The organism is Mobiluncus mulieris (assembly GCF_014204735.1).
Lineage (GTDB): Bacteria > Actinomycetota > Actinomycetes > Actinomycetales > Actinomycetaceae > Mobiluncus > Mobiluncus mulieris.
In genome coordinates this window covers 1,787,815-2,018,500 of record NZ_JACHMA010000001.1, presented here as the reverse complement: position 1 = coordinate 2,018,500, position 230,686 = coordinate 1,787,815, and the positions used below count along the sequence as shown (strand labels likewise).

Sequence of the window (230,686 nt, the reverse complement as noted above, 5' to 3'; positions counted from 1 at the left end):
GGCAAATCCTTGAAAATATGGGCAGTATCCCCCACGTCGGGCGACCCGGCGGCCGGTTGTGAATCCACCACAGTGCCCCCGCAGCCCGCCAGAATCCCCGCCAGCGCTATTCCGGTCAGCGCTGCGCCCAGCTTCCGTGCTTTCATCGTTCGGCTCCTTCCGTGGTGGTGGCTTCCCTTGGAGTAGTTTCGTTGGGGGCGGCCGCGCCGCCCTGGTTTTCCTCGGTTTCACGAGGTGCCATCCCGGAATCCGACGTTTCGCCCGCCACCCCGGCTAGCGCCTCATGAACGGGAGCCCCACCCGCACCGAGGCGAGTGTCCTTCACCGGCAACAACAACAGCAAGCCCAGCAACAGCACCAAAGCGACCCCTAAGATGCCCCAGTATTGCGCCTGTTCGTGAACCGGCAGCATCGAGCCGCCAACCCCCGTGGTCACCGCCGTCAACGCCGGGTCATAGAAGGGCGTCAGCTGCGAGCCCACCCCGATGAACAGCGCAAACATCAGCGGTGCCAACCAAGTCACGGAGCGACCCGTGGTTTGGTACAAGCCGAAAACCTCGCCTTCGTGTCCGGGCGGGATGCGCCGCGACAGGAAGGAACGCGAGGCCGACTGGGCTGGGCCCACCCAAATCGTCATGAACAGCCCGAAAGTCCAAAACACGATTTTCCCCCGGTCGTGCAAAAAGAACACCGCCACACAGGTACCCACCAAGGCTATCAAGGAAATCAGCATGACTTTCTTGGGACCAATCCGATCGTCTAGAATCCCGAAAGCCGAGGTCGCGACGCCGGCGATAATGTTGGCAGCCACTGCGAAAAGAATTACTTCGCCGGCGGAAAACCCGAAGGTCACCCCGGCAATGATACCCCCGAAAGTAAACACCCCCGACAGCCCATCGCGGAAAATCGCGGAAGCCACCAAGAAATACAACACGTTGGGGGCTTTGTGAAACAGCCAGACAATCGTGCGGAACAAGCGGCGATAGGATTCCCACAGGGTTTCGCGGGGCAAATCCTCGCTGCCAGGTACGACGCGCCCCCGCACCGTGAAAATCACCGGCGCGAACATAATCACCGACCACAGAGCCGACACCAGCATCGCCACGCGCACCCCCATGCCGTTGGCGGTGTTGATACCCATAAAGTTTTTCTCGGTGATGAAACCATAGTTCAGGAACATCAACAGGATAATCCCTCCGAAATACCCGCTGGCCCAGCCAATACCAGAGACCCGCCCCACGTTTTCCGGGGTGGAAATCCGGGGCAACATAGCATAGTAATTTACGGTGGCGAACTCGAAGAACATAGTCATCACCGCCAGCAGCCCCACGCCCAGCCACAGAAAGTTCGGGTGGGGCACCACCAGGAACATTCCCGCCAGGCACGCCACGACGATGGCAGAGAAAACCATTAACCAAAACGTGCCTTTGCCGCGCCGATCTGCGCGTTGCCCGGTAATTGGGGCGGTCAGCGCGACAATGATGCCGGCGACGGTCATCCCGATGGAAACCGCTTGAGAGCTTAACGTTTGGTTGCCGAAACTGGCGGAAGTCAGGTACACCGTGAACACGAAGGTGGTGGCGACCGCGTTTACCGAGGCGCCGCCCGCGTCCCACAGGCACCAAGAGATTAATTGAATCAACGAGCCCGAAGAGGCTTTCTTTGCTTTACTTGCCACGGATTTAGACTATCGGTTTTTCGGGAGTGTTGGCTTTTTTTCGGCGCGAAAGTCGGGGGTCGGGGGTGCGCTGGGGATAAGAATACGTAACTGGTGCGATTTTGGCCGCATCGTCGGATATAGGAAGATGTGGTCGAAATCGCACTGGTTACGTCAGCCAGCCTCGGGGCAATCGGAGTTGGCGAGCAGTTGCGCGACTTGCAGGTCGAAAGGCGTGGTGATTTTCAGGCTGCGCGGCGAACCGGGTACTACCGCAACGGGTATCCCGGCAGCTTCCGCTAAGGCCGCGTCGTCCCCGAAGGCGCTGGTTTCGGTGGCGGCGCGCGCGGCGAAACGCCGGTGCAGTTCCAACAAGGTTGGCAGCGGGAATCCCTGGGGGGTTTGCACGGCGCGCAATTGGGAGCGGTTCAGGGTGTCGGTTACCACTTCGCGGGCGGGGGTGGAAACGTTACGCACCATCTTGATGGTATCCAACACGGGGGTCGCGGGAATCACCGCCGGGCAGCCCTGTTGCAACGCTGCCACGACCTGGGAAAACACGGTGGCGGGCGTAAAAGGGCGAGCGGCGTCATGAACTAAAACCAGGTCAGACTCGGTGATTGGGGCAGCCACATCCGCGAGAGCCTCTAAGGCCGCCAACACTGAGGCCTGGCGGGAGGCGCCCCCCGGGACGACCAGCGGAGGTGGCGATGCGGATTGGGCGGCTACCTGGGAGAAGTCGGCGAGGTAGGCGGGCGGCGCGCTGATAACTACCAGGTTACTGGGCGGCAGGTGGTGCAAGGCGTGTGCCAGCAGGGAATCCGACCCTAGCGTGACCAGAGCTTTCGGAGTGTTGGCGCCCAGGCGGGTGCCAGATCCGGCCGCAGTGAGAACAATGAATAAACGTGACATTTTTTAAGTGAGTCGGTACTGGAGTCGGGAGAAATGCGCCGAAGGACGAAATTTGGGTTTTGAACCCGGCAGAAATTCAGGAAAAAATGGGGGTGGGGCTCTGTATATTTGAGCCTCACCCCCAAAAAATCCTCGATTTCTGCCACCTGTCCCGGTGCTAAGAATCTGTGTAAAACCCGAGAGGCGGTGGCGGGGAAAAGAAAAGCCGGGGGTACCCGGCTTTTCCCGATATTCAGATTTAGGAGGCGAGAACCTCGTCGAGACGGTTCGAAGCGTCTTCTTCGTTGGTTTTCTCGGCCAAAGCGAGTTCGGAGACCAGAATCTGGCGAGCCTTGCTCAACATGCGCTTTTCCCCAGCAGACAGACCCTTTTTCGAGTCGCGGCGGGACAAGTCGCGGACGACCTCGGCCACTTTTACTACGTCACCAGTGGCGATTTTCTCGACATTGGCTTTGTAGCGGCGCGACCAGTTGGAGGGTTCCTCGGTTTTGGTGGTTCGCAGTACCTCGAAGACGTGCTCCAGGCCTTCTTTGTCCACGACATCGCGGACTCCAACCATTTCCACGTTTTCCGATGGAATCTGGATGGTTAAATCGGCCTGTGCTACTCGCAACTTCAAGTATTCGCGTTCCACACCCCCGATAACCCGTGTCGTGATTTCTTCGATTACAGCAGCTCCATGATGAGGGTACACTACGGTTTCACCGACGGTAAAAGTCATATTATTAAATCTCCCGTTGTTGAGGTGGATATACCCATTCTATCACGAAAGCTGGTATAAGTTAAGAGTTTAAGTTATGTTTTTAGGCGCGAATACTGGAAACCGCACCGGGGCAGGTGGGAATCATAAAGAGGGGGATGCATGTACCAGAACCGCCACTCCCATAGACGTTTGCGAGCCAAAAAAAAGTCGCAGGCCATTGATTTAACCAATGCGGCGGTGAAACGGAAATCCGCCTTGGCGGCGTGGAAATCCTTGGCGGGACGAGCCGGGGACTTGGCCTTACTGCACGGGCGCGACGCGGAGTTGCTCGACCCGCCGGTCTATCGCGTCCGGCGCACGCGCCGCAATTCGGTGCCCACCAAGGGCACCGAATTTTAGAAGCCTGGAGCTGGCGGCGCGCGGCTGTTTTTGCACCATCGCTGCCGCCGCCCTGGACGATACCAGTAACGGCGGAGCCCGGGGCTCCGCCGTTACGGTTTTAAATCAAAATTCGACCAGTGAAAATAACTGTCTAAGCTGTGATTTAGACTGACTATTTACCCTGGTTGGCGACGGCCTTGATGGCGTTTTCCGCCGCTTGCGGGTCGAGGTAGCGACCCGGTGCCACTGGCTTCATATCTTCACCCAACTCGTAGTAAAGCGGAATCCCGGTCGGGATATTCAGACCCGAGATTTCCTCGTCACTAATGGAATCCAGGTGCTTTACGATAGCACGCAGCGAGTTGCCATGGGCTGCAATCATCACGGTCTTGCCGGTCTTGAGATCGGGGATAATCGCATCATTCCAGTACGGCAAAGCGCGTTCCAACACGTCTTTGAGGCATTCCGACAAGGGAATCGGCTCGCCCGCGTAACGCGGGTCGGCGTCCTGGCTAAACTCGGAGCCTTTTTCGATAGCGGGCGGTGGCACATCGTAGGAACGGCGCCACTGCATAAACAGTTCTTCGCCGTATTCATCACGAATCGCCTTTTTATTCATTCCCTGCAGGGCACCATAGTGGCGCTCGTTCAGCCTCCAGGTGCGACGCACCGGAATCCAGTGGCGGTCGGCCGCATCCAGCGCCAGGTTCGCAGTCATAATCGCGCGGCGCAACAGAGAAGTGTGCAGAATATCGGGCAAAATTCCCTCGGATTTCAACAGTTCACCGCCGTGGGTGGCTTCGGCGCGGCCCTTTTCGGACAGCGGCACATCGACCCAGCCGGTGAACAGGTTTTTAGCATTCCATTCGCTCTCGCCGTGGCGGAGCAACACCAGTTTGTATGTCATGCCTATATTCTTGCACACCACCAGGCCGCTTGTTGCGTTTTGGCGGTGGCTTCATGAGGTGCTAGCCGGGTTGTTTACCGTAACCCGGGATACTGCCTTGCTTTTGAACAGAATCGTATTGCCGACAGAAATTGGGGAGGTTTTGGGGGTCAGGCTCCAATATACAGAGCCGCACCCCCCCATTTACCCAAACTTCTGTCAGATATCCCACTCCCGCTTAAACTGTTAGTTACGGGCGCATAAGGTAAAGCGGGGATTGTGGTATGAACAACAGAGTTTTTGGGGAATTAGGCGGGGAAACCATCCGAGCCTATACGATTGGTGTACCCGGCGGACTGACAGTTGAAATTCTGGACTGGGGTGCATCCATTAATAGTGTTCGTCTGGATGGCAAACCTGAAAGCGAAGTTGCGGTTGGTTTCGCTGATGTTTCGAGCCGCCAAGATGAATACTTCGGAGCGATAATCGGCCGGGTTTCCAACCGAATTAAATCAGCCCAGATTGACATAGATGGCCAGCAATTCTTGCTAGCACCTAATGAAGCTGCAAACACCTTGCACGGCGGACCACAGGGCTTTAGCGCTCGTCGTTGGACAGTAAACCCAGGCGACGTGGCCGAAAGAGCCGCTGACGCTGAATTGGAGAATCCGGGCGGAACAAAGGTTGCGGACACCTTGCATCTGAGCCTATTCAGTCCTGACGGCGACCAGGGATTCCCCGGGAATGTTTCGGTAAACGCCACCTACCGGGTTGCGGGGTGTACCCTCGGCCTCGAGATGGAAGCCACCACCGATGCGCCCACCGCGCTGTCACTGACCAACCACGCCTATTGGAACTTGGCCGGAGCGGGCACTATTGACGGGCATCTGGTGGCGGTGGATGCGGATTACTATTTGCCGATAGATGGGCAATCCATACCCACGGGAGAGCTATCCGAGGTCACGGGAACCCCATTTGACCTGCGGACTTTGTCCCCAATCGGCCGGGCTTTGCGCCACGCTCACCCCCAGATTGGGGCGGGTCGGGGGATTGACCACACGTTTTGTGTGCGCGGACGGGGAATGCGCCGCCACGCCCGTGTGGAGCACCCGGACAGTGGCCGCGCCATGGAAGTGTGGTCGGATCAGCCAGGAATCCAGGTGTACACTGGGAATTTCTTGGACGGGTCGCTGGTGGCACGCGGTGGCGCGTGGCTGCGACATGGTCGCCGGAGCCACGCTCTAGATGGCAAAGACCCAAAAAAACGGCAAAATTCCATTTTAGCCAAAGCGCCTCGCGATACCTCCGCTGGAACTACTCTAAGGCGTCTCCGAGCTGGCGACGCGCTGGCACTGGAACCGGGATGCTATCCCGACACGGTACATCACCCAGAATGGGGGAATATTATTTTGCGTCCCGGGGAAAAATGGCGTTCGCGCATCGAGTGGCGCCTGGCAGCAACATAGTCTCGCCCTGGCACTTGCGGCTTTGCCGCTCAAGGTGCGCCGACTAACACCTCTGTCGAAAACCGACAAACCCCAGGCCAATATTGCAAAAAGCTCTGTGAAATGAAAAGGTACTGGGTATGGAGGAAAAGCACATCTCGCGAGCCGAACTTGACCCCGTTAAACTGGCGATTTTCGACGTGGATGGCACCTTGGCGCGCGACGATGCCATGCTGAGCCCCGCCACCTACCAAGCCTTGGGGCGCCTGGGGGAAAGCGGCATCACCGTGGTGATAGCCACTGGGCGCACCCGCAACGCTTCTGCCGAAATCCTGAATCGCGCCGGAGTCCCCGGCTATATCGTCAGCTACAACGGTGCCCTCACTATGCACCATCCCACCGGACGAGTTCTTGACATTTCCCCGTTGAATCGGGATTTACTTTCGGAATGCTGGATGCTTGACAGTGAACACCACCTGGAGCTGACAGTTTTTTCGGATCAGAAAATCTATTCCCGAGTTGACGGTGAAGCGCGTCGCCTGCTGGGTATCGCCTGCAACGAAGAGCCAGTTCTGATTGAAAACCTGGCGGATATTGACCGCGACCCCGACCACAGTGTGCCGTTGAAAGCTATGTTCTACCGGGATGCTCAGTACGTCGATGAACTGCGCCGCGTAGTGTTGCAACGCTTTCCCTTCGCGGTGCAAACCTTGCCGGAGTTCATCGAATTGGCCAATCCGCATATCAGCAAGGCTCACGGTTTGGAATTGATTCTGAATGATTTGGGCTTGACATGGTCACAGACCCTGGGGGTGGGGGACTCAGAGAATGACATGCAATGGCTGCCGAAAGTCGGGATTTCCCTGTGCCCCAGCAACGCGTATGACTGTGTCAAGGCTATCTGTGATTACCAGATTGGCTCCAATGATGAAGACTGCGTGGCGGCCTTTATCGATTCCTGGTTAGGTTAGTCCCATCATGGACACATAAGCGCTTTGATAAGATAATCTACTGGATTAAACCCCAGATCACAGGTTTACCTTGAGGCCGAGATATCCGAAATTTGGGCTTATGCGTCCATGACAGACAACAATACCTAGTCTTCGCGCTCAAACTCGCAAATCCGCGCGACTTTCGCCCCGCTGCGCGAAGCCGGATCGAAGGTGTACTTGAGATATTCCTCTAGGAACATCTCGGCCGATTTCACGCCCACGACCTGCGAGCCCATCGCAATTAGATTCGCGTTATTACTCAGCGTGGCGCGCTGTGCCTGGTAAATATCCGTCACACACGCACAATACGCCCCCTTGACCTTGTTCGCCGCAATCGACACCCCGATGCCGGTGCCACAAACCAGCACACCCCGGTCGAATTCCCCGGCGGCCACAGCCTTAGCCACCGCCACGGCCGTATTGGCGTAAATCGGGTCTTCGGCGCCGAAATCTTTGACCTCGTGTCCAAGCTGCTGGGCTTTCGCAATCAAAGCCAGTTTCAAATCGGCCGCGTTAGGGTCGCATCCAAATGCTATCTTCATAGTTTTTCCTCTCTGTTATCTTGTTTCTTGCGTTAATTTTAGGGGTTCATGAGGTGCCATCCGGGAAAACTCGCGTAAACCCGAACTGGCACCTCATGAACCCGAAGTACCCGAGGCACCGAGCCGAGCCGCACCGGTTACGAAATGTGATCCACAGTCTTGTGCGTCAACTCGGCCATTTGCGGCCACGCGTCCATATACTGTTGGACAAAGAACTTGTATTCCTCGTGGCGATTCATATCCGGTTCAATCACGTCGGATTCGTGAACCATGTTGCGTGCCGCATCCGCGAGTGTCGGATAGAGATTCACGCCGACCGCCGCCAACATGCACGAACCCAGTACCACCGCGTCGCCGACCTCGGTTAAGGTAGCAGGAATCCCGGTGACATCCGCATACATCTGCATCCACACGCGCGACTTGGTGGCACCCCCGCAGTACACCAGCTTTTCAGGCTTGAACCCGCCGTCGGTCATGGCCTTTAAATTGTGAGCCGTGCCGTAGGCCACGCCTTCCATAATTGCGTGATAGAAATGCTCGGCGGTGTGCGACAAGGACAGCCCCCACACCAGGCCACGCGCCTTGGAATCCGTGTAGGGCGTACGGTTGCCCTGGAAGTATTCGTTGACAATCAAACCATCCGAGCCCGGTGGGATATTAGCGCATGACTTGTCCATCACTTCGTAGGCGTTCAGCCCAATGCGTTCGGTAGCATTCACCACGTCACGGGCGAAATTGTCCTTGAACCACTTCAATACTGAACCGGAAGACACCGAGGATCCCTCGACGGTGTACTGGCCTTCCACCACCGCATCGGTGTAGCCGCCCATGAAGCCTTGGCCGTAAATCGGATTTGAACTTTGCCCACTCATGACCTGGGAGGAACCGGTGATAATCGCCAGCGACCCGGGTTCCACCGCGCCGAGGCCGATTTGGCCGTGCCAAGCATCCCCGCCGCCTTGAATCACCGGAATTCCGGGGGTTAGACCCAAATCGGTGGCGGCTTTCACCGAAAGCCCCTCGACGGGTTGTCCCAGGGGCAAGACATCTTCGGGAAGTTTTTCGAACACGTCCCCGCAACCCACGGCCTCGTAGAATTCCACCGGCCATCCGCCGTGGTCGCGATTGTAATAGGCGCGAATCGCGGCGGTGTTCAGGTTCGCGGTCCACCGCCCGGTCAGTTTGTAGGTAATCCAGTCCGGGGCATCGACCAACCGGTAGGCCGCCCGGTAAATCTCGGGCTCATTGTCCTTGAGCCACGCGGCTTTGAACGGATACCATTCGGCGGTAACTGGCATAGTGCCCCCGCCGTTGTACAGTTTCGCCCAGTGATCAAAAACATCGCCGCGCGCGGCCTGCTCGGTGGCGCGCACGTCCATCCACATGATGGCGTTGCGCAGTGCATTGCCTTCTTTGTCCAGGGCTACCACCGTCATAGTGGTGGCATCGGCGCAGATGGCGGCGATGTGTCGGGCGGGAATCCCGGTTTGGTCGAGGACTCGGTACACCGAGGCTTTGAGAGCTTCCCACCAGTCGTCGGGGGATTGTTCGGCCTGTCCGGGTCGAGGGAATTTTGTTTCGTACGGGGTGGCGGCAAATCCCATGGAGTTGCCGCGCAAGTCAAAGATGGCGGTGCGACACGATTCGGTGCCATAGTCGATTCCGAGCAGATACGGTCCTTCGTAACCAGGTGAAACCACGATGTTTCCTTTCTTTTATGGTGGTTTTGGGGTGGGGTTCATGAGGTGCTAGCCGGGCTAGCGTCATGAATTGTCAATCCACCCTAGTTCTTTCCAGGTTTCGACCGGGATGAGTCTGTCCACCCGGTCAAGTAAATAAGTTGGCTGATCTTTGGGGTCAAGAGCCTCGGCTTCTTGCCAGGTGGAGTCCCCGGTCAGGGGCATCGCCGAGTCTATACCGGCCTTTACCGCCATTTGGATATCAGTGCCGAGTCGGTCGCCTACCATCAGACAGTTTTCCAGTTTCACATCCAGGCCAGCCAGGGCTTCCACCAGCATTTCCCGGTTGGGTTTACCGACCACCATTTCGCACTGACACTGGGTACAGGCTTCGATGGCGGCGATGATGGCGGCACAGTCGGGTTCACCGCGACCTCCCGGGAAGGGACAGTAGCGGTCGGGGTTGGTAGCGACCAGTTTGGCGCGTTTGTGAAACCAGATAGCGTCGAAGGCGATTTGGAGTTTACGATAGTCAAAAGTGCGGTCATAGGAGGCCACCACAATGTCGATTTCGGCGGGGTCTTCAGACAGCTTTATTCCCGCCGTTTTAAAGGCGTTAATCAGGGGTGGTTCCGCGATAGGGAACACCGTGGCCTCGGGATGATGCTCCCGTAGCCACTTAGTCATGGTGACTACGGTGTTGGCGACTTCGGAGATATCGGTGGGTAGTCCCAGTTTCTCAAGTTTTTCGACGTAGAGTTGGGGGTCTTTGGTGGGGTTATTGGACAGGTAGCGGATGGGGAGGTGGCGGGCGCGCAGCTGTTCAATCATCCTTTTAGCACCGGGCAGCAGGTGGTCACCCAGATATATGGTTCCGTCCATATCGAAGATATAGGCATCATAGAATTTGGTGGGGAATCTGAGTGGCACCTGCTGCTCGGTCATATTGGCTCCTTGTGTCGGAATGGTTAGTGGTGATTGTGGATTTGCCGCGCTGGGTTTTTAGCCCAGAACCGAGGACAAACCGAGGATAATAGTGGTGGTAGGCCAGATAGCTCCGGCGGGGGGATCAATGTGGGTGTCACCGCCGTCGTAGCAAAGATGGGCAATAAACTCGGCCACGAGTGCCGCAATCATACCGAATACCACTCCGATGACCAGAGCCACATAGAAGTTGTAGCCCACGACTGGCAGGAACTTGACCGCAGCCAAAGCCGCCATAATCGTCATGTGGTGGGTGACCGGAACTTTTATCCCGAAGCAGATGATAAAGATGCAGATGGCGGACAACGCGAAGGGCAGAGCCTGAGAGTTGGCCATAATCACGTCAGCAATCCCTTTATCGGCAGTGTGGTGTGCGAAGTGCGCCAAGGTCAAAGCGATTCCCGCTCCGAACAGACCGGAAAAAGCCCCCAAGGTGAGGTACTGGGAGGGTTTTTCTTGCCAGTCCAGCCAGCGTTTGGTGCCTTCTGGTTTGGAGACCCACGCGAAGGGCTTGGTTTTTGAGAAGCAAATCCGGGCAATGATGCCGGAAATGAAAACGGTTAAAGCCACCGAATCGGTATGGGTTCCAAACCAAGGAATCATGGCGATTCCCTTTTGCAGGAGGTATCCGCCCACACCGAAGACCGCCCCGACCAGTAGCACGTCGGGGTGTCCCAGACCCGCTAGGGGCTGGTTAATATCCCGGCCGCCGCCAGTGTCCGCCATGAGCTTCTTTTTTCCGGCCGCATAGGCCGAAGCCGCCACGCCGCCGGCAAAAGCTACGTGTGGCCCGAAAGCCGGCCCGAAGGCCAAATAAGTGAAACCAACATCAGAACCGGTGGCGTAGGCAATAGCGAAGGCTACAAAAATCGCTATCCCGGTAAATCCGAAGGCATTGTTGGCGCCGATAGCGGCACCAAAGAAGCCCCCGCCTATGGAGGCTATCAAACCGAAAATCGTGATACTTTCCACGAATTGCATTGCTAAGTCTGGAGTCATTATTTTCTACCTATTCGAGTGGGAACGTCACCTGTGACGTTCGCGTGTCTTATTTGGTATCCAGGAACCGTGTTGTTCCCGATGTCGATATTAAGTTGTGCGTTATTCAATTTTGTTTCATCGAGGCGTTCAACAACCCCGACGGAAATCCTATATTACCTGATTAGGACGTATTGGACGACAAATTTTGGGATAAAAAACCTCTCCTGCACTTTCGAGCAGGAGAGGTACCCAGACTTGAAATAAATTTCAGCTACAGTGTCGACAACCTCCTAATCCCAATTCGGGATTACCTAAGAGGGAGTCTTTCGGCTAGCGGCTTTATCCGGCGAGGGCTTTATTCGGCGTGGCGGTGTTGCCCCCAGAAACCTTTGGGGCCAAAGAGACGATAAACCATTTGATCCAAAACCCCCAGGTCGGTCAGAATATCCAAAATAGTGTAGCGGCTGCGAATCATTTGAGCCTTGAAATATGTGGTACGGAAGCGATCCCAGTCGATTTTAATCATTTCCGGATGGTAGGGAGCTCCCACGGCTTTCAGCCGATTCCACACGTCTTGCGGGTCAAGTAGCTGCGAGGAGCAGCGTTCCTTAATGGTTGGCCATTTTTCTTTAAGCAAGTCGATGCGAGCCCGCAGCTGTGCGCCTTCCACCCGCTTGTTTAGCACATGTTTTACGGCTTGTTCGGCGATAATTGGGTCGAAACAACCTCGAACCCGCGCCTCTAGGTATTCCGGGGTTTTCACGGCCGCCTCGGCGCGTTCCACGTCAAAATCGTTCACGTCCAGGCGCAAAAACTCTTGCCACAAGGCACAAGACGCAATGGTTCCAATCCCGACCTTAAACCCGTGAGTCAAAGGCGGTTCCCAATCCAGCCCATGTCCTTCCATTTCCCAGGTGTGTGAAAACTGGTGTCCCGCACCAGAGGCTGGACGCGAAGAATTATGTGCCTGCATCGCCAAGCCACTCATGATTTGGCCTTCACCTAATTTAGCGATGGCCTCTGCCTTACCCGCGCGACAGCCGTCCGGGTCGGCTAGGGAATCCAGAAGGGGACCTTGCACCAGGCTCCACACGTATTCATCTATCGGCTCGATACCGAGTTCGTCAGAGAGAATCCAGTCCGCCCCGGCGGGAACCTTTTCAATCAAGTCCCCGTATCCGGTGGCGGTTAGCCGCAACGGAGCCTGGCATAGCACGTCAATGTCCATCACCAAACCGGCCGGGGCGGCACAATCACGAGTAATCTTGAAACCATCGCGGGAAATCGAAGCGCCGAAAGCCGCGAAACCATCCACCGAGGCCGCCGTGCACACGTTCAGGTACTCACGTCCCAGTTCATGAGAGGCCAGTTTCGCGTGATCATTCAAAGTGCCAGAACCAATGGAACAGATAATCGCGTCAAAAGGCCGGGCGTATTCGCGCACCACCGAGGTCGTGTCATAATCGGCGTAAAGCGTGGGGGATCCGGGGAAAATCTTGGGTTGGTCAGCCAACTCTACCCCGGCGGCCCGGAGCGAAGCCAACACCGGCTCCCCGCAGGCTTTAAACGTGTTTTCGTCGGCTATCACCAAGGCTTTTTTGCCTGGGAAAAGCCGGGTGAACAGCGAGCCGGTTTTATCCAATACGCCTTGGCCGAACTCGATGCCCCGGGTTTGGGTAGCGGTTTTTAAGGCTTGTTCTATCAGTTTCGTCATTGAATCCTCCTTAAGGGTCACAGTTTCGTCTAGATTGTATCCCATTGACGATGGACACATAAGCGAGTTATTGAGAATGCTTGATAAAGAGATAAGGCTGTGACCTGGGATTTCGCCCAACCTATTACCTTAGCAAAAGGTTTATGTGTCCGCAATAGATTTAACGCGATACGTAGCCCCGGCGGGGGTGTCGGTGATTTGCAGGCCACTGGCTTCCAACAGGTCGCGCAGGGCATCAGCCCGCGCCCAATCCCGGGACTGTTTAGCCGCACCGCGCTGTTCCAACAGCGCTGCTACCAGGGATTTCAAGCAGTCGACGCTGGGGTCTTTGCGGTTTTTCGACCCGGCTCCAGCGCTGGCACCACTGTCGGAAGCACCCCAAGCCGAATCGGCCGGGTCAAGGCCGAGCACATCCAACATGGCTCGCAACTGCAGGGCTTGCGCCGCCGCAGCGGCGGTATCGCCGCTGGCCAAGGCGCTGTGCCCGGTTTTCACGGCACGGTGCAGCGCGGGCAGCGCGCCGGGCACATTCAAATCATCGTCTAGGGCGGCCACGAAATCTTCGGGTAGCGTCACGTCCGCGAGTTCGCTTTGCCGCGCCAAATCCGGGTTTTCATCGCCATACTTGTCTGTGAGCGGCGCGGAGGCGGGGGGGACCGGGTCGGGTTCCCCCGGATTCATGAGGGGCTTGCTCGAATTTACGGCGTTATCCGGGATGGCACCTCGTGAATTCGACATCCCCGCGCAACCAGCGGCGGATTGGACGGCCGAAACAAAACCCGCGAACTTGTCCCACAAACCGGCGGCTTGCACCAGGGTGTCCTCGGAAAACTCCAGATTAGTGCGGTAATGCGTGGCGATTACCGCCAGACGCACCACCGGCGCGGGCCACTTTCCCAGCAGGCGGCGCACCCCAACCACATTGCCCACCGATTTCGACATTTTTTCGCCCTTCAAGGTCAGCCAGGCATTGTGCATCCACAGCCTAGCGAAGCCCCAGCCGGCGCCGTGAGACTGGGCTTGTTCATTCTCGTGGTGGGGGAAACGCAAATCCAGCCCGCCCCCGTGAATGTCAAAGGTATCCCCCAGATAGGCTTGGCTCATGGCGGAGCACTCCAGATGCCAACCCGGCCGACCCCGACCCCAGGGGGCATCCCAGGCGGCATCGGCGGGTTCCTCTGGTTTCGCGGCCTTCCACAAGGCAAAATCGCGGGGGTCACGTTTGCCCGATTCAGTTGCGGCATCGATTTGCGCGGCATCCTCGGTGGTGGCCAGGTCAGCCACGCGCTGGTTGGTAAGTGAGCCGTAATCCGGCAGACTTTTCACCGCGAAGTACACGTTTCCCGCCGTGTCGGCATAGGCGTGACCCCGGTCGAGCAGGCGCTGCACCAGGGCAATCTGCTGGGGAATATGCCCGGTGGCATGTGGGGTTACGTCGGGGGGCACCGTGTTGAGCGCCCGGTAGGCCCAGTCAAACTCGCGTTCGAAATGCGCGGCCAGCGCCCACCACGGCACGCCCAGTTCGCGGGATTTCTTCAGGATTTTATCGTCGATATCCGTCACGTTGCGCACGTAAGTGACCTCGAGGCCACTGCGGCGCAGCCAGCGCACCAGCACGTCAAAATCCAAGGCCGCCCTAAGGTGTCCCAGGTGGGGGGCACCCTGGACAGTCGGCCCACACAGATACAGCCCGACCTTCCCCGTGTTTAGGGGCTTAAATTCACGCACCGCGTGAGTGGCGGAATCGTAGAGTTTCATAAGACCAGTCTAGCATCGAGGGTTTTACCGGTGCCTATCGGGGCGACGCATACCATGAGTTGCACCCACGCAGCGACTGGGCGTCTCGCAAGCGGTCGCGCCCGCAAGTGTAGCTACGAGTTGTCAGAACAGGTAAAATGCCAGAATGAAGAAAAAAGGCACCGGCGGTCACGGCCGCAAACGACTGGCAGGCAAAGGCCCCACCCCGAAAGCCTCCGATCGCACCTACCACCAGGCCTACCGCGATCGGATTGCGGCCGAAAAGAAAGCCACGCATACTAATGCCCAGCGCAGTCGAGCCGCCGCCAAAGACCACTATCGCCCGCATACTCGTGCCGGGGCAGAACTGATATTCGGCCGCAATCCCGTGTCTGAGGCCGCTGTGGCCGGGGTGCCGTTCAAGCGCTTGTTTGTGGCTTCGACCATTATGAAAGACCCCAAACTGGCCAAGGTGGTGGAACGTGCTTCGGCCAGCGGGGTGCCCCTGCGGGAATGTTCGGCTGCGGACCTGGATCGCCTCACGGAGGGTGGAGTCCACCAGGGTATCGCCGCTGAGCTCTGCGCCTACCAGTACTTAGACGTGATGGAACTGTGGGATTTGGCGGTGGCGCGTGCCGAGGCCGCTGGTCGCGCCGCCTCAGCTGGTTGCGCCGTCGTTTCGCCCGCCGTTCATGAGGTGCCATCCGGGGTTCTGGGCGAAACACCAAAATCTGACCTGGCGCCTCATGAAACCGTGGCGACCAAGCCCCCCACCCACCCGCCGCTGTTGGTCGCCCTCGACCAGATCACCGACCCGCACAACCTCGGCGCCGTGCTGCGCTCGGCCGCAGCCTTTGGGGCAGATGGCGTGATTATCCCCGAACACCGCGCGGCCTCGGTGAACGCCGCCGCCTGGAAGGTCAGCGCCGGGGCGGCCGCGATTGTGCCGGTGGCTCAGGCCACAAACCTGACCCGGGCGCTGCAAGACCTTAAACGCGCTGGGGCCTTTGTTATTGGCCTGGACGGGGGCGGGGACGTGGCGCTGCCCGACCTGCAGCTGACCGACGTGCCGCTGGTGGTCGTGACCGGGTCGGAAGGGCGGGGGATTTCCCGCCTGGTGCGCGACACTTGCGACCAAATCGTCTCGATTCCGATTGCCCCGCGCATGGAATCACTGAACGCGGCGGTCGCCACCGGCATCGCCCTGTACCAGATAGCCGTGCGGCGTTAACTGCCGATACCGAGCCAAAACCTTGCTAAAATCTTGGTATGTCAAAGATTATTCCGAGCGCGTATAAGCACGGTTTTACCGATGCTGATATTTTGTGCGCCTGGGATAATTATGTTTGGCAGATTGTCGAGGTTCAAGAACCGCCCAAAGTCATTAGGCTCGGATACGATTCCAAAGCTCGGGCTTTGGAAGTCGGCGGCGTATTTGACAGCGAAGACTGGTTGATTATTCACGCGATGAAAGCCCGAAAGAAGTATTTGCAACAGGTACCGATGCCTGTCAGGGGGTATTTGCTATGAGTTTGAGTGAAGCACAGTTACAGCAGCTAGCCGATGATTTCGAGGTCGGCTGGAGTGAAGCGCGGTTGCAACACGCGAAAGGCTCCTTTGGGCCGGGTCTGGTTGATTTCCTGCCGGCGTTTTTGTACGAACGCTTGCAGGCAAAAGCTCGCGAACAGGGCAAGGGCGACTTTGAAGTTATTCAAGACGCACTGAAAGCCTACCTGATACCGGCGTAGCTAAACACGCACTGATACCAGGGGGAAATTTCTGGTTTACAACCCGAAATTCGGGCAAGCACCTCGTGAATTTGGCACAAACGTAACATCGCCCTGTACCAGATAGCCGTGCGGCGCAGCTAAACGTCCGTGCCAGAATCGTTAGCCGGCGGAATTACTTCGCGCGACTCCAGGTCGGCCAGCAAATCCCGCAACTCGGAGCGCACAAAATCCCGGGTCGCCAACTCAGAGACCGCCAGGCGCAGCGCGGCGATTTCACGGGTCAAATACTCGGTATCAGCCAGGGTGCGGGCGGCCTGCTGGCGGTCTTGTTCGGCGATAACCCGGTCGCGGTCGTCCTGGCGGTTTTGGGCGAACATAATCAGCGGCGCGGCATAGGACGCCTGGGTGGAAAACGCCAGATTCAGCAAAATAAACGGATACGGATCCCAAGGGTTATGCGTGCCCATCCAGGTGCTCAACCCCAGGTTGGCCACAATCCATACCACTACGAACACGGTCATCCACAGAATAAACTTCGAGGTGCCCATGAACCGCGCGGTGGCCTCGGCGAAGCGCGTGAACAGCGAGCGGTCTTGGGCACCCAGTTGGGTACGGCTGCGGGTGCGTTGCCGCCTCCCGAACCAGCCACGTCGCCCTTCGCTGGGGGTTTCCAGTGATTTTGTCATTGTCCTCCTCCCGTTTCGCCGCTGGGGCTGGCGTTCGCACCTTCTGCGTCATCCGAGGCCAACAGTGCCGCCACATCTTCGCCGTTTGCCCCATCGGCCTCCGCTGCGGCCTCGGCTTCCGCGACGGCAGCGGCTTCGACCGCCGCGCGATCATCCCAACGCCAGTCCTCGGGCAGCAAGTGATCTAGCACGTCATCGACGGAAACCGCGCCCAGCAGTGACCCGGTGTTGGGACCCACCACCGGCAGCACCGTCAAGTTATAGGTCGCCAAGGTTCGGGTCAAATAGTCCACCGTCTTGTCTGGGGTGACACCTTCCAGGTCGGTGTCGATAATGTTTCCCAACTGGGTGTTGGGCGGCTCGCGCAGGGCGCGTTGCAGGTGCACTACCCCGATGAATTTCCCAGTGGGGGTCTCTAGGGGTGGGCGGCATATCATGGCCATTGCGGCCAGGGCGGGGGGGATGTCGCGGCGTTGCACATGAGCCAGCATGGTAGCCACGGAGTCATCAGGAGCCAGCACCACTGGCTCGGTGGTCATCAAACCGCCGGCGGTTTCTTCGTCATAGGCCAGCAGGCGGCGCACGTCCTTGGCTTCCTCTGGTTCCATTAGCTCCAACAGGTCAGCGGCCAGTTTCCGGGGCAACTCAGCCACCAGGTCGGCCGCATCGTCGGGTTGCATCACGTCTAGAACATCCGCGACACGTTCCGGTTCCAGGGAAGAAACAATCTTGACCTGGTCGTGTTCCTCCAGTTCTTCGAGTACGTCGGCCAGGCGCCCGTCGGGCAACTGGGCGGCGACTTCCACCATGCGGGTTTCCGGCAAATCGTGCAGGGCTTCGGCCATATCCGGGGGTTTCATTTCCCCCAGGTTGGCCAGCAAAGTGTCGGCGGCCTGGTCTGTGCCGCGCACTCCCAGGCCTTGAATCGCCGCCAAATCAACGGTCAGGCTTTCGCCCAGCCGGTCGCGGAAAGCCCCGCGCACCAGGCGGGCGACGTGTACCCGGGTCACCAGCCAGGTGCCGTCGCGTTGCTGTTCGATGGCAATATCCATCACCTGTCCCCGCCCCGAACCATCCGCAAAATTGACTTCGCGGTCTAAAAGCTCGCTGATAACACAGGTCTCTAGGGGGCGCGCCTGGAAACGCCGCAGGTTCACCAGCCCGGTGGTGATTACTGCGTCGGGTTTCATCGAGGTGACCCGGGTTATCGGCACAAACACCCGGTGTGTCCGGGTGACTTCCACCACCAGGCCGATTGCCAGGGGAGTGCGTCGATGCAGCAAGACCACCACGTCATAGACTTTGCCCACCGGGTCGCCGATGGGGTCGAACACGGTGGTGCCGCCCAGTTTCCCGATGAATACGCGCTGTGTTTCCTGGTTTGTGCTCACGCCTTAAGCCTACCCGTTTGCTTGGTATAGTCCACGCACTCGCGCTAAATCCTGGACGAAAACAATGCCGTTGCCCGGTTCGTCGAGGCGCAAATCCGTTGAAATCTGGGCGACAATGTCGCGTACGCGGGTATCTTCGGCCAAAATCAGCACCAGTTCCTTTTCCGGCTCGACACTGAACCCGAACAGGCTCGCGGTTTCATGCACCCCCGAGCCGCGCGCGTTGATGATGCTCCCGCCGTGCGACCCGGCTTTCACGGCCGCGTCGATTACCGCTTCGGCGCGGCCTTTTTCCACTATTGTCAGGATTACTTGGTGCATGAGTTATTTTCCTTCCGGGGTGGAGGGGTTGGGTTTGTTTTGGTTATCCTGGTCGTCGGGGTTGCCTTGGCTGTCGGGGTTACCGGGTGTGTCGCTTTCATGAGGCGCTTCCCGGGGTTTGCGCAGGTTTGTTCGCATCCGCGCTCGCGCCGAGAACAAAATCCCCAGCAGTTGAATCGCGATTGGGGGCATTAATGCCACCATGGAAATCAGTCCCAGCCCATCCACCACCGGATCCGCCCCGGGGCTGCCGGTGGCTCCACCCTGAGCGAAAGCCAGTACAAAAGTGGTGACCATGGGTCCGGGGGCGACCCCGCCCCCGTCAAAGGCGAGTCCCCCGAACAGCTCGGAGCTAAGAAATGTCAGCCCCAGAGCCAAAATGTAGCCCGCCGTCAGCAGGTGCCACAATTCCAGGCCGGCCACCACCAGGCGCAGGGTCGAGAGCATCACGGCCAGCCCCACGCCCAACGCCATCGCGCCCATCACTGTAGTGCGCCGCACCGAACCCGAGGTCACGTCTTGGACTTGCTCGGTCAACACGTGTACGGCGGGTTCGGCCAGCACCGCCAGGAACCCCAGGGCGAAAGCCACCCCCAGCAGCACGGCCGGGTGCCCGTGCTTGGCCAGTTGCGAGCCGACCAGGCGACCCACATCCATGAATCCGCCGTTTGCCCCGGTCAAAAACAGCGTCAATCCCAGGAAGGTCATGACGATGCCACTTAGAATCCGTGCCCGTGTGGCGCGCGGCAGACGAAACGAGGCCACGTCCCCTATCAGGAACAAGGCCACCAGGGGGATTAAAGCCAGGAACACGGCTTGCGCCTCATGCGGCAGATGCGCCAAGAGCGGTTCGATAATCCGGGTCGTATCGGGGCGAACGGCGGGGACACTGGCGGGCAAATCCCCCAGGGGTAAGACAATAGCTGTCAACTGGAGGGCGACAATCGCCCCCACGCAGGCAATCGCTACCAGCCCGAAGGCGGCGCCTTGGCCGCCGCGAGCATCGCGTTTCATCGCGGCGACCCCGGCGGCTAGCGCCAATACCACCGGCACGGTCAACGGCCCGGTGGTCGCCCCGGAGGCATCAAAGGCTATCGCCAAATATTCTGCCGGGGCTACCAGCGCTAAAACCACCACCAGCCCGTAGGCCAAAACCAGCACGGTTTTCAGCCGCCACATCCGCAAAATCCGCACCATTCCCACACACAGCATCACCGCTAGACCCAGGGACACCACCACCATCAACAGCAGGGAACTGACCACCCCGCCGGTCAAGTTGTTGACCTGGGCGGCGTAAATCAGAATATCGGGTTCCGCCATGGTCAACAGGAATCCCAACACGAACGTCACCCCCATTACCACGGTGAAACGCCCCGATTTCACGACCTGGTTGGCAATCACCCGCCCCAGCGGGGCGATGCCCACGTCGACCCCCAGTAAAAACAGCGACAGCCCCAGAATCACGGTGACCGCGCCCAGGGCGAAACGCGGCAGCATCATGCCCGGTAGTGGCACTAAAGTCAGGTGCAACAACAGGACGACCACCGCGATGGGGACGACCGAGAGGGTTGTTTCTTTCAGTTTCGCGCTTAGCGCGTTCATGAGGCGCTTCCTGGGGTGGTGGGCTGACTCGGTTGATACAGGCCGGTCACGGCGATGATATCTTGGGTAAACAGAATCCCGTGATTCGGTTTTTCCAAATCCAGGCGCTGGTCAATCGCTTCCTCTACCGCCGGGGCAATCTTGGCGGGCACCAGCATCAACACAATGTCCTTTTCGGGTTCTATCTCCATGCCGAGCACCTGCTGGGTCTGGTTTACGCCCGAGCCGCGCCCGGGGATTACGGTGCCGCCCCGAGAACCGGCCTGTCCTGCGGCGGCGAGGACTTCCTCGGCGAGGCCGCGTTCCACAATCGTGGTAACCAGCTGCCAGTCGGCGGGGGGTCGCGCGGTGGCTTCCGGCCAGTTTTTGCCGGCTTCGGTGCCGACCATGCCCTGCATGGCGGTGGCGAAGGCGATACCCCGGTTGGGTTTCTCGAAGTGGAAATGCGCGCTCAGGTGTGCCATCACTTCCCGGGCGGTTTTTGTGTCCGTCCCCATAATCACGATTTCCTTGCGGGAATCCACAACTCCGATTAGGTTCAGCCATTTGTTCTTGATGGTGCCGCGCCCCAGCATCACGGTGGCGCCGCGAATGCCGTGGCGTTTGGCCTGGGTGATGACCTTTGAGGCCATTTCTTCGTTCACTATCACGTAGAGCAGCGCCGCGTCTTTGTGCCAGTTCTTCTCAAGCATGTTTCGCCTTCCTAAGTTGTTTAGGGAGTTTCTGCCATTGTATCAATGCTGGCTAGGCTTGGTTTCGGGTTGCCTAGGTTGCCATTTCGGGTTCATGAGGGGCGAGCCTTAATTCCGCGTAGATTTAGCAACTCAGCTATAGTGTTTCAGGTAAGAGACTCCTGGAGGATTAATGGCGAAAAAGAAGAATAACTCCCGCGATGAAATGGCACCTCATGAAATGGGCGCCGCGAACGGAACCGACGCGAGCTTTACTCCCGACGTAACCGGCACTGCCACCCGCTCGGCGGCCAATGTTGCCACCATGCGCGCCCTGGCCACACTGATAGTGCTGGTGTTGCTGGTTATAGCGTTCTTCCTGGGACGCGCTAGCGTCGGCAACGGCGCGGATCACGCCGGCGCGGGGAAAATCGGAGCTACCAGCAGCGACGCAAAAACCGGGGGTTCCAAACAACTCGCCGCTTTTGTCGCGGAAACCGGACTGGCTCCCGGCCAGGACTTCGCCCTTCCCCTCAGCGAGGAAAACGGCCGGAAAGCCTTGAAACAAACCCAAAAGGATCTGGACGCCCCCACCCGTACTCTCGGTAAGGACTCGGCACCCGTCACCTTGACGGTGATGAGCGACTTCTCTTGTCCCATGTGTACCCGCTGGGAACAGCAAACTTTGCCTGCCCTCGAGGAACTCGCGGCCGCCGGGGACGTGAAACTGCAGTGGGTGAACCTGGTGATTTTTGCTGAACAATACCGTTCGGACATCGCCGCCCACGGGGCTATCGCGGCCGGGAAGCAAGGCAAGCTTTGGGAATTTGTCCATGCTGCCTATGGGGCGGCCGGGGAAGGCAACCATGCCGAGTACACCAAAGAATCTGTGACTGAAATGGCTAAAGCAGCTGGCGTGCCCGATATCGAGAAATTCAAAACCGATTTGACCAGTGACGAAACCGAAAAACAAATGCAAGACGAAAGTCGCTCGGCTCGCCGACTCGGCATCAATGGCACGCCGTTCTTCATTGTTGGCGACTCGGTTATCTCCGGAGCCTACCCCACGGAATATTTCGCGAACACTATCAAGTACCAAAAATACTTGGCCACGCATTGAATCCCGCGATTCCTTAGGATGTCCTAAGCTAGATATTACGGCTCGCGCCAACCTCGCGACCAGCGCGTTGGCGCCCGGTGCTATGCTATTCATGTTCTGGAATATCCACTTTACAGGAGGAATAAAATGGATGCGCTACCACTAGCGGTAGCCTATGCCGGCGGCGTTCTAACGCTATTCTCGCCGTGTTCGGCCCTGCTGATCCCCTCGTTCTTCGCCTACGCTTTCGCGTCACGCCGTACCTTGCTGTCACGAATCCTCGTTTTCTTCGTGGGGCTCCTGGCCGGGTTGCTGCCGCTGGGCGTAGCCTTGGGTGCAATCGGCGCGCAACTCGCCGCCAGTCGCGCCACCATCACCCTGTGGTGCGGCATCGCGGTTATAATCTTTGGCCTGTGGCAGGCCTTGGCTCTCCCCGCTCCCTCCTGGCAAGAAATCGCCTACGCCCTGGAACCTGAAAAACGCCGCGCCGCGCGCGCCGCCCGCCAGCACGCCCCTCGCGACAAGACCTCGCCCCTAGCGGTATTCCTGCTCGGTCTGGCCTATGGCCTGGCCTCCACCGGCTGTGCCGGGCACATCACCGGCGCAATTTCCGTCTATGTCGTCAGCGGCGGCAGCCCCATCGTCGGATTCTTCATCATGCTGTGCTTCGCCGCCGGCATGTACACCCCCGTCGCGATTCTGGCTTTCTTCTGGGATCGCATCCCCAAAAACCTCGTCCGCCCACGCCCCATCACGGTTTTCGGTCGCCCCACCACCCGCGGCTCGGTTATCTCCGGCATCGTCTTGATGTTCCTGGGTGTCATCATGATTTTCTTCGGCGGTGGTGCCCTGTCAATCTCGGTTCTGAGTGTCGAACAGCAAGTCGCCCTGGAAATCGGCGCGACGCGCCTGCTTTCCGGCGTGCCGAACTGGCTGTTCGTCGCCCTGGTCGTTTTGCTCATCGCCCTGCTGGTGGTCTATCTGCGCGGTCGCCGTAACCAGCGCTAGCTGTGCCCCTCGGCTTCACGAGGTGCTTGTGCCACCCCAGAGCACCGAGCGGCAAAGCACCAGACACCAGCCGCGAGCCAAAACGGCCAAAACGGCAAAGCCAAAGCTAAACAAGCAACGAAAACAAAGACTGTGCGGGGGTGGCGCGTGGCGCCACCCCCGCTTTGCTCACACCATTGGTCTGTACCAGGTTTTGACGGATGGTTAAGAGGCGTTCACGCGCTACAGGTCGCCAAGTTCGGCCAGCGCGGTTTCGGGGGACAGGTCGGCGGGGAAATGGAAGCCGGTTCTAGGTGACAAAGACATGCCCTCCCAGATAACCGGGCCGGCCACCATTGCGGTGCGTTTGAACTGCTGAGTCAAGAAACGCCGATAGAATACCCGCAGCCACTCCAGGATTTCCTCGCGGCTGAAATAGCGGTTCACTTCGGAGTTTACCGGGTGGTTTTCATCCGTTGGGCTAGCGGAACCACCGGTCGGTGAGGCGGGGAGGGCTCCCGCCGCGTCACCGCCCGCCGCCTGCCGGGTAAAGGCCGCCACCGCCAGGAAAGCCACCAGGCGTGGATTGGCGCCCCGCAGGGTGTGGTACAGGAAAAAGTCATGCAGCAGGTAGGGTCCAATCGCGCCTTCGGTGGTTTGGTGTTGTTCCACCCCGCCCGCGTCCGCGTGATCCGGAATCAGCTCGGGGGTGATATCGGCGCTGATAACCTCGGCTAGCACCTCATGAAGCCGAGCTTCGTCGCCCACCAGCCCCCGCTCGCAGAGCACCCGCGCCGCGACGCGAATCAGGTCGGGCATCATGGATTTTGGCACCCCGCCGTTGACCCCGTAGTGGCTCATGTGGTCGCCCACCCCGTAGGTGCACCAGCCCAGCGCCGCCTCGGACAAATCGCCGGTGCCCAGCACGAATCCGCCGCGCTGGTTCGCCAGGCGGAACAGGTAGTCGGCTCGCAGCCCGGCCTGGATGTTTTCGAAAGTCACGTCATAGACCGGCTCGCCCGACCCGGCCGGATGCCCCATAGTGCGCAGCATTTCGGTGGCGGTGGCGCGAATATCGATGGTTTCGCAGTCCACGCCCAGCGCTTCGGCCAGGCGCAGCGCCGCATTTTTGGTGCCAGCAGAGGTGGCGAAGCCCGGCATGGTAAAAGCCAGGATTGCCCGCCGCCAGTCGTCCGGGGTGTTGGCTGTCTGGTCTGCGGCGTTGCCGTTTGTTGCCAATTTCAGGTTTGCCGGGTTCGCGCTGGTGACGGGGGTGGGGCTCGTCTTGGCGGGGATTGTTTCGTTTTCATGAGGTGCCAGCCCGGCCACGGGGCTCTCCCCGGCCTCGCGCCCGGTTTGGGATTCGAAACGCCCGGCCTTGGCGGCTACGGCCACCAGCAAAGCCAGGGTGGAATCGAGACCCCCGGACAGACCCAGAACTATATTTGCATCCCGCACGGCCGACAAGCGCCTCATGAGACCTGCGACTTGAACCTCGAAAGCCTCGCGCAACTCTGCGCGATACCGCCTGGCCGAACCCGGAACCAAGGGCCGTTGGGCGGGTGGCTCTAACAGGGGAATCTTGGCATCCAAATCCACGTCAACCCGGAAATTCTCGCTGTTACCCCCAAAGGGATAATCCCAGGCCGTGTCGCCACGAGTTGCCAAGAGTTCTGGCAGCACCACATCAGCCAAGGTCAGACCGGCCGTTCCCAGATGTTCTTCGGCGGCTAGCACTGAACCGTTACAAGAGACAAAGCCCGCCGCTAGGGGAGTGCTATCGGTAGAGGATTCGCCTCGTGAACCCGCCGCTACCACCACCGCTGTTCCGGTCGAACGCGAGAGTTCCCGCGCCGCGCGGTGCAGCCGACGCAAGGCACCAACCGTGCGCACTGGAGCTGCTAGCTGTACCAACAGCGTGGGGGCAGTCGGAAGTGGTGTCCCGGCCACCATGTCAGATTCACTAGACGCTGATTTATCGGGCAGAATCGAGCCAGAACCGGATGTCGATACCCGAGTCGCTAGCGCCGCATAAGACCCCAACAAATCCTCGCCCACCAGCGGCAATACCCGTAGTCCCGCCAGATTAGAGGCGGTGAAACCAAGGGGTGATTCTGCGGCATCGTGCACCGTCCCGTCGGTGATGAACAGGGCGCGCGACTGGCCGGCCAGCCGCGCGCCGAGCACCAGTAACAGCCCTAAATCCTTGGTTTCTTGAGCAATCTGGCGTAAAGCCGCGCCTGTAGCTGTGGTGACCGAAGTGTTGCCTCCCCAGTCTCCCACGGTGGCTCCCGCCAGGCAGTCGCGCGGAAACACCAGCACCGCGACGTGGGCGGTGGCAGCGGCACGCGCCAACTCGATTATTTTGCCAGCATTGACCTGGGGGTCGCCCAGAGTGACTTCGAAGGTAGCGGCACCGACGCGCGCGATACCATGGGTGTAAATGTTGTTGAAGTTCATGGACTTAGTCTAGTGCCGTGCCGGGAGTATGGACACCTAAGCCAATTCCGACCGGCTCGCCGTGGGTGAAATCCCAGGTCAGGGGGCTTTTAAGTAAGTGACATACCAAGTTTTATTGACCTTATGTGTCCATACACTTAGTGTTCGGTAAAGTTTCACAGCCCGCGAAAAGCGGACATAAGACCGGTATTATCGCAGGTCACAGCCGCGTGGGGGCTGGTGTGGTATAGGGTAATTCTTACCTAACATGGGAAAACAGTGCGAAAAAGCGGGCGGAAAAGCTAGGATATACCCAGGCTACCTCAGGTGGATGGAGGGATTAATATTATTGTGCGTAAGACTGCAATGAAACTCGCCGATGGCCGTGACCTGTTTTATTTCGATGATTCTGAACCGTATGTGACCGGCCAGAAAACACGTCGACTCGATGACCCGCGCCCCCTGCCGGATCGTTTCGAACCTGTCGACGGCCATCCTGTCACCGGACCGGTGATGCGCCGCGATCCGCTGACTGGCGACTGGATTCCGATGGCATCCCATCGGATGAACCGCACCTTCTTACCACCAGCCGATGCCAACCCACTGGGACCAGCCCGTCCGGGGGCAAAGTACCAAGACGGAGAGATTCCCGATACAGACTATGACGTAGTGGTGTTCGAAAATCGTTTCCCATCCCTGATGGAAACCCCTGAAACCGCAGCGGTTGTGCCAAGCCCACACCAAGTAGATGACGAACCGCTTTTCCTGGAAGCCCCCGCCAACGGGCGCTGTGAAGTGGTGTGCTTTGGCTCAGACTTGCACACGAATCTGGTGGAAATGGGACCGGGACGGATGCGTACCGTTATCGAAGCTTGGGCGGATCGCACCGCTGCGCTGTCGGAGCTGCCGCAAATCAAACAAGTTTTTGTTTTTGAAAACCATGGCCAAGACATTGGGGTGACCCTATCCCATCCCCACGGACAAATCTATGCCTATCCTTATTTGACCCCGAAAACCGAGGCGATGCTGCGTCAAGCTAAAGCCTTGGTGGAAAGAACCGGAAACCGGCGGGTGAATCTGATTAAGTCGGTACGCGAGGCCGAAATCAACGCCGCTACCCGTATGATTGCCGAAAATGAATACTGGGTGTGGTATGTGCCCGTCGCCGCCCGCTGGCCGATAGAATTCCACTTGGTACCAAAGCAAATCGTGGCGGATTTCCCGGAACTGGATGAACACCAGCGCGCGGCCTTGGCTGATATTTACCTGCGGATGCTGATTGTAGCCAATCACTTCCACCGTGATGCTGCGGGGGAATATCTTGCGGTTAACTATATTTCCGCCTGGCACCAGGCTCCCATCTTAGAGGCGGATGGACGCCAGTTGTTGGGATTGCACAACGAATTCTTCTCGTTCCAGCGGGCACCGGGGAAACTGAAATACTTGGCCGGCTCGGAATCTGGCATGGGAGCTTGGATTTCGGATACCACGCCGGAATTGATTGCCGCCCGTACCCGCGAAGCCGCCCAAGAATGCGTGAAACTCGGGGCTTTTCGCGGTCTTAACGGTCCAATCGATTGGAAATAGGTATGAACACTGTCCTTGACCCGCAGTTCGCTGTGCCGTATGCACCTCATGAAGGGGCTACCCGAGCCGCGAAACTGTTCCACCTGGCCTTTGCGGATAAACCCGCTGGAACTTACCGTGCGCCGGGGCGGGTGAACGTAATCGGGGAGCACACGGACTATAACGGTGGGGTGGCGCTGCCTTTAGCCTTGCCGCACGCGACCTACGCCGCGATGCGTCCGCGTTCTGACCGGCGGATGCGCGTGGTGTCTGCCCAGATGAGCCAGCCGATAGACCTGGATTTGGATGAATTATCGCAATCCCTGACCGATGCCAGCCGAGACGACGGTTCGCGGGTGTTCACCGGACCGGGGGCGTACGTCGGGGGAACGGTTCTGGGGCTAGAGGACGTCCTGAATCGCGTGGGGGAATTCCCGGGTTTTGACGTGGCGATTGATTCCTGCGTGCCGTTGGGGGCGGGCTTGTCTTCCTCGGCGGCGTTGGAATGCGCCGTGGCGGTGGGAGTTGATGACCTGTTGACTTTAGGGCTGTCCGACACGGTTGCGGGACGTCATGTTTTGCTTGACGCGGGGCGACGCGCCGAAAATTTCTATGTGGGGGCACCCACTGGGGGTCTAGATCAGGCAGCGGCGCTGTTATGTTCCCCGGGGCATGTCATTTTGCTAGATTGCCGCACGCTTGATGCCGAACCGGTCGAGTTTGATTTGGCCGCGCGGGGTTTGGAACTGCTGGTGATTGACACCAAGGCGCATCATGACTTGGCTGACGGTCAATACGCGAAACGCCGCCACAGTTGCGAGGTGGCGGCCGCCGCCTTGGGGGTCGAATTTTTGGGGGATTTGCTAGCGGATTCAGGGGTGAAAGCATCGTCGCCAGCCATGTCCACCGGGCTCGACTCGCCGGGTGGCATCCCGAGGGCTTCGGCTGTTGGCAGCCCCGCAAAGTTTGCGGAAATCCTCTCGCGTCTGCACACCGCGTTGGGTGATTCCCCCACTGCCGCCGAGGTGCATCGGTGCACCAGGCACGTGTTGACTGAAATCCAACGCACCCGGGATTTTGTGGCGGAATTGCGGGGGGCATGGAACCCCGAAGTGCTGGGTGATTTGATGAATGCGTCTCATGAATCCTTACGCTATGACTACCAGGTAACCTGTGCCGAGTTGGACACGGCGGTCGAAGCGGCGCGTCAGGCCGGGGCGTATGGGGCGCGCATGACGGGCGGCGGCTTCGGTGGTTGCGCGATTGCCTTGGTCAAACAGGAAGCGGTTGAGCCGGTGGTACAAGAGGTGGCGGGGACTTTCGCCTCGGCAGGGTTTGATGCCCCGGCGTTTTTGCTGTCCGAGCCGGCTGCGGCTGCGGCGGCGGTGCAAGTAAGTGCGCCGCTGAGAGTACCGTGACAACGGATTCGACGCGCCTAAGCTGTTTGACGGCTCGGACGTGCGGGTTCATGAGGTGCTAGCCGAAATTCCCCTTAAATGTCAAGACAAGTGCGTTTTGTTTCTATTATTATGAGGAGTGGCATCGTAGAATAGCCTAGTGTGAGCGGGCATGTGTCTGATGTGACAGATGCCCGAGGGCGGTTAGCATTAAGGAGCGCAGATTATGCAGCTAAACGGCTTGGGACTCTACCAGTCGAATACCCTGGCCAATCCCTGGTCTAATGCCGTTGCGACGCGCCCCAACTTCAAGCCCACCACCTACCAAAAACCCGCTTCCGCTCAGGCCGGGGCGCTTAGCTCGTCCAAGGGAGTTGCGCCGCTCGTCGGGCGCACCGTGGCCAGCACCGGTCGCCCCATCAAGATAGACGGAGCCGGCGACGAGGTTTCGGTTTCCCCTACTTCCTCTACCCGAGCCGAGGTTTCGCGCGCGAACCTTCATGCGCAAACTGCTCAGGCGGCGGTTACCACCGCCAATGCGGTCAACGATTCCCTGAGTAAAACCGAACTGGTGCTGGGCGGAATGGGACAAATCGTCTCTACCTTGAACAACCCCGGCAGTCTGAGTGCCTCGCACCGGCGGGAACTAGCGGGACAATTCGGGAAACTCGCCGATTTCTTGGATAAAATCGCCACCGAGGAATCCTTTGCTGGACACCAAACCCTGGACGGGAAGTTCCGCGCTACCTTTTCGGTAGCGGGCGAAACCAAAGTAACGATTGACGCGACCCTGCCCAATGGTAAAGGCTTCACCACCGAAGGCCTGGGGTTGAAGGGATTTGCGGGGTTCCTGGCGGCTCACGGGGCGCACTTGAACCCGATACAGGGCGAGGCCATTGGCAAAGGGATTGATATTGCCCGCAGTGCCGTCTCGCAGGTTCGCACCGGTTTGACCCAGGCGGCTGAATCCGCCGTGGAAGCCATGACCCACAGTTCCCCCCTGATGAGTCCTGAGGTTCAAGGTAAACCCGAGACTGCCGCGCATCTTGCGGCACAGGCCAAGGACAGTATTCTTAATTCCGCCCGCGTGGCGTATCGTGCCCAAGCTAACACGGCCGCTTCGTCGGCGTTGCGGTTGTTGTCGTAGCTTTAAGCGATGGGCATATAAGGGCGAAAAGCAGATATCTTGACGTCAAGATAAGCCTGTGACCTGAGGTCATGCGTTTCGTGCTATTGTGTTAATTGGCTTATGTGTCCATAATCTTGATTCAAGGGTAATAATTCGGACAAGTCCGCCCGTTCCCCCGAAGCGCTGATTTGGTTGGCACCTAATGCATCCGCCCAACAAAGGCGACCCACCGCCAAAGCGAGCCAAGTCGAGGGCGACATCTCAACCACCGCCGGGGGAGTGCCCCGCCGATGCGCGGTGCCAGCCATAACCTGAACCGCCCCGAAAGGCGGCACCCGAACCTCGACCGCATGCCCGGGAGCCCGCTCGGCCAGCACCTGGAGCGTCCACCGCACCGCCATCGCCACCGTATTCCGGGGCACGGCACCCGAAGTACCCGCTTCGTTCGCGTCGTGCGGACTATTCCCCGCAAGCGTCCCCGCCGCTATCGCTGAAATGTATGCACAAAGCGCGGCGTATCCCTGGTCATCAGCAATCTTTTTAGCCATAATCCCCATTAAACCACTCCCAGGAATCATTCAGGATGCTATCATTGAACGAACAGATTTGAACCGTGAAAGGGTGACAGGATTGAGCCGAAAGCTAGCTGGCCTGGGTAAACCCAAAATTCACAGCTTTCAGGAAAGAAAGGGGGGAAAGCAAATGGGCATCCGATCCAGTGCGGCTTCATCGCGACTGTTAGCGCGGGAAGCAGCGAAAGCGCGGACGGCGCGGCGCCTGGACTTGCTGCGGACTTTCCCCCGATGCCGCCAGGCTGATGTATTACTGATTCAATCCCGTTTAGAGCAAAACCAGATTCAAGAAGCCCGCCGCTGTCTCGCGGAAGCCCAGAATTCCCTGGGGGCCTTGCAAAAAGCCGGGCACGTCCTGTATGAACTGATTGAACACTTGGGACGAATCGGGAAAATCGTCACCGGCCACAACACCGCCACTCAGTCAGATTTGGAAGCCGGTCTGAAGCGGCTGCAAGAATCCCTGTTGGACGCGAAATATGAAGGCAAGAACCTCTTGGATGGCACTGAATTCCCGGTATCGCTGCCAGGAGGCAAAGTTATCAAAGCGGCGATTGGTGGGGCAAAACTGTATAACCTGGCCGAATTTTTGGCTCACGGGGGCGACGGTATCAAAGGTATCAGCTTGGCGAGCCCCCAGGACAGCGCGGGCGCCTTGCAACACGCCATCACCCTGGTGTCCATGGCCTTGAACCAGGTTTCCACCCAAATCGAGCAAATCGGCAGGGTGACGGACTCTCTTGAAGGTCAGCTAGACGAGGCCATGCGGAACTATCCGAACCTGGATGAACCTCTCGCCGGAGCGAAGAACTGCGCCGTGGCCATCCAAAAATCGCCCCACGCCACCACCAGCTCGCAAGCGGTGCTAAACCTGATTCTGACACGAAAACTGCTGGTAGACTAGCCGCCCACCCCCGGTAACTGTCAGGACAATTAAACATTTCTTGCGAAATGCTTTTTTACTGCTTCATAGGCCTTACAATAAAAAAGGCGGTTGCTGCGACTATTTAACTGGTTGCCCGGTCTAGACCGGATTCGCTGGATTCAAGGATTGGATTCTTAGAACTATCAAGGATGGTAGGCCTATGGCCACTTTATCAGTGGACGGAAAATATGCTGCGGGAAGCAATTCTCCCGCAGCGCCCGGCTCTACCTACCCGATTCCCGCCCCTAATGCCGAGGCTGATTCCCTGGCACCTCATGAACAAAACCCCAACCCCAACGCCGGTGCCAGCGCATCCGGCGCATCCGGCACCCGTGGCACCCGTGGTGCCAACGTAACTGGCGCAACCAGCGCCGGCACCCCAGCCAATCCACCCGCTGCGTCGGGCGAAGTGGACACCGCCGGAATGCCTCGCCACCTGGCCTATGTGATGGAATCCCTGGGCGAGGACTTCACCGACGGGGCGGGAGCCGGAATCGCGACGACTTACCGTTCCGGGGGCTCGGACAGTTCGGGTGCGGCGGGCAGCATCCGAACCGGTGGCACCGGCCTGCGGCGAGGCGGGCACGCGAGAACCTCCGGCGAAGGCGATTTTCCGTACCCAGACGCTGACTTGGGCTTTAGCGTCGACCCCGCGTTCGGTGATACCGGCGACATCCCGGTCGGTCGGTCGGTCGGTTTTTCGCCCCGGGCTTCATTAGGTGCGGGCGCGACCGGCGGCTGGCGGGGGAATCCGGCTAATAATTTTCTGGGCAACGCCCTGGCCAACACTTTTGGTGTATTCCCCGGGGCGGGCGGAGCCGGGGGAGCACCCCGGGGCGGAATCACCTCTTCCTTGAACACCAACGTGATGGCACTCCAGGCGTATCGCAACATGGCCAACGCCCACAAGATTCTCAATGACTCTCTGTTGAAACTGACCAGCGGCGAGCGCATCAATAACCCCGGCGACGATGCGGCCGGCCTGGCCTTGGCCGAAAACATGCGTTCCCAGCTGCTGGGCAGCAAACAGGCCGTGCGCAACGCCCAAGACGGAATTTCCCTGGTGCAAACCGCCGAGGGAGTGCTGGGCACCGTTCACAATATGTTGCAACGCATGCGCGTCCTGGCGGTTCAAGGAGCTAGCGATTCCAATCAGGATCAACGCGGTAACATTGTCACCGAGATGGACTCGATTCGCGTCGAGATTGGCCGCATCGGCGAAGCCACCGAGGTCTTGGGGCGCAAGATTCTGGGCGATAAATACGTTGAGCCCGCCGATGCGCTGCGATTCCAGATTGGTGCCAACGGGACGGATTTGGACACTATCGCGGTGACTTTCGTGGATGTGGTCGACATTGCCCACGCCCAGCTGGGTGAAATCCCCCAGGATGCCAGCCACGAAGCCTTCCAGGGCGCGATTGTGAATATTGACGGCCAGATTGAGGTGATTTCCACCGCGCGGGCAACGCTGGGCGCGGTCATGAGTCGCTTTGAAAACACGATTAACACTTTGAATGTGACCGTAGAGAACCTGGCTGCCGCCCGGGGGCGGATTCAAGACACGGATTTCACCACGGAATCGGCGGAATATATGCGTGGCCGGATTTTGACCCAAAGTTCCCACGCCGTGATGTCCCAGGCTTTGTTGGCACCGCGCGGGGTGCTGTCACTGCTGTCGGTGGCGTAGGTTTGGTGCGTCCGGTTGCGGGGGCGGGAAGCTTGGAAAGCGACTCAAGGTGGCGAACCCGTTTGGCGCGTCCGGTTGCGGGGGCGGACTTGTTTTTGTTTTGGGATTCATGAGGTGCCAGCCCGGGCGCGGCGCCAGGTTTCCCGGAAAGCAGCTTAATCTGGTTTCAGGTATGCCCGGTGGACGGGAATCCGGGGAATTGCCCCCAGTGGCATTGTTCCGCTAAGATAGAACCTGCTGCTTTTGGTGGCTTAGTTTCATACCTGGAGGATTCGCCTAGTGGCCTATGGCGCACGCTTGGAAAGCGTGTTGGGTGCAAGCCCTCGGGGGTTCGAATCCCCCATCCTCCGCCAGCTGAATCTGAAACCCTTGGAAAGCCAAGGGTTTCAGTGTTTTTAGCCCGGTATTTCAGCGATTGTGTGATTTTCATATTTTCCACACAGTATGATGATTTCCATGGAATTCCATTCCGTTAGCCCTCATATAGCCCTCGGGTTGGGGTGATTTAAGATTTCTGGGAGGTCTGATGTCTGAAGAAGCTGCTGTTGAAGATGAGCAACCAAAGAAGAAGCGAAAGTCTCGTAAAGGCTTCGGTTCTATAGAGAAGCTCAAGTCCGGGCGATACCGGGCATATTGGCGTAAAGGCAGCATTAAGGTTTTGGCAGATGAGACCTTTCCCAATCGGCAGTTGGCCAGTGATTGGCTGGCGGCTCAACAGGTGGCTATTGCTAAGGGATTGATTGACCCTGAGTTAGCTGAGGAAGAACTGAGCCCGGTCAAAGCTGACGTTCCCACATTCAAGGAATGGAAGGAAACCTATCTAGCTAGGAGAGAGAAGGAGGGCGGTATGAAGCCAAAGACGATTCAATCGTATAAATCCTGTTTCAAAGCCCACCTTGAGGACACCTTCGGAGATATGCTCATCAATCTCATAACTAACCAGCAGGTGAAGGATTGGTATAATAGCTTTGACGGGAAGAAGCTGGGTGCGAGGAAATCTACCTACCGCGTATTTTCTGCCCTGATGAATGCTGCGGTTGATGAAGGGCTGATTGACGCTTCTCCCGTTCATGTCAAGGGTGCTGTGTCAAAGAAGCCCACGACCGACAATCACCGCAACATTGTGGCGACCTGCGACCAGGTTAGTCGTCTTGCTGAGGCTATGCCGGACGAATATAGGATTGCTGTACTGTTAGCGTTCTGGTGTTCCCTCCGTTTCGGAGAGATAACTGAACTACGCCGAAAAGACGTTCGGTTCAAGGGAGAAAAAGCGGTCATTAGCGTTACCCGTGCTGTGCAATATGCCGCTGGCTTCGGTTACACGGTTGGTCCGCCGAAGAGTGAAGCCGGTATCCGGGACATTGCGGTTCCGCCAACAATTGTCGCTGATTTAAAGGGGCACATAGCCAAGTACGTTGCCCCGGATAAAGAATCATTGTTGGTTCACTCTCCCGCTTCGCTAGTCAAGTGGTACTCTAACAAATCTATGAATGGCCATTTCGCTAAGGCCAAGAGAGCAGTTCCTGACTTAGACCAGAGATTTACCTTCCACGGACTTCGCCACTCCGGGCTTACCTTGGCTGGCCAATCCGGGGCAACCTTGGCAGAGCTTATGCATCGGGCTGGTCATGCCAATGCAGAGACTGTCATGATATACCAGCACGCTACCCAAGACCGCGACGCCGCCATTGCCGAAAAAATGAGTGCAATTTCAAACTAATTGCGTACAGTCCGGTTGGTTTCGAAGCCTCTCTTTTTATGCTCCTTTATTTATCCACAATGTGCATTTATCATTTATTACACGAAAGGGCAACAGGTAAATGTTCCATGTGAGAGGAATGCATGGAGTTGACGAATAAAGAAAGGAGGCGTGTTGTGTCTTACTCTGATATGCATCCGGACATTTGCGTGTTCACGGTTAATAAACTGCGAGGTGTTTGTTTATCCATATCCCCGCATATTTAAGGTTCCCAGTCACCCGACCATTCTAGAAAGTGCGGGTTGGCGCCTAGTCTTGGGTTTTTGGTGGGGCGATATTGGTCTTGGGATTTTCCTTTAGGCCTCGATTTCCGCCTGGCAAGGAACCCGGTTTTTTGGCTGGAAGCGGCGGAAATTGAGGTCTGTTTCTCCTTTCTCTGGGATAACTGCACCTTTTTTTACCTGCTGCTTGCTGTGGCTGGGGCTGGGGCTGGCATTCCCCGGGCTGGCGGGTTGTTCCCTAATGGATGGCTGCATTGTTCTGCTCTTTCTGTTGGCGGAACACGCGATGTATGCCTCTGTTGCGGGAATGCTGCGGGTTTCCGCTGGCGGGTGTGTGGTTGCGGCGGCTGGGGGCTGTGTGGCCTGGGGTGCCGTTCTTCGAGTAAAGAAACGGCAGCGAGTGCGGGAAAGCTTTTGGGTGTGGCGGGCTGCCGTGCCCGTAGGGCTAAGGCAGACCGCCTGTTGGGTAAGGCTTTCGTCGTTCATTATTGTTTTTTTAAATTTCGGAGAATGCATCCTCATCAGCGAACTTGCTCCCCAGCACCCCGTCTAATGACTCTTCGCTTTCCAGGGGCAAATCGAGCGATATTAACCACCAATGGAGCAGCCAAGAGGGTTGTTCCCCTAAGCAGTAAGGAAAAGAACAATGGCTACGATTCCATTTGAAACCAACTCGCCGCTCGTTGTAATGAGCGGCCCACGTCCTGCCTTTGTGTATGAGGGCGGGGTACGCACTGAGAAAAGGCTGCTGGACGCCTTGGGGCGGCCGCAGGCTAGGTTCTCTGGTGTCTCCATGATTGGCGAGGAGCCAACGGAAGTCACGGTGGAGCTTCCCGAAGAGGTCTCTGAACCGGCTGTTGTCGGCGGGACTGTCGTCCTCACTTCGTCTAAGCCTATGAAGGCTGAGCTGTCCGGCGGGGATTACGGGTCTGTCCGAGTGAAAATCATCGGCTGCGACCGGCTTGTCCCGGGCCCGTCTGCCGTGAAGATTTTCGAGCAGATAAAGGCAACTGCCCAATCGACACCTTCGCAGAAATAGTAGGCATCCGCCTCACCGGTGGGGGCGGCTGTAGCTAACTGTTCCGGTCGCCCCCCACCAACTCAAATCCCCTGGGAGGTTTCTATCTCCCAATTATTAACAATTTCTCTACGAAAAGGAGTAGATGAAAATGAATACGACAAAGTTTATCAATAGGTTATCGTTCTGGGTTTTGTCTAAAATCTGGGTCACCTGTCTGTGGCTGCCGGTGTTGCTGCTTGCATGGGTTTTTGTGGAGCCTGCGTTCAGTTGGGCTGGCATCAAAGTAGTAGGTATTGCTGCCGGGGTCTTGTTCCTGGCGGGGCTGGCTGTTCCTCAGTTCTGGTATGCGGTGCCGGTGTTGGGCGACGTTTGGCGTGCCTATCAGAAACGGGCTGTACGCCGGGGCAGGGAGGCTCTTGCCGCGTGCGAGCTGGTGTCTAAGAGCGACGCGGAGTATTGCAAAGCGAGGCTTGCCGGCGACTTGTGGGAGTTCATTTGCCCTTGGGCTGCTGGGGGGGATGACGCAATGGTGCTGGTGCTGATACGCAAGCATCTTGCCCGGTTTGGTGCCAGGGATTTCGAGCTGCTGGAGCACGACGACAGGACAGGGCGTTGGGTCATCCGGTTTTTGAAGCAGCCTGATATGGAGGCACCTATCAGGCAGAATTATATGCTCGCGGATTTCCCTAAGTTCAGCTTGGATGACTGCGGCATTGAATACGGCATTGACGATTTCGGGTACAAGCACCGGCTCATTCTGCGTAACCAGCCGGGGATGCTGGCTGGTGGAATGCCAAATTCCGGGAAAACCAGCGGTGCCCAGGTGATAGTCGGGTCGCTGCTTGCCTCTCCTAATGCGGAAGTGCACATTATCGACGGCAAAGGCGGGGCGGAATGGTCTTGGGCGAAACACTCAGCGAAAACATTCATCAGCGGCACCGGTAGTCTGAACCAGGTCATCAATCTGCTCGAAGACCTGGTTCAGGAAATGGAACACCGGCAGGAAACCATGCTGGAACGCTACGGCGTGCCTGCTTTTTGGGACACGATACCCGACCCGACATGCCCGGTGCTGTGCCTGGTGATTGACGAATGCCAAACGTTGTTCGACACGCGTGGGGCATCGAAAGAGGATAAAGACAAACTGGAGCGTATTACCGCACTCGTCGCGGATTTAGTGAAGCGGGGACGCTCCGCAGGGGTATTCCTCATGCTCATGACCCAGAAACCCACCGCCGACGCCATACCCACCAGTATTAGGGACAACATCGGCATCCGGGCTTGTTTCCGTGTGGCGACCCGCGAGGCGGAACAAGCGGTCCTTGGGTATCCGGCTGAAAATACTCTTTCCCTGGCATACACCATCCCCTCGGATAATCCCGGCCAGGCAGTAGTGCTGGAAGACGACGGACTCAGGCACAACGTGAAGTTCTACTACGTCCCGCAGTACGTCCTGACCCGTTTCGCTGAACAGGCGGAACAAGCAGCAGAGGAAGAAGTGGCACTGTGACCCAGGAACAAGAAGCAGTTTGTGCATCCACGGCTGACCGGGTGCGGGTTCTTGCTGGTGGTGGCACCGGCAAGACTCACACCATGGCCGAGCTAGCCAGGCGAAACCCGGAGGGCTGCCTGGTGCTTGCCTATACTGTCGCTGCCGCCAGGGAGTTTTATAGCCGTATCATGAATCCTCTGGTAGAAGTACGGACAGTTCATTCCCTGGCGTTGGAAATCCTGCGGGTGTTTCCGGGCATTGAAATCCCTGAAATCAACCATGAAGAAGCAATTGACGAACTGGCTGGCGACTGCCTGGTTGATGCTGGTGTTCCCAACAGTTCAAGCAACCGGAAAATCCTCGTTAAAGGCTTGGATTTCCTGCTGGCCAGAGAGTTCTCCCTGGAAGGATTCGCGTCTTCGTCTTCCACCCTGGCAGCGGCGAAACTCCCACGATTAACCGAGTCCCTTTACAGCCAAATGGTTGCAAATGGGCTTGCCACTTTTAACATGTGGGTGTATCTCGCGGTGTTGCTCTTGGAAAACAACCCGGACTTCCTCAAGGCACAATCCCAACGTTGGCAGACGGTCATCGTGGACGAAGCCCAAGACCTGACCCCGCTGCTCGCCCACCTTATCCGGCTGCTGGCCGGGGGCTCTCGCTTGGTCATAGTGGGCGACCCGTGCCAGGAGATTTTCGGCTACTCCGGGGCAGGAATCCCCTGGTTCACCGACCCAGGATGGGAAGAATACCATCTGACGACCTGCTTCCGTTCCGCTCCTGAAATTCTAGAGGTGGTCAACCGTGCCCGTACCGACGGGTTAACCGTTTCTGCCGCGAATCCCAGGCTCGCTGGGAGAGTGGAACGTCACAGTTATGACCCCGGCAATAAGGATTGGGACAGGCTTTTCGCAGACAACATACGTTCCAGCCGGGAGGCGGGAACCGTTGCGGTGCTCGCCCCTACCCATGCTGAACTACGCAGGGCAGGAAAAATCCTTGACACTGCTGGGATTCTCTACCGACAAAACAACCCCGACGACGAGCCAGACTTCACCGCCCCCGCACCCCGCACGACCAAGGGAGGGACGGTGATTCTTTCCACGATTCACTCCGCTAAAGGCATGGAATGGGACTCGGTGCACGCCATAGCCATGGGAAGCTTGGTACACCCCAGCGTACTCACGGGATTCCAAGAAAGGAATTTGCAGCATGTGGCGGTTTCCCGCCCGAAAACCCGCCTCTACATGTACTTCTGGGAAGGTGGGGAGAATGTCTAACAATCAGGCATCCAAAGCGAAAGAACTGTACAGGAAAGCTAATAAGTTCTGTTCGAATCCCCGCATCATTAAAGGGAAATACTACAATTGCGGTTCTCGCCTCGTCTCAGTCTGTTCTCATTGTGCCTACCTGTACAGGGGTGACTGGTTGGTCATCAGCTACAGCGGCTGCCTGCCAGGGAAAAATCTTCCCGCAGAGGCATTGGAAGGCTATGTTTTTTATTTCCTGACGCTCACCGCACCCTCGTTCGGGGCAGTTCACTACGTCCCTAAAGACCACGACAAACTGAAAATATGCGGCTGCGGCAAAATCCACACCCCGGAAGACCTGGGGTTCAAAGGAGTCCCGTTAGACCCGGATTCCTACGATTATGCAGGGCAGGTTGCCTGGAACAAGTCTGCTGCCTCTCTTTGGGGCAACACTTATCGGGCATTGAGAGAAAAATACCCGTCCCTGGATTTTTTCAAAGTATGGGAATGGCAAGCACGTGGTGCCTTGCATCTCCACGCAGTACTCAGGGTGAAACAGTCTGAAGGGACGAAGCCCGAAAAAATCACAGAAATCGCTTTGAATCAGCACTCACACGGGCACGGGTGGGGCGAAAAATCTTTATGCGAGCCCGTGAAAGACAGTACGGAACGCGAGAAACGCACCAAGTACACAGGCAAATACGTTTCATACTCCGCGAAATCCTGGGGACAATTCCTTATCTCCCAGCAATACGACCCGACCCTCATCAACGAGCACTACCGCCGTCTGGACAAGGCAGCGAAAGAGCTGGTTTGCCCCAAATGCGTGGAAGGCGTGACCTGTACTGCCGCCTGCCACGCCAATTTCGGTGCGACCTCCCGGGTAATCTCCAACTCCAGGAAAAGCAAGGATACCCCCGGCTGGTCTTTGAACGGAACAACTAGGAAAGTCTTGAAGCAGAAACGCTACAATCTCTACACCTCCAACTACGACCGCGACGAAACCAAGATTGGTATGGCACGAGCCAAGAAGGCACGTCAGGAACTAGCCAACCTTAACTCCAGCCGGCAAGACATCGCCGCCAGGTTCGCTAACATCACCGCCCGATACTATAAACCCGGAAGAACCCGTCCCGGCACAAGGAACCATCGCTCCAAGCCCTCCCTGGCAGGGCGACCCGCCCCGTTCTAACCGCACCGGGTCGCCCAACATGAAGCCGTATTCTATCCACGCCTCGGCGACGGGTGATAATAGTGGCGTCAACGCCACCCCAATTACGGCCACAGCAAGCGGTTTGCCACAAGGCGTCACCTATACAGTGACCAGGGATTCCGGCTCCGACCAGCGTGGGGTCACTGTTGCATTCAGCGGCACCGCGAAAAAGCCGGGGGTTTACCCGGTTACCGTGAGTTTCGAGAGGGCTAATACAACCGGTAGAGGAACGGTGAGTAAGTTCAACATCCATGTCTCCGACACCACCGCTCCGGTCATCCAGCCCATTTCAGACAAAACCCTGAAGACGGACTCTAAAATCACGCCCGGCAAGAACCGGGTGAGCATTCCGTTCCAAATCACTGACAATTCCGGGGTGTATATCGTCAGTTCAGTGACCGGTCTGCCGAAAGGATTATCCTGGACGAAATCCGGTATCTCCGGGAACATTGACCCGTCGGAAACCGGGAAAACTTTTGACGTGACGGTGAACGCCGAAGATACCATCATTCCGGGGCACCCGACGCATGAAATCAACAAGTCCTCGGAGTCTTTCCGGATTACTGTGACGGACGGCACGGAGCCGGACATCGGCACCACCGATTTCGCGGGCTTAACAGACCGGCTGGAGCCGCAGCCTGGGCAGGTTAACCGGGAGGTCAGTTTCGAGCTGGTCACGGGCGACAATTCCGGGATTAATCCGGACGTGTCTTTCTCTCGTCCGCTGCCGGACGGCCTGAAATATGACAAGTTCACGAAGATGATTACGGGCAGGTTAGAACCGCACACGTTCCTGCAAACCCCGTACCGCTTGACCGTCACCGCGAAAGATACGGCGGGCAACGTCCGCAACAAGTTGATGACCGTAACGATTTCGGACGGTACTGAACCGCAAATCACGTTCACCGACCAGACCGCGAACACGGGGGACAACTTCTCTTACACGTTCCCGAATGTTTCGGACAATTCCGGCAACAAGCCGAAAGTGACGTTGGAAGGGATTCCTCGCGGCCTGGGATGGAACGACGTGTCCTACACCCTGTCCGGGACTATTCTGCCGGAGCTGGCCAGGAACAACGGCGTCAACAAGATGACGGTGGTTTCCCGCGACCTGGCGGGCAACTCTACTAATCCGAAAGTGTTTACCCTGAAAGTCATCGACACGACCCCGCCCGAGATTCCCGAAATCATCAAAGACAAAGACGGTAACCCTCTGGTTGTCGACGGGCTGCATGTGCTGAATGACGACACCACCACCACGGAGGACGTGTACACTAGGCAGATTGTCGCCACAGACAATTCCGAGTCCGACTTGAAGTATGACATCAGCGGGCTGCCTTTAGGGATAGGGTATGACGAGGACACCGGGCTGATTTCCGGCATGACGAAGAAGCCAGGAATTTACCCGATAGACGTGAAAGTGACCGACCCGTCGGGCAACACTTCTGTCGGTGCCAGGTACTACCTGACTGTTTTGGACAAGACCCTGCCGTCTATGGTCGGCGACCCGCAGTTAACCGGGGAAACCTCTGTTAAAAACGAGGTGGAATTGCAATTCAGCGACAATGACGGCTTCCCGCCCTCGTTAGAACTGGGGCAGATGCCGCAAAACAACGCGACTCAAAACATCGCCACTGAGGTTGTATATGACCCCGCCACGGGGCTTACTACTCTGAAAGTGACGGTCATAGCCCGCACCCCAGGAGTACGGGAGTTCCCAATCACAGTCACCGACCGTGCAGGCAACGCCTACACGGACAAGGTTGTGATAAGCATAGTAGACACCACTCCGCCGACCGTGACTGGTGGCCCTTTCAAATGCGAGACCGGCAAGCCTTGCAACAAGAAAATCACTGTCAGCGACAACTCCGGCGGTAAAACCACTGTAAATGTGGATAATCCGGGGCAACTGCCGCCCGGTGTAACTATTGACGCGGACGGCAACATCACCGGCTCCACCGACAAGCCCGGGGAATACCGGGTTGACGTGACGGCTAAGGACGAGTCCGGCAACGAGGCGAAAGCCGTCGTGGTGATTATCGTGACGGACTCCACCCCGCCGACCGTCACGATAGACGGCAAAGATACTAGGGACCACAACGCCGAATACACGTTAGAGGTCGGCTTCCCGATAAACCCGATTAGGTTGGAGACCAGCGACAACTCCGGCGAGGCCACACGCCTGGAGTTCGGGCCGCTGCCTGACGGGCTGCAATTCGCCCCCGACCGTAAAGGCGGAACCATTTCGGGCACCCCGATTAAAACCGGGGACTATACGACTCACGCCACCCTGTCAGACCCGTCCGGCAACATTACTAGGTTTACTATTCTGTTCCACATCATCGACACCACCGCCCCGAAAGCGACCGGCGGGGAAGGCTCTAAGACAGTGAACGGGTATATCCAGTGGACTGTGGAAGCCGGAACCGATATAGAGCTGAAAATCAACGTGAAAGACAACAATCCCGGCGTGAAGCCCCTGGTGTCTTTGGCGTCCGGGAAGCTGCCCGACAATACTGAGCTCAGCCAGGACGGTGTGTTAAAAGGCAAGCCGCGTGACATCGGAGTCTACAATTCTACTTGGCGTGTAGCCGACCCGGCAGGCAACAAGACCGACATACAGGTCAGAGTGAACGTGGTGGATACTACTCCGCCGATGATAGTCATGCCGAAGCCGCTCTCCCTGCCCGCCTGCGAAACAATGGTGAACCTTACTTATCCGATACAGATTCTGGACTCGGCACGCAACGGAGCCGTGGAAGTTACTAATACGACGGGAGCCCCAGACGGGCTGAAATACTCCCACGCCGACTTCATCAAAGACCGCCAATTCTTCGGAATCCTAGGCAAGAAAGCGAAACCGGGAACCGTCTACCATCCGGAGTTCACGGCACGCGACAAAGCCGGGAACCTGGCTACTGAGACCGGAACCATCAAAATAGTGGCCTGCACCCCGGAAGAAATCGAGAAGGCGTTGAAGAATGCCCCGCAGGTTCCAGACGGGCTGCGTGACGGGTATCCTGATGCCGACATCTCCGGAGGTAATAACGTCGGCGGCAACATCGGGCCGCGTGCCTCCGCTGGAACCCTCGCGAAAACCGGCGTCGCCCTCGGCTCCCTCGCACTGGTAGGTGCCATGGCCGGGCTCGGTGTACTAGCCGCACGCAAGTCCAGGAAAGAGATGAAGTGACGTTGTTCCCCGCCGTTTACGGTTCAGGGCGTGAGGGGCGGGGGAAACTTGAGGTGTCATTTTGGCACCTCAAGACTCGGAGGTTATCGACAACGTGACGTGATATTCTCGTGTGCGGGGGCACCCGCTCCGACATAACGAAACGGGCGCTCATAGACATGGCTCCTGTCTACTAGAAGCCAAAAATATATTCAATAATGTCTTGGTCACCTTCCTTAGCTGCTCGAATAGCTAAGGAAAGTGACCAAGACTTTTATCAAGTCATCTTGTCTCCGTCTTTTCTTCGACTTTGATATTTCTGCCTATCTCGACGCCACATAGACAATGCGGATGGGGTCGGGCGGATTCCGGCGGCTTTTAGGGAGTTTTTATTAATAGCTAACCGAAGTCCCATACTGCGTAGACAATAAACGCAACGATATTAGCTCCCATGAGCAAAAATATACGTTGCAAAGCGGCAGTTTCTAGCCAAAGCAGAAGGCAAGATTAATGCCAGGGCATGAAACCTGGCAGGGTTTCACGCTGAAGCCCAAGTTTTTCGCCGACATTAAAACCGGTGAAATCCTGGACTGTGCCGATTCGCTTAAGCGTGACGTGGAAACCCTGCACGACCTGGTGGAATGGCAGATAAATTCTTTAGAAGACGGGATTTTTCGAGAAATAGAGGAATTCTCTCACCTGAAACCAGCCGCTGCGGGGCATTATTTAGGAATAAAACTACCTAAAGGTGTGGTGTTAAAGGGGAAGCCTGGCTCATCCAGATTTGAATTCCTGTTCCGTGGGCACGTTGTAGAAATTCTCAGGTCTTGGAAAGCCAGACGTGACGCATCGAATGGCGAATATGATGGTTATGTTTCCGCCGGATGGAAACGAACTGCAAACGATAGACCGCCGACCGTTCCATATCGCATGAATTTAGGCTTCGCCGGACAGTATTACGCAAAATGGTTGGAACCGGGCGTTTTGGCGATGGTGATAGACGGTCATTGGGTTGGGGTTGGGTTCAATATTCCGCCACGGTACTGCGGGAAACTCGCGTTGCCGACCGTCCGATTAAAAGACGGAGAACTTTTCTTTGATTTTGCCGTATCTAATCCGTATCAGCAGCGTGATTTAAACCAAAACTTCCTGGTTGGGGTAGATTTAGGGCAGAAGCACACGGCAACATGGGTAGTTATTAGCGGCGGGAAAATTATTGAATCGCATGATGGCTCCCGCCGAGTACATTCTTTAGAGAATAAAGTAAATGCTACGCACCGGCAAGTGATTTTTTTGCACAAGAAACTGGACAAACGGTTTTCTTACAGTGTTTGGAAAGAACTGGAACAGCAACGTGCTTCACTGTCGCGGAAACGCAAAGAGCTAGCGAAAATCGTCGCACAAGAAATAGCTGATACGGCATATATGTACAACTGTGCCGTAGTAGTCGAAGATTTGTCGCACATACGCAACACTATGGCTACCGGGCGGTGGAATCGTGGAGAGGTGAACCGCTGGTTAAACCATTACGTGGAACAAAACGGCTCCAGAGTATTACGGGTGAATGCTGCGTACACGTCACAGAACTGCTTTATTTGCGGCAACCGCAGGAAAACTACGCCTGGCCGCATCTATGCCTGCACCTGCGGTTTTACCGCCGATAGGGATGTGAATGCTGCTGCTAATATTGCTTCACGCGGATTTACCCCGTATCTAAAGATGATTGCTACTAGGAAGAAAAGTAAACGTTACGTTCCAGGCAAGCCTTCACGGAAGTCTCCCAAAATTCATGAAACATTGAAACATCCGGGACAGCGGCGTGACAAGTCGTGTCCTACCCCAAAACAGCTTAAAAGAAAAAGCCCCGCCCAAGCGGTTAAAGACAAAACCGCACCTACAGTATGGGCGGATGTGCCACAAATGGTGGTGCAGGACTCTAAAAAAGCGGCTAGAATCTTAGATTATTCTTATAGGCAATGTTCGCTTATATTGATAATTTAATATACTGTGTAGACAGGGCTCCTAACTATTAGAAGCCAAATATACTCAATAATGTCTTAGGTCGTCTCCCTTGGCTGCTCGAAAAGCCGGGAGGCGACCCAGGCTTTTTTAAGTCATCCGCTCACGGAACCTAGGGAGCAACCACCACACGCCAGCCCGGAACCACGCTCCCGGAGCCCAAGAATCCTGTGGTCGCCGGGGTTGCCAACTGCTGACAATAACTATTGTTAAACTTAGTTTATTATTGTATAATGTACTCATGTCGCGGAGAGTGCCTCCGAGACGTTAAACGCCTGTGGAGAAACTGTAAGACACGGAAGCGGTAACGCTGACGTGCTAGTTTCGATGAAGCAGGAATCGCATAATGCGAAGCCTCACCTGGTTAACAGGTGAGTCCAATTTTTGGTTGTTTGAAAAACAACCGTAAGTTGGAACGGTTGCTGCATTCTCCCGTCACCCCACGTAAAACCGCAGGAAGGGGCGGGGTTAGATACAGCTCCTTGTATCGGCATTAGGCAACCGCCCTCCCCGGAGTGTTCCGGGGAAGGGCGGTTGTTCTGGGAGGCGTAAAGCAAACCCCCACCCGGCGAAGGATGGGGGTTTGCTTAGTTCACGAGGTCAGTTCACGACCGCATACTTGTCGGGGTTCGCTCCCTCTCCGCCGATGAACACCAGGTTCTTAGTTCCGGCGGGAACCTTCAAGGTGTTGGAGTTGGAGTTCGCCAACACCAGCAACTGTCCGGTGGAGGCTGCCAGGGCTCCGGCGGCGAGGGCGTCGGGGAAGTCCCGCCCGGTAGCGACCATCATACTGTCGCCGCCCCGCCACAGTGACCAATTCACCAGCTTGTTCGCCGTGTCATACCGGTTTTCGCCGTCAGCCGAACCGCTCATGGAGACCCGCATGTTAGCCATCAACTTGTAGGTTTGTGCCCCTACCGCGAACGGCTGGATGTCCGCCACACGATTCACCTGCTCCGGAGTGTCAGCCAACACGACTGCCGCACCGATTTTCGCCGCGACGGCGGAAGCGGCCAGGGCGTCAGGAAAGTCTTTACCGGTCGCCACGAACACATACGGCTCGCCCCGAGCATTCAGCTTCAGCTTGCCGCTGGCTTTCATGTAGTCATACACCTTGAAAGCCGTATCGTAGCGATTAGCACCGGCGATACGTTCCGTCTGGATTCCCGCTGTTTTCAGCGAATCCTCCACGCCCTGGCTGACAACGCCGGTTCCGCCGACAATAGTGACCTTGCTGGTTCCCGCAGACTTCAACTTGCTTAGAGTCTCCGGCTCAATGGCAGTAGTTCCCATAGTCAGGACTACGCCGGACTTGCTGGCACCAGCAAGGGCACCCGCCACGAGTCCGTCAGGGAAATTCCTGCCGGTCGCCAACACGACCTCACTCTTATTAGCAGCCTTGTCCAGTAGCAGCAGCGAGGTATCGACCCGGTTCGCCCCGCCGATACGGGACTTGCCTACCTGAATGCCCTGCGGCTGGGGCTGCTGGGGCTGTTGATTGCTCAACGGCACCCCATGTGCTTGCAGCCAAGAGTATACGGCGGAGTCGATGAGGGGCTGCCAGTCACCTACAGCAATTCTGTGGTTATTACTGGTACAGGTTGTTCCCCCCGCCGATATAACACCAATAAGGTTTCCGTTTGCATAAACCCCGCCACCGGAGTCGCCGAAATAAATTGGCGATACCTGATTAGGCCAAATCAGTTTAACAGCCTTACCGTACTTGTTATAAACTTCAGTACTACTCGCAGTTGAGCAAGATGCATTGGATGTTTTGTTATTGTTAATAGGTTGTCTGGTGTTTGGGTCTACCAGTCTAGTTCCACAAGCCGATACTTGCATAGATGGAATTTGGTCATGGATGGTGTCGGTATTCACTACATTCGCCACCGCTCCAGATAAAGGAACTTTAGTAGTAATTAATGCAATGTCTTCACCTTGATATTTAGAAACCTTGGAAATATTTCCACCATTCAGAAAGATTTGAGAAGAAGCCGCATCACCCATTGTCATGCCGGAATTTGAGGTAATTACCACTCCGTGGAAATTCTCAAACTCAGTACCTTTATAAAAAATACAATGTGCTGCTGTTAATACATGGTAAGGAGAAATCTTTGTTCCTGAACATGCGGCATCATCTAGCCAAATCTGCACCGTCGGAATGTCCTGCCCCCATTGCGGATTGTTTCCGACACCAAAAGCTACAGTAGGCACCCCCATTGCTGCTAAAGTTAATCCAACGAAAAAGCCGACAATTCGCTTGCGTCCGTGCTTCATTTTCGTCTCCTTTCTCTACCCGGTCGGCTTTTCCGACCTCCTGATAAAAATTCTACGATTGGTTCCACGAAAAATAAAGGAGTCGTGTCCAGTTTTCGTTGGAATTGCAATCCTTTCCCGCTATTTAGCAACGAAAAGTCGAAAACAGAAAAACCTGGAAATGTTCAAGATAACCGCACAAAAGTCATGGTTTGCTGTATGAGACACGCACCTCAGCGGCTTACGTGCCCGAAAAAAGCCCCTGTCGAACGATATTAGGAGTACAAAGGCTCGGTTGTTTTCCCGGTTTTGGAAGCGAGGAGATAGAAATGGGAACCATCAGAAATAAACTTTTGGCGGTTATTGCTGCGGGGGCGTTGTCGGTGACTGCCCTGGCTTCGATAACGCCGTTCACCGAAAATCCGACAGACCTGCCTCAGGCTAACGCCTCTGGCAGCTTGAAGTCCACTACGGAAGGTGGCGGGAAAGGAGCTCCGCCTTCGTGGTTTGCGAAGCTGGCCGGTAAATGGAACGAGTGGAAAGCCCAAGGACAGGCTTACCTGGAATTCAGCGACCAACCGGATAGTTTCATAAAAGATATGGTTACTTATGACCCGCCCGGCCCAAACCCTCCCACCATCGTTCCCCAGGCTCCGCCTTCGGGTACCGGCAATATGACGCCTTCCAACCAGCCTAGGGGTGGCACGCCTGGTATCCCGGGATTGTGCAAGTGTACCGAGTGGTCTTACAAGATTGTGGACGGCGAGCGTGTGCGTGACAAGTGTATTGAATCATACCGTTACACCGACATCCACCGCCGTTTGAACGTGGGGTATTTCGACCCCGGCAAGGTTCAAGGGGCAGGCGAGTTGTGCGAGGCACCGGGTGCGTGGATGCTGGACAACGAGGAGAAAGGCATCCGTAAGGAACTGAAGGGCAACTCCATTATTGAAGCGTTTTTGAAATATAAATTCGGGCGAATGGGCGACCGTGACCTGCATCAATATTTTACTGAGAGGTACCCCAAGGATTTCCCGAACCGCAACTTTAAGCCGGAAGTTGACGTGCAGTTGATTTCGGTTGCTGGTGCGGGCATGACTCAAACCCCGGTCGGGCGTGAAGCCTGCGACTATTACTCTCCGGGAGTGAACCTGCCGTTCGAGAACTACATCAAGCAGACCAAGGGCTCTATCGACTCTTGGGACGGCGGGGCCTACGCGGCTGCCGACCTTGGAAGCGGCGACGGAGCGTCCTCGAAGTACATCGCGGTGAAGCGTGGCGGTACAATCTGGAAAGAAATGGATGACTGGTGGAAGTCCCACCCCAACTACGTGATGGCTTCACCTGGTTGTATCTACAAATTCAGTATTAAAGCTTCCGCGACTGACGCGGGTGCGGCTGGCCGCTGCGTGACTGCGGTCCAGGCGTGGAGCGACCAGATTGACGGGCCGAAGACTTCTAATAATCAGACCCGCGACATGCTGTTGAAGAAGACCGAGTTCGGCGACCGGTCTATCGACATGACGCCTGGTAAGAACCGCATCCACTGGGCGAAAACCAGTTCCGATGACCCGGATACTTCTCAGGTGATGACCGATTTCGGGGTGCCTTACGACAAGACCGACGAGTATAAGAACTCTGAGTTTTATAAGAACGCCACGAAAGGCGTGGGCACCGGTTTCCAGGGAGAAAGCGAACCGAAACTGAACTATAAGACGGGAGTTTTAGGAAACAACGCTGATTTAGTATGGGCGTGCGACAATTCCTATTTCCAGTTCGGTAACGAAGGGCAGATGAAGGCTGCCGCAGGCGACTTTAAAGAAGGACTACATAAGCCCGGCGACGACCTTGGAACCACCCCTATCGGCACCGGGAAATACGTACAAGACGGCGACGGGAAGCCAGTGTTCCATCAGGACACGGAGACCGGCGACATGGAGGGTGCCCTGAAGAACATGGTGGACTCCGGGTTCCTTGAAAAGGAAGACCGGGACATGATTCTGAAAGGGGCGAGAGAGAAGCAGTTCGGCTCTGATACCTTGTCTAAACAAGGCGGATTACCGCAGGCCGACGAGAACGGCAACGACGGAACCTCGTACGTATGGAACACTTCTACGGGCGGCGAAAACACCCGTATCGGTAACAAAAACTACCGCAGCTGGGTGTGGAAGGCGACCACGAAAGGCATGATTGACGGGGCAGACCTCGACAAGATAGAACCGGAAGACTTAAAGAAGAATCGGGAAATCTTCGAGAAGCCCCTCGTGAACCCTCTGAAAGGCTACGCGGAAAACGTGACGAAAGCGGACACGTTCTTCAAAGGTCTGGACGGGATAGACTCGGTTTCTGCCGGGCAGTCTTCTAACTTCGGCAAGGGCGGCAAGTCGGACAACACGATTACTTTCGGGCGTTCTCTCCAATACGGCATTACTACGCACCGTGCCGCCGCGAACGGGGTGCCTAAGAAGGGCGGGGTGGATGTGCAATCCCAGTTCATCCCGTTCCCCCCGGGGGCGTTCGGACGCTGGAAAGGCTACGTGTGGTCTGAAGTTATTAACCCGATAATGACTATTGACTCCGACGGCACCGCCATCGTAAACAATAATCTGAACGGTGAGGAAGCGAAAGAGCAGTACTACCAGACCATGGACCTAATGAACACCTGCAACTTCGACGATTCCAAGTTCTACTACGATTCGGGACGTAAAGGCGTCGGGGCGGAAATACCGGAAAAGGAAATAGTTAACCCGCGTACCGGCTTACCTTACGCCTACAACATGTCCGACTGTATCGCTGTTCCCGGTGTAGGTATCTCCGGCACAGCCGTCAGATGCGAATCCAACCTTTCTAACCTGAAGAACTCGACCGATGAAAAGTCCGCATTAATCCCGTCAAGGCCGACCATGTTCGGCAACGCCAACGGGTTCGTCTCCGACTGGGGGCAGACCGTCGGGGGTGTGAAGTCTGTGAAGTTAACAGCTACTGATGAGAAAGGCAACGCGAAAACCAGGTTCGTGGACTCCTCCGGACGTATTACTATGAAACGCGACGGCACCCCGGTCACGTTAACGATAGCGAAACCAGTAGTAGTCTCGTCCAACCCGCAACAGTTCTTGCCGAAAGCGACTTACGAGGTGTACAACAAGGACACCGGGAAGACCAGGACGGAAACCAGGGCGGCACAGGGGGTGTATGGGGCGGTTAAGACCCCAAATCGTTGGTTCAAACGCATTTATATTGCATAATAAAACCAGAGCTTAAAAAAGGCTCGATACACAAGAAAGGTGACTGCCTATAAGTTCACACAAGAGAAAGGACAAAACATGACTGAGCTAAACAAAAAACTGCTTAAAGCAACCGAGGTTGCCGAAATTCTCAACATTTCCCGCTCAAAGGTTTATCTCCTCAAAGACCGCCGCCAAATCGGATTCGTAGATGACGGGTACATCAGGTTCAGCCACGAAGATGTTGCTGAATACATTGAAAAACACCGCGTTAAAGCAATAGCGTAAATATCAACACCAGAATTTTCGGGTGTACCACCGAACGCTTAATCGGCAAATTAAGTCATACAGTTAACGATAAATTCGATACTTTTGGTTCTACGATTGCGGCTTATCGGGTTGAGTGGTATCCATCTTCTAAATCATTGCTATTACTAGCATTAACTTGAGTGGTGACTTGGGGGGCTTGAGGGGTCATGCCCCCCAAGTCGAATAAGCAGCATCTGGAATTAGAGCAACTCCTCAACAAAATCCCCCAAAACTCGGCAGCAATCCTCAAAGGTAATGCCTGCGGCGTAGTGGTTGGATTCCTGGAAGCTCCGCCAAGTCTTCCGCAGGTTGTTGCTCTGTTCGATTTGCCGAAGCGTAGCCGCCGCATCGTCCATAACAGGCGAAGTTCCCCTGGCTTCCGTCGTGTTCCGCAACGCTTCCTTTAGCAGCCTGGCATCGTAAGAATCCGGAATGGAAGCAATCACGTAAAGGTCGTAAAAGTCTTTCGCCCTCCCGAGTTGCACAGGTTTAGTGACCCAGCTTGTTTAGGATTTTCTGGGTTTCGGGGTTGATTTCTGGTTGGGCTGTGATTTGCTGTCCTCCGGGTAGGCTTATGGTGATTTCCCGGAGGGGTCGTAGGGTTCGGACGAGTTTTTTGGGTGTTATTCCGGTCTTTTGGTACAAATACCGGGATACGGCGAGGGCGGCCATGACGATGGTCAAGTGAGCTTCGATAGCGTCTTTTTGCCGGTGGAATATCGGGCGTGCTCGCAGGTCGGTTTTCGACATGCGGAAGGATTGTTCCACGTGCCACAGTTCGTGATACGAGTCGATAACCTCTGTTGCGGGCATCAACGTGGCGGGAAGGTTTGTGACGTAGCCTTTAAGTCCTTCGAGTTTCTGGGCGCGTTCAAAGGCTTTCTCATCAAAACTACAGCCACTACGAGTGGTTTTGACGAACCTGGGTCGACGTGCGGGTTTTATCCCGTCTACCGCGTCTAGGGCGCGACGACGCTGCGCCTCTAAGGTAACAGAGTCTCTCCTGGCGCGTTTCGCGGAGTACTGCCACACCGCCCGCCACGACGTGCCCATCGTAGGGTTCCATACGGGTTCGACCTTCAGCTTCTTGTTGTTGACTTTACTGTTGGCATGCCGGGGTGTGACCGTGTCGATAATCTGGCCGTCGGCGAAGTAGTCTCCGTTCCAATAAAAATGCGACTCTAAATCATGGGGTGCTTTGGTTTGCCTAGAACCGACAATGAATTTGAATCCGGCTGCGTCCAGAGCCTTGAGGTTCTCGTTGCTGAGCATGCCCGCATCGGCTACCACAACGAAAGAATCCAGGCCGTGACGGTCTTGGAACCCTTTGATAACCGGCAGAAGGGTTTTGGTTTCAGCCTTGTTACCCTCGAAACACCCTATTTCCAGGGGGAACCCGCTACGGTCTACCAGCAGGCCGACCACAATCTGGGGGTCAACACGTCTTTCTTTCGAGTAACCAACTTTACGCAAGCCCTGGTTTTCCCCGCTGTCCTCGTCCTCACATTCAGCCTCGAAATACAGGGTAGTCACATCATACAAAACCAAAGAAAGGTCACCAGACCTCGAAGCGTGTGTGAAGCAGGCCTCAGCCAACCGAGAACGATAATCCCGCCCCGCGCAGCGTTGTAGACAGTTATTGAAAGTATTACGATGCGCCACCTCAACACCGAGTTCCCCAAGAATCCGTATCGTATCCGACTTAGACGCAGGCTCCACAATACGAGCCAAAACCAACTGCTCAAACACGCTATCGTCTATAGCCTGGTCGAACCCAACAGCCCGATACGCCCCCCGGAGCACCGCCCACAGTAGTGCTGATGACTGATGCTGCACTTTCGGCGTAGAACAAAAACCGGTATCCAGGGAATTGAAATCGAATTCCAGCTACCCAGGACGCAGCTCTTTGCGCCCTATCTCAAGTAAAACCGCGAGTTTAGCCTCATCATGAGCCGAACCAAGATGCTTCAAAACCCGGTTCACCCGACCTTGCTTTTCCACTATCTGTACCGCCACAGCACCCGAGGCCGTTCTCACTTTACGCAAAAAAGGCGACATAACCCTAGTCTAACCAAAAACACCACCACCAATTAGTGACCCAAAACCACCAACCCAAAACCCCACCACCAGCACAAACACCCCAAAAAACACGCCATATGCTACAAATATGTGCAACTCAGGTAAGAATCCGGAATGGAAGCAATCACGTAAAGGTCGTAAAAGTCTTTCGCCCTGCTGGTGGCGGTTCCCCGTGACAGAACTGTTTCCAGCTTCTCTGCCAGCACCGTTTCGGTGGGGTAAGACCAGGCTTCCACGACCTCGCCTTCCAGCATCAGCGGGAATACCCGTTTCACCGGATTTGGTGTTATCGGGTCACCAGCAGTGACATCAACCGACAAAGGAACCCGCATCCCCTCGTAAACCGCAACCAGATTCACTTTGACTCCGTGGTAGCGGCGTTGTTCAGTAATGGTTTTGATACCCTCAACTTTGAAAGTAATCCCGTCTCCACCATCCACACCGCAAATCTCGGTAAACATCAGCCGCACGGATTCTTCATTCACTGCGGTATGCCAAGCGGTCGTGTCGAGGTCTTTGGTTGACCTAGCCTCGAAGCCCGCCAAGGCTCCCATCAGGAAACCACCCTTAACCACCAAATCATCCCGGTACTCCGACGCGACTATCCGCACCAACAAGCGTTGCAACATATAAACCTGCATAGTGACAGGCTCGTTGAGTCCGTACTTCCTGGCGTAGTTCTTCACCAGGGCTTTCAGCTGCATCACGTTCTTCACAGTACCGTCCTCAAATAGGTATCAACCCGACCGGCAACCCGCAGTTTCGCCGCATAGTCTGTCAGTTTTGGTAAGTTCTTCTCCGGTGAATCCAGATATTCCCGCATGGCAAAGTTTATCTGCTCCGTCACAACGTCCTGCCCCCTGAACAGGTCACACAATGAACGCTCCCGGTCATACGCCGCCACCCCATTGCCATACGGAGTGACTGTCGTTGTTAATCCCAACGGATACAATTTCCGGTTGCAGCGGTAAACCTGCAAATCCTGGTCCGCCAGACTGCGGGGGTTATATCCCGAGGGAACCGTCACCGTGTAACGATGCGGAGCCGTATCCGCTAGCCCGTGCAAATAGAGGGCGGTTTCATGGGAGAACACCATCCGCGTGTACCGCCGCTGCAACAACACCATCTCGTCCGGCCATTCGTCAACGACAGTGTAAATCCCACGACTGTACCGTTCTAACTTTCCTTCATTCACGAGGTCACCCAAGGACTCCCGGCGAAATCCCGCCTCAGTCACTTCCGCCGTAGTCACCACCCCTCCTTGACCCGTAGCTAAAGCGTTTCCCATGACTCACCCCTATGTACAACGGAACACTTAATTACACCATTAAGTTGTTCGGTTGTACAGTTGTCCGTATAGGATAGTTCTAGAGAACGTATCCTATGCGGATAAATTCCTTTCCACAGTGTCCATATTTTCCGCTCCATAAGCCCTCATATAGCCCACGTTGCAGATTTAAACAAGCAAATCCGCACGTAATAACCATTCTCACGCCGAATCCCCCATCCTCTGCGACGGTTCCCGTCCTACTGCTGGTAGGGCGGGTTTTTTGTTGGTATTGTAGGGTTTTCTGGGGGTGGGGGATTTTTCTCTAGCAACGCCTTGTTTCGCCTCGGCTCTGGTTGGCCAGGTGAAACGATGGTAGAACTCGTTTTTCAAGGTTGACCAAAACGACTCAGCCATCGCGTTATCCCAGCACACCCCGGTGCGTCCCATGGATTGGTCAACCCCGAGTCGTTTAGTGACCTTGTGAATCTGCTCACTGGTGTATTGGGCGCCACGATCAGCGTGGAACACCACCCGGCCAGGGAAATCCCCGCGTAGGGTTTTAGCCATCACCTAAGCGGCGTGGAAGCGCGTCTGCGAACATGTAAATCAGCTGTAATCCGAGGAGCCCCGTACACCCCGTCAGACGCGGCATGAAACACGCGCACCCGCTCATCAAGCACGGCCCTGGCTCCTAGCCCTTTTAGATACTCCTTGTGCTTTTCTATGCGCCCAGGCATAGTAGCCCGACCTAGACACACCCAAGAGTCTGGCCATACGCACGATTTCAAAGTTAGCGCAACTCCTGCGCCATCAGTTCAAACCGTTCACCGGTGGTCGCTTCGACGCAGAAGTTGTGCGGCCGCTTTTCCCAAAAACTCGTTATCCTTGCGTAGTTCCTCAATCTCCCGGCGTAATCGTCTCAGTTCGGCGCGTTCATCGACCGTTAACTCGCCATCTGGCTCGTTTTCCACAGTCTGTCGGTAGCTATGCACCCACCTACACAACGTCTGCTCAACTAACCCGAGTTCCTGGGCTACATGCGCAATCGGCCTACCCGACTCAACTACCAAACACGCGGCCTCCACACGATACTCCGGCGTAAACCTCCGTCTTGTTTTCCTCACTTCAGACATAGTGACCTCCCTTCCCAGCGAGACACCAAATCCCTAACCGCGATGTCCACAAAACCAGGGTAACCTCAGTCCTAACAATCACAGTGCTGCCAGCACAACACGACACTTATTGCTGTGCCGGTGGTGGCGTGTCAAAATAATCTAGTGGAGATGCTGGATTTAGGCCAGGCATGAGTTGGTATTGGGCTTCTTAAAGTACCGCAGCGCGTAATTTGCTTGACCGGGCTCCAGCAGAAATCTATGGGCTGTTTAGTGCCAGGCTTTTTGGGTAAAACTGTACTACTCTATAATAGAGTTATACGTTTTTACCCGGAAGTGTGAAAGAGGACGGAGTGGTGTTGGTTTTGGACGCGCTTGCGCCGAAGCGCAGTAGTTTGTATCGCGGTTTGGCTCGGGGTGAGTGGGAGCGGGTGGCGCGGGGAATTTACGTTCCTGCGGGGATGCCCCTCATGCAGCCTGAGTGGCTGGAAGCCGTTACGCGCCGCGCGGAGGCCACGATTTGTTTAACTTCGGCGTTGGCGTATTGGGATTTGACTGACGAGATTCCCGACCAGGTGCATGTGGCTATCTGGAAGGGGGCGCGTAAACCCGCGACCAGAAGTCCGCTTGCGTGGCATCATTTTGACCGAGATTCTTTCGGCGAGGAGCGCCGAGAGTTAGAAATTCCTGGTAGTGACGGGCGGATGATTGGAATTTATGGCCCGGAGCGTAGCGTGGTGGATTGTTTCCGATTGCGCGCCCTGGTTGGTTACGAGACTGCGACTGTGGCTTTGCATGAGTTGCTGGCTCGGGGCGGGGATAGGGCACTGTTGATGCGCCTGGCGATGCGTTTGCCTCGAGCACGTCGTCCGCTGTTGGATATTCTGGAGGCGCTAAATTAAGCAGCATGGATATTCTGGGTTTATTGCGCCAGCGAGCGCGGGAGGTCACGAGGCGAGACGGGATTCAACCCCCTACGCAAGAGATTTATGTTCACTATGTGTTGGAAGGATTTTTGGCTCGGCTAGCGGCTTCGCCCTATCGTGAGGACTTCGTGCTGAAAGGTGGCTTGCTGCTTGGGGTCTATACGGGACGTAGGTTTACCAAGGATATTGATTCTAACGCGGTGTCTGCCACAGTGGATGCGGCAGAGCTGCGCACCATCGCCACAAGTATCGCCCGGATTGATATTGGTGACGGGGTGGTTTTCAACCCGGAACGTTTGACTACTCGCGAGATTCGTGAGACCGATGATTATCCAGGGATACGCCTGAAAATGCCCGCCCGGATTAGTTCTTGGGAAGGCGTGTTTGCATGGGATGTTTCCACGGGTGACCCGATAGTTCCTAATCCGCAATGGATAACTATTTCGCATGAACCGGGGGAGTCTTTGCAGGTGTTGTCCTATCCGCCTGAAGCGATTATGGCTGAGAAAGTGGTGACAATTCTGGAGCGAAGCATTACTTCAACCCGCTGGAAGGATTACGTGGATATTCTTGATTTATATCGTGCCGGACTAGATGAGTCAGCTCTAGTCGCGGCGCTGAAAGCGGTGGCTCGTCATCGGGGAGTGGAGCTCCGTCCGATTGCTGGGCTCATGGATGGATACGGGGATGTGTATCAAAATCGGTGGGCGACATGGCGGAAAAAAGAAAATCTGGAAGGGAAAACCGAGGCTAATCTAGATAGTCAGCTAGCAAAAATGGCTACCATGCTCGACCCGATGCTCGTTTCGGCAGTTGAGTAAGAATGAGAGCGCTACAAATTTTAGGAGCTATTTAGGAGCATAATTTTTCAGCGGGTATTTTCCCTTGAAATATCAAGGATTGTTCTGCAATCCCCCTCCTCCGCTATATCTTTGATATTCCAACGAAAATACGTGATTGTATATTCAAAATCTGTTTTCTGGGGATGGGGATACTGTGGGGATAAGCGAAACAGTTTCAGGACATGCCGGGGTATAAGAAAAACCAGAAAACTAAGCCCCGTATGTCCTTACAATCGCAACCTGCGGATGGGGAAGGCTCCTATAGGGGCTGTTTAGGAGCAGGTTTTTTTGCCTGGCAAGGCGTTTTCCCGCAGCCACTGAACCCAGGTGTCGACACCTTGCCCGGTTTTCGCGCTGAGCTCGATGACAGTGGCATCCGGGTTTACCTCGTGCAGATTGCGCCTAAACAGCTCCATATCGAAATCGAGGTATGGCAGCAAGTCGATTTTGTTTACCACCACACAGGACACCGCCCGGAACATAACGGGGTATTTCTTCGGTTTGTCCTCGCCTTCCGTAACCGAATATACCATAGCACGCAAGTGGGCTCCGACTTCGAACTCGGCCGGGCATACCAGGTTGCCCACGTTTTCGATCATCAACAAATCCAGCCGGCTCAAATCCAGTCGTTCCAGGGCGTGGGCGACCATCGGGGCATCTAAGTGGCATTCCCCCCCAAATCCGGCGGCGGTGTTCAACACCGAAATCTGGGCTCCAAGTCCGTCCATGCGCTGCGCATCCAAATCGGTTTCAATATCGCCCTCGATAATGCCAATACGTGTCTCGCCCTGGAGCGCCCGCAGCGTCGCCACCAGCAACTCGGTTTTCCCGGAGCCCGGCGAGGACATCAGGTTCACGGCTTTCACCCCGTTACGGTCGAGGTCGCCCCGGTTTTGTTCGGCTAGCTCGTCGTTTTCGGCGAAAATATCTTCTAAAACGCTCACTCGTTCGGCACCGGTTTGATAGCCGGAATGATCGCCGTATTCTTCGTGGACATCGTGGCCGGAATGTTCGTGCTCATGTTCGTGCTCGTGCGAATGATGTCCATCGTGGTGCCCATCATCGTGGCTGTGTTCGTGAGTGTGTGTCACTACGGTGCCATCGGCAAGGACATGGCTGTGTTCGTGAGTGTGAGTGTCGTCGTCGTGACGGTGAAAGCGTCCCATTGTTGGCTCCTTTGCTGAGGTTACATTTACTCTTGTTTAGTTTAACACTGTTTCTGGTTTCTTTCTCGCGGGTTCACGAGGTGCCAGTTAGGATACATCCATCTCGGTGAGGATGAATTCTTCCCCGGTTTTCACGTGATAGCGCGTGGAATTGCAAGTGGCACACGCAAAGATAAGATTGTCGTCAATCGGGGTGTCAGCCCCGCATTCCTCGCAGGTTATTACTGCGGAAACCAGATTAATCCGCAGTTTCGACCTCGCGAGATTCTCGGACTGGCGACTCATGCACCCCCACGCAAAATCTAACGCGTCCGGCACAACCTGACGCAACACCCCCACGTCAAGGTAAATCGTGCTGACCGCGCGACCTGCCGCCGCCCGGTCAGCAATCCGAAAAATCGAACGCGCCAGTGCTAACTCGTGCATAAATCCAGCCTATCAGGGCGGTTTGAGAGGCCAGCCCACGCGCCCGGTTGTGGCCTCGACGTCCAAAGCGTTGCGCCTAGAATGGCAAAACATTGCCGTCCTAGGCGGCTCCACTAATAACGGTGTCGATATGCGGGTTACGCCTGTGGCATCGCAGCGGGGGTCTGGTCGGCACTTGTCGTGTTTTTCGCGAGCTTTGTTTCGATCAGGGCGTTCATGGTTTTAGCCACCACACCACGCGGGTCGGTGACCAGCAAGGTCACAATCCAGATAATGCCACCCAGCGCCAGTACCGACAGCCCCAGATAGGTGTCATTGAGCATTTCCACGGGCTGGGGGGTGAAGTAGCCCTTGGGGTCTTCGACGTATTCGAAAATCGCGTCTACGAACCACATAATCGCTGCCCCCCAATACATCCAGGCCAGCATCCCAACGCGCATCTGGGACTGCGGGGCGTGGGCGTACCACACGGCAGTGGCGATAATCGCGGCGATAACAGTAATCAGCAAGGTCATGTTTTTTCCTTCTTTTAGGGTGGTTTCGGGATTATCGCCGGCCTAGGCTTCGGTATGGGAGCGGCGACGAATCGCGTTGGTGGCCACTACGGCTCCGCCCCACACGACCGTGACCAGCACTGCCATGGTGACTCCCACAGTTGACATTTCGTGCAGCATTTGCGCGGTGTCTCCCGGGTCGGCGGCGGCGGTAAGGAAGGGGAACCAGGGTACGACCTCGTTGTGCCACAGGTGTTCAAAGGCTAGTAAAACCGCCCCGCCCCACAGCAGATTCGCCAGCCAGGAAATTTTTTGCACCAGTTCCAGGCGGCGCTTGGTTTGGGTGGGGTCGCTGTTTGCGGCGGCGCTTTTTTCGAGGCCGGCTTTAACGGCCGTAATCACCACTGCCTCAGCAGCGGGAACTAAGAAACAAGCCATCGGAATATTCTCCTTTTTTCCCGATTGGGGAAGCTCGATATTGACGGAATTTATGCTACCACGTATGTCCAAATTTTCATATGTCCTATGGCACACATAAATGTGAATGGTTCTCACTCCCGAAATCTCGTGATTCGGGTGAAGCCGCGAAAATTTTGCCAGCGAGAGTGAGTGTAGTGTGAACTTGAATCCGGGTGGGGATATTTAGGGTTACTACAGTTGGTGTGGACGCATTTTCCTAAAATACAGGTATCTCGATATCAAGATAACGCTTTAACCTGTGGCGATGTTATTGAGAATTGCTCAGAACCTGAAAATGTGTCCGCACGGTGGGTAGCAGTGTGGGCAGAGCGAGGAGTGTCTGACCTTTGAGGGGACGGTCGGGGAGCTGCTGACAGCGACACACCTCGGGTACCCGACGGTATTCAGATGTGAGCGCGTGGTCGAGAACCTGTTGCAAGGCATCCAAGAAGGTGTTACCCACCAGGTCAGGTTGCCCGTCGATATAAATATTGCGCAAATCCAGCAGTCCCACCGTCATGGCCAGCGTCTGCCCGAGGATTTGTCCCGCCTCGGAAAGGATTTCGGTGCGCCGTTCGGGCGCGGCGGCGAGGCGCGCCCGAATCGACTTATCGCTGACAAAGGTTTCCAGGCATCCGGTTTTGCCACAACCGCATTCCGAGCCGTTGGCCTGAGAGGTTTGGACGGTTATGTGGCCGATTTCGCCGGCCGCAAAACTGTCGCCCCGTACGATTTCCCCGTTGATGTACAAGCCGGCACCCACCCCCATTCCGATTTTTACCAGCATCGAATTATCGGTAAAAGCTCGGTTGGAATGCTCCGCAGCGAGGGTGGCATTGATAGTGTTGCCGGCTAATACTGGCAGCTGCAAGGCATCCTGAACTATCGTCTGGAGGGGGAGATTCTTCCAGCCCAGGCGTATCGATAGCAGCACGGTTCCGCTAGCGTCGACGATACCAGGAACTGTAATTACCACCCCCAAGATGGGGGAGGTGGATTGTTTTTGGAGCCGTCTGGCCAGGGCGATTATGTCACTGGCGCGGCTGTCATAAGAATCATCGTGAACGATTTCGGTTCGCTCGCTTACATTACCCACCAAGTCCAGCAGAGCGCCAACCAGCACATAGGGCTGAGACAGGTCAATACCAATCAGGCGCCAATACGAAGTGTCGATAGCCAGCATGGTGGAGCGTTTACCGCGACCAGGGCGGGCGTCCAAGCCGGTTGTGGTCAGGATACGAGTGTCACACATTTCCTTGGTAATTTCCCCAATTGCCATGCGGGAAACCCCGATACGTCGCCCTAGTTCGGCTCGGGATAAACAGTTGCGGGGGAAAAGCGCTCGGAAAATAGACCACACGTTGCGTGCTCGAATATCGGCTGTGGATTTACTTAGCTCTGCGTCTGGCGTGGAAATTCTAGTTGACTTGGTCATGAATCCCCCGTGTATTTGTCGTTTTCCACCTAGCTATCCTATCGCCAGAAGGGAGTGGAATATGAGAGTAAAATCCTCGAGCAACTACTTGTAAGGAACCATTACATAATGGTAAGATGGGGACACCATTAACGTTATCCGTCACCCAACACTCAAAGGAGAGACAAGATGGACTATGTACCTGTATCCTCGCCGCCGCAGAAGAAAGTAGAGCGGTATGTTACCATACTGGCGCTGATTGTGACCCTGGGGCCGCTGTTTTACGGCTTTGAAGGCATGGTGCTAAACGGTGCCATCCGAGCCGTCGGCAGCGAGTTTAACCTGAATGTTTTTGCCAAAGGCGTGGCCGGAGCCGCCGGGATTATCGGAGGCCTGATAGGAGCTAGCATCGCCGGACGACTGTCCGATCACATCGGACGGCGCGGGGTGCTGATTCTGGTCGGTCCCGCTCTGCTGTTTGAAGCCATATTCGGGGCGCTCAGCCCCTGGTTAGGTGGATACCCCTTCCTGCTGCTGTGCCGCGTGATTGGCGGCATGGGCTTCGGCTCAGCCACCACCGTCGCTCCCGGCTATGTAGCCGAGATTTCGCCGGAAAGAATCCGTGGACGCTTGATTTCCTTTCGACAGTTGGCCATTATTCTGGGCTTGTTTTCGGCAGCTATTGTCAACCTGATTGCCACTAAGGTGGCTGGGGATTCCACTGCTGCGGTTTTCCTTGGCTTGAAAGCCTGGCAGGTAATGTTCCTGTGCCTGTTGGTGCCAGCCTTGGTCTATATGATTCTGACCCCCTTGATTCCGGAATCCCCGCGCTACCTGGTGGTCAAGAACCGGCTGGAAGAAGCCGACAAAGTTTTACGTAAGTTAACCGGACAAAATGATATTTCTGGGAAAATCCGAGAAATCCAAGACTCTCTGGGAGGACAAAATGCTACCCTCGGAATACTTGCCGTACTGAAATCCAAGTGGCGCACCTTGGTGATGGTAGGTATGGCGATTGCAGCCTTCCAGCAACTGACCGGCACCAACGGGATATTCTTCTATTCCAATATGCTCTTCGAGGCCGTGGGAATCCCTGAATCGGCCGCCTTTTTGCAAACCCTGATTTTGAGTGTTTTCAAAATTGTGGGCGTGACCACCGGGATTTTGCTGGTTGACCGGGTGGGGCGCAAGAATATGCTGATTTACGGCGGTACCCTGATGTTCATCGCCTTGGGTACCGTCGCTACGGTATTTTTGGTAGCACCGACCGGAAAAAACGGTTCGGATATCAGCTCCAGCCCGATACTGGGCTTCCTGGCGGTTGCTTCGCTGTGCCTGTTCCTGCTGGGCTTCACATCATCTTGGGGACCAATCTTTTCCGTACTGATGGGCGAGATGTTCCCCAACCAGATACGTGGCAGTGCTATGTCGCTGTCGGCCGGAGCGGATTTCTTCTTTAACCTGCTAGTGGTGCTGCTGTTCCCCTACCTAGTTAGCTGGTCGCCGTCCGCCACTTATTGGATTTACTGCTTCTTTGGGGTTCTGGCCGTGATTTTCACCAAAAAGTACGTACAGGAAACCAAAGGTAAATCCTTAGAGGACATGGGTAAATAGCCAATGGCACCTCGTGAATTTATACAACCCAACAGAGTGAACCAAATTTACTAACCAAAGGAAAGAAAATGAGCGAAAACAACTCACTTATGCCAAGTAATGTGCATAACATTATCAATTTCATGACCGACCAACACCGGATTGACACCCTGGGATGTCTGGGCAATGAAAACGCCCAAACCCCAAACATTGACTCTTTGGCGGCAGATGGCTGTATTTTTGAAAAAGGCTTCACACCTACTGCTATCTGTACTCCGGCGCGTTCTTCGATGCTGACCGGCAAGCTGCCTTTCAAACACCTAACCTTGGCGAATCCGGAGTGGAATATCGCCTACTCCACCGCGATTCCCGAGGATGATTGGACTTACACTCAGCAACTGCGCGACGATGGGTACAACGTGGGTATGGTGGGTAAGTATCACTGTGGCACTAACCTTCCCGACAAGTTCGGTTGTGACGATGATACTTATTGGGGGGCAGAAAATCCGGTCAATAACGAGAAGTACACCGCGTGGTTGGAAGAAAACCACCTGCCACCCGTGAAAGCCCACGATATTTGGCGTGGGAAACTGCCGGGTAATCGGGACGGGCATATCATTGCCGCCCGGCTCGACCAACCCGAAGAAGCCACCTTTGAGCGATTCATTGCTGATGTTTCCATCGCCAAACTGCGTCAATATGCCAAGGACTACCGGGAATCGGATAAGCCCTTTAGCCTTGATGTGCATTTCTTTGGTCCGCATCTGCCGTATTTCCTGCCCGATGAGTGGTTTGACTTGATTGACCCCGAATCCATTGTTTTGCCCAAGAACTTTGGGGATACCCTGGTAGGCAAGCCTCCGATTCAGCAAAATTACGCCACTTACTGGTCCACCTCCAGCTTTAATAATGACCAGTGGCGCAAACTGATTGCGGTGTATTGGGGGTATGTCGCCATGATTGACTTCGAGATTGGGCGCATCCTTGAAGTGGTACGGGAACTGGATTTGATGGATGACACCGCCATGTTCTTCTGTGCCGATCACGGCGAATTCACCGGTTCGCACCGGCTAAACGATAAAGGACCGGCTATGTACGATGAAATCTATCGTATTCCGTTCATAGTGCGTATTCCTGGACTGACCCACGGTAATCGTTGCCGTGAATATGTCAATCTGCTTGACCTAACAGCAACGATTATTGATATCGCAGGGGGTGACACCAGCCAGGTCGAGGATGGCAAATCTCTGGTACGCCTGGCGGCCGGCAAGCCCGAAGCTGATTGGCGCCAAGACATCGTCTGCGAATTCCACGGCCTGCACTTCCCGGTGCAACAGCGGATGTTGCGAAACGATGACTACAAGTTGATTGTGTCTCATGAATCCATCAACGAACTGTATGACCTGAAACGCGACCCGGACGAGATGAACAATGTCTATGCCGCCCCAGCCTATGACGAAATCCGCCGCCAGATGGCATGTGAGCTCTATATCCAGCTCAAAGAACGCGGGGACAGCGCTTTCGCGAAATGGATGGCAGCCATGACTGATTTCGATATTCCCCTGGTCAGTACCGCTAAATCCGATTGGGACGAAATCGCGAAATAGTGTTGCTGGTGGGGACTGCCGGGTGTTGCCGGATGCTGAGATCAGGCAACGCCCGGCAACACCCGTGAAATCCCAACTGGCACCTCATGAACAGGAGAAATGATGACCACCCCAACCTCAACCCCAACCCTGACCCGACCCGCCGCTGCTCCATCCGCCACTCCAGTGACCGCAGCGCGTAACCCGCGCGCTGCTGCCGTGCCCTCACGGACACAAAAGCGCCGGCAGCTGGCGTTTTCAGTCGTTGCGAAACCTACCGGGGCGGCGTGTAACCTGAACTGTCAATACTGTTTTTTCCTGTCCAAAGAACTGCTGTACCACACAAAACGTCAACAGATGAGCCTCGAGACGCTGGACGGATACGTCCAGGAATACCTCGCGGCCAGTCCCGATGGCGAAGTCACGATGATATGGCAAGGCGGGGAGCCCACCCTGCGGGGACTGCCTTTTTATGAAAAACTGTTGGAACTGTGCGAAAAATATCGCCGTCCCCGTCAACGGGTTACCCACGCGATGCAAACCAATGCCACCTTGATAGACCAGGACTGGGCGCGATTCTTGGCGGATAACGATGTGCTGGTGGGGGTGTCCCTTGACGGTCCTGCCGAGCTGCACGACACCTATCGGGTGAACCGGGGCGGGCGCGGGACTCATAATATGGTGGTGCGCGGGTGGCAACTGTTGCAAGAACGTGGGGTGCGATGCAATATCCTGTGTACCGTACATAACGGGAACGAGTCGCACCCGCTGGAGGTGTATCGGTATTTTCGCGATACTTTGGGCGCGGAGTTCCTGCAGTTCATTCCCATTGTGGAGCGGGTGGATGCGGCGGCGTTGGCGCGGGTTGAACGTGACGGTTGGCTGGGGAAGGGAAACGATAAAACCCAGATTCTCTACCAGCAAAAAGGTGATGCGGTCACTTCGCGTTCCACCACGCCGGAGCGCTACGGGCGTTTTTTGAACACGATTTTTGACGAGTGGAAACGCCGCGATGTCGGGCAGGTTTTCGTCCAGGACTTCGATGCCGCTCTGGGAGCGCTGTTCGGGCAATACTCGGTGTGCGTCCACGCCCCGCAATGCGGCAATAACTTTGCCTTGGAATTTAACGGCGATGTTTATGCCTGTGACCACTGGGTGGAGCCGGATTGGCTGGTGGGCAATATTGCCGAGACGGACTTCTGGTCATTGGCGCACGGGTCGATGATGCGGCGTTTTGCCGCCAAAAAAAACCAGGAACTGCCGGTCGAGTGTCGACGTTGCCCATTTTTACGACTGTGTAACGGCGGGTGTCCCAAGGATCGTTTTGTGGGGGTTCATGAGGGGTCAGCCCAAAACTATCTTTGCCCTGGTTACAAGGCATTTTACAATCATATTATGCCGGATTTATTGACCATGGCGCAGTCTTTGATGGCCAGCCAGGAATCCCAAAGAAGCGTCAATGGGGCTGGCGCCTCATGAAGCCTTCCCTGCGAGCCGCACTGCGGAAGGTAGTGCGGCAGACGCGGTGATGGGAAAATAGTCGAGAAAGAAAGAAGAACCATGGAATCCCTGCTTCTAGCCTTGGTGATAGGGCTCGGTGTTGGCTGCATTGTCGGTGCGCTCGGAGCCGGCGGGGGAATTTTGTCGGTGCCGGCGCTGGTGTATCTGCTGGGGCAAAACCCGCACGCCGCCGGGGCGGGGTCGCTGATTATTGTGGGCGCCACCGCCCTGATTTCCTTGATTCCCCGGACATGGGAACATCGAGTGCGGTGGAAAGATGGGCTAATTTTCGGCCTGTGTTCCACGCTGGCAACACTTTTGGGCTCACGGCTATCGTTTTGGGTCAGCGGATGGGTGTTGATGCTGCTGTTTGGGGTATTGCTGGTGATGGTAGGCATGGTGATGCTGTGGAAAGCGTGGCAGAGCGCTAGAACTGCGCAGCGGGGGAGTGGTGGCAATGGTGCGGCAGCAACTGAGGAAGCTGTGAATGGCGAGGCGGTGGCTGGGAGCGGGCGCGACGCTAATGCTGGCGGCACAGGCGGCGCCGCCGCCGACACAACAGACAACACAATAAACGGCGCGGTCGAACCAAGGCAGCGGAGCCAAGCCCAGGTCTGCGGTTGGATAGGACTGTTGACGGCGGCGAGTTTCACGGGACTGTTGACTGGTTTTTTCGGGGTGGGTGGCGGTTTTATCGTGGTGCCGATGCTGGTTTTGGTGCTGCGTTTCAATATCCGAGAAGCCTCGGCCACGTCTTTGCTAGTGATGCTGTTGGCCTCGATTACCGGGTTGCTGTCCCGAATTGGCACGCCCCTGGTCGTGCAGTGGCCGGCGGTTATAGCCTTTGCGATGGCTTCCATGTTGGGGGGTTTGATTGGGGCTCCGGCTTCACGCAAAGTTCCGGAATTCGCGTTGACCTTGGCTTTCGGAGTGCTGTTACTGTTGGTTGCGGCCGGGGTGTTGGCCGCAGAACTGTGCTGAGCTGGCTTGCTAGTGGTGTAGGCCGGGGACGCGATTTCGGACGGTGACACTGGATCTGAGAGATTCGATTCCGGCTCGACTTAGGGAGGGGGAATTATCGCCGGCGAGACACACGTGGATATTCTCGGCGATTAGCGGCAGAGCTTGTGCTTTGATAACTTGCGCGACTTCGGGGGTAAAATCCGTGGAGAATCGCCACGCTTTTTCCGGGGGTGTGGATGCACATCGGCGGGGACGAGTGTGCCTATAAGCAGTGGGAAGCCGACCCAGAAATCTTGGATTGGGTTAAGAAAAGAGGCGTGGCCAGCGTGGCACAGCTGCAGAGCTGGTTTATTGACCAGGCGCTAGAGGTTTCACAGAGACGAGGAAAACGCCTGGCTGCCTGGGATGAAATCTGTGCCTTGACCGGTGATGAAGATTTCCTCGTGTTTGTTTGGAACGAGGCGGAAGGCCTGGAACGGATTCGGAATACCAACCAGGAATTCGTTTTCACTGATGCGCGTACACTTTACTTGAACTGGATTGATCCCAAGGCATCCTCGCCGCAAAAAGGTATGCTGCCAGGGATATCCGTAAGTGACATTCTTGCTGCTCCTTGGGAGGAAACTGCCAACTCCAGGTGCGTGGGAGTGCAGGCCTGCCTGTGGACAGAATTCATCCTTGATGAAGCCGACATGGCACAAATGTTGTTTCCACGTCTGCTGGCAGTATCGGAGCGGATGTGGAATCCACAGGTGGATGTCTTCGAAGCCGCGCAGCGGGTCGAGACGGAGTATCACCGGTTGGTTGCGGTTGGGGTTTTCGATTCCTAACTAGGCTCTTCGGTGGTGCCGAAAAGGCCTCCTGGGTTGAGAATATCGCATAAGCTTTTAAGCCAGCTCTCAACCTAACTCTCTTAATTAGCTCTCAACTATTGAGAGCTACATGAGTGTTGAGTTGAGAGCTTGGGTGAGTTAGTCGTCCGGAACCTTAGAATGCAGGAATAGCGGGCTTACCTTGAATGTAGCACAGCCTCTCACGTTAGGAGTCTATATCGCTGCTTAGGGCTGGTGGGGGGCTCGGTGCGGGTGACTAAACCGGTCTTGACCAGATTGTTAAGAATCGCGCGGGTGCCCCCGATGCTTATGTCAGCGGTTTCGGCTAGCTCTCGACTGCTCGCGGTAGGATGCGTGGCTAGATAATCGAGGATTTTGTCTTTCGAGGACAGCTCCGCATTAATTCCTTTCTCGGCAGGGGTCATCCGCCGGCGCTCAAAAGTAATGCTGAAACTGTCAAGCCGATCAACTGGAAGGGGACGCGGCAGGGATTCTTTTTCAAGCTGAGAAAGGATTTCATGGTAACCGCTTCCCCGATTTTCAGCCACAAAACCACCTTCCGCGTAGGGGGTTACCTCTAACAGTCGAGACAAGAACTGGTTACGTGCCGAGGAAAGTCCGGTTTTTCCCAGGGAATCTATGGTAGCGGTGCCGAAAAGACCCCCGGGATTAAGAATCTCGAGTCGGTCGGCATACATGTTTAGCTGTACCTGGGTTCCTCGAGCCACGGGTGAGTAATCGCGGTGCATCAGCGCATTGGCTAAGGCTTCACGGATCGCAGGTAAAGAATAATCCACCAAGTCATGACGCAAGGCACCGCGAATAACCCCACCAACTCGCATATTTTTCGAGACAACTGTGAGGGCATCAGCGATAAGTACGGGTATGGATCCAGCCAAAGTTCCAGAATCGAGATGCCGCTGACCTGATGGCATAGAAGCCTTGGTTGACCCCGGATAGACGGCATAAGTCACCGTCAAACGGGGGAAATACTCTTGCGGGAATAACCCGAGGGCTAGAAGTCCCGCGAGAGTAGGGTGCAAATTGCCGTCTTGGCCTTTTCCAGTGATTCGCAGCTTGCTTAAAACTTCGTCATCAGGCAGCTTGGCAAGAATGCGGGGGTGGGCGCTTTTTTCACGATGCAAAAGACCAGAGAGAAGCTCGCCATCAAGATCAGATATACTGGCTTCTTCAACGACTTCAGTATCCCAGTAGGGCTGGGTCTTATTTTCACGAAGCCGGTCAACTTCGTAGGGGGACAGCCGGCGGTCACCATCGCCGGTACGGATAAATGACCCGCCATATACCTGTTTAGCAGTTACGAAACAAGGTTTATCGCGGGGCTGCAGGGGTGGGATTTCCGCCACCACGATCTGCCCGTTTTCGTAGGGAACTAGGGCTATATTGGCGCGTACCGGTGGGGTCATATTGTTGCTGCAAACCCCGGCCAGGGCATCGTAGACAGATTTGGCTTTGAAACCGGGGGAGGGGATAAACCCTTGGTGCTCGTCTATGCCAAGAATCAGAATGCCACCAGAGCCATTGCTAAATGCCGAAAGTGTTTCCGCCACAGTTTTTGGTAGTCCCTGGGATGCCGCTTTGACCTCAACCCATTGGGTGTCCTGCCCGCTCAGTCGTAAATCTGCTAAAAGGTGTGACAGCAGCGCTTCCGTTGTAGGCATTTGCATAGTAGCTATCATAAAAGCTCTCAAGCCAGCTCTCAACTTAACTCTCTTAATTAGCTCTCAACTATTGAGAGCTACATGAGTGTTGAGTTGAGAGCTAAATGCGGTGGCGGCTCCGGGTCTCTCCCCGGAGCCGCCACCGCTTCCAAGCTACAGGTTCTTGATGATTTCCTCGACGGAAGCCTTGGCGTCGCCAAACAGCATGTCGGTGTTTTCCTTGAAAAACAAGGGATTCTGTACCCCGGCGTATCCGGTGGCCATGGAACGCTTGAACACAATCACGCGCCCGGCCTCCCACACGTGCAACACCGGCATCCCGGCAATCGGGGAACCCGGCTCGTAGGCATCGGGGTTGACGGTGTCATTAGCCCCGATTACCAACACGACGTCGGTGTCGGCAAAATCGTCATTAATCTCGTCCATTTCCAAAACAATGTCATAGGGAACCTTGGCTTCGGCCAGCAACACATTCATGTGCCCCGGCAGACGCCCCGCCACGGGGTGAATCCCGAATCGTACCTGTACCCCCAGGTCACGCAGTTTTTTGGTCAAATCGGCGACCGCGAACTGGGCTCCGGCGGTGGCCATGCCATAACCCGGTGTAATCACCACAGATTTGGCGCCTTTCAGCAGGTCAGCGGCCTCGGAAGCCTTAATCTCGCGGTGCTCCCCGTAATCCTTGGTTTCGCGCGCCGAGCCAGCACCCTCGCCGAATCCACCCAGAATCACCGAGACGAAAGACCGTCCCATGCCTTTACACATAATGTAGGACAGGAAAGCACCCGAGGAACCGACCAAAGCCCCCACAATAATCAACAGCGGGTTGGACAGCATAAAACCGGCGGCGGCAGCAGCCCACCCAGAGTAAGAGTTCAACATTGACACCACGACCGGCATGTCCCCACCGCCTATCGCGGCTACCAAATGCAGCCCCAACACCAGGGAAATCGCGGTCAACACGCCCAGGGCAATCCACTGTTGTTCCAGCATGATCGGGTCGGCGGCGGTTTCCACCATGCGACGAGCCGCAATCATCCACACAATCATGGCCACAATCGCCAACAGCATCAACACGTTCAAAAAGTTCCGCCCCGGCAGAGTAAGCGGTTTGCCCTTCATCTTCCCTGAAAGCTTTAAATACGCGATAATCGAGCCGGTAAAGGTTACCGCCCCGATGAAAATCCCGATGCCGACCTCGCCCAGATGGAAGCCCATATCGGCCACCAGTCCCGGATCGGTCGTGGCGGACAGCTCCATGAAAGTGTTGAAACCCACCAAAACCGCCGCGAGCCCGACAAATGAATGCAGCAGCGCAATCAGCTCGGGCATCCCGGTCATCTGAACAGTCTTCGCCTTGTGCAGCCCGATAATCGCCCCGAGCCCCATACACCCCACAATCAACAAAGCGGTGACGGGCATTGGGGTGACCGTTGTCGCGCCCGCGTCTTGGGTTGCCAGCGCCACGAAAATAATGGATACCAGGGCGATGGCCATCCCGGCCACCCCGAATTTGTTGCCGCGCAGCGCGGTTTCCTGGCGTGACAAACCCGCCAGCGCCGCCACGAACAGCAGCGCCGCCACCAGGTACGCGAAATACTCCACGTGCCCCGTCCAGTATTCGAGACTGGACATGTCAGAATTTCCAGCAAAGTTCACGATAGTTGCTAACATGCCTTAATCCCCTTTCTGGAACATCTTCAACATGCGGTGAGTGACATAAAACCCGCCGAAAATATTGATAGAAGCAATCAAAATCGCCAGACACGCCAGCACCGTAACTACAATCGAAGTTGATTGCGCCAAGGATATAATCGCGCCCACCAGGATAATGCCCGAAATCGCGTTGGTTTCGCTCATCAACGGGGTATGCAGCGAATGCGTCACATTCGTGATTACATAGAATCCGGCTACAATCGCCAAGGCCAGCACGATATAGTACGGCAACATTTCATGAGGTGTTATCGCAATTAACGCTACGCCCAAAATCGCGGCTATCCCGGTCCAGAAATTCCGAGCCGCGTGCCCTTTCGGCGCGGCTATATCCACGCTGGCACCTAATGAAGCGGGAACTCCAGCGCCCGAAGCCGAACCGGAACCACCCGCGCCACCCGCGCCCGCACCACCGGCCGGCGCGGCCGAAACCGCAATCGGTGGTGGCGGCCACAACACGTCCTTCTGGTGTGCGATAGTAATCGAGCGCACAATCTCGTCATTCAGGTTGAAAACAATCTGGCCGTCCTTACCGGGGGTCATCAGTTTCAACAGGTTCACAATGTTTTGCCCATACAGCTGCGAGGCCTGACCCGGCAGACGCCCTGCCAAATCCGTATAGCCGATAATAGTCACCCCGTTATCCGTGGTGATGACCTGGCCGGGCACCGTCAACTCGCAGTTCCCCCCGGCCATATCCACAATCACCGACCCGGGTTTCATTCCGGCGACGGCCTCGGCCGTAAGCAGCAACGGCGCGGGACGACCCGGAATCTGGGCGGTGGTCACGACAATATCGGCGGCTCCGGCCTGTTCGGTGTACAAACGCAGCGCGGCCTTGGCCTGATCCTCGCTCATTTCGCGGGCGTAACCATCCGAGGATTCCTGGGCGGGGGCGGGGATTGCCACGAAAGTCGCCCCCATGGACTCAACTTGTTCGGCGGCGGCGGCGCGCACGTCGGTGGCCTGAACCACCGCTCCCATCGAGTTCGCGGTACCAATCGCGGCCAGACCCGCCACCCCGGCGCCAATCACGTACACCTTGGCGGGGGGCATTTTGCCGGCGGCAGTCACTTGGCCGGTAAACAGCCGCCCGAAAGCGTTAGCGGCCTCGATAATCGCGCGGTAACCGGCGATATTAGCCATCGAAGACAACACGTCCATGGACTGGGCTCGGGTGATTCGTGGCACGGCATCCATCGAGATCGCACTCACGTTGCGCCGCGCGAAAACCTCGGCAATCGCGGGGTTAGCCCGTACGCCCAGGCGCGCAATCAGGACGCTGCCTTCGCGGATTTGTTCGATTTTGCTGTCAGGGGGGGTGTCCAAACTGGTGATGATTTCTGCCTGCCACACTTCTTGGGGCCCAACCACTTCGGCTCCGGCCTCGCGATATTGCTGGTCAGGGTACGAGGCAGTGGCACCTGCCCCGGTTTCGACTACGACTTCGTAGCCCAGTTTGACCAGTTTCCCCACAGTGTCGGGGGTGGCGGATACCAGCGGCTGCCCGTCGGGCTCTTTGGGTATTCCTATGCGCACTTGTTCTCCTGGTTAGTAACGAAACGGCGGGCTGGCCGCCGAGCGGGATTTTCCCCGCTCAGTTTATCAGCCTTGGCCTGGATACAGTAGCAGATATCTTAGGATACTGGTCACGGCAGTTTCCGTTTCGGTTGTTTTCGTAAGTTCGATTTTGGTTATTGCTTTGGGGGGGCATGAGTCGCCAGGGTGGCAAATGGCGCCTCGTGAAACGGCAACGGTTTCATGAGGCGCCATTTAGTTCACCGGCCACGTGCGAGGGGGTGAGCCGGTGAAAATCCTAATTCCTTAGTAGCGTGGTTGGAACAAGTTGCCCAGCAGGTCGTTGACCCCGTGTTCTATTTGGCTGCCCATTATTTCTTTCCCGGAGTTAAATGTGGCGGAAGTGGAGGTGGGCATGAAACCGAAGACCACAATTAGCGTCGCGAACACTATCCACAGGGTATAGAAGACCCCGTGCCACAGCACGTCGCTGCGCGTGTTGCCGGGAATGGCACGCAGGCTCGTGGAAATCACCAATTCCAGCATGAACATGCCCCCGGAAAAGAAAATCATCAGCAGCCACACCAGCAGCGGGGTGATAAATGGCAGCGGCAGCAGTTCTATGACCAGCATGACCCCCAGAACCAGGGTCGGCAGCACCAAGCCAGTACTCACGGTGCTGGCGGCCGGGACGAAGCCGAATTTGGCGTGTTGCACCCCGGCGGTGGCCATGACCAGCAGCACGCGCACCAGCACTATCAGGAAGGTTAGGATAGTGAACACAAAGAAGCACAGGAACCAGTATCCAAAGGTCAGCACCCAATACGGCATAGGGTTACCAAAGGGCGAAAAACTGGCCATGATGTGCGGGTTGCGCGCCACGTTCACCGAGAAGCTCAACCCCACGGCCAGGCTGAACAGCAGTGCTGTCACCCACCACCAGTGTTTTAAGGCCGCGTTGCGCTGTAGCGCTTCGAGGGTTTTGGCCCGGTGAATATCTAGGAAAGTGGGGAAGAAAGCTTTCAGGGCTTGGACGAGGGGGCTATCTGGCTTGGAACCACCCGCCGGGGGATAGTAGGGCTGACCGTAGGCTGGTTGTTGCCCGTAGGCGGTTTGGGCATAGGGCATGGCACCGTTTTGATTGGGTTGCCCACCCGGGGCAGCCTGTCCGTAGGCGGTTTGGGCATAGGGCATGGCACCGTTTTGCCCGGGTTGCCCGGGTTGCCCGCCCTGACTTGGAGCTGCGGGTTGCCCGGGTTGCCCGCCCTGACTTGGAGCTGCGGGTTGCCCGGGTTGCCCGCCCTGACTTGGAGCTGCGGGTTGCCCGGGTTGCCCATAGGCCGGCTGTCCATAAGCGGGGGGTGGATAGGCCGGCGCAGCGGGTTGCCCGGATTGACCCGGTTGGTTGGGTTGCCCGTTTGCTCCAGGGGAGAGGGGTACGAAACCGTTTCCTGCGGGGGGTGGGGGCGGCATATCGGCGGGGCTGTGTCCTTGGGGCTCGCTTGGGCTTGGCGGTAGAGACATATAAATTCCTTTCGACATTACTTTGCGAACTGATGCCACTGTACCACCGTTAGGAATGCCTCAAAAGAGTTTTCGTCCCCGTTCCCGAGGTGCCCCTTTCGGTGGTGTTGTTCGGCCAGGCAGATTTCGGTTTGTGCCGGGTTCATGAGGTGCCAGCCGCGATTCTGGGCTTATTCCAAGTGGCCGAGCTTTTCGGAAACTTTATTGTGCCAGCGTCGCAACGGCCCGGGTGCCCACCAGTTCGCCCGTCCAAACAGGGCCATCACCGATGGCACTAAAACCATGCGCACAATCGTGGCATCGAAAGCCACCGCCACCGCCAGGATAAACCCGACCTGTTTCAGCACAATCATATTGCCGGTGACGAAACACAGGAACACGAAGACCAGAATTGTGGCTGCCGAGGTCACAATCCGCCCCGAGCGTGACAGTCCTTCGATAACCGAACGTTTAGCGGAGGCTGTTTCGTCCCAGACCTCTTTCATACGTGAGAGCAAGAACAGCTCGTAGTCCATTGAAAGTCCGAAACCGAAACACATCAGCATTACGATAACATAAGATTCTAGGCCGGGTAGCTGCTTTGCCCCCAGCCAGCCGACCCCGATACCGTCCACAAACACCAGAGTGCTAATCCCCAGGGTAGCCATCAAAGACAGAGTGTTAATCACCAGCGCCTGGATAGGAATCACCACCGAGCCGCTCATCATAAACAACAAGAAAATCGTGATGGCTACCAGCACGGTCAACACCCACGGCAAACCTTCGACCAGGGAATCAATGAAGTCGATTTGATTCGCGGCCTGACCCACCACGAAGCGCTCAAAATCATGGGCTTGGGCGCGAACCGCCTTGACCACGTCTTCGGCGGCGCGCGAACCCGGATCCGTGGTTTCTAGCTGGACGATTGCCGCCGAGTCTTTCGTGTCTCCCAGCGGGTTGGCGGCGAACACATGCGCAACCCCTTTCAGGTCGGCTACATGAGTCGCCATCCACTTATCCAGCTTTTCCGGGGGGGTGTCCTTGGCCACCACCCGCAGTGGCGGCAAGCCGACCCGCGGCACCTCTTGTGCTAAATCCTCGTAAAGGAGGCGCTGCTGGTTGTGAATCGGCAGCAAATCGAACAGCGAGTTACGCAAAGGCAGGTAACTCAGGGGTAAACAAGCCGCCACCAACACGGCGGCAGACAGGATAAAGGACAGCCAGGGACGGCGAGCCACCCCATGCGCCACCCGGTCAAACAGGGATTTACGAGTCGGCTTCCCCGAATCCAAGGAAGACTCCAACGAGGTTCTGCTCGCGACGGGGCTGGCACCTAATGAATCCGACGAAACCATCGCCGTCCCGTCACCCAAGGCGACCGTATCCACCGCCGCGCGCCGCACCACCCAACGCAACCCGGGAATCCGCGCCAGGATGGAAGGCCGCTCTAACTTCGCGGCGAACAGGAACATCAGTGAACTGACCAGGGTAATCGCGGCAATCATCGCCAGCAACACCACCGAGAACCCCGCAATCCCCAGGGATTTCAGCAATTCCGCGCGAAAGAACAACATTCCGGAAGCCGCAATCGCCACCGTGAGCGCACTGAAAAACGTGGTGCGCCCGGCCGTCGCCACCGTAATCTCTAGGGCACGCAGGTGACGTGGGTCAAGATGCTGGAGCCGCGCCACCGTTTTCGGCTTCTTTATTGCCGAGAAATCCGGGCTCCACTCGGATTGCGGCAAGGACTTTAACCGCGCCAGCTCTTCGCGGAAACGCGACACAATCAACAGGCCATAGTCAATCGACAACCCCAGCCCCAACACGGAAATCACGTTCACAGCAAAAGACTGTTGTTCGAAGATATAGGTCATGCCCAGCATCAACGTCAGGGACATAGAAATCGCAACTCCGGCACTGCCCAGCGGCAGCAAAGCCGCCAGGAACCCGCCGAATACTATCGCCATCACCAGGAAAGAAATCGGAATCCCAATCGACTCGGAGCGAACCAAATCTTCTTTCAGGGTCTGAATCCCCGCCTTGTTCACTAAATCCTGGTCGGTTATCCGCACCCGCAATGGCGCGACTTTCGCGTTGTCCGGGACGTGTTTCGCCACCGCCGCCTGAACCTTGCCCAAAATCCCTTCCGTGTGGCGCACAACCTTTAGCATCTTTTCACTGGGATACTTACCGGGCTGGCCACCATCCGCTAAATCCAGGGACACCGCCACCACGAAACCCTGGCGATTTTTTGCGGCAAGTTCGCGTGCCTGCGGGTCGAGCATCGCATTGTATTCCACAAACGGATACGCCACGGATTTCACCTGGGGGATGGTTTTAAGCTCCGCTTCGATGGGGGCTAGCGCCTCGTGCAGCGAACGCGCCACCGGCCAATCCGGCTGCGACAGGGCTTTCGCTTTGTTCCCCAAAACCAGAGCCTGCCCGCCCGCCGACTGGGCTTGCCCCGCCAAATCCTGGGCTCGACGCGCCGCCGACTGGGCTTGCTCCGCCAAGACCCCAGCCTTGGCTATATCCCCCCGCGCCCCGGCTTGCCGGGCTTCGAGGCCAAGGCGCTGCGCTTCGCCACCCGCAGCTTTAGCCTGATCCCCCAGGGTTTTCGCTTGGGCGCCATGATTTTCAGCCTGTTCCTTTAAATCTCGTAACTGCTGAGCGGTGTTTTCGGCCGACTTGAACTCGGTGCGAAAATCCACACCCTGCACATAAGCCAACACCCCGTAAGACTTTGTGTAATGGGATTCCAACAGCTTCTGTCCCGTGTGGGATTCGGATGGGGTCGCTTGGGGGACATCCGAAATCAGACGATTCCACAAAGGATTACCGAAACCAGTGGTCGCCACCAAAGCCGAAGCCACCACCACTAAAACCCAAAAGACCAGAATCGAACGTGCGTGCAACGCAAGAAACCTAGCCAGCCGGATGTACATACTCTAATTTTAGTGTTCAAACAGATTTATACCAAAGGGACGGGAAAAGAAAATCCGCGGGTATCTGAAGTTTAAAAACTAACCCGAGTAGGTAATAATGGAAACCATGGCGGAAAAGACTGTATCAAAACGCGGACTTGTCGCGATGCTCGCTTTCACAGCTTTGCTGGGATTATCTGGATTAAGCCAGCCTGGAACCGCAGCGGCGGTCGACGCACCCGGGCAAGCCCCTCGTGAATCCGCCGCCCCAACCCAATGGCACCCCCTAACGACACCTCGTGAAACCCCAACCGAACGCGCCCCCGAAACCGGCGAAACCCAAGCCGGGCAACTGCCCGACCCGCACCCCGCCACCGTGCAACTGCAGATAGGCCCGGAAGTCGGCGTATTCTCGGCGTGCTCCGGCGTGTGGGTGGCGCCAGACCGAGTCCTGACCGCGAAACACTGCTTCCAGAAATTCCCCAACGGACCGGTGCGAGTCTATCCTCAAAACTCCCAAGTTCCCGGCACCCCGCCCGTAGCCAGAGGGGTAACCTGGGCGACCCCCGGAAACACCGACCTGGCCGTGCTGATTACCAACCCCAGCAACCACCCCATCGCGCCGGTAAACCCCACTGTCCTTGACCCGGGCACCCCAACCCAGATTTGCGGGCAAAACTATCTGGTCGCCGTAAACCTCGACTTGAAAGGCGAATCCACCACCATCCCAGGCAAAGCCAACCATTGTGCCAATGTCGCCACCCTGGATGCGGCCAACGCCGTGAAATGGCAGCTGCCGCCCAGTGGACAAACCATCGCGACCCTGCCGCTGTCAATCGAACACGGCGACTCGGGCGGGCCGATGTACAACCAAGCCGGGCAAGTCGTAGGAATCACCAGCTCTAAAACCCAACTAGTGTTAAACATCGGCGAAAAATTGGTTTTAAACGCCTCGGTTTCGCTCTATCCTTACGCCCAGTGGCTGGCGCAAATGGGAGTGCCCGTGACGGGGCAAAACCAGGCCTTGACACCTAAACCCCTGCCGCCCAACGTGATGCGCATAGCCGGTCCCAACCGCCTGGCCACCGCCGCCGCCGCCGTCGACGCCACCCCCGGTGCTGAAACCCTGGTGGTCACCACCGGGTTGAATGCCGCCGACGGCCTGGCCGCCACCCAACTTTCCGGGGTGACATCATCGGCTTTGGCGCTGTCGAATTCCCGTGACCGGCTGGATGCGGATGCCCTGCGGGTGATACAACAGCATGGATTTAAACGCGTCGTGCGGGTGGGTGGAACCGTCGGTCTTTCCGGAGCTGACCGGGCGTTGATAGCGTCGCGGGGGATGGATTTGGTGGAACTGGTCGGGGTTAACCGCTTTGAAACCGCCGTGAAAGTCGCGCAATATCGCGACCAACTGGCCGGGGGTGCCCCGTCCTATGTCATGCTGGCTGACGGCATTAACTTTCCCGATGCCCTGGCCGCCGGGGCAGTGGCCGGGCATATGCACGGTTCGCTGGTGTTGACCGCCGGCGGGCAATTGCCCGACGCCAGCCGGGAATACCTGGAATCCCAGGCCGGGGTGCCGCTGGTCGTTGTCGGCGGTCCGGCTGACCGCGCCCGTAACGCGTTGGGCTTGCAATCCAGCCACGTATACGTGGGACGCGACCGCTATGAAACCGCGATGCAACTGGCGATTGGAATCCAGTCCCCCGGGGGGATAAACGGACTGGTGTTGGTGTCCGGCCGTGATTTTCCTGACGCCCTGGCCGCCGGGGCGTACGCGGTGAAACAGGGCGCGATGCTGTTGTTGGTGCCGCCTGCCGGGTCGAAATCCGCGTTGCTGGCGGATTTGTGGGACACCACCGGGCGCCACGGGGTGATTGTCGGCGGCCAGGCCGCCGTCAGTGACCTGGATGTGGCGTACGCGGTGACGCGCTGAACCGGTGCGCCGGGCGGGCAATATGAGACTCTCGCCGCAGTCAGCTAAACTGTAACCCGTGTTATTAACCCAAGATTTTATTGAATGGCTGCGTGACCCCGAGGTGTTGCTCAACCACCTTTTGGGCACCTACGGGGTGTGGATGGTAGCCTTCATCGCCCTGATAGTATTCATCGAATCCGGCGTGCTGTTCCCGGTCTTGCCCGGCGACTCGATGCTTTTCGCGATTGGGTTGCTGCAAAACCGGATGCCGATGAGCTTGACTGTCATCTGCCTGGTGGTTATCGCCGCCGCGATTTGTGGCGGACAGGTGGGCTATTGGTTTGGCCTGTTCTTTGGCGAGAAATTCTTTAAGGACGACGCGAAAATCTTGAAGACCGAGTACTTGAAGTCCTCTAAGGTGTTTTTTTCCAAATGGGGCGGGCCGGCGGTGGTTCTGGGGCGTTTCATCCCCTTCATCAGGACTTTTGTGCCGATAGCGGCGGGAATCGGCCGCTATCACTGGTCGCGTTTCACTCTGTGGAACGTGGCTGGGGCGATAGCCTGGACTCTAACTTTCGTGGTGGCGGGGGTTTTGCTGGGCGACATCCCGCTGGTTCGCGACAACGTGGAAGTTATCGCGGTTATTATCATCGTGTTCTCGGTGTTGCCGATTGCTGTCGGCCTGGTGAAAAAGCACCTCGATGCCCGGCGGTGCGCGACGAAGCCCCATAACGCCGCCTAGTTTTCCACAGCCTGTGGAAAGTGGTTTTGTGGTGCGACTCAAACCCGTTATTCTGGCTGAGCCAGCGCAAGAGGCCTGGCTGCTTTAAGGCAGCCGCCTTAAAGCAAAGGTAAAAGCCCCGGGGACGACCGGGGCTTTAAGGAAAGGACATCCAGATTACCACGTTCATCCAGATTCTGATTTCCTTACCTCCCTCGATTCTAGCAGTAATCCTGATAAAGGAGAAGCTGTGGAATAACAAGAAGGACGATTAAGGAAATCGCGGCCAGCCTATCCAGGTCGGCCGCTTCCTTATTTCTGGTTAAAGCTATAAAAGTGGGGTTAATGCCCATTAATTGTGTTTTTAATTCGGGTTTTTGGTTGGTATTCCAATGGAAAGTCGGGGTGAGTAAGCTTTTGGGACTGGCTGCTTCATGAGGTGTTTGCGCCGATGCGGCGGCGCGCGGTTTCGCGCCGCCTTCGCGCATGGTTTCGCTTCGGCGCTCTGGGGTGAAAAGGCCGGGCTAGCTATGTTTTGTCCGATAACGCTTAGCGGCAAAGCCGCTAAGAGAAATTACGGAAAACATGAATCGCCCTACGTTAGGGGTTTCGGTGGCGACGGCAAATCGTTGCTGTCGCTTAATCGCCTTCGCCAGTGACTGTGCCGATATGCGGCTTACGCCGCGCGGCGCAGCCCCTCGACTTTGGCTCACGCCAAAGTCTCACCTCTCAGCCTCGCTGCGCGTCGCACTCCGCTGCACCGCCTGCGCTTGTTGCGGCGGGTTCATGAGGTGCCATCCGCAAAACTGTCAAAGTGATAAATCAAAGTGATAAAAATTGTCACTTTGGGTGGGTAGAGTGATAAAAAGTATTACTTTAGTACGAGTGAGTAGCTGCTGTTACGGTGCCCTAATCCACCCTTCATTTTTACCAGGCCTTGAGCCATCAGCTTTTTCAAGGCATAGCGCACCTGCGCGGGCGTAAGCCCTGTCTGATTCGATATCGAGGCCACGCTCCCCGGTAGTGCCTGGATAACCAGCAAAGGGTTTTTCCCCAGCGGCAAAGCCTGCAGCTCGACAGGTTGTTTCATGTCGGATTCGCCTCTGACCTGCGGGGCTTTCACTTGGTCGGGGCGAAACGCTATGGCCGTGAAGCTGGTGCCGGTGTTGCGATAACGTATTGAATCGAGTCCGGCTTCGGCAAAAGCCCGGTTAGCCTCAATCAATCCGCCGCCTTCGCCCTCAATAACGCGGGTTTTATCTTGGGTATAGACTTTTTTGCAAATGTCGTAAAGTGTTGGATTTACCGCACTCTTGGCTCCCGGATAACCCAGCTGTTTTTCCGACACTCCCCACAGGCCCCCGGGGCTAGCAATCACCAATCGGTCAGGGGTAAGACGAATCTCCACTCGTTTCGAGGCGGTAACATTACTAAGCGAACGATGAACCAAGGCATTAGCCACCAGTTCGCGGACAGCATTCATCGGGAATTCCGGTACATCAACAGCATTGCCATCCTCGCGATAGGCCACTGCCCGGCGGGTATTCCGTGCGACCCAATACAAGATTTCATCCAGCATGGTGGGTATCGGGCCGTCAAAATGAGTCAAATCGTCCAAACGCCTGTCCCCGCGCGGGGTTTTCACCGCCGCTGTTACCCCCAGTTCCGGCAGAAACTGCTGTGGATACTTTCCCAGGGCATAAACCCCGGCCACACTAAGGTGTCCGTCGGCTTTGACTACTCCAGTACGTTGCAGTACCACGGAATCTGCCACGGACATAAGTCGACTGGAACTGTTTTTTGCGTTGATAACAAAGTCTTCCACCAGCCCCGGGTCTAAATCCCCTTCGCTGGTTTCCTCCAGGGAACGCGCATCGTCACGAGGTCGATTGATTGATTTCATCAACTCGATTTGTGCTAATTCCTGGTCACTCATCGGGTAATCTCCCTCAGATTGGCGCAGGTAGGCAGTGCCCTGATAGTAAACCGGTCGTTGGCTTAAATCCTGCGGCTCAACCTTGACCACCAGCACTTCCTTGCCGGCAAATGTCACGGTCTGAAAATAGCACTTCACCTTGGGATTCATAGCATCGCTGCGTGCTTGGGACGCAATTCCCGCTTCAATACCGGCCAGGTTTTTCAATCCTACTGGGAGGAAATCGGGATCGCTCAGGCCGACTATCAACAGCCCACCATCAGGCATGTTGGCGAAAGCGCTGAGGGTTTCGCCAACAGTTGGCACCCCGCCTTTGCCGCTCTTGACCTCAATAGCGGCATCGTCGCTGCCGCGCCGCCGCAAATCATCGACAATATGGGAGAATTCCGAGTCTGAAACCAACATAGTAATAAAAGAGTACCAGCAAAGTGATAAAAATTGTCACTTTGAGTCTTTAGAATGACAAAAAGTATTACTTTAGCACTGCTGCGTGAGGTGCTGTTCGAACTGTGTCCCGAATGGTGGAGAAAATGGCCTTGCCCTGTTCACATAGTGCAGCTTGACTCCGAATTTTCCACCGTTAGGGACGCCCCTCCGATCCAGGGTTAGGGTAAGCGGCAGAATTATGTGTCTTATTTTGGGGTTTTTGTGGTATTGCAACACAATCTCGGGTTTTCCACAGGCTGCAGTGGCGCGCGGGCGTAGCCCGCATATCGGCGCAGTCGCTTGTGGAGACGTTAAAAAAGGGCATGATTGGCCGTTTTAGTCGAAGCACCTTAAACGGCTAAGCCGTAACAGCCGCCACGCGCCGCACCCCGCTGCACCGCCTCCGCACACCGTTACGCATATCGCCACCGCATACACAGTTTTCCACAGGCTGTGGAAAACTGTTTGGTGGTCGCGGATTGGAACTGTATCCTGGTCTAGCCAGGGAAAGGCTCTGGCTGCGTCAAGGCAGCCTGCCTTGACGCATGGTAAAAGCCCCGGTTGCACCCGGGGCTTTAAGGAAAGGACATCCAGATGACTGCATTCATCCAGATTCTGATTTCCTTACCTCCTTCGATTCTAGCAGTAATCCTGATAAAGGAGAAGCTGTGGAATAACAAGAAGGACGATTAAGGAAATCGCGGCCAGCCTACCTAGGCTGGCCGCTTCCTTATTTCACAACTATTTCCCTGGCTGCGATGCGCTGCGCGGCGTACCCGCATATCGCCGCCGAAACTCCGCACCCTCAGTCCCACACTTGTGCCGCACACCCGCCGCGCCGCGCGTAGCGACGAAGCGTTGGGAGCGCGCGCAGCGGGTGGAGTTCCGGCAGCGACAGCAAATCGTTGCTGTCGCTGACCCCCTCCACACGGTGACTGCGGTGCTCTCAGGGCTCCGCCCATGCACCGCCGCCGACCGCGAGCCAAAGCGAAACAAGCGATAAAACGCGAAGCGACACAAGCAACGAAACAAAGACTGCGCGGGGGCGGTCAAAGACCACCCCCGCCAGCGTAGAAACAAGGTTCTTTTCCTACCTTGATTCTACGTCTGCGGCGCGGGCATAGACGATGCCACCGCAGTGTTATCTGGATTCCTAGGAGTAAGCCCAAGACTTCAGAATTTTGAAGATGAGACGGGGGATGCCAAGCCACGCTTGGCATCCCCCAACTTACGCCCAGAACCCAAGCAAGCACCTCATGAAGCTGAACCCATGGGGTTAGACGCAAGTTGTGGGAGATTAGATGGGAATGGCTAGTGGGACGGGTGTGGCGACGGGAGTTGCACCCCGATTGGGTCGCGCAGCGGTTTCTGCGCGCCGGGGAAGGGGCGCGGGAAAGCGGGTTAGAATTGAGGGGATGGAATACTTCGATGACCCGCTGACCCGCGCGATATACGCCTCGGATGCGTCGAATTATCGCATTCCGCCGGCGCGGGTCGCCAAGCCCGCGAATCTGGGCGAATTGCGCGACGTGGTTTTGGATGCCCTAGCATCGGGCACGCCGCTGACGATGCGCGGGCGGGGCACCTCGTGTGCGGGGAACTCGATTGGGCCGGGGCTGGTGGTCGACACTTCCGCGGGCTGTAATCGGATTATCGATTTAGACCCCGAGGCGCACACCATCACTGTCGAACCCGGGGTGGTGCTGGCTGATATTCAGACGGCCGGGGAACCCTATGGGCTGCGTTTCGGTCCCGATCCCTCGACCTGGACCCGGGCGACGATTGGCGGCTCGATTGGCAACAATGCTTGTGGCCCCCACGCCCAAGCCTGGGGGCGTGTCGCGGACAATGTTATCGAGATGCAGGTTATCGATGGTTTTGGACGCGAGTTTACCGCTGGCCGGGGGGAAGGTGCCCTGGACGCGGTGCCCGGATTGGAACGCTTGGTACAAGATAACTTGGCTTTAATCCGCACCGAATGCGGACGGTTTTCCCGGCAGGTATCTGGGTATTCCCTGGAACACCTGTTGCCCGAAAAAGGGCGTGACCTGGCCAAATTCCTAGCCGGAACCGAGGGAACCCTGGTGACGATACTCGCGGCGAAACTGCGCCTGGTGCAACTGCCCGCCGCCCCTGTCCTGGTGGTGTTGGGGTACCCAGACATGATAGCCGCCGCAGCGGATGTGCCCCTCGTGAACACGTTTAAACCCCTGGCTGTCGAGGGTATGGATTCGCGCCTAGTGGATACTTTGCGCGCCAAGCCTGGTGCCGGCCAGATTCCCGACCTGCCGGCGGGGCAAGGTTGGCTGCTGGTAGAGATGGGCGGTGCCGACGAGCCCCTGGAAACAACCTTGGCGCGCGCCCGCGACCTGGCCGCCGCTGCCAACACGCGCGCTTGCGGGGTGTATCCGCCCGGCACCGAAGCCACCCGGCTGTGGCGTATCCGCGCTGATGGAGCCGGTTTGGGTGGTCGCACTCCGGTCTCGCAGGTTACGCCGGATTCGGGAGTTGCTGTTCATGAGGCGCCATCCGGGAACCCCGGCGCCGCCCCCCGCTGTGAGCCTGGCGAGAATTCCGGGATGGCACCTCGTGAATCCGCCACGACAAACCACCACCCCCAAGGCAACCAACCCGCCTGGCCTGGCTGGGAAGATGCCGCCGTGCCCCCCGAAAACCTGGCGGCCTATCTACAGGAATTCACCGCGTTGATGCGCCAAACCGGGGTGGATGGGATGCTGTATGGGCACCTGGGCGACGGCTGTTTGCATGTGCGGCTCAGTTTGCCGCTGGGAGCGGCCGCGCATGATGGGCGTGCTCGGGATTTCTTGGAACGCGCCGCAGATTTGGTGGCCAAGTATCACGGTTCGATTTCCGGGGAACACGGGGATGGGCGGGCTCGCTCCGAGTTGCTGCCCCGCATGTATTCCCCAGAACTGATCGCACTGTTTGCTAAGGTAAAAGCCTTGTTTGACCCGCGGGGGCTCATGAATCCCGGCGTTTTGGTTGACCCCGACCCCCTCGACCACCACCTGCGCCTGGCCTCCGCCCGGGACATTGCCCCTGACCCCAGCGGTTTCGCTTTTCCCAAAGATAAAGACCTGACCGCCGCGTTTCACCGCTGTACCGGGGTGGGGAAGTGCCTGGCGATGAGCCACATCAAAGGGGCGTGGATGTGCCCCAGCTATCTGGCGACCGGGAAAGAAAAAGACGCCACTCGCGGACGTGCCCGCGCCCTGCAGGAAGTCACTAACGGCGGGTTGATTCGGGATTTCCGCGACCCCGAGTTGTTGCGGGCGCTGGATCTTTGCCTGGCGTGCAAGGCGTGTTCCTCGGCCTGCCCCACCGGGATTGATATGTCCGCTTTCCGCTCCGAGGCGTTTTTCCGGGCGTATCGCGGGCGGTTTTGGGCTCGACCTGGGTCGCATTTTCTGTTGGGCTGGCTGCCGTTTTGGTTGCGGCTCGCCCGGCGGGTGCCCGGCGGGGCGCGCTTGGCCAACGGGCTGTTTGGGATTGACTGGTTGCGGCGCTTGGTATTTAGGCTGTTCGGGCTGGCGCCATCGCGGCAAATGGCGACCTTCGCCACGCAGTCGTTTCGGCAATGGTTGCGTCGTGAGCAGCACAGCGTCTGGCGCGGCGCCGCTTTGTCGCTTGGGGCGCGCGCACGAGAGGCAAAGGGGGAAGTATCCCCCGCTCGCGCTGCTTTGCAGCGCGAGCTCCCCCTCAGCCTCTCGTTTGCGTCGCGCCCCCGACGCGACCACCGTATCGTGTCGCGCCTTCTACACGGTCTTCGTGAGGATTCATGCGAAAGAAACACTGCCGAAGGCGATGGTGGCTCCGTAATACGAGAAAAGAATAAATACGGAATAGCACCTCGTGAACAAGGAAACCAAAGCGTGACCGAAATGAACCGAGCGGCGAAACAGAGGGAACCGGAAGAAAGGCCGTGGGTGGCGGTGTGGGCCGATTCGTTCTCAGAGGGAATCGACCCCGACGGCGCCGAAGCAGTGGTGCAACTGTTGGAAACGGCCGGGTACCGCGTGTTCGTGCCGCGCCAGGCATGCTGCGGGCTGACCTATATCACCACCGGGCAACTGAACCGAGCTCGGCGCAACCTGCGGCGCCTGTGCGGGATTCTGGGGCCGCTGGCCGTAAACGGGATTCCGATTGTGGGCGTGGAGCCGTCTTGTACCGCGACCCTGCGCGACGATCTGGAGCGTCTGCTGCCCGACGATCCGCGGGCCACCGCTATCGCCCAGGCGACCCGGACGTTAGCGGAACTGTTGACCGACCCGGTTTACGGGCCGGGCGGGAACTGCGGGCCAGAACAGTGGGATTTGCCAGACTTGGACGGCGTGGAAGTCGTCGCCCAGCCGCACTGCCACCACTATTCGGTTTTGGGCTGGAGCGCCGACCGGGAACTGTTGCAACGCGCCGGGGCACAGGTCACCGAACTGTCGGGGTGCTGTGGAATGGCCGGAAACTTCGGGATGGAGGCTGGGCATCTGGCGGTATCCCAGCGGGTCGCGGCGCATTCCTTGCTGCCGGCGTTTAGTGAACACCCCAATGCCGTGTTCCTGGCCGATGGGTTCAGCTGTCGCACCCAAGCCAGCCAGCTGGCCGGGCGAAACGGGGTACACCTGGCACGATTGTTGTTGGGTTCCGCCCCCGCGCGATCCTAACCGGTGCGATTTTGGCAACATTTTCCGTATATAGGTGCCTGTGACCGATATCGCACCGGTTACGAAACCCAAGCCAGATTAGTGAGCTAAAAATATGCCACTTTTACGTAACAAAAGTGAAAACGTGAGATGATAGTGACAGAAGATAAAACAGTGTCTGGCGGGGTGAACCGATTCCAGGCGCTTCCGGGCTTACAAAAATACAGAGGTTGACATGTCCCTTTTCGAGTATGACCAAGGCCACCTGATTCCCGCCCAATTCGGCCACGCGGTAGGCCGCGAGGCTCAGGGCGAAGTCCTGGAATCCGTGCGAAACCAAGTCCTAGAGGTAATTTCACGTCCCCTCTTTCCGGTGACCTGGAACGACCTCGCTGGGATTCCCGTCGCCGGAATGCCCCCGGAGGCCGCCCCCGGGTATGTTCCCAACCAGCCCGGTCACTCTGCCCAGGCCGACGCGTCGACCCCGCCCAGCCCCACCCCGCAACCCGGGCAAGCCAAGCGCCCTTCCCAACGCCTCACCGCTCTGGACGGCTCCGGCCAAGTCGTACTGGTGGAAGTCATAGAGAAACTCGACGCGCAAACCCTAATCGAATCCCTGGCGCGCCTCGGCGCGGTATCCAACCTGGGGTGGAACGACCTGGCCTCGGCCTATCCCGGTGGGGTCGCCGCTTTCCGCTCCGGCTGGACCCAGTTCCGCGACGCGATGCCCCCGAACCTGAACGCCGGGCCGCGCCTGATTCTGGTCGCAGCGGAAATCGATCCCGGGGTGCGCCCCGCCCTGGACGCGCTGACCATCTCTGGCCTGGAAGTCCACCACGTCAGTGTGCGCGAAATGTCTAACGGCCGCCGTTTCCTCGACGTGCAGCGCGTCGCCGCCTCGCTGTTCAGTCGCGACACAAACCTGTTGTCCGGGCGCGCCGCTCGCCTCCCTGTGCTCACCTCGGGTGTGGCTGCGGACTTTTCTTCCGGGATTCACGAGGCGCCACTGGCCGACCCCGGTGCCGCCGTCAATCCCCCCAGCCCGGTTTCCGCAACCCCGACCGACCCAGATTCTGGCTCTGGGTCGGAATCCCGAATGGCACCTCATGAACCCGCCACCGAAAACCACCCCGCGCCGGTCGAGGCACCCGAACTGCAAACCGGCACGATATCGCGCCACTCCATTATGGAATCCGCCAAGAGCTCCCCGGTCTCGCCCTTCGCCAGCGGCGAGGAAGAACAACCCGTGCAGTCCCTGTTCCCGGTCAGGCAAAACCGACTCGCCGGGGCGGCTGAATTCGAAGCCAGCCCCACCCCGCCGGAAGGCACCCCGACCTGGCAGCAAACCGGGGTGCGCCACCGGCCGCGACGCGCCGCCGAAAACGGCCACGTTGCGAGTGTGAGCGAAGAAAACTTTGTGGACAGCGGCGAGCCGCTGGCTCACGACCCCGCCGGGCTGCGGGCGATAGCGCAGGTAACCGGGGAAAGCACCCCGATTTTCGCGACGGTTGAATCCGGCAGCGGGACGGCCTGCGAAATCCAAGCCACCCTGTTGGAGCGTGGCGTGATTATTCTGGAAGGGCGCGAATGCGATGACCCGCGCGAAGCCGGGCTCGCCGTCGGCATCACCGAAGTGGATGGCGACGGCTGGGACTGGTGGCATATAGGGTTGGCGCAAGGCCCGACCTTGGCGGAAGCCTGCGAGGAAATCAACGCCGAGTTAAGGCGTAACGACGGGGCGTGAGGCGGGCTTATTTATAGGAAGCCTGGATTTGGGCGTGAATAGTGCCGGGGGCACCGCCCACCCGGTCGTGCTGGTCGGCTAGCTGCGGCATGGTGTCGTGCCCAGTCAGATACAGCACCACCGTGTTGAGGAACGCCACAATCGGCACCGCCAGCAAGGCTCCGATAATGCTGGCGAAATAGCCGCCCACTGTAATCGCCAACAGCACCACCAGCGGGTGAATGTTGACCGCGTTGGACATCAGCAGGGGTTGCAAAACATTGGACTCGATTTGTTGCACCGCCAAAATCACGACCAGCATGATTATGGCTTTCACCAGGCCTTGATCCAGTAAAATCACCAAGACGGCGATAGCCCCGGTAGAAACCGCCCCCACAATCGGAATAAAGGAAGCCAGGAAAATCAGCAATGCTAGCGGAATCGTCATCGAACCCGCTCCCAGGAACGCGGCACCAATCGAGATGAACACCGCATCCACCCCGGCCACCATGGCCTGAGCCTTGATATAGCCTTTCAAAGTAATCCAACCGCGAATCCCGGCCTCGTGCACCGGTTCGCGCAACGGCACCGGTAACAGGCGCATAAACCACACCCAGATGCGCCGCCCGTCTTTCAGGAAGAAAAACAGACAGAAAACCGAGATGAATATCGCCGCCACCAGGTTTAATACCGAGGATGTCACCGACCACGCCGAGGAGGCAATCGAAGAAGAATACTTTTCTAGTAAGCCCCCGAGCTGCCGGCTGAGCGCCTTGGTGTAGTGGTCAATGTCCTCCGAATTTAACCCCAACGGCTCGTCAGAAAGCCAGGCCATCAGTTTGCCGAAACCGCCGCCGGCTTTGCGTACCAGCGCTGGGGCTCCGGATGCCAGTTGCGAGACGGACACCCAAATCGCGGCAGTCAAGGCGCTGATTCCCACAATCAGGGACACGGCCGCAGACAGGGCATTGGGGAAACGCCACTTTTGCAGCCGCCCATTCAAGGGTTCCAACAGCAGCGTCAATAATAGTGCCACCGCCACCGGGACTATCGCCACTTTGACCTTGGAAATCCCCCAGGTTACCCCGCCCAGTACTATCACTATCGCAATCAGGCGCCACGCCCAGGCGGCCGCGACCCGTACCCGCCACGAGACTTCGGCGTCGGCCTGGGCGCCGTGTTCCACCTTCGGGGGTGCAATCGGCTCTACCGCGTCGAGATCGGGCTGCTGGTGGTTTGCGTCGCGTCGCGCCTTAATCTCGAGCCACAGGTTGTGGGTGGGGTTGATGGCTTTACTCATCCCGGTTTTGCGGGGTTCACGAGGTGCCATCGAATTCCCCGCGTCGCTGGAAGCCGATCTTGGCCGTGATTTGTCCGGGCGGGCTGGTTTCTTTTTGTTCTTCATCAGCGAACCATCCGGTTCAGCGTCAAACCATAGTTGACCTCGCGTCCGGTCACGGCTCCGTCAGATAAAAACCCAGCGCGCCGGTAAATCCGGTGGGCGCGTTTTTCGCCCTCGTACCCGCTGGGCAGCCACAGTTGCGCGGGTTCACGCGGACCAATCACGTATTCCAACAGGCGCCGACCAATGCCCCGGCCTTGGTATTCGGGCATCAAATAATGCATGGAAACCTCGCGGTCACGCGCCGGCGGGGTCACGTTTTCGGTGCGAATCGTGGGCACTGTCATCGCAATCCCGATTACCCGTCCGTGTTCCACCGCAATCGCGATTCGTCTTCCGGCCGGGTCGGAGGTCAGCAGGCGATGCCACTGGTCTACCAGCACAGCCTCGTCGAAACGCCCCAGGTATTTCGGGTCGATGAACTTCCCATACAGCGCCAACCACATGCGGGCGTGTGCGACCCCCATGCCGGCGGCGTCTTGAACCTCGGGGGGGCGTACGTTGACAGTCATAGTGTTAGTCTACCGGTTTGGCGGGGCGGTTTGGTGGGTTCATCGGGTGCCAGTTCAGGATTTGAACCTAACTAGAATTCCGAATGGCACCTGGTGAAACCGAATTCAGTTATCGGAAGCCGTAGAGGCAATATAGGCGAAAATTCGCAGGAATTCGATGTAGAGCCACACCAGCGTTACCATCAGGCCAAAGGCGCAAGTCCACGCGGTTTCGGCGGGGGCACCGTTTTCCACCGCCTGGAAGATGTAGTCGAAATCCGTTACCAAGGACAGCGCTGCCAAGGCGATAGCCACCAGGGAAACCACCATCCACAGCGGGAAACCGAACAAGGTCGCGTTATAGAAGTTCGCCGCCGGGAAAATCAGGGAAACCACAAAGTTCACCAGATAGAACACGAACAGGGAACCTATACCGATGAACACCACGCGCATCAGGGTTGGGGAGTTACGCACAATATTCGTCTTGAACAGGGCAAACATCACCAGCGCGGTCACAATCGTGGCGCCAATCGCTTTGGGAACCACCCCGCCATAGGCCGCCGAAAACAGCTGAGAGACCGCCCCCAGCATCAGCCCTTCAAAGAAGGCGTAACCCAGAATCAGCGCGGGGGAAGGACGCGACTTGAAAGCGTTAATCATGCCCAACACCAGGGCGATTACCATGCCGCCCAGCGACAGGGTCGCCCCCAGTCCTGGATTGGTGGCGGTGACGAACCAGGCCAGCGCCCCGCCCACCAGCAGCGTACCGAAGGTAAACACCGATTTAATCAGCACGTCGTCCAAAGTTACCGGGCGGGTTCCCGCCGCAGCGGCCTCTGGTTGGGTGCCGGGAAAGGCTTCCTGGGGATAAGCAGAGGGGGGATAGGTGGCGCGCGACCCGCCGGTGGAGGCGGAGGGGGCGCCGGGCTGGCCTACCTGATAGCCCGGCATCCCGGGGTAGCCGGCGGGGGTGCGCTCGGTGAACACTTTGTTTCGAGTGAAAACAGGGTTGGTCATTTTTCTCCTTGGGTTTCTATCTATAGCACCATCATTCTAGTGGAATTCGTGGTTTTTCACCTTAAAATCTTCTCCTACCCCAGGGGGATTTTGCGGGTTCATGAGGTGCTTCTTCCGCCCGGCGCTCTGGGTGCTTGGGCTCGCGGTACGCACACGTGCGAGACGACGGGGGAAGTGTCCCCCCGACTTTCGCTATCTATTATAGCAAAAGTCTCCCCCCTCAGTCTCGCACTTGTGTTGCGTATCCGCTTCGCTCGGCACCGATTGAAGGCGTAAATCCTGAGAGACAAGATAGAGAAATTTTGGGTCGAAGGCAATCTGTAAACTTAAGTAAAGTGGAGAAAAATTAGGCAATGGGGTGGGAATCGAGCCGGGGAAGGGCGCGTGAAAGTGACAGGCGAGACAGCGGCGAGAGGCGAAAGAGCATGAGGAATAAGGCAAAAGGGACGGAAACAGAGTCAGTGCGGCCGGTGCGGGTTTTGGTAGTGAACCTGCTGCTGGTGGTGACTTTGCTGGTGTTGTTCGGGGTGGGGGTTTTGGTGGTCGTCCAGGTTGGTTTCTTTGAAACTGATCACGAGGGGACAGCCCGGGGGATGCTCGTACTTTTGATATCCCTGCTGGTCGTAGTGGGGATGCTGCTGTTAAAAATCGCCCAGATGGGACGCGAACGTGTTGCCGAATTGACCTTGCGTAACAAGCAGCTCGAATTGGAACGCGAACAATCCGAACAGTTGGCGGTGGCCGACGAACGGGCGCGAATCGCCCGGGGAATGCACGACATCGTCGCGCATTCCCTGACCGTAATCATTGCCATGAGCGACGGGGCGGCGGCCGCGATAGACAAAAACCCGGATTTAGCGAAAACCGCCCTGGAAACCATGAGTGAAACCGGACGCAACGCCCTGTCCGAGACCCGGCGACTGGTGGGGGTGTTACGCACCCCCAGCGAAGTCCCGACGGATTTATCCGCCAACCCGGAACCCAGCCGGGCCTCTTCCCTCGAAGAAGTCCGTTTTACGCCCACGCCAGACCTGGGGGAAATCGACGGGCTAATTAACCAGTTCCGGGCGGCCGGACTGCCGATAAGCTATGAAATCAGCGGCGGGGAAGTCCCCGCCGACGGCCCGCTGCAACTGACGATATACCGGATAGTTCAAGAATCCCTGACCAACATTTTGCGCCACGCTCCCTCTTCTACTGCGGTGGAAGTACGCCTGAAAGTGAGCTGTGATGGCATCGAAATCTCGGTGTACAACGCCACGTCTTTAGCGGGAATCAACCCGGGGGGCGGCAAAGGACTGGTAGGGATGCGCGAACGCGCCTCGGTGTATGACGGTCACGTTACCGCCGGTCCCACCCCGGGTGGGTGGCGCGTGTCCGCCACCCTCCATTGGGAGGCGCAATGCGAAAATAAAGCTGAAACCTGGGTTATCCCCTCATGAAACCGAGAGAAAAGAAATATGAGCGAAGAGACAGAAAAGATTAAAGTCCTGCTGGTCGACGACCAGGCCTTGATACGCATGGGATTTCGGATGGTGTTAGAGGCCTGCGACGATATCGAAGTGGTGGGTGAAGCCGCCGACGGGAAAACCGCGCTGGGGATGGTGCGCGCGCTGCAACCGAATGTGGTTTTGATGGACGTGCGGATGCCCAATATGAACGGCATTGAAGCCACCGGCGAGATTGTGTCGGAAAACCCCGAGGTGAAAGTGCTGATTTTGACCACCTTCGACCTGGACGAATACGCTTTTGGAGCCTTGCGCGCCGGGGCATCCGGGTTTTTGTTAAAGGACGCGAAACCCGAGGAACTGGTCGCTGCAATCCGTGCCGTCGCCGCCGGGGACGCCACGATTTCCCCCCGGATTACCAAGAAAATGCTGGACATGTTCGCCCCGCAACTGCCCGACGAAAACGCCGAGGCAGACGCGGCCGGGGCGGGGGCGACGAGCGCCGATGCGGTGGCGCTGGCCAGCCTGACCGAGCGGGAAACCGAGGTGTTGAAACTAATCGCCCATGGGATGACCAACCAGGAACTGGCCGATAAACTGTTCATTTCTATGACCACCGTGAAAACCCACGTCGGAAACATCTTGAACAAAATCGGGGCGCGCGACCGGGTGCAGGCCGTAATTTTTGCCTATGAAAACGGCCTCGTAAACTAACCAATTTGTTTTGCATATTTTCCCGAGCCCATCCCTCGGGGTTGCCATGCTGCCATGTTCAACATCTGCTTAGATTCAAATTTCTGTCTCCTTCCCAGCAATCACTTGCGCCTGCTTCGAGACGCTCGCCGGGGTGGTACGGCGTAGGGCGATTCATGTTTTACCAGAGTTTTTCTTAGCAACGCAGTTGCTCAGAAAAACTGGACAAAACATAGCTAGCCCGGCCGTTTCGCCCCCGAGCGCCTCGCGAAAAAGAAGCAACATTGCCTACCTGTACCCCCGGTCGGATTCGAACCGACACTGAACTGATTTTAAGTCAGCTGCCTCTACCGTTGGGCTACGGGGGCCTGGCAAATCCTTGCAATCGTCGCGAAACCCCGCCAGGTGGAACTTGGGGAAAAGCCACGAGTGCAACTAGAATTCCATTATGGACGAAGATAAGTCGAAAAACCTAAACGAAACGTCGTCAACCCCGAAAACACCTCATGAAGGGATATTTGGTGAACCTGACATAGTCGTCCCCGCCCCCACCGACTACGACCAGGATGCCGGGTCTCAGGGTAAAAAACTGGGGGTATATCAGCGTTTCGCCCGATTTGTGTCCGACGATATTGTGGGTGGGTTGATACTGATTGGTGCGGCGGTGTTGGCGCTGCTGTGTGCCAACGGGCCAATCCGCGAGGCTTATCACGGCTTGGCCACTCTGATGCTCGACCCCGGCCTGGGCGAAGCGGTGGCTCGCGGCGGACAGTCATTCTTGCAGTCCATCCACCTGTCATTGAGCGTCGAAGAATGGGCGCGCGACGGGATTCTGGCGATCTTCTTCTTTACAGTCGGGCTGGAATTGAAAGAAGAATTCACCCATGGATCCTTGCACGATCCGCGCACTGCCGGGATGCCGATTATCGCCGCTATGTTCGGAATGGCTGGACCCGCGCTGGTTTACACGGCGGTCACCGCCATCAGCGGTGACGCGGCCTGGCACGGGTGGGCGATTCCCACCGCCACCGATATCGCCTTTGCGGTGGCGATTTTACAGATTTTCGGACGCGGGTTGCCTTCGGGGGCGCGAACCTTTCTGTTGACTCTGGCGGTGGCCGACGACCTGGGTGGGATTATTGTGATTGCGCTGTTTTATGGGACAGCGCCGAATTTGCTGCTGTTAATCCCCGTGGCGGGCGGCGCGGCGGTCTTTAGTTTCCTGTGTCGGCGCCGGATTGTGAAATGGTGGCTGCTGATTCCGCTAGGGGTACTGACCTGGTATTTCATGTTGGCCTCCGGGATTCACGCCACGATTGCCGGGGTGGTTTTGGGCATGGTCGTGCCCGCCGACCGCCGTGAGGGCGAGGTACACAATCTGGTCGAGCGGTTCTCTATGAAGGTTTCCCCAATCTCAGCGGCCTTCGCGGTGCCGATTTTCGCTTTCTTCGCGGCGGGGGTCAACATTGTGGACACCCCCGGCGGGGTGGGGAAAATGCTGACCAACCCGGTGGCTCTGGCAGTGATGCTGGCCTTGCCGCTGGGGAAATTCCTGGGGATTTTCGGCAGCGTCTTCGTGATGGAAAAATTCACGCCCCTGCACCTGGAAAAGGGGGTGCGCTTGGCGGATATCTTGCCGATTTCCTTTGTGGCCGGTATAGGATTCACCGTCGCCCTGCTGATTTCACACCTGTCGTTTAGAGGCGACAATGTGCTGACTCAGGCCGGATCTATCGGGGTGGTAATGGGGACGTTTGCCTCGGTTATTATCGGCGCGGTTGCGCTGAAAATCCGGATTTCTTACCGTAAAACCCACGCGGAATAGCTTATTTACACGCCGCGTTCCACTGCGCCGCCTGCGTTCGCGCTGGCAGTGCTGTTCGGGAGTTGGCGCGAGGAATTGGTCGCTTGGCTGCTTGTGGACGCGCGCTAGGGGCGGAAGGGGAAGTTTCCCCTCGGTTTTTGCTAATTTATTTTAGCAAAAACCTCACCCCTCAGTCCCGCTGCGCGCCGCGTTCCACGGCGCCGCCTGCGCTCGCGCTGGCAGTGCCGGCGAGAGCAAACATCAGGCCGTCTAAGATGTCGTTTTCGCTGGTGCACACCGGGAACGACCCGCGCGGGGCGGCACCCGAATCCGGGTCGGGCTGGCCTTCCAAATACGCCAAAATACGTTCCCAAACCAGCACGCCACCAGCGATTTGATCCACCCGCTTGGGGTGCATCGGTCCCAGGGCGGCTTTTTTGGCGCGCGGCATCACAATCAGCTCCCGCGCCAGTTCCCGGTGTTTCGCGCTGGACAGCACCGCGCCGTTAATCCGAAACCGGTCATAAGTCTCCAAACTCAAACCCAGCGCGGTTAAAGTCGTCACCGAACCCGCCACCCCAATCAGCGTGCGAGCCTGGCTCAAAGGCACGGTTTCGGCGGCCTCGGCAATCAAAGCGTCAATAAACTCGCTGGCCTGCGCTACGGCGGCCTCGCTGGGAATACCGCGCGAATCCTCGGCGGGGCGCAAATACCGCTCGGTCACGCGGGTCGAACCCATATTCATGGAAATCGCCGCCTCCAGGGCAGGTTTTACCGTTTCATGAGTTGCCAGTCCAGACCTCGGCGAATCCTCGGCATCCGGGCTGGCACCTAATGAATCCGACGACGTAACCACCCCCGACGCCCCCGGCCGGCCAAAAGAAAACTCGGTGGAACCCCCACCAATATCCACCACCAACGCCGGCGCGGCCAAACCAGGATGCAAGGCGACCGCGCCGGAAAAACCCAACGTGGCCTCCTCCCGGCCAGAGATGACTTCGGGCGCCACGCCCAGCCGCGCCTCTACCCCGGTGGCGAACTCAAAGAAATTATCCGCGTCACGCGAAGCCGAAGTCGCCACCATCCGCACCCGGTCGACCTGCGCCTGGCGAATCCGCGCCGCGTAATCCTCGACCGCCGTAAAGGTGCGGTTCAAAGCCTCCGGAGCCAGATGCCCGGTCTTGTCCACGCCCGCCCCCAGCCCCACAATCTGGGTTTTCCGCAGGACTTCCCGGGGGGAAACCTCGGGGTGAGTGGGGTCAAAATCGCTGATTAACAGGCGAATCGAGTGGGTGCCGCAGTCAATAGCTGCCAGTCGCATGGGTTTCCTTTCTTTGGGGATTCACGAGGCGCCACCCTGGTAGGCAACACCTGCCGATTTTATCGCCAATCGCGCTATAGGCGGGGGCGTGGCAGAAATTCAGGAAAAAATGGGGGTGAGCCTCGATATATTTGAGGCTCACCCCCAAAAAATCCTGAATTTCTGCCAGGGTCAAGGCTCGGGATGCCAATCACAGGTTTCGGGCGACCACAAGTTTTCGGCACGCAGCCGCGCCAACACCCAGTCGCCCACCGGGTTCACCCCCAAACCGGCCGCCAAAGCATGTCCCAGCAGGGCGTGGAAACACTTGACCCGATCCGGCATCCCGCCAGCCGAAAAATTCGCAATCTCCGGGACGGGCGCGGGTGAGGCCACCTTGCGTGCCGCCAGATACGCCCGATGAGCCCGGTGATAGGCGAGCCGGAACTCCGGGTGTTGCGGGTCGTCAAGCAGCGCCTCGGCCTCGCGCATCACGCCGGCAGCCTCTAGCTGGGAACAGGCCGCCACCGCCGCCGGGCAAGTCAGATAGTAAAACGTGGGGAAAGGCTCGCCATTAGGCAGACGCGGGGTCGTGGCTATTACCGCTGGATGCGGTGCCGCGTGGGCAGCGTTCGGTGGAGTCGTCAAATTGCAATGTGCGGCGATACCGAGCACCCCGCGCGGGACACGCCCCAGTTGTGCCGCGATGATTTCCAGGTCTGCCTCGGTTGCCGGTCGAATCTCTGCCACACTGCCAGCTTACAGAATTCTGACAGGGAACTATTTGAGGGGCAGGGAGAAATTCAAATGGCACCTCGTGAATTCGCGCCAAAAACCAGACGCACAAACCCGCCGCGCCCGTACCGCCCCGCTTGTGTCGCCCCGTACCGCCCCGCTTGTGTCGCGCCGCCCCGTACCGCTTGTGATGTGTCCGCCGCGCTATTTTCCGGCGGACTTGCCGGTGCCGGCGACCTTCAGCCCTTCGACAATCAAGCCAAACCATGGCAGGTCATTCGCGTCCTTCTCGACCCAACCGCTGGCGACCCTGGGTTTTGCCTGGCCGGGCGGGTCGACAACCACATAGGTCGTCTCGCCGGGCTTCACGAAACCCAGGCGTTCGCGCGCCTGGCGGGAAACATATTCGGGATCCTGGTAGCGCGCGATTTCATCTTCCAGAGCTTCGTTTTCGGCCTTGGTGCGCGCAATCTCCGCCGCGAGCTCGCGGGCGTGCTGCTGTTGCTCCATCCACGATTTCAGCGGGGAAAACACCATCAGGAACACGGCCAGGCTGACAACCGCCAACACCAAGACTCGCGACAGCCACGTCGAGCCGGGGGCGGCGGGCGGCGGAGGCTGTAGCGCGAGTCGCGATTGCGGGGAACTGCCCCGGGTGTCGGTGGCATGTTCGGGGCGGGGGGTGTTGTCGTGGGGTGCCTTGTCATGAGGTGCCATCCGGGAAAACGCCCCCGAGCTGGGACGCGAGCTTTTTGGGGCATTCGCCCCCGAGCCGGAACGCACCGAGGTAGCCTTGTCCCCCCGAGTAGAATCCGGGTCACGAGGAGATAAACTTGGGCGACGCATAGTTTTATTATCGCATTTGTCAGGCTCACAGTTCGGTTTAAACCGGCAATACCGGTCGGGATGCGTCAAAAGTTTAGGGAATCGTTTTTACACCCCGAGAATTCGTGGCTTTCCGTCAAGATTCTTTAACTCCGGCATGCAAGCATTGGTGGGGCTAAGAACCGTTACATTTAAGCCCGGGAACCGTGTTTCGCGAAGCGGTCGCGCCAGAAATTCCGGCAACAGCCCGGGGCGGACACAAAATCGCTGCTGGAAGCAAGAATCACTACAGTTAACTTCGGGAGGGGTGGCGAGGTTGAGACTGGGACGTTTTGCGTGTAGAACTCCCCGGGTAATCCCGGGAGGGCAGGGGTGGCGAGGTTGAGACTGGGGCGTTTCGCGTGTAGAACTCCCCGGGTAATCCCGGGAGGGCAGGGGTGGCGAGGTTGACAGTGAGAAGTAAGCATTTGGTGGTTACTACAGTTAACTTCGGGAGGGGTGGCGAGGTTGAGACTGGGACGTTTCGCGTGTAGAACTCCCCGGGTAATCCCGGGGAGGGCAGGGGTGGCGAGGTTGACAGTGAGAAGTAAACATTTGGTGGTTACTACAGTTAACTCCAAGAAAGGAGACCCATGAATCCGAAACCCGTCTGCCCGCAAAACCCCGGGGTTACCGGTAACCCCGGTAATACTGAATTATTTGCTCGTGCCGCCCGGCCTGTCCGGTCTGACTGTGCCGCCCGGCTCGTCCGGTCTGACCGGCTCGCCCGGTCTGTCCGGCGACCCAATGTTCCCGCCCCGCTGATTTTTATGCTCGAAGGCACTATCCAATATGTCGGAGCCGGGCTCGCCGTGGGGCTTTTCGCCCTGTTTGCGCCACTTAGCGTCGCGTGGCTGCGTTCGGTAATCGCCGGGGTAATCCTGGTGGCGTGGCGTCGTCCTTGGGGTAAACGCGCGTTGACCCGCCAAGGATACGCTTGGTCATGTGCCTTCGGGGTGGCGCTGGTGGCCATGAACACGACCTTTTACGAGGCCATTGCCCGGCTTCCCCTGGGAACCACCGTGTCCATCGAATTCCTCGGTCCGGTGATATTCGCCGCCATCGGATTGAGTGGGATTATCGGGAAACTCGCGGTACTGATTGCGTTTTCCGGGGTGGTGTTGATTGGTGGAATCGCCCTGGATTTGACGCAAACTACGCAACTCTACGGGCTGATTTGGGCGCTGGTGGCTGGTGGAATGTGGGTCGCCTATATGGCTTTGGGGCGCAAAGTTGCGCTGCTTGGCCGCGGCATGGATTCGCTGGCTGTCGCGGTGTTGTTGGGGTCATTTCTGCAGCTACCGTTTGCCATCCCCGAGATGCCGCTCATGATTGGCCACCCCGAAGCCTTGGTGCTGGCCGTCGCGATGAGCACCTGTTCCTCGGTTATCCCCTATGTGCTAGAGCAAGTTGTGATGCGCGGGGTGCGCGCGCCGCTGTTTGCGCTGCTCTCCGCGCTGTTGCCGGTCACGAGTCTGGCCGTCGGGCTGGTCATGCTGCGCCAAGTCCCGAGCTTGGCTGAACTTGGCGGACTGGCGTTGGTGTCGGTCGCGCTCGCTTTGACTTATCGGCGTTCATGAGGTGCTTGTTAACTTCGCGTCCGCGGGTGGCGGTGCAAGCTTAGAATGGAAGTATGACGGGATTTCAAGAGCGGCTTGTGGGGATACAGGAACGGGTCGCGGCGGCGGCTCGCGCGAGCGGACGCGAGCCGCGCGACGTGCGGATTCTGCCGGTCAGTAAGACGCACCCCATTTCTATGATTCAAGCAGCGATGGCTGCGGGAGTGCGCGAATTTGGGGAAAACCGTCCCCAGGATTTAGCCGCTAAAGCCCAGGAATTAGGCGCGAATCTGAGGCGGTCGGGGTCGGGAAACACCGGAGTTTTGGCTGGTCTTGACGGTGTTTCGGCTCAGCCTGGGATTGGGGGGCGTGGCGCGGATTTGGGGCTGGCACCTCGTGAAAGCGAAACGAAACCAGACGTGCCGCGCTGGGTGATGATAGGAAACCTGCAGCGCAACAAGGCGAAACTGATTGTCGCGTATGCCGCCGAGCTGCAAAGCCTGGACTCACTGCGGCTGGCGGAAACCCTCTCTAGGTTGCTGGGCGAGGCCGGGCGTGAACTTGACGTAATGGTGCAGGTCAACGTCTCGGGCGAGACTGTCAAGCACGGGGTCGAACCCGGTGTCGCCCTGGACTTCGCCGGGCGGGTCGCCGCGCTGCCCGGGTTGCGTCTGACCGGGTTCATGGGGGTTGCCGCGCCGTTGTCGGTTGTCGGTGAGGCCGGGGTTCATGAGGCGTTTGCCCGGTTGCGGGCGATTCGCGACGTGGCGGTCGTGTCTATTCCCGAGGCGAGCGGCCTGTCCATGGGGATGAGCGGTGACTTCGAGATAGCGATAGCCGAGGGCTCGACATGCGTCCGGTTGGGGTCTGGACTGTTTGGGCAGCGGCGTGCGGGTGTAGTTGCTCCTGCGGACAAATAAGTGCTTTGCTAGGCTAATAGGTCGGATAAAACCCCAGGTCACGGGTTTATCTCGTTATCAAGCATTCTCAATAAAAGGCTTATGTGTCCATGTTGATGATTGCAGGCGTAAATTAATCGCACTCAGGCCGCTAATATGAAACAATCGGAATAGGACTGTCTTAAAACCAGGGAGGGGAGGAGAATCGGTAATGGCACCTCGTGAACCCGCCGCCTCGCCCTGTCCACAATATCCGGCGTCAATCACCCCCAACACCGGGACAATTCCCGCGCAAACTGGCAGCTTCCCCGCCCAGCCACCCGCCGCGCCCGCCACGCCGCAACTCTCTACACAAATCGCGCCGGTCGCCGACCCGATTATCACGGTGCGTGGCCTGCGGAAAACCTATGATTCCCCCGGGGGCGACCCGATAGTCGCCCTGGATAATATCAGTATCGACTTCCCGCGCGGCCAATTCACCGCGATTATGGGGCCATCCGGGTCGGGCAAATCCTCGCTGCTGCACTGCATCGTGGGTTTGGATTCTTTTCAAGAGGGGATAGTCAAGGTCGCGGGCAAGAACCTGGCCACCATGTCCAGCGCAGAACTGACCGAGTTCCGCCGCGTCACCGTCGGTTTCATTTTCCAGTCCTATAACCTGATTCCCACTTTGAGTGCGCGGGAAAACATTGAAATCGCGGCGGAGCTGCAGCGCCACCAGGTTGACCACAAACACTTCAAAGACCTGGTGAACCGCCTTGACCTTGGTAAACGCCTTAATGTTTTTCCTTCGCAGCTTTCGGGAGGCCAGCAGCAAAAGGTCGCTTGTGCCCGCGCCCTGTTGACCCGCCCGGCCGTGGTGGTTGCGGACGAACCGACCGGCAGCCTCGATTCAGAGTCTGCGGCGGAAGTACTGGCATTCCTGCGTGGCGCTGCGGCGGATTGGGGACAGTCTGTCGTCATGGTTACCCACGAGCCGGATGCGGCGCAGTACGCCAGTCGCGTATTGTTCCTGCATGATGGGCGGCTGGTCGCACAGTTGACTAATCCGACGCGCGAGGCCATCTTAGAGGCGCAGCAGACCCTGGGACAGTTGCGTTCGGGGGGGTCGGTTGGCTCGGGTGGTTCTGCCGGTTTGGATGTGGGTTCATTAGGCGCCATTTCGGGGATTGCGGCGGATTTCACTGGGAAGGCGGGGGTGAATCCGTTTAATCCAGCTAATAGTTCTTTGGCTGATGCGGCGGTTGGATCGGCGCCTGTGGCGGGCAATGCTGGAGGCTCCCTGGCGGATTCCCCCGTTGAACCGGATCAAGGCGCGCAGAACACCGGGAATTCCTTGGCACCTCATGAAACCGAAACCCCCGAAACCCCCGCCGTGAAGCCGCCCGAGAAACCCAAAAACCGTCGCTCCAGCTGGCGCAACCGCAAGAAACGCCGCCCCGTCGCGGATCCGGCGCTTGCCCAAACATTTGCCAATCTGGGGGTTGCCGTGCCGGATTCGCAACCCAATGAATTGGCCGATTCCCTGGCAATCGGCCAATTCAAGTGGCCGAGCCTGTCCGAGGCTTCCCCGGATATGAACGAAGGCGACAATGAACTTTTGGGTCAGCCCTTGGGGCTTTTCGCGCGACATTCCGTCCCGGAGCCTCCCGCTGTGTCCGGGGAGCCAGTGATTCCGACCGATTCGACGGAACCGGCCGTGTCTGGGAATCCGTCGGAACCGGTCGCGCCGGCTGTGCCCGCCGCTCAACCTACGCTGCCGGTAATGCTTGGGCAGTCGACGGGACCGGTCGCGCCGCCCGTGTCTGGGAATCCGTCGGGACCGGTCGCGCCGGCCGTGCCCGCAACTTCGGCTCTCAACCCGGCCGTCCCCATAGTTACCAGCGCTTTCACTGTTACCCCGGGGGGCAGGGATGTGGCCGAGCCGGATTTGACCACCCCGAATGTGACCATGACCGATGCGACCCAGACCGGGGTTGGTTTTCTGCGTCGCGTGGCCGAGCCGGGTTACGGTTTCGTCCCCGACAATTCCGCTGCGCCCAGCGATTCTGGGGTGGTCGCCGGGTCGGTTGCCGGGGACAATTCGACCGGGTTGTCCGGCTTGGATGGTTCTGGTGCGGTGGATGTGGCGGCTTCATTAGGTGCCATCCCGGATTCCGGCTCTATGGGGATTGCGGCGAGCCAAAACTCGGATACCGGTGGGGTTCCAGTGCAAACCAAGTTCAACTCCGAGGTTCCGAGCTGGGCGCAGCAGCTGGCTCCGGCCGCAGCTGAACCCGGTTTTGACCCCGGTTTTGAACCCGGGGCGTCCCTGGCGGCATCCGGGTGGGCGCTTAGCGATACCGGCCAGACCCGCCCAATCCCGGGTCAGCCTGCCCCTAGCGAAGCGGCTAAATCTGCCGGGATTGCGGCTGGGCAAACTGGTCATGAGGCTGGCAGCGTCGGAGCTGGGGTGACTTTAGGGCAAACGAATCCTGGGGTTTTCGCTGCTCAGGCGAGAGTTGGCGGTGTGGTTGGAATTAGTAATCCCGGGGTTGCGGCCGCTCAGGTCGGTCAGGCGGGGTATGGGGCGGCTGCTTTTGGCAATTCTTCCAATATTGTGCCTGGTCAAACCAAGAATGTGGCGGGAAGCGCGAATTTCCCAGCGCCTCGTGAAACCGAATTAACCCCAGCCACAAGCGCAACCACCGCCGCGCCGTCGGCTCCAATCGGGTTTTTTGGCGGCACCGAGGCGACGGCTGTGGGGTCGATGCCGGGGATGCCGGGCGCGTCGACTTTTGGGGCAGCGTCGTCGGCGCCGATTCCAGGACTAACAGAGGGACAAGCGCCAACGCCGATTCCGACCCAAATGTCGCACCCAGCAACGCTGAGAGAACCGGAAAACGAACCAGGAAATGCGGCGGGAAATGCGCGGCCAGTCGCGGGCACCGAGGCGGCGACAGGTGCGGCGACAGGCGCGCGGGAAAACGAAGGCTCCGGCGAGCCGTCACGGCCGCGGCGCCGGCGACGTGCCTCGATTGATCCGCAAGAGGCCGAACTCGCCGGTCAAAACGAGTTGCTGCAAATGATTGCCCAGGCCGAGAAACTGCTCGCGGCCAGCGGCGCGGCCATCAGTGATGCCCAAGATGCGTTGACTTCGCCGGAAAAACCCGGGAAATCCAAGGAAACAGAGGTAGTGGTCGGCGGCACGGATGCTAAGTCCGGGGCGGGCGGTGGCGCGTCGGTGGATAGAGCTGGCGGCGGGTATAGGTCGGGTGGCAATCTTGGGGTCGCGTCGACTTTGGGCGGAACATCGGGTGGGGCGAGCGGTGCCGCTAAGTCTGGCATGGTCGGCGGGTCGGTGCGGGGCTCGGTTCGTCAAGGTGGCTCGGCTTCATTAGGCGCCAGCCCGGTTTCAAGCGTCCCTAGCGCGGCGACCACTAATATTTACCGGCCGGCGACCAGCACTTTCACCAGCGTAAAAGGGAACGCGTCCCTGGCGGAACTGGCGCGTTCGCTGGGTTTGGAAGACGTAATTACCGCTGGGCGTGACCAGTCGGGCGGCACCTCTAGTCCCGGTGCCAAGAACCTTGGCGAGAGCCTCGGATTGGCGACCGGTGGTAGCGGGGGTCAGCGGGTCGTGCGGGCAGGCACCGGCGCAATCCCAGATAGGCTCGGCCATTTTAATCCACATAGTTCGCCCGATTCGCTCGCCGCGCGTGGCGTGGCCGGCACCGCTTTCGGTTCTGGGGTGTCCACAACCTCGGGCGCGGGCAGTGCCCCCGGCGCGCCCGGCACCACGAGTTCCGGTTTCCGGTCTTTCATGGCCGGCGCCTCTGGCCAGACCAGCCCCGGGGACTCCGGGTCGACTCGCGGCGCCACCCCCGACCAAGACCTGTTGATTGCCCGCGCGGATGCCATGTTAGCCCAGGCTAATGCCCAGTCCCTCGACCTGCAACGCAGCTTGCTGGATCTGGAAAACCCGGCCGGCTCGCCATCCCAATACCACGACGCGGCTCGGCTGGCACCTCGTGAATCCGCAACCCCAAACCATAACCCGACCCCCACCATCGACCCGAAGGGGCGCTGATGTGGAAACTGATTATCCGCGAGATTGCAACGCGCAAAACCCGATTCGCGGCGGCGGTGGTGGCGGTGATGCTGGGGGTCGCGTTCCTCAGCCTGACGCTGGGAGTCAAAAACCTGGCGATGAACTCCCTGGCTCAGGCGGAAACCGCGACGCTGAACGCTGACCTTTATGCGGCCGGGCCGCCGGTGAAACACGCGAATCCCCTGGATTTGGCGGCGCGCGGCCCGATTAACGTGTCCCAAGCCGAGGTAATCGAAGCCGTGGAAGGAACCGCCCACGCCGCCCCAATCTTTGAAGGGGAAGCCGTGCTGCTCGACGCACACAAACGCCCGCTTACCTGGGGGTTTAGTGCAACCCGGGTGCGAGGAGCCTATGCGTTTCCCCCCGGCCCCACCTTGAAAGAAGGGCGGCTGCCCAGCGGGAAAACCGAGGTGATGCTAGAAGAGAGCACCGCGCAGCGCGCCGGACTGAAGGTCGGTTCGCAAGCCACGCTGATTTGGGGTGGGACGGTACACCGAATGCAGATAGTGGGAATCGCCAATTTCGATGCCCCTTTGGGTATTGCGACCATGGCTTTCGTCGATGCCAAGCTGGCGAAAACCTGGTTTTCCCCGGAATCTCGGGTGAAACTGATAGGGATAAAGGCCAGTGCCTCGGCGAATCTGCAGGTCGTCAAGGAACGCATTCAAGAAGCCGTCGGCCCGGACGCGACGATTGTGGAAGGCGCGAAGCTGCGTGCCGAACACGCGGCGGCAGCCGAACGAGCCGTGGGCTTCGTAAACACCCTGGTGTTGTGGTTTGTGGCCTTGGCGCTGTTGGCGGGGGGGTTCCTGATTGCTAATACCTTCGGGATTCTGGTTACTTCGCGTTACCGAGCCCTGGGGTTGCTGCGGGCTGTGGGATACGGGGCACCGGCTTTGCGGCGCCTGGTTTTAGGTCAAGCTCTGATTGTGGGCGTGCTGGGGTCGGCGCTCGGGGTGGCTTTGGGGGGCGGCTTGACGGCCGGGCTTCGCGCCGTCTTGGCGGGTCGTGGCTGGCTGGTCGACAGCTGGTTTTCGGTATCGTCGCTGGTGGCGGTGATTTTTGCGTTCCTGGCTGGGGTGGTGACCACGGTGTTGGCTGGGGTTGCTCCCGCGTGGCGGGCGGGGCGGATTCCGCCGCTGTCCGCCTTGGAATTGGGGGCGCCGACGGGCGAGAAACCGGTGCGGATTCGTGCGCTTGTTGGCGCGGGGTTACTGGCCGTGGCTGCCGGTGGCACCGGTTTGGGGCTGTGGTTGAGCGGCCAGACCTGGGATTGGACAGTTTTGCTGGTGCTGGCGGTGTCCGGGATAGTGGGTCTGGTGGGTTTGCTGGCGATTTTGGCGTGGCTGTTGGGTCGGATGGCGGCGATTTTGGCTCTGATGGCGCGGGGGTTGAACCTGTTGCCGGTGCGTTTGGCTTTGCAGAATTTGGGGCGCTATCCGCGCCGGGCGACGCTGGGTTGCGCGGCGCTGGTTATCGGGGTGGCGATTGCGACGGCCGGCGGAGTGTTGGCCGATTCGGCGCGGGTTTCGCTGCGGGTTGGTACGGTTCACGAGGTGCAAACTGATTTGGTGGTCGCATCCTTGCAGCCTTCGACCAGCCTGGAAAAAGTGGTGCGTTTGGTGCAAGATGTTCCCGGGGTTTCCGAGGCGAAGGCGGGGGTGATTGGCGCGCCGGTCTGGTTGCGTTTGGGGGGTGGCGCGACGGATGAAGCCAGTGGTTCCGGGGATATGGCGGCTGGTGTGTCTGGTGTTGGGGTCAGTGTGGGGTTGGCCGCCACGGGTTCCGGTGGGGTTGCCGGGGCGGTTGCTGCCGCCGGTGATTCCGGTGGTTTGGGGATTCATGAGGTGCCAGCCCTGGGTATCAGCCCGGCGGATTTACACACTACCCTGCGGCTTCACGCGGATGCGGGCTCGGTAGCGAGCCTGGAACAGGGTGATGCGTTGGTCAACACCCGTACCGCGCGGATTGGGGGCTGGAAACTGGGCGATTCGATTACGATTACGGGGCCGTTGGGGATTTATTCCACCAAGATTGGTGGTTTCGTGACTTCCAGTTTAATTCGAGCCGACGTGTTCTTGGATGCCCAATATTTGCGCCAAATTTCGGCTCCGGAACAGGTTACGCGACAGTTTATTTTTGTGAATGTCGTCGGCGATGTGACTGGCGTGAAACAGCGGATTCAAAAAGTCCTCGATCCGTATTACGTCTTTACGGTGATGGCACCTCGTGAACTGGCGGCAGTAACCGCCGCCCCGACCGCCAATATAGTGTTGGTGATGCACGCCCTGCTGGGGTTCTCGGTGGTGATAGCGCTGCTAGGGGTGGTGAACACGCTAATCCTGGCGGGTCTAGAGCGCCGGGTGACGTATCGCCTGTTGCGGGTCATTGGGATGAAACCGCGCGAGGTGGGGGCGATGGTGCGGTGGGAGGCCTTCTTCCTGGCGTTGCTGGGGGCGTTAATCGGGTGGGGCGCCGGGATGGTTTTGGGTTTGACCTGGAGGTTTGCGCTGCGTCATGAGGGGCTAGCCCTGGTTTCAGTGCCGTGGTTGGCGCAAGGTGGGCTTATCGTGGTGGCGGTAATCCTGGCGGTTGTCGCGGCGATTCTGCCGGCGCGCCAGAGTGCGCGCCGCTCGGTTATGGACACATAAGCCCCTTATTGAGAATGCTTGATAACAAGATGAGCCTGTGACTTGGGATATTGTCTGGCTTATTACCCTAGCAAAGTGCTTATGTTTCCGTGACTAAACCCAGACTAAGTGTATGATGGGATTACCTTAACTAATTAGGAGGAAATCTATGCCCGGAAGCCAAGGAAGCCTGGGGGAGCTATTCGCGCGGTTTACCACCCAGATTTCTAAACTATTCCGCGCGGAAATCGCATTGACCAAAGCTCAGGCCAAAGCCGCCGCACAGCGCTTCGCCGCCGCCGGCATCCTGCTGGTAGCGGCGCTGGTTTTAGCGCTATACATGTTGGGCTGGCTGATTCACGCTATGTTCCTCTCCTGGCAACTGGCAGTACCGCCCTGGGCAGCCGCCCTGTTGACCGCTGCCGTGTTAGCGGTTCTGGCGGTAATCCTGGGCGTGGCCGGATACGCGGCGTTGAAAAAGGCGCAACGCCACCTGCCCAATCCAACCGAAGGCGTGAAAACTGATGTGGGAATCATTAAATCCGCGTTTAAACCCACCACGGAGGAAGATCGATGACTGAAACAGAACAGGGTTCAACCCTTGGGAATACGGTGAATCCGGGGCAAGCACCTCATGAATCCGACTTTGGAACCGACCCCCAAACCATCGAGGCTCACATCCGCCAGGCACGTGAAGAAGTCGCCGCCACCGTCGACGAACTGGTCGACCGAATGCGCCCCGCGAACCAAGCCAAAGCCCTGAAAGACAAGGCGTTGGGGGTCGTGGACGCCGCGCGGGAAACCGTGGCGGACGCCATCGCCGGCGACGATGCGGCTCGCAAAAAAGTCGGTATCGCGGCCGGGGCTATCGCCGGATTGACCCTGTTGGCGCTGCGGCGGCGGCACTAAGAGTCAATCGGGGTTGGCTGAGGCCGACTGAGTCCGGTGGTCGAGATTGGTGATTGAGGCCGAAAGGCAGAGTCGGCGAACCAGACCAGGCGAACCAGACCAGAAAATAAAAGTGTCGACTAACTGGCATAAATAACGTTCAAGGCATAGACTAATACCAGACACTATGTCTCCAGTTATCGTCGTTTAGTGTGGAAGGACCAGGCAAATGGGCCGTGGCCGTCAGAAGGCTAAGCAAACGAAAGTAGCACGTCGCCTCAAATATGGGGGTCCCGAACCCGACCTCGAGGCGTTGGAACGTGAACTCTCCGGCAAGGGGCGTTTCCCCGAAGCACCCGAAGAGGATGACCCCTACGCGAAATACGCTGAACCGGATTACGACAAGTGGTCTGATTACGCCACAGATGACCCCTATGCGAAATACGCGGATTACGCGCACGACTTCGAGGACGAGGAATCTGACGGCTCGAAACATGGCGTTTGAATTCGGAGCTCTTGAGGTCGCGGCGGGCGTGAGTCTGCCGGAACTGCCGGTAAGCTCTGTGGGCTCAAAACCGGGATTGACGGGGCTGAAGCCCGGATTACCAAGGGAAACACCGTGCGAGGTGCCGGGGGCGGATTCCCCGATAAACCCCAGGCTGGCGACAGAGGGGACACAGCCCGGTAAATCGACGACGAACCTAGACGAACCCTGGAATCCTGGGGCGACACCGGAAGACGACTATCCCCGTGAAGAATGCGGGGTGTTTGGGGTGTGGGCGCCGGGCGAGGATGTCTCGCGCCTGGCATATTTCGGGTTGTATGCCCTGCAGCATCGCGGCCAAGAATCGGCGGGGATTGCGACTTCCGATGGTTCAAAGATTCTGGTTTTCAAGGATATGGGACTGGTGTCCCAGGTGTTTAGCGACCGGGATTTAGCGACTTTGACCGGTCATATTGCGGTGGGTCATGTGCGCTACGCCACGGCCGGGGCTTCGTCTTGGCGCAATGCGCAGCCCACCTTGGGTCCGACGGCTTTCGGTACGCTGGCTTTGGCGCATAACGGGAATCTGGTGAATGCGCGGGAGTTAGCGGCGCGAGTGGGGGTGGCGGCTGCGGGCCGGGCGGGTTCATTAGGTGCCAGTGGGGATTGTGGCGAGACGCGGGATTCCGGGATGGCACCTCGTGAAAACGAAACCACCGGAAAGCGAACCACGATACCCCAAGATTCAACTTCCGACACGATGCTGTTGACCAAGATAATAGGAGCGATTTCACACCACGTTGCCGGCGCTAGGGGTGGCGCGAGCCGCGAGGGCGGCGCGGGTTCATTAGGTGCCAGTGGGGATTGTGGCGAGACGCGGGATTCCGGGATGGCACCTCGTGAAAACGAAACCACCGGAACGAAAACCACGATACCCCACGATTCGGCCTCCGAAGTGAAACTGTTGGGGGTAATGCGCCGGGTTTTGCCTCAGTTGGACGGGGCGTATTCCTTGACTTTTATGGACGAAACCACGCTGTATGCGGCGCGTGACCCGCACGGGATTCGACCCCTGGTGTTGGGGCGGCTGGCGGCTGGTGAGGCCGGGTCGGCGGGCGCGGCTGGCGGCTGGGTGGTGGCCTCCGAGACGGCGGCGCTGGATATTGTGGGCGCGGCGTTTGTCCGCGAAATCGAGCCCGGCGAACTGTTGGCTATCAACGAAAACGGGGTGCACTCCGAGCGTTTCGCTCCGGCTCGGCCGGCGGGTTGCGTCTTTGAATACGTGTACTTGGCGCGCCCGGACACCCAGATTTCGGGGCGTTCGATTATTTCCGCGCGCCGCGAGATGGGGGCGGCTTTGGCTCGGGAAGACCGCGAGATGGGGGCGGTTCTAGCCGATATTGTGATGGCCACCCCGGATTCCGGAACCCCCGCCGCGATTGGATACGCCGAAGAATCCGGGATTCCATTCGTGCAAGGCCTGGTCAAGAACGCCTATGTGGGCAGGACTTTTATCCAACCAACCCAGACGATGCGCCAGATGGGGATTCGCCTGAAACTGAACCCGGTGCGCTCTGTGATCGAGGGCAAACGCCTGGTGGTTATCGATGATTCGATTGTGCGGGGCAATACTCAGCGTGCCGTGGTGCGGATGCTGCGCGAGGCCGGAGCCAGGGAAGTTCATATCCGGATTTCTTCGCCGCCGGTGCTGTGGCCATGTTTCTATGGGATTGACTTTGCCACCCGCGAGGAACTGATTGCCACCGAGCTGGGTGTGAGCGAGATTTGCCGTTCCTTGGGGGCGGATTCCCTGGCCTACCTGCGGTTCGAGGCGATGGTAACGGCGACTGGCCAACCGGAGGGCGCGCTGTGTACCGCGTGTTTTTCCGGGCGGTACCCGACCGGGATCCCCCAGGGCGCTGCGGTGCAGGGGGCGGAGCCCTGAGGGCGCCGCAGTTGCGGGGCGGAGGCATTGAGAAACGGCCATGATTGACTGTTTCTCAACCGAAGCACCCTAATCTAAAAACCAAGGCCGCAGCGCTTTGGAAAAAACCGTCGTCCCGGATGGCACCTCATGAATACGAAACAAAAGGAGTAAAAAATGACCACAAACCCGTACGCAAGCTCCGGAGTAGACGTGGACGCCGGGGACCGCGCGGTCGAGCTGATGAAGGCCGATGTGCGCGCAACCCAGGGGCTGGGGGTGCTGGACACGGCCGCAACCGGCGGTTTTGCGGGGCTGTTTGACCTGCAGTTCGCGACCCAGGGGATGCGTCGGCCGCTGTTGGCGACTTCGACTGACGGGGTGGGCACCAAAGTGGATTTGGCGCGACGGCTGGGAATCTGGGACACGGTGGGGATCGACTTGGTGGGGATGGTCGTGGATGACTTGACCTGCGCGGGGATTCGGCCGTTGTTCATGACGGATTATATTGCCTGCGGGCGGGTGGAGCCCAAGCGGATTGCGGCGCTGGTGCGCGGGGTGGCCAGAGCCTGTGAGGAAGTCGATTGTGCCTTGATAGCGGGGGAGACGGCGGAACACCCTGGGCTGTTGGGGGATGACGAGTTCGATATTGCCGGGGCTGCGACCGGTGTGGTGGACGAGCGGCGGCTGCTGGGTCCGGCGCGGGTGTGCGCGGGGGATGTGCTGGTTGGTTTTGCCTCGAGTGGGTTGCATTCTAACGGGTATTCGCTGGTGCGCCGGATTGTGGCCGAGGCTGGTTTGGACTGGGGGGCGCCGGTACCGGCGGGGGTGTGTCCCCCGGCGGGTTCTCCGTTTTCGGGTGGTGGCGGTTTGCCGGGTGGTGCTGGTGGTGGCGCTGGTGGTGGTGCTGGTTCATTAGGCGCTAATTCATTAGGTGCTAGCCGGGGTGGCGGCGTTGGTGCGGCCGCCGGCCGCACCAACGCCGCCCCGGCCGCTCCCGACCGCGACGCGGTCGGGGCGGCCTCCCGCCCCTATACCCTGGGTTTGGCCTGTCTGGAACCGACGCGTTTGTATTCACGTCTGTGCCTGGAGCTGGAAAACCAAGGTGGCGAGGCCGCGTGGTATGCCGGCGATTTTTCCCAGGATTTGGACGGGAACCGCACCCACGCTTTCGCCCATGTCACGGGCGGTGGCTTGGCGGCGAACCTGGCGCGGGTGATTCCCGCCGGTTTGCACGCAGTGGTGGATCGTGGTTCGTGGCCGGTGCCGGGGATTTTCAAGTTCCTAATGTCCGCCGGGGGCTTGCAACCCGTCGAGGTCGAGGATGCCTGGAACCTTGGTATAGGCATGGTGGTGGCGGTTCACCCGGATTTCGTGCCGACGACTCATGAAGCCGCTGCCGCTCACGGCATCGAGAGTTTCACCATCGGCCGCGTGACCGACCAGCCGCCCGCATCAGCCCAGGTGACGGGCGCGCGCACCGTGTCCGGCACGAAGGGTATCGTGGCGGGTGCGGTTACGCTGCACGGCTCGTATTGCGTGTGACTTCATGAGCCGCGTCGCGCTACAAAGTCGCATATCGGTGTTCATGAGGTGCTCCCGAGTTCCACAGCTTTAGTGTGTCTGGTTTGTGACAGAATCAGGAAAATTTGGGGGTAGCGCGAAGGGCCTTGTGACGGAACCAGGAAAATTTGGGGGTAGCTCGGAGGGGTTTGTGACAAAATCAGGAAATTTTGGGGGTAGCTCGGAGGGGTTTGTGACAAAATCAGGAAAATTTGGGGGTAGCATGGAGGGGTTTGTGACAAAATCAGGAGATTTTGGGGGTAGCTCGGAGGGGTTTGTGACAAAATCAGGAAAATTTGGGGGTAGCATGGAGGGGTTTGTGACAAAATCAGGAAAATTCAACACAGGGTGGCCGATTTAGTTCATGGTCGAGGCGATTTTTCCTGAATTCGTCACAGCCGGGTACAAATATTGCCGCCAGGCTCAGAAATTGCTGCGATGTTTCGACAATTTGAGATTGCGGTGTCGTTAACAGCAACCTAAAACCTAAAACCTAAAATCCTCTAAATCCCGGACGTCAGGATGCCAAAAGCACTAACAAAAACTTGTCTACCAGCATAAACACCAAAAACACGCCATATGCTACGTAATTGTGGAAGTCGGATCAAGCGCTGAAGCCGCAACCGTGCGGTGAAGTTGCTCATCGGTGTTCATGAGGTGCTTGTTTTTTTGGCGGCTTCCGGTCGGTCGGCTCGGCTAGGCTCCCGGTGGGGTCCCGCTCTGTTTCTCTAAGCAACGGTGTTGCTAAGAGAAACTACGAGCACCCACAGGTCGCTACGCCGGCCGACGCTTCCCGTTTTGCCGCCGGTGCTCCTGCGGGGCGTTTGCTCCTTACAAAACGTTCAAGGTTGTGTTTTGTCAAGTTAATTTGAGCTATTTCGTCACTTAAAAGTGAGCTATTTTGGCGGCTTACGGTCGGTCGGCTCGGCTAGGCTCCCGGTGGGGTCCCGCTCTGTTTTTCTAAGCAACGGTGTTGCTAAGAGAAACTACGAGCACCCACAGATCGCTACGCCGGCCGACACTTCCCGTTTCGCCGCCGGTGCTCCTGCGGGGTGCTTGTGTCCTAAAGGGTGGCCGGGATTAGCTGTTTTAGGCGGTACTGCTTGGGTGCCGAGGTCGCAACCGCGCGGGTGTTTCGCTGGAATCGTGGGCTGGTTGTGGTCATGGACACATAGTGTCAACTTGTGTTGACGAGCGGTCTCGCTGTAAACCCGTGACCATGGGTTATGCCCACAGCGAACAGGGGGTAACCTGCTTATGTGTCCACATAAAAAGCCGAGCCTCCCGGGGACACGCCCGGCCGGTGAGTAAAGTTTTGCTCGAATTTACGCAGAAATCATGTACAATAATTTTTCGTTGGGAATTTTTCCTAATGTTTCCTATCGGAGCCCCGATAGGAGTGATTGTCAGGCAGGAAGCCTGGCGCAGGACATCCAGCCAGCAAGTGGCTGGTTGGTTACAATCAGGAGGATTAAAAATGTCTTTATCCATTAACCAAAACATTATGGCTATGAATAGCTACCGTAACTTGAGTGTTACCCAGGGGGGATTGGCGAAATCCCTGGAGAAGCTTTCCTCGGGTTTCCGGATTAACCGGGCGGCTGATGACGCGGCTGGCCTGGCTATTTCCGAGGGCTTGCGTTCCCAGGTTGGCGGTAACCGCCAGGCCGTGCGCAACGCCCAGGACGGGATTTCTTTGGTGCAAACCGCTGAAGGCGCTTTGAACGAAGTCCACTCCATCTTGCAGCGTATGCGCGTGCTAGCGGTACAGGGTGCGACCGACTCGAACAGCCCTGATGCGCGTGCGAACATTAATACTGAGCTCAGCCAGCTGCAACAAGAACTTGACCGTATTGGTAAGGTTACTAACTTCAACGGCACTAATCTTTTGGACGGGTCAGCCTCCGGCAACCAGGCTCTGAAATTCCAGGTTGGCGCTAACGGCACCGAAAACGACCGTATCACAGTTGATCTGAAAGACTGCGATGTCACCCATGTCGCTAAGTTTAATATTGAAGCTCCGGTTAGTAAGGTGGCGAAGGCTTCGGCTGATGGTCTAACAAAGGGTAAATACACGCTTAACATTGAGGGTAAAACCCTTGAGTTCGAGCTTAAGGACGGAAAACTCACTAAGGCTGATATTTCCAAGGCTTTAGAAGATGCTATGAAAAAAGCCAATTTTGAGGGCTATATTGCCGGTGGGGATCAAGAAGTCACTAACGCTGCACCAGTTGAGCTTAGCAAGAAACCAGCAGCGGGGACTTACAAGTTCACCATTGGCGGTGTTGAGCACACGCTTGACGTAAAAGCAGGGGATGCCGAACAGTCATCTATTATTGACCGCATTAACGCTCAATTGAAGGGTACCGGGTATGACCTCACCTATGATAAGGCGACTAAGCTGATTACTCTTAAAGCAGATGATAATGTCAAGGATGTTCAGAAAGACTTCAAGCTTGAGGTTCCCGCGACTGTTGTTGACACAACAGGAGCTGCTGGCCCCAAGACTGCCACCGTATTTGAAGGTAAAATTGGTATTAATCATGGTAAGGGCTTCAAGTTTGAAGTAGAAGATGGGAAGATTACGTTCTCTCGTGCTGATGGCAAAAACATGGAAGTGAAGCTTGATCACTCTATGGTGAAGGCGGCTGATGCAGCACCTGGTACTGGGGATAAAGCTGTAGAGTTGAAAGCCCTCACTTCTACCGGTGCCGTACTTGCTAACGTTAGTGATTACACGGAGAATGTGACTAATGCGTACTTGACGGTGAAGGATCACGACTCCGCGCAAAAGCTGATTGATGTTTTGGATGGAAAGATTCGTTCCGTGTCTACGGCTCGTTCTAATCTGGGTGCTATTCAGAACCGGTTCGAACACACGATTACGAACTTGAATGTGGCGGTGGAGAATCTGGCCGCTTCCGAGTCTCGTATTCGCGATACGGATATGGCTCAAGAGATGATGCAGTTCACCAGGAACCAGATTCTGTCCCAGGCCGGTACCTCGATGTTGGCTCAGGCTAACCAGGTTCCCCAGGGCGTCCTCTCCTTGCTGCGCTAGTCTCGAACGTGTAACGTTTCCTGGTTTCCAACCAGGACATAATCGAATACGTAAGGAATCCCCCGCACGCGCGGGGGATTCCCCACTTTTTAGCATCCCGCGACTGGTGACCCCCAACAGCCACGGCAATGGCCAAGCCCGCCATCACGGCAAGCACCTCGTGAACCCCGAAACCACGCCGCAGTCCATCATTCGAGACATCCCACCACCCGAGATAAAGAGCCAGTATCCCCGGCCAGCACCTCCTGAACCCGCCCCCACTGCCGCACTGCGAACTTGAATCCAGGCGTGTTGCTTAAAACAGGCAAGGCGGGTAAAATGAGAGAGGTAGATTCCCGGCCGGCCTCTAGTTCGTAAGGACAATGCACAAATGGCCGGGGCCTGTTTTTTCAAACTGAGGGAAACTGATGGCGAAACCCTGGCTCGACTACACTCAACAAGTCGAGCTGCTGGCCTCTCGGGGCATGGAAATCGCGGATATCAACCAGGCCGTCAATTTCCTGTCCAAAGTGGGATACTACCGGTTTTCGGGGTATTTCCGCTACTGGCAGACAGACCCTCTTCGCGGCGATAATTCTTTCCGCGCCGGAACCGGCTTCGACACGGTTCGCAACCTGTACGAAGCGGAACAGGAGCTGGCCATAGTCTGCGATGACATTCTGCATCCCTTAGAAGTCTTGTTGCGAACCCGTTTCGCCCATTATTACGGCAAACTTGTTGGGGAACAGGGTTGCTTTGTGGTTGGGAAGGGTTTCACGCCCGCGCCCAATCTAAAGGACAAGCGGATTGAGGACTATATCCTGTATAACCTCAATCGCAGCAAAGAAAAATCTATAGCGCACTACCGTAGCGAGAATGCCCACGCGCCCTACGATGCCGAGGCCTATAGCCAAATGCCTATCTGGGTGGCAGTAGAAGTACTCCCCCTGGGTACTCTGACTCGTATGATTGAGGCCTCCAAGGAATCCGGGGTTTTGGTGGCGATGGCGGATTCGATGAATACTTCGCCTGCCAGGTTGCCCAGTCAAGTGCGTTCCTTTGTCTACCTGCGTAATCGTATTGCGCATTGTTCCCGGCTGTGGAATCACTCGGTTTTGGATGTTCCCGGTTTGCTGGCGAAAACCGAGCGGCGTATCAAGCGTGACCGCAAGTTTACTAATCATTCGGTTTACAAGGTTTTCGCCGCCATGAGTGATGTTGCCACCCGGGCGGGGCTGCAGTGCGAGACGGCGGAGTGGCTAGAAACAAAAATCAACCCGATTCTGGACGCTAACACGCTGCTGGCTGCCGGGATTTGCGAACCGCGCAAATACGGGCAATTCTCCCAGGATTTTCATGGTTAGATTTTCGCGGCTAAATCTTCGCGGTTGCACATTCACGGGTAACGGTCGCGATTGTGTACCTGGGTTAGGCGAGTCGTTCGATACGCATAGTGGGTTCCATCAAACACCCCAGGACTAGATCCGTGGGGTTAATGCCCATTAATTGTGTTTTTAATTCGGTTTTTTGGTTGGTGTTATGCGGGAAAGTCGGGGTGTCTAAGCTTTTTGGGCTTAGCGGGTTGGGTTTTTCTTGTTTTTCAGGTTTGGTGCTTGCCGGGGTGGCGGGTTGCGGCGTGGTTTCGGGGTTCACGAGGTGTTGGCCGGGGTGGCGGGCTTGGCCATTGTCGTGGCTGTTGGGGGTCACCAGTCCCGGGAAAAGCTAAAACCCTGTGACTTGCACAAACCGAAAACTTACCAGATAAAAAGTGTCCGTTTTTTGGGGGGTAAAATGCGGGGAACCCCGCCAGGGGCGGGGTTCCCACGAGTATTGAGTTTTCGGCTTGGTTTCCGTGGGCGTTTTTGGGTAACACCAGGGTTATTCTGGGCGGTTACCCGGTTTACACGGCCAGGGAAACCAAGCACCCGGTACAACCAAGAAACTAGGCTTCCAGGATTACGCAGCCAGGGAAACCAGGCTGTTAGTTTGGCTATGACTAGCGTAGGAGGGAGAGGACGCCCTGGGGAACCTGGTTGGCCTGAGCCAGCATCGAGGTACCGGCCTGGGACAGAATCTGGTTCCTGGTGAACTGCATCATCTCTTGAGCCATATCCGTATCGCGAATACGAGACTCAGACGCAGCCAGATTCTCCACCGCCACATTCAAGTTCGTAATCGTGTGCTCGAACCGGTTCTGAATAGCACCCAGGTTAGCACGAGCCGTAGACACCGACTGAATCTTAGTATCCAACACGCGAATCAGTTCCTGCGCGGATTCGTGATCCTTCACCGTCAAAGCGGTTGCAATCGGATTATCCTTAACCAGTTCCTTACCAGGAGTACCATCAAGCGCAGTTTTCAAGTCCTTACCGTAAGCAGTCAGACCCTTATCAGTAGCCGGATTCTTAGTAAGGTCTGTTCCTAGTTCCATGAAAGCGTGGGCGTTATCAACGTTAATGGCCTTGCCATCTGTACGGGTAAAGGATACCTTCGAGTTTGCAACATCGAACTCGTAGTCGCCACCAGAGTTAACCCCGACAGTCTTATCCTTGATAAGGTTTTTCTCTTTGGCGCCCGCAGCATCAGTCACAAGCTCAACAGACACTGCCTTAAGGGTTTCATCTTGGGCTTTTACGGTAAATTTCCCACCATTTTGGGAAACCTTGTACTTACCATGCAAGTCTTGACTTGCTTGAATTGCGGCGTCCAGCTTCTGAGCGATATCCTCAGCGTTGTCGTTTTTGCCTCCTTCTGTGGAGACTTCAAACTTATGGGATCCAATGGTAAGAGTGTATTTACCCGCTAGGGTTTTGTCAGTGTTGGCTTCCAGCGCCTTATCGCCTGTTACCTCAGCGGTAATACCCTTGATATGGCCACTAACACCGGACTTTGCAAGAGCATCTGCGAAGTTTTTCTTCACAGCGTCATTGTCAGCTCCACCTTTGAATTCGATGTATTTGCCACCAACATCTAGTCTGTAAGTCTTGCCGTTAGCAGCGGCTGCTGTTGTTTCAACCTTGTAGACCTGGCTTTCTTTGACTACGGTTTTGAAGTCAGAGAGCTTGGTGATGTCGGCATCTTTGAAGTCAACCACGATACGGTCATTGATGGTTCCGTTAGCGCCAACCTGGAATTTAAGCGCGTTACCACCAGAAGCGGTGCCATCGAGCAGTTTGGTGCCGTTGAAGTTAGTGACGTTACCGATACGCTCTAGTTCGTCGCGTAGCTGATTTAACTCGGTGTTAACATTGTCACGAGCCGGAGCAGAGTTCGAATCGTTAGCCCCCTGTACTGCCAGCTCGCGCATACGCTGCAGAATACTGTGAACTTCGTTCAAAGCGCCTTCAGCGGTTTGGATGACGGAGATACCGTCTTGGGTGTTGCGCACGGCCTGACGGTTACCACGAACCTGGGAGCGCAAGCCCTCGGAAATGGCCAACCCAGCCGCGTCATCAGCCGCGCGGTTGATACGGAAACCCGAGGAAAGCTTCTCCAGGGATTTCGCCAATCCCACTAACACCCCCTGACCAGGCGTTTTATATCCGTAACCCTGAAGAATGCCGTGCCCCTATCTTGAACTCGCTACCATCGCGAAGACCGGGCTAATCATCATCGATGAACTCGGCTACCTACCAATAGATAAAGAAGGAGCCCGACTACTCTACCAAGTCATAGCCAACGCCTACGAAAACCAATCCATCATCTATACCTCTAACCTGGAATTCTCCAGGTGGGGAACCGTTCTCGGCGATACCCAAATGGCTGCCGCCATCATCGACCGTACCGTGCACCACGGCAGAATCCTCCGCTTCGCAGGAACCTCCTATCGCATCACGCACGCCACAATGAAATAACACTAAACAATAACAAACAATAACAAACAATAACAAACACACGAACGAAAGGAACTGCTGAAACAGCTCAAAAACAACCGCCAAAATAGCTCACTTTTAAGTGACGAAATAGCTCAAATTAACTTGACAAAACACAACGAATGCCTGCTCGCAGCTGCTATGCGCTGTTCCCCATCCGAGGGGTGTTGCCTGGATTGAGAGCCTGGAGCCAGCGCCCTTTTAGCCGCATTGTGCTGTTAAAGCTGACCCATGCTGCGTCCGCCGCGAAGCAGTGGGTAGGCAACGCTGGCCTCTCTGCGGAAGTTGCAGATTTTCAGGAACGGATGGGTTGTCCACAACATGCACCGCAACCGGCTTTGGAAAAGAAGACAAGGCCTCTCCTGCTATTACCTCGTCGTAGTCCTCGGGAGAAGAATTCTCAAACCAATCTGCGAGAGCCTGTGGGGACATCGCTTTCTGCCTCATGATTTCCTCCTAATAAACTTGTTACGGGCTTTCATAGCGTGAATCACAGCCTGGCCACGAACAACCCCAATTTCCAGTAAATTACCAGCGCAATCCGGTCCGATGCGCATATCGAATTCTTCTTCCATACGGAAGACAAGCACACAATTTTGCAACGCATGAAGCATGTCTTCTGGCTTGACGCCATGCTTAAGGGCGCTTGGCCAGACTTCGTACTCCACACGTCAATTTTAGTGAATAATGCCCAGAACGTAAAGACAGCGGCGTACCTTATGTTTTTTGAGCGCGAGGGCGGCGTGGTGCCTCGTATAGTTTGAGCGCGAAAATGGGGCGGGTTCATGAGGTGACAGCCGGGGTGGCGGACTTGGCGGGTTGCGGTTTGGTTTCGGGTTCACGAGGTGCCAGCCGGGGTGTCTGGCTTTGTTTGTAATGGTGGTCTTGCCGGGTAGTGGTAGCGTGGGTTTCGATTCTGGGGATGCTGCGCCCGCTAATTCACCCAACCGGGATGTGTAAAATGCCTGGTCAGGGGGTGTTAGGGGGATTGGCGAAATCCCTGGAGAAGCTTTCCTCGGGTTTCCGGATTAACCGCGCGGCTGATGACGCGGCTGGCCTGGCTATTTCCGAGGGCTTGCGTTCCCAGGTTGGCGGTAACCGCCAAGCCGTGCGTAACGCCCAGGATGGCATCTCGGTTATCCAGACCGCTGAAGGCGCGTTGAACGAAGTCCACAGTATTTTGCAGCGTATGCGCGTGCTCGCCGTCCAGGGTGCTAACGATTCGAACGACTCGAAGTCTCGCGGTAATATTAATGCTGAGTTGAAGCAGCTGCGTTCTGAGTTGGATCGTATCGGTAACGTCACCAACTTTAATGGTACTAAACTGTTGGATGGTTCTGCTTCTGGTTCTAGTGCGATGCGTTTCCAGGTAGGTGCTAACGGGACAAACAATGACCGTATCGTCGTTGATCTTAAAGATGCTGATGTGACGAAAATTGCGCAGTTCGGTGGTAAAGCTGAAATCAGTAACGTAAAGAGCGGGGAAACTGCACAGCTAGACAAAGGAAAGTATAAGCTGCATATTGAAGGCAAAGTGCTCGACATAGATTTATCGGGCGCTAAGGCTGCAAAGGCAACAGAAGCGGAAGTTACCTCTGCTGTTGAGAAGGCCATTAAAGATTCCGGGTTTAACGGCTACATCGGTAAGCCTGTGCCTTCCGTGACTTCTGAAGCACTCGCTAACGTAGATGCTAACACTTCTTTGAAGGACACTACATTTACTTTGAAGATTGGCGATAACAGTGTCAGCTATAAAGTAACAGATGACAGCGGCACTGTTGAAGAAGCGATTGACATGCTACAAGCACAGCTCAAGGAAAAAGGACTGGATACAAAGTACCAAATTGGGATTGAAAAGACCGGTGCTAACAAGGGTAAGGTCACAGTTAAGACTCTTGATGAAAACTCGCCTCAGGCGAAAGTTAGCCTCACTGTAGATAAAGAGACCGTGAAGGTTGGTGCTGCTGCTAACAAGAATCTCCTCGAAGGGAAGATTGGTGCCCCTGCTGGCAATGGTATCAAGTTTAGTGCTGACGGTGGGAAGCTAAAGATTGAACGCGTTGATGGTAAGAACCTTGACATTGATCTCGAGCACTCCCTCTCTAAAGCCAACGCGGATCCTGGTAAACCAGGCACAGATGTCCCTTTTGCTACTATAGTGAAGGCTGATGCTAATGGCGGAAACTACGTGTCAAAGGATGTTAACTACTTGACCGTGGAGGATCATGATTCTGCTCAGAATCTGATTAACGTGTTGGATGACAAGATTAATTCGGTGTCTACGGCTCGCGCTAACCTGGGTGCTATTCAGAACCGGTTCGAGCACACGATTACGAACTTGAATGTGGCGGTGGAGAATCTGGCTGCGTCTGAGTCTCGTATTCGTGATACGGATATGGCTCAGGAGATGATGCAGTTCACCAGGAACCAGATTCTGTCCCAGGCCGGTACTTCTATGCTGGCTCAGGCTAACCAGGTTCCCCAGGGCGTCCTCTCCTTGCTGCGCTAGTAATCGGGCTAACAATAGCCTGGTTAGCGTGGTTTCCCTGGCTGCGTAAGCCGGGTAACCGCCCAGAATAACCCTGGTGTTACCCCATGAAACCCACGGAAACCAAGCCGAAAATTCAATACTCGTGGGAACCCCGCCTCTGGCGGGGTTCCCCGCGTTTTATCCCCAAAAAAACGGGCACTTTTTATCTGGTGAGTTTTCGGTTTGTGCAAGTCACAGGGTTTTAGCTTTTCCCGGGACTGGTGACCCCCAACAGCCACGGCAATGGCCAAGCCCGCCACCTCGGCCAACACCTCGTGAACCCCGAAACCACGCCGCAACCCGCCACGCCCGCCACCCCGGCCAGCACCTCATGAACCCGCCCCTACTTTCACGCCCAGTAAGCGTAAAACGCGTTGAAGGCTAGTCGCTTGCAGAATAACAGGTAGCGTAGTTTCCTAAGTATTCCGGGAAAATATCTCTTGCGCCACCGGTGCTGGAACGTATCTTTGACTTCGCGCTTGTGACCTGCGCCAGGCGGTCACCGAAATATTTCACCGCCCACTTGTACTCGGCGAAGTCAGGGTCATACTTGTAGGCCGCGATTCTTCCCAAAACTGCGCAAATCCAGTCTGCGCACTGTACTGTTTGATAAAAATGGCTTTCCACTTCCATCGGAGGCTCAATGAGCTTTGTGGCGTTTTCACTGCTAAACATGAAAGCCGCCGCACTAGCAAAAATCTCTAGGCGTTCGCGCTCGCCTTGCTTGTCTAACACAAGCAACAGATTCTCGCCATCTGGCAGACTCCAATTCACCCGTTGAATCAGCTGTCTCATTGCATGGTCGTAACGATGAGCATTAGTCTCTTTCACTTGACCGGGCGTGCCACGAAGTTTCTCCTGCCCGTAAAACACCACCTGGGCACCGAGCTGTTTTAGCTTATTGATAACCCGGAAGATTATTTTCCGGGTTTCAGGGTAGTTTTCAATATTTCTGGTGGTAAGCAACGCGGAACCTTTTTTCTCCCATCTCTCCACACGTTTGCCCTGCGATGTAACTTTGGCGCTGATTTCCTCACGTAGCCCGTTTTCCTTTATAGCACGGAACGCTCCGGAAAGCTTCCGAACGTTTTCTGCCGGAATTACGAAACCGCCGAGGCCAAACACGGGATGGGTCTTATAGGAATCGTCATAGCGTGCGACGTATGCGCCGTTGTGGCCAAATTCGTCAAAATAGCCGACGTACATGCTACCCTTTCCAGTGAGAACACGAAAGCCCGCATAACTGCGGGCTTCGGAAGTGGAGCACCGAAGTGCGTCCACATTCAGAATATCAATTTTGAAGCCTGGAAATCAATCCCCCGGCATACCTCACATATATCGAGCGCGGCATACTCCAGGTTGCTTTACCGTGAAAGTGGGGGCGGGTTCACGAGGTGCCAGCTGCAGTGGCGGGCTTGGCCATTGCCGTGGCTGTCGGGGGTCACCAGTCCCGGGAAAAGCTAAAACCCTGTGACTTGCACAAACCGAAAACTTAATAAACCGAAAACCCACCAGATGGCGTGTTTTCGTTTTTGGCTTAGTGCAGAATGGTTTTAGCAGTCGGGCGGCAGATTGCGGCCACGACGACTGTTAGGCCACGCAGGGGTTCATGGAAGCATACGTGCCCTGGTGACTCACCGGGTTGCGGTTTTGTTTCGGGTTCACGAGGCGACAGTCGGGGTGGCGGGCGTGGCCATTGCCGTGGCTGTTGGGGGTCACCAGTCGCGGGATGCTAAAACGTGGGGAATCCCCCGCGCGTGCGGGGGATTCCTTACGTATTCGATTATGTCCTGGTTGGAAACCAGAAAACGCTATGCTACCTAGACTAGCGCAGGAGGGAGAGCACGCCCTGGGGAACCTGGTTAGCCTGAGCCAACATCGAGGTACCGGCCTGGGACAGAATCTGGTTCCTGGTGAACTGCATCATCTCTTGAGCCATATCCGTGTCACGAACACGAGACTCAGACGCAGCCAGATTCTCCACCGCCACATTCAAGTTCGTAATCGTGTGCTCGAACCGGTTCTGCACCGCACCCAGATTAGAACGAGCCGTAGACACAGACTGAATCTTCTGATCAAGAACACGAATCAGATTCTGAGCAGTATCGTGATCCTTCACAGTAAGGGAATTCACCTGAGACTTGGTAGTCAGTTTCGTTCCGTTCGCGTCAACGCTAGCTACCCCATCCTTGTACTCCGAGAAAGCATTGAGATCAAGGTGCTTATCATCAGTACCTGGGGTAGCGCCAAGCTCAGTCAGAGAATGTGCCAAATCCACATCCATATTCTTACCATCAGCACGCGCAAACGTAATCTTCTTACCATCAACAGCGAACTCGAAGCCCTTACCGGATGCGAACCCGACTTTACCCTTCATCGCTTCCGCAGCGGCTTTCGCATCACCTGTCGCGGTAGTGGTCAGCGCAAAGTCAACCTGGGTATTCTTTACGGACTCGCCAGCCACGAGCTTTATTTTCTTCCCATTTTCTACAAGCTTGTAATCAGCACCTTTTCTCTTTAAATCTTCATTCAAACCCTCGACAATAGAATGAAGATCGGCACCTGTTTTCCCAGCGGCCGCATCGTACTTGTATTCCTTGTTGTTAATAGTCAGAGTATAAGTACCTGCGGATGCTTTAGTGGCATCATCCACGTCTTTCATATCAAATTCTGCTGTTTCAGCAGAACCGCCCCTGATATAGCCTTCGAAGTTGGCTTCCTGCAATCCCTTCTGCAAGGCATCTGTAACATCTGCGTCTGTAGGATTCGCCTTCGCACTCAAGTCAATTGTTATGGTTTTGCCTTCAATATTGAGAAGGTACTTCTTCTGGCCAAGCTCTGCTGTTTGAGCGGCACGAGCGTTGCTGACCTCTTGTTCCTGCCTGAACTGCGAAATCTTGGTCACGTCCGCGTCCTTCAAGTCTACGGTGATGCGGTTGTTTTGATCCCCGTTGGCTCCGACCTGGAACTTTAGAGCACCCGGCCCGGAAGCGGAACCGTCCAACAGCTGGGTGCCGTTGAAGTTAGTGACGTTACCGATACGCTCCAATTCATCGCGCAGCTGGTTTAGCTCGGTATCAATATTGTTACGAGCCTCAGGGCTGTTGGAGTCAGTGGCACCCTGTACGGCGAGCACGCGCATACGCTGCAAAATACTGTGAACCTCGTTCAAAGCACCCTCAGCGGTTTGAACCAAAGAAATCCCGTCCTGGGCGTTACGCACGGCCTGGCGGTTACCGCCAACCTGGGTACGCAGACCCTCGGAAATAGCCAGGCCAGCCGCGTCATCAGCCGCCCGGTTAATCCGGAAACCCGAGGAAAGCTTCTCCAGGGATTTCGCCAATCCCACTAACACCCCCTGACCAGGCATTTTACACATCCCGGTTGGGTGAACTAGCAGGCGCAGCATCCCCAGAATCGACACCCACCCGCTACCACTACCCGGCAAGACCACCATTACAAACAAAACCAGACACCCCGGCAGGCACCTCGTGAACCCGTCCCCACTGCCGCACTGCGAACTTGAATCCAGGCGTGTTGCTTAAAACAGGCAAGGCGGGTAAAATAAAAGAGGTAGATCCCCGGTCGGCCTCTAGTTCGTAAGGACAATGCACAAATGGCCGGGGCCTGTTTTTTCAAACTGAGGGAAACTGATGGCGAAACCCTGGCTCGACTACACTCAACAAGTCGAGCTGCTGGCCTCTCGGGGCATGGAAATCGCGGATATCAACCAGGCCGTCAATTTCCTGTCCAAAGTGGGATACTACCGGTTTTCGGGGTATTTCCGCTACTGGCAGACAGACCCTCTTCGCGGCGATAATTCTTTCCGCGCCGGAACCGGCTTCGACACGGTTCGCAACCTGTACGAAGCGGAACAGGAGCTGGCCATAGTCTGCGATGACATTCTGCATCCCTTAGAAGTCTTGTTGCGAACCCGTTTCGCTCACTATTACGGCAAACTTGTTGGGGAACAGGGTTGCTTTGTGGTTGGGAAGGGTTTCACGCCCGCGCCCAATCTAAAGGACAAGCGGATTGAGGACTATATCCTGTATAACCTCAATCGCAGCAAAGAAAAATCTATAGCGCACTACCGTAGCGAGAATGCCCACGCGCCCTACGATGCCGAGGCCTATAGCCAAATGCCTATCTGGGTGGCAGTAGAAGTACTCCCCCTGGGTACTCTGACTCGTATGATTGAGGCCTCCAAGGAATCCGGGGTTTTGGTGGCGATGGCGGATTCGATGAATACTTCGCCTGCCAGGTTGCCCAGTCAAGTGCGTTCCTTTGTCTACCTGCGTAATCGTATTGCGCATTGTTCCCGGCTGTGGAATCACTCGGTTTTGGATGTTCCCGGTTTGCTGGCGAAAACCGAGCGGCGTATCAAGCGTGACCGCAAGTTTACTAATCATTCGGTTTACAAGGTTTTCGCAGCCATGAGTGATGTTGCCACCCGGGCGGGGCTCTGGCGCGAGACGGCGGAGTGGCTGGAAACAAAAATCAACCCGATTCTGGACGCTAACACGCTGCTGGCCGCCGGGATTTGTGAACCGCGCAAATACGGGCAATTCTTCCACGATTTTCACGGCTAGATGTTCGCGGCTGCACATTCACGGTTAACGGTCGCGATTGTGTACCCGGGTTAGGCGAGTCGTTCGATACGCATAGTGGGTTCCATCAAACAACCCAGGACTAGATTCGTGATACGCTCCAAGGCTTCGTCCCCGAGTTGTCCGGCTTTGGTGGCATGACGGTACTCCAAATCCAAGGATTTCAACTGTTCGATTTCAGCCCAACCCTGGATCAGATTCCCGTCCTCAGTTTCGATCCTGCCCACGTTTACGTGCAGGGGATACTCGCGTCTACTGGTAATCGGCACCACCATCACCAGGTTGTTATACCGGTTGTAACTGTCATTACTGACAACCACCGCCGGGCGGCGTTTGCACTGCTCATGGCCACTAGACGGGTCAAAATCCAACCAGACTACATCACCGTAGTGAAACATCACAGAGCCTCACGTCCGCGAGCATCCGCAAACCCGTCTTCACAGGGGGGTAAACCTTGGTAGCCGGCAAAAAGCGCCTCGAAATCCGGGATTGTCACCGTCCGGGTGTGCAGCGGTTGTAGGCTTATCGCCCCATTTTGAATCCGAACCTCAAGTTCATCACCCAATGCCACCCCAAACTGTTCCAGCACTGACTTCGGCAGACGCACTGCTTGACTGTTACCCCACCGGGCTAAACGTGTCACCACCATAGCAAAACCACCTCCTGTATATATAAAGTATAGCCCACATGAGGGTAACCCCGGCTCAAGTTCGTAGTGCGTTAGTGGGGGCGGGTTCACGAGGCGCTTGCCCCGTGGCGCGGGCGGTTCGCGGGTAGTGGTGGTGTTGAAGTCAGTCACTGGCATCCAAGTCTTCGCCGTTATCGCTGTTTTTGCGATATGCCCGGTCGCACACCGCATACAAAAAATCCGCATAACACGCCAGGTTCCCACTGCGGAACATTCCCCGCAAGGCCTCGTTATAGGCATCCTTGTCCGAGGCACGAATCAACACGCAATCATAGCCGTGACTCATCAGTACGCCGTCCATCATGTATCTGGCGGTACGTTTGTTCCCGTCCATGTACACCTGGGCATAGGACATGAAAGCCGCGTAGTTGATTGCGCGTTCCACGGGGTCGTCTATAGAAGTGATGCGGGGCAGCATCCATTTTATTGCTTGGCGCATTTCGTCTTTCGTGTATCCGATATAATGGTCGCCGTTCCCGAGCGTGACTACGGCTCCGCGCCCGTCTTGGTTGACTTTAGATAAGTATCTGGGAACACCGGGGACTATCACTACGTGTTGGGAAAGCAAGAGGTTGTAGGCGTTTGATTCTTCCAGGTCAAGGCGGAACGTGCCGGTGGATACCCTGTCTATGAGTCTGGTTGAGGCATCGTCTAAGTCTATGATTTGTTGGATTTCTTCTTCCCGGTGTCCAGGCGGGATTTCATTTTCAAGCAGGGAACGAACCTCGGGCAGGGTAAAGGTGTTGCCTTCAAGGTGGGCGGTAGCGAAAATGTGGTTGGGTCTGGCGGCCGCATACCTGTACACCGCCCTGTCAACGCTGGATGCTGGCCAGTGTCCGGTGTCGTAGTGGGCGAATTTTAGCTGGTCAGGCGGTAGGGCTTTGTAATCACTCATCAGGCTGCTTTCGCTTGTATACTTAGGTCGAAAGTGTGCAGAATTTGACTGTGTTCCAGCAGACGCAGGAATTTTCGGGGGTTTTCACTGTAGAAATCTGGGGTTGGCCGCCAAGGCGGGGTGACTTCTTCCATACCCCGCGCAATAAGCATTTTTCCCAGTTCGGCGTATAACGCCGTAGGGTGAGCACTACCAGCCCGATTCGCTATCACTAGGTACAGTTCTTTCCTGGTAAGAGTATCTATCACTGGCGGTATTCGACGGACTTCGTGTCGATAGTCTTTGCGCAGGTAGAGGATTTTCCGGGCGGTGGTGAAAGTTTCTCGGGTCATACCACTGGGCGTGATGCTATCGGCAAAGATTGCGGCTTGCTCGCATGCCAGCCCATCTTGGACAAGGTGGGGCTGGGTACGGGTTTGCCAGGCGGCACCGGCGGCGTTGATGCGGTATGCCTGGCATAAAGCGGCGGTTTTCAGTTCTGGAGGCAGAGGCGCGTCACGCCGGGTAATCAGTTGCACTATGTCCCAGGTGCCATCGGAGTTGGTGGGCTTTGGCATTTGCCCACGAGCCACATAGGCACGCCAAGTAGCTGGCTTGACATGGTAGAGGTCTGCCGCTTCGGTGATAGTCAATTGCCCTAGTTGCGCCACCCCACCATTGTACAGCAGAAAAGCTGTAAAATGGGGTGGTATGTGTTCAAGTTCGCAGTGCGGCAGCGGGGGCGGGTTCACGAGGTGCCAGCCGGGGTGTCTGGCTTTGTTTGTAATGGCGGTCTTGCCGGGTAGTGGTAGCGGGTGGGTGTCGATTCTGGGGATGCTGCGCCTACTATTCCACCCAACCGGGATGTGTAAAATGCCTGGTCAGGGGGTGTTAGTGGGATTGGCGAAATCCCTGGAGAAGCTTTCCTCGGGTTTCCGTATCAACCGCGCGGCTGATGACGCGGCTGGCCTGGCTATTTCCGAGGGCTTGCGTTCCCAGGTTGGTGGTAACCGCCAGGCCGTGCGTAACGCCCAAGACGGGATTTCTTTGGTGCAGACTGCTGAGGGCGCTTTGAACGAGGTTCACAGTATTCTGCAGCGTATGCGCGTGCTAGCGGTACAGGGTGCAAACGACTCGAACTCTGATGCGGCACGTAAAAATATCAATACTGAGCTCAACCAGCTACAACAAGAACTTGACCGTATTGGTAAAGTTACTAACTTCAACGGAACTAGCCTCTTGAATGGTTCCGCCTCCGGTACCAAGGCTCTGAGATTCCAGGTAGGTGCTAACGGCGATGACGACAACCGTATCACAGTTGACCTGAAAGACTGCGACGTGACCGCTATAGCTAAATTCAGTAAACCAACCGGTAAGTCTAGTAATGTTTACTCGGCCACTACCGGTGAAGCTATTGGCCAGGATAAGTATGTTCTCGACTTTGAAGGCAAGAAGGTTGAACTGGATTTCACGGCGGCTGCTCCTAAAGACGCAAAAGAACTCCGGAACAAGCTTGCGGCGGCTCTCAAAGCTGCTGGCGTATCCGGTTATGTTGATGGTGGTGAGGTAAAGGCCACCGCTGACGCAGCGGTCGATGTTAAGGAAGATGCCGTAAAGGCTAAGAAATGGAAACTCACCATAGATGGTGTTTCCATAGACTACACAACGGAAGAAAATCACGCCACCAAGGAAGTGGTCGCTCAGAAACTGGATGCTTTGATTGCGACAAAACCCGAGCTAAAGGACAAGTATCATGTCACCTATGATAAAGCTAAAGGGTTCACAGTTGAGGCATTGGGTGATGCTAAGAACACCCAGGTAACGGTTAAGTTTGAAACCGAAGCTCTGGCTGGCGGTGGTGCAGCCGTGGGAACTTTTATGGACGATACTATTGGCTTGAATACTAAGGGTGACTTCAAGTTTACGGTTGGCGATGACAAGAAAATTACCATTGCGCGTGCCGATGGTGAAGCCATCAATCTTGATTTGGATCACGCATTCTCCAAGGCTGTGAAAACGGCTGCTGCTGCTACGGCAAGTGACGCTATCGTCTCATTTGATGCCTACGATAAGGGTGGGAAGAAGCTGAAACAAGATGAATACCTGGCACCTGCAGGTGATGCTAGTGTCCTTACAGTGATGAGTCATGCTAAAGCGCAAGAGCTGATTACCTTGCTCGACGCGAAGATTGGTTCCGTGTCTACTGCTCGTTCTAATATTGGTGCTATTCAGAACCGGTTCGAGCACACGATTACGAACTTGAATGTGGCGGTGGAGAATCTGGCTGCGTCTGAGTCTCGTATCCGTGATACGGATATGGCTCAAGAGATGATGCAGTTCACCAGGAACCAGATTCTGTCCCAGGCTGGTACCTCGATGTTGGCTCAGGCTAACCAGGTTCCCCAGGGCGTCCTCTCCCTGCTGCGCTAGTCACAATCGGGCTAACCTGGATACCGTGGTTTCCCTGGTTGTGTAATCTTCCTTGGAAGCCTAGTTCCCGAGGTTGTACCGGGTGCGTGGTTTCCCTGGCCGTGTAAGCCGGGTAACCGCCCAGAATAACCCTGGTGTTACCCCATGAAACCCACGGAAACCTGGTGTTACCCAAAAACGCCCACGGAAGCCAAGGCCAAAACTTAATACGTGTGGGAACCCCGCCTCTGGCGGGGTTCCCCGCGTTTTACCCCCAAAAAAAACGGGCACTTTTCATCTGGTGAGTTTTCGGTTTGTGCAAGTCACAGGGTTTTAGCTTTTCCCGGGACTGGTGACCCCCGACAGCCACGACAATGGCCAAGCCCGCCACCCCGGCTGGCACCTCATGAGCCCGCCCACGCGCAGCCCGGTGAGTCACCAGGGCACGTATGCTTCCATGAACCCCTGCGTGGCCTAACAGTTGTCGTGGCCGCAATCTGCCGCCCGACTGCTAAAACCATTCTGCACTAAGCCAAAAACGAAAACACGCCATCTGGTGAGTTTTCGGTTTGTGCAAGTCACAGGGTTTTAGCTTTTCCCGGGACTGGTGACCCCCCGACAGCCACGGCAATGGCCACGCCCGCCACCCCGGCTGGCACCTCATGAACCCGCCCCCAGAAACAGTGTTATCCGCTAGCGACGGGTAGACGTATCGACATGTCGGCGTGTTGGCATCCTTCTGTAAACCCCAGTCTTGCCAGCCGCTAATGCGAGTCCACTAGACCAGGGCAGGCTTACAAGAATCAACTGGAATCTTGGTTCCGGCTCGCACGATACACGTTCGAGCGGTGCTCAACCCTCAACACCAGCACCATCAGTTCCGCATCATCTAGCCGGCATACAATCCGGTAGTCACCCACCCGGTAACGCCAAAGCCCCGCGAGGTTCCCTGTCAGGGCTTTACCTTTAACTCGCGGGTTTTCCGCTGCGGCTATCCACCGTATCGCATCCCTGATGTTGCGCGCCACGCGCGCGTCTGCTTTACGCAACCACCTGTCAACGGCACGGGACAAGATGACTTTTCGTGTCATTGAATCTGCCTGGATATAGCCGGGTCTACTGGCGTGTTGTAAAACCCTAAATCCTGTTCCAGTTGCTCCAAAGAAATCGTGTCTTCCTTGCCGGTACGGATTGCTTCCAAGGTCTGCAGCGCTTCCACGCCCAGGTAGTAGTCCTCCAGGTCATCGAGGTATTCTTGGGCGGCCTCGCGCAGCAAATCAGCCTCGGATCGTTGAGTTTTTTCGCTGGCCCATTCCAGACGTGCCTTATCCTCGGCCGACAGCTCCACACTCAAAACTTCGCTCACACATCGATTTTATCCCAGCCATTCAACGAAACCAAGAGATCGGCATGCCCTTCGCGGGGCGCGCGTGAGCGGGTTCACGAGGTGCCAGCCGGGATGTCTGGCTTAGTTTACAGTGGCGGACAGCCTTACCATGCAGCGGTAACGGGGCGTTCTTAATCCTTAAACGATGCACCTACTTTCACGGTCAACATGCGAAAAGTACGCTAATCTCTTGGTTTTTTGGATGGTATAAAACCATCAGGGCGCGGTGAAAACTCTTGTGAGCACGGCACCAACCAGTTCACCGGGGGTGGTGTTTTCCTCTTTAGCCCGACTTGCTATAACGCGTTGAGTCTCTAGAGGTATCTGGACAGGAATCGTAACACCGCCAGACCTCATCGAAGGCGGTGACCCGTCAATCACCTCACCCACCGAATATTCCCCCGGGGGAAATTCTCCTCGCGCGTAATACGACTCCAAACGCTCCATCATCTCATCGGTCATTACCTGACCGTTTACCGCCACAAAATCCGCCATGATAATCACTTTCTCTTCCTTGCATCAATACCAAGTTCCCTCAAAAATGTTTTAGTTGGTGGGGTCATCGCATGGAAAACATACCAGTCGCCAAATCCGCTTTCCGAGGCCACCATCTGCACCATTCTTCCATCCGGTAGAGAGCCCAAGCCAATCCATCGGGGCGGCATCGAACCATCGAACCGTAACTTCGTGGCGACCAGATGATTCCAAGCATATTCAATCTCTGCCTCATCTAGTCCATGCTTCAAAGCATGAGCCTCCACAAAAACCGCCACATCAAAATTATATAGCGCCAACGACGCGCGAAAGGCTTCCCTGGATTCAAGTTCGCAGTGCGGCAGTGGGGGCGGGTTCACGAGGTGCTAGCCGGGGTGGCGGGCTTGACCATTGCCGTGGCTGTTGGGGGTCCAGTCCCGGGATGCTAAAACGCGGGGAATCCCCCGCGCGTGCGGGGGATTCCTTACGTATTCGATTATGTCCTGGTTGGAAACCAGGAAACGTTACACGTTCGAGACTAGCGCAGCAAGGAGAGGACGCCCTGGGGAACCTGGTTGGCCTGAGCCAACATCGAGGTACCGGCCTGGGACAGAATCTGGTTCCTGGTGAACTGCATCATCTCTTGAGCCATATCCGTGTCACGAATACGAGACTCAGACGCAGCCAGATTCTCCACCGCCACATTCAAGTTCGTAATCGTGTGCTCGAACCGGTTCTGAATAGCACCCAGATTAGAACGAGCCGTAGACACAGAGTTAATCTTGTCATCCAGAATGTTGATTAGCTTCTGAGCCTGATCATGGCTTTCGACATCCAGATCATCAATAGTTTCTTTCTTCCAGTTGCTATCAACCGCGTTATCAACCTTCTTGTTGACCGTCAATTTTACATTCGTGTCGCCAGTACCGGCGGTCGTGCCGAGCTTGGTGATGCAGTGATCCAAGTCCACATCGATAGCCTTGCCATCCATACGCGTAATCTTAATGGTGCCAGCCGCATCATCAACCTTGAACTTGAGACCATTACCAGTAGGCTTACCAATCTTAGTATCGATAAGCGTACCCTTAGCATCGACGTTGTCGACCTTAATCTTGTTCGCATCGGTATAATCGGTGGTGAGTTTCACGGCAACCTGAGGAGCATTCTCCTTCAAGGCCTCAACCTTAATCTTCTTACCATCCGTGCTAATCCGGTATTCTTTCGTAAGGCCTTTTTTCTCAAGCTCTGCCTGCAAACCATCAACAACACTAGTAACCGTGGCACCCTTTTCGCCGTTAGTATCAGTGTATTTGACAGTGTTATCGCCAATCTGCAGAGTAAACGTCTTACCTGCCAGAGCAGCAGTGGCTTCAAACGTTACATCCTTGGATTCAAACGCGTTCTTCTCGTCACCAGTAGTAACAACAATATCAGCCCCAGCATTCTTTACAGCCGCCGCCAGCTTATCCGAAAGCTTATCATCCTTACCGAGAGCAACCTCAAAAGTCTTACCCTCAATATTGAAAGCATACTTGTTGACATCTGCACCAGTGCCTTTTGCAAGCGCGTCGCTGGTAGCCTCCAAAACGTTGCTGACATAGCCCTCGCCACCAAACCGGGAAACCTTGGTGACATCAGCAGCCTTGAAGTCAACCACGATACGGTTATCCACGTTACCGTTAGCACCAACCTGGAACTTCATAGCATTGGAACCAGAAGCACTACCATCCAACAGTTTAGTACCATTGAAGTTAGTAACCTTACCAATACGCTCCAACTCGTCACGAAGCTGAGTCAACTCAGCCTTGATGTTATTACGAGACTTCGAATCATTCGAATCGTTAGCACCCTGGACGGCGAGTGCGCGCATACGCTGCAAAATACTGTGGACTTCGTTTAGGGCGCCTTCAGCGGTCTGGATAACCGAGATACCATCCTGGGCGTTACGCACAGCCTGACGGTTACCACCAACCTGGGAACGCAAACCCTCAGAAATAGCCAAACCAGCCGCGTCATCAGCCGCCCGGTTAATCCGGAAACCCGAGGAAAGCTTCTCCAGGGATTTCGCCAATCCCACTAACACCTAGGTAGAAACCCAAATGCTACGCAAAAAAGTGCAATTCTGGCGCAAAATTTACCACATTTCAAACGTATTAATCGCTAGTGGAATTCAACTTTCATAATAACGTATCATTTGGAGCCTTTTGAATGTAGCGCGTAACTTATGCCAATCCTAGAAATCTAATTCGTGTTTTCGGCACACTAATACTCAAGGTATGGAGGGAAATTTAGACTATTACCGGTGCATCAATTACGACAGTACCGAAGTTTGGCGGCATTTTCTGCCCTGATGGCAAGAATTAATGTCTTGAGGTTATTAAATCGGGCAAAACGTCCCAATCAAGAGTTAAATAGGCTACAATGTCCAGTTTTTCTGGTAGCGTGGTGAATCTGCTTTTTGGTGTCCCGAATTCATCTGGTTTTGCCGCCAACCCCAACCAGGCACAAAACTTGTGAGACTAATGGGGGGTGTAGCCTGGCCTGAGGCTGAGGGGGGCGCATGGACTGGCTTGAGGTTGGGGAGGGTGGCGCATGGCCTGGCCTAGTTTTAGGAAAATCGCCGCAAACTCCGGCCTAAAATCATAAAATCAGAAAAATAGTCTTGAACCCCGCCCCAAAACCAAGAAAACCAAGAAAACCAAGAAAACCCCAGTCTAAGGCTAAGAAAACCGCCCAGACCCCAACAAGGACGATGTTACAATATCTGGCGTGCAGGGAATAACAGAAATCAGGCATAAAGACGGTCGTGTCGTCTACCGGGTTCGATTCCGAGACGGCAAAACCAACGCCAGTGAAACTTTTCGTAACATAGAAACTGCTACCTATTTCCGGGATTTAGTGAAGCAATTCGGCGGCACCGCCGCCCGCAACATCCTAGATTCACGGGAAAACCCTGACGATACGGATACCCTCACTCTCGGCGGTATCCACCAATCCTATTTGGAGCATGCGGCCTCGTATGCGACCCCTGGCACCATCGCCCGCTACCGAAACATGGCTGCCAGCTACATTTTCCCCAAAATCCCGCCGCAAACCCCCATTCGTGCCCTCACCCGGGAAAGTATAGAAAACTATGTCACCTGGCTTCGAGCCAAGCCCAGCCGATACGGAACCTCGCTGAAACCTCGAACAATAAAGAGGATTGTGGCTTTCCTCTCTACCCTGTTTAACTACCAGATAGAAATCGGGAATCTGGAAAGTAACCCCGCGCGCGGCATCCGCATCCCCAACGACGCGATCCCCACCCAGCCGGTGTTCCTCACGCCGCAACAAGTCGAAAAAATCGCCGATAATTGTGGCTATTACGGGGTTCTGGTTCGGTTCCTATACGCCACCGGTTTGCGATTCGGGGAAGCCACCGCTTTGACCCCCGCCGATGTGAATGTGAAAACCCGCACTATTACCGTCTCTAAAGCCTGGAAACAAGGGGAGAAAAGCAGTGACTTTTACCTTGGCGCCCCGAAAACAGACACTTCCACGCGAACAGTTTTGGTTTCTAAATCTGTTATTGCCTTGTTGAAACCGCTGTTGGTCGAGGACGCGCCGTTCCTGTTTCACCCTAAAACTCGTCCTGATCGTCCCTTGCGTAACAAGACTTTTCGTAACTGTGCCTGGAAACAAGCCGTCGAGAACATGGATCCCCGGCCGCGAATCCACGATTTGCGCCACTCGCATGTTTCCCGGCTTATCCAGGCTGGCATCCCCCTGCCGGTAATCCAGAAGCGGGTCGGCCATAAGGATATCCAAACCACGATAAATGTTTATGGCCATATCACGCCGAAAGATGCCCGCGCCGCTGCGGATGTTTTCGGGTGACGTGGTGCGGGGTCGCGCGGGTGGCCGGTGGGATGGACGCCGGGTTCATGAGGTGCCAGCCGGGATGCTGGGCGAATCGCCAAGAGTGAGCCATCCCGGGTGTGAACCCGGGATGGCTCCGGACACAATCCGTGGTTGATAGAATCAACCACGTGTGGCGCAAATCCAAACAAGTAATGGTTAAAACCTTGGTCTTAGGGATGCTGGGAGTGCTTGGCCTTGCCGGATGCGCGATGGCACCTCATGAACCCGGCACTAACGCCACCAATGCCACTAACGCCACTAACGGCGCCAACAGTGACCTTCCCGGCAGTCACCCGGGCGCGAACCTGCCCGGGCTGCCGCCGGGCGCCAAGCCGCTGACGAACTACGTGACCGTCGCCGCCACCGAACCGAACACCCGGTTGCTGCCCTCGACCGCCGTGGACAAGGCGACCTCGAAAATCACGCGTCTGATATTTTCCGGCCTGGCCTTCCTCGACGAACGCGGCCAGGTCAAAAATGATATCGCCACCGCGATAATCCCGAATGAAACCTGTACTATCTATGATATTGAAATCCGTCCCGACCTGTATTTTTCTGATGGGACGCTGGTGAAGGCCGGGAACTTCGCGCGCACTTGGTCCGATATTGTGCGCAACGCCGACACCCGCCGCGAAGCGACGTTGCTGAAGGCTGTGCGGGGTTATGCGGATACTGCGCGGGGTCATGAGGTGCCATCCGGGACGATGGCGAATCCCGGGGCGGCGACTAATCCCGAGGGGGGGAGCGTCCCGGCCTTAACTCCGGAGCTGGAGGGGATAGAGGTGATGAGCGACACGCATTTTAAGGTTCACTTAGAGCGGTCGACCTGTGATTTTATCAGCCGGGTCGCCACCCCCGTGTTCGCGCCGCTGCCGTATGCGGCCTTTGACCAAAATGGCAAAATTTCGGCAAGTTTCACCGAGAACCCTTATGGTTACGGGCCGTATATGCTGTCGCGGGAAGGCGCGTGGGAACGCGGGGTACAGCTGAACCTGGTGCCAAACGAGCGGTATTTGGGGCCGCGTTTGGCGAAAAACGAGGGGATTTCTTTTAAATTTTATCGCGACCGTGACGCTTCGTACCGGGATTTACAGACCGACGAGCTGGATGTGGATGATGCGCTGCCGGTGGCGGCGTTGAAAACCTATCGTGACCAGTTGGGGGCGCGAACCAAAGAGCATGTCTCGTCGGTAACCAGTTTCCTGGTGTTGCCGCGCGTCGCGCGGTTTTCGCCCACTACCGACGAGGGACGGTGGCGTCGTCAGGCAATTTCACTGAGTCTGAACCGAGCAGAAATAGCGCGGAAGTATTTTTCTTTGATGGTGATTCCCGCCACTGACTTTGTGTCCCCGGTGGTTTTGGGATACGACAAAACCCGTTCGGATAACGAGGCGCTGCGTTTTGACTTGGCGCGGGCGAAAGCCGCCTGGGCGCAGGCCAATGCCCTGTCGCCGTGGGAAGGGGAACTGATTTTGGCGCGGGTGGACAACGAATCTAGCGAATGGGTGGAGCGGGCGGCCAGCCAGATTCGTACGGCACTGGGGGTGAGCGTCCGAGTGGTGAGTTTCCCCGACCGCGCCGCTTTACGCAAGGCCGCGACAGAGGGGATTAGCCCCGGGTTCGGCCAGCCGAGCCAGCCAAGTCAGCCGGTTCAGCCGGGTAAATCCGGCGGGAAGAACCCCGGTAGCGCTGCGGGCTCTGGGCAAGACAAAACGAATCAAGGCGGCCAGCCGGGTCAACCGGGGCAGCCGGGTTCTTTGAACACGCCGCCGGGCGCGCTGCTCACCCCGTATCTGGTTTACGCGGATTCCTGGGAGCCAAAATATCCGGGTATGAACGCGTATCTGTGGCCGCTGTTTTCCGCCGCTGGAATCGGTAATGATTCGGGGTATCACAATCCCGGGTTCGAGGATATGCTGGGCAAGGCTCGCGCTGCAGTTTCCGAATACCAGGCTTCGCATATTTACCACGATGCCGAGACTATCTTGTTGCGTGATTTGCCGGTAATTCCGCTGTGGTTCGAGAAAACCGCCGTCGGATGGTCGACGAAGGTCGCGGGGCTTCACCTTGACTGGCAAGGAATTCCGCAATACTGGCGTATCACTAAAGATTAGTTCGCCCCAGTTGCTTGATGGGTCGCGCGGGCGCTGTGGCGCTTGACGCTCGGGGATGAAACCGCGTAGCTGTCGAGGCGCTAGCGCCACAGCACCCCTAGCGCCTCATGAACCACAACAACGCAAATGCGCTAAAATACTGAAGGTTAAAAACAACGATTCAAGGGAAACAGTAAAGAACGCTTATGGCACAGACCGCACAAACCCCACAAACTAAACAGAGAGAAGACCTTCGTAACGTCGCCATTGTCGCACATGTGGATCACGGCAAAACCACGCTGGTGGACGCGATGTTGCGCCAGGCTAAGGCCGAGGGGCTGCGCGCTGACACCCCGGAGCGGGTTATGGACTCGGGGGATTTGGAGCGCGAAAAAGGCATCACTATCCTGGCGAAGAACACGGCCGTGAAATATTTCGGGCCGGCTGCCCAAGCCCACGGTCTGAAGGACGGGGTAACCATCAACGTCATCGACACGCCTGGTCACGCCGATTTTGGCGGCGAGGTTGAACGCGGCCTGTCCATGGTTGACGGGGTGGTGCTGTTGGTGGACGCCTCGGAAGGCCCCTTGCCCCAGACCCGCTTCGTGTTGCGTAAAGCGCTGGCGGCGGCGCTGCCGGTTGTTTTGGTCGTCAACAAGGTTGACCGCCCGGATGCCCGGATTCATGAGGTGATATCCGAAACCACTGACCTTTTGCTGACTTTGGCGTCTGATTTGGAAGCCAGCGAGGAAGTGCTGATGGATGGCCAGCCGGAGGCAGCGGGGGCGGGTGAATCCCCGATGGCACCTCGTGAAGCCGAAAGCAACGCGAGCATCGGAACTAACGCGACCACCGGGCGACCCAAACTGGATGTCGACCAGCTGCTGGACTTGCCGATTATCTATGCTTCGGCGAAGGCGGGGTGCGCATCCTTGAAGAACCCGGGGGACGGGAATGTGCCAGACGGCGACCTGGAATGCCTGTTCGAGGCGATTTTAAAGCACATTCCCGGTCCTACCTATATCCCCGGTGCCCCGTTACAGGCGCATGTGACGAACCTGGATGCCTCGCCTTTCTTGGGGCGTCTGGCGTTGCTGCGGATTCACAACGGGAGTTTGCGCCAAGGCCAAACGGTGGGCTGGGCGCGGTCGGACGGAATGGTAGAGGCCGTGAAGATTACGCAACTTTTGGCGACTCATGGACTCGACCGGGTGCCGACTGAATCCGCCTCGGCCGGCGACATTGTGGCGGTGGCCGGGATTGACGATATTACGATTGGTGAATCCCTGGTGGATTTGGACGACCCGCATCCGTTGCCGCTGATTACGGTGGACGAGCCGGCGATTGCGATGACGATTGGGATTAATACTTCGCCTTTTGCGGGGCAGGTCAAGGGGGCTAAGGTTACCGCCCGCCAGGTTAAAGATCGTTTGATGCGCGAGTTGGTTGGCAATGTGTCGCTGCGCGTTAAAGACATCGGTCGGCCTGATGCCTGGGAAGTACAAGGGCGCGGCGAGTTGGCGCTGGCGATTCTGGTGGAACAGATGCGCCGCGAAGGCTACGAACTGACCGCTGGGAAACCCCAGGTGGTGACAAAGACGGTCGACGGGAAACTGCTGGAGCCGATGGAGGCTTTGACAGTGGACGTACCCGAGGAATATCTAGGGACGGTGACACAGTTGCTGGCGGCGCGCAAGGGACAGCTGAAAACCGTGACGAATCACGGTTCCGGGTGGGTGCGCCTGGAGTTTTCTGTACCGGCACGCGGGCTGATTGGGTTCCGGTCGCGTTTCTTGACCGAGACACGCGGGACGGGAATTTCGGCATCGGTGGCGGCGGGATTCGCACCGTGGCAGGGGGATATCGAGTCGCGTGCTACTGGGTCGCTGGTTGCCGACCGGGCTGGTAAGGCGAGTCCCTATGCGATGATTAAGTTACAGGAGCGCGGGGCATTTATTGTCCAGCCAGCTTCCCCCGTTTACGAGGGTCAGGTCGTGGGCGAGAACCCGCGTGGCGAGGACATGATTGTCAATATTACCAAGGAAAAACAGCAGACTAATATGCGTTCTTCTACCGCCGAGGCTTTCGAAGGCTTGACTCCGCCCAGGGTTTTGACCCTGGAGGAGAGCCTGGAGTTTGCGTCCAATGACGAGTGCGTCGAGGTCACACCGGAGGCAATTCGTATCCGCAAGGTTATCCTGAATGCCGAGGCCCGGTATAAGAGTAAACGCCAGTGACCCCGGTTTTTGCGGTCATGGACACATAAGCCCCTTATTGAGAATACTTGATAACGAGATAAGTCTGTGACCTGGGGGTTTGTCTGGGGTGATATCGTAGCAAAGCGCTTATGTGTCCATGATAAAATCAGGGGTTAAAGGAGGGTTCAATGACCAAAGCGCCCCGGAAACCGACACTCCGGAAACTGGAGCCCGGGAAGTCGGCACCCCGGAAACCGGAGCCCCGGAAATCGGCACCCCGAAAACCGATACCCCGTGACACGAACGCCACCGAAGTCTTCGCCGGTTTTGCCCAGGACAAGAAACGCACCGGTCGGTTCCCCGCTACCTTGGGGCTGATAATCGGACTGGTCGTTTTAGTCTATGTCGGGACGGGTATCGCCCTGTCCGGTGCGGTTCCAAAGGGAGCCAGTTTTGCGGGAGTCGCAGTGGGGGGAATGTCCACTGACCAGGCCATAAAGAAATTGGAAACGGAACTGGGACCCAAGCTCAAAGCGCCACTGAAGGTAAAACTGGGCGAAAAAACCGCGCCGCTTGACCCGGTGGCGGCGGGACTCACCCCGGATTTCGCTGCTTCGATAAACCAGCTGACGCGTTTTACCTTGAACCCGCTGACAATCATGTCTCGTTTGACCGGGGTAGGGGAACAAACCTTGAAAACGCAGGTCGACCAGCGGTTACTCGACCAGGCCGTCGCTAAGGTGGCGCCGCTGCTGCGGATGGCACCTCGTGAAGCCACCTTCCAGTGCGTCGACGCGAAACTGCACCCCGTGAAACCCCAGCCGGGATACGACTTGAACCTGGCTGCAGCCAGCGCCAGCATCGCGGCCAAGTGGTGGCGCGGCGAGCCACTGAGCCTGTCGGGCACCACCATCGCCCCGAAAAGTACCATCGCGCAACTCGACCAGGCCGCCGCTGGCCCCGCGAAAACCCTGATGAGTAGACCCGTTAAAGCCAACGTTGGCGGTAAAACCCTCGAGATACCCACCGGGGAACTGTGCCGGGTCGCCTCGTGGAAACTGGGGGGCAAAAAACTCGCGGTCACCTTGGACGGCGCAAAGTTGCGTGACTATGTCATGAGTCGCGTGTCCGGGTTGGAAACCAATCCCGTCGATGCCCGCTTTGAATTTGTCAACGGCGCGCCCCAGGTTGTTCCCAGCATCAACGGCACGAAACTGGAGGCGGCCGAAGTCGCGTCCAAAATCCAAGCCGGCGCGATCTCGCCGGAAAACCGCGAGGTCAGCGTGGATTTACAGCCAATAGCCCCGAAGTTCACTACCGAGGATGCCACCCAGGCCGGTATCAAAGAAGTCATTGGTGAATTCGACACCCCGGTCACCGCCGTGGCCAAGCGAACCGGGAATCTGCGGCAAGGGGCGGCGAAAATCACGGGAGTGATGGTGCGCCCGGGTGAAGAATTCTCGCTGGAAAAGGTGCTCGGCCCCATAACCGCCGAAAACGGCTGGTCAGACTCGGGGGTTATTAACAACGGGGTGCACACCACGGCGGTGGGCGGAGGATTGTCACAATTGTGCGCCACCACGCTGAATGCGGCGTGGTTCGCGGGTATGGATTTAATTGAATTTCACCCACACTCCGTGTGGTTTTCCCGTTACCCGGCAGGACGCGAATGCACCTTGTGGGAGGGCTCGCTGGATTTGCGATGGCGCAACCCCAATCCGAAGCCGGTGCTGTTGCGCGGCTGGGTGGGAGCCGAGCGGCTGCATGTGCAGATGTGGGGTACCAAGTATTTTGAGGTGAAATCCACCCAGAGCGAACGCAGCGGGGTGCGTGCCCCCGGCAAGAAAGTCAACACTTGGTCGGGGTGCGTGCCCAGTAGCTCGGGGCAATCCGGTTTCACGATTTCCAATACGCGGGTGCGTCTGTTGGATGGCAAGGAGTATGATTCCAAGACTTATACGCATACCTATCAGCCCGACGACCAGATTGTGTGCGCGAAGGATGACAAGGACGGTAAGGACGCGAAAGCCAAGTCCACGTCGCGCGGTGCCCCCGGCGCAAAGCCTTCGACCAATCCGAAAGCCGTGGATTAAACCCTTAGCCTATTGTGACATAGACTTATCGTATGACCTATGTGATTGCCCAACCCTGTGTGGACGTGAAAGACCGGGCGTGTGTGGACGAATGCCCGGTTGACTGCATTTATGAAGGCGCACGAACCTTGTATATCAATCCGCTGGAGTGCGTGGATTGCGGGGCGTGCGAAGCGGTCTGTCCCACGGAAGCAATTTTCTATGAAGACGACCTGCCCGCAGAATGGGAAGATTATCTGCGTGCCAATCGGGATTTTTTCGACGACATTGGCACTCCTGGCGGGGCGAGCTCCTACGGTCCGGTTGACAAGGACGACCCGATGATTGCTGCGCTGCCTCCGATGAATCAATAACGCTGGGCATCCGGGCTGGCACCTCATGAATCGGTGTAAACGCAACCCTGCCCCCAACCCTAAGCTCGATGCAAAATCCAGGTAAAGGGACAACCCCGTTTCGACTTGCTAAACTTATAGAACCTAAAATATTATATATTGTAACAATCTATACATTGTAACACCCAAAGGAGGTTCTGATGGGCGACGAATCCGCCGACGAATACTATATCCAAGCCGGCTCCACCAGGCTCGACACCCCGTTGCATCCCGCCACGCTGGGCTGCAACGGCCTGGAAATCAATAAACTTTTAGCCACCACTGGCGATGTCGCCCTGGACTACGGCTTCGGCAACACGGCCAATTGTGAATCCAGCATCACCTACATTGACGGCGCGAACGGGATTCTGCGCTACCGAGGCTATCCCATCGAGGAACTCGCCCGCGAATCAAGCTTCGTAGAGGTCGCCTATCTGTTGATTTACGGGGAATTGCCCGACCGGGCGACCCTAGACCTTTTCACCCACCGGGTTAAACACAACCGACTTTTGCCCGAGGATTTCCTAGCCTTTTTCGGAGCCTTCCCCTCGAAAGGGCACCCCATGTCCGTGCTACAAGCCGGGGTGGCGGGCTTGGCAACGTATTACGAAGACACCCTCAATCCCCTTGATCCCGAACAACTCGAGGCCGCGACCTTCCAACTGTTGGGGAAAGTACCCACCATGGTGGCGATGATCGCGAAACGCGCCGAAGGCCTGCCCACGCTTTACCCCGATTCTTCGCGGGAATTGACCGAAGATTTCATCCGCATGACCTTCGGGTTGCCCTACCAGTCCTACGACATTGACCCGGTGTTGATTCACGCGCTGGACACCCTGTTTATCCTGCACGCCGACCATGAACAAAACTGTTCGACTTCCACCGCGCGTTTCGTGGGGTCGTCGCGCGCGAATCTCTATGCCTCGGTGGCCTCGGCTATCGGTGCGCTGTCCGGGCCGTTGCACGGGGGCGCGAACGAGGCCGTGTTGCGCATGTTGATGCAGATGGAGGACACCGACATGACGGTGGCCGAGTTTGTGGAAAAAGTCAAGACCAAGGCAGAGGGCGTGAAACTGATGGGCTTCGGGCATCGTGTCTATAAGTCCTATGATCCGCGCGCGGCCATAGTCAAGGAATCCGCTCATGATGTCCTGTCGCGCCTGGGTAAAGCCGATCGGCTGCTTGATCTGGCCCTCGAGCTAGAGGAGGTTGCCCTGAGTGACGACTACTTTGTGTCCCGGCATCTCTATCCAAACGTGGATTTCTATACCGGCCTGATATACCGCGCGATGGGCTTCCGCATGAAGATGTTCACGCCCCTGTTCGCGATTGGGCGGTTGCCGGGTTGGATTGCGCAATACCGCGAGATGATTACCGACCCGTCGACGCGAATTACCCGACCGCGCCAGGTTTATGTGGGTGCGGCGGAACGTCACTATCGCCAGGAATCGGCGGGTTCATGAGGTGCTAGTTTGAGAGGGAAGAGGAGGGTTAAATAATGCCTGATGAAATCATAAAGAAAGCCTGGGGAGTGGGCGTCACCGCCGAGACTTACGGCGGGAAAATGCTGGACACGTGGTTTCCTTATGTCCACAAAGGGTCTTTGAATGATGCCCAGGCGCGGGAATACGCGGCTCGTCTGGCTAGTTTGGAGCGTCGCGATGATGCCCGCGAAATCAATAACCGGGTTGTGATTGTGGAATCCGACCTAGAGAGTGACGTGACGAATCCGCGCGACGGGTTTTTACGACTGCATGTTTTGTCGAAGCGTTTAGCGAAACCGAATACGGTGTGCCTCGAGGGCTTATCTCACCAGTTGAACCTGGTGATGTGGACGAATCACGGGGCGTGTGACCCGGTAGGTTTCGAGGAAACCCGGCTGCGGTTGAAAGCGAAGTTCGGGGTGGGGGTGTCGGTGCAGTCCCTGGATCGGATTCCCCCAATGACCAGTTATGTTTCCTCTAGTGACGTGCGTATCACCAGTTCCCCGAATGTGCGTTTAGGGGCGTATTTGGCTCCCGGTACCGAGATTGGTTACACCGGTTTCGTGAACTATAACGCGGGAACCTTGGGGGCGGCACATATCGAGGGGCGCTTGTCCCAGGGGGTGACCGTAGACGAGGGCACCACCTTGGCGGGGGGTGCTTCCACGGCGGGAACCATGGCGATTGGGGTGCACCAGCGCGTGTCTCTGGGGCGGAATTGTCACCTGGGAGCGAACTCTGGGTTGGCGATTCCCCTGGGGGATGAATGTGTGATTGAACCGGGGTTGTATTTGAATGCCGACACGAAGGTTTATGTGATGCCTTCCGGTGGGGTGATTCCGGGGGAAACCGGGTTCTTTATGGAACCGAAAACCCTGTTGGCCTCGGATTTGTCTGGCGTATCCAATGCTTTGTTCCGTCGCAATTCCCAGACCGGACGGGTGGAGTGCGTCGGGCGGGACGGGTTGCAAATGGAATTTGCTGACTAGCCGCGTTCCTGGGTTGGTTAAGCGTCGGGGGAGGGGTGCAGGGCGAGGGCGAGGGCTTCGCGCAGGTTTTTCGCGGTTCTCAGGCTAAGCCCGTGCGGGGCGGAAAGTTTTTCCGCCCCGGCGGCGGGGACGACCGCCGTGGTGAAACCTAGGCGGGCGGCCTCCGCGAGGCGCCGCGACAGCGCGGTACAGCTGCGGATTTCGCCGGTCAGGGACACTTCCCCCAAAGCCACTAAGCGATGGTCAATTACCTGACCAGTGACCGCGCTGGCCGCCGCCAGCGCCACCGCCAAATCTACCGCCGGTTCCACCGCGCGTGCCCCGCCCACCGTGGACACATAGGCATCGAGTGTCCCCAAGGGCAGTTTCATCCGGGCTTGCAACACGGCTAGCATCATGGAAACCCGCGAATAATCCAGTCCGGACACGGTGCGCCGGGGACTGCCGGCGGCCATCGGGGTGGCCAGCGCCTCAATCTCTATCGGCAACGCCCGCCGACCTTCCAGGCTCATGGTCACGCACGATCCCGGCACCGGTTCGGCGGTTTGGGATAAAAACAGCCCGCTGGGGTCGGTAATACCCTCGATACCGGATTCCGCCATCTGGAAAAATCCCACCGCGTCGGTCGGTCCATAGCGATTCTTTACCGCCCGCAGCAGGCGCAACTCCCCGGTGCGCTCGCCCTCGAACTGTAACACCACATCCACCAGGTGTTCCAGGGTTCGCGGACCGGCCACCGCACCATCCTTGGTGACATGCCCCACCAAAAGCAAGCCCATATTGCGGGATTTTGCGGCTGCGGTCAGTTTCGCGGTGACCTCGCGTACTTGCGCCGGGCCGCCAATCGAGGTATCCAGCAGCGGGTCGGTCAGGGTTTGAATCGAGTCAATAATCGTCAATGCCGGCGCGGCGGCCTCTATCTGGCTCAAGGCCTGATCCACCGAAGTTTCCGCCGCCAAAAGCAGCTCATCGGCCAGCGCGCCGATGCGCCTGGCCCGCGAATACACCTGTTGCGCGGTTTCCTCGCCCGTCAAATACAGTACCCGCCGGCCTTCGCTAGAATCTTTGCTGTCACCCCGCCGTCCGCTCAGGCTCACCACCTGCGCCGTTTCGCCGGTAGCCTTATTCAACTCGCCAGACTCGTCGCCACGGGCTACAGCCGCCGCGACCTCTAGCAGCAACGTCGACTTGCCGATGCCCGGTTCCCCGGCCAAGAGGATTACCGCCCCGGGAACTACACCGCCTGCCAAAACCCGGTCGAATTCCGCCACCCCGGAGGGAATCCGCGCGGTGGCTTGCGTCTCGAATGTCGCGATAGCCTGAGCCGGGGAAGCCGGCTTGCCCAGGCTCGCCCGCCCGGCGGGCTGGCCCCTCATGAACCCGGAACCCGAAGCACCCACCACCGATTCCTCCAGGGTGCCCCACTCGCCGCACGCGCGGCACTGCCCAGCCCACTTCGGCCACTGTTCGCCGCAAGACCCACACACATACACGGTTTTTGTCTTTGTCATGCCTCTATCTTCCCACGCTCCCTAGCCCCAAAAATCCGCTAACTCGCACCGGGACTTTTCCCCGGCAAAACGCCAAAATCCCCGAATAGCGCCTCATGAACCCGACCTCACCAAGAAGTCTGATACAATTATCGCGGTTGACCGCAAATTGACGGAATCCGTTTCGCCGCAAAGGGGAGGCTACGACTTCATGAGCAAAGGCCTGATTGCTTTTTACGCCACTGTTGCGGGTTTCGCGGTTTATGAACTATTCACAAGTCGCTCCTTTTTCCTACTTTTCCTTGGGATTTATATCTATTCCCTGAAACGGGACATGGGGAAGCGCGAAGGGAAGAACAGTCGCTATCGTGGATTCTTCGGGACAGGCAGGGGCGATAGAATCGACTAGCGGAGCGAGCTAAGATAAGGGACAGCCTGGCACTCGCGCCCACTTTCGTTGCGTGAAGTACCGACTCGCTAGCCCGCTACCCGCCCGAAGAAAGGAACCCGATGGCCACCATCAGCGCCTGGATAGAAGGCGCGCGGCTGCGTACCCTGCCGGCCTCCGCCGCACCGGTACTATTGGGAACTGGGATAGCCTTCGGCCTGGGACGCGGCAATGCCTGGCTGGCGGTGGGGTGCCTGGTGGTGGCCTTGGCCATCCAAATCGGCGTGAATTTCGCCAATGATTATTCTGATGGGATACGCGGCACCGATGAACACCGGCTGGGGCCACCGCGCCTGGTGGGTGGCGGGGAAAACCCGCGTCGGGTTTTGGCGGCGGCGCTGGGGTTCTTCGCGCTGGCGGCCGGGGTCGGGCTCGCGGTGGTTATCGCCAGCGCTTCTTGGTGGCTGGTAGCGTGCGGGGCGGCGGCGCTGGTCGCGGCCTGGTTCTATACCGGGGGCAAGCACCCCTACGGTTATGCGGGGTGGGGCGTAAGCGAGCTGATGGTTTTCGTATTCTTCGGGCTGTTGGCGACGCTGGGAACCCTGTGGGTGCAAGCCAAAACCCTGCCGTGGCAGGCTTGGCTGCTGGCAGCGGCGTTGGGGTTGCTGTCGTGTGCGCTGTTGATGGTCAATAATCTGCGCGATATTCCCACCGATGCCCAGTCGGGGAAGCGTACCTTGGCGGTGCGACTGGGGAATCGCGGGGCGCGCTGGGCTTATGTCGGGCTGGTGGTCGCGGCGCTGGTTTTGGCCGCCGTAGTGGTGTTTATTCCCTGGCCGGCAGTCTTTTCCAGCGGGGTGCGCCAGTGGTTGCCGGGTTTCGCGGTTTTGCTGGTGATTTGGGGTGGAGCGGCTGCAACGATGCGCCCGGTGCGGCGCGGGGCGACGGGGCGCGACCTGGTTGTGGCGTTGCGCAACACGGGTTTCCTGACCCTCGCCTTCGGTGCCTTGCTCGCGTTGCTCTTTGCCTTGGGCTAGTCGGCTTCATGAGGTGCCATTTGAATTGCCGGCGTAAGTGTGAAGAATAACCCCACACATCACCGATTCAAAGAGAAACCGGCTAGAATTAAGCCTGTACCCATGTCGTTGACACACCCGACGCACACTAAAAATCCACAGGGGCAGAAATGGCAGAAATCAACCTGGTTTTGAATGGTGACCCCGGCGAAATAACCGCCGAGGCTTTTTCTGCGGCGCTGTCACATTTGATTAAGCTGATTCGTTCAGTGGACGGAGGCGCGGACACGGCTCTAACCGTGACTGGATTGGCTATGGGTTCAGTTTCGGCCACCTTAGACACCGAAAAAGCTGTTGCCGACAGGGTAAATCGAGGTATCGCCCAATTGCGAAATACCCCGGAGATTCCCCCTGGGTGGCACCGCAAAACCTTGCGAGAACTGGATTATTTGGGGCGCATCGGAACGGATAAGCATTCCAACGGGGTCACCGGGGTGAGCCTTTCAATCGGGGATGAAACCGCGCATCTTGACACAGAACTTGCCAGAAACATCCAGGAAGCCTCTATCCCAATCACCCAAGCGCTCACCACCATTAGGGGCAGACTCTTTGCATATTCCCACAAAACCAACGAGGATTCGCGCTACGTCATGATTCAACCACAGGGCAGAACCCCGGCCGTGCGGGTCAATGTCCCCGATATTCTGGAGGATACAGCCATTCGCCTGATTGAAAAACAAGTAGAGGTACTTGGTTTGGGGACGCGTGACGATGGGGTGACCTTGAAAACTATTGATGCCCAACGGATTGAGGCCATGTCCGATAGCATCCCGGAACTGTCCATTGATGACATCATTGGCTCTTGGGAAACAGTTCCTGGAGTCGTCCCCGATTCGGTTCACCTGGTTCGGGAAGTGCGTGATGCCTGGTAAAAAGCCCCTTGTTACGTCCTTGACACGTCCCTGTTGATTGCTCTTTTCCTGAAGGAAACCGGTCGGGTGTACCGCTCACGCGAGGTGCTTACCAGTGATGCTGACTTGGTTTTACCCTCGCTGGCAGTGCTAGAGATTCTAACCAACCCGAAGCTGCGAGTGGCGCACAATCCCGCTCAAGCCCCGCGCTTGCAGGCTAGCCAGGTGTTGCGCGAGCAACTGTATAACTTGAATTTACGCATTTTCGAGTTGAGTGAAAGAGTGGTTGATATCGCGAGCGGTATCATCCCTAAGTGCAACATTAAGGCTCCCGACGCGGTTATTGTCGCTACTGGAATTGCTGTCGGGGCAGACAAAGTGTATGCCTGGGATGAGAAGCTAATCTCGGCTTGCCAGTCAATCAGTGACCGCATCGAAGTTTGCGAACCCCCACAGGTTGCTCAACTCCCGCTGTTCGTATAACTTTGGATAATCCGCGTTGGTATCTTTGGGGGGGCTGCTCGCGTTGCTCTTTGCCTTGGGCTAGTCGGCTTCATGAGGTGCCATTTGAATTGCCGGCATAAGTGTGAATCGCGTCTGGCTAAATGTCCGTGGACATCCGACAAATCGCCTAAATCTCTCTGCCCGGATTCCCCTATCCCAACCGCCGTCGTGTCGCGGCACATGATGGAGCGGGAGGCGAAGTGGCGCAACGCAAACGTCAGGCAGCGTAGACGCGCGAGGAAGCCGGATGGCGAAGAGCCTATGAGTGCTCGTAGTTTCTCTTAGAAACGAAGTTTCTAAGAGAAACAGAGCGGGTCCCCATCAGCTCGAGCCGCCGGCGAATCGTGCGTCGAGCGGCATGTACCCCTAGCAGTCGAGCGACAAATTAAAACAAGCACCTCATGAATCCACAGCCGCCGCAACAGGCGTTGAATACATCCGTAACAGGCGTTCGACCTCGGCCTGTACCGCCGCGTTGCCGCCACGCGAATACTTGCGCGGGTCGACCAACTCCGGTCCGGCCGCCAGGTCGCGGCGCACCATTTCGGTATAGACCACGTTAAGGTGCGTCGAGACGTTAATCTTGGTCATGCCCGCACGGATAGCGGCGCGCATCCCCGCGTCCGACACCCCCGACGACCCGTGCAACACCAGCGGCACGGGCACAGCGGCGGCGATTCGCGCAATCAAATCATTGTCTAGGGCGGCATCGCGGGAAGTCATGGCATGTGACGACCCCACCGCGACGGCCAGCAAATCCACCCCGGTGTCGGTCACAAAATGCGCGGCATCATCGGGATTGGTGCGCGCCGAAGGATCGTGTACCCCATTCTTGCCGCCGACCTCGCCCAGTTCGGCTTCAACCGAGACTCCCCGGTCGTGACACCACTGGGTGATTTCGGCGGTCGACCGGCGGTTTTCCGCGTCCGCCAGTTTCGAGCCATCATACATGATAGAGGTAAATCCCAAATCCACTGCCGCCTTGCACAAGTCGATGTCCTCGGCGTGATCCAAATGCGCTACGACCGGGACGCGAGCCTCTTCCGCGAGGCGCAACACCGCCGAGCCAATCGGGCGCAGCCGCCCGTGGTGGTATTTCACGGCGTTTTGGGAAAGTTGCAAAATCACCGGCAGCCCGCAGGATTCGGCAGCCGCGACTTGGGCTTCCCCGTGTTCCAAGAGCACGACGTTGAACGCTCCCAGTCCGACGTGGCGCGCGGCCGCGTCGCCCGCAAGTTTACGAATATCTGCCAACATTTTTAACTCCAATCTTCGGTTTTATAGGTAATTTCACGACGCAACTCGCCGACCAGTTCGGTTTCAATCACCCCGGCATAGGCGGCGGGTACGGCCGCCGCCGACCACGCCACGGCTTGCGCCAGCGCCGCTTGTCGCCCCAAATTTTGCGCGCGGGCGGCCAGGAAACCGGCTACGGCCGCGTCGCCCGCCCCGGTCGGGTTGCCGGATAGTTCCCGCCCGGGGCGCGCCCAAAAAGCCTTCACTTGCGGTTTTGCCTTGGTTTCGGGTTTTTCTGTGCCGTTCATGAGGGGCTGGCCAAAATCCTCGCCTTTGTCAGATTCGCGGGCTTCCCTAGTTTCAGATCCGCCGTCCCGGCACACATACGCCAAGCCTTCGCGTCCAGCCGACACCAATAAAGACCCGGCGCCAAGTTCCAGCAAGGCTCGCGCGGCGGCTGGCACCTCATGAATCCCGGTGGCCGCACGCAACTCGGCGACATTGGGCTTTAAACAATCCGCTCCGGCGCGCGCGGCCTCGACCAAGTATTCCCCGGAGGTGTCCACCAATACCCAGCACCCGCGCGAGCGCAGCCCCGCGACCAGGCGCGATACCATCCCCAGCGGGGTCCCCAGCGGAAACGACCCGTTGATGCTGACCAGAGCTCCGGGCGGCGCCCAGTCGCAGTCGAGCACCCGCTCCCACACGTTTTCCCAGGTCGCGGCGATTTCCGCAGCGGTCAGTTCGCCGTAGTTCGGCGCGGCCTCGTTGAACAGGGTCGCGTCGCCCTTGGCCACCACCGCCACCGACAGCCGGTTCGGCCAGGGCATCTCTAGTGCCCGCCACTGAAACCGCCCCGGGGATTCGGCCTCGCGTCGTTGCAGGTCAGCGACGTAATCGGGGCTGGTGAAGAAGCCGGTGGCCACCACCGGGTAGCCCATCAAGGCCAGCACCGAGGCGGTGTTCAAGCCCTTGCCCCCGGCGCGGCGGTGAATCCGCTCTACCCGGTGGGAAGTCCCGAAAACGACCTGCTCGACTTGGTAGGTGATGTCCACGGCCGGGTTCGGGGTGAAGGTTACCAGCGGCACCGATGTTGGCGCGGTGCCCGCAGCGGTGCTTTGGGGTGGGGTGGCGCTCATCTGGCTGTCCTTTCGCGCTTCATGAGGTGCCAGCCGGGGTGGCGTCCGCATTTGCGGATTTGACCGTGTCACAATCCGCCACGACTTGCGTGGCGATTCCCTCGTAGTCGAAAACCCGGGCGGCTGCGCCGAGCAGTTGCGCCCGAGACCCGAAGCGCGCCAAGGAAAATCGGGGTTCCGGCAGGTTTACCAGCCTGGCAGTTGTCGCCGCCCGCAACCGTTCCAGGTACGCCGGTCCTTCCTTGGATTGACCCCCGCCGATAATGACCTCTAGGTCACCGAGGGTCGCTATCATCGCGGCCAGGGCTTGCGCAAGGGCGGCGGTGCCGGTTTCCACGACGTGGTGCGCGGCCGCGTCGCCCTCGCGTTCCCGCGCGAAAACCGCCTTGGAGCCGGGCGGGGTGTCCAGCCCGGCTAAAGCCGCGTAGCGCCGCCCGGTGAAAGCCGCTGAAGCCAGCTGTTCCAGGGGCACGGCGGCGCGCGGCGTGAGCCGCATATCGCCGCCGTCACTGGGCATAGGCGTTAAGAAACGGCCGCGATTGGCCGTTTTAGCCGTAGCGCCTTCCGCGAGTTCTGAACTGGCTTTCCCAGCAGCGTAATCCAAATCCGGGTTCGGGAACAGAACCTGGCCGATTTCCCCGCTGGTGCCGCCCCGGTTCAAGACCTGGCCGTCAAGGACAATCCCGGCGGCTATCCCGGTGCCGATAGCGACGAAAATACAGTCGCGTCGCCCCGTAAACCGGGCTTCCCCCAAGGCGCCGGAACGCAAATCGTGGCCGAGTAGCACCGGTGTCCCCAGCGCCTGGGCGAGGGCATCGCGCATGGGGAACCGCCCCCACCCCAGGTTCGCCGATTTGATAGTCATCCCGGTGGATTCATCCACCAGACCCGGGATTGCCACTCCCACCGCTTTACAGATATTTTCGCTGGTCAGGGTCTCGGTGCTGGGGGCGAGGATGGTACCCCCGGCGAGTTGCGCCTGGATGCGGTCGTATTCTTCGCTTAGCTGCGCCACCAGGGCTTCGGCTCCACCTTGGGTGGTTTTGACGCTAGGTAATTCCACCAGCGAAGCATCCGGGGCGACGAGCGCCATTTTGATATTCGTGCCCCCCACATCGAAGGCCAGGGCATAACGTGGGGGAGTGGGTTCATTGGGGTTGGCACCTCGTGAAGCCGCAGTCCCAACCGTAGCGGCGCCCCCAGCGCCACCAGCGGGAGAAGTATCGGTGGACATAGGAACCTCGCGTTAGGACAGGATAACGGAACGAGTCAGGTGACGCGGGGTGTCGGGATTGAGCCCGCGATGCTCCGCGCGCGCCACCGCGACGCGCTGCAACAGCACCAACGAAGCCATCGGATCCCAGTCGTGATGCACCAAAGTCGCGCCGGTGGCTTCGATTTGCGCGCTCATACCCGTTGGGATGGGGCCGAAAATCCAGGTGATGCGCCCGGGCTGGGCGATAGAAATCGGGCCGTGGCGGTACTCCATCGCCGGATAGGCTTCTGTCCAGGACTGCGAGGCCTCGCGCATCTTTAGCGCCGCTTCGTTGGCCAAGCCATAGGTCCACGCTGTGCCCAGGAAAGTGAACTGGTCGGCGGTGACGAAAGCCTGGGGGATATCGGTGGTGGTGGCGGCTTCACAGTCGCGGATAGCTGGGGTCAGGTCTTCGCCCAGACTGGCGCGCATAAGCGCCAAGGCAGTCGTGGCGAAACGGGTTTGCACCACGGATTGTTCATCGGCGAAATCCAGCACGACTTCTTTGTCGGTGTAGGGGGTGGCCGGGCCGTTGCCAACCGCCGTAATCAGGCGCGTCGGAGTTTTACCGTGTAAGGCTTTGAGGATGTCAATAATCTCGGTTGTGGTGCCGGAGCGCGACAGGGTAATCACCAGGTCGTATTTGCGGGTGAGCGGGAATTCGGTGGCGGTGTAGGCATCGCTGACACCCAGACCGGCTGTCTCGCGGGCGCGGCAGTAGGCTTGAGCCATAAACCACGAGGTGCCACAGCCAATCATGGCCACGCTTTGGCCGGCGCGCGGAAAGAAATCAGGGTCAAGGGAGGGCAACATCTCGATGGCACGTTTCCAAGTGGCGGGTTGGGTGGCGATTTCAGTAGCGGTAATGCTCATAGTGAGTTGTCCTTCCTGGTAAAGTTTAGGGTGAGATTACGTAATAAAATTACCACTAAGCAGCTCGATTTGTGCGCGAAAATGATTGGAATTAATAGTTATGCACATTTTAAAGCATGAGCGAGGGGTATTTTCGGGCTAAAACTTGAGGAAACAGTAAAATATTTGGCTTCGGCTGAAGTCAAAGTTGCGGCGAAAAGGAGAGCGATGACAAGCCAATCCGCGCGATTGACAAAAATCCTTGACACGGTGCTGGAACAGGGCTCCGCGAAGGTCGAGCAGCTCGAAGCTGCTTTGGGAGTTTCTGCCGCCACCATCCGGCGTGACTTAGACCGGCTCGCCAACCAGCAACTCGTGACCCGAGTACGCGGTGGGGCGGTAGCGAACCCGCTATCCGGAGATTTACCGCTGCGTTACCGACAAGCCAATCACGGGCGGGTTAAACAAAGACTCGCCCGCGCCGCCGCGAAACTGGTGCAACCCGGGGACATAATCGGGGTCAATGGGGGAACCACCTCTACCGAAGTCGCCCGCGAAATCGCGCTGCGCGTCAGCACCGATTCGGCCTTCGAGCATGAAAGTCTGACCTTGGTCACCAACGCGGTGAATATCGCCAACGAGCTGGTGGTACGCCCGCAAATCAAAGTAATCGTGGTCGGCGGGGTCGTGCGGCCGAATTCCTACGAGATTGTCGGCAACCTGTCGGGGGTGGTTTTAGAAAACCTGGCGATGAACCGAGTCTTTTTGGGGGTTGTCAGCATTGACTCGGCTCGCGGATTGTTCAATGACGATTTGCTGGAAGCTGAAATAAACGCCGATTTCCTCGCCGCCACCGCGCGAGTCACCGTTGTAGCGGATTCCTCGAAATTTACGGCGGTTGGGGTGGCGCGGATTTCGGACTTTTCCCTCGTAGACGAGATTATTACCGATTCAGTCAGCGCCGAGGATCGCGCGGCTTTGGCACAACACGGGGTTGAAGTTATTGAAGTCTAGCTTTGGTGCGCTATGGGGCGACGCGGTTCGGCGGCGGTTCGCCCGGCGTGCGGTCGGCTGCTAGGGGTGCGCGCACGAGAGGCGAAAGGGGGAGGTTTCCCCCGCTCGAGCTGCTCGCGCAGCTCGAGCTCCCCCTCAGCCTCTCTTAGCGTCGCACTCCCTACGCAGCCTTCCCGCGCCGCCGCTGACGTGCCGGCGCGCTCCCAACGCGGTATCGCGACGTGCCGCGTCGCTGTTCCTCAATCTAGGGCGGGAACTGAAACCAGCGTGGCGCCAAACCGTGCCGGCGCGCGGCGCTGAGTTTTTCGGCAATAGGGAGCGGGATCCGGGCCGGGAGATTTAGGCGTAGATTTCGGTGGCACCTCATGAAAACGGAAAGTGCGCGCCCCTAGCGCCGACGGTCGGCTGCTAGGGGTGCGCGCACGAGAGGCGAAAGGGGGAGGTTTCCCCCGCTCGAGCTGCTCGCGCAGCTCGAGCTCCCCCTCAGCCTCTCTTAGCGTCGCACTCCCTACGCAGCCTTCCCGCGCCGCCGCTGACGTGCCGGCGCGCTCCCAACGCGGTATCGCGACGTGCCGCGTCGCTGTGCCTCAATCTAGGACGGGAACTGAAACCAGCGTGGCGCCAAACCGTGCCGGCGCGCGGCGCTGAGTTTTTCGGCAATAGGGAGCGGGATCCGGGCCGGGAGATTTAGGCCTAGATTTCGGTGGCACCTCATGAAAACGGAAAGTGCGCACCCCTAGCGCCGAAGCGATTGCTGGGCAGAGAAATACGAAACATGCTATGGTGGTGTGAATGTCTGGACAAAGGAAAGGAAACAATGATGAAACTGGTTGTGGTCGGCGGGGTAGCCGGCGGACTGTCCTGCGCGGCACGCGCCCGACGCCTGGATGAAAACGCAGAAATTGTGGTCTTTGAAAAAGGCTCCTATCCCTCGTTTTCCAACTGCGGGCTGCCCTATCATCTAGGCGGCGAAATTCCCTCGCGCGAAATGCTACTGTTGAATACCTCCGAGGCACTGCGAGCGAAACTAAACCTCGACGTGCGCCTCAACCACGAGGTCACCGGCTTGGATGCGAGCGCGAAAACCGTCACGGTTCGCGACCCGGGCGGACGTGAATTCCAAGAATCCTATGACTTCCTGGTGTTGTCCCCCGGAGCCCGTGCCGCGCGCCCCCCGATTCCCGGCCTGGATTCCCCGCGCGTGCACCCGCTGCGTACTGTCGACGATGTGACCCGCCTGGTGGAACTGGTCGAAGGTAGCGGCGTTGGGGGCACTGGCGGTGGGGCGCCCGCGAAGTCCGCCGTGGTTATCGGCGGGGGCTTCATCGGCATCGAAGCCGCCGAAGCCTTGGCGCAGCGCGGCCTGCAGACCACCATTGTGGAGGGCGCCGCCCACGTTATGCCGCCGCTGGACCGCGAAATCGCGAATATGGTCACCGGCGCGCTCGGGTCGCTGGGCATCGCAGTTTTCGCCGACACGCGCGTGGAATCCATCTCGCCCGTCACCGCTGGTGGTGGCAGGGATGGGGTTCATGAGGCGCCAGCCGAAGGGCAAGCGCCTCATGAAAACGCCGACCCAACCGAAACACCCAACCCGGGCGCTTCCGGCAACCCGGGCGGCGCGGTCAGTGTGGACGAAGCAGGCGGCGCGACCAACCCGGGCGGCGCGACCAATCTGGATGCCACAGGTGGGGCAAACCCCGGCGAAGAACCCGGCGCGGCACTCCAAGTGAAGCTGTCCACCGGCGCGGAAATCCCGGCCGACCTGGTAGTGCTTGCCGCCGGAGTCACCCCGAATACCGAGGCCTTCGTCGCGGCCGGAGTGGCCGCTGACCAGCGCGGATACCTGCAAATCGACCAATACGGTCGCACCAACCTGCCCGACGTATTCGCCCTGGGCGACGCCGCGACCCAGGTCACGGCTCCCACCGGCGCGACTCGACCCGTCGCGCTGGCCGGCCCGACCAACCGCGCTGGGCGACTGATTGCGGATTTCATCGTCGACCCCGAGCACGCCCGCCCGTTGCCGCGACCACTGGCGACCTCGATTTTCCGGGTCGGACCTATGACCGTGGCTCAGACTGGGGCGAACCGGGATGCCCTAGCGGCCGCCGGGGTGGATTTCCACACGATTCACACCCATCCTACCGACCACGGGACTTTCCTGCCGGGTGCCCAGCCGATGCAGCTATTGATGCACTTCGAGGCCGGTTCGGGGCGGATTTTGGGTGCCCAGGGCATCGGCGGGAATGGTGTGGACAAGCGCCTTGACGTGATTGCGACGGCTTTGCGAGCCGGGCTGAGCGCGGCGGATTTGATTGACTTGGATTTGGCGTATTCTCCGCCCTATGGTTCGGCCAAGGATCCGGTGAATTTCTTGGGGTATGTGGCGCAAAACGTGTTGTCGGGGCGGCTGGAGTTGTGGTATGCCGCCGAGGCCGAGGCGCTGGTGTCGGGCGGGGCACTGGTGGTTGATGTGCGCCAAGAGCCGGAGTTTCGTGCCGGGCACCTGGTGGGGGCGCGTTGTGTTCCGTTGACGCAGTTGCGCGGGCGGCTCGACGAGATTCGCGCTTGGCTCGCAGGTGCCTCGGGTTCATTAGGTGCCAACCCGGGGGCGAGTTCCCCAAGTGTGGCGGCCGGTTTGAGTGCGGTGGGTTCATTAGGTGATTGCGTGTATTTATGCGATGACACGGGGGTGAATGCTTGGCTGGCGTCGCGGATTCTGAGCCAAAACGGAATTAATGCTAAAGTATTGTCTGGTGGGGTGAATACCGTATTTGCCTACCATTTCTTAAACCCTGGGGTAGTGCTGGAAATGTAACCCGGGTAGTGACAACGAAAGGAAAGAAAAATGTGCTCACCAGTGAAATGTGCGAATTGTGGGAAAACTACTTGGACGGGGTGTGGGATGCATATCGAGGCGGTGAAAGCCCGGGTTCCGGCTGACCAGTGGTGTACTTGTCCCGAGGATAAGCGCAAACCCCAATCCCTCTTTACGAGTTTCTTTGGTCGCTAGAGGTTACGGACACATAAGCACTTTGCTAGGATATGGGGCTTGGTAAAGCCACTGTTCGCAGGCTTATCTCGATATCAATCATGTTCAATAAGGTGCTTATGTGTCCATAATCAAGATTACGGACACATAAGGGGGATTTTCGCCGAAGGCGAAAATCCCAAACCAGCTCTGAGCTGGGGTTTTGTCCGGTCTAACATTCTAGCAGACTGCTCGCGTGTCCATAACCAAGAATATTGGTCACTGGTCTCCGGTGTGGGTCACACCGGAGACCAGGATTATTTATGGCACCTCATGAGCTTCCCACGAAAACCCCAAAATTCAAAATCCTGTTTAAAACCCCCACATTTGATTAGAAAAAATCATATTCCGGTGATGGCGGGTTCTCGATGGCACCTCATGAAACCCCAAAGAAGGGCGGAAGACGGCCAACGGAGGCGGACAGTTTACCCACGAGCAAACCCTATGCCCCCGAACAACCCAAGGAAAGGATGGGCGGGAACCACCGCGAAACCCGGAGCTGAAAACCCACAACCGAAAGGAACGCTCGTGAAACGCATTACTACTATCGGCGCGTTCGCGGCCATCGCAGCCCTAGCATTAAGCGGCTGTGGCCCGGGATTGTTACGGCCGTGGTTTTCGTATTCATCAATACTTGGAATGAATACGCGGCGGCCTTTGTCTTGGTACAGAAAGCCGAGTTGCAGCCCTTGACCGTGGCGATGCCGCGGTTCCTGGGATTGTATGTGCGCGAATGGCAGTTCATGTTCACCACCTCGGTGATCGCGATTGTCCCGGTGATTATTATGTTTGCCTTGATAGAGAAACGCTTGATTGGGGGACTCACGGCCGGGAGTATTAAATAGACGCGTAGCGAAGTCGGGAAGTAGCGCACGGTTGGATGTCCGTAGATAATTGTAAGTACATTCTGGCAAATTCGCGCGCTGTTGATGAAATCTAGCAAGTTTCTGAACAGGAGCTTTGCCCGGTTGAATACGTTAGCAGGGTAATTATCCGTCCATTACTGGATAAAACCGATTGGATTGAAAGCTGGTCATGGTATGGTGTTACGAAATGGCGGTTGGCAATTTGGAGTTAACTGCGATTGCTTGGACAAAGTTACTATCGAAGGATATGAAAATGATTACAAGTACCAGTAAACGACGGAGTCTGGTGGCGATAGTAGGCATCCTGGCAGCTTGCTTGTTTACTCTCGGATTCACTACGGCTCTCGAGGTGGCATCGCCAGCTTCTGGAGACCCCGAATTTAACCAAATTCGAGAAAAGGCTCGAAGCGGAAAAGATTTGAGTCTTCGAGAACTGAAAATCCTGGCAGACCCCTATCGCAGTCCGTCCTATGCCAATGTCAGTGTGGCTGAAAAAGACCTCGTCGTGAGGCACATTAACAATCCTGACGCTTTTCAATTGACGATTTCCGTCAATCCCGATACTGCAATGGTGGAATCGGTAACAGCAACGCCACGTATTGAATCGCGGAGCGCAAAACTCAATAACCCGCGCAAAACAGCGTGAGCTGGGCGACTTGCGCAACTCCGCAACTTTGTGATAGCTTGAGTGTTTGCGTTTGCTGTGTCCGATGCGGCCTGTGACCTGGGGTTTTACCGGTAATGCGCAAGGTTTACCCCGCCAGTGCGACGACGAGGGGCCAGCGAGTTAACGCCGGTGCGCGCCCATTTCAAGAAAAAGGGAAGAGGAAACCTTGGCCAGCTCGCCTAAAACTGTCGAAACCCCGTTTAGGGTTTCATTCGCTCAAATCAAAGAACCCATGACCGCGCCGAACTTGTTGGCGCTACAAACCGAATCCTTCGACTGGTTCCTGGGCAACGACGCGTGGAAACAACGTGTTGAAGCCGCTGCCAGCGGGGAAGGGAAACACGTTCCCACCGTCTCGGGGCTGCAAGAAGTCCTGAATGAGATGTCGCCCATCGAGGATGCCGGCGGCACCATGAGCCTGTCTTTTAACAGCTACACACTGGAAGACGCGCCCTATACCATCGACGAATGCCGCGACAAGGACTTGACCTATGACGCGCCGCTGTGCGTCGAAGCCGAGTTCATCATGAACGAAACCGGCGAGATTAAGAACCAAACCGTGTTCCTGGGGAACTTCCCCCTGATGACCCCGCGCGGTACGTTCATTATCAACGGCACCGAGCGGGTGGTCGTGTCCCAGCTGGTGCGCTCCCCCGGGGTGTACTTCGAGAAAACCGCCGACAAGACCTCGGATCGCGATATTTACCTGGGCAAGGTGATTCCCTCGCGCGGGGCGTGGCTGGAATTCGAAATCGACAAGCGTGATTCCGTCGGGGTGCGTATTGACCGCAAACGTAAACAATCCGCCACGATTTTCTTGAAAGCCATGGGGATGAGCACCGCCGAGATTCGCGAAGCCTTCGCGGATTTCCCGATGATGCTGGAAACCCTAGAAAAAGACGGGCCGATTGAAACCCAGGAACAAGCCCTGGAAGATATTTACCGCAAAATTCGTCCCGGTGAGCCCCCTAGCGCCGAAGCTGGACGGGCGTTGCTGCATAACTTCTATACCAACCCCAAGCGCTACGACCTGGCCGAAGTGGGACGCTACAAGATTAACAAGAAACTTGGGGTCGCCCACGAGATGGATCAACGCACCTTGAGCCTGACCGACATGGTGGCGGCCTTCCGCTACCTGTTGGCTTTGCGTGAAGGCATGGACGTGGTGTCCATTAAAGGCGCGGCGGGTGAGGCACTCGATGTTAAGGTGAAAACCGACGATATCGACCACTTTGGCAACCGCCGGGTGCGCGCCGTGGGCGAACTGATTCAACTCCAGTTCCGTACCGGCATGTCCCGGATGGAACGGGTGGTGCGCGAACGCATGTCTACCCAGGACATGGAAGCCATTGTGCCGAAATCCTTGATTAACATCCGCCCCGTAGTGGCGGCGATAAAGGAATTCTTCGGTACCTCGCAGCTTTCCCAGTTCATGGATCAGAACAACCCCTTGGCCGGTTTGACCCACAAGCGACGCCTGTCCGCTCTGGGGCCGGGTGGCTTGTCCCGTGACCGAGCCGGCATGGAAGTCCGTGACGTGCACCCCTCACACTACGGACGCATGTGCCCCGTGGAAACCCCGGAAGGTCCCAACATTGGTCTGATTGGATCGCTGGCGACATTCGCGCGGATTAACCCCTTTGGCTTCGTGGAAACCCCGTATCGCGTGGTGCGCGATGGCGTGGTCACCGACGAGATTCACTACATCACCGCCGACGACGAGGAAGGCTTGAATATCGCCCAGGCCTCGGCCACTTTGACCGATGATAACCACTTTGTGGAAAAGGAAGTCCTGTGTCGCTCTACCGGTGGGGATCCGGTGTTGGTCAGCCCGGAAGAAGTGGACTTGATGGACGTGTCCGCCCGCCAGATGGTGTCGGTTGCGACCGCCATGATTCCCTTCCTGGAACACGACGATGCCAACCGCGCTCTGATGGGGGCGAACATGCAGCGCCAGGCCGTGCCTTTGCTGCGTACGGAGGCTCCCTTGGTGGGAACCGGCATTGAAAAACGCGCGGCGGTTGATGCCGGCGACGTGGTTGTAGCCAAGAACGCCGGGGTTGTCACCGAGGTCAGCGCCGATTTGGTCAAGATACAAACCGATGCCGGTCGAGTGGATAATTATAAGCTGGAGAAATTCCAGCGTTCCAACCAGGGTAACTGTTACAACCAGCAGGTTTTGGTTGATGAAGGCCAGCGCCTGGAAGTTGGCGACGTGATTGCTGACGGGCCGGCCACCGACCAAGGCGAGATGGCTTTAGGCAAGAACCTGTTGGTAGCCTACATGTCCTGGGAAGGCTTGAACTACGAGGACGCGATCATCTTGTCCCAGCGGGTGGTATCCGAAGACTTGCTGACTTCGATTCACATCGAAGAACACGAGATTGATGCCCGCGACACGAAGCTAGGACCCGAGGAAATCACCCGCGACATTCCCAATGTGTCCGAAGCCGCCCGTAAAGACTTGGACGACCGGGGAATTATTCGCGTGGGAGCCGAGGTTCACGCCGGGGACATTCTGGTGGGCAAGATTACCCCGAAGGGTGAAACCGAACTGACCAGTGAGGAACGCCTGTTGCGTGCGATTCTGGGCGAAAAAGCCAAGGAAGCCCGCGACACTTCGCTGCGGGTGCCCCACGGTGAATCCGGGATTGTGATTGCCGTCAAAGAGTTCACTGACGAAGACGAAGATTCCGAGTTGGCACCCGGGGTCAACCATATGGTGCGCGTCTATGTCGCCCAGCGCCGCAAGATAACCGTAGGCGACAAGATGTCGGGTCGTCACGGCAACAAGGGATGTATCTCGAAGATTCTGCCGGTCGAAGACATGCCATTCCTCGAGGACGGCACCCCGGTGGATATTATTTTGAACCCGATGGGTGTGCCTGGGCGTATGAATATCGGCCAGGTACTGGAGTTCCACCTGGGCTGGATTGCCCACGAAGGCTGGGACATTACGAAAGCGCTGGAATCTGGCGAGCAGTGGGTCAAGCATGTGCCGCTGCCCACCGCCGAGCCTGGCCAGCATGTCGCCACCCCTGTGTTTGACGGAGCCGAGGCCGACGTGATTACTGGGATGCTGCAAAGCACGCGGGTGCGCGATAAATTTGACCACCAGCTGATTGACGAAAACGGCAAAGCACAGTTGTTTGACGGACGTTCCGGCGAACCCTTCCCGTACCGTATCGCGGTGGGCTACAAGTACATGCTGAAGCTGCACCACTTGGTAGACGACAAGATTCACGCCCGTTCCACCGGTCCGTACTCGATGATTACCCAGCAGCCTTTGGGTGGTAAAGCCCAGTTCGGTGGCCAGCGTTTCGGCGAGATGGAGGTGTGGGCACTAGAAGCTTACGGAGCTGCCTATGCTTTGCAGGAAATCTTGACTGTCAAGTCCGACGATGTGCAAGGCCGCGTGAAGGTTTACGAGGCCATCGTACGTGGCGAGGATTTGCCGCAGCCCGGCATCCCCGAGTCTTTCCGCGTGTTGATGCAAGAAATGCGCTCGCTGTGTTTGAATGTCGAGGTTTTGGACTTTGACGGGCACCCCTTGGATATGCGCGACGATGCTGATGAAGCCTCTCGTGGAGCCGCGAAACTGGGCTTCGACCTGTCGAAACGCCCCAACGCACCCGGCATGGTGTTGAGCATGGAAGAAATCTAAGGACGACCGATAGAAGGAAGAAAAACAATGATAGACGCGAATAAATTTGCAGCCCTGCACATCGGTCTGGCTACCGAAGAGGACATCAACAGCTGGTCTCACGGCGAAGTACAAAAACCCGAGACCATCAACTACCGCACCTTGAAACCCGAGAAAGACGGCTTGTTCGACGAACGAATTTTCGGCCCCACCAAGGACTGGGAATGCGCGTGTGGCAAGAACAAACACGTCCGCTACAAGGACACCGTTTGTCCCGAGTGCGGGGTAGAGGTAACCCGCTCCAAAGTGCGCCGTGAACGGATGGGGCATATTCGTTTGGCGGCTCCGGTTACCCATATTTGGTATTTCAAAGGGGTACCGTCACGGTTGGGATATTTGCTGAACCTGGCACCCAAGGACTTGGAAAAGGTGATTTACTTTGCCGCTTACATGATTACCTGGGTGGACGAGGAACGCCGCCATAAGGATTTGGCAGATATGCAAAAAGAATCCGATTTGGCACGTTCACAGATTGAAAAGAACCGCGACATTGACATCGAAAAACGTGCCCAGAAGATGGAAGAAGACATGGCGGCCTTAGAGAAAGAAGGCGCCGAGAAATCTGATATCGACAAGGTCAAGCGTGCTGGGGAAAAAGAGATGCGCGCGATTCGCCACCAGGCGGAAACCGATTTGAAACTCCATGACGAAGTCTGGGAGCGTTTCAAGACCCTGAAGGTCGGGGACTTGGAAGGTAACGAGGTGGTCTATCGCGAGATGTACGCGCTTTACGGCACGTATTTCAAGGGCGGGATGGGCGCCCAGGCCGTGAAAGACCGTCTGGAAGCCTTTGACTTGGAAGGCGAAGCCCAGTATCTGAAAGAAATCGTGGAATCCAAGACTGGCCAGCAAAAAACCCGCGCTTTGAAGCGTTTGAAAGTGATTAATGCTTTCTTGAAGACCGGGAAGCCGGCCTCCGCGATGGTGTTAGATTCGATTCCGGTTATCCCCCCGGATTTGCGTCCCATGGTACAGCTGGATGGCGGGCGTTTCGCCACCTCTGATTTGAATGACCTGTACCGCCGGGTTATCAACCGCAACAACCGTTTGCGGCGATTGCAAGACCTCAGCGCCCCGGACATTATTGTCAACAACGAAAAACGCATGTTGCAAGAATCCGTTGATGCCCTGTTTGATAATGGGCGTCGCGGGCGTCCCGTCACCGGGCCGGGCAACCGTGCCCTGAAGTCCCTGTCTGACATGCTCAAAGGTAAGCAGGGGCGTTTCCGCCAAAACCTGTTGGGGAAGCGCGTGGATTATTCCGGGCGTTCCGTAATCGTGGTTGGGCCGCAGTTGAAGTTGCACCAGTGTGGTCTGCCCAAGGAAATGGCGTTGGAACTGTTCAAGCCCTTTGTGATGAAGGTGCTGGTCAAGAACGGCACCGCCCAGAATGTGAAGGCCGCCAAGCGCATGGTGGAACGCGGATCCAGTGAGGTCTGGGATGTGTTGGATCAGGCGATTACCAACCACCCGGTGTTGCTGAACCGTGCCCCTACCCTGCACCGCTTGGGCATCCAGGCTTTCGAGCCGCTGTTGGTGGAAGGCCGTGCGATTCAGCTGCATCCCCTGGTGTGTGGCGCGTTCAACGCGGACTTCGACGGGGACCAGATGGCGGTGCACGTGCCCCTGTCAGCTGAAGCCCAAGCCGAAGCCCGGGTGTTGATGTTGTCTTCGAACAACATCTTGAAGCCTTCCGACGGACGACCCGTGACCATGCCTTCCCAGGACATGATTATTGGTATCTATCACCTGACCTCGGATGAAGACCCGACGATGGTGCATAACCCGAAGTTCGACGCGGACGGCAACCGGGTGTTGAAGTACTACACTTCCCCCGCCGAAGCCCGTCAAGCCTATGACAACGACGATTTGGCGCTGCAAGAAACCTGTGTCATTCGTATGGAACCCGGCGATGTACCCCCCGAAGGCATGGAGATGCCCGAAGGCTGGCAGCCCGGGGATCGATTCCAGCTGGAAACCTCGCTGGGGCGCGTGATTTTCAACGATGCCCTGCCCCGCGAATATCCTTTCGTAAACTACGTGGTGGCCAAGAAAGAACTGGGTAAAATCGTCAACGACCTGGCCGAGCTTTACACCAAAGCTGAAATCGAGGTTTCCTTGGACGCGTTGAAGTCCTTTGGTTTCCACTGGTCGACGTGGTCGGGGATTACGATTTCCTTCACGGATATCGTGCCGCCGTCCGCGAAGCCGGAAATCCTGGAAAAGTACGAGAACATGGCGGCCGATATTCAATCCGACTACGACCTGGGTGCTATCACCGAGGAAGACCGCTATTCGGGACTCATCAAGCTATGGGAGACCGCAACTAATGAAGTCGCCCAAGCGATGGAGGAAAACTTCCCCGAACGAAACACCGTCTATCGCATGGTCAAGTCCGGGGCGCGTGGTAACTGGTCCCAGATTCGCCAGATTGCCGGTATGCGCGGCCTGGTGTCCGACCCGAAACAGCGCCTGATTGAACGCCCCATCAAGTCGAACTACCGCGAAGGCCTGTCCGTGTTAGAGTACTTCATCGCGACCCACGGCGCGCGCAAAGGTCTGGCGGACACGGCTTTGCGTACGGCAGAATCCGGGTATTTGACGCGGCGTTTGGTTGACGTGTCCCAGGACGTGATTATTCGCGAAGCCAACTGCGGCACCCGCAAGGGTCTAAAGATTGTCATCGGGCATCGCAACGATGACGGCGTGGTGGAACCCGACGAACTGGTGGAAACTACCGCTTTTGCCCGCACTTTGGCGCGCGACGCCGTCAACGAGAACGGCGAAGTCGTGCTGACCGCCGGGGAAGATGTCGGTGACGTGGCGATACGCAAACTATTGCGTGCCGGTATCACTGAGATTACCGTACGTTCCGTGTTGACCTGCGAGGCTCCGGTCGGAACCTGTGCGGCCTGTTACGGACGTTCCCTGGCTACTGGCAAGCGCGTGGATATCGGCGAGGCCGTAGGGATTATCGCGGCTCAGTCCATTGGCGAGCCGGGTACCCAGTTGACGATGCGTACCTTCCACACTGGTGGTGCTCAGTCGGGTTCCGATATTACCCAGGGTTTGCCGCGTGTCCAGGAGCTGTTCGAAGCCCGCACCCCCAAGGGTGAGGCTGCGATTACCGAAGCCGCAGGACGTGTTAAGATTAACGATGACCCGGCGGGCGCCCGGGAAGTCATTATTGTGCGCGATGATGGCAAGGACGACCTGGTGATAGAGGTTTCCCGGCGCCAGAAACTGCTGGTGGCCGAGGGCGACCAGGTAGAGGTCGGCCAGAAGCTGACCGAAGGTCCGGTGGACTTAAAGAAGCTGTTGCGCGTCAAAGGCCAGCAGGCCACCCAGAAAGCCCTGGTCAACGAGGTACAGCAGGTGTACCATTCCCAGGGTGTGGATATTCACGCCAAGCACATCGAGGTTATTGTGCGTCAGATGTTGCGTCGCGTGACTGTCCTGGAGGAAGTCGGTGACACCAGCTTCCTGCCTGGCGAGTTGGTGGATCAGGCGCGGTTCTTGTCCGAAAACCGCCGCATGGTGGAGCAGGGCAAACAGCCGGCTTCGGCTCGCCCGGAGTTGATGGGTATTACCAAGGCTTCGCTGGCTACGGATTCGTGGCTGTCGGCCGCGTCCTTCCAGGAAACCACCCGCGTGTTGACCGAGGCTGCGATGAACGGCACCGACGACCCGCTGTCTGGGTTGAAGGAAAACGTCATCCTGGGCAAGCTGATTCCCGCTGGAACCGGTTTGGTGCGTTATCGCAACGTGGAAATCAACCCCTCTGAAAAGGGTCGTGAAGCATTGATGGCGCAGCTGCCGTACAGCGACACGATTGGCTTTGGGGATTTCACGGATTTCTCGGACGCGAGTATTGATTTTCCGTTTGGGGTTTAGTTTCGCTAAACGCTAGCAAGTGCGGCGCGCGGGTTTCGGCTCGCGCGTCGCACTTTTCATGAGGCGCCATCCGATTATCCAGCTGCTTCGCTGGAATGCCTTTCTGGTCATGGACGCATAAGGAACTTATTGAGAATGCTTGATATCGAGATAAGCCTGTGACATGGGGGTTTATCCAGGCTATTATCCTAGCAAAGCGCTTATATGTCAATGGATATTTAGACCCAGTGCGATACAGTTGAGACTATGGAAATAAAGGGCAGGCTTGGACTATTGATTGGGACAGTCGGGAAGGCGGCGAAAGCCGTGCGGGGGCGGCGACTGGCACCTCATGAAACCTCCAAAAGAAACCTGGAACAGGGCAACCTCGCGACCAGCGGACTAACCACAGAAACCGGCGACCCCGCGAACCCCGCTGCAACCGCCGCGTTGCTGCATGAAACCGGGCTCGCGGCCTGGCCGGCAGGGATGCGTTACGCCTTGGCGCTGGCCGGCACTTTCGCAGTGGTGGCCGGGCTGTGGATTATTGCCCCGGTGTTCACCCCCGCCTTCCTGGCGTTGTGTATGGCGTTGACGCTGCATCCGGTGTCCCAGTGGTTGATTCGCCGCAAGGTTCCCGCCGCGTTGGCTGCCTTGTTGAACATTGTGTTGATGTTTGCTGTCATGTTGGGCGTGACTGGGATGATAGCTGGCGCACTCACCGCCGTGACCACGGAACTGCCGCGCTACCAACGCAAATTCCAGATACTCTATCAAGACAGTATCCACCTGTTGGAAAGGCTCGGTGACCGTTTCAACATCGACATGTCTTCGGTGACCAGCCCGGCTCAGCGGGTTGACCTGGGGCGGGTGACAAGCTATGCCGGGAGCTTGGCTAATTCGCTGGGCAGCGCGGGAACCACCATGTTCTATTTCACGATGCTGGCGATTTTCCTGGTTGGCGACCTGGTGGTGATGCGGCGCCGTGCCGCCGAATTGGCGACTTACGCGCCAGGTTTGGCGATTTCGTTGCGCAAGTTTGCCCGGGGGGCGCGCATGTACTTCCTGATGGCCACGTTTTTTGGTGCCGGGGTGGCGGTTTTGGACATCATTGTCATGTATATTTTCGAGGTGCCCTCGCCCTTGACCTGGGGGATTCTGGCTTTCGTGGCGAACTATATCCCGGCGGTGGGTTTCATTATTTCCATGATTCCCCCCGTTTTGATGGTGTTGGTGACCCAGGGTGTTGGTCCGGCAATCGGGGTGGCTGTCAGTTTCATCGTGATTTCCACGGTGGTGTTCAATTTTGTCCAGCCGCGTTTCGCTGGCTCAGCGGTGGGTTTGAATCCGACGATTTCTTTCCTGTCTTTGATGGTGTGGTCGGCGGTGTTGGGGCCGTTGGGGGCGGTGGTTTCCGTGCCGATGACCCTGTTTATCAAGGCGATTTTCGTGGATTCTGACCCGCGCACGGTGTGGATTGACGTGTTCTTGCGTCCTAGTGATACGCCGCCGGCCGATTTGTTGCGCCGTAAACGTGACCGCGACCGCGATGGGCGTGACGACCGCACCGGCGAGGCGGTGGTGGTTGATCGGCGCACTCATGAGCAGCAAGTCCGCGAGGCGGCCGAGGCGGAACGCCAGCGTGCCCAGGCCACTATTCACGAGCTAAACGAGGCCGCCCAGGCGGAAATCAACCAGGCCTAGCAACTTTGGTTTCGTTGCCAAAACCGCAGTGTTCCGGTGGTTCCGTGACCGTGTCTGGTGGTAATTTCAGGAAAATTTGGGATAGGCTGGCGGTTTATTCGCCTGTGAGGGGCATTTTTTCCTGAATTTGTCACGCGTGTCGGTGGGGTAAAGTGGTGCGGATTCATGAGGCGCTTGCCCGAAAAACTACGGACACCCAAAATCCCGGCTGTTACTGTTCAGGGTCTTCAGGTCTATCGGGGTTTTCGCCTGTCGCCGTGGCATCATCCGGTTCCGTTGGGTGCGCAGAATCCGGGTATCCGCCGTGCGGATTCGGGTTTGTTTTGCCCGGGTGGGGGTTCGCGTTGAAGTCTCCGGCCGCTCCACCTTCACGGGTTTCGCCCTGCCGGCGCCCCCTAAACTGTTCTTCTTCGGCTTCGCGCTGTTGGCGCTGGTATTCTTCCCGGCGTTTGTCGCGAATTCGCTGTTCCAGGGATTCTAGAAATTCGGGGTCGTCGTCGGGGGTTTGCGGGGCGGCGGGTTTTTCCTTCCCGAATCTGACCTGTACGGAATCCTTACTTGACCACACGGTCGGTTCGAATCGTCCGCCCTTTTCTTCGGCGGCGGTGACCCGCGACACGATAATCCACGCAATCGGCCCAATCGGACTGAACAGCATAACCACCAGCAGCCACAGCGCCTTCGGCAGTTTCGCCGGCATCATGTCGCGTGGGGTACGAATACAATCCACCAGCGCATAGAGCATCAGCGCCACCATCAGAATAAACAGAATCGCCCTTCCCACGCCCAATATCCTAGCCTAAACCGCCGTGCCTTGCTCGTTGTCCCCTCGGGTTCATGAGGTGCTTGCTTGGGTGTGTCGCTTTTCGCCCTCACGAGCGCCGTCGCTGCTTACGCGCGGACGGGGGTTAAGTAACATTTTATGTGTCTTATTTTGGGGTTTTTGGTTGGTGCAACAGGGTAAAATCTGGTTTTCCACAGGCTGTGGAAACAGGTTTTATGTCTCGAACCAGAGCCGGTATCCTGGTGAGGCCAGGGAGACACCCTGACTATGTCAGGGCGAAAGCCTTGACATAAAGTCAAAGCCCCGGTCGCAGCCGGGGCTTTAAGGAAAGGATATTCAGATGAGCACCTTCATCCAGATTCTGATTTTCTTACCTCCTTCGATTCTAGCAGTAATCCTGATAAAGGAGAAGCTGTGGAATAACAAGAAGGACGATTAAGGAAATCGCGGCCAGCCTACCCAGGCTGGCCGCTTCCTTATTAAGTGTTCCCCGAGTCTGTTTTGTCGCTTTCCCGGCGGGTAGATGCGAGCCTAGCGAAGGTGCTCGTCGGGGTGAAACGGCGTAAGCGAAGGCTGCTTAGGGAGTGCGACGCAAACGAGAGGCTGAGGGGGAGCTCGAGCTGCGCCAGCAGCTCGAGCGGGGGAAACTTCCCCCTTCGCCTCTCGTGCGCGCACCCCTAGCAGCCGAGCGTCTCAGACAAGCACCTCATGAACCCGCCGGGACAAGCAAAAACAGACCTACCTCACCCAGGCGCGCCCCGCCCTCAGTTCGCGCTGCGCAATCGCGGCGGCTTCGTGACGGTCGACCTTGCCCGGCCCCAACAACGGCAGCTGCTGCACAATAATAATCACGCGTGGCGCGTGAGCCGCCCCCAACTCGGCGCCTACCGCAGTGCGAATCCGCGCCGCCAGGGAATCCGGTTCGACCCGTTGGCCGTCCGCTCCGCGCACCCCCAGCGAGGCCGGTGAACCCATCAGGGGAGCCAATAAATCCACATCTACATCCTGTCCGGGCACGACCAGCGCGGTGACTAGTTCGCCCCAGCGGGCATCCGGCAAACCAACTACACATATCCGCCCGACTCCCGGCACCGTCAATGCGGCTTCCTCGACGGCCGAAGCGTGAACCTTGACCCCGCCGGTGTTAATCACATCATCGGTTCGGCCTTGAATAATCAGCCGCGGCCCTTCCATCCGACCCGTATCCGAGGTCTTAAACCAGCGCCGCGGTCCCATCTGAATCCAGGGGGTTTCCTCGCCGGGGGCGGGGATTTCCAGGTAGTCTTCCATCAATGTCGTGCCGGTTATCCATACGGTGTCGCCCACGGTGGACACCTGCGTGCCAACCAGCGGCATCCCGTCGTATACGCAGCCGCCACAGGTCTCGGTCATGCCATAGGTCTCTACCACATGCCACCCTGCCGCTTTTGCCCGGTCGGCCAGGAACGTGGTGAAAGCCGCCCCGCCAACCAGGATTGTGTGCAGTTTCGCCAGCGCCTCGACTGGTTCGCCGCCTTCGTCCAGGATGCGCGACACCTGGGTGGGCACCAGGGAAATATAGGCCGGTATCCCGGGGTCGCTGGTGGCGCGTTCGACCGCGCGCACCAGCTGTTTGGGGTTAAACCCGCTGGTTGTATCGACGATTACGGGCTTCGTGCCGGCTATCAGCGAGCGCGTCAACACTTGCAGCCCGCCGATGTGGTTGACCGGCAGCGCCAAAATCCAGCGGCCTTCACCTATCATCGCCAGGGTGGAGCGCGCCGATGACACCAGTGCGGCAGCGGAAATCGCCACCAGGTGTCCGGTGCCGGTTTGCGAACCCGAGGTTTGCATAATCAAGTCGCAGCGCGCCGGCAGGGGTCCTTTCAGTCGCCGCTGTATATCTCGTTTGGCCTGGTCAGGGCTAGTTCCGGGGGTGATGGGCACCAGGATTTCTTTGACACGCGGGGTGCCGGTTGCGGGGGTTTCGCGGGTTTCAGGGGGCACCACTGCGGGGGTGGCGGTATTGGTTTCGCCGGGGTTTTCCGGTTCACGAGGTGCCAGTTCGGAATCCGCGCTGGAATCCCCAGATGCTGCCATCCCTGGAACTGGGGAAGGCAGGGCGGCGGCGGGCAGAGCGGTGTTTGCGGATGGCGCCTCATGAACCCCGGCGGAATCGGGGTCAACGGAACCCTCCGTGTCACCCTGGGGGTAGCCCCAGTCGTAGTCATCGACAACCGGCAGACCCTCGCGGATACGGCGTTCATCGGCGGTCAGATGCGGTTCTATCAACGTGGCCAGAACCTCCGCGAGGCTGACCACTGCGGCGGGGTTAGTCCCTCCCGGCATGATGCGGAATCGAACGGGAACCCCTCGCCTTGACGTGTCACTCACCCTTTTCACCTTTCGCAAGCGCTACAGTTTATTCCATGGTCGTTATCCGGGAGAATACCGCCGCCACAGGGCAAACGGAACCTGACCGGCACAGCACAACAGCTAGTCCTAAGAAGATTCTAGCGGTTATTGGGGTTCTTTGTGGACTTGTAAACGCGGCGGGTTTAAGCGGATGCGTGAACTCTGCACCCGGCAAAAGTGCGGCACCGGCTGCGAGTACGCCGGTGCCGACGCAAGTTCCACAGCCCGAAACCTGGCCTCTAACTGGCTTGGAGCGCCCCGCGAACGCCGGGGCGCGGGCACGCCAGGCAGTGGCGGTGAAAATCGAGAACACCAGTGCGGCACGCCCGCAATCCGGGCTGGAGGCCGCCGATATTGTTTTCGAGGAATTGGTGGAAGGCGGGGTGACCCGGTACAACGCGATTTTCCATTCCCAGCAGCCAGAGGAAATCGGGCCGGTGCGATCCGTGCGTCCCATGGATCCCGCGATTGCGGCGCCTTTCAGAGCGTGGTTGGTTTATTCCGGGGGAGTGCCCCAGTTTGAACAGCGGGTGCGTGACGAGGGTTTGCGTGGTTTCAACGAGGACCAGGCGATGGGGGCGTCGTATCGGGTGCAGTGGCGGTGGATGCCGCATAACCTGTACCTGTCGATTCCGGCCTTGCTGGGGAAATTCGGCGGCGCGGGCGCAACCGGGGCGGGCGGCGCGGATAGTGCCAGTAACGCGGCCAACGGCGCGGCCAACGGCGCGGCCGACACGACCGAGCCCGAGAAAATCTTTGAATTCGCCAAATCCGGGGAAACACCTAGCGCCGTGTCAACCGGGGTGGAGGCGAAACAGCTGGTGGTGAATTTCCCGGCCGCCCACGCGCGCTTCGACTGGAATGGCTCGAAGTGGCAGCGCGTCGATGAGGGTGTGGCCTCGACGGCACGCTCCGGGGTGCCGCTGCAGGCCGATAATGTCGTGGTGGTGCGCACCACTACTGTGGCCACGAACGCGCTGGATTCCGCCGGTTTCCCGGTGCCGGAAACTGTGATGGAAGGTGGCGGCCAGGCCTATGTGGCGACCGGCGGGAAAATCATGGACGCGAAGTGGTCGAAGGATTCCGTGGGTTCCCCGCTGGTTTTGACCGACGTGTCGGGAGCCCCGATTGTGTTGGCGCCGGGCCAGACCTGGGTGGAGTTGTTGGCTGCCGGGACGTTTTCCTATTCATGAGGTGCTTATTGGGATTTTAGGCGGTTTGCTGCGGCCGGGCAGGATAGAGTGAGAACATGATTTCGGATGTTTTTGAGGCTGCCAGGTGGCGGGAAGTCGGGCTGACGGGACTCACGGATGTGACCTATCACCGGGGTATTATGCCTGATGGGAGCCCCGCGCCGGTGGTGCGAGTGGCTTTCAACCGACCCGAAGTGCGCAATGCCTTCCGCCCCCAGACCGTCGACCAACTCTACCGTTGCCTCGACCACGCACGCCAAACCGCCTCGGTAGCGGCCGTGCTGCTGACCGGCAACGGACCGGCGGCGGACGGCGGCTATGCCTTTTGCAGCGGCGGCGACCAGCGGGTTCGCGGCCGCGACGGGTACCAGTACCACGTCACCGTGCCGAAGGACGGCAGCGGTGGTGCGGATATGGGCGCGGGTTCATTAGGCGCCAGCGACAATTCTGGCTATATTCCCGAAAACCAAGGCCAGCGCACAATTCAAGAGGGCGACGTGCAACCCCAGATGGCACCTCATGCAGTCGGAGCTAAGGCGAGCACAGCCGGCCGATACCCAACCGACTTGCGGGCAGGTGACCCGAACGCAGGGGAGACAAGCAAAGGCGACCGGTACGAAACCGATGTGCGCGACGCGGCCGGACGTTACGGGCGGCTGCACATTCTAGAGGTACAACGCCTGATACGCGCCACCCCAAAACCGGTGATTGCGCTGGTCAACGGGTGGGCGGCCGGTGGGGGACACTCGCTGGTGATGGTGTGCGACCTGGCGATAGCCTCGCGCGAACACGCGCGGTTCAAACAGGTCGATGCGAATGTGGGATCTTTTGATGCGGGCTACGGTTCGGGGTTGCTGGCGCGGCAGGTCGGGGACAAACGCGCCCGCGAGATTTTCTTCCTGGCCGAAACCTATGATGCCCAGACGGCCGAACGTTGGGGCGTGGTCAACCGCGCGGTGGCACACCGGGATTTGGAACGGATGGGCTGGGAATGGGCGCTGACGATTGCCGGGAAATCCCCCCAGGCTGTGCGCATGTTGAAGTTTGCGTTTAACGCCGTGGACGACGGGCTGGCGGGGATGCAAATGTTCGCCGGCGAGGCCACTCGGCTGGCCTATGGCACCGCCGAGGCGCGCGAGGGTCGCGATTCTTTCCTGGAGCGGCGCCCGGCCGACTGGAGCGGATTCCCGTATTACTATTGAAACCATGCAGGCTCAAGGCAGAGAGGGGTGAGTGAGCGTGGACTTCACGTTTCTGGTGGCGACGCTGGTTGGTATCGCGTTGACGGTGGCGACCTATATGACCCCGAAAGTCAAGTTCATTCGCGACGGGCTGGCGAAGGGCGACTTTGGGGATCGGATTTTGCTGATTATGATTCCCGGCCTGACCCTGATGTGCCTGGGTGTGACCGTGTTCGAGGCGCTGGCGACCTATGCCACGGGTCTGTCGTGGTGGCGCGTGTGGGGGATTCCCCTGTCCGGATTGTTGGCGCTGGTGGGTTTCGGGTTGGCCTTGTGGGCGCTGGTTCCCGCGCCGGTACCGGTTTGGCTGCGTCCGCGTTGGATGCAAGAGGAGCGCCTGGGAGCGGCGGTGGCTTCGTTGCGGCGCGTGGAAAAAGCTAAGCAGCGGCGCGACCGGATGGTAGCGCGGCGCGGCTTTGAATACTTTAACACCCAGGTGATTGCTGGGGTGTCACTGGGGTATCCGGAAAACTGGGTGTTGAACCTGGATCCGGGGGCGCCCGGTGCCGTGCCCGGGTTGCGGTTGCGCTCGCGTTTCGCGGTGGATACGCCCCACGATTTCCGCCCCCGCGCGCGGTTTCTGGTCATGTCGGCGGATTTGGTGCCCGAGTCGCCCGAGTCGCCCGAGTCGCCCGAGTCGCCCGTGGCGGGTGCGGATGTGGGTGCGGATGCGGGTTCACGAGGTGCCAGTTCGGATGAGCGCTTGGGTTTTGATATCGAGGCTAGCCTGAATGGGAAGACGAGCCTCGATTTGGAAGCCGAGCCTGAATCCGGCGCGGATGTGGGTGCGGATGCAGGTTCACGAGGTGCCAGTTCGGATGAGCGCTTGGGTTTTGATATCGAGGCTAGCCTGAATGGGAAGACGAGCCTCGATTTGGAAGCCGAGCCTGAATCCGGTGCGGATGTGGGTTCGAGGCCGGCCGCTGGCACTGGAACAGAGGCTAGATTTAGGTTTGGTACCCCTAGCGGTATCAACGAGATAATGGCTGTTTTGCGGCGAGTCGTGGTTCCTGCCGGTTGGGAACTGGTCGATGTCCAGGCTGCGCCCTTCGCCGGTGTCCCCGGGATTATGGCTATCACCCGCCTGGCCAGCGGCAAAGGAGTGCAACAGCGCTGGGCGGCAGTCTTACCCAGCAAAAAAACTGGTGTCGCTGGCGAATCCGACCAAACCAGCTTGTGGGTGGCAGCTTTCCAGGTCGCCGCCCCGGATTTCGGGGCGCTGCGCGAGGTGGGCACTAAAATCGTGGCCTCGGTGTCGGTCATTCCCGATTCGCCGGATGTCATCTGAGGGGAGCTCTGTACCAAATTCAGGAAAAAATGCGGGGGGCGGTGCGTATATGGAAGCCTTAGGGTCATTTTTTCCTGAATTTCTGCCACGTGTGAAACAGAGAGGACAAAGAATCAATGGGTAAGAACTTGGCGCGGCTCGCCCGCTTTGAGCCTGGCCCGCGTGCCGCGCGGTGGCTCGCGGAGGCGGGCGTGGAGGCCGCCTGGGTCTATGAAATCCCCCTTACTACCCAGTTTCGCGGGATAACCGCGCGCGACGGGCTGATTCTGGCCGGCCCGGGAGGCCTGGCAGAGGCCGCACCGTTTTGGAACTATGCGCCGGCGGTGGCCAGGCGCTGGTTCGAGGGTGCCCTGGCGATAGCGCGCGAGGGGCTGCCGGTTCCCCCCGCGCCGGTCGCGCTCAACGTCACCGTGCCGATAGTCCCGCCCGAGGTTGCGAGCCAGATTGTGCGGGAATCGGGGTGTCGCACCGCGAAGGTCAAGGTCGCCGACCCCCGCGCGAATCTGGACGCGGACGTGGCGCGGGTTCGGGCAGTGCGCGCGGCTCTGGATGAATTGTGGGGACCCGGCGCGGCTATTAATGCCCCTGGTAGTGACGGGTTCATGAGGTGCCAGTCGGGATGGGCACCTCATGAACCCGGGGTGAACAATTTGGCAACGGGTGGCAACGCCGCTGGTGGAGGCGATATTTTAAGTATCGGGGATGGTGTAAATCCGAAAGTGAGCGGCTGGGGGCAAGCGCCTCATGAAGTCGAAACCAACGCAACAAACGCGAGTGGCGCGGTGAACGCGAGTGGCGGCTATGGTGCTGGTGGAGCAAACGAGCGGGTCAGTCTGGCAACAAACGCGAGCGGCGCAACCCAAGCGACCCAAACGGGTGGCGGGCACATCCGCGTTGACGTAAACGCGGCGTGGAGCCTGGAACAGGCGCGAGAAAACCTGCCACGCCTGGTTGAGGCCGCCGGCGGGCTGGAATACGCCGAACAACCCTGCCGTGACCTGCGCGATTTAGCGGTTTTGCAAGCCGAAGGTATCGCCCCGATAGCGGCCGACGAATCAATCCGCCTCGCCCCCGACCCGGCCTTGGCCATCCGGGAAGTAGTGGCAGCTGGGCTCGCCGCCATGGTAATCAAGGCAATGCCACTGCGCGGCCCGGCCGCAGCCTTACAAGCCCTAGCCCAGGCGATGGCGCAGGCATTTGCGCCTACTGTGCAACGGCAAGAATCCCTCGGCTTCGCCACGCAAGAATTTTCGCCGGAAACGGTCAATCGCGACCGTTTCCAGGGTGCAAGCACCCAAAGGAGTTTCGGCGGCGACGCCAAATCGTTACCATCGCCTATTCGTTTCCACGCTGCGACTGCGGCGCCGCGCGAAAATAACGCGGACTGCCAGATTACGGCGGACGGGATTAAAACAAACAGTGAAAGGAACGGTACCGAGGCAAGACCTATGGTCGTGGTGTCTTCGGCTTTGGATTCCGGGGTGGGGCTGGTGGCGGGAATGTCGCTGGCGACAATGCTATATCAGGACTTCGACCCGCAGACTTCGCCGTCACTGGCCGGAGCGCAAAAAAACACTCCAGCGGATCGTTTTAGCCCTAGCATAACGAACCCCCAGCCGAGTGTGGCAATGGGTTTGGGTACCGGGCGACTGATGCGCGGCGGAATCCTGGTCGAGGAACCCCGCCTCGAGAACGGCTACCTCATTGCGCCAATAAAACCGCAGTTAAACCTGGACTTGCCCGCGCCGGACGCGGAACTCAGTGCGCGGTGGCGCGAACGCCTGGAAATGATAGCGGGCATTTAATTCTTGACAGTTGCTAGAATTTAACCAGCAACTCATGAACACCGAGGGGACGCTATGGAGATTGTGACTGGTGAGAGTACTCTGAGGGCGGCGCCGCCACCCCTAGGCGGCGGCGCTATCCTTGGTGGTACCGAGGGATTTTTGCAGTCGTTTTCAGGACAGGTGCCCTCTGAATCCGCTTCGGTCGCTTCCGGCGAATCCAGTGTCCCGCAGTGGCGGCTGTCCTGGGCAGCCGGCACCGACATCGGTTTGAAACGCGCCGACAACCAGGACTCCTTCCTGGCGGCGCCCCCGTTTTTCCTGGTCGCAGACGGTATGGGCGGGCACGCCGGCGGCAAGCAAGCCTCCGCGACCCTGCTGCACGCCCTGGAGCCCTTCTGCGGTCGCGCGCTCAGCGCCGAAAAATTCCACCGTTTGCTGGCGACGGCCTGCCACGAAGTCATGGATTTAGCCGACGCTAATCTGGACTATTCCATCTCGCCACCCGGCACGACCCTGACCGGGTTGGTGCTGGTCAACGCGGTTTTATCTCCGGTTCATGAGGTGCCATCCGGGGCGGCTCCCGCGCCACCCCAACCCCCGGAACCACCCCAACCCCCGCGACCGCCGCATCCCCCGGAACCACCCCATCCGCCCGCGCCACCGGAGTCCCCGGCAGAGCTGCTGGTCGTGAATGTGGGGGATTCGCGCACCTACGTGCTCGCGGGCGGGCAGTTGCGGCAACTGACGCGCGACCACTCCCAGGTCGCCCAGATGCTGGAGGCCGGGCTGATAACCCCGGAAATGGTGCCGTTTATGCCCAATCGTTCGGTCATTACCCGCGCTATCGGCGCCGGGCAAACCACGCTCCCGCAGGTTGACACCTGGCGGTTGCCCGTGGCGGGTACAGCGCCAAACACTGGGCATAACCCCGGAAATAACGCCAAAACCGGCGCTGAGCCAGGCGGGAAAACGGGCAGCGAAAATGCGGGCAACCCGACTGGCATGACAGGGCGGAAACCCCAGCAGCTCAGCCGGGAAACGCGACGTTTCCTGGCGTGTTCCGACGGGTTGCACTCGCTGGTTCGCCAAGCGCTTATCGAACGGGTGCTCGCTGACACCCCCACCCCCGAAGCAGCGGCAAAATCCCTGATAGAGGCCGCGCTGAGAGCGGGCGGATTGGATAATGTGACTGTGGTGGTTTTGGATATAGAGCCGGCCGTGGAAATGGCACCTCATGAAACCGCGAGCGACCCCACGAAAAAGGAACGCGAATGAAACACGTTGAAACCGGGGACGCGCCGCGCTTTGAAGTGCGAATTTGTGAACTAGGTCACCATAATCCGCCCGATTTTCCGCGCTGCCGGGTGTGCGGCGGAACCTTGGGGGCGCCGATGCTGGTGGCTGTCCCGCAGTTGGGGTGGGTGCGGGCAGCTGACGGCCAGATGCGTCCTTTGCAGGGCGATATCGTGGTGGGTCGCGCCCCGGAAACCGGGGGAATCCCGGGCGTGACCGCGCTGGAAACCCCGCCGAGGCTGCTAGAGATTTCCCGCCAACACCTGCGGATTCACCAGGACGGCTGGGAAGTCAGCGTCACCGACCTGGGTTCCGGGAACGGCACCCTGTTGCGTCGTGCGGATGGGAGCCTGTTGGAACTGGTGGCAGGCCAGGCGTACAACGTACAGCCGGGGGATGTGCTGGAACTGGCGCCGGAATACACGCTGAAATTCGAGGCCTAGTTGATGGTGCAGCGGGGGTCGTGGCAGAAATTTAGGAAAAAATGGGGGTGAGGCTCCATATATTGCACCTTCCCCTCATTTTTTCCCGGATTTCTGCCAGGGCAACCGGAATGGGCGACGGATACGGGCAAAATACCCCGAAATTAGCTGGATTCAAACCAGGAATGTGACGGCGGAGGTATTAAGGCTGTGGGAATGCTTCGATAAACTCGAGGGGTGGCTGAAACTGTGGATTCGATGGATTCAATGGAGCGGGCGCGGGTCTTGGTGCGGACACTCGCAGCGGAGGGGGTGCGCAACTGGTATTACGCCCCCGGTTCGCGCGATGCCCCCCTGGGATATGCGTTGGCGGAGCTGGCCGCGCGTGACTTGCGACTGGCCGTGCACGTGCGCATTGACGAGCGTGACGCGGCTTTCATGGCTCTCGGGTCGGCCCGGGCTTCCGGGAGGCCGGCCGCAGTGGTGATGACCTCCGGGACGGCGGTGGGAAACGCGCTACCGGCGGTTATGGAGGCGCATCACGCCCGGGTGCCGCTGGTGGTGGTTAGTGCCGACCGTCCGGCGGCATTGCGCGGGTCGGGCGCGAACCAGACCACGATTCAGCCGGGGATTTTCCGGTCTTTTGTTCGTTTCGAAGCCGACTTGCAGCCTGGCGGCTGGGGTGCGTTGGAGTCCGTTGCCCGCGCGGCCGTTGCGGCTTGTTGCGGTTGCCTCGGGGTTCACGAGGTGCCAGCCGGGATTCCGGGGCAAAGTGCTGAGTCCCTCGACCTTTCTGAGCCGGGAAATAACCCGGTCACTTTGGATGCAAGTGCCGGGGAGTCGGCTACAGAAACCAAGATTTCCGGGCATGATTGGGGACAAGTCCTGAGGCAAAATCGGAGTCAAGGGCAAGACTTGCGGGTCAATCTGGGTCAGGATTGTGGCTGGGGGAAAAACTGGAATACAGAGCCACAGCCCGGTCCGGTGCACCTCAATGTCAGCTTTGTGGAACCGCTGGTGCCCCCCGAGGTACAGGCGCGGTTCGAGTTGCGGGCGCCTAAGGAAATTAGCACTGTAGCACGCAGGGTAAGGGGTCGGGTCACAGGTTCGGGTGAATCTCGGGTGGAGTCGAAATCCGCCTGGTGTGTCCATAACGATAGTTGTGGACACACCAGCGCGGAACCCCAGCCGGCGCCTCATGAATCCGGGGCGGGCTGGGGTGGCAGTGCGGCGGATTCCGGGCTGGCACCTCATGAATCCGGGGCGGGCTGGGGTGGCAGTGCGGCGGATTCCGGGCTGGCACCTCATGAAGTCGCGCGGTCGAAAACCCCCACCATCAGCGGCGATGTGCTGATTGTCGGTGACTTGTCGCGCGAGGACTTCCCCGGGGCGGACGAACTGTGGCGCGCGGTCGAGACCGCCGGCGTGCCGGTTTTCGCCGAACCGACCACCCGTTGGCGCTTCCACCCCAACGCGGTGCGAGCCTACAGCCGAGTGGCCGGGGGTGCGGGCTGGGCGCGGGCGATACGCCGGGTGCTGGTCGTCGGTCGCCCCACCCTGACGCGCCCGGTGACGCGGCTGCTGCATGAGGCGCGAGCCGAATTCCTGGATTCGCCGGGATTGCGAATCAACCTGGACGGGGGTGAACACCGGCGGTGGAGCGACGCGGCGGCGCTGGGCGCAAGCCTGGAGGCAAACCCGGAATCCTGGGTGCGCCAGTGGCGCCAGGCCGGCGAAGTCGTGGCGCGGGAACTGTGTTCCGAGTGGGGAATCTATCAGGTCGCGCGCGAGATTTGGGTCGCGGGTACGGGGGTGGAATTTGGCACCGGTGCGGAACCGGGCACCGGTGCGGAACTTGGTGTCGGTGCGGAACCGGGAGCGGGCAGGGAACCGGTGGACTTGTTCCTGGGGTCGTCCTCGACTATTCGTGCCTTTGATGCAATCGCGGGGCTGGGGACTGACTTGGCTTCGTCGGGTTCATTAGGGGAGAGCGGAAATGGCGGTATTTCAGGGAATACCCTGCCGGTTTTGGGTGGGGATCTTGGCGGTGCTTTAGCAAACCGCTGTGCCGAAAACAAAGAGGACATGGCCAGGGGACAGCGCGCGGAATCCGGGATGGCACCTCATGAAACCGGGGCGAGCCCGAGCCAGACGACCCCGACCGACGCGAATGGCCTGGCTCGGTGCGTGTACGCGAACCGCGGGTTGGCCGGAATCGACGGCACGATAGCCTGCGCGTGGGGGGCGGCGCTGGCGAGTCAAACGGCTCGGCGCGCGGGAAATCCGCGCGATTCGGGAGCCGCGAACGAACCGGTCTGCGGTGAAACTGGGGTTGGTGCAAGTATCGATGTGAAGGTGTCTGGAAGTCTGGCGTCCTGCGGTGAAACTGGGGGTGTGGGAGAGCCAGCGGCGCACCGAGCGATGCGCCTGGTGCTGGGGGATGTGAGTTTCTTTCACGATCTGGGGGCGCTGGTTCGTGGACGGCTCGAGGCGACCCCGAATCTGCAGGTCGTCGTGCTGGACAACGGCGGCGGCCAGATTTTCGCCGGTCTGGAGCACGGGTGCGCGGCCCCTGGGGTGTTGGAGCGCCTGTTCTTGACCCCGCAAATCCCCGACCCGGTAGCGCTGGCTCGCGCGGCCGGATGGCCGGCGGAAACCGTGTGTGACCTGGGTGAATTGCGGGCGGCGCTGGCGCGCCCGGTCGTGGGGCTATCCCTGGTGCGGGTTATGCTCATAGACACATAAGCGCTTTGCTAGGGTAATGGGTCGGGTAAAACCGCGAGTCGGGGCTTGCACCAACCTCATTTGTCAATAATACTTGACGCTATGTGTCCGCAATGAGGAGGAGCACAAAATCATTCCATGGCAGGATTCCCCGGGTTTCCCCCGTGCCCCCGCAACGCTAAATTTGACACTGTGAAAGGCCGCAAGGCCACGGTGGTTCCATCCGCCGCGAAGACAAAAGGAGCGAAAGTGAACGCAGAAAATCCCTGGGCTTCCCCCGACGGGCGCCCGCAGCAGACCCCGTCCCCCAATCCTCAATCCGCCGCGCCGGACTCTTCGGCGCAGCTCGCGTCGGGTGTTTCGGACGCCTCGGCTTCACGAGGTGCCATCCCGAATCCCAGTACAGGCGACACTACGACCCAGCCGGGGGCTCCGAATCACGACCAGTCCGCCACTGCGAACATGAATCCAGAAACGAACTTGCCCGTAAACCCGTTCGCGAACCCCAGCGGGGCGGGCTCGGTGGCAGCAGCCACCCCGGCCACACCCGGAAATCCCGGGGCGGACACGATTCCCGGAAAGGATGCTACCCCGATGGCACCTCATGAACCCGCAAACCAAAACCCCACCAACCCGCAGCCCGGTGCGCAATACGGCGCCAACCAATTCTGGGGACAACCCGGATTCAACGATCCGCTGGCGGCAGCCAAACCCCTGCAAACCAGCGCAACCTGGGGCGGGGCAACCGACTCGCGTGCCCGGCGACGCGGCCCGGGATGGTTGGGAGCCATCGGCATCGCGGTGGCGGCCTCGCTAGTCACCACCGGCGGGTTCTATACCGTGACCTCGAACCTGCCGGCCAAAGCCGAAGCCAGCAAGTCGACCCTGTTCAACCCCGACGATAAAGGCGTATCCACCCCGGCGCCGGTCGCGAACTCGACCTCGCAAAACCCCGACTGGGAATCCGTCGCGAAAGCCGTGCGACCCGCCGTGGTCGCTATCAACGTGCGCACCAATCGTGGCGCCGAACAAGGATCCGGAGCGATAATCGATTCCTCGGGACATATCTTGACCAATAACCACGTGGTCGCGGCTGCCGCCGATGGAAACGGGAAAATCATGGTGGAACTGCACGACGGGAGGCTGTACAAGGCCGAAATCGTGGGACGCGATGTGTTAACTGACCTGGCGGTTATCAAAATCGTCGACCCGCCCAAGGATTTGACCGTGGTGGCGCTGGGGGATTCCAGCAAACTTCGCGTCGGCGAGTCCGTCGCGGCTATCGGCAACCCGCTGGGATTGTCTTCTACTGTGACCACCGGGATTGTGTCCGCGCTGGATCGCACGGTGCGGGTCGACGCGGTGCCGGGTGGTAAAGAAGAGGAAGACAGTGGCCCGGGACTCGATTTGCGTGAGTTCTTTGGCGGCGACCTGGGGGGCTCGGACGACGGCTTGATTCGCCCCCAGCCGCGACCCAAACCGAAAGACGATGTTTACACCAATGCCATCCAGGTTGACGCGGCGGTGAACCCCGGGAATTCCGGCGGGCCGCTGTTCGATGCGAAAGGCCGAGTTATCGGCGTGACCTCGTCGATTGCGACCCTGAGTGGCGGTGGCACGGCCACGGGTTCGATTGGTCTGGGCTTTGCGATACCCATTAACCAAGCCCAGATGATTGCCACCCAGCTAATTGAACACGGCGAGGCAGTTCATGCCGCCCTGGGAGTCGTGGTGGGCGACGATATTGCCTCGGTAGGTGGAGTGTCGCGCCTGGGAGCCTCGGTACAAGAGGTGCAACGTGGCGGAGCCTCGCACAAGGCAGGCCTGAAGGCCGGCGACATTATTGTGGGCATTAACGGTAAACAGGTCAAGGGGATGCGTTCGCTAATCGGTTGGGTGCGCCAGTATGCGGTCGGCGACACAGTTGACCTGCAGATTGTGCGTGACGGCAAAGAGATGAAAGTTTCGGTTACCTTGCAAGCACAGTAGGCGGGTTCATGAGGCGCCAGTGTCAGTTGACCGCTTACGCGGCGCTCTGGGGCGGCACGACCGGGCTAGCTATGGTTTGTCCTATTTTTCTAGGCAACAAGTTGCCAAGAAAAATGACGGTAAACCATGAATCGCCCTACGTCGTGCCGCCCCTTCGAGCGCCGCTTCGCGCTCGACTTCAAGGCACCTCTTAGGAAGCGGGGAGGGAATCCGGGCAGGGGGATTTAGGTGGGGCTTTTGGTGGCGACTCGTGGAAACCGAGTCACTGCCTTTTGGGCATCGTGCGAAAAGGGGAGAAGTGCGCGAGCCGGGGGATTTAGGCGCAGGTCGGGGGTAATGCCCATTCGGGCATTACCCCCGACCGGTTATTTAAGCTTGTAGCCGCGATGCAGAGCGACAATGCCGCCGGTCAAGTTACGCAGCTGTAGGTGTTCAAAGCCAGCGTCACGCAAGTGCGTGGCGAACTGGTATTGTGAAGGCCAAGCCAAAATCGACTCGGTCAAGTAATCGTAGGCCACCGCATCACTGGATGCCAGGCGCGCAATCGGTGGCAGGACGGCACCTAGAAAGAACCGATACAAGGCTCGGAACGGTGCCCAGGTTGGGCGGGAAAACTCGCACACCACCAGGTGCCCGCCGGGACGCAGCACCCGGTAAAATTCGCGCAGTGCCTGGTCGGGATCCGCAACATTGCGCAGCCCGAAACTGATGGTCACCGCGTCGAAGGAATTGTCCGCGAACTTGAGGTTCATGGCATCGGCCTGTTGGAAATCAAGCTCTGGGTGCCGGACTTGCCCCTCATGAATCATGCCTTGCGAAAAATCCACCGCGACCACCTCAGCCCCCGCGCGCACAAACTCGATGGCGCTGGCTCCCGTGCCGGCCGCGACGTCAAGCACCCGCATTCCCGGGCGAGTCACGACCGCGCGGCGGGTCGCCCGGCGCCAAAACTTTTCCTGTCCCAGCGAGGCCAAAAAATTCATCAGGTCATAATGTTTCGCCACCGCGTTGAACATAGATTTCACGTCGTGCGGGTTTTTGTCCAGATTTGCGCGCATGAGCTTTATTCTAGTCGGATTGCGTCGTCGTGCGGTCGCACCAGCATATGAATCCAAACATCCACCAATTGCAGTGAACCCTGTGGTTTTCTGGTTCCCGAGGTGCCAATCGTAAGTGGTGCGATTTCGACCACATCGTCGGATATAAGATGATACGACCGAAATCGCACCGGTTATGTTCGGTATTCCGGGTGAAACCCCTAAATCCGGTGACGCGCCGCGCCAGACTCGCGACAGCCGGCCGGCTGTCGGGCTGGGGTTGGCTAGGATGGAGGGATGCTGTTTGTTTCGACCTGCCCGGTTCCGGTTCGTCCGTTGCCGGCGACCGATTTTTATTTTTCTTCGCCGGGGTCTGCGGGTTCGCCGGATTCGCCGGATTCGCCGGGGTCTGTGGGTTCGCCGGGTTCGCCGGGTTCATTAGGTGCCAGCCTGACCCTGGTCGGCTGCGCTGAGTCCCCGGCCTGGGAATACTGCGGGAATCCGGCGGGGGGAATAACGTCGGCTGAGGAGCGGGTGAATGTCAAAACACAGGCCGATGACCTGGTAAGACAGCGCGGAAATATTTTTTTGGCGGCGGCGGGGCGAGCCTGGGAACAGTTGGCTGCCCAGGCTCAGGTTGATGACCGGGTACAGCGGCGCGGCACGGGTCTGGTGGCCTTCGTTTCTTTCGGTTTCGACGCGGCGCCTCCGGTTTTCGCCGTGCCCCGCTGGGTTTTCGGGGCGGATGCGGCGGGTGCGTGGTTGACGGTGGCGTATCGCGCGGAGGCACCCCGCCCGGATTTGGTGGAATTCATGAGGTGCCAGGCCGAAACCTGGCGCGTAAATTCCGGTATGCGCCTCGTGAATCCGACGAACCCGAGCGAAGTTGAACCCTGTACCCGAATCCCCGTGGGGGCACCGAAAAACCCGGGGCGCGAACGTTTTGAGGCGAATGTTCGGGCGGCGGTCGCGGCGATCCGGGCGGGGGCGGCACGCAAGATTGTGTGCGCCCGGCGAGTGGACTTTCCGCTGGTCAAGCCCGCGCCAGTGGCGGAAACTTGCGCCCGTTTGGTGGCGTTGCTGTCCCGAAAATACCCGGATTGCTGGGTTTTCTCGGTGGGTGGGCTTACGGGGGCGACCCCGGAAATGCTGCTGGAGGCGCGCGGCGAGGCACCCAATAGCGAGGCTGCGGGCGTGGCGGCGGGGAAGCGGGTAGCTCACGCGCGGGTGTTGGCGGGAACCGCGCGGCCGGGCGAGGGGGTGAACCTGATGGAATCGGCGAAAAACCGGCGTGAACACGAGTTGGCGGTGGCCTCGGTCGTAGCGCCGCTGGAAGCGTTGCTGTCGGGAAGTTCCGCAGACGTGGTTACGAATGGTTGCGCGAACCCGGTTGTGGTATCGCCAGGATTTCAGCAACCGGAGGCGAGAGCCTTTACGCCGGGAGAAAACTTCCCCAACGGTGGAAAAAGTGGGGTCAGGCTGGACTATAAGAACAAGGCCAGGCCGTTTTTTCCACCATTAGAGACAGAAACCCGGCCAGCACCTCATGAACCCGTAGGGGCACCCCGCGAACCCGGACGGGTGCCTCATGAACCCGAACAATCCGCGCCGGTGCCTGGGCGGACACCTCATGAACCCGGACGCGAGCCGAGCGCGGTGCAAACGCGCGGACCGTACCGGTTGGAATTGCCGAATTTGGTGCACTTGGCAACGGACGTAACCGCGCCGATTCCGCCCGGCAAAACCGTGTTTGACCTGTTGGGGGTGATTCACCCGACGGCGGCGGTGGCGGGGTTGCCGCGCGAGGTCGCCCTGGGTTTCATTAGGCGCCAGGAGCTAGATCGCGGGCGCTACGCTGGGCCGGTGGGCTGGGTCGATGCGCGGGGCGGCGGCCAGTTCGCCCTCGCGCTGCGTTGCGCCCAGGTCAGCGAACGGGCAATATCGGCTCAGGTAGGCGCGGGGATTATGGCGGATTCTGATCCGCAGGGCGAGTTCCTGGAAACCGAGGCGAAGTTGGCGCCAATCCGCGATTGCCTGGATTTCGACGCGGACTGTTTTGAGTGATTTTGCTACATGAAGCAAAATCACTCAAAGCTAGATATGCTGAGAGTGCGGAAATCCAGCGGGATATCTACCTGGGTCAGTTGCTTGACCGGATGGGTAACGGGATGATTAAAGTCGTTACCGGGGTGGGTTCCTCAACGAGGATACTTCCCCTTTTCGTCTCGCTAGCGCGTGCCTGCCGATAAAGTGGGTTATACTTTCAAAATAGAAACCGGGTTTAGATTTTGAAAGTGGGCGAAGTTGAGCCAGCACCTCATGAACCGGCAACACTACCTTGACCAGGCGTTGCTGTTTCGCGACACCGACTTGATTAAAGTCGTTACTGGGGTGCGGCGTTGCGGCAAATCGAGCCTGCTGGCGCTGATTCGCCGGCACTTGGAGAGGGAGTCACCGGGGACGTGGACAGTGGAACTGAATCTAGAAAGCATGTCTTGCCCGGTAGACAGCGATAGGGAACTCTACGATTATTTCCGTCAGCGCCTCAACCCGCAGGGGCGCAGTTATTTGTTTCTGGACGAACCACAACGAATCAAGAACTGGCAAAATGCGGTCAACGCGATGCGAGTAGATTTTGACTGCGATATATACCTGACGGGTTCTAATGCGTATTTGCTTTCCAGCGAGCTTTCCACGTACCTGTCGGGGCGATATGTCGAGATTAAGATGCTGCCGTTGGCGTTTGGCGAATACGCTGATTTTTGTGGGCTGTCTTTCGCGCCGGGGAAAAACGTGACCTTGGACGAGTCGGGCGAACCGGTGTTATTCGAGGATTTTTTTGCCCAGTATTTGCGTTACGGGGGAATGCCGGCTCTTGCTGGCGGTGACATCGACCAGGAAAAACACGCGCTTTACTTATCTAGTTTGTACGAGGCAGTGGCGAGCCGCGACATTGTGAACCGGGAGCGCAACCGCGAGCAAAGCCGCATCACTAACCCGCAGTTGCTGCGAGATATTGCAGTTTACTTGGCGGATAATATCGGCAATCTGGTGTCGGCCTCTGGGATTGCCAACACGCTGACTTCGGCGGGGGTGAAAACCACGCATCCCACGGCGGCTTCTTATATCGAGGCTCTGAACGAGGCGTTCCTGTTTTACCGGGCGACTCGCTATGACCTGCACGGTAAGGCGATGCTGCGGACGAACCCTAAACAGTACATTGTGGATTTGGGACTGCGGTCTTTCCTGGGGGGATACCGGGTCAGTGATGCGGGGCGGATTTTTGAAAACGCGGTTTACCTAGAGCTTCTGTTCCGGGGGTACGCGGTGCATGTGGGCAAGATTTACGGTCAAGAGATTGATTTCGTGGCCATCAAGGACAGTGAGCGGCTGTATATTCAAGTCACTGATGACATGCCGACCCCGGAGACTCAGGAGCGGGAACTGGCACCGTTGCGAGCCTTGCGTGAGTCGTATCCCAAGCTGATTATCACCCGGAAACCCCAGGTAGTAACCGATTTTGAGGGAATCCGGGTGGTATCGGCTCGGGATTTTTTCCTGGACGAGTGGCGGTAGCTGTTTTCAAAATAGAAACCAGGTTTCGATTTTGAAAGCAGTTTCGGTTGCTTCGGTGGGTGCATGAGGTGCTTGCCCGGGATTCGCGGCGTGGTTTTAGGTGAAACTCCCTGAGTGGCGAAGCTGCGACCGCGTGGGGTAAATCGGTGGGGTTGGTGGGCAGGGCGGATTCCTGTTTGATACAGGCGATAACTCGGGTGACGCCGTCATTACGCAGGGAGTATATCGTGGCGTAGCCGCCGCAGGTGCGCACACGTTTCAACAGTTCCGCTAGGGGCTGCGTCTTTCTGGATTTCGGGCGGGGTTTCGCTGGTAAGAATTTCAGTCTTGTTGGGGTGCGTTGCCCAGCGCAGTACCTGTGTGCGTTGGCGATTTCAGGAGAATCCGGCTGAGGCGTGCCCAAATTTGGCACCCCTGGGGCGGTTTTTCCTGGATTAATCAAATCCCCCATATGGCGTCCCCTGATTCTCCTGATTTTGTTAAAATCGCCTGCTATCTGGTGTCGGATTCTCCTGATTTAATCAAAAGTCCGGCAAGTAGCAATAGAATTCCCTTGTTTAGGCGTTGACGAGGTATTTTTCTAGGGTAACCACGATATCTTCCGGGGACAGCTCCGTAAATTACGAAGCTGAGCACGTGACTGTGCTGTGTGGCACGCGAGGCGAGCTTGTAAGCGAGGTAGCGCAAGTGGGAGCAACACTAACGCGGGACTGGGGGTGAAAGTTTTTGCGCCAGCAAAAACTTGAGGGGGTGCTCCCCCTTCTCGTCCCGCGAGCGTGCTCCCACGCGCTATCGAGCCAAAATGGTCACTCGCGTGCAAAACAAAGGAAACGCCCGTATTTATGCAAGGATATAATTTCTTTAAACCCCGCAAATTCGCACCTCCATCGCGCCTGAAACCGCGAAATTCCGCCAAAAAAGAGCTTCATTTTAGCAATGATAACAGGCTGGGAAAAAAACTAGTAGGGTGTTCCCTGGACTCGAGGTCAGTCGTTCCCTTATGCCTAGACGGTATCTAGGGTCGATGCCGGGTGCGGTCGCGGGACTCGAAATGTGACTCGCGGCTGCGCGATGCCCGCCCGCGCGGCGCATTGCCCGGAAACCGAAGCGGTGGCTCGCTAATCCCCACCGCTCCGGGGCGCTAAATATAAGGAGAAATCGTGAATCTGTATATTGCCTTGCTGATAATGCTTGCGGCGGCCTTGTTTGTGGCTATCGCCGGGATGGCAGTGGGCGCAATCATGGGTCCCTCCCGCCCAGATAAAGTCAAAAACGCCAACTATGAATGCGGTTGCGACCCCACCCCGAACCGTGGCAACCAAGCGCGTTTCCCCGTGAAGTACTACCTGACCGCGATGATGTTCATCATCTTTGACATAGAGGTAGTGTTCCTCTATCCCTGGGCGGTTTCCTTTATGGAACAAGGCAAGTTTGGAATGTTGGCGATGATGTTGTTTGTAGAACTGTTGGCGGTGCCATTTATCTATGTTTGGGCTCGCCGTGGCTTTGATTGGAACTAAATAAGGGGCAAGGAAAGGCAGGTACACTATGGCGATTTTCCCCCCTGAAATCTCGGAAAAGGGCGGCAAACCCCTGGACACAGTGGTGGACTTTGCCCGTTCGCTGTCAATTTGGCCGGTCACGATGGGTCTGGCCTGTTGCGCCATCGAAATGATGGCCACAGCCGCCCCCCGCTTCGACATCGCCCGTTTCGGATCCGAGGTCTTTCGCGCCTCGCCCCGCCACGCCGATGTGATGCTGGTTTCCGGACGGGTCAGCCACAAGATGGCCACCATTATGCGCAATGTCTATGACGAGATGGCCGACCCGAAGTGGGTAATCTCTATGGGAGCCTGTGCGTCCTCCGGCGGTATCTTCAACAACTACGCCATTGTCCAGGGCTGCGACCACGTGGTTCCGGTTGACATCTACCTGCCGGGATGCCCGCCGCGCCCCGAGATGCTCCTGGGGGCCTTGCTGGCTCTGCGCGACCACATCAAGAAAGACCCCTTGGGTAAACGCCGGGAAGAAGCAATTCGTAAAGCCGAGGCGGCCGCCCTGAAAGCGGTTCCCACCTCGGATTTGAAAGGGCTGATGGCATGAGCGAAACCCAGAAACCCCAGCAAGCACCTCATGAAGTCGCAGTAACTGAGGCAACCAACGCGACCGGCGCTACCAACCAGGGCGTCGCGACCCAAGCAACTTACGCTCACCCCGACGGCACCCCGCTGGGCATACGCGACAACGCTTTCGGCGCGCACGGGCGAGCCTTCGGCTCACACGGTACGGGGGACACCACCGGCTACGGCGGCCTGCGCAAGACGGTAGAGATGCCCGGACAGTCCCCGCGTCCGTACGGCGGCTGGTTCGACGAGTGCGTGGACTACCTCACGGAAGACCTCCAACAAGCCGGGTTGGATCCGCAAACCGCCATCGAGCGGGTGGTGGTTGACCACGGGGAGCTTACGATATACGTTTCACGAGGTGCCATCCGCGCCGTCGCCCAAGCGCTGCGCGACGACCAAGACTTAAGATTCGAACTGTGCCTGGGAGTATCCGGCGTACATTACCCCCACGACACGGGGCGAGAATTACACGCCGTGTACCACCTGATGAGCGTGACTCACAACCGCAACCTGCGGGTGGAAACAACCTGCCCCGACGCTGACCCGAAGATTCCTTCGGTCGTAGATATTTATCCCGGCAACAACTGGCATGAACGCGAGACTTTCGACATGTTCGGGATTATTTTCACCGGGCACCCCGCGTTAACACGTTCTTTGCTGCCCGACGATTGGGTGGGGCACCCGCAACGCAAAGACTATCCCCTGGGGGGAATTCCGGTGCAATTCAAAGGCGGCACCACCCCGCCGGCTGACACGCGGAGGAGCTACAATTGAGTACCCAAACTAATCCCGCCTTCACCGATATTCACGCCACTCCCGGCGCCCCGGATCAGACCCCCGGTCTGCCCGAATATAACGCCGAGGTCGGCGAATGGGATGCCATTGCCCACGACATCGAGTCGGTTCACAATGACCGTATCGCCGTAAACATGGGCCCGGTACACCCCTCGACCCACGGCGTGTTGCGTGTTATCGTGGAACTCGAGGGTGAAACTGTGAAAGATCTGCGGCTCGGCACCGGATACCTACATACCGGCATCGAGAAATCCATGGAATACCGCACCTTTAACCAGGGTGTCGCTTTTTGTACCCGGATGGACTATGTGGCGCCGATGTTCCAGGAAGTCGCCTGGTGTCTGGCGGTCGAGAAAGCCCTGGGGATTACTGACCAGGTTCCTGGGCGCGCCAGTGAAATCCGGGTGCTGATGATGGAACTGAACCGGATTGCCTCGCACCTGGTAGCGGTCGGCACCGGAGCCAACGAACTGGGTGCCACCACCATGTTGACCACCGGGTTTAGAGCACGTGAAGAAATCTTGCGGATTTTCGAGCATGTCACCGGTTTGCGCATGAACCACGCCTATATGCGCCCCGGCGGGGTCGCCAATGACTTGCTGCCGGACACGGTACAGATGGTGCGCGACAAGATGCCGCTGGTGAAACGCGACATCGAGGAAATGCAGGATTTGATTATGGCCAATCCGATTTTCTTGGGGCGTACCAAAAAGTCCGGGTATATGCCGCTCTCAGCCATGATGGCGCTGGGGTTGACCGGGCCGTGTCTGCGAGCCGGGGGATTGCCGCTCGACTTGCGCAAGACACAACCCTATTGCGGCTACGAAACGTATTCCTTCGATGTGGCCACCGCCCAGGAATCCGATGTGTATGCCCGCACCGAGGTGCGTTTCGAAGAAATGTTCCAATCCCTGCGTATCGTCTACCAGGCGCTTGACCGCTTAGAGGCCAGCGCCGGTCAGCCCGTGATGGTCGCCGACAAGAAACTGGCTATCCCGGGCGGCCTGACCTTGGGACCGGACGGGCAAGGGCAAAACCCCGCGCATGTGGCGCAAATCCTGGGTTCCTCGATGGAAGAACTGATTCACCACTTTAAACTGGTCACCGAGGGTTATCGCATCCCGCCCGGCCAGGTATTCCAAAAAGTGGAACATGCCAAGGGGATTTTCGGGGTACACCTGGTGACAGACGGCGGTACGCACCCCTATCGGGCACATTTCCGCGAACCGTCCTATTCCAACTTACAGTCCGCCTCCATGATGTGTGAAGGCGGCCTGATTGCCGACCTCGTGGTGAGTATCGGTTCGCTCGACCCCGTGTTTGGAGGTGTGGATCGATGAAACCTTACGCCAAGGATGTCCGCGAGCGCCTCGTGAAAGAAGCGCAAGAAATCATCAATCGCTACCCGGAGGGACACGCGCGTTCCGCGCTGCTGCCCATGCTGCACCTGGTGCAATCCGAGGACGGCTATGTGTCCCCCAATGGCATTGAACTGTGCGCCGAGCTGCTGGGACTAAACCCCGCCGAGGTTTCCGCCGTGGCGACTTTCTATACCCAGTACAAACGCCGTCCCAATGGGGAGTACACCGTGGGGGTGTGCGTGAACTCGCTGTGCGCCGTGATGGGCGGCGACGAGATTTGGGACACCGTGTGTGAGCACCTGGGAGTAGGACATGAAGAAACCACCGCCGACGGCAAGATTACGCTAGAAGCTCTGGAGTGCAACGCCGCCTGCGACTATGCCCCGGTCATCATGGTGAACTGGGAATTTTTCGACAACCAAACCCCGGAGTCGGCCGTGAAACTGGTGGACGATTTGCGGGCCGGTAACCCGGTGGGCACCACTCGTGGACCGAAACAAATCCCGACTTTCCGGGAAAATGAACATCTCCTAGCTGGTTTCGAGGACGGGCACGTTGACGAGGGGGCTTCCGCCGGGGATGCCACTTTGTTAGGCAAGCGTGTGGCAGAGTCACATGGCTGGGGGATACCCGCCGACCCGGGCTGGTCGACCCCCGAAAAGGAAGGGGAAGCGCAATGAGTGAACTGAACTTGACTGATTTCCCCGCCGGTGAAGTCCCCTTGACCCCGATTCTGTCCGATATGTGGGGGGTGGAACGTTCCTGGACATTGGATGCCTACCGGGCACGCGGGGGATACCAAGGCTTGGAAAAGGCCAACTCGATGGAACCTGCGGACGTGTTGAATGCTGTAAAGAACTCGGGTCTGCGCGGGCGCGGTGGTGCCGGATTCCCCACCGGGCTCAAGTGGTCGTTCCTGCCACCCGACGATGGTGGTCCGCGCTACCTGGTGGTGAATGCCGATGAATCCGAACCCGGCACCTGCAAGGATATCCCGCACTTGATGGCCAACCCGCATGTTTTGCTCGAAGGCATGGCGATTTGTTCCCGCGCGATACGCTGTGAGCACGCCTTCATCTACCTGCGCGGCGAAGTCGCCCAGGTATACCGCCGCCTGTTAGCGGCCATCCGGGAGGCCACCGCAGCCGGGGTTTTGGGTGGGTTGAAAATAACCGCTCATGCCGGGGCTGGGGCTTATATCTGTGGCGAGGAAACCGCGCTGTTGGATTCCCTAGAGGGACGCCGCGGACATCCGCGCCTAAAACCCCCGTTCCCCGCCGCCCAAGGCCTGTTCGCCCGCCCGACCGTAATCAACAATGTCGAGACGATTTCCCAGGTCGCGGGGATTTTCAAGTATTCGGATAACTGGTATACCTCGATGGGTACCGAAAAATCCAAAGGACACGGGATTTTCTCGATTTCGGGTCATGTCAAGCATCCCGGCCAGTTCGAGGCGCCCTTCGGGATTACCATGCGCCAACTGTTGGGGTATTGCGGGGGAATCCGCGCCGGTCACGAGTTGAAATTCTGGGCGGTAGGCGGTTCTTCCGCGCCGATTTTCACCCCGGCCGAACTCGATGTGCCCCTGACCTACGAGGAAGTCGTAACCGCCGGATCTATGCTGGCCACTCGTGCCATCCAGGTCTTTGACGAAACCACCTCGGTGGTGCGCGTCATCACCCGCTGGGTGGATTTCTATCAGCATGAGTCGTGCGGGAAATGCACCCCGTGCCGCGAAGGCACCTATTGGATGAAACAGATAATGCACCGCCTGGAAGCCGGTCAAGGCCAAGAGGGCGACATCGAAAAGCTGCTTTCAATCACTTCGGAGATAGGCGGGCGCTGCTTCTGCGCCTTGGGGGATGCGGCCGTAACCCCGGTCAAATCGGGAATCGCCCACTTCCGCGAGGAATTTGAACAGGGCTATCACACGCCCGCCTGGGAACTGTTCCCCTATCGACGCTCTGCGATATTCGCCCGTAAAGAGGCTCAACCCGTCGCCAGTCCGGGGGCAGCAGCCGATGAAATGGCACCTCATGAAGCCGATGCCCAACCCGGCGCATCCACCCCAGCCGCAGCGCAAACCAACCCCGCTACCAGCGAAAAGGCCGGTGAACAGTAAATGGAGGACGTACAGATGGTCAACATCAAAGTTGACGGGCAGCCCCTGGAAGTACCCAAAGGGACGCTCGCGATACGCGCCTGTGAACAGGCCGGGGTGTATGTACCGCGATTTTGCGACCACCCACTGTTGAAACCGGTGGCAGCCTGTCGCGCCTGCCTGGTGGAAATCGCCGCGCCGAACCGCCAGGGCGTGGTGGCGAAGATGCCGAAACCCCAGCCGGCCTGCTCTACCACCGTCACCGACCAGATGGAGATTTACACCCAGCTCTCTAGCGAAGTCGCCGCTAAAGCCCAAAACGGGATTCTGGAATTTATTTTGATTAACCACCCGCTGGACTGCCCGGTGTGCGACAAGGCGGGCGAGTGCCCCCTGCAAAACCAGGCCTTCCTGGAAGGCAACCCAAGTTCGCGTTTCACCGACGCGAAACGGGTACAGCCCAAGCCAGTGCGGCTGACCTCCGAGATTCTGTTGGATCGGGAACGCTGTGTACTGTGTCAACGCTGTGTACGTTTCGGCAAGGAAATCGCCGGGGATGCCTTCCTTGACCTGCAGGGGCGCGGTGGCGGATCCTCGCCGCGCGACCACCACGATTTTATGGGGGAAAACATCGGATCTTTCGACACCCAGGTGTTGGGTTTCTTCGACCCGGATTGCAACCCCGACGGTCATACCCTGACCCCCTCCCAGATAACCGGGCCGGGCGGGCAACCCGGCTGCTTGGGTGGGCTGCATCCCGGGCACGTCCCGGTGGCGGAACAAGACATGTCCGGGCGGCGCTTCGCCTCGTATTTCTCGGGTAATGTCACCCAAATCTGCCCGGTGGGAGCCCTGACCAACACCAGTTATCGCTTCCGGGCGCGCCCCCACGACTTGATTTCCACCCCCAGCATCACCGACCAAGACGCCTCGGGTGCCGAGATTCGCGTCGATGCGCGCCGGGGCGTAGTGTTGCGCCGCCTAGCCGGGGAAAACCCCCAGGTCAACGAGGAATGGATTTCCGACAAGGATCGCTACGCCTTCCCGTGGCAAACCCTCAGGGATCGCCTGACCCGCCCGATGATTCGCAACGAGGCCGGGGAACTGGTGGAAACCGACTGGGGCACCGCGCTGCGTACGGCGGCAAACTATATCAAAGAATCCGCCAAGGACTCCGAAGTCGGCTTCTTCCCGGGCGGACACCTGACCTTGGAAGATTACTATGCGTGGGGCAAATTCGCCCGCGTGGTGACGGGTTCGAATATCCTCGATGCGCGGGTGCGGGATTTCCGCATGGATGAAGTGAACTTCATCAAAACCCGGGTGGCGGGGCGACCCATGGAAGTGACTTACGCCGATATTGACCGAGCTTCCACCGTGTTCCTGATTGACTTCGAACCGGAAGACGAATGCGCCACGCTGTTCTTGCGGCTGCGTAAAGCCACCCAACACGGCACTAAGGTCACAACTTTGGCACCGTACTTGAGCCAGGGGGCGCGTAAACTCCAGGCAACCTTACTGGCAAACCGACCCGGACAGCAGCCCCAGATTCTCAAGGACATTGCCGCCGGTCAAGGCGATTCTGTCCCCCTCAAAGCGGCCTTGAGCCAGCCGGATGCCTTGATTCTGATTGGCGAGCGTGCCGGTCTGGTGGAAGGCGAACTAGAGGCCGCCGCCGCCCTGATTGATGCGACCGGCGCGAAATGGGCGTGGATACCCCGGCGCGTCGGGGAACGCGCCGCGATAGAAGCCGGCTGTTTCCCCGGGCTTTTGCCGCGCGGTCGCCTGGTCACCGACCCGGAAGCCCGCGCGGATATGGATGCCGCTTGGGAAGTGAAACACCCGTTGACCGAGGAATTGCCGCTGTGCATCCGCTGCATGGTCACCCCCGAGGCCTGGGAAATGTTCTTGCCAGGTTCCACCCTGGTGATGGGGGGCGTGGACTTGCGCGATATGGAAGATTTCGCGGGTATCCACAAGGCTTTGGCCGGGGTGAAACACGTGATCCAGTTGGAAGTGCGCAAGTCTGAGATTACGAGCTATGCCGACGTGGTGTTGCCGGTGGCGCCGCCCCACGAAAAGGCCGGAACGTTTATCAACTGGGAGGGTCGCCTGCGACCCTTCGGCCAGGCTCTGGCCACGCGCGCTTTACCGGACTGGAAGGTAATGAATCTGTTGGGTAAGGCGGCCGGGGTCGACTTAGGTTTGGATTCACTAGAGGCCATTCTTCGCGAGTACGAAAGTTTGGGCACCTGGGACGGACAAAGACTCTCGGCTCCATACCGCCAAGACCCGCCCATCTGCGAGCCACAGGCCGGTCAAGCCCTGGTGGCGACATGGAAGCCCCTGCTGGATGCGGGACGTTGCCTGGACGGGGAACCCGATTTAGCCGGCTCCGCCAAGGTTCCGGTGGCGCGGCTGAGCGCCGAGACCGCCGCCGAAAACCAGATTGGCACCCAGGTGCGCCTCACCGGTCCGGCCGGCAGTATCACCCTGCCGGTGGTAATCGAGGACATGCCGTCGCGGGTGGTGTGGCTGCCGGAATGCTCGCCCGGATCCCAGATTCATGAAACGCTGGGGGTAGCCTATGGGCACCTAGTCAACTTGCAGGCAGCGGAGGTGTAGGAAATGGAAATGCTGATAAACCCGGCCGTGAACACCACCGATTTCAGCCATGAAACCTGGTGGATTTCGGTGATTAAAGCGGTGGCTATCCTGTTAATCCTGATTCTGGGGGTGTTACTGCAACTGTGGGTAGAACGCCGCGGCCTGGGACGGATTCAAACCCGCCCCGGTCCCAATGTGCGCGGTCCTTTCGGTTTGCTCCAGGCCATCGCGGATGCCGGCAAAATGGTGTTCAAAGAAAGCTTCTGGCCGCGTGGCGCGGATTTATTCATCTATATCCTGGCGCCGCTGCTGGTGGCTTTCACGGCCTTCGCGATTTTCTCTATTATTCCGCTCGGACCAAATGTCCAGATTGGGCCGATTTCCACGCCGCTGCAAATGTTTGATTCGCCGGTGGCGACCCTGATAGTGCTCGCGATTTCCTCGGTGGGGGTTTACGGAATCGTACTGGGCGGCTGGTCGTCGAATTCGCCGTATCCGCTGCTTGGTTCAGTGCGTTCCACCGCTCAGGTGATTTCCTACGAACTGGCGATGGGCACTGCGATGGTCAGCGTGTTTATCATGGCTGGTTCCATGTCGACTTCGAAAATCGTGGAAGCACAACAAGACCCGACTTGGCTGTTGGGTCTGTTGCCGGCCTTTATCATCTATGTCATCGCATCTTTCGGCGAGGTCAACCGCCTGCCTTTTGACCTCACGGAATGTGAAGGCGAACTGGTGGCCGGGCACCAAACCGAGTATTCCGGCATGAACTTCGCGTGGTTCTATCTGGCGGAATACATCAACATCATGAATGTTTCGGCGATGAGCGTCACCATGTTCCTAGGTGGGTGGAAAGCCCCGTGGGCGTGGGACTTTATGAATCCGGTAACGGGTTCGCCGTGGTGGGGGCCGTTGTGGTTCGGCGTGAAAGTTTGGGGCATGTTCTGGTTCTTTGTATGGGTTCGCGGCACCCTGGTGCGGTTCCGTTACGACCAGTTCATGAACCTGGGCTGGAAAGTCCTGATTCCGGTGGGCTTCGTGTGGATGATGGCTGTGGCTTGGATAAAGGCTTTACCAGTGTTCTTTAACTTCAACTCGCAACAGGTGATGCTGGCCGTCGCGGTGGTTTGCGGGGTGCTGTTGGTGGTGGTGTTGGTGATTCCGGCGCGCCGGTCCGTTCCGATTCATGAGGCGCCATTCGATGCTTTCGCCGATGGTTATCCAGTGCCGCCCCTCCCGGGACAGGTTCTGGAGCCATCCCCACGAGCGGGCAGAATTAAGATGGCACCTCATGAACCCGCCACTGCGATAGAGGAAGGAGGGGCGCAACAATGAGCGAAAACCAGCCCCAGTCGGTGAATCCGGCCACCGCGAACGCAACGCAACCGCCCGTGTCGCCTTTGCCCCCCGCAACCCCTGCGTCGGAACCCGCGAAAACCGATGCGGATCCGAAACTGTGGGAGCCCACCAAAAAAGGCTTTATCGCGGAACAACTGAAGGCCGTGGCCGGATTTGGTGTGACCTTCCGCAACTTCTTCCGCCCCTATGTCACGGAACAGTGGCCCTTTGAAAAGGTGCCCACCCAGCCGCGCTACCACGGTCGCCACCAGTTGAATCGCTATCCTGATGGGCTCGAGAAATGCATCGGCTGTGAACTGTGCGCCTGGGCGTGCCCGGCCGACGCGATTTACGTCGAGGCCGCGTCGAACACCCCCGAAGCCCAGCATTCCCCGGGGGAGCGCTACGGGCGGGTGTACCAAATTAACTATCTGCGCTGTATTTTCTGCGGGATGTGCACCGAGGCGTGCCCTACCCGAGCTTTGACTATGTCCAATGACTACGAGATTTGGGACGACAACCGCGAGGATTTGATTTACGAGAAAGACGAGCTGCTGGTGCCGGTGGCGGATGGAATGCTGGCCGCGCCCCACCCTATGGTAGAGGGCACCACCGATGTGGACTACTATCGGGGGGTGGTGACCGGGCCCACCGCCGCGCAGGTCGAGTGGGTGCGAGGCAAACGCCCCGATGATTCGAGTGTGGCGACCGCCGTGACGGTGCCGGCCCCAGAGGTTTCGGGCGTTGCGGGGGCTGCGGGTCACGAGGTGCCATCCGGGACGGCGCTCGGGGTTCCCAGTGGCGAGTCCCCCGCAGTTTCGGGAACTCCGGCGCGCCCGGCCGAGACCACACAGGAGGTGCAAGCGTGAATACCCTCAATGCTTTAGTACCGGCGGTTTTACCGCTGGCGAAAATCCCCCTGGGACAGGCGATATTCCTGGCGGTGGCCTCGGGGGCGGCGCTGGTTTGTGGCCTGTCCGTGGCGTTTTCCCGCCGGGCGGTACATGCGGCTGTCTACATGCTGGGCATGATGATTTCCCTGGCGGGGATTTACTTTTCGCTGGGAGCCGAGTTCCTGGGTGCCGTCCAGATTGTGGTGTACACCGGGGCGATTATGATGATGATTCTGTTTGTCATCATGCTGGTCGGGGTGCAATCTATAGATGCCCCGCGTGAATCCGAGCGGGTCACGGTGGTGGCGGCTGTCCTGATGGCTGTGGCGCTGGCAATCCTGGCGATAGTGGCCGCGAGCCACACCACGATGAACGCGTTGATTAAGGCTCCGGATAATCCGGCGGATAACCCGGTGCAAATCGCCGGCGCGATAATCAACCAGTACTATTTCCCGATGGAGATGGTGGCATGCCTGTTGATTATCGCGGCGGTCGGGGCGATGACCTTGACACATTCCGATGCGTTGTTGCCGCGTTTGACCCAGCGTTTCGTGGTGGAACAACGCATGAAAGCCTATCGTGACAAGGGTACTTTGGTTGGCCAGCAGGTTCCCCCCGGGGTGTATGCGCAAACCAACGCCCTGGATGTGCCGGCTATCAACGGCGAAACCCAACGCCCCGAGGAAAGTTCGGTGCCGCGCGTCATACGGGTGCGCGGGGAAGCCCGCACTTTGGGCGAAGCCTCGCCCTGGGCAGCGCGGGCTTTGGCGACCGAGGCCAGCGGCGGGGTCGGGCTGCACGGGGTGAAAGCCACTCACGCGGTTGCCCGATCTCAGGCTTGGGGGATGCCCGGAGAGGATGCCCCGGAAATCGGCCAGCCCCTCATGAATCCGGAACTGGCGGCGGGACAAACCGAGGCGAACCCCGATGGCGGCGGCGCGAACAGCCCCAACAGTGTTGACGGTGCGAACGGCGCGGCGGGAGACCCGGTCAAGAAACCTGGCGACACCAAGAAAGGAGCCCAATCATGACCCTGATGTTCCTGGTTTACGTGGCGCTGGGCTTATTCGCGATTGGCGCGCTGACGGTGTTGCTGCATCGCAGCGCCGTGATTGCCCTGATGGGGGTAGAGATTATGTTGAATTCCTGCAACCTGGCTTTGGTGGTTTTGAGCCAGATTAACCACAATCTTGACGGTCAGGTCATGGCGTTTTTCGTGATGGTCGTGGCGGCGGCGGAAGTCGTGGTCGGCCTGGCCTTGATAGTGTCCCTGTTCCGCTCGCGGCGGACCACTTCGGTGGATGATTTCAAGCTTTTGAACGGATAGGGGGAAAGAATGAACACGTTAGCACATATTTTTGGTGCGATGGCGGTGTCGGATTTGCCCGTCAGGGCGGTCGCCGGGGCTTTTTCCGGGGCGCCGGTCGGTTCGCTCGCCGGGGCGCCGGTCGGTTCGCTCGCCGGGGCGCCGGTTCATGAGGTGCCGGCCGCGCTGCCGACTTTATCCACAGTGGCGGCTCAACTGCAATACGGAGCCGCGACCGGGATAACGAATTACGCCGGACTGATGATAGCGATTCCGCTGGTCAGCGCCCTGTTCCTGCTGGTGGCGGGGCGACGCGTGGATGCCTGGGGTCACTGGCTGTCGGTGCTGGCTTCCTGGGTGGCCTTTGGGATTGGCGGGGGCGTGCTCGTGGAAATGCTGGGGCGTGCCCCCGAGGCGCGGGCGCAAGCTGTGACCCTGTGGCAGTGGCTGCCCGGCACGGAACTGCAGGTCAATTTCGGGTTGCTGCTTGATCCCTTGTCGATTTCTTTCGTGATGCTGGTAACTTTCGTGGGTTCGCTGATTCACGTGTATTCCGTGGGCTACATGGAACATGACCCGGATCGGCGCCGCTTTTTTGCCTATCTGAACCTGTTTGTGGCGGCGATGCTGACCTTGGTTTTGGGTAATTCCTATCTGGTGCTGTTCATGGGTTGGGAAGGCGTGGGGCTCGCGTCGTATTTGCTGATTGGCTTTTGGAACCAGGTGCACAACAATGCCCTGGCCGCCAAGAAAGCCTTTGTGATGAACCGGGTGGGTGACCTGGGACTCTTGATAGCGATGATGGCGATGTTTGCGCGTTTCGGCGCGGTGGATTTCGCCACCGTGCTGGGGGAACCCGCCGGAAACAGTGGTGGTATTCCCTGGGCAACGTTCATTGGCATGTTCTTGCTGTTGGCGGCCTGTGGTAAATCCGCCCAGTTCCCTTTGCAGGCCTGGCTGGGGGACGCGATGGCTGGTCCGACCCCGGTTTCCGCGCTGATTCACGCGGCTACGATGGTTACCGCCGGGGTGTACCTGATGGTGCGATCCGGCGCGATTTATGTGCAAACCCCGGTGGCCGCGCTGGCGGTGGCGATTATCGGGGCGATTACCCTGGTGTTCGGTGCCGTGGTGGGTTGCGCCAAGGACGACATGAAAAAGGTGCTCGCGGCTTCTACCATGAGCCAGATTGGCTACATGATGCTGGGCGCGGGCTTAGGCCCGGTGGGGTGGGCTTTCGCCATCTTCCACCTGGTGATGCACGGGTTCTTCAAGGCACAGTTGTTCTTGGCGGCCGGTTGTGTGATGCACGCCATGAGTGACCAGGTCAACATGCGCCGTTTCGGGGGCTTACGCCGGGTCATGAAAATCACCTGGTTCGCCTTCCTGGTGGGCTGGTTGGCCATCTTGGGGATTCCGCCGTTTTCCGGGTTCTTCTCGAAGGATAAAATCATCGAGGCGGCTTTCTTGCCAAATCCGCATTACGGTGAATGGTATCCCTGGGTCTTTGGCTTGACCGCGCTGGTTGGCGCGGGTATCACCGCGTTCTATATGTCGCGGCTGTTCTTCTTGATTTTCCACGGCTCCCCGCGTTGGACTACCGAGCTAGAGGGTGCCCCGGTGCATCCGCACGAGGCTAACGCCTGGATGACGGTGCCGCTGCTGGTTTTGTCGGTGTTTTCGATTGCCGCTGGTGGGGTACTGTCGGTGGGGAACGTTTTCGTGCAGTGGCTCGATCCGGTGCTTTCGGTAAGTGCGGCTTCATTAGGCGCCAGTGGGGAACACGCCGCCCACCCCGAACCCGTCTTGCCAGAAATGGTACTGTTGGTTCTCACTTTGACGGTCGTAGTTATTGGCGCGCTGCTGGCCTATGTCCTGTTCTTGCGCCGCGAAGTTAGTCGGGCTATCCCTGCGGCTGGCGCGATTGTCAGTGCCGCGCGAAATGACCTGTATCAAGACGTGGTCAACGAAAAAGTCGTGATTGTTCCGGTGATGACCTTGGCGCGCGGCGTGGAAGTTACCGATAGCCGGGTGGTGGATGGTCTGGTAGAGGCCACCGGTTGGCTGACCCAGTGGCTGGGGCGTATCGGCTCGGCGGTTCATACCGGTGCCCCGCGTCGCTATGCTGCCTGGACTCTGGCGGGAACCGTGGCAGCGCTGTGCTTGGTGTTGGTGACCAGGCTGTGAGGAAGAGGTAACACAATGAACATGGTTTTTTCCCAAACAACTCTGCCCACCGCCAGTTCGATTCCCTGGCTGACACTCCTGGTTGCCTGGCCGCTGGTCTTTGCCCTGGTGTTGTGGTTGGTCAAGCCGCTGCGTCCCCTGGGACGCGAGATAGCGCTGGCGGTATCCCTGGTGGAACTGGCTGGGGTGCTGGTAGCGGCCGCCACCAGTTATAACCCGGCGGCGGCTCCCGCCTTCCAGCTGGGCGAATCCTATCCCTGGATTCCGGCCATCGGCCTGTCCTGGGCGCTGGGAGTAAACGGCTTGGGACTGGTGATGATTATCCTCGCCACCGCGCTTACCCCCCTGGTGATACTCTCGTCTTGGCGTGAAGACCAGGATGCCGACGCGCGCGCCGGTTACGCGGGACTGATACTCGGCCTCGAGGCCTGCATGGTGCTGATTTTCACCGCGCGGGATTTACTGCTGTTCTATCTAACTTTCGAAGCCATGCTGGTTCCGCTGTACTTCCTGGTGGGGCGCTTTGGCCACGGCGAGGCGGCGCGTCGCCGCCACGCCGCCATTAAGTTTGTGCTCTATTCCCTGGCTGGCGGGCTGGTGATGCTCTTCGGGGTGATTGCGGTCTATGTTGGCGCCGCGCCCGTAACGAAGTCCCCGGCCGGGCTGTTCCACATGGATAACCTCACTGCCTTGGATTTAGGATCCAACCCGCTGGCCTACTTCACCATGTGGACGTTTTTGCTGGCTTTCGCGATTAAAGCCCCGATGGTGCCGGTGCACACCTGGTTGCCCACCACCGCCGCAGTGGCGCGAGGTGGCACCTCGGTGCTGCTGGTCGGGGTGTTGGACAAGGTCGGCACTTGGGGCATGATTATGTTCTGTTGGCAGCTTTTCCCCGCTGCTTCGGCTGCGGTGGCGCCGTTGGTGATAGTGCTGGCGGTGATTTCAATCCTCTGGGGGGCATTAGCCGCCATCGCCTCAAAGGATTTAATGCGCTTGGTGTCCTTTACCTCCATTTCACACTTCGGCTTCATGGTGATGGCCTTGTATATCGGCTCCCAGACGGCTATAGAAGGCGCGATGCTCTACATGGTGGCACACGGGGTGTCCATCGCCGGGATGTTCCTGCTGTCTGGCTGGCTCACCGAACGCGGTGGGACGCAAGAAATTGCGGCCTATTCCGGGTTCCAGCGCGTCACCCCGACCCTGGCCGGTTTGTTCCTGACCTCCGGGCTCGCGGCTATCGGATTGCCCGGTCTGTCTGGATTCCTGCCGGAATACCTGATTTTGGTGGGCACTTTCAAGGTTTCCCTCGCCGCCGCACTGTTTGCGGTACTCGGGGTAGTATTGGCCGCCGTGTACCTGCTGTTGCCTTATCAAAATCTGTTCACTGGCCCGACAGATGCCCGGGTGCGCACTGCCCCGGATTTGGGGTCGCGAGAAAAACTCATCATGGTGCCAGTAATACTCGCTATGTTGGGACTCGGGTTCCTGCCCGGTCCCACCCTCGACTTGATGAAACCCGATGCGGCCGAAATGTATGCGGTACAAAGCCCGCATCTGGGGTCTATGGGCACCAGACAAATGGCACCTCATGAAAAGGATGCCGCAAACCCAACCGAAAACCACGCTGAAGGGAGCACTAAGTAATGCTAAACGCGATACTTCCCGTGATAGCCGCCACGCCCGTCGTGGAGTGGGACGGCTTGGCTCCGATTATTGTGGTGATGGGCGCGGCAGTGCTGGCTACCCTGGTCGAGGCCTTGCCCAGCGCGGCCGTGCGCAGCATCGTCAACGGCGTGATTATGCTGCTGTCGCTGGTGGCGGCCTTGGCATTGGTAGGCTGGCGGCTGACCGCCGTGTCGGGCGGCGCGCGTCGGGCTTTGGCGGTCGGTGTCTTGATAGAAGACCGGCTTAGCCTGGGTTTTCAAGCGGTGCTGCTGGTCATCGCGATTCTGGCCGCCTTGGTAGTGCTGGGACGCGCCGAACCAGTTGACGGGTCATTCGCCCCCCAGGCCGCTGATATTCCCGGTTCCCCCCAAGAAAACTATGCCATGAAGACCCGGTATCAGCGCACTGAAATGTATGCGCTACTGCTGTTTTCCACCGGCGGAATGATGGCGTTCATCGCGGCCGGGAACCTGTTGATGCTCTTTGTAGCCCTAGAGATTATGAGCCTGCCACTGTATGTCCTGGGGGCGATGGGACGCCGGCGCCGGCTTTTGTCCCAGGAGGCCGGGTTTAAGTACTTCTTGCTGGGTGCCTACGCTTCCGCGTTCTTCCTGATGGGTATCGCCCTGATTTATGGGTTCACTGGAACCTTGAATCTGGCGCAGATAACCCAGTTGGCAGCTGTCGCCCCTGGCCTGGACTGGATGCTGCTGGTGGGCGTGGCAATGCTGCTGGTCGGCCTGTTCTTTAAGGTGTCGGCGGTGCCTTTCCACGCCTGGGCTCCTGACGTATATCAGGGGGCGCCCGCCCCGATATCCGGTTTCATGGCCTCCGGGGTGAAAGTCGCGGCATTTGCGGTACTGGTGCGTTTGTCCATGATGGTGACTGGTCTTTTGTCTTGGGATTTGTCGATTCTCCTATGGGCAGTGATTGTTGCCACGGTGCTGGTGGGCACCTTCCTGGGGGTGGTACAGACCGACATCAAGCGGATGCTGGCGTATTCCTCGGTGGCGCATGTCGGTTTCATCCTGGTTGCCCTGGTGGGGTCGGCACCCGCCACGTCTGTGGCCGTGCTGTTCTATGTCCTAGCCTACGGGGTGGCCACTATCGGGGCATTCGCCCTGATTTCGGTGGTGCGCGAGGAATCGGCCGATGCCACAGTTTTGGGCGAGGCCACTCAGTTGTCCGCCTGGGACGGCCTGGGGCGGCGGCATCCCGTGTTGGGTGCGGCCATGGCCGTGTTCCTGATGTCCTTCGCCGGCATCCCGTTCACGGGTGGGTTCATCGGGAAATTCCTGGTGTTCCGCGAGGGCTTGCAGCTCGGAGCCGGGGAGCTGGTGTTGCTGGGACTGCTGGCTTCGGTAGCCACCGCGTTCTTCTATTTCCGGGTCATCATGCGGATGTTCATGGTAGAGCCCGGCGCGGAAACCGCCTCCGTCGGTTCCGGCGACCTATTGACCAAGGCTGTCGTGGTGCTCTGCGCCGTGGGGACCGTGGCGCTCGGTATCTTCGTCCAGCCCGTCCTCGCCCTCTTCGCGTAGCTATGGCGGCTCGCCGCTCGACGGTTCGCATGTGCGCGCACGCGGGACGGAGAGGGGGTGTTTTAGTGCTTCGGCGGCGACGGCAAATCGTTGCCGCCGCTTAATCGCCTTCGCCAGTTACTGCGCCGATATGCGGCTGACACCGCGCGGCGCAGCCCCTCGAGTTTTTGCTGGTGCAAAAACTTTCACCCCCCCCAGTCCCGCGTTTGCGTCGCACATTGCTGCACCGTTGCTGCACCGTCTTCGCTAACTCGCGTGGCGCTCTCGCTGCGCCGCCGATTTCCCGCAGCTCACCTTTTGTCGTGCGGCCTTTGCGAATGGGAATTACGGCTGGAGAGACGCGGTGATTGGTTGAGTTATCCGTACCCGTTTATGTAAAACCGTTTAGGGTTATATACGGTATCGAGACCGCGCGTAAGGTTTTTTCGTTCAGGAGTGCTTTAGCCAGGTCGTTACTTTCTGTTCCTACGATAGTTCCGGCTGCATCTGGGTTTGCGGAGGCGAACCAGGAGTGATCTTCGGCCCACAGGTAACTACGTTCCGTAAGGACACCCCGCCATCTTTCTTCTGTGGCTCCGAAGCTGCCTTCAGCTAAACTGGTAGCGAAAAGCACGTAATTCAGTAGACCAAACATCCAGGTGCCCTCGGGTTCATAGAAATTATTTTTTGCCCCCCAGGCTGTGTGGATAAAGCCGGCGTACATGGCTAAACAGCAGGGTGTTTCTGCGGCGAGGTGATTTAGAAAAGTCCTATCCAATGTTTTCGCTTGTTGCGGTGAAATGAGGCATTCGGTCGATGTCGATGTGGAGCCTTGTACGGGGAATTCTCTATTGAAGTCTATAGTGTTTTCTCCGTGCGGAATAATAATTGTGTATTTTGAATAGATTGGCGGCGTTGATTGTGAATTCATCCAGCTCGCAAACCACTCAGCCTCTTCTTGCGAAATTTTGCGCACAGACTCACCCTACCATTAACCTGAGTATCATTTTAGATTTCCTTCATGGCTGTTTGCTGTAAAAGTTTCTATCAAGCCCTACACTACAGGTTATCAACTGCCTTTCCAACCGGTATACATTTCCCGCTATCGTTCTTCTTAAATTTCCTAAATTTGCTTCTGTATCTAAATGAATCATAGGGTCTCGCATAGGGGGCGGGATACCAGATTTCGACGTCTGCAACTGCATAATATGTTTCTATATTCCATGTGCATGCCAAATCGCCATAACCTTTAACCCTTTTATATCCCTCCCTCGTGGATGTTTTCCCAACTCGCCCACTTGTAGTGTGCATACTGGAGCTTACTTTTATTTTGACGCTATCATCAAGCGTGCCTACGCAATTCACAACGGTATGAGCATTCACTGTCGTCCCTTCCGTAGTTGACGCGGGATGCGGATGGTCATAGTCTCCAGTACACTCCGCAGCCGAGCGGCAAGCGGAAAGCTAGTGGAGGCGGTTGATTTGTTGGCGGGAAAACTCGGTGAGCGCGGACTTGACCGCGCCCTCGGGCAGCACCGCCAGGTGCCCAAGCGCCCGCTCCACCCAGGTCTCGGCTAGCGCGGCAGTCTCCCGGGTCACCCGATGCTCCGCGAGCCGGTCGACGACTTCGGACAGAGCCGCATCGGCGGATAGCGCCTCATGATCCCCAATCATTTTCATGAGGTGCCTGTCGGCATCCGAAGCGCCCCCCGCCGCCACGGACTTTTCCAACAGTAATACCGGCAAGGTCTTGGTACCATCGCGCAAATCCGCGCCGGGCGTTTTCCCGGAAACGGCAGCGGTGGAACGCAAATCCAGCACGTCATCGGCGATTTGAAACGCGACCCCCAGATCTTCACCAAAAGCGGTGACGGCCGTACAGATTTCGGGTGAACACCCGGACAGGGCTGCGCCGTAGAGCGCCGCCGTGCCGATAAGCGACCCGGTTTTCTCGCGCAATACGTGCAGATAAAAATCAATCGGGTCGTCGGTCGCGCCCGGCCCCAAAATGTCGTGCATCTGACCCAGGCACAGCCGCTGGAAGGTCCGCGCATGGTGTTTCATCAACTTGCGGCCAAAATCGGAGACAATCAGCGAAGCGCGGGCGAAAATCAAATCCCCGGCCATCACCGCCAAGGTGTTATTCCACTTCACATGCGCGGCGGTGACCCCCCGGCGTACCGTGGCGTCGTCCATCAAATCATCGTGATAGAGCGAAGCCAAATGCGTCAGCTCAACTGCCACCCCAGCTGCAATCAAATCCTCGCTAATGGGCGCGTCGCCCCCGGCCTTGCCCAGCTGGGAAATCAGCAACACCAGTAGCGGTCGCATCCGTTTCCCGCCGGCGGCACGCAGGTGGGAAACAATCTCGGTGGTGTTTTCGGCGGCAGTGCGGGTTTCTTCGACCAGGCGCGCCTCGACACGCTCCAGTGCCTCGGTCAGTTTTTCTTCCAGGGCATCAACAGCCCCTGCGGTTTCACTCACGTTTCCAAGGCTATGCCATTGACACGCCTATTCTCAAATGTTTGGGCGAGTGTCACCCTCCGTTCGCTGCTTTGTGGCAAAAACTGGTGAGAATTTTGTGATTTCGGGCGATTTTTTACCTCAAATTCAATATTTTCACTCAATCCTGCCAGGTGAATACCCGATTTTGAACCTGGCCAGAGTCTAGTGAATCCGTGCGGTTGCCTGATAGTGACATTGGGGTGGCGGGTGCGTTCCTCGAGGTAAAACTCTTTACCTGCGGCTCTGGCGGCTTGCTTGAGTTTCTTGAACACCGCTCCCCGCTTCGCGAAAATACCCTATCACGATAGGCAGTTCTTGCCTAGTAAACCCGGACTCGAGGTGGAAGTGCGACAGCAGCCTGGATTTCCGGCTGGCACCTCATGAAACTGTGAGCAACGCGCACCGAAAAGCGCTAGAATATATACAACGTATTGACAACTGCGCGAGGAGGATTTGCGATGGTTACCGTGTCGTTTAGGACTGACGACCAGACGAAAACCCGGGCTGCGAAGCTGTTTCAAGACTTGGGTCTGGACATGAGCAGTGCGATTAACCTGTTTTTGCGCCAGTCAATAGCCAGCAACGGCATCCCCTTCACTCCACACCGAGGCAGCGCCACTAACGCGTTGGCAAGAACAGAAGCCGAAACCCGCACCGGCGCTTACTTCGATAGCGTGGCCGACCTCATGGCGGATCTCAATGCAGCTGACTAGGGTCTTTCGCACCAACCAGTTCAAACGCGACGCTAAAGCACTTTTCAAGAAACACTACGATGCCTCGAAATTAGCCCAGGCTATCGAGGCTCTCTTAGAACAAAACCGCACCGAGCTGCGCACCCGCTACCGTGACCACGCCTTGAAAGGAAACTGGCAAGGCTACCGCGAAATACATGTTGAAGCGGACTGGCTGGTGATTTATCGTATCGAGCGCGATGAGCTGCTGCTGGTTTTGTCCAGAACCGGCTCTCATGATGATTTATTCTAGGCGTTGACTAGCTGGGAGAAACGCTGGTTAGAGATTCCCATCAATTTAGCGGCATCACGTTGGGTGATTCCAGCCTGCACTAGGACGCGAGCCGTTTGGCGGGATTTCTCTTTCAGCTATTGACAACTGCGCGAGAAGGATTCGCAATGGTTACTGTGTCGTTTAGGACTGATGATTCACACGATACTACAGTCCGGAACTCGGCTTGTAGTCCATGTGATGCTCAACTGTTCTCGTAATGGCCGCCGCACTCGATTATTTCCAGGATGCCATCTTTAATGCGGAAAACGATGCGGTTCTTCTTGTCGATTCTTACGCTCCAGTAACCTTGCAGATTACCTTTGAGAGACTCTGGACTGCCGGTGCAGTTGTAGTCATTTCTGTCTATATCCGTCAAAAGTCGGTTTATTCTCCTGAGGGTCTTCCTATCCTGGTTTTGCCAGGATAGATACTCTTGCCAAGCCATATCATGCCAAGCTTTAATCACCGTGAACCTCAATGAGTTCATGAGTGCGCATATGCAACCCTGCTTCCATGTCGGCGGCACGCCTCTCTAGCTCAGCGATATGTGCCGGGTCATAAAACGAGTCTCGCGGCGCGGAGAATTCAAAGGGGATACGCTGTTCATCACCGATATAGCGCAAAAAGCCAGTAATCGCAGAGGACATGGGCAGCCCCATAGCCTTGCACGCCACCTCGGCGCGCTTCTTCACCTCCCGAGGCACCCGCACCACAACCTGATCCTTCACTGGCGCTTTCACAGCAACATCAGCACTAGCCATCTCCATCAGCCTTTCTCCCTATCCCAAACATATCTCTAGTATAGCAGTGATACATCAACCAGCTCAGCCTTCCCGGATTCAAGGTGGAAGTGCGACCATAGCCAGATATACCGCTAAAAGTCGGGTTCATGAGGTGCCATCCGGGATCCCCCGCGCAATGCGGTTAACGACTCCCCACCTGGGGCACGGCTGGTGGGATGAAACTGTATTTAACTATCAATCTCTGTTGCAGGCGGCCACGAGTTGCCCCGCACGCTGGTAGGAAATACCCATAACTTGCCCAATATCACGCAAGGTGAAACCATCGTCTTTCATTTCTTTGGCTACCAACCGGGAACTTGATGCCGCAGAAGCCACCAGCTTTTCAGCCTCGGCACATTCCAACGCCCACCACCTACCGGCACGCTGCGCCGTAACTGTAAAGGTTTTCATCATCGCCACCATCCTTATCACGAACCCACACGTCAATAAACCCACCGCCAGGCAAATGATGCTCAAACAACTGATTCCGTCTGTTTATATCCTAAAACGTGTTCCAACAAATCCAGCCAAAACTTCTGGGCTTCGCCCTTCTCATAACCGTGCCCCGCCCAGCGCGCCGTAAAAGCGCGAGCAGCATTCCTCTCAATCGTCACCGTTCACCCTGCCTTTCTGGGAAACTGCCCTGTCCCAAAATGCTCAACGCCTCCAGTATCCCACACGCCCCCAGGCAAAAATTGGCGAAACTTGACCTGCGAGAAATCCCCGGCAAAACGCCGCAAACCCCGAATGGCACCTCATGAACCCGAATAATGTTCACCGGCGGAATCCTAATATTGCCAACCACGCGGTCGAATTCATCTTATGAAGCCAAAGAACCGATAGGCTCTGGCGAAAAAACTTTGAAATCCCCTCGCGGGACTGGAAACAACAGAGAAAGGATGGCTGTGAACCAGCTGGTGAATGCCGGTATTACGGGTAATACCGGTCTTGAATCGCGCTTGCAGATTGCCGATGTCCCGGCCGGCGTGGTGTGCGAAGGGGGCGTCTGTCGCCTGCCCGCCGCGACCCCGAAACCGCTAGTAGATGAACTGATTATCGGCGGCAAGCCCCAATCAGTAACCACTAAAGTTGCGGAGCTGAACACTACCAGTGTTATCAGCGGGGAAAACACCAGCCAAACCATCGCCTTCCTGACTGCCGCTGTCCAGGAGGCCGCGCGCAACCGCGTGGATATCACCATCTAGCATCCGGCTCGACTACGGCCTAGCTGCGGCGCAGTGGTGGGTAATACCGATAGAATCGAAGACGTGAGTGAAACCACCGAAATGCCGAACCAGGGGGCGAACCAAGCTGCCCACAGCCGCCGTGTCGCCCGCCGCGCCCGCCGGGTTGCTAAGAGGGAAGAAAAAAAGAAACACCGCAAACAAAGTCCTTGGTGGAAAGACATTCTGGTTGGGGTTGTCGCTACGCTGTTGATTACCACTGGTATCAAGGCATTTATGTTTCAACAGTTCAAGATTCCTTCGGAATCCATGGAAAATACGCTGCTGCGCGGGGATCAAATCGTTGTCTCTGAGATGAAAAACTTCCAGCCGGTGCGACGTGGCGACATTGTGGTGTTCGAGGATCGCTATAACTGGCTGCCCCCGGAATACAAGAGTGATAATCCCACGGGTTTCGACGCGACCGCCCTGGGGCAAGCCGTTGACAAGGGGCTGCGTTTACTGCGGATTCGTCCCGAATATCCCGGGGGATATTTGGTGAAACGGGTTATCGGTGTGGGCGGAGACTCGGTGAAGTGTTGTGATGCCAAGAATCGGATATTGCTTAATGGCAAGCCTTTGGACGAGCCGTATCTTAAAGATGGGCTCAAATCCATGCCGTTTCCTTTTGACGTGGTGGTGCCGAAAGGCAAGTACTGGGTGATGGGTGACAACCGGGATAATTCCGGGGATTCTCGGTATCATCAGGATGACGAAAACGGTGGTTTTGTCAACGAGCAACAGCTTGTGGGTCGTGCTTTGTTCCGGTATTTTCCGATTACGCGCTGGAAGAATTTCGAAAATCCCGGTTTGGACAAGTTGCCGCCGGGGAAGAATAAGCCGCGTCCGTCGCGTTTGGCGGGTACGGTGGATTCGCCGGGGGCGCCGGGTTCATGAGGTGCCATTTGGGGTACGACGTAGGTCTCTAATCTGGGTTGCTTAAAGACGGCGGACACATAAGCGTTTTGCTAAAATATTAGGCTAAGTAAACCCCCAGGTCACAGGCTCGGACAGCTGCGAGTCGTCAAGTAATCTTGACGCTATGTGTCCATGGGGGTTTATCGAGACTCGCAAATCATCCCCCGGGACGATTCTTTCCTGGGCACTTTTTGCGCCGCGCTGTTAGCATAAAGACGTGACCAAACATTACAACGGGTTGAAAACTGCGGCGCTGATTGGCGTGCTGTGGATGGTGTTACTAGCGGTGGGGGCTTTGATTGCCCGCGGTACTGGCAGTGCCGTGTGGATTTTGGTTTTCGCGGCGATAGCGCTGGTTCAAACCGCTGTGGGGTATTGGAATTCGGACAAGATTGCTTTGCGTGCCATGTCGGCGCGCCCGTTGTCCCCGGCCGAAGCCCCCGAACTGTACCAAATAGTACAAAATCTCGCTACCCAGGCCGGGCAGCCCATGCCGGAACTCTACATTGCCCCCACCAAAACTCCCAATGCTTTCGCGACGGGACGTGACCCCGAACATGCGGCGGTGTGTGTAACCGAGGGGATTATGGATTTGTTGGAACTGCGCGAATTGCGAGCGGTTCTTGGCCACGAACTGTCCCATGTTTATAACCGCGATATTCTGACTTCCTCGGTGGCGGCGGGAATTGCCGGGGTGATTACTTCGATTGCCCAGTTTGCCCTGTTTTTCGGGGGCGGTCGCGACCGGGAAGGCAATGGCGGGATGGGGATTCTGTTGGCTTTAGTGGCTCCTTTCGCGGCATCCTTGATTCAGCTTTCGATTTCGCGAACCCGCGAGTTCGATGCGGACGAGGACGGCGCCCGCCTGGCGAACGACCCGTTGGCTTTGGCTTCGGCTCTAAAGAAACTGGAAACCGGGATTGCCAGCACCCCTTTGCCTTCCACTCCACAGCGCGAGACGGTTTCCTCGATGATGATTGCGAACCCCTTCAACGTCAAAAACCTGTTCTCGACCCATCCTCCGATGGACGAGCGCATCCGTCGCCTCGAAAAAATGGCTGGCTACTAATCCGGCGGCTTCATGAGGTGCCATCCGAAATTTACGCCCAAATCTCCCTTCCCGGCCTTCCCTTAGCTTTGCGGCCAGCCGTCCTGTCGCGCTTCGCTCCCATCCCTTCTTTTCTAGATATTCCGCGCTACGACTTGCGGGGAGTACGCTAGCGAGACGGCGGGGGAAGCTTCCCCCCGACTTTTGCTATAAATTATAGCAAAAGTCTCCCCCCTCAGTCTCGCTGCGCGCACTCCCAACGCTTCGTCGTTACGCGCGGGGTGAAGGCACGGAAGAAATACGTAGCTGAGGAAAAGCGAAGGCGCGCGGGGAAGGCGGACGGTGAAGAGCCTATGGGTGCTCGTAGTTTTTCTTGGCAACTTGTTGCCTAGAAAAACAGAGCGGGGCCCCATTAGCTCGAACCGCCGCCGAACCGTGCACCGAGCGAAAAAGCACTCGCGAGTCACCGAGCGTCCGGGGAAGCGTCGCGAAGAGAAGTGAGCGTTGCCGGGGTAGGGGGAAAGAAAACTGCAAGGAAATCTGGGCGTAGAAGGGAAAGGGAGCATGGGAAGCGGGCGGTGAGTGGGGGAATTTACCGGGTAAGCTGGAGGGATGGAAGCGAAGCGAGACCTGCGGCGACTGCCCAAAGCGCACCTTCACCTGCATTTTACCGGCGCGATGCGCCCCGAAACCTTGCGGGAGCTAGCCGAAACCCAGGGGACACGGCTGCCGAAGTTTATGGGTTCGGGCGACCCTCTTAGGGTTCCGGCCGATGAACGCGGCTGGTTCCGTTTCCAACGATCCTATGATTTGGCCCGGCACCTCGTGAATTCGGAAACTATTATGCGCCGCATTATCCGCGAGGCGGCCGAAGACGACGCGGCGGAAGGGTCACGGCACCTGGAAATCCAGGTTGACCCCACGTCCTATGCCCCGCATGTGGGCGGGTTGACCCCGGCGTTGGAAATAATCCTGGACGAAGCCAAAGCTACCACCGCCGCGACCGGGGTGGAAGTCGGGGTGATTGTGGCGGCTTCGCGGATGCGAAACCCGCTGGATGCGCGGATTCTGGCGCGTCTGGCGGTGCGCTACGCGGGGGATCAGCCGGGTCAGGTAGTTGGTTTTGGGTTGTCTAACGATGAACGCGCCGGGAACACGGCTCAGTTCGAACCGGCCTTCCAAATTGCCCGGCGTGCAGGTTTGGCTCTGGTGCCGCACGGCGGGGAACTATTGGGACCAGATCATATCCGGGAAGTGGTGCAGTATTTGCATCCTAGTCGGATTGGACACGGGGTGCGGGTGGCCGAAGACCCGGCACTCCTAGAATCCATTGTCAACCAGGGGATTGCCTTGGAAGTCTGCCCGGCTTCGAATGTGTCCCTGGGGGTGTATGATACTTTGAAAGATGTGCCGCTGGCGAAACTCATCCAAGCCGGGGCTACTATTGCGCTGGGAGCGGACGACCCGCTGCTGTTCCTCTCGCGGCTGCTAGACCAATACGCCACTGCTCGTGACCAGCACCAACTAGCCGATGCGCAGCTGGCTGCGCTGGCGAAGGCTTCGGTAAAAGCCTCGCTAGCCAGTGACTCCACTAAGAAACGACTGGAAGCCGAAATTGATGACTGGTTAAAATGTCCGCCCGGCACCAATTAGGCGATAAAATCAGTTAAGCGGCACGGAATACGCCGGGATTGCCGGATGGCGACTCATGAAGCCGAAACCGCCAACTCGATGACCTGCCCGGATGGGCACCTCCTCACAGCCGAGCCGCGTATTTAAACAAGGAGCGAACAGTGTTTTCAGAGTGGTTGAGTGCCCCATCCAATGTGGTGTCGTGGCTGATTCAACTGTTTGTGACTTGGGGGCCGATTCCGTTTATCCTGGTGATTTTCGTGATTGTTGTGGTGGCGCGTCCGCATGTGCCGCGTGCCATGCCGATACACCACCGGCGAGCCATCACCCAGCAACAGTGGGTATTTCACATCGCGCTGGCGTTTGCCCTGATTTCACTGATGCTGGCACCCGCCGTGTTGGCCTGGCTGAATACCGTGGGGCTGATTTCGGATGTCGCCGCCAACGCCATGTCGACCATGGTGGTGATGGTGGTGGGGATTTCGTATCTGTTGCCGCACCTGTTTTCGGTACACATATGGTTTCCGCGTCCCACCCACTGGTTCCCCCGCCGTTCGTGGATTGTCTCACCGCGGATTCGGTTGCGGGTGTGGGTCGTGGTGATGATGATTTGGGTTTGCACCGAGTTCGCGCTAGTAGTGGGGGGATTGTTTTTCAAACCGGCCACGTCTTCGGTCAGTGCCAGCGAAATTGTGAAAACGGTGTTTTACTACACGGTGGAAGGCTTTTTTTTCCTGGGGATGTCGATTTATATCCAGACTAAAATCTCTAGGCGACCCCCGGTTCCGGGGGTGCCGCTGGCGATTGACATGCAGCTGCGTCGAGTCGACTTGGGGCATGTGCAACAGATTTCCACTGTATTCCTGGGGGCGGGGGTATCGCGCTGCCTACAGTTTTTGGCACAGTTGCAGTACGAAAGCGCACCTTTTGTCTTGGCGGCGCTGTCTTTCGTGTTGAGCTGGGCGGTGTCGCTGGTGACTTTGGTGTTGGCTTTGATTCCGACGTGGGTATTGGTTGGGAAACGCAATCCTTCGCAACGCTTGATGAAGAATATCGAGACGCGGGTGCTGGATGTAAAACGCGAACCGGATTTGTTTAGTCTCAAGAACTTCCAGGATTTGTTGGGGATGGATGACGACGAGATTATCGCGGGTTCCACGCCGCGACCCACCAAGAATTTTTTGGCCGCGATTTTCTCTCAGACCCCGCCGCGCGAGGAGCTGACCGCCCCGGGGACGGGATCCTCGCCGGATGAAGTCTTGGCGGCGTACATGTATATGGCACGAATTGCGGATCGTGCCGGGATGTCCCTGTCGGTTGAAGAAGTCGAGGGCTTGCGTGAAATCCGCGAGGCTATTCGAGACCTGGCCGAGCGTCGCGCCCGCTTGAATGAAGGCGTGGCCTCGAATTTAGCTCGGGTTGAAACCCAGCACGAGGCCGGGTCTTCCAACTGGTGGGGGCGTTTTGGCTTGGGGCGAGGCGGCGAGGAAAACGAGCCGGACGAAGCTGAGGGAGCCGAAGCGGAAGTTGACGAGAATCTGCGTAACTTGTTGGGGCAAACCGAGGCGACTTCGGTAGTGGGGCTTGACCAGCAAACCATCGCGGCCTGGGAGGAATACGACGAAAAGAAGGAACAGATAGAGCTTCAGGAAAAACAAATGTCCGAGATGGCCGCGATGCAGCAAAGCGCCATGGAAGCCTATGGGTATTACGGTTACCCCGGTTATCCCGATGAATACGGAGGCTACGGATACGAAACCTATAACTGTTATGACCCCTATGGCTATGCCGATTTGGGTTACGGCGACATGGGCGACGGCTATGGTAACCCGGGTTATGGGGGTGCTTACGGCGACCCCGCCTACGGCGATTCGATGTATGTCGATCCCGCTTACGGATACGGTGCCTACGGTTCAATGGGGTACGGGGAGGCGGGGTATCCCAATTCCTACGATTCTTATGGCGGGGAATACGGATATGACCCGCAATACTACATGTATGGGGGTTATGGTTACCCGGGTTACGGGATGTCTTCGGGGGAATACGCTGACTACGGTGCGGGCGCTGGTTCGCCCGGGTCGGGTGGTTTCGACGGACCGGCGGGTTATATCGAGGCTGCTTCTCGCCCCGCGCAGCTTCCGGGTGGTTCCGACTTCATGAGGGGTCAGCCCGAAACCCCGCCACCAGGTGATACCCCGGGTCAGCCGGGATTCGAGGGTGGCGACCCGTATAGTTTCGAGGGTGGCTCTGGATACAGTTCTGGGGGATACGGGTCGTACCCGGATTATGCTGCCCCGCGCTCGGGCTATTCCCCGGGATATCCCGGGGATAGCCCGGGTGGTGGTTCCCCCGAATCGGGATATTCTGGTGATTTTTCACGGCCCGAGTCGGGTGGTTTTAGCCAATATCCCGGGCAGGCCCCTCATGAACCCGGCTTCCCCAACCCAAACGCTCCTTCCGGTTCCCGAAACCCCGGCTGGAAGGGCTGACAGAAACGAGAGAAATATGGCTCAGATTGTTCCGCCACCCGATTTTGCGAAACTATGCACGCTGCGGCTCGGCGGGTCGATGAAACGGTTTTACAAGACCACGGATTGCGGTGATTTGACCACGGCTGTAGCGGCGGCTGACCGGTCGCATGTCGAGTTGCTGATGCTGGGCGGGGGGTCGAATTTGGTGCCGCCAGACGCAATGTTCGAGGGCTTGGTGGTGCAAGATGCCCGCACGAACGTGTCGGTGGTCAATGACCCGATGGACTGGCCCTCCGATGTGGATTTACCCAAAGACTTCCCTAACCCCGCCGGTTTCCCGCCCGACACGGTTTTGCTGCGAGCCGATGCGGGGGTTATTTGGGATCGACTGGTGGAATACACGGTGGCGCAAGGGCTTAGCGGTATCGAGATGCTTTCGGGGATTCCTGGGACGGTCGGGGCGGCTCCCGTGCAAAACATCGGAGCCTATGGCGGAGAGGTCGCTAGTGCCCTGCTGGGTGTGGTAGCGTGGGATCGGCAGTTGAATCGGGTTTGCTATCTGTCGCGCGCGACGCTGGGGTTGGGGTATCGGGATTCCATTTTGAAGCGTTCGCGGGCTTCGTGGGGGGCGACTGGGCGTTGGGTTGTGTTGGAAGTCGACTTGATATTGCGCCGCTCTGATTTGTCAGTGCCGGTGGCTTACGGGCAGTTGGCGGGGCATTTGGGGGTGGAAACCGGGGCGCGGGTGCCCTTGAGCCAGCTGCGGGCAGCGGTTTTGGATTTGCGTCGGTCTAAGGGGATGATTTTGGATCCGGCGGATCATGACACCTGGTCGGTGGGGTCGTTTTTTGTGAATCCGGTGGTGGCGTTAGCCGCGCCGGTGTTGGCGCGGCTAACGCCAGAGGCGCCGCGTTGGCCGGTGGCCAACGCGGGCGCGGTGAAGCTTTCGGCGGCTTGGCTAATTGGTAATTCTGGGATAGAGAAAGGCTTTGCGTTGCCGGGTTCGCGGGCGGCGGTTTCCAGTAAACACGTGCTGGCCTTGACGAATCTGGGCGGCGCGACCGCCGCCCAGATTCGCGAACTTGGGGATTATGTAATCGCCCAGGTCAACGAGCATTTTGGACTGACCTTGGTTCCCGAACCGGTAATGCTTTAGCGCGGAATTAGTTATGGACACATAAGGGTTTTGCTAGGATAATTGGTTGGGTAAAACCACAGGTCAGGGGCTTGTCTTGTTCTCAAGCGTTCTCAATAAAGGGCTTAAAAGACGAAAACTGTTTCTCTTATGTCCCACGTATGTCCTGACGGTGTGTCCAGGTTTATTAGAACACAAGCTTTGGCTTCATTGCAACGTTTTGAGTGGTGGCGGGTGAGGGATTCGAACCCCCGAAGCATTGCGCAGCTGATTTACAGTCAGTCCCCTTTGGCCACTCGGGAAACCCGCCGGGTTCAATCCGACTCGGCTAGCGAGCCTTCTCGAACTGGCGTTCTTGAAACTCTTCAAGAACGCCACATAAGACTACCAAATCTATCCGGCAAATCGCAAAATTTGGGACAGCTGGCGATTATAGGTGGGTCTTTCCCTCTAAGGAGGGTTCCTAATGGCGGGAAAACTGGCTTGCATTACTCGTCTGAGGCAAGGCACCCCCCATTTTCACGGTTAGGGATGGGAACCCCGCCGGGGATTTGGGCTGGCGCCTCATGCGGCGGAACCCGGAACCCCGCGTCCGCCGGAGCCCCGCCGGCAACCCGGATGCGGAAAAAACGCCTCGTCCCCTACAATATGAAATGGAAGAGGCGATACATGACCAAAGATACACAGACCCCACAACCCGACGAAAACCCAGGTGACCCCCGGTTTGTAACCGTGCCGGGCAGCCAGAAAAAATACCGCACTTCCTTGATTCTGGCCGTGATTTTGGTCGCGTTATTCCTCACGCTACTCCAGGTTTCCTCTGTGAATGTGGCGCTAGGGATGCTGCCGGAATCGATTGATGCCACCCCGCAGCAAGTCCAATGGGTGATTTCGGGATACATGCTGGCAATCGGGCTGTCTATGGTGCCGATGGGGCGGATTGGCGACCTTTACGGGCGGTCCTTGGTGTTCACGATTGGCACTTTTTTGTTTGCGGTGACTTCTTTCATGTGCGGGTTGGCTAAAGATGGGTCGATGCTGGATTGGATGCGGGTCGCCCAAGGCTTGGCGGCCGGGATCTTTAGCCCGCAAACCGCCGGAATCATCCAGCAGTACTTTGACGGTCAAGCCCGCGCCCGAGCATATGCCTTGATGGGATTGGTACTGTCGGCTTCGGTGGCGACGGGGCCGTCCCTGGCGGGATTACTGGCGGGAACCTTCGGACCCGAGATGGGCTGGCGGCTGACCTTCGCGCTAAACCTGCCATTGGGTTGGATTTGCGTCGTTTTGGCGCTGCTGTGGTTGCCGTTTAAACGCGAACGGATTTTTGCGCGCCGCGCCCGTCGGGAAGCCCTGGAACGTGACATTGCGGCGGCCGCGAAAGTGGGGCACAAGCCCCCCAAACGTCAAAAAGTCGACCTGGATCCGGTAGGGATGACCCTGCTGGGGGCGGCGGTGTTGGGGACAATGCTGCCGTTTGTGACCACTGGCACACCGTGGCGATATTTGTTCCTGCCAGCCGCGCTGGCGGTGCTGGTTGGCTGGGTTTTTTGGGAAAAACGATACAAAGCGCGGGGACGCTACCCGATGGTGGATTTGAACCTGTTTCGCATCCAGACTTTCAGTTTCGGCACCGCGATTGGTTCGATTCAATTCCTGGGGTTGACCTCGGTGTTTTCGGTGACCGCGATTTACCTCCAGGTGGGTTTCGGGACTTCCGCGCTGGTGGCGGGGATGATGGGACTGCCCGGCGCGATTATCTCCGGTTTCACCTCGATTGTGGTGGCGCGCTACACGATTGAGCACGGTCGGGCGATTCAGGCCTGGTCGCTGGCGATTATGGTTACCGGCGTGTTGATAACCGGGGCGATGGGGTGGTTGTATGCGCACGGCTATCCGGTGTGGTTCATCGCGATTGGTATGGCGGTGTTGGGCATTGGCCAAGGCGCGATGGGGTCTTCGAACCAGACCCAGTCCATGTTGGAAGTGCCGGCCTCACACGGGGGGATTGCCGGGGGGATTCAGCAAACCGCCCAGCGGATTCTTACCGCCGTAGGCTCGGCGATTTTGACCGGGGTGTTCTTTGGGATGACCACGGGGGTAAAGCCAGTTACGGATTCGGGGGCGGTGACGATTGCGGCGGAGCTGGCCGCTGGGACGATTAAACCGGCGGTGGCTGCGGATTGGGCGCTGGCCTATCTGGTGGTTTTCGTTGCCGGGGCTGGTTTCGCGGCGATTTCACTGGTTTTGGCGATTGTGTTTTGGGCGATTGACCCCAAGCGCCGTAAAACCGATCGTCCCGGCGGGGCACAGTAAGTTTTCCCCGACCGGCCTTGCCCGCTTTTGACAGGCCTCGGCAGTTCTTGACATTATTGGCAATTCTTGAAAATTCTTGATGATTCTCGACAAGTAAAGTGATTCGGTGAGTTTATGAAAAATTCCCTGGCCTATGAAATCTGGCATGACCAAAGGAAAATGTTGCCACCCTTGGCGGTTGGTGGAGCGATGGGTGGTTTCTATGCGACCGCCGCCGGGTCGCTGATTGCCACTTTGTCTCGGGACTTGGAGGTCGGCGTGGCGCAACTGGCGCCCTTGGGTTCGGCTTTCGGGGTGGCGATGGTGGTGGCGGGCCTGGTGTCCTCGTGGGGTTTGCGTTTCGGGCCAGTGTGGTTTTTGCGTCTTACGCCGCTGTTGGTGGTGCTGGGAACGGTTTTGGTGGCGTGGAGTCCGAATGTGGCGGCTGCTTTGGCTGGGGTAATTTTGGCGGCTTTGGGTGGCACGATGCTGTCGGCGGCCGCAGCGGGGACTTTTATTGGTGCCGAGGGGGGCAAGAATCTGGCTTTGACGGTGGGGGTTGCCTCTTTGGTTTCTATCACTACTACGGTGTTGTTTGCGCTGGTGGAGCGGCTGTTTCCGGGTCAGGGGCGTTTGACGGTTTGGTTTGTGATGTTGGTGGTGGCTCCGACGTTGGTGATGGCGTGGCGGCTTCCGGCGGTGCCGTTTGCGGTGTTCATGAGGGGTCATTTGGATTCCCCGGCGTCGGTCGAGAAATCCGTACCGGCCTTGGATTCGGGGAGAGCGTCGGCTTCGATGGCGCCTCATGAATCCGTCGCGAAATCCGCAGCGGTACCCGGTCAAACTGAGCAACCCGGTCAACCCGGTCAAAGTGAGCTACCCGGTCAAAGTGAGCTACCCGGCCGGTTCGGCCAGCCCACTCGGCGTGGCCATTCGATGCTGTTTTATTGCCAGATTCTGCGTCTGATTCTGCAAAGCGGGGTGGAGTTCGCGGTCTATGCCTGGGCGGTGACACGTTTTACGCAACTGGATGTGTCACTGGCGGCGGCCTCGGGTTTGGCTACCAGTTTTGCAGTGGGAATGGCGCTGGGGCGCCTAGGCGGAGCCGGTTTCACGCATCGCTGGATGGCCTGGTATGTCTTTTTGGGTCTTGGAGCGGGGGGAACCGCGTTGGCGGCCTACGTTCCAGTCGTGTGGATAGCGGTGCTGGGTTTCTTTATTTCCGGGGTGGGAGCCAGTTGTCTCTATCCGATTAGCGCCTCGGAATTTAGTGGAATGCCGGGGATTCGTTCCCATCGAGCCGCAGCGATTATCGAGGTGCTTTCCGGTTTCGGTGCCTTGGGAACCCCAGTAGTGTTGGGAGTTTTGCTGGGGCTGGTAGGGTTGCAGGCAGGATTCGCGGTGCTGCTGGGGTTTTACGCGGTTTTGGCGGTGTTGCCCCGGCCGCGTCCGTAGTTATGGGTTCATAAGCCAGGGAATAAGGTACCACGCGTTGTAAACCCGCAGGTCAGGATTGGTTTTGGATTTTCGCCCTCGGCGAAAATCTTCGTTATGTGTCCGTGATGCTTAGCGGGAATCCCGGATGGCACCTCATGAACCCGCAAAATTACCCCCACCGCAAGGAAAGCGCTAGAATGAAACCTTGTGCGCACTCGCGGCGCACTACCCCAGGGGAGCGAACCCCAGCGAGGAAACAAACCCGCTGGTGGGGCGCGTATCAAGGGGAACTCCGACGGGAAAACCCGCCGGTCACTGACCATTGTAAAGGACCCAAAAATGGCACCTAAGAAAAAAGTTATTGGCTTGATTAAACTGCAAATTCAAGCCGGTTCCGCCAACCCGGCTCCGCCGATTGGCCCCGCGCTGTCCCAACACGGCGTGAACATTATGGAATTCTGCAAAGCGTACAACGCTCAGACGGAATCCATGCGTGGCTCGATTGTGCCGGTGGAAATCACCGTCTACGAAGACCACTCCTTCGATTTTATGCTGAAAACCTCTCCGGCCTCCGAGATGATTCGCAAGGCTGCTGGTATCCAGAAGGGCTCCGGCACCCCCAACACCGTCAAGGTAGCGAACCTGACTTGGGATCAGGTCGCCAAGATTGCCGAAGAAAAGATGAAAGACCTTAACGCGAACGACATCGAGGCCGCGAAGAAGATTATCGCGGGTACAGCTCGTTCTATGGGTGTGACGGTCGGTTAAGAGGGGAAGGAATCAGAATGAAACACGCGAAGAAATACGTTGAAGCTGCGAAGAAGATTCTTCCCGATACTCTCTATCCGGTTGATGATGCGTTCAAACTGGTCAGGGAGACTTCGGTCACCAAGTTTGATGCGACTGTCGAGGTCGCGATGCGCCTGAATGTTGATCCGCGCAAGGCCGACCAGCTGGTTCGCGGCACGGTGAATCTGCCGCACGGCACCGGGAAAACCATGCGTGTCCTGGTGTTTGCAGTGGGTGAAAAGGCCGCTGATGCCCAGGCCGCCGGTGCCGACGAAGTCGGTGGCGACGAGCTGATTGAAAAGGTCTCGAAGGGCTACACCGACTTTGATGTGGCCGTGGCCACCCCCGATTTGATGGGCAAGGTCGGTCGTTTGGGCAAGGTGCTCGGCCCGCGTGGCTTGATGCCGAACCCCAAGACCGGCACGGTGACCATGGATGTGGCCAAGGCCGTCAAAGACATTAAAGGCGGCCGTATCGAGTTCCGCGTCGACAAACACGCCAACCTGCAGTTCGTGGTGGGCAAGGTGTCCTTCGATGCCGAGAAACTCGCGGAAAACTATCGCGCAGTATTCGAGGAAGTCATGCGTTTGCGTCCCTCCACTGTGAAAGGCCGTTACATCACCAAGGCTACGGTTTCTACCACCATGGGTCCTTCGGTTCCTCTGGCTTTGGCCGAAAAGAAAGAAGCTTAGGGACATCCTAGGATAAAGGCCTAATGTTTTGTGGCTCGGGGAACCGAGCCACAAAACATTTTTATGACAGAGTCCCGGTCGGTTTTGCTGGTTGGTTTTGCTGGTTGGTTTTGCTGGTTGGTTTTGCTGGTTGGTTTTGCTGGTTGGTTTTGCTGGTTGGTTTTGCTGGTTGGTTTTGCTGGTTGGTTTTGCTGGTTGGTTTTGCTGGTTGTAACCGGGGTGATTTCGGTCTTGTCCGCGCATAATACGAAGCTGTGACATAAATCACACCACTTACGGCGGGAATCCCGGCTAGCGCCTCATGAATTCGCTAGCGCCTCATGAATTCAGAGTTTTTGCATGGAGTACCCCAAACCGCGCACATTGACAATCAAATCCGGGGGAGCAATCCCCGCCAGATTTTTGCGCAGCCGGTAAACCGTGGACTTAATCATGTCGCGCCCCCCGGCGATTTCCTGGGTTTGCCACACCTCGTTTAGCAGGTCAGAGATGGATACCACATTGCCAATCCGCGAGGCCAGCGCCACCAGGAACCTAAACTCGATATCGGTTAAATCCAGGCGTTCGCTATCCCAAACGGCGCTGCCAGACTGCAAATCGAGCGACAGTGGCCCGTTGGTTACTAAGCCTGCGTTGGGGGTTGCCCCGGTGCCGTGTTTTACGGCCAGTTCCGCTCGTAGCGCCAGTTCACGAGGGGAAAACGGTTTCACGATGTAGTCATCGGCTCCGGCCTCGAGCCCGGCGATACGTTCGGATTCCTCTCCCAGTGCCGAAACCAAGATAATCGGGATAGAAAAAGCCGCCCGGATGCGCCGGGTCAAGTCCACCCCCGACATGTCTGGCAGCATTACATCAAGCACCGCCAGGTCAAAGTGTTTCTTGCGCAACATCGCCCAGGCCTCGCGTCCCGTACTGGCAGTTTCCCAACTGAATCCGCGGGTTTCCAGCGAAAAAGTAATCACCGAGGCGATATGCGGGTCATCGTCGAGTACCAGGGCTTTCCAGGCTTCAGTTTGACTCATGGTCGGAATTCCCCTTCCTGTTGGCGTATGGGAGGACAACAAAAATCGTGGTTCCATGCTGCGTGATGGAATCGACGAGAATCCGGCCTTGGTGCAGGGTGATGATTTTTTGGGTAATCATCATCCCCAGCCCAGCCCCGGGCTGACGAGTGTTACCGGTAACGAAAGGCTCAAAGATTCTTTTGCGTTCCGACTCGCTCATGCCGCTACCACTGTCACTGATTTCAATGACACAGCCTTCGTCGTTGCGATATGGGCGAATCGTAATCGGGGCATCGATTCCCGCGTGGTTTATAGCGTTGTTAATCAGGTTACTGAGGGCTTGTTGGATGAGCCGACGGTCGGCCTGCACCCAGATTGGGCGACCGCGTCGGGTTACCGTCACATTAGCGTGGCGAGCTGAGCTTAAATCGGCGGCGACTTGGCGGGTCAAGCCGACTATGTCGAAGGTTTGCAGTTTCAACTCGAATAGTTCGGCATCTATGCGCGCGGCGGTCAGAAAATCCTCGGCCATGTCTTGCAATAGGTGGGCATTGGTTTCAATGCGGGAAACCATCTCCTGTTGTCGTTCGCTTAGTTCACCAAAAGTCTTGTCTTGCAACAGTTCTGAGTTTCCAATCAGGACGGTCAGGGGGGAGCGAATCTCGTGCGCCAAAATGGAAGGGTTGCGGGTGTATTGTTCATGGGTGTCGCGCAACCAGGCCAGCTCGGTTTGACTTTTACTCAGTTTGGCGCGGAAAAAGAGGGCGAAACCGAGGCAAACCAGGGCAAAAACAAGGCCGCAGCCGGTTAGTATCCAGGCCATCGAGATGCCCTCCTTTCCCTTCCGCAGCTTCTTACATGATAATAGACCGGGAAGTTGTGTAAAATCGCGGTTCCCGAGTATTATGACGCCGAAATCCCGGGATTAATAGTAACAAAGCTGTTACTGTCTGCCACTCAGAAGTGTCTCACTCCAAGGATTTCGTCCCGCATAATGGTTTTAAGCGATTCGACGGAGGAATCGCCACCCAAAGAAGGGTCTCGATAAATTTGAAGGAGAATCTTATGTTATTGCAACACCAACTAGTTAAGCGTCTGACGGTGGGCGTGGCTGCTTTGGGCGTACTCGCCGGGCTGTGCGCCTGCGGGCCAGTCAGCAATGAATCCAAAAAAGCTGATGGTTCCAGCGATAAGGCCGAATCCTTGACTGTGGTTTGTGGCGCTATGGAGGACTTGTGCCAGGCCTGGACCAAAGCCTTTACCGAGAAAACCGGGATTCAAACATCCTTCGTGCGGCTGTCTTCAGGTGAAACAGTAGCGCGTCTCGAAGCGGCCAAGGACAAGCCGGAGTTCGACGTGTGGCACGGCGGCCCGGTGGATGGCTACGGGGCGGCCGCCGAAAAAGGGCTGGTGGCCTCCTACGATTCCCCCTCCGCGAAGGTAATTCCCGACAAATACAAGGATACCAAGGATCATAACTGGACGGGAGTCTATGTGGGGGTTTTGGGGTTCTGCTCCAACAAGACCGTACTGCAGGAACTGGGGGTGGACGTGCCTAAGAAGTGGGATGATTTGTTGAACCCGAAACTCAAGGGACAGGTTTCCACCGCGCACCCTTCAACTTCCGGCACCGCCTTTACCACGTTGTGGACGCAGCACGTTTTGCGGGGCGGGGATGACCAGGCTTTGGAGTGGATGAAGAAACTGAACAATAACGTGTTGCAGTATTCCAAGTCCGGGACTGCGCCGGGACAGATTGCCGGGCGCGGCGAGGTCGCGGTGGGTTTGGTTTTCAGCCATGACTGCGTGAAATACCAGGATGAAGGCATGAAAGACCTCGTGGTGTCCTTCCCCGAAGATGGAACCGGCTATGAAATCGGGGGAGTGGGCTTAGTTGCGAATACCCCTCATGAAAAGGCGGCGAAACAGTACATCGACTGGGCTATTTCCGCCGAGGCACAAAACATCGGTCAAACCGTGGGCTCCAACCAGGTATTGACCAATCCGGACGCGAAACCAAACGAAAAAATGGCGAAACTCGACGACATTAAACTGGTCGACTACGATTTCGTCGCTTCCGCTAAAGCCAAGTCTGGCCTCACGGCTCGTTTCGACGAAGAAGTTGCCGGAAAGCCGAAAGAATAACCAGTGACCTCCAGGCGGGTAAACTCAGCCCCGCCTGGAGGTTTCAATGAATCTCTATTCATGAGGGGCTATTTAGCTCCCCTGCAAACATTACTTACGAGTCGGAAAGATTTGTTATGACAGCAACTTTGCCAGCGCCCTCGGCTGCAATCAGGGGCACGCGAAAACGGGAGAGAACCAAGGTTAAATCGGATCCAGTTACCTTGATATTGGTAGCCGTGGTCAGTGTCGGCCTGTTTTTCTTAGTGGGATTACCCTTGTTCAAGGTGCTTTCCACAGCCTTGTCCGGGGACGGGGCTGTGACCTTGGGCAAGATGTTTACCTCTAAAACCAACCGGGATGTAATCACCAATACGATAATCCTCGGTGTTATGGTGGCCTCAGTGGGAACCGTGATTGGTTTCCTCATGGCTTTCGTCCAAGTGAAGGTGCGGTGCCGCGGGAAACGTATTCTTCACTTGCTGTCTTTGCTGCCGATTGTTTCCCCGCCTTTCGCAGTGGCTACCGCCTCTATCACGCTGTTTGGTAAGCGCGGAATCATTTCCCACCAGCTTCTGGGGCTGGACTGGCACATCTACGGTCTACCGGGGCTTACCCTGGTGCTGTCCCTGTCGTTCTTTCCGGTGGCCTACCAGAACCTGGCCGGAATGCTCAAGGCCTTGGATCCGGCCACCGAGGAAGCCTCGGCCTCGCTGGGAGGAAACGCCTGGACGGTGTTTCGCACCGTGACCTTCCCGATGCTGATTCCAGGGTTCGCGGCTTCCTTCCTGCTGCTCTTCGTAGAGGGCATCGCCGATTTGGCCAACCCTTTGGTGATAGGCGGTGACTTTACCGTACTGGCCGCGCGAGCCTATATTGCGATTAACGGGGAATACAACACGGCTGCCGGCGCGGCTTATTCCTTGCTGTTGTTAGTGCCGGCCTTGCTGGTTTTCGTGGTGCAACGCTACTGGACGAACCGCACTTCCACCGTGACGGTTACCGGCAAACCGGCCGGTAAACCCAAACAGCTGGAAAACCGGGTGGCCTCGGTGATTCTAGCCACCTTGGCGTGGCTGGTGGCGGCTTTTATCATCACGATTTACACCGCCGTATTCGTGGGGGCTTTCGTGAATATCCTGGGGGTGGACAATACCTTCACCTTGGATAACTTTGCTTATATCCTGTCAGGGATTGGCAATAAATCCATGGTAGACACCACGATTTTGGCCTTGATTGCCACCCCGATAGCCGGGATTCTGGGGATGCTCCTGGCGTGGCTGGTGGCGGTAAAGTTGCGTCGCGGGGCGGCCATCATGGACTTCGTAGGCATGTTGGGCATGGCCGTGCCCGGTACGGTTATCGGGATTGGCTACCTGGTGACTTACAACCACCCGGTGCAGTTTATGGGCTGGGAATTCCTGCCGGCTTTGGCTGGTGGCGGCTCGATTTTCGGGGGCGCTATGGCCATCGTTTTGGTCTATATTTCCCGCTCCACCCCCGCCGGGCAGCGCTCCGGTATCGCGGCGTTGCAACAGGTCGACAAGGCGATTGACGAGGCTTCGACTTCACTAGGTGCTTCCGGGTTGCAAACCTTTATCCACACCACCTTGCCGATTATTCGTCCCGCGTATTTGACCGGTTTGACTTACGCCTTTGCGCGTTCCATGACCACTTTGTCTCCGATTATCTTTATCACCACGCCTTCTACCAAGATTATGACCTCCCAGATTCTGTCCGAAGTGGATGCGGGACGTTTCGGTAACGCCTTTGCTTTCTGCACGATTCTGATTGTCATAGTGATGACTGTTATTGGCGGTATCAACTTGATTTTGCGCGATAAAGCACCCGGAGGGGCGCAGATAGGCAGTGGGCTATGAATTTCAGATGGCACCTCATGAACCCCACTAAAGCCCCCGAGACAACCGAACTGTGACGAAAAGGAAAAACCATGGCTGTAACAACTAACGACGAAACCCTAGGCACCCCGAAGACTTCGGGAGCCCTGCAACTGATAGACCTCGTAAAGACCTTTGGGGCAGGTGACGCCCGGGTCACGGCAGTGGATCGTGTGAACCTGGATATTAAACCCGGAGAATTTATTACCCTGCTCGGGCCGTCGGGGTGTGGGAAAACCACCACTTTGCGGATGATTGCCGGTTTTGAAAACGCGACCAGCGGCAAAGTTATGCTGGATGGGGAAGATATGGTGAAACTGCCCCCCAATAAACGCCCCATGTCGATGGTGTTTCAATCCTATGCGCTGTTCCCACACCTCAGTGTGCGGCAAAACGTGCAATACGGTTTGAAGTTAAAGAAAATGCCTAAACAACAGATGGATAACGACGTCGACGTGGCTTTGACCGCGATGAACCTGACGATGATGGCGGATCGCGCCCCGAATCAGCTTTCGGGCGGCCAGCAGCAGCGCGTGGCTTTGGCTCGGGCGATGGTGATGAAACCAAAGGTGATGCTGTTTGACGAACCGCTGTCTAACCTGGACGCGAAACTGCGCGTGAAAATGCGTACCGAAATCCGGCGTTTGCAGCGCCGCCTGGGGATAACCTCGATTTATGTTACCCACGACCAGAGTGAAGCCATGAGTCTGTCCGACCGGATTGTGGTGATGAACGCGGGGCGCATCGAACAGATTGCCACCCCGGAAGAGATTTATCGCCGTCCCGCCTCGGTGTTCGTGGCGGATTTCGTGGGGCGCGCCAACTTTGTTCCCGCAGAAATCCTGGAGAAACCGGCGGTTCAGGACGGTGACGATACGGGTAAAGGCGTGCTGGTGTCGGTGAAGGCCTTGAACCAGGAAGTGCGGGTGCATGCGCACCCTTCGGCTTTGGATGCGCAGCATGTGACTTTGTTGATTCGCCCCGAGTCGATTCGGTTGAAGCGGCCGGAGGGGGATAGCTCGCCGTTGGTGGGTACGGTTCAGGCCGCTGTGTTCTATGGGGAAACCGTGGAATACGAGGTCGATACCGCTTACGGTACGGTGGTTTGCGTCGAGGCTGACCCCGACGAAGACAAGACTTTCCAAGAAGGGGATAAAGTGGCGGTCAGTTTCGAGACGGAGCGAGCCTGGCTGTTGCGTGGCGAAGATGGTAGTTGACTGCCGTGGTTGTAACCGGTGCGATTTCGGCCACATCGTCGTATATAGGAAGATGTGGCCGAAATCGCACCACTTACGTTAAGCGCCGGTGGAATGGGACGTAGAGCTGAGCCGCTTGGCGGCTCAGCTGACTCAGAGTTTTCCACAGGTGTGGTCTTTATAGGGTTTTCCACAAGCTAATAAAGTCGAATTTTTAGTAAGTCGGTTTTCTGTGGCAACAATTTCTCTATGTTGTTACCTGATTTTGGAGTTGCTTCCCTCACTCAGATGCGTGGGGACGACTGGACTTA

184 protein-coding genes, 3 tRNA genes and 4 pseudogenes (2 of these 191 running past the window's edge) are annotated in these 230,686 nt (G+C 57.7%); 114 read left to right on the top strand and 77 right to left on the bottom strand.

Translation table 11 applies throughout. The annotated features are described in order from the left end of the window. The 4 genes from F4555_RS08935 to F4555_RS08920 form a co-directional block, all read right to left on the bottom strand. On the bottom strand, nucleotides 1–146 hold the start of the coding sequence (locus tag F4555_RS08935) for a hypothetical protein (RefSeq protein ID WP_115325756.1). It extends 538 nt beyond the left edge of the window; only the first 146 of its 684 coding nucleotides appear in the window; its start codon is at nucleotides 144–146; its stop codon lies off the left edge, out of view. Beyond that, on the bottom strand, nucleotides 143–1,678 hold the full coding sequence (locus tag F4555_RS08930; protein ID WP_115325757.1) for an MFS transporter: 1,536 nt from the start codon (nucleotides 1,676–1,678) through the stop codon (nucleotides 143–145). The genes F4555_RS08935 and F4555_RS08930 overlap by 4 nt, the downstream gene beginning before the upstream one ends. Before the next feature lie 153 nt (nucleotides 1,679–1,831). Further along, nucleotides 1,832–2,569: a 2-C-methyl-D-erythritol 4-phosphate cytidylyltransferase gene (gene ispD, locus F4555_RS08925; RefSeq protein ID WP_114989747.1), complete on the bottom strand. Its 738-nt coding sequence runs from the start codon at nucleotides 2,567–2,569 to the stop codon at nucleotides 1,832–1,834. Between the two features lie 238 nt (nucleotides 2,570–2,807). Further along, nucleotides 2,808–3,290: a CarD family transcriptional regulator gene (locus tag F4555_RS08920; RefSeq protein WP_004013754.1), complete on the bottom strand. Its 483-nt coding sequence runs from the start codon at nucleotides 3,288–3,290 to the stop codon at nucleotides 2,808–2,810. 141 nt (nucleotides 3,291–3,431) lie between these two features. Here F4555_RS08920 and F4555_RS08915 point away from each other — a divergent pair, with 141 nt between their 5' ends. Next, nucleotides 3,432–3,671: a hypothetical protein gene (locus F4555_RS08915; RefSeq protein ID WP_004013755.1), complete on the top strand. Its 240-nt coding sequence runs from the start codon at nucleotides 3,432–3,434 to the stop codon at nucleotides 3,669–3,671. A gap of 154 nt (nucleotides 3,672–3,825) precedes the next feature. Here F4555_RS08915 and F4555_RS08910 read toward each other — a convergent pair whose 3' ends face one another. Further along, the gene (locus F4555_RS08910) at nucleotides 3,826–4,560 is read right to left on the bottom strand and encodes a phosphoglyceromutase (RefSeq protein ID WP_004013756.1); all 735 of its coding nucleotides are present in this window, start codon (nucleotides 4,558–4,560) and stop codon (nucleotides 3,826–3,828) included. Between the two features lie 263 nt (nucleotides 4,561–4,823). On the opposite strand from F4555_RS08910, the gene F4555_RS08905 reads away from it, so the two are divergent. Together F4555_RS08905 and F4555_RS08900 are read left to right on the top strand one after the other, a co-directional pair. Further along, entirely contained in the window at nucleotides 4,824–6,005 is a 1,182-nt protein-coding gene (locus F4555_RS08905) for an aldose epimerase family protein (RefSeq protein ID WP_115325759.1), read from the top strand. A 119-nt stretch (nucleotides 6,006–6,124) separates the two neighbouring features. Next, nucleotides 6,125–6,955 (top strand): HAD family hydrolase, encoded by an 831-nt coding sequence (locus F4555_RS08900; RefSeq protein WP_115325760.1) that lies wholly within the window; start codon nucleotides 6,125–6,127, stop codon nucleotides 6,953–6,955. 125 nt (nucleotides 6,956–7,080) lie between these two features. On the opposite strand, the gene F4555_RS08895 is transcribed toward F4555_RS08900, so the two are convergent. The 6 genes from F4555_RS08895 to cysS all read right to left on the bottom strand — a co-directional run bounded on the left by F4555_RS08895 (nucleotide 7,081) and on the right by cysS (nucleotide 14,634). Further along, the gene (locus F4555_RS08895; RefSeq protein WP_004013760.1) at nucleotides 7,081–7,518 is read right to left on the bottom strand and encodes an RpiB/LacA/LacB family sugar-phosphate isomerase; all 438 of its coding nucleotides are present in this window, start codon (nucleotides 7,516–7,518) and stop codon (nucleotides 7,081–7,083) included. 137 nt (nucleotides 7,519–7,655) lie between these two features. Continuing rightward, nucleotides 7,656–9,218 (bottom strand): FGGY-family carbohydrate kinase, encoded by a 1,563-nt coding sequence (locus tag F4555_RS08890; protein WP_004013761.1) that lies wholly within the window; start codon nucleotides 9,216–9,218, stop codon nucleotides 7,656–7,658. Between the two features lie 63 nt (nucleotides 9,219–9,281). Continuing rightward, entirely contained in the window at nucleotides 9,282–10,142 is an 861-nt protein-coding gene (locus F4555_RS08885) for an HAD-IIA family hydrolase (protein WP_115325761.1), read from the bottom strand. Nucleotides 10,143–10,199: 57 nt separating this feature from the next. Continuing rightward, nucleotides 10,200–11,180, bottom strand: a complete 981-nt coding sequence (locus F4555_RS08880) for a DUF7973 family transport facilitator (RefSeq protein ID WP_004014162.1) — start codon at nucleotides 11,178–11,180, stop codon at nucleotides 10,200–10,202. Nucleotides 11,181–11,517: 337 nt separating this feature from the next. Next, the gene (locus tag F4555_RS08875) at nucleotides 11,518–12,921 is read right to left on the bottom strand and encodes a sn-glycerol-1-phosphate dehydrogenase (RefSeq protein ID WP_115325762.1); all 1,404 of its coding nucleotides are present in this window, start codon (nucleotides 12,919–12,921) and stop codon (nucleotides 11,518–11,520) included. Between the two features lie 96 nt (nucleotides 12,922–13,017). Further along, complete coding sequence (gene cysS / locus F4555_RS08870; RefSeq protein WP_114989742.1) at nucleotides 13,018–14,634, bottom strand: cysteine--tRNA ligase; 1,617 nt, start codon at nucleotides 14,632–14,634, stop codon at nucleotides 13,018–13,020. Nucleotides 14,635–14,779: 145 nt separating this feature from the next. On the opposite strand from cysS, the gene rlmB reads away from it, so the two are divergent. From rlmB to F4555_RS08855, 3 genes are read left to right on the top strand one after another with little or no spacing between them, the layout of a single operon-like run. Then, complete coding sequence (rlmB, locus tag F4555_RS08865; RefSeq protein WP_115325763.1) at nucleotides 14,780–15,844, top strand: 23S rRNA (guanosine(2251)-2'-O)-methyltransferase RlmB; 1,065 nt, start codon at nucleotides 14,780–14,782, stop codon at nucleotides 15,842–15,844. A gap of 38 nt (nucleotides 15,845–15,882) precedes the next feature. After that, a complete protein-coding gene (locus F4555_RS08860) occupies nucleotides 15,883–16,143 on the top strand; it encodes a hypothetical protein (RefSeq protein ID WP_004013767.1) in 261 nt (86 codons plus the stop codon). Continuing rightward, nucleotides 16,140–16,361, top strand: a complete 222-nt coding sequence (locus F4555_RS08855; protein ID WP_004013768.1) for a hypothetical protein — start codon at nucleotides 16,140–16,142, stop codon at nucleotides 16,359–16,361. Before F4555_RS08860 ends, F4555_RS08855 begins: the two co-directional genes overlap by 4 nt. Before the next feature lie 119 nt (nucleotides 16,362–16,480). Here the strand turns inward: F4555_RS08855 and F4555_RS08850 are convergent, their stop codons facing one another. From F4555_RS08850 to F4555_RS08830, 5 genes are read right to left on the bottom strand one after another with little or no spacing between them, the layout of a single operon-like run. Then, the gene (locus tag F4555_RS08850) at nucleotides 16,481–17,029 is read right to left on the bottom strand and encodes a DUF1003 domain-containing protein (RefSeq protein WP_115325764.1); all 549 of its coding nucleotides are present in this window, start codon (nucleotides 17,027–17,029) and stop codon (nucleotides 16,481–16,483) included. Then, the gene (locus tag F4555_RS08845; protein ID WP_004013770.1) at nucleotides 17,026–18,420 is read right to left on the bottom strand and encodes a magnesium transporter MgtE N-terminal domain-containing protein; all 1,395 of its coding nucleotides are present in this window, start codon (nucleotides 18,418–18,420) and stop codon (nucleotides 17,026–17,028) included. The genes F4555_RS08850 and F4555_RS08845 overlap by 4 nt, the downstream gene beginning before the upstream one ends. Before the next feature lie 9 nt (nucleotides 18,421–18,429). Further along, the gene (locus tag F4555_RS08840; RefSeq protein ID WP_004013771.1) at nucleotides 18,430–18,741 is read right to left on the bottom strand and encodes a P-II family nitrogen regulator; all 312 of its coding nucleotides are present in this window, start codon (nucleotides 18,739–18,741) and stop codon (nucleotides 18,430–18,432) included. A 3-nt stretch (nucleotides 18,742–18,744) separates the two neighbouring features. Continuing rightward, complete coding sequence (locus tag F4555_RS08835; RefSeq protein ID WP_115325765.1) at nucleotides 18,745–20,343, bottom strand: DUF1538 domain-containing protein; 1,599 nt, start codon at nucleotides 20,341–20,343, stop codon at nucleotides 18,745–18,747. Beyond that, nucleotides 20,340–21,035, bottom strand: coding sequence for a transcriptional regulator (locus tag F4555_RS08830; protein WP_115325766.1), 696 nt, complete (start codon nucleotides 21,033–21,035; stop codon nucleotides 20,340–20,342). Before F4555_RS08830 ends, F4555_RS08835 begins: the two co-directional genes overlap by 4 nt. A 172-nt stretch (nucleotides 21,036–21,207) precedes the next feature. Here F4555_RS08830 and F4555_RS08825 point away from each other — a divergent pair, with 172 nt between their 5' ends. Both F4555_RS08825 and F4555_RS08820 read left to right on the top strand, forming a co-directional pair. Next, the gene (locus F4555_RS08825) at nucleotides 21,208–22,134 is read left to right on the top strand and encodes a DsbA family protein (protein ID WP_115325767.1); all 927 of its coding nucleotides are present in this window, start codon (nucleotides 21,208–21,210) and stop codon (nucleotides 22,132–22,134) included. Between the two features lie 126 nt (nucleotides 22,135–22,260). Continuing rightward, the gene (locus F4555_RS08820; RefSeq protein WP_115325768.1) at nucleotides 22,261–23,121 is read left to right on the top strand and encodes a cytochrome c biogenesis CcdA family protein; all 861 of its coding nucleotides are present in this window, start codon (nucleotides 22,261–22,263) and stop codon (nucleotides 23,119–23,121) included. A 222-nt stretch (nucleotides 23,122–23,343) separates the two neighbouring features. Here F4555_RS08820 and F4555_RS08815 read toward each other — a convergent pair whose 3' ends face one another. Then, entirely contained in the window at nucleotides 23,344–25,560 is a 2,217-nt protein-coding gene (locus F4555_RS08815) for an NAD(+) synthase (protein WP_115325769.1), read from the bottom strand. A gap of 306 nt (nucleotides 25,561–25,866) precedes the next feature. Between F4555_RS08815 and galT the strand changes: the two genes are divergently transcribed. From galT to F4555_RS08800, 3 genes are all read left to right on the top strand, one after another. Then, complete coding sequence (gene galT / locus F4555_RS08810; RefSeq protein ID WP_004018331.1) at nucleotides 25,867–27,126, top strand: galactose-1-phosphate uridylyltransferase; 1,260 nt, start codon at nucleotides 25,867–25,869, stop codon at nucleotides 27,124–27,126. 2 nt (nucleotides 27,127–27,128) lie between these two features. Beyond that, a complete protein-coding gene (galK, locus tag F4555_RS08805; RefSeq protein WP_004013778.1) occupies nucleotides 27,129–28,523 on the top strand; it encodes a galactokinase in 1,395 nt (464 codons plus the stop codon). Nucleotides 28,524–28,728: 205 nt separating this feature from the next. Beyond that, nucleotides 28,729–29,649 carry a flagellin family protein gene (locus F4555_RS08800; RefSeq protein ID WP_004013779.1) on the top strand — a complete coding sequence of 307 codons (921 nt, stop codon included), beginning with the start codon at nucleotides 28,729–28,731 and terminating at the stop codon, nucleotides 29,647–29,649. 83 nt (nucleotides 29,650–29,732) lie between these two features. Here the strand turns inward: F4555_RS08800 and F4555_RS08795 are convergent, their stop codons facing one another. Next, nucleotides 29,733–30,188 carry a sterol carrier family protein gene (locus tag F4555_RS08795; protein WP_004014173.1) on the bottom strand — a complete coding sequence of 152 codons (456 nt, stop codon included), beginning with the start codon at nucleotides 30,186–30,188 and terminating at the stop codon, nucleotides 29,733–29,735. A 145-nt stretch (nucleotides 30,189–30,333) separates the two neighbouring features. Here F4555_RS08795 and F4555_RS08790 point away from each other — a divergent pair, with 145 nt between their 5' ends. From F4555_RS08790 to F4555_RS08745, 10 genes are all read left to right on the top strand, one after another. Beyond that, nucleotides 30,334–31,107: a hypothetical protein gene (locus F4555_RS08790; RefSeq protein ID WP_248613787.1), complete on the top strand. Its 774-nt coding sequence runs from the start codon at nucleotides 30,334–30,336 to the stop codon at nucleotides 31,105–31,107. A gap of 181 nt (nucleotides 31,108–31,288) precedes the next feature. Next, nucleotides 31,289–32,815, top strand: coding sequence for a flagellin (locus F4555_RS08785; RefSeq protein ID WP_115325770.1), 1,527 nt, complete (start codon nucleotides 31,289–31,291; stop codon nucleotides 32,813–32,815). A gap of 265 nt (nucleotides 32,816–33,080) precedes the next feature. After that, nucleotides 33,081–33,168 (top strand) — tRNA-Ser (locus F4555_RS08780). A 173-nt stretch (nucleotides 33,169–33,341) separates the two neighbouring features. Further along, complete coding sequence (locus F4555_RS08775; protein WP_004013784.1) at nucleotides 33,342–34,535, top strand: tyrosine-type recombinase/integrase; 1,194 nt, start codon at nucleotides 33,342–33,344, stop codon at nucleotides 34,533–34,535. Between the two features lie 906 nt (nucleotides 34,536–35,441). Then, nucleotides 35,442–35,834, top strand: a complete 393-nt coding sequence (locus F4555_RS08770; protein WP_115325773.1) for a hypothetical protein — start codon at nucleotides 35,442–35,444, stop codon at nucleotides 35,832–35,834. Between the two features lie 130 nt (nucleotides 35,835–35,964). Further along, nucleotides 35,965–37,326 carry an FtsK/SpoIIIE domain-containing protein gene (locus F4555_RS08765; RefSeq protein WP_115326109.1) on the top strand — a complete coding sequence of 454 codons (1,362 nt, stop codon included), beginning with the start codon at nucleotides 35,965–35,967 and terminating at the stop codon, nucleotides 37,324–37,326. Next, complete coding sequence (locus F4555_RS11465; RefSeq protein WP_115325774.1) at nucleotides 37,323–38,588, top strand: DEAD/DEAH box helicase; 1,266 nt, start codon at nucleotides 37,323–37,325, stop codon at nucleotides 38,586–38,588. The genes F4555_RS08765 and F4555_RS11465 overlap by 4 nt, the downstream gene beginning before the upstream one ends. Next, nucleotides 38,521–39,750 carry a replication initiator gene (locus tag F4555_RS08755; RefSeq protein ID WP_311768827.1) on the top strand — a complete coding sequence of 410 codons (1,230 nt, stop codon included), beginning with the start codon at nucleotides 38,521–38,523 and terminating at the stop codon, nucleotides 39,748–39,750. Before F4555_RS11465 ends, F4555_RS08755 begins: the two co-directional genes overlap by 68 nt. A 19-nt stretch (nucleotides 39,751–39,769) precedes the next feature. Further along, nucleotides 39,770–42,961, top strand: a complete 3,192-nt coding sequence (locus F4555_RS08750) for a putative Ig domain-containing protein (protein ID WP_115325776.1) — start codon at nucleotides 39,770–39,772, stop codon at nucleotides 42,959–42,961. 489 nt (nucleotides 42,962–43,450) lie between these two features. Further along, nucleotides 43,451–44,941 (top strand): zinc ribbon domain-containing protein, encoded by a 1,491-nt coding sequence (locus F4555_RS08745; RefSeq protein ID WP_115325777.1) that lies wholly within the window; start codon nucleotides 43,451–43,453, stop codon nucleotides 44,939–44,941. Nucleotides 44,942–45,559: 618 nt separating this feature from the next. Here F4555_RS08745 and F4555_RS08740 read toward each other — a convergent pair. Continuing rightward, a complete protein-coding gene (locus F4555_RS08740) occupies nucleotides 45,560–47,179 on the bottom strand; it encodes a cell wall-binding repeat-containing protein (protein WP_260400065.1) in 1,620 nt (539 codons plus the stop codon). A 365-nt stretch (nucleotides 47,180–47,544) separates the two neighbouring features. Here F4555_RS08740 and F4555_RS08735 point away from each other — a divergent pair, with 365 nt between their 5' ends. Beyond that, on the top strand, nucleotides 47,545–50,460 hold the full coding sequence (locus tag F4555_RS08735) for a hypothetical protein (protein WP_115325779.1): 2,916 nt from the start codon (nucleotides 47,545–47,547) through the stop codon (nucleotides 50,458–50,460). Between the two features lie 39 nt (nucleotides 50,461–50,499). Further along, a complete protein-coding gene (locus F4555_RS08730) occupies nucleotides 50,500–50,727 on the top strand; it encodes a helix-turn-helix domain-containing protein (RefSeq protein WP_004013795.1) in 228 nt (75 codons plus the stop codon). Between the two features lie 221 nt (nucleotides 50,728–50,948). On the opposite strand, the gene F4555_RS08725 is transcribed toward F4555_RS08730, so the two are convergent. The 6 genes and pseudogenes from F4555_RS08725 to F4555_RS08700 all read right to left on the bottom strand — a co-directional run bounded on the left by F4555_RS08725 (nucleotide 50,949) and on the right by F4555_RS08700 (nucleotide 55,230). After that, entirely contained in the window at nucleotides 50,949–51,233 is a 285-nt protein-coding gene (locus F4555_RS08725; protein WP_255312851.1) for a nucleotidyl transferase AbiEii/AbiGii toxin family protein, read from the bottom strand. A 4-nt stretch (nucleotides 51,234–51,237) separates the two neighbouring features. Continuing rightward, nucleotides 51,238–52,806: pseudogene (locus tag F4555_RS08720) on the bottom strand (IS1634 family transposase). 101 nt (nucleotides 52,807–52,907) lie between these two features. Further along, entirely contained in the window at nucleotides 52,908–53,543 is a 636-nt protein-coding gene (locus F4555_RS08715) for a nucleotidyl transferase AbiEii/AbiGii toxin family protein (RefSeq protein WP_255312852.1), read from the bottom strand. Continuing rightward, nucleotides 53,540–54,115, bottom strand: coding sequence for a type IV toxin-antitoxin system AbiEi family antitoxin domain-containing protein (locus tag F4555_RS08710; protein ID WP_115325780.1), 576 nt, complete (start codon nucleotides 54,113–54,115; stop codon nucleotides 53,540–53,542). The genes F4555_RS08715 and F4555_RS08710 overlap by 4 nt, the downstream gene beginning before the upstream one ends. 306 nt (nucleotides 54,116–54,421) lie before the next feature. After that, a pseudogene (locus F4555_RS08705) lies at nucleotides 54,422–54,664 on the bottom strand (integrase core domain-containing protein); the annotation flags it as partial. A 257-nt stretch (nucleotides 54,665–54,921) separates the two neighbouring features. Then, complete coding sequence (locus F4555_RS08700) at nucleotides 54,922–55,230, bottom strand: transposase (RefSeq protein WP_004013801.1); 309 nt, start codon at nucleotides 55,228–55,230, stop codon at nucleotides 54,922–54,924. Nucleotides 55,231–55,547: 317 nt separating this feature from the next. On the opposite strand from F4555_RS08700, the gene F4555_RS08695 reads away from it, so the two are divergent. Further along, a complete protein-coding gene (locus F4555_RS08695; protein ID WP_004013802.1) occupies nucleotides 55,548–56,111 on the top strand; it encodes a type IV toxin-antitoxin system AbiEi family antitoxin domain-containing protein in 564 nt (187 codons plus the stop codon). Nucleotides 56,112–56,116: 5 nt separating this feature from the next. Continuing rightward, the gene (locus F4555_RS08690) at nucleotides 56,117–56,956 is read left to right on the top strand and encodes a nucleotidyl transferase AbiEii/AbiGii toxin family protein (protein WP_115325781.1); all 840 of its coding nucleotides are present in this window, start codon (nucleotides 56,117–56,119) and stop codon (nucleotides 56,954–56,956) included. Between the two features lie 293 nt (nucleotides 56,957–57,249). On the opposite strand, the gene hypB is transcribed toward F4555_RS08690, so the two are convergent. The 5 genes from hypB to F4555_RS08665 all read right to left on the bottom strand — a co-directional run bounded on the left by hypB (nucleotide 57,250) and on the right by F4555_RS08665 (nucleotide 60,957). After that, a complete protein-coding gene (gene hypB, locus F4555_RS08685) occupies nucleotides 57,250–58,143 on the bottom strand; it encodes a hydrogenase nickel incorporation protein HypB (RefSeq protein WP_004016124.1) in 894 nt (297 codons plus the stop codon). 87 nt (nucleotides 58,144–58,230) lie between these two features. Beyond that, the gene (locus tag F4555_RS08680; RefSeq protein WP_004015451.1) at nucleotides 58,231–58,569 is read right to left on the bottom strand and encodes a hydrogenase maturation nickel metallochaperone HypA/HybF; all 339 of its coding nucleotides are present in this window, start codon (nucleotides 58,567–58,569) and stop codon (nucleotides 58,231–58,233) included. 137 nt (nucleotides 58,570–58,706) lie between these two features. Next, nucleotides 58,707–59,084: a hypothetical protein gene (locus F4555_RS08675; RefSeq protein WP_004013806.1), complete on the bottom strand. Its 378-nt coding sequence runs from the start codon at nucleotides 59,082–59,084 to the stop codon at nucleotides 58,707–58,709. Nucleotides 59,085–59,126: 42 nt separating this feature from the next. Then, nucleotides 59,127–59,501 (bottom strand): hypothetical protein, encoded by a 375-nt coding sequence (locus F4555_RS08670; RefSeq protein ID WP_004015452.1) that lies wholly within the window; start codon nucleotides 59,499–59,501, stop codon nucleotides 59,127–59,129. Nucleotides 59,502–59,790: 289 nt separating this feature from the next. Further along, nucleotides 59,791–60,957, bottom strand: coding sequence for an ROK family protein (locus tag F4555_RS08665; protein ID WP_004016128.1), 1,167 nt, complete (start codon nucleotides 60,955–60,957; stop codon nucleotides 59,791–59,793). A 168-nt stretch (nucleotides 60,958–61,125) separates the two neighbouring features. Here F4555_RS08665 and F4555_RS08660 point away from each other — a divergent pair, with 168 nt between their 5' ends. From F4555_RS08660 to F4555_RS08640, 5 genes are all read left to right on the top strand, one after another. After that, on the top strand, nucleotides 61,126–62,550 hold the full coding sequence (locus tag F4555_RS08660) for a sugar porter family MFS transporter (protein WP_115325782.1): 1,425 nt from the start codon (nucleotides 61,126–61,128) through the stop codon (nucleotides 62,548–62,550). A 68-nt stretch (nucleotides 62,551–62,618) separates the two neighbouring features. Continuing rightward, nucleotides 62,619–64,136 carry a sulfatase family protein gene (locus F4555_RS08655; RefSeq protein ID WP_115325783.1) on the top strand — a complete coding sequence of 506 codons (1,518 nt, stop codon included), beginning with the start codon at nucleotides 62,619–62,621 and terminating at the stop codon, nucleotides 64,134–64,136. A 165-nt stretch (nucleotides 64,137–64,301) separates the two neighbouring features. Next, the gene (locus F4555_RS08650) at nucleotides 64,302–65,594 is read left to right on the top strand and encodes an anaerobic sulfatase maturase (protein ID WP_368656363.1); all 1,293 of its coding nucleotides are present in this window, start codon (nucleotides 64,302–64,304) and stop codon (nucleotides 65,592–65,594) included. A gap of 81 nt (nucleotides 65,595–65,675) precedes the next feature. Then, a complete protein-coding gene (locus tag F4555_RS08645; protein WP_103758688.1) occupies nucleotides 65,676–66,596 on the top strand; it encodes a sulfite exporter TauE/SafE family protein in 921 nt (306 codons plus the stop codon). 191 nt (nucleotides 66,597–66,787) lie between these two features. Next, nucleotides 66,788–67,408 carry a family 20 glycosylhydrolase gene (locus F4555_RS08640; protein ID WP_255312920.1) on the top strand — a complete coding sequence of 207 codons (621 nt, stop codon included), beginning with the start codon at nucleotides 66,788–66,790 and terminating at the stop codon, nucleotides 67,406–67,408. A 203-nt stretch (nucleotides 67,409–67,611) separates the two neighbouring features. Here F4555_RS08640 and F4555_RS08635 read toward each other — a convergent pair whose 3' ends face one another. From F4555_RS08635 to F4555_RS08615, 5 genes are all read right to left on the bottom strand, one after another. Next, a complete protein-coding gene (locus tag F4555_RS08635) occupies nucleotides 67,612–69,093 on the bottom strand; it encodes an ATP-binding protein (RefSeq protein ID WP_260399998.1) in 1,482 nt (493 codons plus the stop codon). 153 nt (nucleotides 69,094–69,246) lie between these two features. Continuing rightward, nucleotides 69,247–70,767: an NAD(P)(+) transhydrogenase (Re/Si-specific) subunit beta gene (locus F4555_RS08630; protein ID WP_103758685.1), complete on the bottom strand. Its 1,521-nt coding sequence runs from the start codon at nucleotides 70,765–70,767 to the stop codon at nucleotides 69,247–69,249. Nucleotides 70,768–70,770: 3 nt separating this feature from the next. Next, the gene (locus tag F4555_RS08625; protein ID WP_103758684.1) at nucleotides 70,771–72,345 is read right to left on the bottom strand and encodes a Re/Si-specific NAD(P)(+) transhydrogenase subunit alpha; all 1,575 of its coding nucleotides are present in this window, start codon (nucleotides 72,343–72,345) and stop codon (nucleotides 70,771–70,773) included. 285 nt (nucleotides 72,346–72,630) lie between these two features. Continuing rightward, the gene (locus tag F4555_RS08620; RefSeq protein WP_115325785.1) at nucleotides 72,631–73,848 is read right to left on the bottom strand and encodes an adhesin; all 1,218 of its coding nucleotides are present in this window, start codon (nucleotides 73,846–73,848) and stop codon (nucleotides 72,631–72,633) included. A gap of 170 nt (nucleotides 73,849–74,018) precedes the next feature. After that, complete coding sequence (locus tag F4555_RS08615) at nucleotides 74,019–76,772, bottom strand: MMPL family transporter (protein ID WP_115325786.1); 2,754 nt, start codon at nucleotides 76,770–76,772, stop codon at nucleotides 74,019–74,021. Between the two features lie 106 nt (nucleotides 76,773–76,878). Here F4555_RS08615 and F4555_RS08610 point away from each other — a divergent pair, with 106 nt between their 5' ends. Both F4555_RS08610 and F4555_RS08605 read left to right on the top strand, forming a co-directional pair. Beyond that, nucleotides 76,879–78,690: a cell wall-binding repeat-containing protein gene (locus F4555_RS08610; protein ID WP_260399997.1), complete on the top strand. Its 1,812-nt coding sequence runs from the start codon at nucleotides 76,879–76,881 to the stop codon at nucleotides 78,688–78,690. 58 nt (nucleotides 78,691–78,748) lie between these two features. Beyond that, complete coding sequence (locus F4555_RS08605) at nucleotides 78,749–79,414, top strand: VTT domain-containing protein (RefSeq protein WP_004013822.1); 666 nt, start codon at nucleotides 78,749–78,751, stop codon at nucleotides 79,412–79,414. Between the two features lie 200 nt (nucleotides 79,415–79,614). On the opposite strand, the gene F4555_RS08600 is transcribed toward F4555_RS08605, so the two are convergent. Together F4555_RS08600 and F4555_RS08595 are read right to left on the bottom strand one after the other, a co-directional pair. Next, the gene (locus F4555_RS08600; protein WP_004016138.1) at nucleotides 79,615–79,881 is read right to left on the bottom strand and encodes a hypothetical protein; all 267 of its coding nucleotides are present in this window, start codon (nucleotides 79,879–79,881) and stop codon (nucleotides 79,615–79,617) included. Between the two features lie 383 nt (nucleotides 79,882–80,264). After that, a complete protein-coding gene (locus F4555_RS08595) occupies nucleotides 80,265–81,734 on the bottom strand; it encodes an RNA/DNA-binding domain-containing protein (protein WP_004016140.1) in 1,470 nt (489 codons plus the stop codon). Nucleotides 81,735–83,170: 1,436 nt separating this feature from the next. Here F4555_RS08595 and F4555_RS08590 point away from each other — a divergent pair. Together F4555_RS08590 and F4555_RS08585 are read left to right on the top strand one after the other, a co-directional pair. After that, nucleotides 83,171–86,434 (top strand): FAD-binding and (Fe-S)-binding domain-containing protein, encoded by a 3,264-nt coding sequence (locus F4555_RS08590; RefSeq protein ID WP_103758681.1) that lies wholly within the window; start codon nucleotides 83,171–83,173, stop codon nucleotides 86,432–86,434. A 214-nt stretch (nucleotides 86,435–86,648) separates the two neighbouring features. Further along, nucleotides 86,649–88,157: a cell surface protein gene (locus tag F4555_RS08585; RefSeq protein ID WP_115325787.1), complete on the top strand. Its 1,509-nt coding sequence runs from the start codon at nucleotides 86,649–86,651 to the stop codon at nucleotides 88,155–88,157. A 7-nt stretch (nucleotides 88,158–88,164) separates the two neighbouring features. Here F4555_RS08585 and F4555_RS08580 read toward each other — a convergent pair whose 3' ends face one another. The 3 genes from F4555_RS08580 to F4555_RS08570 form a co-directional block, all read right to left on the bottom strand. Next, the gene (locus F4555_RS08580; RefSeq protein WP_115325788.1) at nucleotides 88,165–89,541 is read right to left on the bottom strand and encodes an AI-2E family transporter; all 1,377 of its coding nucleotides are present in this window, start codon (nucleotides 89,539–89,541) and stop codon (nucleotides 88,165–88,167) included. Further along, nucleotides 89,541–90,050 carry a GNAT family N-acetyltransferase gene (locus tag F4555_RS08575; RefSeq protein WP_004013827.1) on the bottom strand — a complete coding sequence of 170 codons (510 nt, stop codon included), beginning with the start codon at nucleotides 90,048–90,050 and terminating at the stop codon, nucleotides 89,541–89,543. Before F4555_RS08575 ends, F4555_RS08580 begins: the two co-directional genes overlap by 1 nt. Nucleotides 90,051–90,155: 105 nt before the next feature. Beyond that, complete coding sequence (locus F4555_RS08570) at nucleotides 90,156–91,046, bottom strand: Bax inhibitor-1/YccA family protein (protein WP_004016144.1); 891 nt, start codon at nucleotides 91,044–91,046, stop codon at nucleotides 90,156–90,158. A gap of 425 nt (nucleotides 91,047–91,471) precedes the next feature. Here F4555_RS08570 and F4555_RS08565 point away from each other — a divergent pair, with 425 nt between their 5' ends. Next, nucleotides 91,472–92,488 carry a sensor histidine kinase gene (locus F4555_RS08565; RefSeq protein ID WP_174222565.1) on the top strand — a complete coding sequence of 339 codons (1,017 nt, stop codon included), beginning with the start codon at nucleotides 91,472–91,474 and terminating at the stop codon, nucleotides 92,486–92,488. Nucleotides 92,489–92,506: 18 nt separating this feature from the next. Further along, complete coding sequence (locus F4555_RS08560; RefSeq protein WP_004016149.1) at nucleotides 92,507–93,208, top strand: response regulator transcription factor; 702 nt, start codon at nucleotides 92,507–92,509, stop codon at nucleotides 93,206–93,208. A 274-nt stretch (nucleotides 93,209–93,482) separates the two neighbouring features. Here F4555_RS08560 and F4555_RS08555 read toward each other — a convergent pair. Then, a tRNA-Leu gene (locus F4555_RS08555) sits at nucleotides 93,483–93,555 on the bottom strand. A gap of 80 nt (nucleotides 93,556–93,635) precedes the next feature. Here F4555_RS08555 and nhaA point away from each other — a divergent pair. Next, nucleotides 93,636–95,012, top strand: a complete 1,377-nt coding sequence (gene nhaA, locus F4555_RS08550) for a Na+/H+ antiporter NhaA (protein WP_114989700.1) — start codon at nucleotides 93,636–93,638, stop codon at nucleotides 95,010–95,012. 169 nt (nucleotides 95,013–95,181) lie between these two features. On the opposite strand, the gene F4555_RS08545 is transcribed toward nhaA, so the two are convergent. The 3 genes from F4555_RS08545 to F4555_RS08535 all read right to left on the bottom strand — a co-directional run bounded on the left by F4555_RS08545 (nucleotide 95,182) and on the right by F4555_RS08535 (nucleotide 97,872). Beyond that, entirely contained in the window at nucleotides 95,182–96,312 is a 1,131-nt protein-coding gene (locus F4555_RS08545; protein ID WP_115325790.1) for a Ppx/GppA phosphatase family protein, read from the bottom strand. 171 nt (nucleotides 96,313–96,483) lie between these two features. Then, nucleotides 96,484–97,041, bottom strand: coding sequence for a DUF501 domain-containing protein (locus F4555_RS08540; protein WP_103758677.1), 558 nt, complete (start codon nucleotides 97,039–97,041; stop codon nucleotides 96,484–96,486). Between the two features lie 189 nt (nucleotides 97,042–97,230). Beyond that, nucleotides 97,231–97,872, bottom strand: coding sequence for an FtsB family cell division protein (locus tag F4555_RS08535; protein ID WP_255312854.1), 642 nt, complete (start codon nucleotides 97,870–97,872; stop codon nucleotides 97,231–97,233). Nucleotides 97,873–98,483: 611 nt separating this feature from the next. Between F4555_RS08535 and F4555_RS08530 the strand changes: the two genes are divergently transcribed. From F4555_RS08530 to F4555_RS08470, 13 genes are all read left to right on the top strand, one after another. Continuing rightward, nucleotides 98,484–99,470 (top strand): EamA family transporter, encoded by a 987-nt coding sequence (locus F4555_RS08530; RefSeq protein ID WP_115325793.1) that lies wholly within the window; start codon nucleotides 98,484–98,486, stop codon nucleotides 99,468–99,470. A 53-nt stretch (nucleotides 99,471–99,523) separates the two neighbouring features. Next, a complete protein-coding gene (locus F4555_RS08525; protein WP_004014456.1) occupies nucleotides 99,524–100,369 on the top strand; it encodes a YggS family pyridoxal phosphate enzyme in 846 nt (281 codons plus the stop codon). 190 nt (nucleotides 100,370–100,559) lie between these two features. Beyond that, nucleotides 100,560–104,417 (top strand): ABC transporter ATP-binding protein, encoded by a 3,858-nt coding sequence (locus tag F4555_RS08520; RefSeq protein WP_115325794.1) that lies wholly within the window; start codon nucleotides 100,560–100,562, stop codon nucleotides 104,415–104,417. Then, on the top strand, nucleotides 104,417–107,089 hold the full coding sequence (locus tag F4555_RS08515) for an FtsX-like permease family protein (RefSeq protein ID WP_115325795.1): 2,673 nt from the start codon (nucleotides 104,417–104,419) through the stop codon (nucleotides 107,087–107,089). Before F4555_RS08520 ends, F4555_RS08515 begins: the two co-directional genes overlap by 1 nt. A gap of 148 nt (nucleotides 107,090–107,237) precedes the next feature. Continuing rightward, nucleotides 107,238–107,645, top strand: a complete 408-nt coding sequence (locus F4555_RS08510; RefSeq protein WP_115325796.1) for a phage holin family protein — start codon at nucleotides 107,238–107,240, stop codon at nucleotides 107,643–107,645. Next, nucleotides 107,642–107,977, top strand: a complete 336-nt coding sequence (locus tag F4555_RS08505; protein WP_004013842.1) for a DUF3618 domain-containing protein — start codon at nucleotides 107,642–107,644, stop codon at nucleotides 107,975–107,977. Before F4555_RS08510 ends, F4555_RS08505 begins: the two co-directional genes overlap by 4 nt. Nucleotides 107,978–108,185: 208 nt before the next feature. Continuing rightward, entirely contained in the window at nucleotides 108,186–108,461 is a 276-nt protein-coding gene (locus F4555_RS08500) for a DUF3073 domain-containing protein (RefSeq protein ID WP_004017714.1), read from the top strand. Continuing rightward, nucleotides 108,451–110,385, top strand: coding sequence for an amidophosphoribosyltransferase (locus F4555_RS08495; RefSeq protein ID WP_115325797.1), 1,935 nt, complete (start codon nucleotides 108,451–108,453; stop codon nucleotides 110,383–110,385). The genes F4555_RS08500 and F4555_RS08495 overlap by 11 nt, the downstream gene beginning before the upstream one ends. A 156-nt stretch (nucleotides 110,386–110,541) precedes the next feature. Continuing rightward, a complete protein-coding gene (locus F4555_RS08490; RefSeq protein WP_115325798.1) occupies nucleotides 110,542–111,909 on the top strand; it encodes a phosphoribosylformylglycinamidine cyclo-ligase in 1,368 nt (455 codons plus the stop codon). 85 nt (nucleotides 111,910–111,994) lie between these two features. After that, nucleotides 111,995–112,288 carry a hypothetical protein gene (locus F4555_RS08485; RefSeq protein WP_184076203.1) on the top strand — a complete coding sequence of 98 codons (294 nt, stop codon included), beginning with the start codon at nucleotides 111,995–111,997 and terminating at the stop codon, nucleotides 112,286–112,288. A gap of 1,116 nt (nucleotides 112,289–113,404) precedes the next feature. Next, on the top strand, nucleotides 113,405–114,988 hold the full coding sequence (locus F4555_RS08480; RefSeq protein ID WP_218017283.1) for a flagellin N-terminal helical domain-containing protein: 1,584 nt from the start codon (nucleotides 113,405–113,407) through the stop codon (nucleotides 114,986–114,988). A 106-nt stretch (nucleotides 114,989–115,094) separates the two neighbouring features. Further along, nucleotides 115,095–115,268 (top strand): hypothetical protein, encoded by a 174-nt coding sequence (locus F4555_RS08475; RefSeq protein WP_160151201.1) that lies wholly within the window; start codon nucleotides 115,095–115,097, stop codon nucleotides 115,266–115,268. Between the two features lie 127 nt (nucleotides 115,269–115,395). After that, on the top strand, nucleotides 115,396–116,331 hold the full coding sequence (locus F4555_RS08470; protein WP_115325801.1) for an Abi family protein: 936 nt from the start codon (nucleotides 115,396–115,398) through the stop codon (nucleotides 116,329–116,331). Nucleotides 116,332–116,395: 64 nt separating this feature from the next. Here the strand turns inward: F4555_RS08470 and F4555_RS08465 are convergent, their stop codons facing one another. Next, entirely contained in the window at nucleotides 116,396–116,674 is a 279-nt protein-coding gene (locus tag F4555_RS08465) for a hypothetical protein (RefSeq protein ID WP_160151202.1), read from the bottom strand. A gap of 289 nt (nucleotides 116,675–116,963) precedes the next feature. Further along, a complete protein-coding gene (locus tag F4555_RS11460; RefSeq protein ID WP_304363288.1) occupies nucleotides 116,964–118,481 on the bottom strand; it encodes a flagellin N-terminal helical domain-containing protein in 1,518 nt (505 codons plus the stop codon). Between the two features lie 43 nt (nucleotides 118,482–118,524). Here F4555_RS11460 and F4555_RS08455 point away from each other — a divergent pair, with 43 nt between their 5' ends. Next, a complete protein-coding gene (locus F4555_RS08455; protein ID WP_211587883.1) occupies nucleotides 118,525–118,821 on the top strand; it encodes an ATP-binding protein in 297 nt (98 codons plus the stop codon). Between the two features lie 461 nt (nucleotides 118,822–119,282). On the opposite strand, the gene F4555_RS08450 is transcribed toward F4555_RS08455, so the two are convergent. Beyond that, nucleotides 119,283–119,507, bottom strand: a complete 225-nt coding sequence (locus F4555_RS08450; RefSeq protein WP_036369775.1) for a hypothetical protein — start codon at nucleotides 119,505–119,507, stop codon at nucleotides 119,283–119,285. Nucleotides 119,508–119,734: 227 nt separating this feature from the next. Between F4555_RS08450 and F4555_RS11455 the strand changes: the two genes are divergently transcribed. Continuing rightward, nucleotides 119,735–121,348, top strand: coding sequence for a flagellin N-terminal helical domain-containing protein (locus F4555_RS11455; protein WP_311768825.1), 1,614 nt, complete (start codon nucleotides 119,735–119,737; stop codon nucleotides 121,346–121,348). 402 nt (nucleotides 121,349–121,750) lie between these two features. Here F4555_RS11455 and F4555_RS08440 read toward each other — a convergent pair whose 3' ends face one another. After that, nucleotides 121,751–122,575, bottom strand: coding sequence for a DUF3800 domain-containing protein (locus tag F4555_RS08440; RefSeq protein WP_115325804.1), 825 nt, complete (start codon nucleotides 122,573–122,575; stop codon nucleotides 121,751–121,753). Nucleotides 122,576–122,998: 423 nt separating this feature from the next. On the opposite strand from F4555_RS08440, the gene F4555_RS08435 reads away from it, so the two are divergent. Then, on the top strand, nucleotides 122,999–123,193 hold the full coding sequence (locus F4555_RS08435) for a hypothetical protein (protein ID WP_115325805.1): 195 nt from the start codon (nucleotides 122,999–123,001) through the stop codon (nucleotides 123,191–123,193). A 1-nt stretch (nucleotide 123,194) separates the two neighbouring features. Here the strand turns inward: F4555_RS08435 and F4555_RS08430 are convergent, their stop codons facing one another. Then, a complete protein-coding gene (locus F4555_RS08430; RefSeq protein WP_115325806.1) occupies nucleotides 123,195–124,826 on the bottom strand; it encodes a flagellin N-terminal helical domain-containing protein in 1,632 nt (543 codons plus the stop codon). A gap of 196 nt (nucleotides 124,827–125,022) precedes the next feature. Between F4555_RS08430 and F4555_RS08425 the strand changes: the two genes are divergently transcribed. Then, nucleotides 125,023–125,958 (top strand): Abi family protein, encoded by a 936-nt coding sequence (locus tag F4555_RS08425; RefSeq protein WP_115325807.1) that lies wholly within the window; start codon nucleotides 125,023–125,025, stop codon nucleotides 125,956–125,958. A gap of 50 nt (nucleotides 125,959–126,008) precedes the next feature. Here the strand turns inward: F4555_RS08425 and F4555_RS08420 are convergent, their stop codons facing one another. The 4 genes from F4555_RS08420 to F4555_RS08405 form a co-directional block, all read right to left on the bottom strand. Further along, on the bottom strand, nucleotides 126,009–126,374 hold the full coding sequence (locus F4555_RS08420) for a type II toxin-antitoxin system PemK/MazF family toxin (RefSeq protein WP_211579634.1): 366 nt from the start codon (nucleotides 126,372–126,374) through the stop codon (nucleotides 126,009–126,011). Further along, nucleotides 126,374–126,625 carry an AbrB/MazE/SpoVT family DNA-binding domain-containing protein gene (locus F4555_RS08415; protein ID WP_211579635.1) on the bottom strand — a complete coding sequence of 84 codons (252 nt, stop codon included), beginning with the start codon at nucleotides 126,623–126,625 and terminating at the stop codon, nucleotides 126,374–126,376. The genes F4555_RS08420 and F4555_RS08415 overlap by 1 nt, the downstream gene beginning before the upstream one ends. A 142-nt stretch (nucleotides 126,626–126,767) precedes the next feature. After that, nucleotides 126,768–127,559 (bottom strand): Fic family protein, encoded by a 792-nt coding sequence (locus F4555_RS08410; protein WP_211587879.1) that lies wholly within the window; start codon nucleotides 127,557–127,559, stop codon nucleotides 126,768–126,770. After that, on the bottom strand, nucleotides 127,559–128,209 hold the full coding sequence (locus tag F4555_RS08405) for a hypothetical protein (RefSeq protein ID WP_039885809.1): 651 nt from the start codon (nucleotides 128,207–128,209) through the stop codon (nucleotides 127,559–127,561). Before F4555_RS08405 ends, F4555_RS08410 begins: the two co-directional genes overlap by 1 nt. A gap of 40 nt (nucleotides 128,210–128,249) precedes the next feature. Between F4555_RS08405 and F4555_RS08400 the strand changes: the two genes are divergently transcribed. Then, a complete protein-coding gene (locus tag F4555_RS08400; RefSeq protein WP_311768824.1) occupies nucleotides 128,250–129,968 on the top strand; it encodes a flagellin N-terminal helical domain-containing protein in 1,719 nt (572 codons plus the stop codon). 782 nt (nucleotides 129,969–130,750) lie between these two features. Here F4555_RS08400 and F4555_RS08395 read toward each other — a convergent pair. From F4555_RS08395 to F4555_RS08375, 5 genes are all read right to left on the bottom strand, one after another. After that, complete coding sequence (locus F4555_RS08395; protein WP_115325809.1) at nucleotides 130,751–131,038, bottom strand: type II toxin-antitoxin system RelE family toxin; 288 nt, start codon at nucleotides 131,036–131,038, stop codon at nucleotides 130,751–130,753. Continuing rightward, complete coding sequence (gene relB / locus F4555_RS08390; RefSeq protein ID WP_115325810.1) at nucleotides 131,035–131,313, bottom strand: type II toxin-antitoxin system RelB family antitoxin; 279 nt, start codon at nucleotides 131,311–131,313, stop codon at nucleotides 131,035–131,037. The genes F4555_RS08395 and relB overlap by 4 nt, the downstream gene beginning before the upstream one ends. A gap of 237 nt (nucleotides 131,314–131,550) precedes the next feature. Continuing rightward, nucleotides 131,551–131,829, bottom strand: coding sequence for a hypothetical protein (locus tag F4555_RS08385; protein WP_211582021.1), 279 nt, complete (start codon nucleotides 131,827–131,829; stop codon nucleotides 131,551–131,553). A gap of 5 nt (nucleotides 131,830–131,834) precedes the next feature. Continuing rightward, nucleotides 131,835–132,107 (bottom strand): hypothetical protein, encoded by a 273-nt coding sequence (locus F4555_RS08380; RefSeq protein ID WP_248613805.1) that lies wholly within the window; start codon nucleotides 132,105–132,107, stop codon nucleotides 131,835–131,837. Nucleotides 132,108–132,346: 239 nt separating this feature from the next. Continuing rightward, on the bottom strand, nucleotides 132,347–133,891 hold the full coding sequence (locus tag F4555_RS08375; RefSeq protein WP_115325811.1) for a flagellin N-terminal helical domain-containing protein: 1,545 nt from the start codon (nucleotides 133,889–133,891) through the stop codon (nucleotides 132,347–132,349). A gap of 686 nt (nucleotides 133,892–134,577) precedes the next feature. Here F4555_RS08375 and F4555_RS08370 point away from each other — a divergent pair. From F4555_RS08370 to typA, 3 genes are all read left to right on the top strand, one after another. After that, nucleotides 134,578–135,684: a tyrosine-type recombinase/integrase gene (locus F4555_RS08370; RefSeq protein ID WP_004015319.1), complete on the top strand. Its 1,107-nt coding sequence runs from the start codon at nucleotides 134,578–134,580 to the stop codon at nucleotides 135,682–135,684. 176 nt (nucleotides 135,685–135,860) lie between these two features. Then, nucleotides 135,861–137,822 (top strand): ABC transporter substrate-binding protein, encoded by a 1,962-nt coding sequence (locus tag F4555_RS08365; protein WP_115326112.1) that lies wholly within the window; start codon nucleotides 135,861–135,863, stop codon nucleotides 137,820–137,822. A 185-nt stretch (nucleotides 137,823–138,007) separates the two neighbouring features. Then, nucleotides 138,008–140,038 carry a translational GTPase TypA gene (gene typA / locus F4555_RS08360; RefSeq protein ID WP_004015316.1) on the top strand — a complete coding sequence of 677 codons (2,031 nt, stop codon included), beginning with the start codon at nucleotides 138,008–138,010 and terminating at the stop codon, nucleotides 140,036–140,038. A gap of 127 nt (nucleotides 140,039–140,165) precedes the next feature. On the opposite strand, the pseudogene F4555_RS11630 reads toward typA, so the two are convergent. Then, a pseudogene (locus F4555_RS11630) lies at nucleotides 140,166–140,243 on the bottom strand (hypothetical protein); the annotation flags it as partial. On the opposite strand from F4555_RS11630, the gene F4555_RS08355 reads away from it, so the two are divergent. The 4 genes from F4555_RS08355 (at nucleotide 140,224) to F4555_RS08340 (ending at nucleotide 144,936) form a co-directional block, all read left to right on the top strand. Continuing rightward, nucleotides 140,224–142,092, top strand: coding sequence for a VanW family protein (locus F4555_RS08355; RefSeq protein WP_438361453.1), 1,869 nt, complete (start codon nucleotides 140,224–140,226; stop codon nucleotides 142,090–142,092). The pseudogene F4555_RS11630 and the gene F4555_RS08355 overlap by 20 nt on opposite strands. Before the next feature lie 32 nt (nucleotides 142,093–142,124). Further along, nucleotides 142,125–142,445 (top strand): ferredoxin, encoded by a 321-nt coding sequence (gene fdxA, locus F4555_RS08350; protein WP_004011560.1) that lies wholly within the window; start codon nucleotides 142,125–142,127, stop codon nucleotides 142,443–142,445. Between the two features lie 179 nt (nucleotides 142,446–142,624). Next, a complete protein-coding gene (locus F4555_RS08345; protein ID WP_004011561.1) occupies nucleotides 142,625–143,926 on the top strand; it encodes a citrate synthase in 1,302 nt (433 codons plus the stop codon). A gap of 35 nt (nucleotides 143,927–143,961) precedes the next feature. Next, nucleotides 143,962–144,936 (top strand): DapH/DapD/GlmU-related protein, encoded by a 975-nt coding sequence (locus F4555_RS08340; protein WP_004011562.1) that lies wholly within the window; start codon nucleotides 143,962–143,964, stop codon nucleotides 144,934–144,936. Between the two features lie 17 nt (nucleotides 144,937–144,953). Here the strand turns inward: F4555_RS08340 and F4555_RS08335 are convergent, their stop codons facing one another. Next, nucleotides 144,954–146,447: a DNA repair protein RadA gene (locus F4555_RS08335; protein ID WP_115325813.1), complete on the bottom strand. Its 1,494-nt coding sequence runs from the start codon at nucleotides 146,445–146,447 to the stop codon at nucleotides 144,954–144,956. A 489-nt stretch (nucleotides 146,448–146,936) separates the two neighbouring features. On the opposite strand from F4555_RS08335, the gene F4555_RS08330 reads away from it, so the two are divergent. The 3 genes from F4555_RS08330 (at nucleotide 146,937) to F4555_RS08320 (ending at nucleotide 149,224) form a co-directional block, all read left to right on the top strand. Beyond that, entirely contained in the window at nucleotides 146,937–147,851 is a 915-nt protein-coding gene (locus tag F4555_RS08330; protein WP_103758665.1) for a 1,4-dihydroxy-2-naphthoate polyprenyltransferase, read from the top strand. A gap of 149 nt (nucleotides 147,852–148,000) precedes the next feature. Next, nucleotides 148,001–148,762 (top strand): hypothetical protein, encoded by a 762-nt coding sequence (locus F4555_RS08325; protein ID WP_004011566.1) that lies wholly within the window; start codon nucleotides 148,001–148,003, stop codon nucleotides 148,760–148,762. 66 nt (nucleotides 148,763–148,828) lie between these two features. Continuing rightward, nucleotides 148,829–149,224: a type II toxin-antitoxin system VapC family toxin gene (locus F4555_RS08320; protein WP_255312858.1), complete on the top strand. Its 396-nt coding sequence runs from the start codon at nucleotides 148,829–148,831 to the stop codon at nucleotides 149,222–149,224. Between the two features lie 420 nt (nucleotides 149,225–149,644). On the opposite strand, the gene F4555_RS08315 is transcribed toward F4555_RS08320, so the two are convergent. From F4555_RS08315 to F4555_RS08300, 4 genes are read right to left on the bottom strand one after another with little or no spacing between them, the layout of a single operon-like run. Continuing rightward, entirely contained in the window at nucleotides 149,645–150,502 is an 858-nt protein-coding gene (locus tag F4555_RS08315) for a class II fructose-bisphosphate aldolase (protein WP_004016185.1), read from the bottom strand. 2 nt (nucleotides 150,503–150,504) lie between these two features. After that, nucleotides 150,505–151,671, bottom strand: a complete 1,167-nt coding sequence (locus tag F4555_RS08310) for a 1-phosphofructokinase family hexose kinase (RefSeq protein ID WP_115325816.1) — start codon at nucleotides 151,669–151,671, stop codon at nucleotides 150,505–150,507. Then, complete coding sequence (locus tag F4555_RS08305) at nucleotides 151,640–152,854, bottom strand: ROK family protein (RefSeq protein WP_115325817.1); 1,215 nt, start codon at nucleotides 152,852–152,854, stop codon at nucleotides 151,640–151,642. The genes F4555_RS08310 and F4555_RS08305 overlap by 32 nt, the downstream gene beginning before the upstream one ends. Before the next feature lie 12 nt (nucleotides 152,855–152,866). Beyond that, on the bottom strand, nucleotides 152,867–153,748 hold the full coding sequence (locus tag F4555_RS08300; RefSeq protein WP_004018188.1) for an SIS domain-containing protein: 882 nt from the start codon (nucleotides 153,746–153,748) through the stop codon (nucleotides 152,867–152,869). A 207-nt stretch (nucleotides 153,749–153,955) separates the two neighbouring features. On the opposite strand from F4555_RS08300, the gene F4555_RS08295 reads away from it, so the two are divergent. The 8 genes from F4555_RS08295 to F4555_RS08265 all read left to right on the top strand — a co-directional run bounded on the left by F4555_RS08295 (nucleotide 153,956) and on the right by F4555_RS08265 (nucleotide 168,588). After that, on the top strand, nucleotides 153,956–154,741 hold the full coding sequence (locus tag F4555_RS08295; RefSeq protein ID WP_036369758.1) for a DeoR/GlpR family DNA-binding transcription regulator: 786 nt from the start codon (nucleotides 153,956–153,958) through the stop codon (nucleotides 154,739–154,741). 820 nt (nucleotides 154,742–155,561) lie between these two features. Further along, a complete protein-coding gene (locus F4555_RS08290) occupies nucleotides 155,562–157,562 on the top strand; it encodes an FAD-dependent oxidoreductase (protein WP_252865215.1) in 2,001 nt (666 codons plus the stop codon). 30 nt (nucleotides 157,563–157,592) lie between these two features. After that, on the top strand, nucleotides 157,593–157,757 hold the full coding sequence (locus F4555_RS11645; protein WP_004016192.1) for a DUF8730 family Cys-rich protein: 165 nt from the start codon (nucleotides 157,593–157,595) through the stop codon (nucleotides 157,755–157,757). A gap of 629 nt (nucleotides 157,758–158,386) precedes the next feature. Further along, on the top strand, nucleotides 158,387–158,620 hold the full coding sequence (locus F4555_RS08285) for an ABC transporter permease family protein (protein WP_004018145.1): 234 nt from the start codon (nucleotides 158,387–158,389) through the stop codon (nucleotides 158,618–158,620). 274 nt (nucleotides 158,621–158,894) lie between these two features. Next, a complete protein-coding gene (locus tag F4555_RS08280) occupies nucleotides 158,895–159,287 on the top strand; it encodes a hypothetical protein (protein ID WP_255312859.1) in 393 nt (130 codons plus the stop codon). Between the two features lie 187 nt (nucleotides 159,288–159,474). Beyond that, nucleotides 159,475–162,972, top strand: coding sequence for a DNA-directed RNA polymerase subunit beta (gene rpoB, locus F4555_RS08275; RefSeq protein WP_115325818.1), 3,498 nt, complete (start codon nucleotides 159,475–159,477; stop codon nucleotides 162,970–162,972). A gap of 27 nt (nucleotides 162,973–162,999) precedes the next feature. Then, nucleotides 163,000–166,905: a DNA-directed RNA polymerase subunit beta' gene (locus tag F4555_RS08270; RefSeq protein ID WP_004015300.1), complete on the top strand. Its 3,906-nt coding sequence runs from the start codon at nucleotides 163,000–163,002 to the stop codon at nucleotides 166,903–166,905. 246 nt (nucleotides 166,906–167,151) lie between these two features. Then, nucleotides 167,152–168,588 carry an AI-2E family transporter gene (locus F4555_RS08265; RefSeq protein WP_004011582.1) on the top strand — a complete coding sequence of 479 codons (1,437 nt, stop codon included), beginning with the start codon at nucleotides 167,152–167,154 and terminating at the stop codon, nucleotides 168,586–168,588. A gap of 211 nt (nucleotides 168,589–168,799) precedes the next feature. Here the strand turns inward: F4555_RS08265 and F4555_RS08260 are convergent, their stop codons facing one another. Together F4555_RS08260 and F4555_RS08255 are read right to left on the bottom strand one after the other, a co-directional pair. Continuing rightward, on the bottom strand, nucleotides 168,800–169,372 hold the full coding sequence (locus tag F4555_RS08260; protein WP_036342073.1) for a PLD nuclease N-terminal domain-containing protein: 573 nt from the start codon (nucleotides 169,370–169,372) through the stop codon (nucleotides 168,800–168,802). Nucleotides 169,373–170,110: 738 nt separating this feature from the next. Beyond that, on the bottom strand, nucleotides 170,111–171,745 hold the full coding sequence (locus F4555_RS08255; RefSeq protein ID WP_255312860.1) for an AMP-binding protein: 1,635 nt from the start codon (nucleotides 171,743–171,745) through the stop codon (nucleotides 170,111–170,113). 35 nt (nucleotides 171,746–171,780) lie between these two features. Between F4555_RS08255 and F4555_RS08250 the strand changes: the two genes are divergently transcribed. From F4555_RS08250 to F4555_RS08215, 8 genes are all read left to right on the top strand, one after another. Beyond that, the gene (locus tag F4555_RS08250; RefSeq protein WP_211581908.1) at nucleotides 171,781–172,959 is read left to right on the top strand and encodes a DUF3048 domain-containing protein; all 1,179 of its coding nucleotides are present in this window, start codon (nucleotides 171,781–171,783) and stop codon (nucleotides 172,957–172,959) included. A gap of 56 nt (nucleotides 172,960–173,015) precedes the next feature. Then, the gene (locus F4555_RS08245; protein ID WP_115325820.1) at nucleotides 173,016–174,161 is read left to right on the top strand and encodes an enoyl-CoA hydratase-related protein; all 1,146 of its coding nucleotides are present in this window, start codon (nucleotides 173,016–173,018) and stop codon (nucleotides 174,159–174,161) included. 37 nt (nucleotides 174,162–174,198) lie between these two features. Next, nucleotides 174,199–175,488, top strand: coding sequence for a hypothetical protein (locus tag F4555_RS08240; protein ID WP_311768823.1), 1,290 nt, complete (start codon nucleotides 174,199–174,201; stop codon nucleotides 175,486–175,488). A gap of 116 nt (nucleotides 175,489–175,604) precedes the next feature. After that, complete coding sequence (locus F4555_RS08235) at nucleotides 175,605–177,293, top strand: enolase C-terminal domain-like protein (protein ID WP_115325822.1); 1,689 nt, start codon at nucleotides 175,605–175,607, stop codon at nucleotides 177,291–177,293. A 54-nt stretch (nucleotides 177,294–177,347) separates the two neighbouring features. Beyond that, nucleotides 177,348–178,550, top strand: a complete 1,203-nt coding sequence (locus tag F4555_RS08230) for a PP2C family protein-serine/threonine phosphatase (protein WP_115325823.1) — start codon at nucleotides 177,348–177,350, stop codon at nucleotides 178,548–178,550. After that, on the top strand, nucleotides 178,547–179,011 hold the full coding sequence (locus tag F4555_RS08225) for an FHA domain-containing protein (protein ID WP_036342077.1): 465 nt from the start codon (nucleotides 178,547–178,549) through the stop codon (nucleotides 179,009–179,011). The genes F4555_RS08230 and F4555_RS08225 overlap by 4 nt, the downstream gene beginning before the upstream one ends. 237 nt (nucleotides 179,012–179,248) lie before the next feature. Beyond that, complete coding sequence (locus F4555_RS08220; protein ID WP_184076214.1) at nucleotides 179,249–181,735, top strand: thiamine pyrophosphate-binding protein; 2,487 nt, start codon at nucleotides 179,249–179,251, stop codon at nucleotides 181,733–181,735. Nucleotides 181,736–181,852: 117 nt separating this feature from the next. Beyond that, nucleotides 181,853–183,703, top strand: a complete 1,851-nt coding sequence (locus F4555_RS08215; RefSeq protein WP_004011594.1) for a trypsin-like peptidase domain-containing protein — start codon at nucleotides 181,853–181,855, stop codon at nucleotides 183,701–183,703. A 365-nt stretch (nucleotides 183,704–184,068) separates the two neighbouring features. Here the strand turns inward: F4555_RS08215 and ubiE are convergent, their stop codons facing one another. After that, a complete protein-coding gene (ubiE, locus tag F4555_RS08210) occupies nucleotides 184,069–184,761 on the bottom strand; it encodes a bifunctional demethylmenaquinone methyltransferase/2-methoxy-6-polyprenyl-1,4-benzoquinol methylase UbiE (protein ID WP_004015283.1) in 693 nt (230 codons plus the stop codon). Between the two features lie 276 nt (nucleotides 184,762–185,037). Here ubiE and F4555_RS08205 point away from each other — a divergent pair, with 276 nt between their 5' ends. The 16 genes from F4555_RS08205 to nuoN all read left to right on the top strand — a co-directional run bounded on the left by F4555_RS08205 (nucleotide 185,038) and on the right by nuoN (nucleotide 206,242). Further along, nucleotides 185,038–186,804, top strand: a complete 1,767-nt coding sequence (locus F4555_RS08205; RefSeq protein WP_004018178.1) for a chorismate-binding protein — start codon at nucleotides 185,038–185,040, stop codon at nucleotides 186,802–186,804. Between the two features lie 255 nt (nucleotides 186,805–187,059). Beyond that, entirely contained in the window at nucleotides 187,060–188,316 is a 1,257-nt protein-coding gene (locus F4555_RS08200) for an ATP-binding protein (protein WP_260399996.1), read from the top strand. A gap of 1,160 nt (nucleotides 188,317–189,476) precedes the next feature. Then, nucleotides 189,477–189,836: an NADH-quinone oxidoreductase subunit A gene (gene ndhC / locus F4555_RS08195; protein WP_004011602.1), complete on the top strand. Its 360-nt coding sequence runs from the start codon at nucleotides 189,477–189,479 to the stop codon at nucleotides 189,834–189,836. 28 nt (nucleotides 189,837–189,864) lie between these two features. Further along, nucleotides 189,865–190,419 carry an NADH-quinone oxidoreductase subunit B gene (locus F4555_RS08190; RefSeq protein WP_004011603.1) on the top strand — a complete coding sequence of 185 codons (555 nt, stop codon included), beginning with the start codon at nucleotides 189,865–189,867 and terminating at the stop codon, nucleotides 190,417–190,419. Then, entirely contained in the window at nucleotides 190,416–191,216 is an 801-nt protein-coding gene (locus F4555_RS08185; RefSeq protein WP_004011604.1) for an NADH-quinone oxidoreductase subunit C, read from the top strand. The genes F4555_RS08190 and F4555_RS08185 overlap by 4 nt, the downstream gene beginning before the upstream one ends. Beyond that, the gene (locus tag F4555_RS08180) at nucleotides 191,213–192,577 is read left to right on the top strand and encodes an NADH-quinone oxidoreductase subunit D (RefSeq protein WP_115325825.1); all 1,365 of its coding nucleotides are present in this window, start codon (nucleotides 191,213–191,215) and stop codon (nucleotides 192,575–192,577) included. The genes F4555_RS08185 and F4555_RS08180 overlap by 4 nt, the downstream gene beginning before the upstream one ends. Beyond that, on the top strand, nucleotides 192,574–193,278 hold the full coding sequence (nuoE, locus tag F4555_RS08175; RefSeq protein ID WP_115325826.1) for an NADH-quinone oxidoreductase subunit NuoE: 705 nt from the start codon (nucleotides 192,574–192,576) through the stop codon (nucleotides 193,276–193,278). The genes F4555_RS08180 and nuoE overlap by 4 nt, the downstream gene beginning before the upstream one ends. Further along, complete coding sequence (gene nuoF / locus F4555_RS08170) at nucleotides 193,275–194,720, top strand: NADH-quinone oxidoreductase subunit NuoF (protein ID WP_115325827.1); 1,446 nt, start codon at nucleotides 193,275–193,277, stop codon at nucleotides 194,718–194,720. The genes nuoE and nuoF overlap by 4 nt, the downstream gene beginning before the upstream one ends. Further along, nucleotides 194,721–197,324 carry an NADH-quinone oxidoreductase subunit G gene (locus F4555_RS08165; RefSeq protein WP_004016221.1) on the top strand — a complete coding sequence of 868 codons (2,604 nt, stop codon included), beginning with the start codon at nucleotides 194,721–194,723 and terminating at the stop codon, nucleotides 197,322–197,324. Nucleotides 197,325–197,327: 3 nt separating this feature from the next. Next, nucleotides 197,328–198,641 (top strand): NADH-quinone oxidoreductase subunit NuoH, encoded by a 1,314-nt coding sequence (nuoH, locus tag F4555_RS08160; protein WP_004011609.1) that lies wholly within the window; start codon nucleotides 197,328–197,330, stop codon nucleotides 198,639–198,641. Between the two features lie 119 nt (nucleotides 198,642–198,760). After that, on the top strand, nucleotides 198,761–199,513 hold the full coding sequence (gene nuoI, locus F4555_RS08155; protein ID WP_244854461.1) for an NADH-quinone oxidoreductase subunit NuoI: 753 nt from the start codon (nucleotides 198,761–198,763) through the stop codon (nucleotides 199,511–199,513). After that, complete coding sequence (locus F4555_RS08150; RefSeq protein ID WP_004015272.1) at nucleotides 199,510–200,568, top strand: NADH-quinone oxidoreductase subunit J family protein; 1,059 nt, start codon at nucleotides 199,510–199,512, stop codon at nucleotides 200,566–200,568. The genes nuoI and F4555_RS08150 overlap by 4 nt, the downstream gene beginning before the upstream one ends. Continuing rightward, on the top strand, nucleotides 200,565–200,864 hold the full coding sequence (nuoK, locus tag F4555_RS08145) for an NADH-quinone oxidoreductase subunit NuoK (RefSeq protein ID WP_004011612.1): 300 nt from the start codon (nucleotides 200,565–200,567) through the stop codon (nucleotides 200,862–200,864). The genes F4555_RS08150 and nuoK overlap by 4 nt, the downstream gene beginning before the upstream one ends. Before the next feature lie 9 nt (nucleotides 200,865–200,873). Further along, nucleotides 200,874–203,030, top strand: coding sequence for an NADH-quinone oxidoreductase subunit L (gene nuoL / locus F4555_RS08140; RefSeq protein WP_115325828.1), 2,157 nt, complete (start codon nucleotides 200,874–200,876; stop codon nucleotides 203,028–203,030). Between the two features lie 15 nt (nucleotides 203,031–203,045). Beyond that, entirely contained in the window at nucleotides 203,046–204,680 is a 1,635-nt protein-coding gene (locus tag F4555_RS08135; RefSeq protein WP_004011614.1) for a complex I subunit 4 family protein, read from the top strand. Then, complete coding sequence (gene nuoN, locus F4555_RS08130; protein ID WP_004016226.1) at nucleotides 204,680–206,242, top strand: NADH-quinone oxidoreductase subunit NuoN; 1,563 nt, start codon at nucleotides 204,680–204,682, stop codon at nucleotides 206,240–206,242. The genes F4555_RS08135 and nuoN overlap by 1 nt, the downstream gene beginning before the upstream one ends. A gap of 370 nt (nucleotides 206,243–206,612) precedes the next feature. On the opposite strand, the gene F4555_RS11320 is transcribed toward nuoN, so the two are convergent. From F4555_RS11320 to F4555_RS08115, 3 genes are all read right to left on the bottom strand, one after another. After that, complete coding sequence (locus F4555_RS11320) at nucleotides 206,613–207,197, bottom strand: hypothetical protein (protein WP_252865038.1); 585 nt, start codon at nucleotides 207,195–207,197, stop codon at nucleotides 206,613–206,615. Nucleotides 207,198–207,685: 488 nt separating this feature from the next. Beyond that, entirely contained in the window at nucleotides 207,686–208,705 is a 1,020-nt protein-coding gene (locus tag F4555_RS08120; RefSeq protein ID WP_004018177.1) for a polyprenyl synthetase family protein, read from the bottom strand. Continuing rightward, complete coding sequence (locus tag F4555_RS08115) at nucleotides 208,702–208,998, bottom strand: hypothetical protein (protein WP_036369748.1); 297 nt, start codon at nucleotides 208,996–208,998, stop codon at nucleotides 208,702–208,704. The genes F4555_RS08120 and F4555_RS08115 overlap by 4 nt, the downstream gene beginning before the upstream one ends. Before the next feature lie 186 nt (nucleotides 208,999–209,184). Here F4555_RS08115 and F4555_RS08110 point away from each other — a divergent pair, with 186 nt between their 5' ends. Next, nucleotides 209,185–209,439: a type II toxin-antitoxin system RelB/DinJ family antitoxin gene (locus F4555_RS08110; RefSeq protein ID WP_004011619.1), complete on the top strand. Its 255-nt coding sequence runs from the start codon at nucleotides 209,185–209,187 to the stop codon at nucleotides 209,437–209,439. Continuing rightward, nucleotides 209,426–209,710: a type II toxin-antitoxin system RelE/ParE family toxin gene (locus F4555_RS08105; RefSeq protein ID WP_004016233.1), complete on the top strand. Its 285-nt coding sequence runs from the start codon at nucleotides 209,426–209,428 to the stop codon at nucleotides 209,708–209,710. Before F4555_RS08110 ends, F4555_RS08105 begins: the two co-directional genes overlap by 14 nt. Before the next feature lie 223 nt (nucleotides 209,711–209,933). On the opposite strand, the gene F4555_RS08100 is transcribed toward F4555_RS08105, so the two are convergent. The 4 genes and pseudogenes from F4555_RS08100 to F4555_RS11595 form a co-directional block, all read right to left on the bottom strand. Continuing rightward, nucleotides 209,934–210,176: a Txe/YoeB family addiction module toxin gene (locus F4555_RS08100; protein WP_081456805.1), complete on the bottom strand. Its 243-nt coding sequence runs from the start codon at nucleotides 210,174–210,176 to the stop codon at nucleotides 209,934–209,936. Nucleotides 210,177–210,189: 13 nt separating this feature from the next. Then, complete coding sequence (locus tag F4555_RS08095; RefSeq protein WP_004011623.1) at nucleotides 210,190–210,498, bottom strand: type II toxin-antitoxin system RelB/DinJ family antitoxin; 309 nt, start codon at nucleotides 210,496–210,498, stop codon at nucleotides 210,190–210,192. 210 nt (nucleotides 210,499–210,708) lie between these two features. Then, nucleotides 210,709–210,927 carry a hypothetical protein gene (locus tag F4555_RS08090; RefSeq protein WP_004015262.1) on the bottom strand — a complete coding sequence of 73 codons (219 nt, stop codon included), beginning with the start codon at nucleotides 210,925–210,927 and terminating at the stop codon, nucleotides 210,709–210,711. A gap of 13 nt (nucleotides 210,928–210,940) precedes the next feature. After that, nucleotides 210,941–211,127 (bottom strand): annotated as a pseudogene (locus tag F4555_RS11595) (type IIL restriction-modification enzyme MmeI); the annotation flags it as partial. A 285-nt stretch (nucleotides 211,128–211,412) separates the two neighbouring features. Here F4555_RS11595 and F4555_RS08085 point away from each other — a divergent pair. The 6 genes from F4555_RS08085 (at nucleotide 211,413) to F4555_RS08060 (ending at nucleotide 218,961) form a co-directional block, all read left to right on the top strand. Continuing rightward, entirely contained in the window at nucleotides 211,413–211,718 is a 306-nt protein-coding gene (locus F4555_RS08085) for a hypothetical protein (protein ID WP_004011630.1), read from the top strand. Nucleotides 211,719–211,751: 33 nt separating this feature from the next. Continuing rightward, nucleotides 211,752–212,633, top strand: coding sequence for a signal peptidase I (gene lepB, locus F4555_RS08080; protein ID WP_103758646.1), 882 nt, complete (start codon nucleotides 211,752–211,754; stop codon nucleotides 212,631–212,633). 238 nt (nucleotides 212,634–212,871) lie between these two features. Beyond that, entirely contained in the window at nucleotides 212,872–213,723 is an 852-nt protein-coding gene (gene htpX, locus F4555_RS08075) for a zinc metalloprotease HtpX (protein WP_004011632.1), read from the top strand. Nucleotides 213,724–214,314: 591 nt separating this feature from the next. Then, complete coding sequence (locus tag F4555_RS08070; RefSeq protein ID WP_004011633.1) at nucleotides 214,315–215,355, top strand: adenosine deaminase; 1,041 nt, start codon at nucleotides 214,315–214,317, stop codon at nucleotides 215,353–215,355. A 140-nt stretch (nucleotides 215,356–215,495) separates the two neighbouring features. Next, complete coding sequence (locus F4555_RS08065; protein WP_004018161.1) at nucleotides 215,496–217,823, top strand: hypothetical protein; 2,328 nt, start codon at nucleotides 215,496–215,498, stop codon at nucleotides 217,821–217,823. A gap of 16 nt (nucleotides 217,824–217,839) precedes the next feature. After that, the gene (locus F4555_RS08060) at nucleotides 217,840–218,961 is read left to right on the top strand and encodes a UDP-N-acetylmuramate dehydrogenase (RefSeq protein ID WP_103758645.1); all 1,122 of its coding nucleotides are present in this window, start codon (nucleotides 217,840–217,842) and stop codon (nucleotides 218,959–218,961) included. Between the two features lie 204 nt (nucleotides 218,962–219,165). Here the strand turns inward: F4555_RS08060 and F4555_RS08055 are convergent. Beyond that, nucleotides 219,166–219,250, bottom strand: a tRNA-Tyr gene (locus F4555_RS08055). A gap of 359 nt (nucleotides 219,251–219,609) precedes the next feature. Here F4555_RS08055 and F4555_RS08050 point away from each other — a divergent pair. From F4555_RS08050 to F4555_RS08030, 5 genes are all read left to right on the top strand, one after another. Continuing rightward, nucleotides 219,610–221,256 carry an MFS transporter gene (locus F4555_RS08050; protein ID WP_255312862.1) on the top strand — a complete coding sequence of 549 codons (1,647 nt, stop codon included), beginning with the start codon at nucleotides 219,610–219,612 and terminating at the stop codon, nucleotides 221,254–221,256. Nucleotides 221,257–221,370: 114 nt separating this feature from the next. After that, nucleotides 221,371–222,690 carry an MFS transporter gene (locus F4555_RS08045; protein WP_115325829.1) on the top strand — a complete coding sequence of 440 codons (1,320 nt, stop codon included), beginning with the start codon at nucleotides 221,371–221,373 and terminating at the stop codon, nucleotides 222,688–222,690. A gap of 321 nt (nucleotides 222,691–223,011) precedes the next feature. Next, entirely contained in the window at nucleotides 223,012–223,440 is a 429-nt protein-coding gene (rplK, locus tag F4555_RS08040) for a 50S ribosomal protein L11 (RefSeq protein ID WP_115326116.1), read from the top strand. Nucleotides 223,441–223,457: 17 nt separating this feature from the next. Further along, nucleotides 223,458–224,153: a 50S ribosomal protein L1 gene (gene rplA / locus F4555_RS08035; protein WP_004011640.1), complete on the top strand. Its 696-nt coding sequence runs from the start codon at nucleotides 223,458–223,460 to the stop codon at nucleotides 224,151–224,153. A 63-nt stretch (nucleotides 224,154–224,216) separates the two neighbouring features. Next, nucleotides 224,217–224,411, top strand: coding sequence for a phosphatidylglycerophosphatase (locus F4555_RS08030; RefSeq protein ID WP_221413450.1), 195 nt, complete (start codon nucleotides 224,217–224,219; stop codon nucleotides 224,409–224,411). A gap of 68 nt (nucleotides 224,412–224,479) precedes the next feature. Here F4555_RS08030 and F4555_RS08025 read toward each other — a convergent pair whose 3' ends face one another. After that, complete coding sequence (locus F4555_RS08025) at nucleotides 224,480–225,175, bottom strand: response regulator transcription factor (RefSeq protein WP_115325831.1); 696 nt, start codon at nucleotides 225,173–225,175, stop codon at nucleotides 224,480–224,482. After that, the gene (locus tag F4555_RS08020; RefSeq protein WP_004018163.1) at nucleotides 225,162–225,980 is read right to left on the bottom strand and encodes a sensor histidine kinase; all 819 of its coding nucleotides are present in this window, start codon (nucleotides 225,978–225,980) and stop codon (nucleotides 225,162–225,164) included. Before F4555_RS08020 ends, F4555_RS08025 begins: the two co-directional genes overlap by 14 nt. Nucleotides 225,981–226,222: 242 nt before the next feature. On the opposite strand from F4555_RS08020, the gene F4555_RS08015 reads away from it, so the two are divergent. The 4 genes from F4555_RS08015 to F4555_RS08000 form a co-directional block, all read left to right on the top strand. Further along, entirely contained in the window at nucleotides 226,223–227,302 is a 1,080-nt protein-coding gene (locus F4555_RS08015) for an ABC transporter substrate-binding protein (protein ID WP_115325832.1), read from the top strand. A gap of 116 nt (nucleotides 227,303–227,418) precedes the next feature. Then, on the top strand, nucleotides 227,419–229,161 hold the full coding sequence (locus tag F4555_RS08010) for an ABC transporter permease (RefSeq protein WP_004018192.1): 1,743 nt from the start codon (nucleotides 227,419–227,421) through the stop codon (nucleotides 229,159–229,161). A gap of 71 nt (nucleotides 229,162–229,232) precedes the next feature. Continuing rightward, the gene (locus tag F4555_RS08005; RefSeq protein WP_004018128.1) at nucleotides 229,233–230,396 is read left to right on the top strand and encodes an ABC transporter ATP-binding protein; all 1,164 of its coding nucleotides are present in this window, start codon (nucleotides 229,233–229,235) and stop codon (nucleotides 230,394–230,396) included. 228 nt (nucleotides 230,397–230,624) lie between these two features. Next, nucleotides 230,625–230,686 carry the 5' portion of a hypothetical protein gene (locus tag F4555_RS08000; protein WP_004018140.1) on the top strand. It continues 778 nt past the right edge of the window, so the window shows 62 of its 840 coding nt (coding positions 1–62); its start codon is at nucleotides 230,625–230,627; its stop codon lies off the right edge, out of view.

What these genes read in the sequence shown, in the direction of transcription:
- ispD (WP_114989747.1), bottom strand. Translation starts at nt 2,569, where the DNA reads ATGTCACGTTTATTCATTGTTCTCACTGCGGCCGGATCTGGCACCCGC.
- F4555_RS08920 (WP_004013754.1), bottom strand. Translation starts at nt 3,290, where the DNA reads ATGACTTTTACCGTCGGTGAAACCGTAGTGTACCCTCATCATGGAGCT.
- F4555_RS08915 (WP_004013755.1), top strand. Translation starts at nt 3,432, where the DNA reads ATGTACCAGAACCGCCACTCCCATAGACGTTTGCGAGCCAAAAAAAAG.
- F4555_RS08910 (WP_004013756.1), bottom strand. Translation starts at nt 4,560, where the DNA reads ATGACATACAAACTGGTGTTGCTCCGCCACGGCGAGAGCGAATGGAAT.
- F4555_RS08905 (WP_115325759.1), top strand. Translation starts at nt 4,824, where the DNA reads ATGAACAACAGAGTTTTTGGGGAATTAGGCGGGGAAACCATCCGAGCC.
- F4555_RS08900 (WP_115325760.1), top strand. Translation starts at nt 6,125, where the DNA reads ATGGAGGAAAAGCACATCTCGCGAGCCGAACTTGACCCCGTTAAACTG.
- F4555_RS08895 (WP_004013760.1), bottom strand. Translation starts at nt 7,518, where the DNA reads ATGAAGATAGCATTTGGATGCGACCCTAACGCGGCCGATTTGAAACTG.
- F4555_RS08885 (WP_115325761.1), bottom strand. Translation starts at nt 10,142, where the DNA reads ATGACCGAGCAGCAGGTGCCACTCAGATTCCCCACCAAATTCTATGAT.
- F4555_RS08880 (WP_004014162.1), bottom strand. Translation starts at nt 11,180, where the DNA reads ATGACTCCAGACTTAGCAATGCAATTCGTGGAAAGTATCACGATTTTC.
- F4555_RS08875 (WP_115325762.1), bottom strand. Translation starts at nt 12,921, where the DNA reads ATGGGATACAATCTAGACGAAACTGTGACCCTTAAGGAGGATTCAATG.
- cysS (WP_114989742.1), bottom strand. Translation starts at nt 14,634, where the DNA reads ATGAAACTCTACGATTCCGCCACTCACGCGGTGCGTGAATTTAAGCCC.
- rlmB (WP_115325763.1), top strand. Translation starts at nt 14,780, where the DNA reads ATGAAGAAAAAAGGCACCGGCGGTCACGGCCGCAAACGACTGGCAGGC.
- F4555_RS08860 (WP_004013767.1), top strand. Translation starts at nt 15,883, where the DNA reads ATGTCAAAGATTATTCCGAGCGCGTATAAGCACGGTTTTACCGATGCT.
- F4555_RS08855 (WP_004013768.1), top strand. Translation starts at nt 16,140, where the DNA reads ATGAGTTTGAGTGAAGCACAGTTACAGCAGCTAGCCGATGATTTCGAG.
- F4555_RS08850 (WP_115325764.1), bottom strand. Translation starts at nt 17,029, where the DNA reads ATGACAAAATCACTGGAAACCCCCAGCGAAGGGCGACGTGGCTGGTTC.
- F4555_RS08840 (WP_004013771.1), bottom strand. Translation starts at nt 18,741, where the DNA reads ATGCACCAAGTAATCCTGACAATAGTGGAAAAAGGCCGCGCCGAAGCG.
- F4555_RS08835 (WP_115325765.1), bottom strand. Translation starts at nt 20,343, where the DNA reads ATGAACGCGCTAAGCGCGAAACTGAAAGAAACAACCCTCTCGGTCGTC.
- F4555_RS08830 (WP_115325766.1), bottom strand. Translation starts at nt 21,035, where the DNA reads ATGCTTGAGAAGAACTGGCACAAAGACGCGGCGCTGCTCTACGTGATA.
- F4555_RS08825 (WP_115325767.1), top strand. Translation starts at nt 21,208, where the DNA reads ATGGCGAAAAAGAAGAATAACTCCCGCGATGAAATGGCACCTCATGAA.
- F4555_RS08820 (WP_115325768.1), top strand. Translation starts at nt 22,261, where the DNA reads ATGGATGCGCTACCACTAGCGGTAGCCTATGCCGGCGGCGTTCTAACG.
- F4555_RS08815 (WP_115325769.1), bottom strand. Translation starts at nt 25,560, where the DNA reads ATGAACTTCAACAACATTTACACCCATGGTATCGCGCGCGTCGGTGCC.
- galK (WP_004013778.1), top strand. Translation starts at nt 27,129, where the DNA reads ATGAACACTGTCCTTGACCCGCAGTTCGCTGTGCCGTATGCACCTCAT.
- F4555_RS08800 (WP_004013779.1), top strand. Translation starts at nt 28,729, where the DNA reads ATGCAGCTAAACGGCTTGGGACTCTACCAGTCGAATACCCTGGCCAAT.
- F4555_RS08795 (WP_004014173.1), bottom strand. Translation starts at nt 30,188, where the DNA reads ATGGGGATTATGGCTAAAAAGATTGCTGATGACCAGGGATACGCCGCG.
- F4555_RS08790 (WP_248613787.1), top strand. Translation starts at nt 30,334, where the DNA reads ATGGGCATCCGATCCAGTGCGGCTTCATCGCGACTGTTAGCGCGGGAA.
- F4555_RS08785 (WP_115325770.1), top strand. Translation starts at nt 31,289, where the DNA reads ATGGCCACTTTATCAGTGGACGGAAAATATGCTGCGGGAAGCAATTCT.
- F4555_RS08775 (WP_004013784.1), top strand. Translation starts at nt 33,342, where the DNA reads ATGTCTGAAGAAGCTGCTGTTGAAGATGAGCAACCAAAGAAGAAGCGA.
- F4555_RS08770 (WP_115325773.1), top strand. Translation starts at nt 35,442, where the DNA reads ATGGCTACGATTCCATTTGAAACCAACTCGCCGCTCGTTGTAATGAGC.
- F4555_RS08765 (WP_115326109.1), top strand. Translation starts at nt 35,965, where the DNA reads ATGAATACGACAAAGTTTATCAATAGGTTATCGTTCTGGGTTTTGTCT.
- F4555_RS08755 (WP_311768827.1), top strand. Translation starts at nt 38,521, where the DNA reads ATGTGGCGGTTTCCCGCCCGAAAACCCGCCTCTACATGTACTTCTGGG.
- F4555_RS08750 (WP_115325776.1), top strand. Translation starts at nt 39,770, where the DNA reads ATGAAGCCGTATTCTATCCACGCCTCGGCGACGGGTGATAATAGTGGC.
- F4555_RS08745 (WP_115325777.1), top strand. Translation starts at nt 43,451, where the DNA reads ATGCCAGGGCATGAAACCTGGCAGGGTTTCACGCTGAAGCCCAAGTTT.
- F4555_RS08740 (WP_260400065.1), bottom strand. Translation starts at nt 47,179, where the DNA reads ATGGGGGTGCCTACTGTAGCTTTTGGTGTCGGAAACAATCCGCAATGG.
- F4555_RS08735 (WP_115325779.1), top strand. Translation starts at nt 47,545, where the DNA reads ATGGGAACCATCAGAAATAAACTTTTGGCGGTTATTGCTGCGGGGGCG.
- F4555_RS08710 (WP_115325780.1), bottom strand. Translation starts at nt 54,115, where the DNA reads ATGGGAAACGCTTTAGCTACGGGTCAAGGAGGGGTGGTGACTACGGCG.
- F4555_RS08700 (WP_004013801.1), bottom strand. Translation starts at nt 55,230, where the DNA reads ATGTCTGAAGTGAGGAAAACAAGACGGAGGTTTACGCCGGAGTATCGT.
- F4555_RS08690 (WP_115325781.1), top strand. Translation starts at nt 56,117, where the DNA reads ATGGATATTCTGGGTTTATTGCGCCAGCGAGCGCGGGAGGTCACGAGG.
- hypB (WP_004016124.1), bottom strand. Translation starts at nt 58,143, where the DNA reads ATGGGACGCTTTCACCGTCACGACGACGACACTCACACTCACGAACAC.
- F4555_RS08680 (WP_004015451.1), bottom strand. Translation starts at nt 58,569, where the DNA reads ATGCACGAGTTAGCACTGGCGCGTTCGATTTTTCGGATTGCTGACCGG.
- F4555_RS08675 (WP_004013806.1), bottom strand. Translation starts at nt 59,084, where the DNA reads ATGACCTTGCTGATTACTGTTATCGCCGCGATTATCGCCACTGCCGTG.
- F4555_RS08670 (WP_004015452.1), bottom strand. Translation starts at nt 59,501, where the DNA reads ATGGCTTGTTTCTTAGTTCCCGCTGCTGAGGCAGTGGTGATTACGGCC.
- F4555_RS08665 (WP_004016128.1), bottom strand. Translation starts at nt 60,957, where the DNA reads ATGACCAAGTCAACTAGAATTTCCACGCCAGACGCAGAGCTAAGTAAA.
- F4555_RS08660 (WP_115325782.1), top strand. Translation starts at nt 61,126, where the DNA reads ATGGACTATGTACCTGTATCCTCGCCGCCGCAGAAGAAAGTAGAGCGG.
- F4555_RS08655 (WP_115325783.1), top strand. Translation starts at nt 62,619, where the DNA reads ATGAGCGAAAACAACTCACTTATGCCAAGTAATGTGCATAACATTATC.
- F4555_RS08645 (WP_103758688.1), top strand. Translation starts at nt 65,676, where the DNA reads ATGGAATCCCTGCTTCTAGCCTTGGTGATAGGGCTCGGTGTTGGCTGC.
- F4555_RS08635 (WP_260399998.1), bottom strand. Translation starts at nt 69,093, where the DNA reads ATGCCTACAACGGAAGCGCTGCTGTCACACCTTTTAGCAGATTTACGA.
- F4555_RS08630 (WP_103758685.1), bottom strand. Translation starts at nt 70,767, where the DNA reads ATGTTAGCAACTATCGTGAACTTTGCTGGAAATTCTGACATGTCCAGT.
- F4555_RS08620 (WP_115325785.1), bottom strand. Translation starts at nt 73,848, where the DNA reads ATGTCTCTACCGCCAAGCCCAAGCGAGCCCCAAGGACACAGCCCCGCC.
- F4555_RS08615 (WP_115325786.1), bottom strand. Translation starts at nt 76,772, where the DNA reads ATGTACATCCGGCTGGCTAGGTTTCTTGCGTTGCACGCACGTTCGATT.
- F4555_RS08610 (WP_260399997.1), top strand. Translation starts at nt 76,879, where the DNA reads ATGGCGGAAAAGACTGTATCAAAACGCGGACTTGTCGCGATGCTCGCT.
- F4555_RS08600 (WP_004016138.1), bottom strand. Translation starts at nt 79,881, where the DNA reads ATGCGCGAAGGCGGCGCGAAACCGCGCGCCGCCGCATCGGCGCAAACA.
- F4555_RS08595 (WP_004016140.1), bottom strand. Translation starts at nt 81,734, where the DNA reads ATGTTGGTTTCAGACTCGGAATTCTCCCATATTGTCGATGATTTGCGG.
- F4555_RS08590 (WP_103758681.1), top strand. Translation starts at nt 83,171, where the DNA reads ATGGAATACTTCGATGACCCGCTGACCCGCGCGATATACGCCTCGGAT.
- F4555_RS08585 (WP_115325787.1), top strand. Translation starts at nt 86,649, where the DNA reads ATGTCCCTTTTCGAGTATGACCAAGGCCACCTGATTCCCGCCCAATTC.
- F4555_RS08580 (WP_115325788.1), bottom strand. Translation starts at nt 89,541, where the DNA reads ATGAAGAACAAAAAGAAACCAGCCCGCCCGGACAAATCACGGCCAAGA.
- F4555_RS08575 (WP_004013827.1), bottom strand. Translation starts at nt 90,050, where the DNA reads ATGACTGTCAACGTACGCCCCCCCGAGGTTCAAGACGCCGCCGGCATG.
- F4555_RS08570 (WP_004016144.1), bottom strand. Translation starts at nt 91,046, where the DNA reads ATGACCAACCCTGTTTTCACTCGAAACAAAGTGTTCACCGAGCGCACC.
- F4555_RS08565 (WP_174222565.1), top strand. Translation starts at nt 91,472, where the DNA reads ATGAGGAATAAGGCAAAAGGGACGGAAACAGAGTCAGTGCGGCCGGTG.
- F4555_RS08560 (WP_004016149.1), top strand. Translation starts at nt 92,507, where the DNA reads ATGAGCGAAGAGACAGAAAAGATTAAAGTCCTGCTGGTCGACGACCAG.
- nhaA (WP_114989700.1), top strand. Translation starts at nt 93,636, where the DNA reads ATGGACGAAGATAAGTCGAAAAACCTAAACGAAACGTCGTCAACCCCG.
- F4555_RS08545 (WP_115325790.1), bottom strand. Translation starts at nt 96,312, where the DNA reads ATGCGACTGGCAGCTATTGACTGCGGCACCCACTCGATTCGCCTGTTA.
- F4555_RS08535 (WP_255312854.1), bottom strand. Translation starts at nt 97,872, where the DNA reads ATGCGTCGCCCAAGTTTATCTCCTCGTGACCCGGATTCTACTCGGGGG.
- F4555_RS08530 (WP_115325793.1), top strand. Translation starts at nt 98,484, where the DNA reads ATGAATCCGAAACCCGTCTGCCCGCAAAACCCCGGGGTTACCGGTAAC.
- F4555_RS08525 (WP_004014456.1), top strand. Translation starts at nt 99,524, where the DNA reads ATGACGGGATTTCAAGAGCGGCTTGTGGGGATACAGGAACGGGTCGCG.
- F4555_RS08520 (WP_115325794.1), top strand. Translation starts at nt 100,560, where the DNA reads ATGGCACCTCGTGAACCCGCCGCCTCGCCCTGTCCACAATATCCGGCG.
- F4555_RS08515 (WP_115325795.1), top strand. Translation starts at nt 104,417, where the DNA reads ATGTGGAAACTGATTATCCGCGAGATTGCAACGCGCAAAACCCGATTC.
- F4555_RS08510 (WP_115325796.1), top strand. Translation starts at nt 107,238, where the DNA reads ATGCCCGGAAGCCAAGGAAGCCTGGGGGAGCTATTCGCGCGGTTTACC.
- F4555_RS08505 (WP_004013842.1), top strand. Translation starts at nt 107,642, where the DNA reads ATGACTGAAACAGAACAGGGTTCAACCCTTGGGAATACGGTGAATCCG.
- F4555_RS08500 (WP_004017714.1), top strand. Translation starts at nt 108,186, where the DNA reads ATGGGCCGTGGCCGTCAGAAGGCTAAGCAAACGAAAGTAGCACGTCGC.
- F4555_RS08495 (WP_115325797.1), top strand. Translation starts at nt 108,451, where the DNA reads ATGGCGTTTGAATTCGGAGCTCTTGAGGTCGCGGCGGGCGTGAGTCTG.
- F4555_RS08490 (WP_115325798.1), top strand. Translation starts at nt 110,542, where the DNA reads ATGACCACAAACCCGTACGCAAGCTCCGGAGTAGACGTGGACGCCGGG.
- F4555_RS08480 (WP_218017283.1), top strand. Translation starts at nt 113,405, where the DNA reads ATGTCTTTATCCATTAACCAAAACATTATGGCTATGAATAGCTACCGT.
- F4555_RS08470 (WP_115325801.1), top strand. Translation starts at nt 115,396, where the DNA reads ATGGCGAAACCCTGGCTCGACTACACTCAACAAGTCGAGCTGCTGGCC.
- F4555_RS08455 (WP_211587883.1), top strand. Translation starts at nt 118,525, where the DNA reads ATGCCGTGCCCCTATCTTGAACTCGCTACCATCGCGAAGACCGGGCTA.
- F4555_RS08440 (WP_115325804.1), bottom strand. Translation starts at nt 122,575, where the DNA reads ATGTACGTCGGCTATTTTGACGAATTTGGCCACAACGGCGCATACGTC.
- F4555_RS08430 (WP_115325806.1), bottom strand. Translation starts at nt 124,826, where the DNA reads ATGGTGGTCTTGCCGGGTAGTGGTAGCGGGTGGGTGTCGATTCTGGGG.
- F4555_RS08425 (WP_115325807.1), top strand. Translation starts at nt 125,023, where the DNA reads ATGGCGAAACCCTGGCTCGACTACACTCAACAAGTCGAGCTGCTGGCC.
- F4555_RS08420 (WP_211579634.1), bottom strand. Translation starts at nt 126,374, where the DNA reads ATGTTTCACTACGGTGATGTAGTCTGGTTGGATTTTGACCCGTCTAGT.
- F4555_RS08415 (WP_211579635.1), bottom strand. Translation starts at nt 126,625, where the DNA reads ATGGTGGTGACACGTTTAGCCCGGTGGGGTAACAGTCAAGCAGTGCGT.
- F4555_RS08410 (WP_211587879.1), bottom strand. Translation starts at nt 127,559, where the DNA reads ATGAGTGATTACAAAGCCCTACCGCCTGACCAGCTAAAATTCGCCCAC.
- F4555_RS08400 (WP_311768824.1), top strand. Translation starts at nt 128,250, where the DNA reads ATGTGTTCAAGTTCGCAGTGCGGCAGCGGGGGCGGGTTCACGAGGTGC.
- F4555_RS08395 (WP_115325809.1), bottom strand. Translation starts at nt 131,038, where the DNA reads ATGACACGAAAAGTCATCTTGTCCCGTGCCGTTGACAGGTGGTTGCGT.
- F4555_RS08385 (WP_211582021.1), bottom strand. Translation starts at nt 131,829, where the DNA reads ATGGCGGATTTTGTGGCGGTAAACGGTCAGGTAATGACCGATGAGATG.
- F4555_RS08365 (WP_115326112.1), top strand. Translation starts at nt 135,861, where the DNA reads ATGGTTAAAACCTTGGTCTTAGGGATGCTGGGAGTGCTTGGCCTTGCC.
- typA (WP_004015316.1), top strand. Translation starts at nt 138,008, where the DNA reads ATGGCACAGACCGCACAAACCCCACAAACTAAACAGAGAGAAGACCTT.
- fdxA (WP_004011560.1), top strand. Translation starts at nt 142,125, where the DNA reads ATGACCTATGTGATTGCCCAACCCTGTGTGGACGTGAAAGACCGGGCG.
- F4555_RS08345 (WP_004011561.1), top strand. Translation starts at nt 142,625, where the DNA reads ATGGGCGACGAATCCGCCGACGAATACTATATCCAAGCCGGCTCCACC.
- F4555_RS08340 (WP_004011562.1), top strand. Translation starts at nt 143,962, where the DNA reads ATGCCTGATGAAATCATAAAGAAAGCCTGGGGAGTGGGCGTCACCGCC.
- F4555_RS08335 (WP_115325813.1), bottom strand. Translation starts at nt 146,447, where the DNA reads ATGACAAAGACAAAAACCGTGTATGTGTGTGGGTCTTGCGGCGAACAG.
- F4555_RS08330 (WP_103758665.1), top strand. Translation starts at nt 146,937, where the DNA reads ATGGCCACCATCAGCGCCTGGATAGAAGGCGCGCGGCTGCGTACCCTG.
- F4555_RS08325 (WP_004011566.1), top strand. Translation starts at nt 148,001, where the DNA reads ATGGCAGAAATCAACCTGGTTTTGAATGGTGACCCCGGCGAAATAACC.
- F4555_RS08315 (WP_004016185.1), bottom strand. Translation starts at nt 150,502, where the DNA reads ATGTTGGCAGATATTCGTAAACTTGCGGGCGACGCGGCCGCGCGCCAC.
- F4555_RS08310 (WP_115325816.1), bottom strand. Translation starts at nt 151,671, where the DNA reads ATGCGGACGCCACCCCGGCTGGCACCTCATGAAGCGCGAAAGGACAGC.
- F4555_RS08305 (WP_115325817.1), bottom strand. Translation starts at nt 152,854, where the DNA reads ATGTCCACCGATACTTCTCCCGCTGGTGGCGCTGGGGGCGCCGCTACG.
- F4555_RS08300 (WP_004018188.1), bottom strand. Translation starts at nt 153,748, where the DNA reads ATGAGCATTACCGCTACTGAAATCGCCACCCAACCCGCCACTTGGAAA.
- F4555_RS08295 (WP_036369758.1), top strand. Translation starts at nt 153,956, where the DNA reads ATGACAAGCCAATCCGCGCGATTGACAAAAATCCTTGACACGGTGCTG.
- F4555_RS08290 (WP_252865215.1), top strand. Translation starts at nt 155,562, where the DNA reads ATGAAACTGGTTGTGGTCGGCGGGGTAGCCGGCGGACTGTCCTGCGCG.
- F4555_RS11645 (WP_004016192.1), top strand. Translation starts at nt 157,593, where the DNA reads ATGTGCTCACCAGTGAAATGTGCGAATTGTGGGAAAACTACTTGGACG.
- F4555_RS08280 (WP_255312859.1), top strand. Translation starts at nt 158,895, where the DNA reads ATGATTACAAGTACCAGTAAACGACGGAGTCTGGTGGCGATAGTAGGC.
- F4555_RS08270 (WP_004015300.1), top strand. Translation starts at nt 163,000, where the DNA reads ATGATAGACGCGAATAAATTTGCAGCCCTGCACATCGGTCTGGCTACC.
- F4555_RS08265 (WP_004011582.1), top strand. Translation starts at nt 167,152, where the DNA reads ATGGAAATAAAGGGCAGGCTTGGACTATTGATTGGGACAGTCGGGAAG.
- F4555_RS08250 (WP_211581908.1), top strand. Translation starts at nt 171,781, where the DNA reads ATGGTCGTTATCCGGGAGAATACCGCCGCCACAGGGCAAACGGAACCT.
- F4555_RS08245 (WP_115325820.1), top strand. Translation starts at nt 173,016, where the DNA reads ATGATTTCGGATGTTTTTGAGGCTGCCAGGTGGCGGGAAGTCGGGCTG.
- F4555_RS08235 (WP_115325822.1), top strand. Translation starts at nt 175,605, where the DNA reads ATGGGTAAGAACTTGGCGCGGCTCGCCCGCTTTGAGCCTGGCCCGCGT.
- F4555_RS08230 (WP_115325823.1), top strand. Translation starts at nt 177,348, where the DNA reads ATGGAGATTGTGACTGGTGAGAGTACTCTGAGGGCGGCGCCGCCACCC.
- F4555_RS08225 (WP_036342077.1), top strand. Translation starts at nt 178,547, where the DNA reads ATGAAACACGTTGAAACCGGGGACGCGCCGCGCTTTGAAGTGCGAATT.
- F4555_RS08220 (WP_184076214.1), top strand. Translation starts at nt 179,249, where the DNA reads ATGGATTCAATGGAGCGGGCGCGGGTCTTGGTGCGGACACTCGCAGCG.
- F4555_RS08215 (WP_004011594.1), top strand. Translation starts at nt 181,853, where the DNA reads ATGGCAGGATTCCCCGGGTTTCCCCCGTGCCCCCGCAACGCTAAATTT.
- ubiE (WP_004015283.1), bottom strand. Translation starts at nt 184,761, where the DNA reads ATGCGCGCAAATCTGGACAAAAACCCGCACGACGTGAAATCTATGTTC.
- F4555_RS08205 (WP_004018178.1), top strand. Translation starts at nt 185,038, where the DNA reads ATGCTGTTTGTTTCGACCTGCCCGGTTCCGGTTCGTCCGTTGCCGGCG.
- F4555_RS08200 (WP_260399996.1), top strand. Translation starts at nt 187,060, where the DNA reads ATGAACCGGCAACACTACCTTGACCAGGCGTTGCTGTTTCGCGACACC.
- F4555_RS08190 (WP_004011603.1), top strand. Translation starts at nt 189,865, where the DNA reads ATGGCGATTTTCCCCCCTGAAATCTCGGAAAAGGGCGGCAAACCCCTG.
- F4555_RS08185 (WP_004011604.1), top strand. Translation starts at nt 190,416, where the DNA reads ATGAGCGAAACCCAGAAACCCCAGCAAGCACCTCATGAAGTCGCAGTA.
- nuoE (WP_115325826.1), top strand. Translation starts at nt 192,574, where the DNA reads ATGAAACCTTACGCCAAGGATGTCCGCGAGCGCCTCGTGAAAGAAGCG.
- nuoF (WP_115325827.1), top strand. Translation starts at nt 193,275, where the DNA reads ATGAGTGAACTGAACTTGACTGATTTCCCCGCCGGTGAAGTCCCCTTG.
- F4555_RS08165 (WP_004016221.1), top strand. Translation starts at nt 194,721, where the DNA reads ATGGAGGACGTACAGATGGTCAACATCAAAGTTGACGGGCAGCCCCTG.
- nuoH (WP_004011609.1), top strand. Translation starts at nt 197,328, where the DNA reads ATGGAAATGCTGATAAACCCGGCCGTGAACACCACCGATTTCAGCCAT.
- nuoK (WP_004011612.1), top strand. Translation starts at nt 200,565, where the DNA reads ATGACCCTGATGTTCCTGGTTTACGTGGCGCTGGGCTTATTCGCGATT.
- nuoL (WP_115325828.1), top strand. Translation starts at nt 200,874, where the DNA reads ATGAACACGTTAGCACATATTTTTGGTGCGATGGCGGTGTCGGATTTG.
- F4555_RS08135 (WP_004011614.1), top strand. Translation starts at nt 203,046, where the DNA reads ATGAACATGGTTTTTTCCCAAACAACTCTGCCCACCGCCAGTTCGATT.
- nuoN (WP_004016226.1), top strand. Translation starts at nt 204,680, where the DNA reads ATGCTAAACGCGATACTTCCCGTGATAGCCGCCACGCCCGTCGTGGAG.
- F4555_RS08110 (WP_004011619.1), top strand. Translation starts at nt 209,185, where the DNA reads ATGGTTACCGTGTCGTTTAGGACTGACGACCAGACGAAAACCCGGGCT.
- F4555_RS08105 (WP_004016233.1), top strand. Translation starts at nt 209,426, where the DNA reads ATGCAGCTGACTAGGGTCTTTCGCACCAACCAGTTCAAACGCGACGCT.
- F4555_RS08100 (WP_081456805.1), bottom strand. Translation starts at nt 210,176, where the DNA reads ATGGCTTGGCAAGAGTATCTATCCTGGCAAAACCAGGATAGGAAGACC.
- F4555_RS08095 (WP_004011623.1), bottom strand. Translation starts at nt 210,498, where the DNA reads ATGGAGATGGCTAGTGCTGATGTTGCTGTGAAAGCGCCAGTGAAGGAT.
- F4555_RS08090 (WP_004015262.1), bottom strand. Translation starts at nt 210,927, where the DNA reads ATGATGAAAACCTTTACAGTTACGGCGCAGCGTGCCGGTAGGTGGTGG.
- F4555_RS08085 (WP_004011630.1), top strand. Translation starts at nt 211,413, where the DNA reads ATGGCTGTGAACCAGCTGGTGAATGCCGGTATTACGGGTAATACCGGT.
- F4555_RS08070 (WP_004011633.1), top strand. Translation starts at nt 214,315, where the DNA reads ATGGAAGCGAAGCGAGACCTGCGGCGACTGCCCAAAGCGCACCTTCAC.
- F4555_RS08060 (WP_103758645.1), top strand. Translation starts at nt 217,840, where the DNA reads ATGGCTCAGATTGTTCCGCCACCCGATTTTGCGAAACTATGCACGCTG.
- F4555_RS08050 (WP_255312862.1), top strand. Translation starts at nt 219,610, where the DNA reads ATGACCAAAGATACACAGACCCCACAACCCGACGAAAACCCAGGTGAC.
- F4555_RS08045 (WP_115325829.1), top strand. Translation starts at nt 221,371, where the DNA reads ATGAAAAATTCCCTGGCCTATGAAATCTGGCATGACCAAAGGAAAATG.
- rplK (WP_115326116.1), top strand. Translation starts at nt 223,012, where the DNA reads ATGGCACCTAAGAAAAAAGTTATTGGCTTGATTAAACTGCAAATTCAA.
- rplA (WP_004011640.1), top strand. Translation starts at nt 223,458, where the DNA reads ATGAAACACGCGAAGAAATACGTTGAAGCTGCGAAGAAGATTCTTCCC.
- F4555_RS08030 (WP_221413450.1), top strand. Translation starts at nt 224,217, where the DNA reads ATGACAGAGTCCCGGTCGGTTTTGCTGGTTGGTTTTGCTGGTTGGTTT.
- F4555_RS08025 (WP_115325831.1), bottom strand. Translation starts at nt 225,175, where the DNA reads ATGAGTCAAACTGAAGCCTGGAAAGCCCTGGTACTCGACGATGACCCG.
- F4555_RS08020 (WP_004018163.1), bottom strand. Translation starts at nt 225,980, where the DNA reads ATGGCCTGGATACTAACCGGCTGCGGCCTTGTTTTTGCCCTGGTTTGC.
- F4555_RS08015 (WP_115325832.1), top strand. Translation starts at nt 226,223, where the DNA reads ATGTTATTGCAACACCAACTAGTTAAGCGTCTGACGGTGGGCGTGGCT.
- F4555_RS08010 (WP_004018192.1), top strand. Translation starts at nt 227,419, where the DNA reads ATGACAGCAACTTTGCCAGCGCCCTCGGCTGCAATCAGGGGCACGCGA.
- F4555_RS08005 (WP_004018128.1), top strand. Translation starts at nt 229,233, where the DNA reads ATGGCTGTAACAACTAACGACGAAACCCTAGGCACCCCGAAGACTTCG.